Genomic DNA, 230,686 nt, shown 5'->3' with positions numbered 1-230,686 from the left:
AGGGCCGGCTGCATGTTCGAGGGGAAGCCGGCCGGCTCGGCGGAATAGCCGCCCATGTCGCCCGGTTTCTGCTTCAGCGCCGCCGCCAGCCGCTCGCTGGCGCAGGGCAGGGCCGCGATGTCCGGCCCGACGGTGGCGGCGTAGGATTCCCCGATCGATTCGAACAGGGGCGCCGAGGGGCCTGGCTTTACCGTCCAGGTGTAGTTCGCACCAGCCATCCAGCACACGCCATCGCCCGTCATCCGGCCGATCGGAAAACGCGCCTTCCACTTGAGCAGCCGCTCGGCGTTCTTGAAGCCGAGTTCCGCCACGTATCCCACGGCAGCAGTGAAGAAGTCGTCTTGCCAGGGCGCGAGTGCGACCTTGTTCTTGTAGACGACCGCATAGCCGTTGACGATGACGCCGAGCTTGTTGGCCTGCGCATTGTCGGTGTAGGTGGCGTTGTACCAGGACAGGTTGCTGTCCAGGATCGTGTTCAGGGCGCGCTTGAGCGGATGGCCGTCAGGCGTGATGTAGGCGGCCTGGCCGAGGGTGCGCAGGCTCCAGGCCTGGCCGCGCACCTGCTCCGGCGCCAGCAGGCCCTGGGCATCCTTGCGGTAACCGGGATTCGTCTCGAAGACGTTGTACATGGCCCAGAACTGCAGCTCTTCCAGGTAGTAATGGTCGCCGGTGACGAGGTAGGGCAGGTAGACCAGGCCCGGCTGGTGCGAGACGTCGGACACGTACGGAGTCGCGCACATGTCCTTGCGGCAGGCGGGAAAGGCTTCGAACTTGCCGGTCTTCGGATTGCGCGTGTCGCTGAGATGGCCGGCCAGCGTCATGAACGGATAATCGAGCAGGCTGACCGGCAGGCCGGTTTTCTTGTCGCGGTAGTGCATCGACCAGCTGCCGGCCAGGTCGGCGGTGCCCAGCGTGACCGACTTCGCGCGTGCATCCATGCTGAGCAGGTAGTCCGCGGCCCAGCCGGGCAGCAGGCCGATGTCGACGCGCCCGCCGGGACCCGGCATTTTCGGCGCGGCCAGGCCGACGCCCATCGGTTCGGTTTTCGATCCGTTCCAGCTTGCCGCCAGCCCGGCGAGCGTACTGTCGCGCACCACGACCGAGCGGTCGTAGTTCGGCAGCGCGCGCGAATCGATCAGGTAGCCGCTGTCGTGGCGCAGGTGCAGGGCCGGCGCCTCCCCGGTCCAGGCCAGGGTGCGCCAGCGCGCATGGTGGTAGTGCAGCATGTCGCGCTTCTCGTAGACCGGCTTGCCGCCTGCCGTGATCGTGACGTCGTAGCTGATGTTGTGCGGGTCGGGCTCATAGGCCCAGTCGTTTTCGACGACCACGTCGACCCGCGCATTGCGCGTCCCCGCGTAGGACCGGATCGCAAAGCGCGCCGCCAGGTGCGGATGCTCGACACCCTTTGCATTCTTCAGGGGCGCCGTCACCTCCAGCTCGGTGACGACGGGGCCCTGCAGCCACACCTGCGCTTTCTGTTCCTTCAGCAGGGCGGCGCTCGACGCCGTGTAGCGCTCGCCGTCGACGACCATGCTCACCACCGTGTCGGGCGCGGCGCCCGGCTTGGCGGCTTCCGGCGCCTTTTTTGCCGACTTGACCAGGGCCAGGCCGAGCTCCTTGCCGGCGTTCAGGCGCGGCAGGACCAGCGAGACGACCGCGTGGCGCACCGAGCCGTCCGGGTGGGTCGCCTTGACGTCCAGCTGCAGCGGCAGCAGGGTGCCGTCGGCCAGCTTGCCGGCCAGGCCGGCGCCGCGCGGCAGGTCGCCGGGCGCGAACACCTGGCCGAAGGTCAGCGGAACCTTGGCCTGGTCTTCGCGCGCGGTGCTCTCGATGACGACGCCGGTGATACCGCCCGCGGGCACGGCAAATTTTTTCCGGGCTGGCTGCGCCACGGCGGCCGCGGGTTCGGCTGGCCCGCGCGCCGGCTTCGCTTTCTCTTTGTCTTTCTCTTTGCTGCCCTTGTCCGCCGGCGCTGCGTCGTCCGGCGCGCCATGGCGCTCGGCCAGCACGCGGCTGGCATCGAGCTGGCCGGTGCTGGGCAGGCCGACGAAGCCGGGTTCATCGGCCTTGCCGCGCTCCTGGGCGTGGAGGGTGCCGCAGGAGAGCGCGGCGAGCAGGCAGGCGAGACGGAAAGGGAAGGGCAAGGAGGCTGGCGTCATGAAGGCAATCGAAAGCGGATACAGGTAACAAACCGAACAGTAAAACAAAAAGCGCCCCGGGGGGCGCTCGTTTGTGCGGTCCTGATTGCAGCCTTACTGCTTGAGCGTGCGTTCGAACAGTTTGAAAATGCGGCGGTACTGGTCGAACCAGCTCTCCGGCTGGGTGTAGCCGTGGCGCTCGAGCGGATAGCTGGCCATCTCCCAGTTATCCTTGCGCAGCTCGATCAGGCGCTGGGCCATGCGCACCGAGTCCTGGTAGAACACGTTGTCGTCGACCATGCCGTGGCCGATCAGGAGGTTTCCCTGCAGCTTGTCGGCGTACTCGATCGGCGACGAGATTTTATACGCCTCCGGATCGAGGTCGGGCGTGTTCAGGATGTTCGCCGTGTACTCGTGGTTGTAGGTGGTCCAGTCGGAGACCGGACGCAGGGCCGCGCCCGACTTGAACATCTCCGGCGCGCGCATCAGGGCCATGAAGGTCATGAAGCCGCCATAGCTGCCGCCGTAGATGCCGACGTTGGCCGCATCGCCCTGGTAATTCGCCACCATGTACTTCACGCCGTCCTGGTAGTCGACCAGTTCCGGGTGCCCCATCTGGCGGTAGATCGCGGTGCGCCAGTTGCGGCCATACCCCTGCGAGGCGCGGTAGTCCATGTCGAGCACGATGTAACCCTTCTCGACCAGCAGGTTGTGGAACATCTGCTCGCGGAAGTAGACCGGGAAGCGCTTCGTCGTGTTCTGCAGGTAGCCGGCGCCGTGCACGAACATCACGACCGGGTATTTTTTACCGGCTTCCATGTGGGCCGGGCGGTACAGCTTCGACCAGACCGGATCGCCGCCGGCGCTCGACGGCACGGCCACGAACTCGGGCTGGACCCATTCCCGCGCCTTGTATTCGGCAGTACGCGTATCGGTCAGCTTGACCGCCGCACCGCCGGTAACGGGCACCGTCGCCAGCTGGGCCGGCATGTAGCTCGACGAGTAGTGCACCAGCAGCTTGCGGCTGTCCGGCGACAGCGTGAAGCGCTCGACGCCTTCCAGGTTCGTCACCTCGCGCGTGCCGCCATCCTTCGCATTCACGGCGCAGACTTCATACGTGCCCGGATTCTTGCGGTTGCAGAGCATGTAGGCGGTGCTGCCGTCGACGTTCCAGCGCACGTCGCCGGCTTCCCATTTGCCGGAGGTCAGCGCGCGCGGACGGCCGTCGACGGGCTGCGTGTACACGTGCGCGTAGCCGCTTTCTTCCGACACGTACCACAGCGTGCGGTTGTCCGGCAGCCAGCCGAAGTCGCTGTTGTCGAAGTTGACCCAGGCTTCGTCCGTGAGGCGATGCTGGGGTTTCAGTTTCGCGGCCTTCAGGTCGATGGTGGCGATCCAGCGGTCCTTGTTGTCGATAGCGCGCAGCATGACGGCGGCCTGCTGGCCATCGAGGCTCCAGCGGACCGCATCGGCACGGTCAGCGATGCGGAGCAGGCGGTTGCCTTTCAGGGGATCGAGTCTGGCGGCGGCGCGCAGCCTCGCCAGCGGGTCTGTCGCGATGCCGGGCAGGGTGTCGAAGAGGATGTCCTGCATGCGGTTGGCAACCAGGTCGATCAGTTTCAGTTGGTGCGGCACGGGATAGCTGCGGCCGACGCGGGTGCGCTCGTCGTCCATCTCTTCATAGCCCGATTCGGTCACGTAGCGCGGCATCTTGCCGACCCGGCCTTTGTCGGCGCCCTTGGCAGCGGTGACGATCACCAGGTAGCGGCCATCAGGGGACAGGGCGCTGCCTTCGATCGTGATCTTGTCGCCCAGGTAGACCGGGCCTGGTGCGCGGGTGGGATCGAAGCGGCGCTCTTCGTCGACACGGGCGCGCGCGGCGTCGCGGTCGTCCTTCGCGCGTTTCAAGGTCGTGATCAGGCGTAGCTGCATGTCGCGCAGTGCTTCCGGTTCCTGCACAGCCGGATCCTTCGCCGCGCGCAGCAGCGCCACCGGCGCCTGCAGGCGGCTGGCGCGGTCCCAGCTGAACCAGTCGTGGCCGATGCGGAACTGCACCGCGCGCTCGTCGCTCGAGTACTGCGGGTCCTCGGCCTTGAGGCCGCGCGTGATCTGAACCAGTGCACCATTCTTCAGGTCGCGCTCGAACAGGTCGCCATTACGCACCATGATGGTGCGTGTATGTGCACGGTCATAGACCATGTCCGGGCTGTCGAGCTTCGCCAGGTCGGCGTCGGCGACTTTTTGCGGGCTGCCTTTCGTGGCGATGAAGGTGTCGCGCAACTGCGAGCCGGTGCGCTTCTGCTTGAAATACACATCCTGGCTGTTCCAGCTCCACCATGCTGCTTCGGCCGGGTTGCCGATCCAGTCCGGATGGGTCATGGCCTGGTCGAGGGTAATGGGCGTGGGCGCGGCCACAGCCGGAAGCGCAAGCAATGCGCACAGCGGGGCGGCAAGGAAAGTCAGTGCAGGAAGTCGCATCGTGGAGTTCTGGTGAGGAGAGAAAATAGCTTTCTGGCTAGAAAAAATGCGAATGCATTCTAGCGCAGCCACTGAAGCGACGGGGGATTCCGGCAGCGATCGCCGGACAATAAAAAAGCGGCCCGCGTACGTAGGTACGGGGCCGCGGGATGCGGTGCTGCCTTACTGTTGCGGAATCAGGCCGCTTGCTGCTGTGCCTTTGGCGCGCGTGGCAGCAACATGGCGATGCGCACGATGACGGCAAGGGCTGCGACGCTGGCGTGGAAGTATTCGACTGGCGACATGATGATCTCCTGTAATTCGTTGATGTTGCGGTGCAGTATAAATGCCTCCGATCCATAAATAAACTTTCTGTTTGTGATGTTGGCGATCAGGCTGGTGAATGACCCGTCGGCCTAAGCTGTTGAGATATAGGCCTGGACGATATCGATACTGTAGGGAAACTATATGAGGCGTGGCCCGTTTCTTGCATCAATTGCAGCATGAAACAAGCGGACCTCACCCCCAGCCTGCGCATCGTCGTCGTCACCGGCGGCGATGCCCAGGCCTGCGATGCAGCCCGGGCCGCCCAGGCCAGCCGCAGCGCGGCACTGCGCGTCGGCCTGCTGGAGTCGGGCTACGACATCGTCGCCTCGCTCCCGCCAGACATCTTCCTGCCCGAACGGATCGCCCAGCTGCAGCCTGACCTGATCATCCTCGACAGCGAATCCGATGCGCGCGACGTGCTCGAACACATCGTGATCGCCACCCGCGAGGCGCGCCGCCCGATCGTGCTCTTCACCGAAGACGACAGCGCGGCGACGATGGAAGCGGCGGTGGCGGCGGGCGTGTCGGCGTATATCGTGGCCGGCCTGCGCGCCGAACGCGTGCGGCCCGTGCTCGACGTTGCGCTGGCGCGCTTCAGGCGCGAACAGAAACTGCTGGGCGAACTGGCCGACACCCGCCAGAAGCTGGCCGAGCGCAAGGTAATCGACCGCGCCAAGGGCGTGCTGATGGCGCGCCACAAGCTGCTCGAGGACGAAGCCTACGGCCGCCTGCGCAGCCTGGCGATGAACAAGAACATGAGACTGGCCGAGATCGCGCAGCGCATCCTGGACGTCGAGGATTTGCTGGGCTGACGCCGGCGAAAGGAAACGCATGACTGGCCTGGCAAAAGCAGGTTTTCAGGGAGCCGGATCGGACCGCCCCGAAAAGGAGACACTTCGTATCGGTTTCATGCCGCTGGCCGATTGCGCGCCGCTGGTGATGGCCTCGATCCTCGGCTTCGACGAGAAATACGGCATCAAGCTGGCGCTCGACCGCCAGCACTCGTGGTCGGGCATGCGCGACCGCCTGACGAACGGCGAGCTCGATGCGGCCCATGCCCTGTATGGCCTGCTGTACGGCCTGCACATGGGGATCGGCAGCGCCGCGCGCGACATGGCCGTGCTGATGAACCTGAACCAGAACGGCCAGGCGATCGTACTGTCGCGCGCCATCGCAGCGGCCGGCGTGTCCGACGGCGCAGGCCTCGCCGCGCTGATGCGCGAGCAGCCGCGCCGCTACACCTTCGGCCATACCTTCCCGACCGGGAACCACGCGATGTGGCTGTGCTACTGGCTTGCTGCCGCCGGCATCGATCCCCTGGCGCAAACGAAGCTGGTCACCGTGCCCCCCAGCCAGATGGCGGCCAACCTGGAAGCAGGCCACATGGACGGCTTCTGCGCGGGCGAGCCCTGGAGCCGGCGCGCGGTCATGGAAGCGAGCGGCGCGCTGGTGGCATCGAGCAGCCAGGTCTGGCCCAACCATCCGGGCAAGGCGCTCGGCGCGCGGGCCGACTTCGTCGCCTCCCACCCGAATACCTGCCGCGCCCTGGTCGCCTGCCTGCTGGAGACCACGCGCTGGCTCGACGCTTCGCCCACCAACCGCGAAGCCGCCGCCGAGGTGCTGGCCAGTCCCGCCTATGTGCACGCCGACATCGACCTGCTGCGCGCCTGCCTGGTGCCGCGCCGTTCGGACTATCCGGAACTGCGCTTCTTTGGCGAAGGGGAGGCGACCTTCCCGTGGCTGTCGGACGGGATGTGGTTCCTGACCCAGCAGCGGCGATGGGGACTGCTGCGGGAAGACCCGGATTACCTGGGCGTGGCGGGTTCGGTGAACCAGGTGGCCTTGTATCGCGAGGCGGCCGAGCTGGCAGGGGTAGATGCGCCGTCGGTCGTCATGCGCAGCAGCCGGCTGATGGATGGGCGCATATGGGACGGAAGCGATCCTGCGGCGTATGCGGCGTCGTTCGAGATTCACCAGCGTGAACCGCAGCCATTGAGCGCGTGAGGTAATTCACCCGGGCACACCACCGGCGTAACGCGGCGCCCGGAACGCAAGAGCACCGTAGGGTGGGCACCCCGTGCCCACGCGGAAGCGCGCGCAGCGTTGGCGTTCGCTCTATTGGACGCGTTCGCACATGGCAGAGCATCCCCAAGCGCCCAGTTAGCGCTACGTTCATCGCACACGCCGCGCAGCGGCATGTCGGCGTAACGGACGCCGGATGCGTGCGTAACCGCGTGGGCGCGGGGTCCGATCGCGGCCCGGCCCACCCTGCAAAATCCACCGCGGTGCACCGTTCCGCATCATTAGCGGGCATTGTGCACTGCAATAGAGCGCCTTCTCCCGATCGACCGCGGCACCCGCCCCGCGCCCCCGCTGGCACGGCTCTTGCAATTACTCCCATCAGGATCAACGGCGATCCCTTCAGTTACACAGCCGGTCCAATGCTGGACCGGCGTTCCGGACAATGGCGTCCGCCTCCCAGGTCACACACCTCGGGACGCGGACGCCTTTTTGTTTTCAAAGACGAGGGATACCATGGCCAGCAAAGCAAACAGCATCACATTGACCGACTTCCATACGCCCCAGATGCGGGCCTTCCACCTGACCTGGATGGCCTTCTTCATCTGCTTCTTCGCCTGGTTCGCCTGCGCGCCGCTGATGCCGGTGATCAAAGGCGAATTCGGCCTGTCGGTGGCGCAGATCGCCAACATCAATATCGCCGCGGTCGCGATCACGATCCTGGTGCGCCTGCTGGTCGGCCCGCTGTGCGACCGCTTCGGCCCCCGCAAAACCTACACCGGCCTGCTCGCCCTGGGCGCGATTCCCGTGCTCGGCCTCGCCTTTGCCCAGAGCTACGAAAGCTTCCTGATGTGCAGGCTGGGGATCGGCGCCGTGGGCGCGAGCTTCGTCATCACGCAATATCACACCTCGGTGATGTTCGCCCCGAAAATCGTCGGCACCGCCAACGCGGCCGCCGCCGGCTGGGGCAACAGCGGCGGCGGGGCGGCGCAGGCGGCGATGCCCCTGCTGCTGTCGGCCCTCGTCATGGCGGGCGTCAGCGAAACCCTGGGCTGGCGCATCGCCCTCATCGTCCCGGGCGTGGCGATGCTGGTCATGGCGTTTGTCTACTGGCGCTACACCCAGGACTGCCCGGCGGGTAACTTCAGCGCGCTGCGCGCGGCCGGTGTCGCCTTCGAGGGCGGCGGCAAGGGCGGCTGGGCGAGTTTCAAGGCGGCCTGCCGCAACCACCGCGCCTGGCTGCTGTTCGTTACCTACGGCGCCTGCTTCGGCATCGAGATCTTCATCCACAACATCGCCGCCATCTATTACGTCGACCATTTCGGCCTCTCGCTCAAGTCGGCCGGCCTGGCCGCGGGCAGCTTCGGCCTGCTGGCGCTGTTCGCCCGTGCGCTTGGCGGCTGGCTGTCGGACCGCTTTGCCGCGCGTGGTGACCTCAACAGCCGCGTTACCGTGCTGTTCGTGCTGATGGTGGGCGAGGGCCTGGGCCTGCTCGTGTTCGCGAATGCCGACGGCGTCGCCTTCGCGCTGCTGGCCATGGTCTGCTTCGGCCTGTTCACCCACATGGCCTGCGGCGCCACCTACGCGCTGGTGCCCTTCGTGGCGCCAACGGCGCTGGGCGGCGTGGCGGGCATCGTCGGCGCCGGCGGCAATGTCGGCGCGGTGCTGGCCGGCTTCCTCATGAAGGGGACGGGCGACCTGCGCCAGACCCTGATGATCCTCGGCGGCCTGGTCGTCGTATCCAGCCTGTGTGCGCTCGGCGCACGTTTCAGCACTACCGCCACCGTCGCTGCCGCGGCGCGGGCTTAGTTGGAAAATAAGGAGTCAAGCATGAACATCATCGTCATCGGCCACGGCATGGTCGGCCACAAGTTTGTCGAAACGCTGGCCGCTGCCGAGTCACAGCCGAACCTGCACCTGCACATTACCGTGCTCGGCGAAGAGCCGCGCCCGGCCTACGACCGCGTCCACCTGTCGGAGTTCTTCGCCGGGAAAACGGCGGCCGACCTGTCGCTGGTGGCCCCCGGCTTTTTCGAGCGCACCAACCTTGAGCTGAAGCTGAACGCCAAAGTCGTCGCCATCGACCGCGCCGAACGCACCGTCACGCTGGCCAGCGGCGAAGTGCTCCCCTACGACAAACTGGTGCTGGCCACCGGCTCCTCTCCCTTCGTGCCGCCGGTCCCGGGCCGCGAGCGCGCCGACTGCTTCGTCTACCGCACCATCGAAGACCTGGAAGCGATGCGCGAATGCGGGGACCGCTCACTTAATCGCTCCCGCACTGGCGTCGTGGTCGGCGGCGGCCTGCTGGGACTGGAATGCGCCAAGGCGCTGCGCGACCTGGGTCTCGAAGCCCACGTCGTCGAATTCGCGCCGCGCCTGATGGCGGTGCAGGTCGATGATCACGGTGCACGCGTGCTGCGCACCCGCATCGAAGAACTGGGCGTCACCGTCCACACCGGCAAGAACACGCTCGAGATCGTCGATGGCGAAGCAGGCACCCACCGCATGCGGTTCGCCGACGGGTCGCACCTGGACACCGACATGATCGTCTTCTCGGCCGGCATCCGCCCGCGCGACGAGCTGGCCCGCGCCTGCGACCTCGCGCTGGGCCCGCGCGGCGGCATCGCCATCGACGACGACTGCCTGAGCTCGGACCCGCACATCTACGCTGTCGGCGAATGCGCCGCCTGGCGCGGCCAGCTGTTCGGCCTCGTCGCACCGGGCTACGACATGGCGCGTACCGCCGCACGCCACGTGCTTGGCGCACCGGGCGGCTTTCTAGGGGCGGACCTCAGCACCAAACTGAAACTGATGGGCGTGGACGTGGCCAGCATCGGCGACGCCCATGGCGCAACGAGCGGCAGCCGCAGCGTCCAGTACCTTGACGAGCGGCGCCAGACTTATAAAAAGCTGGTCGTCAGCGACTGCGGCAAGCGCCTGCTGGGCGCGGTCCTGGTGGGCGACGCGGCCGAATACGGCACGCTGCTGCAGATGGCCCTGAACGGCATCGACCTGCCGGAAGCGCCGGAAAGCCTGATCCTGCCGCAATTGGCCGGCGCGCCCAAAAAAGGCCTGGGTGTCGACGCGCTGCCGGATGCGGCCCAGATCTGCTCCTGCAACGACATCTCGAAAGGGACGCTGTGCGCGGCGGTGAAGGACGGCGCCACCAGCATCGGCGCCCTCAAAAAATGCACGACTGCGGGCACCGCCTGCGGCGGCTGCGTGCCGCTGGTGACGCAAGTGCTCAACGCCGAACTGGCGAAGCAGGGCGTGGCCGTCAGCCGCGCGCTGTGCGAACACTTCAATCACTCGCGCCAGGAACTGCACCACCTGGTGCGCGTGGGCCGCGTCAAGAGCTTCGGCGAGCTGCTGGCCAGGCACGGCACGGGCCTGGGCTGCGATGTCTGCAAACCCGTCGCCGCCAACATCCTCGCCTCAACCTGGAACGATTTTGTCCTGAAACCCGAGCACGCGAGCCTGCAGGATTCGAACGATTACTTCCTCGGGAATATCCAGAAGGACGGGACCTACTCGGTGGTGCCGCGCATGCCCGGCGGCGAAGTGACGGCCGATGGCCTGATCGCGGTCGGCATGATCGCCAAAAAATACGGCCTGTACACCAAGATCACCGGCGGCCAGCGGGTCGACCTGTTCGGCGCCCGCGTCGATCAACTGCCGCCGATCTGGGAAGAGCTGATCGCCGCCGGTTTCGAGTCCGGCCACGCCTACGGCAAGTCGCTGCGCACCGTGAAATCCTGCGTCGGCTCGACCTGGTGCCGCTACGGCGTGGGCGACAGCGCTGGCTTCGCGATCGCACTGGAAAACCGCTACAAGGGCCTGCGCACGCCGCATAAAGTGAAATTCGGCGTCTCCGGCTGCACCCGCGAATGCGCCGAGGCGCAGGGCAAGGACGTCGGCCTGATCGCCACCGACAAGGGCTGGAACCTGTACGTGTGCGGCAACGGCGGCATGAAGCCGCGCCACGCCGAGCTGATCGCGTCGAACCTGGACGAAGCGACGGTGGTGAAACTGGTCGACCGCTTCCTGATGTTTTATGTGCGCACCGCCGACCGCCTGCAGCGCACGAGCACCTGGCGCGAACACCTCGAAGGCGGCCTGGATTACCTCAAGAGCGTCGTCGTCGACGACAAGCTCGGCATCGGCGCGGAACTCGAAGCCGACATGCAGGCGGTGGTCGACACCTATGCCTGCGAGTGGAAGAACGCGGTCGAGGACCCGGAAGTACGCAAGCGCTTCCGCCATTTCGTGAACAGCCCGGCGCAGGACGACAACGTCGTCTTCATGCCCGAGCGCGGCCAGGTCCGTCCGGCGACGATCGAAGAACGCCGCCGCACCATCCCCATCGCAGTCGCTAACTGACAAATAAGTAAAGGAGTCCATCATGCACAGAGACATTCAACTGAGCCAGCTCGATAACTGGAACGCCGTCTGCGCCTTCGACGAGATCGTCCCCGACACCGGCGTCTGCGCGCTGCTGAACGGCCGCCAGGTCGCCGTGTTCCGCGTCGGCGACGACAGCCTGTTCGCGATCGATAACTACGATCCGAACGCCAACGCCGCCGTCCTCTCGCGCGGCCTGGTCGGCAGTATCGGCGAACGCATCGTCGTCGCCTCGCCAATTTATAAACACCATTTCGATTTGCAGACGGGCGAATGCCTGGAAGCGCCGGCGCATTCGGTGAGCAGCTTCCCGGTGCGGGTCGACAAGGGCACGGTCTGGGTTGCGTCATGAAAGCGCGCCTGGTCGTGGTCGGCAACGGCATGGCCGGCATGCGCACTGTGGAGGAGCTGTTGAAACTCGACCCCGCGCTGTACGAGATCACCGTCTTCGGCGCCGAGCCGCACGGGAACTACAACCGCGTGCTGCTTTCGCCGCTGCTGGCCGGCGACAAGAACGTCGACGAGATCATGCTCCATCCGCGCGCCTGGTACGCCGAGCACGGCATCACCCTGCACGCGGGCGACCCGGTGCTGCGCATCGACCGCAAGCGCCGCGTCGTCGTCGCCCGCTCGGGAATGGAAGCGCCCTACGACCGCCTGCTGCTGGCGACGGGCTCGACGCCTTTCGTGCTGCCGGTGCCAGGCAATACGCTGCCCGGCGTGGTCGGCTTTCGCGACCTGCAGGATGTCGACACCATGCTCGCCGCTGCAAGGCAGGGGGACGCGCGGTCGTCATCGGCGGCGGCCTGCTCGGGCTGGAAGCGGCGCACGCGCTCATGCGGCGCGGGATGGAGGTCAGCGTCGTGCACGTGGCGCCCAGCCTGATGAACCAGCAGCTCGACGGCGAAGCGGGGCGCCTGCTGAAGGAGTCGCTCGAGCGCAGCGGCTTGCGCATCCTGCTCGGCGCCCAGACCAGTGCAATCACGGGCCACGATAAAGTCGAGGCGGTGCAGTTCGCCGACGGCAGCGCACTGCCCGCGGACCTGGTCGTGATGGCCGCGGGCGTGCGTCCGAACGTGGCGCTCGGGCGCGAGGCCGGCCTGCATTGCGAACGCGCGATCGTGGTCGACGACACGCTGCAGACCTATGACCCGCGCATCTACGCGGTGGGCGAATGCGTGCAGCACCGGCGCGCCACTTTTGGCCTCGTCGCACCGGTATGGGAGCAGGCCCGTGTCTGCGCCGCCCACCTGGCTGGCGCCGGCCACCGCCGCTACGTGCAGGCGGCCACCGCCACCAAGCTGAAGGTGACCGGCATCGACCTGTATTCGGCCGGCGACATCAATGGCGGCGCGGACAGCGAAGAGCTGGTGCTGCGCGACCGGAATGCCGGTGTTTATAAACGCCTCGTGCTCGAGGACGGGCGCGTCACCGGCGCCGTGCTGGTCGGCGATGTCGGCGACGGTCCCTGGTATTTCGACCTGATCCAGCGCGGCGCCGATGTATCGAGCTTCCGCGACCGCCTGCTGTTCGGCGAAGCGCTCTGCGCCGCTATCCAGATAGAAGAGGAAACACCATGGACATGACGCTCCCCGTGCAGACCGTGCACACCACCTGTCCATATTGCGGCGTGGGCTGCGGCGTCACCGCCACCGTCAAGCCCGGGACGATCCCGATCATCGCCGGCGACATGCAGCACACGGCCAACAAGGGCCGCCTGTGCGTGAAGGGCGCGGCGCTCGGCGAAACGCTGGACCTCGACGGGCGCCTGCTGACTCCGCAGCTCCGCGAGAACAAGACCATGCGCCGCGCAAGCTGGGATGAGGCTTTGGGCCGCGTGGCCGGCGGCTTTGCCGACATCATCGCCCGGCACGGACCCGATGCGGTCGCACTGTACGTCTCCGGCCAGCTGCTGACCGAGGACTACTACGTCGCCAACAAATTCATGAAGGGCTATGTCGGCAGCGCGAACATCGACACCAATTCGCGCCTGTGCATGTCCTCCAGCGTGGCCGGCCACAAGCGCGCCTTCGGTGAAGACCTGGTGCCGGGCTGTTATGAAGACTTCGAACTGGCCGACATGATCGTGCTGGTCGGCTCGAACACGGCCTGGTGCCATCCGACCCTGTTCCAGCGCATCCTGCGCGCGAAAGAGGCGCGGCCTGCGCTGCAAATCGTCGCGATCGATCCGCGCCGCACGGCCACTTGCGAACTGGCCGACCTGCACCTGCCCATCAAACCGGGCACCGATGTCTGGCTGTTCAATGGCCTGCTCAGCTACCTGGCGAAACATGGCGCCGTCGATGCCGCTTATGTTGCGGCGCATACCGAAGGGCTGGACGCAGCGCTGGCTGCCGCCGATGTCGATTGCAGCGACCCGGCGCAAGTGGCGCGCATTTGCCGCGTCGACCCTGCCAGGCTGCTCGCCTTTTACGAAGGCTTCGCCGCCACGAATAAAGTCGTCACGGCCTATTCGCAAGGCGTGAACCAGTCCTCCAGCGGCACCGACAAGGTCAATGCGATCATCAACTGCCACCTGCTCACGGGGCGCATCGGCCATCCCGGCATGGGACCGTTCTCGCTCACCGGCCAGCCGAACGCGATGGGCGGGCGCGAGGTCGGCGGCCTGGCCAACATGCTCGCCGCGCACATGGACCTCGACAATCCTGCCCAGCGTGACGCGCTGCGCAGCTTCTGGGACGCGCCTCGCATCGCCGACAAACCCGGGCTGAAAGCGGTCGACCTGTTCCGCGCGGTGGAGGAGGGGACAGTCAAAGCGGTGTGGATCATCGCCACCAATCCGCTGGTCAGCCTGCCCGACGCCGACCAGGTGCGGCGCGCGCTGGAGAAGTGCGAGCTGGTGGTGGTCAGCGATATCGTGGCCGCCACCGATACGACCGCGTACGCCGACGTGCTGCTACCGGCGCTGGGCTGGGGCGAGAAGGATGGAACGGTCACCAACTCCGAGCGCTGCATCTCGCGCCAGCGCGCCTTCCTGCCGGCGCCGGGCGAAGCGCGCGCCGACTGGTGGGCGCTGTGCGAAGTGGCGCGGCGCATGGGTTTCAAGGGTTTCGATTACGCCGGCCCGCATGCGATTTTCGATGAACACGCACGGCTGTCGGGATGGCGCAACGGGGGCGACAACAGGCGCGTCTTCGATATCTCGGGCATGGCCGGCATGCGCCGCCAGGACTACGATGGGCTGCAACCGGTCCAGTGGCCGGTGCTGCGCGGTGAAGACGGCGCGATCCGCACTACGGAACGGCTGTTCGCCGACGGCCGCTACGCCCGCCCGGGTGGAAAAGCACGCTTCGTCGCCACGCCGCCGCGCGCCCCGGTGCACGCGGTCGATGACGAGTTCCCGCTGGCGATGAACACCGGCCGCATGCGCGACCAGTGGCACACCATGACGCGCACCGGCAAATCGCCACGGCTGTCCAGCCACGCGCCGGAACCCTCGATCGACCTGCATCCGAACGACGCCCTGCTGTGCGGCGTGCGCGAAGGGGAACTCGCGCGCGTCACCAGCCGCTGGGGCGCGATGGTGGCGCGCGTCACGCATGGCGGCGGCATCGCGCGCGGCAGCGTGTTCGTGCCGATCCACTGGAGCGGCCAGACGGCCTCCGACGCCCGCGTCGGCGCGCTGGTCAACCCCAGCGTCGATCCGGTGTCGGGCGAGCCGGAGTTCAAGCACACGCCGGTGCGCGTCGAACCCTTCGTGGTGGAGTGGCAGGCGTTTGTGCTGAGCCGGACGGCGCTGGCGGTCGACGGCGTCGCCAACTGGACGCGCGTGCAGGGCGAGGGCTTCGTGCGCTACGAACTCGGTGGCCGCGGTCCCGCGCACGCCGACTGGGCGCGTGGCGTGCTCGGCGTGCCCGAAGGGGCGGACTGGATCGAATACGACGACGCCGGCGCCGGCGCGTACCGGGCCGCCCACCTGGTGGAAGGGCGCTTGCAGGCCTGCGTCTTCGTGGCGCGCCGGGCAGCGCCGCTACCGCCGCGCCAGTGGCTTGCCGGCTTGTTCAGGCAGGACACGCTGGCGTCAGGCGACCGCGCGACGCTGCTGGCCGGGCGCGCACCGCAGCAGGGGCCGGACCCGGGTCCGACGGTGTGTTCGTGCTTTGGCGTCGGGCGCAATACGATTTGCGCGGCGATCCGCACCCACGGCCTGGAAACGACGGCGCAGGTGACGGCGTGCGTCAAGGCGGGCGGCAATTGCGGATCCTGCGTGCCGGAGATCGGCAAGCTGCTGGTGCTGACCCGGTATAGCGAGGAAGCTGCATAAAGCGGAGGGGAAGCAGCGGAGGGGAAAAACCGGACGCGGCGCCCGCCCGCTGCGGTCACGGTCACCCGCGGCGGCAGCGTAACGTAGGGTGGGCACTTCATTGTGCCCACGCGGTCCACCGGTTGATGTGTGGCGTGAACAAGCGAAAGCCGGGATGCGGGCTATCCGTGTGTTTTCAAACGTAAGCACCGACCAGCCGCCGTACCGCGTGGGCACAAGTCCGATCGCGGCCCGGCCCACCCTACGTTACTAAGCCGGTGTAGCGAGAAAGCTGCGTAAAACGAGGGGAAACTAAGGGAGGGAAAAACAACCCGGGCGCGGCGGGCGCCGGCGACCCGGGTGGAGGAGGGAGGCTTGCGCCCAGGCTGCCGCTGGCGCGGCGAAGGCTAAGGCGCGAGGTACTACAGTGACGCTACTACAGTGACGCTACTACAACGACGGTACTACAGCTGCAATTTAGCGGCAGGCGAGCCAGCGCAGTTCGGCGGCCAGGTTCGGCGAATGCTTTTCGGCGTTCGCCGCCAGCGCGAACAGTTCGGCACGGCCTTCGCGCTCGGCGACGGCGTACGATGCGCGGTCTGCGCGTTCCTTGCGGGCGGCGAGCCAGCCGCCGTGTGCTGCGAACAGTTGGGCCGAGAAGCTGCTGACCGCTCCGAACAGGTCGGCGAATTGGTGGCGCAGTCCCTTGTCCTGCGCCTGGGTGATCGTTGCTGCGTTCATGTGTCGCTCCAATGTATAAATACTGTGATGTTGCGGTGCAGTATAAATTCCTTGGGTCCATAAATATACTTTCAGTTCGTGATGTCCACGATAAGCCAGGCGTATATTTGTTGACGTATCAAGATTCCCTTATCAGCTGCGCGAATGTCCGGCTGAGCTCGTCACTGATTGCCCCCGCCGCGTTCAAAGCGCCACTTCATCGCCAGCACGCTCGACGCCAGCACGAGGGTGATCGCGTTGTTGATCGCAATCGGCCAGGCCTCGATGGCGATGCCGTAGCAGAGCCAGAGGAAGACGCCGAAGCAGAAGGTCGAGTACATCCCCATCGAGATGCCGCTGGCGCTGCGCGTGCGCCAGACGAGGACAACTTGCGGGATGAAGGCGGCGGTGGTGCAGAAGGCGGCAATGTAGCCCACCAGGGTGATATCGAGTTGCATGGAACCTCTTGTTCTGTGAATGCTGCGTCCCCTGGCCATGCGCTGATGCGCAGGCGAAACACAACATGGCGTAAATATAATAAATCACATTGATTTATTTAAGGGTGAAAATTATACTCGACGCCCCGTTTCGATGTTCGTTCACCATTTCCGCATGTTCACGCTTCCCCGTCCGCCGTCCCCTCCGCGCGATCCCGCCGCCGCGCCCCGCATGCTGGGTTCGAACCAGACCGGCATGCGCGAGTTCAACGAACGCGTCGTGCTGCACGCAATCCGCCTGCACGGCAGCCTGCCGAAGGCCGAGCTGGCGCGGCTGACGAATTTGAGCACGCAAACCGTGTCCGTCATCATCAACCGGCTGCTGGAAGAAGGCTTCGTCGTCAAGCGCGACTCCCTGCGCGGCAGGGTAGGGCAGCCCTCGCAGCCGATCGCCCTGAATCCCGACGGCGCGTTCTCGATCGGTGTGCAGATCGGCCGGCGCAACCTCGACGTCGCCCTGATCGATTTCACCGGCGCGCCGCGCTACCGCAAGTCGATCGTCTACGGCGCGCCCTCGGTGGACGCGGTGTTCGGCGAGATCGGCGAGCACCTGGAGCGGATCGAAGAGCAGCTGGGCGCGGAAAAATCGCAGCGCGTGAGCGGCATCGGCCTCGCCGCGCCGCTGGCCTTTGGCGGCTGGCGCGAACTGGTCGGCCTTTCTCCCCAAGACGCCGACGCCTGGACCCGCACCAACATGCGCGAGCGCCTGCAGGGCATGACCCGGCTGCCGGTCGCGTTTGCGAAAGACACGGCCGCGGCCTGCGTCGCCGAGCTGGTGGCCGGCCGCGGGCGCCACCTGAAGAACTACCTGTATGTGTTCGTCGACACCCTGATCGGCGGAGGACTCGTGATCAACGGCCAGCCGCACGCCGGCGTCTACGGCAATGCGGGCGCGATCGGCTCGATGGCGCTGGGCCTGGCCGACGGCAGCCGGCCCGGCGGCACGCAACAACTGCTGGCGTCGGCCTCGCTCGCGACGCTGGAGGACATGCTCGCCGCCGTCGGACTGGAAAGCCTGCCCGCCGGCGACGCCCGCCTGCTGCAGGCGCCCTGGGCGCCGGTCACGCGGCGCTGGATGGAGGAGGCGGCGAATGGCATCGCCTTCGCCATCAATACCTCGTCCTGCCTGCTCGACCTGGACGGCGTGATCGTCGACGGCGCCGTGGGCGCACCACTGCTGGAAAGCCTGATCGAGGCGATACGCGCGGCGCTGGTCCAGTACAGCTGGCAGGGCATCATGCGGCCCGAGATCATCGCGGGTGCGATCGGGCGCGATGCGAAAGTGATCGGCGCGGCCTACCTGCCGCTGCACGCGCATTTCGCGCCGGGACATGCGTCGTTCCTGAAGGCGGGCAGGGGCTGAGGACGGCCTGCGGGCACGGCGGGAATCTGGTGGCGATGCTTAATTGTTGCACGATTGCAGTTTGCAGTTTGCAATGTATTAGGGACCCTCGGTACAATCCGGGCTCCAACAGCCACCCCCAATGCTGATGCAAGCAGGCGATCCATATGAAAAATGAAGCGGCTGCAACCGATTTGTCCAAGGGCGATGGCGAGGTGTTGGCCTTGCTGCGCCAGTTCGACTGGGCAGGCACGCCACTGGGACCGGTCGAAGGATGGGCGCCCGAGTTGCGTGGCGCGGCAGGGATCTGCCTGTACTCGCAGTTTCAGATGGCAATTGTGTGGGGGGACGACTTCGTCTACCTCTACAACGACGCCGCCAGCTACCTGTTCGGCGACAAGCATCCGTGGGCGCAGGGCCGGTCCGTTTCCGAAGTATGGCCGGCAGCATGGCCGACGGTCGGCCCGATGCTGCAGGCGGTGCGCACGACCGGCAAGGCGAACCGCAGCGAAGACCTGATGCTGGTCCTCGAGCGTAACGGCGGCCGCGAGGAATGCTATTTGACGTTCTCGTACAGCCCTGTCTTCATCGCCGACGGCAGCGTCGGCGGCGTCTTCGCGACCTTCATGGAAACCACCCGCCGCGTCGTGTTCGAGCGCCGCCAGCGCTCGATCGCCGACCTGGCCACGCAGGTCGCGTTGCGCTCACGCGACCGTAACCTGCTGGCCTTCGTCAAGGCGGCACTGGAGCGCAATTGCGCGGACCTGCCGCTGGCGGCGCTGGTCGTGGTGCATCCCGGCGGCCAGCGCGAATTGGCCTTTTGCACGGGGCTGGACGCGCCATTGCCGCCAGCGCTTGCCGCAGCCCTGGACGAGTACGCCGTCCGCTGCCTGGAGTCAGGCCAGAGCGAGGTGCTCGACTGCGTGCTGGTGGCGGGCCTCGCCGCACTCAGCCCGTCGTTCGTGGCCCCGCAACAGATCGTGGCGCTGCCCTTCTGGCGTGGCGGCGAAGACACTCCCGCCGGCGCGCTCCTGCTCGGTGTGAATCCCTATTGTGTACTCGACGCCGGTTATCGCGGATTCTTCGAGTCGGTCGCCGGCCACGTCGCGCATGCCGTGGCGATCACCGAAGCCGACGCCGCCGACGCGCGGCGCATCGCGGCAAAAGCGGAACTCGAACAGAGCCGCCTGCAGTTCTTCGGCAGCGTCAGTCACGAGTTGCGTACGCCCCTTACCTTGATACTGGGTCCGCTGGAAACGATGATCGAGCAGCACGCCGCGGCCCTGCCGGCGCCCCTGCGCGCGCCGCTCGACATGGCGCTGCGCAATGCCCAGCGCCTGCACAAGCTGGTCAGCTCGATGATGGATTTCGCCATCATCGAGGCCGGCAGCCTGCCGCTGGCGCCCGAGCCTGTCGAGCCGCTCGCCGTCACCACCGAGATCGTCGCCCTGTTCCGTTCCGCGATCGAGGCGGCCGGCCTGGTACTGGAAGTGCGCAGTGCGGGACCCTTCGCCGAACTGATGCTCGACCGCGAGATGTGGGAAACCATCGTCGCCAACCTGGTGTCGAATGCGTTCAAGTACACCGAGGCCGGCCGCATCGACGTGTTGCTGGCGCGGCGGGGAGATTGCCTTGTGCTGACGGTCGCCGATACCGGGATCGGCATCGCGCCGGAGGAGTCGGCGCGGATTTTCGAGCGCTTCTACCGCAGTCCGGATCCGGCCGCACGCAGGGCAGGGGGCAGCGGCGCCGGGCTCGCACTGGTTCGGGAGCTGGTCCGCCTGCACGACGGCGAGGTGAGCGTGGAGAGCACGCTGGGGGCGGGCGCGCGCTTTACGGTGACGCTGCCATGGCGTGAGGCCGCCGGCGGTGTGCCGTCCCGGTCCCGCAACCCGGCCACCGGGTATTTGCGCTCCCGCTTCGCGGTCGAGGTCGAGCGCTACCGGGCGGGCGAGATCGAGCGGGAACATCCCGAGCCGGAGGGCGCGGCCAATCCGATGCGCGTGGTCGTCATCGACGACGACAGGGACGTGGTGCGCTACATCGCGCGGCTGCTCGCCGGTACCTGCAGCGTGGTCGGCGCGCACGACGCCGCGAGCGGCTACGAGGCCATTCGCAGCACCAGGCCCGACCTGGTGCTGGTGGACGTCATGATTCCGGGTGTCGACGGCCTCGCGCTGGTGCGGCGGATCCGTTCCGATCCACCGATCCACACGATTCCGCTGGTCGTGCTGTCGGCACGCGCAGGGGAGGAGGCACGCCTCGAGGCGCTCGATGCCGGCGCGGACGACTACCTGACCAAGCCCTTCAGCGCGCGCGAACTCATCGCCCGGGTGCGCTCGCACGTACAGATGGCGCGGGTGCGGCGTGCCGCCATCGAGCAGGAGGGCGAGCTGCGGCGCCAGATCGACGCCGTCAAGGGCGACCTGGCCAATGTACTCGAAGGAACCAGCGAGAGTTTCGTCAACCTCGACAGCGAGCTGCGCATCCGCTCGATCAACGGGGCGGCGCTGGCTGTCCTCCAGCGCGACCGGGCGGCGGTGCTCGGCAAGGCGCTGGCCGAGCTGGCGCCGGGACTGGCGGGGAGCGATCTCGAGCGCGCGCTGCACGCCGCTGCCGTGAAGGGCCGGGCCGCGGTGGTCGAATACTTCGCACCCGCCGTGCAGTGCTGGTACGACGTGCGCTGCTACCCGGCGGAACAGGGGGTGCTGCTGTTTGCCAACGACATCACGGCGCGCAAACGGGCGGAACAGGGATTGCGCGAGGCCCACGCCGAACTCGAACAGCGCGTGGCGCTGCGCACCGCCGAGCTGAGCGCCGCCAACCAGTTGCTGGCGGCGGTGTTCGACCGCGCGCCGGGCGGCATCGCGATCACCGGCACCGACGAGCGGGTGGTGCAGGTCAACCGTGCTTACGCCCTGCTGGCCGGGGTGGCGGAGGGCGCGCTGCAGGGGCGCGCCCTGGACGAGTGGATCGAAGCGGCCGATATGGCGCGGCTGCGCAACGGGCACAGGGCCCTGCTCGCCGGTACCCGCGATTCCTTCGAGGCCGAAGTGCGCTACCGCCTGCCGGACGGCCGCCGCCTGTGGGTCGCCCATTTTGTCTCGCTGATTGGTCCCGCCTGGCACGGCGAGCAGTGTTTTGTCGCGATGGCGTGGGATATCAGCGAGCGCAAGCAGGCCGAGACCGAGCGCCAGGTTTCCGAACGGATGCTGCGCGCGCTGTACGAGCAGCTGCAGACGGTGCGCGAGGCCGAGCGCACCGCGCTCGCGCGCGAAGTGCACGACCAGCTTGGTCAGATCCTGTCGGCGGCCAAGATCGACATCAAGCTGCTCGAGGACGACCTGCGTGGCGGTGGCCGCAGGATGAGCAGCAAGGACATCATCGGCGAACTGCATTCGGCCAGCAACACCCTGGAACGCGCGATCAACCTGGTGCGCCACATCGCGACCGAACTGCGCGCGCCGGAGCTCGACGAGCAGGGACTCTATGCGGCAATGGCCTGGCACGCGCGCGATTTCGAGCGGCGCACGCGGATCGCCTGCCACCTCGACTTCGACCCGCGGCGACGGCATCCGTCGCGGCCGGCAGCGGTCGCGCTGCTGCGTATTTTCCAGGAGGCGATGACGAACGTGCTGCGCCACGCCCAGGCCACGCAGGTATGGGTCAGCCTCGAACCGCGCGGTCCGGCGCTGCTCATGCGTGTGCGCGACGACGGCATTGGCATCGGACGGCGGCACCAGCGGCGAGCGGGCGGTCTCGGCCTGCAGGGCATGCGCGAACGGGCCGAACTGGAGGGCGGTACGCTGCGGGTGGGCAGGCTGCGCCCGCAAGGCACACTGGTATCGGTGCGCATGCCATTGCGAAACACGAAAGGACAAGCATGATCAGTCTCGTCATTGCCGACGACCACGAACTTATCCGCGAAGGCGTCAAGAAGATCGTGCGCGGCGCGCAGGGCCTGCGCGTGGCCGGCGAGGCCGCCGACCTTCCCGCCACGCTGGACCACGTGGCCAGGCACAATCCCGACGTCGTCGTGCTCGACATCAGCCTGCCCGGGTACGAGGGCATGGAGGGGCTGGCCGAGCTCAGGCGCCGGTATCCGGAACAGCGCGTCATCGTGCTCAGCATGTACGGCGAAGAGCAGTACGGCCTCGCGGCGCTGAAGGCGGGCGCATCCGGCTATGTCAGCAAGGCGGTGGCCGCCGAGGAGCTGGTGAAGGCGGTGCGCGAGGTCGTGGCCGGCCGCACCTACGTCGGGCCACGCCTGGCCGAGCTGCTTGCGCGCCAGGCGCGCGCTGTCGAACCGGCCGCCGCGCACGAACGCCTCACCCCGCGCGAAGCGCAGATCCTGGCATTGATCGGCGCCGGGCTGCAGGCCAAGCAGGTCGCGGCCGAGCTCGACATCAGCATCAGTTCGGTGCACACCTACCGCAACCGGATCTTCCGCAAGATGGGGTTGTCGTCGAATGCGGCGCTGATCCGTTATGCCGTCGAGAACCGGCTGGTCCGCTGACTCCCGCTGATTTTTGCGTTACATTGTTGCCCTTTAGCAACATGCATGTATGAACGCTCTGTCGCTCAGTTTGCGACAGGAAACGTAAAGATTGTGACGTCGTCAACTGCAATCGGCGCCTTCTGCGATAGAAAGTTCCTCTTAAATCAATGAGTTGTAAACAGCAGACGCGACGTTGTCGATTGGTGCTGCATGTTTTGCAACTTAAAATGACATTTTTCCGCACTTTTCAGTACACGCGACTTGGGTACTATCGAAGAATATATTGCGATAGATCAAGCCAGGGTTTGTGTCCCCGGCAGCTCAAGACCATGCCGAAACAGACAAGCACGCTACGCCTGATCGAATTCGAGTGCCGCGGCCAGCGCATCGGCCTGCCGCTCGAGTACGTCCGGCGCGCCCTCCCCAGCGCCGAGCCTTTGCCCTTGCCCGGCGCCGGCGCGATCGTCCTCGGCGTGCTCAACGTTGGCGGCACCGTCATCGCCTTGCTCGACCTCTGCTACCGGCTGGGCCTGCCACGGCTCCCAATCGAGCCTTCCCAGCAGATTGTCGTGCTTGAACTGCCCGGATTGCTGTGCGGCGTGGTGGTTGACCGGATCAACGGGGTGGTCGAGCGCGTCGCCGATATCGCCATGCCGGATGCGCTGGACGCGCCGCCCTTCGTCAAGGGGGTGGCGCGCCTCGACGACGGCCTGTGCCTGATCGTCGACCCGGCGCGCTTTCTGTTCCCCGCCGAAACGCAGGCGCTGGCGGCGGCGCTCGCGGGAGGCGCCGATGGGATGCATTGAACATCCAGCCATGCTCGAACAGCTGGCGACGCGGATCGAGGCGCAGACCGGCCTGCGCTTCAGTGACGCACGCCGCGCCGACCTCGACCTGGGATTGAGCCGCATGGCCGCCGAGCGTGGCGCGCCCGGCGCCGCCGCGCTGGCCGGGTGGCTGCTGGCCGAACCGTGGGACCGCGCGAAGGCCGACCTGTGCGCGCGCCACCTCACGGTCGGCGAAACCTATTTTTTCCGCGAACCGCGCGGGCTCGACCTGCTGTGCGACTACGCGCGCGACAGGCTGGCGGCCGACCCGCAGGCACGCCTGCGGCTGTGGAGCGCCGGCTGCTGTACCGGCGAGGAACCGTATTCGATGGCGATGGCGCTGCGCCAGGCGCTGCCGGGACTGGACCTGGCCCAGGTGTCGATCCTGGCAACCGATCTCAATCCGGCGAGCCTGGCGCGCGCGCGCGCGGGCCTGTACCGCGACTGGTCGTTCCGCCGCACCGGCGCCGCGCTGCGCAACCGGTATTTCACGCCGGCGGGCGACGGCCGCTACGCGCTCGACCCCGCGGTCTGCGCCCAGGTCCGCTTCGCGCAACTGAACCTGGCGCTGCCGGCCTACCCCTCGGCCGTCAACGGTACCGCCGGCATGGACATCATCTTCTGCCGCAACGTGCTGATGTATTTCTCGCGCACCCTGATGGCCCAGGTGATCGCGCGCCTGCGCGACTGCCTGGCCGAGGGCGGCTGGCTGGTGGTCAACCCCAGCGAAGCATGCGCCGAGCTGTTCGCCGGCTTCAGCGCCACCTACCACCCGGACGCGGTGTTCTACCGCAAGGCCAGCGCAGCGGACGCTGCGCCGGCCGCGCCGGCCCTGCGCTTGCCGGTGCGTGGATTACAAGCGGTTCCCGCCCGCGCCACGCGCGCCGCGGACCCGGCCCCGGCGGTGCGCCGCTTGCCGCCGCCGGTCGCACCCGCGCCCCCACCGGCGGCCGCGGCAGGGCCGGGCGACGAGCTGGCACAGGCCCTGGCACGCGCGCAGGCGCAGGAGCGTGCCGGCGAGCCCGGCGCTGCCTTGCACGGACTGCTGCGGGCAACCGCCCGCTGGCCGATGTCGACCCAGCTGCACGGGGCGGCGGCGCAGCTGGCCCTCGACCAGGGCGCCCTTGATGCGGCCCAGCGCCACCTGCGGCGCCTGCTGTACCTGGAGCCCGATTCCATCATCGGCCATTACCTCGACGGCGTCACCCTTGCGCAGATGGGACAGCATGCCCGCGCGCGCCAGGCGTTTGGCGCAGCGGACACGCTGCTCGCGGCGCTGCCCGCCGACCTGCCCGTGCCCGGCGCCGACGGCTGGCTGGCCGGCGGCCTGCAGGCCTGCATCCAGGCGTGGACGGAGCGCACATCATGACGGCGCCACGTGAATTCGACTGGGCCGCGATCCGCGCCCGGATCGAACGCGGCATCGAACTGGCCGACACCGGCCTGGCCAGCCCGGAGCGCAGCCGCGAGGTGCTGCGCGAACGGGCGCAGGTGCTCGCGCGGGTGCCGGCCCAGGCGCACGACGCCGACCAGGCGGACGCGCTGAAGGTACTGGTGTTCGAGCTCGGCGGTGCACGGTATGCGGTGGAAACCGGCCGCGTCCTGCACGCCTGTGCTTTGCCGCCGATCACCGCGCTGCCGGGCTTGCCCAACCATGTGGCCGGGATCGCGGCCTTCCGCGGCAAGGTGCTGGCCGTGCTGGACCTGCGGGCGCTGCTGGCGCTGCCGGTCACGCGCCTGGCCGAGCCGGCCGCGCTGGTCGTCCTGCAGGACAACGCCATGGAGTTCGCGCTGCTCGCCGACGCCGTCGCCGGCGTCGAGCACTACCCGCGCGCGTCCCTGTCCGCAAGCCTGCCCGGCCTGGGCGCGCTGCGCGCCGGCTACCTGATGGGCGTGGCCCCCGACCGCACCGCGATACTCGACGCCGGCCGCATGCTGGGCGACCGCTCGCTGGTGCTCCACGGCCAATAACGATAACAAGGAGATACAACGTGGCCCTTTTTTCAAACCTCAGTACCCGCGCCAAACTGGTGGCGGGTTTTGGACTCATGGTGGTGCTGCTCGCTGGCGTCAGCACACTGGCCTACCAGGCGATGGGGCGGCTCGAGGCCTCCCAGCGTGCCCTGTTCGAGGATGACCTGGCGGTCGCATTCAATGCCATGAGCCTGCGTAACGAACTCAATCGTGAGCGCGTCGCGATGCTGTCGCTGCTGGTGGCTGAACCGGGGACGGAAGCGCCCATCCGTGCCCGCCTCGCCGACGCTACCAAGCGTCTGGCAGCGGCGGGGGAGAAGGTGGGCGGGGCCGCTGCGCGTCGTTCCGACGCCGCCGCGTCGGAACTCATGGTCACGCACCTGCGCGAATACACTGCCATGCGCGACAGCGAAGTCACGCCCGCGCTTGCCGCCGGCCGCCGGGCCGAAGCTGCGCGTGCGATCATCGGTCCACTGCAGCGCCGGTTCGAAACGGTGCGCGACACGGCCGAACGGATCGGCACGGAGGAATTCGGACACGCGTCCGAACGCATGCGTAGCGCCACGGCGATGGTCGAGCGCAACCAGAACCTGCTGCTCGGCGTCAATCTCGCCGCCTTGCTGCTGGGGGCGGCGCTGGTGTTCTGGCTCGACCGGATCATCGCCGGGCCGCTGCGCGAGGCAACCGCGGTCGCGGGCCGCATCGCCACCGGCGACCTGAGTGTCGAGGTGCCGCAGCCGCGCGGCAAGGACGAGGTCGGCCAGCTGCTCGCCGCGCTGGGCCAGATGGTGACGTCCTGGCGCCTGCTGATGGCCGAGACCAACAGCGGCATCGCCACGCTCGGGGCCGCGGCATCGGAGATCCTGGCCAGCACTATGCAGGGCGCCGCCGGAGCGTCGCAGACGGCGGCGGCGGTGACCGAAACGACGGCGACGGTCGAGGAAGTCAAGCAGACCGCCGTGCTGGCCAGCGACAAGTCGCGGCGCGTGTCGGAAGCCGCGCGCGAGGCCGCCAGCATCGCCGCGCGCGGGCGCGAGGCGGTCGAGGAGAGCGTGCACGGGATGGAAGGCGTCCAGGAGAAGATGGAGTCGATCGCCGCCACCATCGTGCGCCTGTCCGAACGCAGCCAGGCCATCGCCGACATTACCGTCACCGTCGGCGGCCTGGCCGACCAGTCCAACCTGCTGGCCGTGAATGCGGCGATCGAGGCCGCCAAGGCCGGTGAGCACGGCAAGGGCTTTGGCGTGGTGGCGCAGGAAGTACGTGCGCTGGCCGAACAGTCGCGCCAGGCCACGCGCCAGGTACGCGAAATCCTCGGCGAGATCCAGAAGTCGATCGGCGCAGCGGTGATGATCACCGAGCAGGGCGCCAAGTCGGTGGCGCAGGGCGTGAGCCGCAGCACCGAGGCCGGGGACGCGATCCGTGCGCTCGCGGACAGCATCGGCGATGCGGCCGAGGCCGCGGCCCAGATTGCCGCGTCGAGCCAGCAGCAGCTGGCCGGCATGGACCAGGTGGCGCTGGCGATGGTCAACATCCATCAGGTCAGCGCCGAGAACGCGGCCAGCTCGCGCCAGTCCGAGCAGGCGGCCCAGAACCTCAATGAGCTGGGCATCAAGCTGCGCCAGCTGAGCGAGCGCTTCAAGGTATGAGCGCATGAGCGACGCGAACCAGGCTTTCCTGGACCGGCTGCAGGCGATCTTCGCCGACGAGGCCCGCAGCCACCTGGCGGCGATCGAAGCCGGGCTGCTCGCGCTCGAGCAGGGCGCCGCGGCCGCGCCTGCCGAGGCCATGGACGCGGTGCTCAAGGCCTTGCACACGCTCAAGGGCGCCGCCCGCTCCGTCGACCGCGACCACCTGGAGCGGCTCTGCCACGCGCTCGAAGGCGCCTGCGTCGCCTTGCGCCAGGCGGCGCAGGGGCTGGCCGCGTCCGACCTCGATCTCCTGCTGCGCGGCGTCGCCCTGGCGCGCGACCTCACCGGGACCGTCTCCGGCCGCGCCATCAACCGGACGGGCGCGCTCATCGCCCAGCTCGAGCGTGTGGCCGGGCAGGCCACGGCCGTGGCGGAGCAGCCAGGCCCGGGGGCGCCGCCGGTACCGGATGTCCTCCAGGCCGCATCACAGGCCCCCGCGCCCGCACCGGCCAGGCAGTCCGACCCGGACCCGGACGGGCACCGGGGCCAGGAGCAGGACCAGGACCAGGACCAGGCGGCGCTGCGGCCAGCCCTGCTGCGGGTCGGGGCCGCCCAGCTCGACGCCATCCGCGCCGAGGCCGAGGCCTTGCTGGCGGCCGAGCTCTCGCTGCAGCACCAGGCGGCGGAGCTGCGTGCGCTGGCCGCGGAGATGGCCCGGCAACGGCGCGCGGGCGAATTCGACCGCCCCGAGCCCGAATTGCACTGCGCCCGCCTCGCGCAGGCACTGGGAGCGACCTGCAGCGCCCTGTCGGGCACGCGTAACCGCCTGCTGGGTGCGGTGCTGGAGACGGCGCTGGTGCCCTTTTCCGAAGCGCTCGACGAATTGCCCGCGCTCGTGCGCAAGCTGGCGCGTGGGCGCGGGCGCGGCGTCGCGCTCGAGATCGAGGGCGCCGCCGTGCGCATCGACCGCCGCATCCTGGGCGTAATCCGCGAGGCGCTGATCCACCTGGTGACGAATGCCGTCGACCACGGGATCGAGCCGGAGCCAGTGCGCCTGGCCGCCGGCAAGAGCGCGGCCGGGGCGCTGCGGGTCGCGGTCAGCCAGCGCGACGCGCGCCACGTGCTGGTGTGCGTGAGCGACGACGGCGCCGGCTTCGACAGCCTCGCACTGGCGCAGGCCGCCGGAATCGAACCGGGCGAGTTCGCGCGCCTGGGCGCAGCGGCGCGCCTCGCGCTGGCGCTGCGGGCAGGGGTGACCACGCGCGCCGAGGTGACCGCCCTCTCCGGGCGCGGCATGGGACTGGCGATTGTTGCCGACAAGGTGGCCGGCGCCGGCGGCTCGCTGCAGATCGACAGCCAGCCGGGGCAGGGCAGCCGTTTCGAGCTGCTGCTGCCGGTCAGCCTGGCGAGCATGCGCGCGCTGGTGGTCACTTGCGGCGGCCAGCGCTATGCGCTGCCGCAGGCCGCATTGCAGGCCGTGCGAGCGCTGGAGGCGGGCGATATCGGCATCGTCGAAGACCGCGAAACCTTGGTCGTGCACGGGCGCGTGCTGCCCCTGGTGCGGCTCGCAAGCCTGTTCGGCCTGCCTGCCGGCGAGGGCAAGGTCGCGCTGCTGGCCGACAACGGCGCGCGCCCCTTCGCACTGCTGGTCGATGACATCGTCGCCGAGCAGGACGTGTTGCCGCGTGGCCTCGGACCGCTGCTGCGGCGGGTGCGCTTTTTCAGCGGCGCAACCGAGCTGGGCGACGGCGCGCTGGTGCCGGTGCTGGCACTCGACGACATTGCGCTCCATGCGCTGGCCGGCGCGGCGCCCGTGCCGGCGCCGCCGGATGGCGCCAGGCCCGCTGCCCGGCGCGTGCTGGTGGCCGAGGATTCGATCACCTCGCGCCTGCTGCTCAAGCACATCCTGGAGGGGGCGGGGTGCGAAGTCGAGACCGCCGCCGATGGACTGGAGGCCCTCTCGCGGCTGCGCCAGCGCCGCTTTGACGCCGTCGTCAGCGACGTCGAGATGCCTCAGCTGGACGGACTGGGGCTCACCGCCCGCATCCGCGCCGAGCCGGCCACGGCGGACCTGCCGGTGATCCTGGTCACCTCGCTGCAAACACCGGCCGAACGCGAGCGCGGCCTGCAGGCAGGCGCCGACGCCTACCTGACCAAGGGCGCGTTCGACCAGGATCAACTGCTCGCGGCACTGCGCCGCCTGACATGAGGGAGTTTTGATGATCCGGGTACTCGTGGTGGACGACTCTCCTTCGGTGCGCGAACTGCTCGCCCATATCCTGGGGGGCGATCCGGCGCTGCAGGTGGTGGGCTGCGCCGCCGACGGCGTGCAGGCGCTCGAGATGGCCACGCGCCTGCGTCCGGACGTGATCACGATGGACCTGCAGATGCCGAACATGGACGGTTACGAGGCGACCCGCCGCATCATGCAGGCCTGCCCCGTGCCGATCGTGGTGGTCAGCGGCACCGGCAGCCACGCCGAGGTCGAGGCGGGCTTCCGCGCCATCGCGGCCGGCGCCCTGGTGCTGGTGCGCCGGCCATACGGTCCCGCCCACGCCGGGCATGCCGAGAGCGCCAGGGCGCTGCTGCGCACCGTCAAGTCGATGGCGGAAGTGCGCGTGGTGCGGCGCTGGGACGGCAGCCAGGGCGGGGCGCGGCCCGTCCCGCCCGCGCGCGCGGCGGCGCCGCACCGCCTGGTCGCGGTCGGTGCATCGACCGGCGGCCCCGCGGTGCTGCGCGACATCCTGGCCGAGCTCGGGCCGGGCTTCCCGCTCCCGGTCGTCATCGTCCAGCACATGGCGCCGGGTTTTACCGAAGGGCTGGCCGCATGGCTGTCCCAGGCCAGCGGCTTCCCGGCTTGCGTCGCCACGCATGGACAGCAGCTCGCGGCGGGGCGCGCCTACCTCGCTCCCGACGGGTGCCACATGGGTGTCACGCGCTCGCTCGGGGTCACGCTCGCGGGCGGCGCGCCCGAGCATGGCATGCGGCCGGCGGTGGCGCACCTGTTCCGCTCGGTCGCACCGGAACTGCGCACGGCGCTCGTGGCGGTGCTGCTCACCGGGATGGGCAAGGACGGCGCCGAGGAACTGAAAACACTGCGCGACGATGGCGCGCTCACGATCGTGCAGGACCGCGGCAGCTCGGCGGTCTACGGCATGCCGGGCGAAGCCTTGCGCCTGGATGCGGCGATGCTGGTGCTCGAGCCGGTCCGCATCGGCAAGGCTTTGTCCACGATTGCAAACCAGCCGGGAGGCGGCCTGGCCGTCCTCGGCCTCTGAAGACGAACGATGAACTCGAAAAACGACAACAATAATATTGAATGCAGCGCCGAAGTCGAGGTCCTGATCGTCGAGGACAGCGCGACCCAGGCCCAATACCTTGCCCATTTGCTGGCAACGGAAGGCCACTACCGGGTGCGCATCGCCGCGAATGGGGCGGAGGGGCTGGCGGCGGCGCGTGCGCAGCTGCCGACCCTCATCATCAGCGACATCAACATGCCCGTTATGAATGGCTTCACGCTGTGCCAGGAGATCAAGCAGGACCCGGCCCTGCGCGATGTGCCGGTGATCCTGCTGACCTCCCTGACCAGCCTGTACGACGTCATTCGCGGGCTCGACTGTGGCGCCGATAATTTCATCCGCAAGCCTTTCGACGCGCGCTACCTGATGGGACGGGTACGCTATATCCTCGCCAACCGCGCGCTGCGCAGCGACGATCGGGTCCAGCTCGGCATGCGGATCAGCCTGGGTGGACAGACCCACTTCATCACGGCCGAGCGCCAGCAGATCTTCGACCTCCTGATCTCGACCTATGAGGAAGCGATCCAGATGACCGAGGAACTCAAGGCGCAGCAGGAGCGCATCGCGCGTTCCTACCAGTCGCTGCGCGGGCTGTACCAGATCGCCGAGGCGCTCAACCCGGCCCTGAACAAGCGCGCGATCGCCGACGGCGCCCTCGACGGCGTGCTCGAGTTTCCCGGGGTCGAGGCGGCCTGTGTCAGCCTGTTCGATTGCCAGGGCGTGCTGCGCGTGGTGGCCGCGCGCGAGTTCGACGCCGAAGCGCTGCCGGCCGGGCACCACCTGCGCTGCGCGTGCGCAGGACGGCTCGCCGCCGGCGCGCTGCGCCAGCCGGAACTGCTGCACGAATGCGCCGACCTGGGCGCGGCCGTGGCCTGCGTGCCGCTCACTGCCGGCGGGCGCAGCCTGGGGCTGCTGCACCTGCGGCTCGCCGCGGACAATTCGGCTTGCGCCGAGCTGCAGGTGCTGGACACGATCGGCAACCAGATCGCCATCGCGGTCGAGCGCGCGCACCTGTACGCCAACATGGAGTCACTGGTGCGTGAACGCACCGAGGCGATGAAGTCCGAGCGCAACCTGCTTTCGGCCGTCGTCGAAACGACCGCCGCCCTGGTGGTGGTGACCGATGTCGATGGCACCATACGCATGTTCAACCGGGCCTGTGCCGAGACCTTTGCCTGGCCGGCCGTCGAGGCGATCGGGCGCCCGGCCTGGGAGGTCTTCCGGATGAACGGCGACGAGGATGCGATCCGGCGCTTCTACCACGATATGCCGCTCGACCAGTTGCCGCCCCAGATCCAGGCCGAGTGGCTGACCCGTTCCGGCCAGCTGCGTTCGGTAATCTGGTCGACGTCGCCGCTGCGCGGGGCCGACGGCCGGATCGAGGCGATCGTCTCGACCGGACTCGACGTAACGGAACTGCGGGGCGCTGAGGACCGGCTCAAGTACCTGAGCAACTACGACATGCTCACCGGGCTGCCGAATCCGGTCCTGCTGCGCGATCGCGTTAGCCAGGCGCGGGAACAGGCTCTGGCAGGGCGCAGTGTCATGGGATTCCTCCTGTTCGGCTTCGGGCGCATGCGCATGATCCGCGAAACCCTCGGTGCGCAGGCCGAGCAGGAGCTGCTGGTGCAGGTGGCCCGGCGTCTGTCCGCGCGCGGCGCGAACGAGACCGTGGCGCGCTACTCGGAAGGGACGTTTGCCGTGGTGGCGGTGCGTCCGGGTGTCGCCGACCTTGGCCTGCTGTCGCGCCAGCTGCTCGCCGAAATGGAGCGCCCCTTCGTCTGGGACCAGGAGGACCTGCACCTCGATCCGCATATCGGCATTACTGTCTGTCCGAATGACGGCGACGAGTACGAGGCGCTGGCGCAGGGGGCGGAGAACGCACTTCGCCGCGCCCAGACAGGCGCCGGCCAGCGCATCGAATTCTACCGGCCCGAGTTCAACGATGGCGCGGCCGCACGCTTTCGCCTCGAGAGCGCGCTGCGCCGCGCGATCGAGCGCGATGAGTTCCTGCTGCACTACCAGCCACAGGTGGACCTGAGGAGCGGCGCGATCATCGGCGCCGAGGCGCTGCTGCGCTGGCGCCACCCGGAGATGGGGATGGTGCCGCCCGGCCAGTTCATCGGCCTGGCCGAGGAGACCGGGCTGATCCTGCCGATCGGCGAATGGGTGCTGCGCCGCGCCTGCCAGCAGTGCCGTGCATGGCAGCAAGCCGGCGTGCGGGTGGTGCCGGTGTCGGTCAACCTGTCGGCGCGCCAGCTTTCCGAGGACATACCGGGCACCGTGCGGCGCATCCTCGACGAGACCGGGCTCGATCCGCGCCTGCTCGAACTCGAGCTGACCGAAACGGCCTCGATGATCGATCCGCAGAAGACCTTCGTCATCCTGCGCCAGCTGAAGGATATGGGCGTGCGGCTGGCGATCGACGATTTCGGCACCGGCTACTCGAACCTCAACTACCTGAAGCGCTTCCCGGTCGACAAGCTCAAGCTCGACCAGTCTTTCGTGCGCGACATCGTCTCCGATCCCGACGACCTGTCGATTGCGCGTGCCGTCATCGCGATGGCGCACGGGCTGCGCCTGACCGTGATCGCGGAAGGGGTCGAGAGCCAGGGGCAGCTGGCCCTGCTGGCCGATAACGGCTGCGACGAGATGCAGGGATACTTCTTCAGCCGGCCGGTGCCGCCCGAGGTGTGCGAGGCGCTGCTGCGCGACGACGCCAGGCTCGATCTCGGCCTGCTGCAGCGGGTCCCCTATGCGCGCACCCTGCTGTACGTGGACGACGAGGTCAACCTGCTGGCCGCGGTGCGCCGTGCACTGCGCCACAAGGGCTATGTCGTGCTCTCCGCCGGTAACGCGGCCGAAGCGTTCGAGATCCTGGCCACGACCGAGATCGGGGTCATCCTGTGCGACCAGCGCTTGCCGGGCATGGACGGACCGGCCTTCCTGGCGCGGGTGCGGCATATGTACCCGGAAGTCACGCGCATGGTGCTGTCGGGCTACACCGACCTGCAATCGGTCACGGACGCGGTCAATCACGGCGCCATCTTCAAGTTCCTGACCAAGCCCTGGTTGGAGGAAGAGCTGGACGCGGCGCTGCGCGAAGCGTTCACGGAATATGAAAACAAACGGGCGCTGCCGCACAGCGCCGGCCGCCCATGAGCGCCCGGCGCCCCCGCTGGCTGCCGGCCGCGGCCACGTTCGGTGGCGGCCTGCTGCTGACCGTCTCGTTGTACATGGGCGTGCACGGGATCGAGGAAGCCCGCCAGCGCGCCGAGTTCGAGCGCGGGGCGACCGCGCGCTTCACCGCCGTGCAGGAGGGACTGGACAACGCGCTCGACGCGCTCGCCACGGTCAACCGGCTGTTCAGCACCATGCAGCCGGTCACGCGCCAGCAGTTCGCCGCCTTCACCGGCCCGATGCTCGAAGGCCACCTGCCCGTCGAGCTGGTTGGCTGGCAGGCGATGGTCGACGAGGCGGGGCGTGCGGGTTTCGAAGCCGCGCGCCGCGCCCAGTTCCCCGGTTACGCAATCACCGAGCTGTCCGGCGAGCGGATGGTGGCAGCGCCGCGGCGCGCGCACTACCGCGTGATCGATTACCTGGCGCCCCAGAAGGGCAACGAAAGGGCGCTCGGACTGGACGCCGATACACTGCCCGGTCAGGCGGCCGCCGCGCGCCGTGCGTGCCTGCGCGGCCAGGCCGCCATGACGGGACAGTTCGGCCTGTTCGTGGGGAACCGGCGCCAGCCAGGCTTCCTGGTCCTGATGCCGGTGTACCGCGGCGGGGCCGCGGCCGGCGGCGACCGCTGCGGGTCGGTGCTCGGCTACACGACGGTCGGCTTCAGCAGCCAGACACTGGTGCAGCGCACCCTGGCCGCGCGCGACGGCGAGGCCCCCGATGTCGGCTCGCTCAGTGTCTATGCCGCCGCCACGCCCGACCTGGAACAACTGGTTTTCGCACGTTACGTACCGCCGCAAAACGGCGTCTGGACCTTCCTCGACGGCGCCCGGCCGGGTCCCGTTTCGCGCACCTTCAGCGTGGCGGGCCGGCCGTGGTACATGGTGGTGAGTCCGCCGTCGCCACGGGTGCTGCGCGACCACCTCGGCTCGCTGTTGGCGCTGGTCGCCGGACTGGCCGGCAGCGTGGGTGCGGCCGCCTTCGCCAGCCTGCTGGCGGCGCGGGGGCGCGCCGTGCGCGACATGGTGGACAAGCGAACCGCCGAGCTGACCCTCGTGAACCACAGCCTGCAGCTGCGCCAGCAGGCGATCGAAGCCTGCGTCAACAGCATCGTCATCGCCAGCGCCGAGGAGCCCGACTACCCGATCGAGTACGTCAATCCCGCTTTCGAGCACATCAACGGCTACAGCGCTGCCGAAGTGACCAGGCTGGGATTTGCCGTGCTGTGGGGGGCCGACGCCACCCAGCGCGGCGTACGCGACCTGCTCGCCCTGGTGCGCAAGCGCCGCGGCGGCAGCGTCCTGATGCGGACCTACCGCAAGGACGGCGGCCAGCTGTGGTGCGAGATGTACGTTGCGCCGTGCACCGACGCGAGCGGCGAGGTGCGCCACTATGTCGTGGTCCAGCATGACGTCACCGACAAGCGCCGCTACCAGGTGGAACTGGAATACCAGGCCAGCCACGACGCCCTGACCGGCCTGGCTAACCGCCAGTTCCTGCGGCGCCGCCTGCACGAGGAAATCGCCGCGGCCGCGCGCGCCCGGCAGTCGATCTCGGTGCTGTTCATCGACCTGGACGGCTTCAAGCGCGTGAACGACAGCCTGGGTCACGCTGCGGGCAATACCTTCCTGTGCGCGATCGCCGACTGCCTGCGCGAGGCCGTGCGCACCGAGGACCTGGTGGCGCGGCTGGGGGGCGACGAATTCGTGCTGGTGCTGCCCGAACGGGCAGGGGAAGCGCTCAGCGGCGCCGCGCTGGAGCGCATCATGGGCGCGGTCAGGAAGCCGGTGACGATCGACAACCAGCAGTTCCTCGTCACTTGCAGCGTCGGTATCGCCAATTATCCCGCCGACGGCGATGATGCCGATGCCCTGATCGACTGTGCCGACCGCGCCATGTACGCCGCCAAGAAGCGCGGACCGGACCAGTTCCAGTATTTCTTGCCAGAGATGAACGAGCGGGTGCGCGCGCGGGTGGAACTGGAGCGGGCGCTGCGCGGCGCCCTCGACCATGACCAGTTCGAGATCGTCTACCAGCCCTGGGCCGACCTGAGCAGTGGCGCGGTTGCCGGCGTCCAGGCCCGGCTGTGCTGGCGCCATCCCGAACTCGGGCTGATTCCGCCGGAACGCTTCATGCCGATTGCCGAGGAAAGCGGCGCCAGCGTCGCGCTCGGCGCCTGGCTGCTCGGACGCGCTTGCGCGCAGGTGAGCGCCTGGCACGCCCAGGGCCTTGGCGAACTGTCGCTGGCGCTGGGCGCCGGGATGCGCCAGTTGACCGTGGGCGGCCTGCCTGCGACGGTGGAGGAGGTCCTGGCCGAAAGCGGCCTGCCGCCGCGCTGCCTGCGCCTGGAACTGACCGAGAGCGTGGTCGCGGGCGATGCCACCCAGGTGCTGACGGTGCTGCACGAGCTGCGCGCACTCGGGGTGCGCGTGGCGATCGACTGTTTCGGAACCGGCCCGGCCACGCTGGCGGACCTGCGCCGCTTCCCGATCGACGTGCTGCAGATGGACCGTTCGTTCGCGCGCGACATCGGCGGCAGCCAGGCCGCCCAGGCGATTCCCGATGCCATCATCGCGATGGCGCACAGCCTGGGCATCCGCGTCCTGGCGGCCGGCGTCGATACGGAAATCCAGTGCGAGGTCCTGGCGCGCAACATGTGCGACGAGGTGCAGGGCGAGCTGCTGTCGGCGCCGCTTCCAGCCCAGGCCATGGGCGAACTGCTGGCCGCCGGCGCGGCCCTGCCCAAGCGCGTGCTGCGCCTGCACAAGCGCCAGCGCACCCTCCTGCTGGTCGACGACGAACCGAACATCCTGGCCGCCCTGAAGCGCCAGATGCGCGGCACCGATTGCCGCATCCTGACCGCGCCGGGCGGGCAGCAGGGGCTGGAACTGCTCGAATCCGAACCGGTCGACGTGATCGTGTCCGACCAGCGCATGCCTGGCATGACGGGGGTCGAGTTCCTGCGCATCGTCAAGAACTCGCATCCGGATACCGTGCGCATGGTACTCTCCGGCTTCACCGAGTTGCAGTCCGTGACCGATGCGGTCAACGAGGGGGCGATCTACAAATTCCTGACCAAGCCCTGGGATGATACCCAGCTGCGCGCCCACATCGAGGAGGCCTTCCGTAACAAGGAGATGGTGGACGAGAACCGCCGCCTCGGCCTCGAACTGCGCACCGCCAACCTCGATCTCGCCTCGGCAAACCGCCAGCTGGAGGATGTACTCGAACAGCAGCGCGAGCAGATCCGGCGCGACGGCATTTCGCTCGACATCGTGCGCGAGGCCTTGCTGCGGGTTCCGATGGCGATCATCGCGCTCGATGAGGACCACCAGGTTGCGTACGCGAACCTGGCCGCGCGCAAGCTGTTCGGCAAGGGCGATGCCTTGCTCGGCAGCGACGCCGGCGAGGTCATGCCGGCGGCGGTGGTAGCGCTGGCTGCCCGCGCCGATGAGGTTCCCGTGCCTGCCCGGCTGGCCGGGCAGGCCTATGAAATCGTCGCGTACAGCATGGGCCGCAAGACCCGTTCGCGCGGCACCCTGATGACTTTCTCTCCCATTCCTGACGCGAGGTAAAACATGAACAAACCAACCAGGGAACTGGACTTGGATGAGGCGGAGGCCGGCATGGAGCTTGCCTGCGACCTCATCGACCAGCACGGTACCGTCCTGCTGCAGGAAGGAAGCGAGCTTACCGAGCGGCTGCTGGCCGCCCTGGCGCGGCGCGGCATTGCGCGCCTGCGCGTGGTGGGGGAAGCGCCTGCCGGGGCCGCGGACGACGGCGCCCTTGCGGCCGAGCGCGCGCGCGTGGAACAGCGGCTGGCGCACCTGTTTCGCCGCGCCGGGGAAGCGGGGGCGGCGCAATTGCAGGCCTGCCTGCTTGATTACAGGCTGGAGTCGCTGCGATGAGCCACCAGCTGACGCTCGAACAGGCCGTGGCGGGGATGAAGGACTTGCCGGCGCTGCCGCTGGTGGTCAACGAGCTGCTCGCAAGCTTCAATAATCCCGATGTCGAGCTGGGCGAGCTGGCCGGCAAGATCGCCAACGACCAGGCGCTGGCGGCCAAGACACTGCGCCTCGCGAATTCGTCCTTTTATGGGCTGCAGTCGAAGGTGCGCACGATCAGCCAGGCCATCGCGGTGCTGGGATTCGACAGCGTGCGCGCACTGGTCGTCGGCGCCGGCGTGATCGACTGCTTCAAGGCCGGGCGCGCCAGCGGCTTTGATTTCGACGGTTTCTGGCGCCACGCGATCGCCACCGCGCTGTGCGCACGCGCGCTGGCGCGCCGTGGCGGCAGCGCGCCCGAACTCGCGTTCGTGGCCGGGCTGCTGCACGACCTCGGGCGGCTGGTCCTGGTCACCCGCTTTCCAGAGGGCTATACGGAAGTGCTGGCCGAGCGCAAGCGACGCGACTGCCCGCTGCTCGAGGCGGAACGCGCCGTGTTCGGCATCGACCATGCCCAGGTCGGGCGCGCCCTCGGCCAGCACTGGCGCATTCCCGAGGCCATTTGCCGCGCCATTGCGAATCACCACCAGCCGATGCAGCAGGACCATGGCGAATTGCCGGCTATCGTGCACGTGGCGAACGTGATCGCGCACGGCCTCGATCTGCAGGGTGACGTGGACGACGTGGTACCGCCGCTGGTCCAGGGGGCATGGGACAGCCTGCACCTGGATGGGGCGGCCCTGCGCGCCGTGTTCGCGGCAACGCAAGCCCAATTCGAAGACACTTGCCAGATCCTGGCAAGCGGCACAGGGAGCAATGAGACATGAGCACGAATCCAAATCAGCCAAACCAGCCGGACCAGCAATCCGCGCCGGGCGCACTTGCGGACAATCCCACGGCGCAGCTCAAGCAGGCCTTGCAGCACCTGGAGGACGACATCCGCAAGCGCGAATCGGCCGAGGCCGAACTGATGCGCAGGAATAGCGAACTGACCGAGCTCAATGCGCGCCTGTCGATGGCGCAGGAGCAGCTGGTGCAGTCGGAGAAGCTGGCGTCGATCGGCCAGCTGGCGGCCGGCGTCGCCCACGAGATCAACAATCCGATTGGCTATGTGTTCTCGAATTTCGAGACCCTGGGCACCTACATCGCGCGCATGCTCGAAATGTTCAAGGCCTACGAGGAGGCCGAGGCCAGCATCGCGGCGCCCGCGGTGCAGGCGCGGCTGCGCGACATGCGCGCCGGGATCGACCTCGATTACCTGATCGAGGACATCCCGGGCCTGATGGCCGAGTCGCGCGAAGGCATCAGCCGGGTACGCAAGATCGTGCAGGACCTGAAGGACTTCTCGCGCGTCGACGCCAACCAGGAGTGGCAGTGGGCCAACCTGCACGCGGGGATCGATTCGACCCTGAACATCGTCAGCAACGAAGTCAAGTACAAGGCCGACGTGGTGCGCGAGTATGGCGAGATCCCGGAGATCGAATGCCTGCCGGGACAGCTGAACCAGGTGTTCATGAACATCGTCGTCAACGGCGCGCATGCCATCGGCGCAGGGCGCGGGCGGATTACCATTCGTACCGGCGCCGGCACCGGCACCGGCACCGCCGGCGACCATGTCTGGGTCGAGATCGCCGACAACGGCGGCGGCATCGCCAAGGAACACCTGGCGCGCATCTTCGATCCCTTCTTCACGACCAAGCCGATCGGCAGCGGCACCGGGCTCGGCCTGTCGCTTTCCTACGGCATCATCCAGAAACACAACGGCCAGATCGAGGTCCACAGCGAGCCCGGGCAGGGCACCACCTTCCGCATCACGCTGCCGGTGCGCCATGTGCCCGGCGCCGGCCAGGAGCCGGGCCGATGAACGGGACCGGCGTGATCCTGTGCGTCGACGACGAGCCGCACATCCTGTCGGCATTGCGCCGCCTGTTCCGCACCCAGGGCTACGAGACCCTGTGCGCCCCCGGCGCGCGCGAGGGGCTGGCGCTGCTGGCGGGCCACCCGGTCGACATCGTCATCTCCGACATGCGCATGCCAGGCATGGATGGCGTCGAGTTCCTCGAGCGGGCGCGCCAGGCCTGCCCGGAAGCGGTGCGCATGCTGCTGACCGGCCACGCCGACGTGGACCAGGTCATGGGGGCGGTCAACCGCGGCGAGATCTACCGCTACATCACCAAGCCGTGGGACGACACCGAGATCGTGCTGCTGGTGCGCCACGCGCTGGAGCGCCGCATGCTCGAGCAGGAGAAACGGCGCCTGGAGGCGCTGACGCAGCGCCAGAACGAACAGCTGCGCCAGCTGAACCAGGGCCTGGAAGCGCAGGTCGTGCAGCGCACCGCGCAGTTGAAGGAGGCGCACGACGGCCTGCTGGCCTCGAACGAAAAGCTCAAGCGCAGCTTCCTGACCTCGATCCGGGTGTTCTCGAGCATCATCGAGCTGCGCGGCGCGCACCTGGCCGGACACTCGCGCCGGGTGGCCGACCTGGCACGCCGGATCGCCCAGCGCATGGGACTGGACGCGCACGAGGCGCAGCAGGTGTTCGTGGCCGGCCTGCTGCACGATATCGGCAAGGTCGGCTTTACCGACACCTTGCTCGACCTGCCCGTGTCGATGATGAATGGCGACCAGCTCAACCGCTACCGCGAGTATCCGGCGCGCGGCCAGCAGCTCCTGACGCCGCTGGAAGACCTGGCCGAAGCCGCCGCACTGGTACGCGCGCATCAGGAACGCTTCGACGGCGACGGCTATCCCGACCGCCTTGCCGGACTGGACATACCGCTGGGCGCGCGGATCCTGGCGCTGGCCAGCGATTACGACAACCTGCAGATCGGGGTGCTGGCGCGCGGCCGCCTCTCGCGCGACCAGGCGGCCGAGCTTATCCGCGAGCGGCGCGGCAAGCGTTATGACCCCGCCGTCGTGGCCGCCTTTTTCGAGGTGACGACCGGGCGCACCGCCGCACCGCAATTGCCGCCCGACCGCGAACTGCGCGTCGCCGGGCTGCGCCCGGGGATGCGCACCGCGCGCGACCTCCTGATGCGCGACGGCCAGCTCTTGCTGTCGGCCGACCATGTACTCACCGAGCGGCTGATCGCGCAGATCGCCGACTTCGAGAAGCGATCGGGCGAACAGTTCACGGTGCACGTGCGGATGGAAGGAGAAGGAGCATGAGGCGGATCCTGCTGGTCGATGACGAAGCCAACGTACTGAGCGCGCTGCAACGGGCGCTGCGCCGCTTCATGCCGGAGAACGAGGTGGAGATCCAGGTCTGCCAGGACCCGGAGCTGGCCTTGCTGCGCTGCGCCGAGGCGAATTTCGACGTGGTGATGTCGGACTACCGCATGCCCGGCCTGACGGGAGGCGACTTCCTGCAGGTCGTGAAGGCCTTGCAGCCCGACGCCGTGCGGCTGGTGCTGTCGGCCTCGAACGATATCGGCGAAGTGATGGACGCGATCAATCGCGCCGAGGTCTTCCGCTACGTGGCCAAGCCGTGGGAGGCGCAGGAGCTTCAGAAGATGTTCGCGCAGGCCTTCGCACGCCACGACGAGGCGCTGGCGGCGCGGCGCCTGGCGCAGCAGAGGGACCAGGCCGCGCTGTCGCCGCAGGAGCGCGAAGCGCGCCGCCTCGAGGCGGAAGAGCCGGGGATCACGAAAGTGCGCCGCGACAGCGACGGCGCCATTTACCTGGAATAGCCGGTGCGCCGGCTGGCGCTGCCGGCGAAAACAAAACAGCGGGCTGGTCACCCTGATGCCGTTCAGTCAAGCTCGGTCTCGCGATGCCTCGTCGGTACTGACCTGTGCCGCGCAGTCTGAGTTTCGCGATCCGTAGAGCGACGTGGGTACGGCGAGACGATGCAATGCAGCCATGGCGATTTTTTCACACGTTCGCAGGGTGGACTCTTGAGTCCACGCGGTACAACGCATGCACCTCGAAACGTGGAGCACAGCCCCAGGATCAGGCGTAAAGCGTTGTTCGCAAGCGCTGGGTATGCAAAGGTACGACCGCGTGGACTCAAGAGTCCACGCGGTACCACTTATGCATATCGAAATGCGACGCGTAGCCCCGAACCGCATATGCAGAGGGTGGTTCCCGAGCGCCGCTGTGCGCGCAGGTACGACCGCGTGGACTCAAGAGTCCACCCTACGGCCCGCGAAACTCGTGCAGCTCGACACGATTCAATACTGAAAAATGCGCTGAATTAGGGTTGATTGACTGGCATTAGGGTCACCGGCCGATTCCCGTCAGGTCGGTAAAAATCCCGGTCAGCACGCCGATGTCGACCGGTTTCGTGCAGTGGCGGTCGAATCCCGCGTCGTAGGCGTTTTGCTGGCCGTGCGCCTGGCCGAAGCCGGTGAGGGCGATGAAATGGGGGCGGCCCAGTCCCGGGAGTGCGCGCAGCCGGCGTGCCAGTTCGTAGCCGTCCATGTCGGGCAGGCCGATATCGAGCAGGAAGACGTCGGGACAAAAGTCCGGGGCTAGCGCGATCGCGGCCTGCGGGTGGTGCACGACGGTGACGGTGTGCCCGAGCGCCTCGAGCAGCATGCCCATCGTGGTGCCGGCATCCTCGTTGTCGTCGACGACCAGCACTTTCAACGCATCCGGACGGGGCGCCTCCGCGGCGCACGGCGTGGGGGCGCCGGCCGCGGGCATGGCACGCGGCAGCGTCATCTCGACCTGCGTGCCGCGGCCCAGCCATTCGCTGGCGGCTTTGATGCAAACTTCATGGGCCCGCCGTCTCCATCGCTACCTCGAGCAGTTCGAGCTTTCCTTCCTCCCGGTTGACATGCAGACCGCGCGCCATCTCGTGAGATGTGGCATTGAGCGCCGTTGTGATCGCGTACGCCTTGTTCCGTCCTGTCTGCTTGGACAGGTACAGGGCCTCGTCGGCCATGTGCAGCACTTCGTCCCTATTCGCCTGCCGATCCGCCATCTCCAGGCGGAGTGGGCAGATTCCAAGCGACATCGTCACCGTGATCGCTCCTTCACGCACCTCGATCGGCCCGGCCGCCATGGCGCGCAGGATCCTGGCGCCGATGGCAGCCGCTTCGCCCGCCTGCGCGTCCGGGAGAATGGCGAGGAATTCCTCGCCGCCCCAACGGGCCAGCAGGTCGCCGGCGCCGAACAGCGTCGCGAGCCGCTGCGCCGTCGCCTTTAACACCTGGTCGCCGGCGGCATGGCCATAGGTATCGTTCAGGCGCTTGAAATGATCGATGTCCATCAACAGCACCAGCCCTGCGCCGGTTTCGGCTTGCTCGCGGACGCCGCCGTGCTGCAGCGCCAGGGTCGACACGAAGTTTTCGAGATAGCGGCGATTGAACAGGCCGGTCAGGAAATCCCGGTTGCTGGAGATGGTGAGCTGGCGGTTGGTTTCCTCGAGCAGGCGCTTGCTCGTTCGTAATCGCCGGTACAGAACAAGAATGCCGAGCAATCCGACGGCGGACGTGATCGTCAGCGCAAGCCACAGCTTGCGCCCTTTGCGTTCGCTCGCGGCTTCGCGTGTGCGGAAGCGGCTCTCGCGGGCCAGCGCCTCGATCTGGTCCTGCGTCTTCTCGTCCTCCTTGGCGCGTTGCAGCGCTTCCTCGGTGTCGATTTGTCTGGTGAGGGCGTCTGCCTGTACGGAGGCGTCGACATCGCCCGCCTGCGTCAGCGCGGCGGTGTATTGGGGCAGGGAGACGAGCAACTGAGCGAGCAACTGAGGGCGACCGCGGCTGGTCTTGAGCAATTGTTCGACTTCCGCCTTGCCTTGCGCCAGCCTCCCAAGCCGGATGGATGCGATGGCGTGGTTGAAATGCGCACGGCTTCCGCGACGGTGCGTTGCGCTGTCGTTATTTGATGATCTTCGGACTCCACTTGCGCCGTCGTCAACAGGGTCCTGACCCTGGCCTCGGTACTGATCGCCGATGGCGGAAACTGCTCTGCGCGGCGCGACAATTCATACGCCGTCTGTATTTTTCCCATCATCCAGTAGCTATAGACCTGCTGCAGGATGCCCAGGCATTCGAGAGTCTTGTCGCCATGGTGTGTGCCCAGGGCTTCGAGCAGTTTCGCCTCATGCAGGGCACCCTGGAAATCCTTCGCATACCACTTCGCCCGGCTGATATTTTCATGCACGCGCGCCTCCTGCGGGAGGGATAAACGCGGATGGGAAATCGTGATGGTGGAAAGCGTGTACAGCACCTCTTTCGGCGCCAGATAGACGCGCTCGGCAACCGCGCGAGTTCGCGATCGAGCGGGGAATGCGGTGCGCAGGATGCGGAAACGATGATCCCGATATATAACGCAATTGTTGCGAGCAACCTGGATCCTGCCACCTTCACCATATCATTCCCGAGAAATTTTTCAGCAACGATTATATCTCTAAGGAAACATGGCGGACGGATTGCGGAAGCCGGAAACGATAACCCTCCGACGCGTTGGTGTGATTATCCAGGTCGCTCCGCAGTCCTTTTTAGAATGCGTCCGCTGCAAGGGAATCTATGATATTTTCGAATTTGCAAGCTGTGCACCAGCATTCGACCGGACGTTTCGCACTGCATTCACGACGCTGCTCCGATTCACGCCTGCCTTTCGAGAATCCATGAAACCCATCCATCGACTCGTCACGCCATCTTTATTTCTTCCCACATTGGCCCTGGCACTCGCCGGTCCCGCGCTCGCAAAAATTGAACCGCTGAGTGTGTTCAAGGTGCGCGGCGGCCCTTTTGAAGCGGGAACCTATGCCTGCCGCCAGCAATACAACCGGGCAGGCTATACCTACAAGGTGGTCGAATTCAGCAGTGCCAGCCAATACGCCTGGGTCAGCGGAGGCAAGAAAGCCGGCATCATGTCCTATGACAGCAGGACCGGCAAAATCGCGTTCACGAGCGGGCCGCTGGGCAAGGGATTCGAGGCGTATTTCGGCAAGCGGGGTGACGGGGCGTCCGTCATCATCCTGGTCGATACCGACCTGGCGCCGAAGGCGGATGCCTACGACTATTGCACCCGGCGCGCAGGCAGCTGAGGCAGTCACGGCTATCGCATCCCGACGTCCAAAAGCAAAAGCACCTTCATCGAGGGGCTTTGCTATCGTGATTCAAGGAACCACGTGTGAGATGGCGACCTAGTCGACGTAGCCTCGTGTTGCGGGGACTTGTAGCTCCTGGATAGGGACACGTAAACATAAATTAAAGATGTTTATTTCATTTAACACCGGCCCGATAGGTCGAGGTCAGGTTATTTGCAACGAGACATGGATGCGCATGCGTGATCGTTGCCTTTCTTGGCAGTCAGGGACGGTTTGCAAGAGAAAGTCAACAATGCGCCCCTTTTTCAACCCCTCTGCCATTAATAGGGCGCGATTGCACCAAGGCTATGTCGCATAGTTCATGCGTGCCACGCCAGGCGGTTCGTGAACAGCTTCATAGCACTTTTCTGTCGGGGATCCCTGCCGCCGAATTAGTTCAGACCCATGAGCAGCGTTCCGGCTCAGGCCGACGTGTTACGTGATTTCTTGTCGAGCACGGCAGAGAGTCTCTCCATATCGACGGGCTTGACGAAATGATGATCGAATCCCGCCGCGCGCGAGAGGACCTTGTCGTGTTCCTGGCCGTAGCCGGTCAGGGCAATAAATGTCGTCTCGGACAGACCAGGACAGGCCTTGAGCTCCCGGCACAGCTGGTAACCATCCTTGCCAGGAAGCCCGATGTCGAGGATACACACGTCGAATTCCCGCGCCGTCACGCAGGCCAGTGCCCGTTCCGAGTCCTCCTGCGCCGAGATGGAATGTCCCGCGCTTTCCAGAAGCACTGCCAGCAGGCTGCGTGCGTCGGCGTTGTCGTCGACGACCAGGATCGACAGGGGCCCGTGGCCGGCAAGAGGGGCGCCGCTTACCTGTTCCGGCTCTTGCCACGCGCTGGCGTCTTGCACGCGTGGCAGGCGCAGCGTGAATGTAGCGCCCCGGCCGATGCCGGCGCTCTCCGCATGAACGTCACCGGAATGCAGCTCCACGATACTTTTGACAAGAGCGAGGCCGAGACCGAGTCCGCCTTGGGAGCGGTCCGGCGTTCGTTCACCTTGCGAGAACAGGTCGAACAGATGCGGAAGCAGCTCGGGATCGATGCCGCTCCCGTCATCCGTGACCGTAACCGTGACCGTCGAGGCGCAGGTGTGCACCCCAAGCGCGATATGGCCCCCTTGCGGTGTGTATTTCGCTGCATTGTTGAGCACGTTCGACAATACCTGTGTCAGGCGTGTCGCGTCGCCGTGGACGATGGCTTGCGGGCCCAGAACCTCCATGGTCAATTCGTGCTTGCGTGACTCGATGAGCGGACGCACCTGTTCGACGGCGCTCACCACCACCGACCTGATATCGATGTCTTCTTTTTCCAATTCAACGAGGCCGCGCTTTACCCGCGAGACATCCAGCAGATCATTCACTAGTTCGGTCAAATGGTCCACCTGGCGCCTGATCACGGCGCTTGCCTGACGTGTCCGCTGTTCGTCATGCGCCATGACGCTCAGCAGCTGTGCGGCCGAGCTGATTGGCGCCAGCGGGTTGCGTAGCTCATGCGCGAGCATCGCCAGGAAGTTATCCTTCTGGCGGCTTTCAGCCTGCAGTCGTTCGGCTGTAAGTTTCTGTCCGTGGATATCGGTGAGCGTGCCCAGCCACCGTATGATGACGCCATCCACATTGCGTACCGGAAGCGAGCGCGCCAGCACCCAGCGGTATTCCCCCGACGCATGCAGCAGCCGGTACTCAAGACTCTGGGCCTGGCCGTCACGCAAACGGGCCTGCAACAGGTCAGCATGCCGGGCACGGTCATCGGGATGGACCAGGGCCGTCCATTGGGCGTCGGACATCTCGTCCTCGCGAAAGCCGGTGAACGCATACCACTGCTTGTTGAAATAGTCGGTCGTTCCGTCCGGCTGGCCTGACCACACCATCTGTGGCATGACATCGGTAATGACGCGGAATTTTTCTTCGCTGATGCGCATGGCGCTTTCGGCCATGAGCTGTTCGGTAATGTCGATCTGCGCGACCACGCCGCCAATCATCGTACCGCTGTTGTCGCGGATCGGCGCTGCGCGCAGCATGACCGTGCGGCGCTGACCGGGAAGACCAAAGGGCTCGATGTCGATGATGTCGCGCGACGTCTGCTCGCCCTTGAGCGCCTGCGCCAGCCCCCATTCTTCCGGACCAAGCGGCTGGCCGTGCCGTTCCGACCCGTCGGCCCACCATCCTTTCCAATCGGCGTATTCGTTGGTGCTGGCGGCAATCGGATGCTCGCCCCAGATGCGGCGATTTTCTGAATTGACCTGAATGAGCTTGCCGTCGAGGTCGGCGCACGCGATCCCGACCGGAACCGCTTCCAGGACGGCATGCAGCCGCGCCTGTTCGGTTTGGGCCATCCGCGCCAGTTCCTGCGCCCGCTGCTCGCTCATGCGCAGTGCCTCCTCGGCCTCATGGCGCTGGGTGACGTCCCGAAAATACACTGAAAGACCATCGGCCGACGGGTAGCAGTGGCATTCGACCCACATATTGAGAGGATCGGGGTAATAGTCTTCGAAATGCGTCGCTTGCCCCGTTTCCGCCGCTTGCCGGTACATCTTGCCGAACAAGGCATCACCGGCCCGTGGAAACAGGTCCCATAGACGCTTGCCCATCATGTCCTCGCGCCGTACGCCCAGGATCCTGGCGCCGGTTTCACTAAAATAGGTGTAGCGCCAGTCCTGGTCCATCACCGCAAGTCCGTCGGTGATGCTCTCCAGGATCTGGCTCATGGTCCGGTGTGCGGCGCGTAATTCTTCTTCCGCAGCCTTGCGGTCCGTAATGTCGCGCGCAATGCCGAGCAGTCCGATGACATTCCCATGCTCGTCGACATAGGGTGCCTTGCGCGATAGCCAGATTTTCTTGCGTCCATCCGGAAGCGGAACAGTCTCTTCGATCTCTTCGGCAATACCGGCTTCCATGATGCGACGGTCGTTGGCCGCCACCTCCGACGCTGCGCTCTGGTCATCCAGGAACTCGGCATCGGTGCGGCCCAATACATCAGCCGGGTCTTTCCCGATCAGGGCCAGTGCGCCCGGATTCGCAAAGCGCATTCGGCCCTGCCGGTCCTTGGCGAAGATCACGTCGGGAGAACTGTTGCTGATTGCTTCCAGCAACGCCGTCTTTTCACGCAACGCCAGGCTTTGCTGCTGCGCTTTGCCGGCATCGCACAACACTGGCCGGAACATCAGCACGACACAGGATCCAGGCTGCGCATTCCCCGCAACCGGCAGCGCTTCGGCGCTCCAGACGACATTTACCCCCGCGCTGGGGGGCAACGGCAGTTCGCCGAGCTGGCAGCGCTGTCCACCTGCCGCGACATCGGCCAGCCTGAGCCGAAGACCGGCCCGGGCAGCTTCCGGGAGAACGTCCTCCAGGCAAGTATTTGGCGTGTCCACACCCGGCGCCCGCGCCTTGAATGCTGCGTTCGCAAACATCAAGCGCAAGTCGGGAACCGACAGTACGACCACGCCCCGATCTACGGCATCCAGGGCGGTAAGCAAAGCAAGGAAGGCCGCCGGGTGTGATGCCATGGCGTCCATTGAAGCACTGCTGTTCGATGTCATTGGTTCAGTGGGGCAATTGTTAAGTTTCCGAAAGTATATAGAAAGCCTGAAATAGGGTCAGTTCCCAATGCATGCGGCCTGGAAGGCATGGGATCACGCTTTCGACTACGTTTGTTTCCGCGTGTAACAGCTTATGTTGCATTCGATCAGATCCGGGAGCTGTGCACATGCATACGTAATGTAAAATCTCTACAGTTTCGTTCGTTACATCGGTGACCAGTGGAAAACCAAGGCTTAGTGGACCTAGAAGATCTTTGCAACAACGCTACTGTTGCGCTGTTTGTCATGGATGAACGGCAGCATTGCGTGTACATGAACCCGGCCGCAGAACACCTTACGGGGTACACGCTTCCCGAGGTTCAGGGGGCGCCTTTACATGATTTCGTCCATCACACCAAACCCGATGGCAGTCCCTACCCTCTTGAAGAGTGCCCGATCGATCGCGCCGCTCCCGCGAACATGCAGGAGCAAGGCGAAGAGATTTTCGTGCACAAGAAGGGGACACTCTATCCGGTAAGGTTCACCGCAAGCCCGATCCGACGCGAGGGAAAGGTCGTTGGCACGGTGATCGAGGTGCAGGATACAAGCGTCTTGCGCAAACAGGAGAACGAGCGCGAAGCGCTGTACCAGATTGGCCTGTTGATCCTGCAGGAACTCGACCACCAAACGATTGTCCAGGCTGTGACGGATACGGCGACCAGGCTGACCGGTGCGCAGTTCGGAGCGTTCTTCTACAACGTGCGAAACGAGGAAGGGGAGTCTTATACCCTTTACACTATCTCAGGGGTACCGAAAGAACATTTTTCCAAGTTTCCTCTGCCCCGCAACACGCCTTTGTTTGGTCCAACGTTCCGGGGTGAAGGGACGATTCGCAGCGACGACATCCGACTCGATCAACGTTACGGCAAGATGGCACCGCATCATGGCATGCCACCAGGACACCTTCCAGTACGATCCTATCTGGCCGTGCCGGTAACGCTCGGCAATGGAGAGGTAATCGGCGGGCTGTTCTTTGGGCATGAGAACACAGGTGTGTTCAAGGAAGAACATGAACGGATTGTGGAAACCCTCGCTGCACAGGCAGCCATCGGTCTGAACAAAGCGTCGTTATACCAGGATGCCGTATTCGCGCAGCGTCGGGCGCAGCAGGAGGCGCTGGAGAAACAAGGTCTGTATGAAGAGGCTGCGCGCGCGAATGAAGCGAAGGATCAGTTTCTCGCAACGGTCTCGCATGAGTTAAGGACTCCCCTGACATCCATTCTGGGATGGTCGCAGATGCTTACTTCCGGCCGCCTGGATAGTGCGATGACACAGCGTGCGATCGAAACAATCGAACGTAACGCGCGTGCTCAAGCTCAAATTGTCGAGGATTTGCTCGACATATCGAGGATCGTGAGCGGTAAGCTACGCCTGAATGTCCAGCTGTTTTCCCCTCAAGCCTCAGTGGAAGCAGCAGTCGAAGCGCTTCGCCCGGCTGCGATGGCAAAGTCAGTCGCTCTGCAGCTGGTTATCGATCCGATGGCAGGTCCGATTTCGGGCGACCCCGAGAGACTTCAGCAGATTGTCTGGAACCTTTTGTCGAACGCGATCAAGTTCACACCGAAAGGCGGTCGCGTTCACCTTGCGGTGCAACGTCACCACTCCAATGTCCATATCGTCGTGACAGACAACGGATCGGGCATCCCAGCGGAATATCTGCCGCGCATATTCGACAGCTTCACACAGGTTGACTCGTCGTCCAGCCGGAAGCATGGCGGGCTTGGTCTTGGGCTGGCAATTGTCAGGAAACTCGTCGAACTGCATGGGGGTAACGTAAGCGCCCATAGCGATGGCTCGGGTAAGGGCGCGTCGTTCACGGTGAGCCTGCCCATCGCGCCTTTGGCTACCCGTTCGTCAACGACTACGTCGCACGAGTCCTCGGCCCAATTCCATCGGATACCTTTGAATACCGAAGACTTCGGACTGGCTGGCGTAGTCGTGCTTCTGGTCGAGGACGATGACGATGCGCGCAACATGCTCGCATCGGTCCTGTCGAGTGCGCACGCTGTAGTCGAGACCGCATCTAATGCGGAAGAGGCATTGATGCTCTGGGAAGGGATGCGTCCCGATCTGATAGTGAGCGATATCGGTATGCCCGGCATGGACGGCTACGGGTTCATCGCAGAAGTGCGGCAGCGCGAGAAGCGGGGCAAGCTCCCAAGTGTGCCCGCGGTAGCCCTGACAGCATATGCGCGGGTCCAGGACCGGATGCGCGCGCTCACAAACGGTTTTCAAATGCATGTAGCCAAACCGGTCGAGCCCGCCGAGCTGCTCACTGTCCTGTCGACGCTTCGGTCATGGCGCGTTCCTTAGCATCTTTCTGGCTAGCTCTTGCCATGTCCGAAGCCAAGGCTTATCCGTGATTAAGCACGCTGCTGACTGAGAGCCAGAATTTAATTGACGCGAAGAGCGCAAACTATCCGGTTCGAACGGGCGGTACCAATCACGTTCTCAACAGCTTTTATTGCCACACGGATCATATTTGCGCGTTTTTCTCAAATGCACTATTGTCCAGTATTAAGCGAGTTTAATTGAGCTGTCCTCACCCCTTCAGTAATCTTCCCCAGCATTTATCAGCTGCATAGGTCATCCATGGCAAATACCGTAGTGGCTGTCAGCCACACCCTTCTTTGTGCACCGGAAGCAGCAAGCCATGCGCTTGCCGAATCGATATCTGGAAAACTGAACGGCAGCCGCCCTGACGTGCTAATCGTTTTCGCGTCACCTGAACTTGATTACCAGCCCTTGTTAGCCGCGCTCGAGGCCTCATGCCATCCACGCTTGCTTGTCGGCTGCTCGTCAGCAGGGGAGTTTTCTGGTTGTGCCACAGCAAACGCTTCGGTATCTGTGATGGCAATTCGCGCAGACGACATTCTGTTTCGGGCCGGACTGGGCACGCGACTGCGTCAAAATTTCCATGGCGCGCTCGACCAGGTCATGCCCGTTTTTAGCGGCAGTGAGCACCCTGACTTTCCTTATCGCAGTGCGCTGGTGTTGACTGATGCGCTGGCTGGCTATGTCGACGAGATCATCCACGAGATGATGGTCCTTACCGGCGGGTCGTACCAGCTGTTCGGCGGCGGGGCTGCTGATGATGCCAAATTCGATCAAACGCACGTTTTCATAGGGACCGAAGCGCATACCGATGCGATCGTCGTACTTGAAATGCTGTCGAAAAAGCCCATCGGCCTCGGGGTTCGCCATGGTTGGCAACCAGGCGGCCCTGCGCTGCGCGTCACCGAAGCGCAGGGCAACCGCCTGGTTAGCCTGAATGCGACGCTTGCGGTAGAAGTTTTTGAAGAGTATGCACTAGCCACCGGGCAGACGTTCAACCGCGCCGACGCGCTCCCGTTTTTCCTCCATAACGTGATTGGCATCGAGACCGGCGACGGTTACAAGCTGCGCGTGCCTCTCACGCTGAACGACGACGGCTCGATTTCTTGTGCCGCCGAGGTGCCGGTCGGCGCTACGGTGCGCATCATGGTCGCCGACGAAGCCTCTGCCTGCGAGGCGGCGCGCCAGGCAGCGCAATCGGCGCTCGCAGGTTTGAAGGGAGGCGAGCACGCTGGCTCGCTGCTTTTTGATTGCGCCGCCACCCGGCTGCGGCTGGGACATGAATTCGGTCACGAACTGCACGCCGTTGGTGAGGCGCTTGGGTCGGAAAATTTCGCAGGCTGTAATACGTATGGCCAGATCGCGCGGAGCAACGGGCAATTTAGCGGATTCCACAATTGTACTGCCGTCGTGTGTGCCATCCCGCTTTGAACATGCCATGATCCCTTTTGAACTCGTGTCCATCTTCATCGACCTGCAGAGGCCCGATGCCAGATTGGTCGCGACCAATAAACTCGCACGTTACGCCGGCGTCGCACAGGTTCTCATATTCGGACGGGACGCGGAGGTCGGGATATTTTTGCCCGCGCCGGGATTGCCGCAGACGCTGCGCGCCGGCAGGCGTTGGCAGGGCTTCCTCAGCCGGTGTGCAGACGCCGGCAGCGCAGAGGCATCGCTCCCCTCGGGCGAATCCGGAGCGGACTCAGCTGTTTGGGGACTGTGCGATTCTGGAACCAACGCAATCGTCGTTTTCCTCGGAGCAGAACCTGCTGCGCCGGCCCGAGCTGCCATTGCCGCCTTACTCCCCCTGCTTGGCGCCAAGCTGGCTGGCGAACTGGCCGAACTTGCCGCTGCGGGGCTTGCCGCTGCTGCACGCGAAAGCAACCGGCGCGCCAACGAACTCAATGCCGCCCTCGACGATAGCCGACGCGAGCTGCAGTCCGCCTACCAGCGCGCTGAAGACGAACTCGTGTCGCGGCGTGAGGCCGAGGCCAAGCTGCGCGAAGCCGATCGCCGTAAGGATGAGTTCCTGGCGATGTTGGCGCACGAACTACGCAATCCACTTGCGCCGATTGGCATGGCGGCCAAGATCCTGAAGCTTGGGCAAGCAACACCTGGGCGCGTGAAGCAAACCTGCGAGATTATCGACCGCCAGATTGGGCACATGAGCAGCCTGCTCGACGACCTGCTCGATGTCTCGCGCGTCACCCGCGGGCGTGTGGTGCTAGCGCAGGAACTACACGACATGAGGGCGATCGTGCGCGATGCGGTCGAACAGGCGCGGCCAATGGTTGATGCGCGTCGCCACCATTTGTCGCTTGCACTGCCGACGCAGGCTGCGCAGGTGATCGGCGACAGCACCCGGCTGGTCCAGATCATCGCGAACTTGCTTAACAATGCGACGAAGTACACCCCACAAGGCGGCATCATCGAGCTTGAACTCACGCAGGATACAACGACGGTGCAGATTGTCGTGCGCGACAACGGGATCGGTATCGACGCCGCGCTGCTGCCTCATGTCTTCGATCTTTTCGTCCAGGGCGAACGCTCATCGGATCGGTCCCAGGGCGGTCTTGGGGTCGGACTTGCATTGGCAAAGAGCTTGGTCGAGCGGCATGGTGGAAGCGTCAGCGTGGCAAGCGCAGGGCTTGCCGCCGGCAGCGAATTTACTATCCGGCTGCCTCGGGCGCATGGAGTGGCACCTGTCCTGGCATTGCCCCGGCAAGGCGATACGGCGGAAGGTCGAGCACTTGACATCCTCATTGTCGACGATAATGCCGATGCGGCCGACACGCTGTCCATGTACCTGAGTACTGTCGGGCACCGGCTGCGTGTGGCCTACGAAGGACATGGCGCTCTGGCGATGGCGGCGCGGGCTGCGCCGGACGTTTTCCTGCTCGACATCGGTCTGCCCGACATTGACGGTTACGAGGTGGCGCAGCGAGTTCGCGCACAGCCGCAGACTGCGCACGCGACACTGATCGCTTTGACAGGCTACGGCCAAGACGCGGACCGTGAACGTTCGATCGCTGCCGGTTTTAATCACCACCTTACCAAACCCGTTGACGTTGCGGCGTTACGGCGCTTGCTTACGGACGTGTCGGAAAGGCCATCGGCACACAACGGACTCCAGCGAGAAGTCCTGGATGGGGGACAACGTTTATAGGCTGCGTCACCTTTACGAGTGGATGCAAGCAGGCGTTGGCAGCCTGCCCATGAGGCAGTATTGCGGGGACTCCGCGAGCACGACCAGATCGTTTGGGATCGAGCCAGCGTCGCCGCTGCGCAATGCGCGCGGGACGCCGTTGCCGGGAATTTCGCACTCGTCACCAGGCACCGACCCTGGCCATCGACTCACCGCGCGGCACCGCTTCTCCAGTAGATCCAACCCGGACCTTGACCTTTGACGCTTCGGTCGCGGATGTCGAAGTAGTTGTCAAGGCGCGTTAAGCGAGGCTTGGGCTTTTGCGCTTTCAGGCTCCGGCAGTATTCGTCAACTGCCTCCTTTGCGTTATGCGCGAACGTCTGAGTCAGGTCGTCTCGGTTCTTGGTAGAGACCTGCTAGTGAGAGCGGTTTTCGATTGATGCCATGATGCGTACTCCAGAAGTTGTGGAGCACGGTATAAGGCGAGCGCATGTGGATAAGTTCATCGGGGAGGGCGATGCTGGCAAATGGCGCTGGAGACGCAGCCACTTATTTTTTTCAGTGGCAGGTCACGGAAGACTTGCCACTGATTTGCCACCAGCCACTGCACAAAGCAAAACAGCGGGCTGATAACCCGCTGTTTTGCTTGAGGAATTCTGGTCGGGGTGAGAGGATTCGAACCTCCGGCCTCTACGTCCCGAACGTAGCGCTCTACCGGACTAAGCTACACCCCGACTGGTTCGAGGCACCGGAAACAAACGCCTCGGGAATCGTTACTATAAATATACTCAATGGTTCCTGTCAACAGCAAAACGGCACAGCTGCAACAGGCTTTCTTTATAGATGCTTTCGGGCAGATCGGCGATCGATTCAGCCGCGCGGCGGGCGGCCGATTCGGCTTCGCGGCGCGTGTAATCGAGGGCGCCGCTGGACGTGACGGCAGCCAGCACGGCGTCGAAATGCTGCTCGTCACCCTGCTCGATGCAGGCGCGCACGAGGTCGCGCTGTTCCGGGGTGCCGTGTTCCATCAGGTAGATCAGCGGCAGGGTAGGCTTGCCTTCGCGCAGGTCGTCGCCGACGTTCTTGCCGATCTCGGCGGCGTCGCCGGCGTAGTCGAGCACGTCGTCGATCAGCTGGAAGGCCGTGCCCAGCGAGCGGCCGTATTCGCCGGCCGCGGCAACCTGCGCGCTGCTCGCGCCGGCGACCAGGGCGCCGAGTTCGGCGGCCGCTTCGAACAGCTTGGCCGTCTTCGAGCGGATCACGTTCATATAGCTTTCGTAGCTGACGTCCGGGTCGTGCATGTTCAGCAGCTGCAGCACTTCGCCTTCGGAGATCACGTTGGTGGCGTCGGCCAGGATCTGCATGACGCGCATGTTTTCCAGGCTGACCATCATCTGGAAGGAGCGCGAGTACAGGAAGTCGCCGACCAGCACCGAGGCGGCATTGCCGAACAGCGCGTTCGCCGTCTGGCGGCCGCGGCGCATCGAGGACTCGTCGACGACGTCGTCGTGCAGCAGGGTCGCGGTGTGGATGAACTCGACGACGGCCGCCAGTTCATGGTGCGCGGCGCCCTTGTAGCCATAGGCATTGGCCAGCAACAGCACCAGAACGGGGCGGATGCGCTTGCCGCCGGCGCTGATGATGTACTCGGCGATCTGGTTGACCAGGCTCACTTCCGAATGCAGGCGCTGGCGGATCACCGTGTTGACCGCGTCCATGTCGGTGGCGATCGATTGGGTGATGTTGTTCTGTTGTGCGTGGGGGGTAGCGGCGGACAAGGCGAACCTGTGATAGACGTTGATGTGCGTGAGTGCGGCGATTATACGACATGCAAGCATGAGCCGTGCCATTTGACCAGGCGCCAGCCGTGCGATCCGGTATGCCCCGGCGTTGCCGCGATGCCACGGCAAGCCGGCAATGAATCCGGCTTTTGACGCAACAGGATCACCCGTGTATAATTCCCTGTTCCCCGGCACCAGAGAAGCGCAGCGCGGTCATTGACCCGTCGCCGCCGCAGGGATTTTTATTAAACAATTGATGAGGTTTTCAATCATGTACGCGGTCATAAAAACCGGTGGCAAGCAGTATAAAGTTGTCGCTGGCGAAAAACTTAAAGTAGAACAGATACCGGCAGACATTGGTTCCGAACTCACGATCGATCAGGTCCTCGCCGTTGGCGCGGGCGAGAGCATCAAATTTGGTGCTCCCCTGGTTGAAGGTGCTACGGTTCTGGTGAAGGTCGTTTCCCATGGTCGCCACGACAAGGTCCGCATTTTCAAAATGCGCCGTCGTAAGCACTACCAGAAGCGTCAGGGCCACCGCCAGAACTTCACCGAAATCCAAGTGGTTTCGATCAACGGCTAATTGCCCCTCTCTTCAAAGTCATCAAGGAGTACTTAAATGGCACACAAAAAAGGCGGCGGCACTACCCGTAACGGCCGCGACTCAGAAAGCAAGCGCCTCGGCGTGAAGGTGTACGGCGGCCAGGCGATCAACGCCGGCGGCATCATCATCCGTCAACGCGGCACCCCAGTGCGTCCAGGCACCAACGTCGGCATCGGCAAGGATCACACCCTGTTCGCGCTGGTCGACGGCACTGTGAAATTCGTCAAGCAAGGCGTGGGCTCGAAGCAATTCGTGACCGTCGTCGCTGCCCAGGCTGCTGAAGCAGTCGCAGCGTAACTCAGTTACTCTGACGTACCGCGCCGCCTCGAGCGGCGCATCCTTGTAAGGCGCGAGCCTTCCATCGAAAGGCTCTGCCCACGGTAGGGCCTTTTTAGTTTTTTGGCGGTCAAAAATGAAGTTTATCGACGAAGCAAGAATTGAAGTCATTGCGGGCGACGGCGGCAACGGTTGCGCCTCGTTCCTGCGCGAGAAGTTCCGCCCCTTCGGCGGTCCGGACGGCGGCGACGGCGGCAAGGGCGGCTCGATCTGGGCGGTTGCCGACCGTAACATCAACACACTGGTCGACTTTCGCTATTCGAAAACCCACCATGGCCGCCACGGCGAACCGGGCCGCGGCTCGGATTGCTACGGCAAGGGCGCCGACGATGTCTATCTGCGCATGCCGGTCGGCACGCTGATCATCGACAACATCAACGGCGAGATCATTGCCGACCTGACCGAACACGGCCAGACCGAACTGCTGGCCAAGGGCGGCGAGGGCGGCTGGGGCAACATCCACTTCAAGACCTCGACCAACCGCGCACCGCGCCAGAAGACCGAGGGTAAAGAGGGCGAACGCCGCGAACTGCGCCTGGAACTGAAAGTGCTGGCCGACGTCGGCCTGCTGGGCATGCCGAACGCCGGCAAGTCGACCTTCATCACGGCCGTCTCGAACGCCAAGCCGAAGATCGCCGACTACCCGTTCACGACCCTGCATCCGAACCTGGGCGTGGTGCGCGTGTCGCACGAGAAGAGCTTTGTCATCGCCGACATCCCGGGCCTGATCGAAGGCGCCGCCGAAGGTGCGGGCCTCGGCCACCAGTTCCTGCGCCACCTGGCACGTACCGGCCTGCTGCTGCACATCGTCGACATGGCGCCGTTCGAGGCGACGGTCGATCCGGTGAAGGAAGCGAAAGCGCTGATCAAGGAGCTGGAAAAGTACGACGAAGAGCTGCTCAACAAGCCGCGCTGGCTCGTGCTGAACAAGCTCGACGTGGTGCCGGAAGAAGAGCGCAAGAAGCGTGTGAAAGACTTCGTCAAGAAGATGGCCTGGAAGGGCCCGGTCTTCGAGATCTCGGCACTGAACCGCGAAGGCTGCCAGGAACTGATCAATGCGATCTACCTGCACCTGGAAGAGAAGCGCGGCGCCGACCTGCGCGTCGACCAGACGACGCAGATGACCGAAGAGGCACGCGGTATCACCTCGATCGATCCGGACGATCCTCGCTTCAAGATCCTTGAAGACTAAGCGTCTTCCGCTGACGCGTGCCTGGGCGCGCGGCCAGCTGCTGTCGCTGGTCGCGACCGCCAGTTCGCTGGCGGCGCTCGTTGCCATGCTCGACCCGGACCGGGTCGCCACGGCGATGGGGCTGTTTCTCGTTGGCGTGAATGGCTACAGCCAGTTCTACGCCATCTATGTCGGAGTCCGCCTCGCCACCGCGGGGCTGGCTGTGCTGGCGGCAAGGCGGGGCGACCAGCCCATCCTCGGCGATCTCGTTGCATTATTCCTGCTCGCCCAGCCGGCCGGGCGCCTGGTCGCGGCCTTCGCGATCGGCCTGCCGCGCGGGGTGTTGTTCGTCGTATGCGGGATCGAGTTGCTGGCGGGCCTGGGCCTGCTTGCCTTGCGCCCGCGGAAGCATAGACTCGCACCGTGAGACTCTCGCCATGAATTCCGTTATTGCCAACGCCGGCCGCATCATCGTCAAGGTCGGCTCCTCGCTCGTCACCAACGAAGGCCGCGGCCTCGACCACACCGCCATCGCGCGCTGGGCGTCGCAAATTGCCGCGCTGCGCGCCCTCGGCAAGGAGGTCGTGCTGGTCAGCTCCGGCGCCATCGCCGAAGGCATGCTGCGCCTCGGTTTCAGCGCACGCCCCCATGACATCCACGAACTGCAGGCCTGCGCCGCCGTCGGCCAGATGGGCCTCGCACAGATCTATGAGACCAGCTTCATGGCGCACGGCGTCAAGACCGCACAGGTCCTGTTGACCCACGCCGACCTCGCCGACCGCGAACGCTATCTGAACGCACGGGCGACGCTGACGACCTTGCTGCGCCTGGGCGTGGTCCCGATCATCAACGAGAACGATACCGTCGTCACCGACGAAATCAAGTTCGGCGACAACGATACCCTGGGTGCGCTGGTCGCGAACCTGATCGAGGCCGATGCGCTGGTCATCCTCACCGACCAGCGTGGCCTGTACTCGGCCGATCCGCGCAAGGACCCGCAGGCACGCCTGATCGAACGCGCCCAGGCCGGCGACGCCACGCTGGAAGCCATGGCCGGCGGCGCCGGCAGCAACATCGGCAGCGGCGGCATGCTGACCAAGGTGCTGGCCGCCCGCCGCGCCGCGCGCTCGGGCGCCCATACCGTGATCGCCTGGGGCCGCGAGCCGGAAGTGCTGACGCGCCTGGCGCAGGGCGAAGCGATCGGCACCGAACTCAATGCGCCAACGACGCGCCTGACCGCGCGCCGCCAGTGGATGGTCGACCACCTGCATACTTCCGGCGAAGTCGTGCTCGATGCCGGCGCCGTGCAGAAGCTGACGCAAGAGGGCAAATCCCTGCTGCCGATCGGCGTGACCGACGTGAAGGGGCAGTTCGGACGCGGCCAGGTGATTACCTGCGTCGACCAGGCCGGCAAGCCGATCGCGCGCGGGCTGACCAGCTACACGAGCAGCGAAGTGCGCCGCATCATGCGCCACTCGTCAAACGAAATCGAAGCCATCCTCGGTTACATCGAGGGACCGGAACTGGTCCATCGCGATAACCTCGTCCTGCTCTGAAAGCGACTATGACAAACCCTGCTGCCGTGGTGCAGGCCCAGCTCGACGCCTACAACACAAAAGACATCGATGCCCTGATGGCGACCTATGCGCCGGACGCGCGCCAGTTTGCGCTGCACGGCGCGCTGCTGGCCGAGGGGCACGAGGCAATTCGTCCGCGCTACATCGCGCGGTTTGCCGAACCGGACCTGCATGCGCGGCTGCTCAGCCGCACGGTGCTCGGGAATATCGTCACCGATCTCGAAATCGTGACGCGCAATTTTCCGGAAGGGCTGGGGACGGTCGAGATGCTGTGCATCTATGAAGTGCGCGACGGGCGCATCGCCTGCGCCTCGTTCGCGACTGGTGCGACGACGCTGATTGCTACCCCTCTCTGATCGACGGCCGGTGGGGCTGTTGCCTGTTCTGTTCGTGGTCGCTTGAATCCGCGTGGGCTCGAGAGCCCACCCTGCGGGAGACGTCACGTATCCGGGTGTCGCCCGATTTCGCCGTTAGCGGTAACCGTAGGATGGGCTCTTGAGCCCATGCGGATCAATAACACCACCAACGCCCCACGCGACAGCGCCACATGCGCCCTTGGCCGCGCCCGGGATTACCCCTCCGCCACGACGACCGGCTCCACCGCCTCCGGCGCAATCAAGCCCTCCGGCGCCGGCGTCTTGTCGCGGAACTCGCACAAATCATTGATGATGCAGTTCCAGCACTTCGGGCGGCGCGCCACGCAGGTGTAGCGGCCATGCAGGATCAGCCAGTGGTGCGCATCCTGCAAAAATTCCTTCGGCACGAATTTCAACAGCTTCATCTCGACCTGGTCGACGTTCTTGCCGGGCGCGATTTTCGTGCGGTTCGAGACGCGGAAGATGTGGGTGTCGACCGCCATCGTCGGCTCGCCGAAGGCCGTGTTCAGCACCACGTTGGCCGTCTTGCGCCCGACGCCCGGCAGGGCTTCCAGGGCCTCGCGCGCACGGGGCACCTCGCCGCCATACTGCTCGACGAGGATCTGGCAAGTGGCGATCACGTTCTTCGCCTTGGTGTTGTACAGGCCGATGGTCGAGATATAGGTTTTCAGCTCATCGACCCCGAGGTCCAGAAGCTTTTGCGGCGTGTTCGCGACCGGATACAGGCGGCGCGTGGCCTTGTTCACGCCGACGTCGGTCGATTGCGCCGACAGCAGCACCGCGATCAGCAGTTCGAACGGCGTCGTGTATTCCAGCTCGGTGGTCGGGTGTGGATTGGCGGCGCGAAAGCGCGTGAAGATTTCTAAACGTTTTGCCGGATTCATTTTTACTTTTTTTGTTCGGGCGAAGGTTCGGCCGCAGTGGCGGCCGCGCGCAGCCGCGCACGCTCCATGGCGGCCGCGATGATGGCGCGCTTGCGCTCTTTTTCGGCCAGTTCTTCCGGCGTATTCGTCGCCTCGGCAGTGACTTCGCGCATCTTCTCGACCGCTTTCGCGGCCAGGCGCGCATCGTTTTCCTGGCGCTCGCGTTGCAGGCGCTCGCTGCGGAAATCGTGGCGCGCACGGGCGGCATCGGCCGCTTCCTGCGACCAGGCGGCCCAGCCGGTCGCCTCCCCCGTCACCGGCACCATGCTGATGCAGTCCACGGGGCAGGGCGCCACGCACAGGTCGCAGCCGGTGCACAGGCTCGGCAGGATGGTGTGCATCTGCTTGGCCGCGCCCAGGATCGCGTCGACCGGGCAGGCCTGGATGCACAGCGTGCAGCCGATGCACAAGGCCTCGTCGATGAAGGCGACCGGGCGCGGACGCTCGACGCCGTTGGCCGGATTGATCGGGATGACGCGGCGCCCGGTGACGGCGGACAAACGCTGCACGCCCTCGATGCCGCCGGGCGGGCACTGGTTGATGTCGGCTTCGCCAGCGGCGATCGCTTCGGCGTAGGGCCGGCATGCCGGATAGCCGCACTTGGTGCATTGCGTCTGCGGCAGCTGGTCTTCGATCAGGTCGGCAAGGGTCTTGGTCACGGCGAAGTGGTCGGATAAAGCCGTCATTATCCGATAAAAGGGCGGGCGGTGCGCAGCGCTTTGGCGAGCTGATGGCTTGCGTGCAGGAACGTACAGAAGCAATCGCGGCGCCATGGCCTAATGGGGTACTGCCGGATTCCCTGCCGGCCCAACCACAGGAGAAACCCATGAAGAACAAGACGATTGCACGGGCGATGATCGCTGTCATGCTGGCCGGCAGCCTGCCGGCAATGGCGCAGGACCGCGACTACCGCGACCACCGGGACGACCGCGCCCAGGAGCAGCGCCGCGACGAACGCCGCGACTACCGCCACGAGCAGCGCGAGGAACGCCGCGAATATCGCCAGGACCGCCGCGAAGCGCGCCGCGACTACCGCGACGAGCGCCGCGAAGATCGCCGCGAAGATCGCCGCGAAGCGCGCGGTGCCGGCCCGCGCCACGACCTCTACCGCGGCCAGCGCCTGCCGTCGTACTATCACAACCGCCAGTACGTGGTCGACAACTGGCGCGCGCACCGCCTGAGCGCGCCGCCGCGCGGCTACCACTGGGTGCAGGTCGGCGGCGATTACGTGCTGGCCGCGGTTGCCACCGGCATCATCGCCAATATCCTGCTCGGGAACTGACAGCTTGTACAGAAAGGGTGCGGTAAGTGGCATATCGAACAGATGCGATCCTGCGGCGATGGCTTAATGGCTCATGGGTCGCGTGATGCGGCCAACCGCCAACAGGAGAACACATGAACGAATGGATTATCGCCCCCTTGCTCGAACCCGACCCGACCGGCATGGTGGCACACCGCACTGCCGCCGATGAGGACGCAGGCAAAGCGGCGCCTGAAGAAACCGTCGACGACCGCCGCCATGGCGACCGCCGCGACAGCCACGACGACGAAGCCGATCCCGACTTCGCCCGCGGCGAGGACCGGCGCGGCGACCTGGTGTAAGGCCGGGCCGGGCCTACCGGCAGGACGGATAGCCGGACAAAAAAAATGCCACGACAAGTCGTGGCATTTTTTTCGGCGCTGCCTGGGGTCAGCTGAATTCGCGGATGAATTCGCCGATCTTCGGGCAAATGGTCTCGCGCCAGCGGCGGCCCGAGAAGATGCCATAGTGGCCGGCTTTCGGCGCCACGAAGTCGCGCTTCATGCTCTCCGGCAGGTTGCTGCACAGCTCGTGCGCGGCCTGGGTCTGGCCGGCGCCGGAGATGTCGTCGAGTTCGCCTTCGATGGTGAACAGGGCAACCGTCTTGATGTCCTGCGGACGCACCAGCTTGCCGCCGACTTCCCAGGTGCCCTTCGGCAGGCGGAATTCCTGGAACACGGTTTTGATGGTGTCGAGGTAGTACTCCGCCGGCATGTCGAGCACGGCATTGTATTCGTCGTAGAACTGGCGGTGGCTCTCGGCCGACTCGTCGTTGCCGCGCACCAGGTGCTGGTAGAACTCGCGGTGCGACTGGGCGTGGCGGCCCGGGTTCATGGCGATGAAGCCGGCGTGCTGCAGGAAGCCCGGATAGACCTTGCGCCCGTAGCCCGGGTAATTGCCCGGCACGGCGTAGATCACGGTGTTCTCGAACCACGAGAACGGCTTCTCGGTGGCCAGGTCGTTGACGGCCGTCGGCGACTTGCGCGGGTCGATCGGGCCGCCCATCATGGTCATCGTTTTCGGCAGCTTCGGATCGTTGTCGCTCGCCATCAGCGCGATCGCGGCCAGCACCGGCACGGTCGGCTGGCAGACGGAAATCACGTGCACGTCCGGGCCGAGGGTGCGAATGAAGTCCTGCACATAATAAATGTAGTCGTCCAGGTGGAACGGACCGTCGGACAGCGGCACCATGCGTGCGTCGATCCAGTCGGTGATGAACACGTCATGGTCCGGCAGCAGGGCGCGCACCGTGTCGCGCAGCAGGGTCGAATGGTGGCCCGACAGCGGGGCGACCAGCAGCACGGTCGGCTGCGCCAGCGCGGCATACGCCGCATCCGGCATGTCTTTTTTGAAATGCACCAGTTTGCAGAACGGTTTCGTGACCGCCGCATGCTCCTTGATGGCGACGGTGTCGCCCTTGATCTCGACGGTGTCGATGCCGAAGGCCGGCTTTTCGTAGTCCTTGCCCAGGCGGTACATCAGCTCGTAACCGGCGGCGATACGCTGGGCGAACGGCGTGTGGGCAAACGGGGAAACCGGGTTCGAAAACAGCTTCGAAGACGCATCCGCCCATTGCATCAGCGGGGTCAGGAAGGAGCGTTGCATCTCATGCAGTTGATAAAGCATAGTAATTCCTTCATGTAGTGCGTGTTGCCCGGGCGCGTAGCCCAGACCCTTGCGCCAGGCTCGGTTGCCGTGTTGGCGGGCCGTCCGTTGCGCGAAAATTGATCAGTCAATTATAGGATAACTTGCTTGACTGGTGGAAATATCCGTTTCAGTCATAGTCTTGGTCGGCCCACGCTTAAGGCGGTTATACACCCGATTTCGGCAGGTCGTCGGTGATGCGGCACACATAAAAACAAATGCCCCGGAGGACCGGGGCATTGTGGCTTTTTAGTAACTGAGCTTCGTGGGCAATCAGTCGAAGACCGGCGTCTCCACGCCGAGGATCTTGTGCAGCTTCGGCGAGGTCGTCGTGTACTGCATATGGATCTTCTTGTCCGGGAAGATGTAGGGCGCCGCGCCGAAGGCGGCCAGGGCCGCTTCGTGGAAGCCCGACAGGATCAGCTTCTTCTTGCCCGGGTAGGTGTTGATGTCGCCCACGGCGAAGATGCCCGGCACGTTGGTTTCGAACTTTTCGGTGTCCACAACCTTTAACTGACGCCGCTCGATGTCCAGGCCCCATTCGGCGATCGGGCCGAGCTTCGGCGACAGGCCGAAGAAGACCAGCAGCATGTCCAGCGGCACGCGGCGGGTGACGCCGTCGGCGCCGGTGACTTTGACTTCGGTCAGCTTGCCGTCGGTTTCGTCGAAACCGGTAACCTGGCCGATGATCAGCTGCATTTCGTATTCGTCGCACAGGGCCTTCATCTTGGCCACCGATGCCGGCGCCGCGCGGAAGTCTTCACGGCGGTGCAGCAGCACGACCGATTCCGCCTTGCCGACGAAGTTCAGCGCCCAGTCCAGCGCGGAGTCGCCGCCGCCGCAGATGACCAGGTTCTTGCCTTCGAACTGGCTCGGATCCTTGACGCGGTAGTGCAGCTGGCTGCCGTCGAACTTGTCGATGCCGTCGACCTTGATCGTGCGCGCCTGGAACGAACCGACGCCGGCCGCGATGAAGATCGTTTTCGTGATGAAGCGGGTACCGGCCGAGGTTTCGACGTTGAAGCGGCCGTCTTCGCGGCGCTGCACGGTCGTCACTTCCTGGCCCAGGTGGAAGGTCGGCTCGAACGGCTCGATCTGCTTGAGCAGGTTGTCGGTCAGTTCCTGGCCGGTGCACACGGGCACGGCAGGGATGTCGTAGATCGGCTTGTCCGGATACAGCTCGACGCACTGGCCGCCGACGGCTGCGAGCGAGTCGATGACGTGGGCCTTGATCTCGAGAAGGCCGAGTTCGAAGACCTGGAACAGGCCTACCGGGCCCGCGCCGATGATGACGGCGTCGGCGTCGATGGCGCCGGCGAACGAACTGTTAGGGGCGATGCTGCCCGCATCGTGGGTGGCACTGATCGTCATGTGCAAAGGTCCTGTTGATTTTGAATAGGGGCGCTGATGGTATGGCTGTTGCTACGTGGCTGTTGCTACGTGGCCGTTGACGCGTGCCCGCTGCTGCGATGGCCGCTAGTGTGCCATGAATGGAACTTGCCTGCTGTCGCCGGTGCAAACACCGGCGGCGGCAGGCGGACAATCATTGCCGCTCAGCGGGCCAGCTTGTCCAGCTTGTTCTTGACGTCTTTCCACTCGTCCGCGTCGGGCAGGGCCGGCTTGGTCTTCGTGATCGAAGGCCAGGCGCGCGACAGGTCGGCGTTGATCTTGATGAATTGCTGCTGGTCGCCCGGCACGTCTTCCTCGGCAAAGATCGCATTCACCGGGCACTCGGCCACGCACACGGCGCAGTCGATGCACTCGTCGGGGTCAATCGCGAGGAAATTCGGGCCTTCCCGGAAACAATCGACCGGGCATACATCGACGCAGTCGGTATAACGACAGCTGATGCACGATTCGGTGACAACGTGGGTCATAACAGTCCTATCTATGGTGGGGTGCCGCGGCCGTCAGCGCAATGGTGGACCGCCAACATGGCAAAGCACTGTATTTTAGGGCAATTCGTGTTTTCCTACAAATCAGGCTTAGACACAATATATATATGCAAATGCATCGGATGACGCGCGATTTGCCCCACGATGCGCTCCTCGGAGTCCGAAGCCGTGCCCCGTGAGCCCGGGGCACGGCCCCGGGGTAACGCCCGCATTCCTGCTGCCTAAGCCAGCGCACGCAGATGGGCCAGCAACGCCGGCCAGCCCGCCGCATCGACGGAGCCGTCATCGATCAGCAGCACCGAACGGCAACGCTCGCCATCCTCGACCGTGATTTCCCAGCGCGGCAGGTCGGCCCCGACCGCCGGCTTCGGGGCGGCGCCGAAGAAATCGGCCCCGTGCACCAGGGTTTCCAGGTGGGCGCCATCCGGGCGGCAGGAAGTGTCGAGCTCGACGCAGCGCTCGACGCCGGCGAAGCCGCCGGCCATTTTCGCGCGGATCTTCACGAGGCGGCCGGCATGGCGACGGCCGCCTGCGAACCGTCCCCGGACGGCACCGGCGTTTCGACCGGCAACTCCTCGCCCGCCGGGCCGTTGCGTCCATGCTCGGCGCACCAGCGCGCCAGCGCCTGGGCCTCGGCGTCGAGCACGCGCTCGATGTTGTAGTACTCGGCCAGGTTCATCGTGCCGCAGCAGGCACGCCGGTCCTGCTGGGCGCCGGGAGCGTCGCAGACGACGGAGCGCAGGCGCTGGAAGGTGCAGGGGGCCGCGGCCGGCGCGCCGGTCCCAGCCGGGTCCGCGGGTTCGGCCGGCTCCGGAGCCGGCGTCGGCGTTTCCTGGGCCGCTTCGGGCTCGCCCACGACTTCGCGGACCGTGAACTGGTGGCGGATCGACTCGGCATAGCCGGCCGGTTTGCCGTCGTTGATCGCCAGGCGCAGCATTTCGTTGACCACGTCGGCATAGGTGGGCGCGATGTCGGGCGCGGCGACCAACGCACGCAGCACCAGCCCGCGCAGCCAGGCGGCGACCCGGTGCAGCACGGCGGCGTCGTCCTCGAAGGCCGGGTTGCGCTCGAGGGCAAAGATGTCGGCCAGGATGTCGTAGACGGCGCCGGTAAACACCTGCGAGATCGCGTGCACCTGGGTGCCGGCCTGGGAGAGGGTCAGGTTGTTGTCGGCATTGCGCAGGCCGGTGGTGCCGCCCAGCGCCAGCCCGAACTGCTCGGCGATGTCGGCGAGGAAGGTCTTGTCGTGCAAGCGCGCCTTGGTCTGGGCCACCACCGCTTCGCACTGGTCGAGCTGGGACAGGGCCAGGAAAATCGCCGTCAGGTCGCCGAAGGATTCGTGCAGGCCGCCGGTCTGGGGCGGGGCGTCGGCCAGCAGCCAGTGAGGTTTCAGGCCATCGAGCACGGCGTGGCCGGTTTCGTGGGCGACGATGTCGAAGGAGCGGCAGGTGAAGACGCGCTCGCTCTGGCCGGACGGCACGAAGTCGCCGAACTTCAGGCAACTCTGGGTGCGGCTGTAGAAGGCGTTCATCACGTTCGGCAAGCCATAGGGGAAGATTTGCAGCGGCGCCGTGTCGATGCTGCTGTTCCATTGCCACGGCAGCGGCATCTCGGCGCCGGCGGAAGACAGCGAGCGCTGGTACATCGTCAGCGTCTGGCGCACCACGGCAAAGGTGTGGACGGCGTCGAACTGGGGCGTGTCGGGCATGGTCACGAAGTCGCCGAAGGCATTCGGCTCGACCGGGCTGATGGCGGGGTCGCTCGACGCGATGCGGGCGTCGCGCGGGCCGGCCAGCACCACGCCCGGCAGGTAAGCCTTGCGTGTGCCCATCTCGAGCACCGACGGATCCTGTTTCCACATCAGCACGCGCGCGCCGAAGGCGTAGGGCAGGGGCACATCGGAAGCAGGCGGCGCGTCTACCGCGCGCGGCGCGCCGGGCTGGTCGAGCAGCTGGGCCGCCTTGCGATGCTGGCGATAGGCTGCGCTCGGGGTGGGGATGAAGGCAACCGGGGTCTGGTCGCGCTCGAAGGTGTTGCTGTCGTCCGGCAGCAGGGCTCTTTGTTCCATTGCGCAATCCTCGTGTGAATGATCATGTAACTGAGCATGTGATGACTTAGCTCAGGAGATATTCGCGCCACCGGGGGATCAGGTCTTGACCCGTATCAATTGCACGGTGGACTGGCATCGCGCCGATGCAACTGGCATGATGGCGGATTGTTCGCGCATGACAGCAGAGAAAGGAAATCAGATGGCCGACATCCAGATCGTCCAGGAACACAACCTGAGCCCGGAACGGGCACGCGCCGCGGCGCAGCAAGTGGCCGACAAGGTCGCCGCCGAATTCGGCATGCAGTGGCGCTGGGAGGGCGATGTGTTGCGTTTCGAGCGCAGCGGCGTCGAGGGGGCGCTGACCCTGGGCGCACAGCGCGCGGCGCTGCAGATCAGGCTGGGAATGCTGATGAGTGCGTTTCGCCCGATGATCGAGGCGAAGGTGACGGACAAGATGCGCCGGGTGTTCGCGGCGGCGTGACGCTGTTGTAGGGTGGGCACCCCGTGCCCACGCGGAAATATGCGTCGCGTTAACGCATTTGTAATCGTAACGATTGAATAACCGGCGGCGATGAAAGAGCGACCCGTTTGCGCGTCGTTCCGCGTGGGAACGGGGTGCCCACCCTACGAAAGCCGATCGTGATCAGCCCTTCAGCTCTTCGATCAAATCAACGTATTGCTGCATGGCGTCCTCTTTCGACGTGCCCTTCAAACCGTCCCACGCATCGAACTTGGCGCGGCCGACCATGTCGGTAAAGCCTGGACGGTCGCCGCTGGCGTCGCCGCTCGAGGCCTGCTTGAACAGCGCGTAGATCTTCAGCAAGGTCATGTTGTCCGGGCGTTCCGGCAGGTTCTTCGAATCGGCCTGGGCCTGGGTAAACTGGTCTTGCAAGCTCATAAAAACTCCTGTGGTCTGAGTACTCGATGGGGCATTGAGTCTACTGCAATGCGGCCGGCCATCTTAGCGCAGGGGAGGGAAGATCGCGCCGTTTTGCGCGGTACTTTAGAGGGGATGCTCGACGTTGCCTCCGCCGCGCAAGGCGTGGCAGAGGCAAACTGGTACTACATTAAAACTTAAACGTTCAGCAGTTCGACGTCGAAGATCAGCGTGGCGTTCGGCGGAATCACGCCGCCGGCGCCGCGCGCGCCGTAGCCCAGGCTTGCCGGGATCGTCAGGCGGCGGGCGCCGCCGACCTTCATGCCCTGCACGCCTTCGTCCCAGCCTTTGATCACATGGCCGGCGCCCAGCGGAAACTGGAACGGGTCGTTGCGGTCTTTGCTCGAATCGAACTTGGCGCCGGCGGTGCCGTCGTCGTTGCGCAGCCAGCCCGTGTAGTGAACGGTGACGTAGGCGCCGGCTTTCGCTTCGGCGCCTTCGCCGACGACGGTGTCTTCGTATTGCAGGCCGGATTCAGTGGTGGTAGTGGACATGTTGTTCCCTCGATAATCTGTGAACGGCGATTGTAGTGCATGCCCTCGTAATCTGCCATCGCTTGCCCCGATAGCGCATGGCGCGCGGCGCGGCGGCCCGCACGTCGAATCGCGTCTACAATATGCTTTTGACATCGGGAGCCGCGCCATCATGCCCGCATCGATCCTGAACACCTCCTGGAGCGTCGCGTGAACGGCGTTGCCACTGCCTGGGCGCGCGCCCTGCGCGCCGGCTTCTCGCCGCGCATGATGATGCTGTCGCTGCTGCCGCTATTGCTGTCGCTGCTGGTCTGGGGCGGCCTGCTGTGGGCCTTCGGGCCGGCGCTGTTCGACTGGCTGGGCGCCGTTTTTCGGGAGTACGGCTGGTTCCAGGCCAGCGGCAGCTGGCTGTCGACGCTCGGTCTCGGCATGCTGAAGGTGGTCGTGGTGCCGCTGGTGGCGATCCTGCTGCTGTTGCCGCTGATGATCGCGTCCGCGCTGCTGTTCATGGGTGTCTTCGCGATGCCGGTCATCGAACGCCATGTCGGCCGGCGCCGCTTCCCCGAGCTCGAACGCAAGGAGGGCGGCAGCTTTGCCGGCAGCATCTGGATGAACCTGACGAGCGTGCTGGTGTTCGCGCTGCTCTGGATAGTGACGATCCCGCTGTATGCGATTCCACCGCTGGCGGTGGTGGTGCAGGCGGCGTTGTGGGGCTGGGTGTCTGCACGCGTGATGAGCTATGACGCGCTCGCCGCCCACGCCAGCGCCGCCGAACGCAAGACCCTCATGGAAACGCGGCGCTGGCCGCTGCTGGCGATCGGCATGATGTCGGGCTTGCTCGGCGCGCTGCCGGGGATTGCCTGGATGGGCGGCGCGGTGCTGGCCATGGCCCTGTTCCCTTTCCTGGCGATCCTGTCGGCCTGGTTGTATATCCTGATCTTCCTCTTCACCGGACTATGGTTCCAGTACTACTGCCTGCAGGCCCTGGAAGACCTGCGCGCAACGAGCCCGAGTGCGTCGTTGGCGGCCCGGACCGGCTGATCGATCCCGGCCCTTGCTGCGCAAATTCCCAGCCGTGTAGGAGGGCAAGACTAATGCTTGTAGGCATCAATGCCATCCCGATAACTCTGCCGTTGTTTTTTTGCGAAAATGACTAGGGCAGGTCAAATTTGTTGAAAGGGGCTTCGTGCAAAACCTGTTGATGTGGTGGAATGATGTCTTGGGCGCCGCAACAATTTGCTGAGTTGGGGCGCCAAAACATGAACTAGAAAACGTGAACCAACGACCACCTCGATCACTCGAACAGACCGGCAGCAGGGATGGCGAGCAGGTTGACAGGGATTGCAGGAATTACGATTCAAAACCGGTTGAGCCATCATGGAAAGCACCCGCCGTTTCAAACGGCCTCGTAACGTATTTCGCGCGCTGCGCGGACAAGCCAACGGTAATGTCGCGCCCGCAATCGATGCGGCAACGCAGGACGCGCCGCAAGATACCTATCCCCATCTGTCGCTGGTGACCGAAGCCGGCGCCGCCGCGGACGACACCCCGGAAACCGCGGCCGGCCCCGGCCCCGAGCCCGAGCGCGAAGGCGAGCCGCCGAAAGGCAAGGGCCGCGGCAAGCTGGTCCTGTTCGGCATCCTGCTGGTGGTCGTGGCCGCGGGCTCGGCCTATGCGGTCTACGAAACGCGCACGTCGACGCTGCAGGCGAAAATCTTCGCCGGCATGATGAAGGACGTGCACTACCGCATGGCAAAGAGCCCGAGCGACGCGATCCGCTTCCCGGCCGAAAGCCCCTACGATGCACGCCTCGGCTACTCGCACCTGCCGGGTTTCCTGACCAAGCTGCAGGCGCGCGACTACGTCATCGACGCCCAGGCGCGCATGTCGCCAAAGATGATGGAGCTGGCCGACCGCGGCATCTTCGCCACCTACCGCGAAAAGACCCGCACCGGCCTCGAGATCCTCGACTGCCGCAGCCAGCCGCTGTTCGCCTCGCGCTTCCCCGAACGGTACTACGAACACTTCGACGACGCGCCCCAGCTGCTGGTGCAAAGCCTGCTGTTCATCGAAAACCGCGAGCTGCTCGACCCGGCCTACCCGAAACGCAATCCGGCCATCGAATGGGACCGCTTCTCGAAAGCCGTCTTCGACAAATCGCTCAGCGCCATCGGCATCAGCGGCGGCGGACGTGTCGCCGGCGGCTCGACGCTCGCCACGCAAATCGAAAAATACCGCCACTCGCCGGAAGGCCGCACCGCCTCGCTGCACGACAAGCTGGTCCAGATGGCCTCGGCCACGCTGCGCGCCTACCAGGACGGCGAAGACACCACCGCCGCCCGCCGCCAGGTCGTGCTCGACTACCTGAACACGGTGCCGCTCTCGGCAAAATCGGGCTATGGCGAAGTGAACGGCATCGGCGACGGCATGTGGGTCTGGTACGGCCGCGATTTCCGCAAGGCCGGCGACATCCTCAAGGGCCGCATGGACACGCCCGAAGCGGTGCTGGTCTACAAGGAAGCGCTGTCGCTGATGATCGCGCAGCGCCGCCCGGCCTATTACCTGGGCGCCGGCGAAGCCGACCTCGAGACCCTCACCAACAGCCACCTGCGCGTGCTGGCGCAGGCCGGCGTGATCACGCCGCAGCTGCGCGACGCGGCGCTCGCCGTGAAACTGAAACCCGCGCTGGCCTCGGGCGTCGAGGCGCCGGCGGCGAACGCCTTTGTCTCGCGCAAGGCCTCGAACGCGGTGCGCAACCACCTCGGCACCCTGCTGGGCGAACCGCGCCTGTACAACCTGGATCGCCTCGACATGTCGGTCGTCTCGACGCTCGACGCCGAAGCCCAGCAAGCCGTCACCAAGGTGCTGCGTCACCTGACCACGCCGGAAGCGGCGGAAGCGGCCGGCCTGACCGGCAAGGGCCTGCTCGGCAACGGCGACCCGTCGCAAGTGGTCTACAGCTTCACGCTGATGGAGCGCGGCGACAACGTCAACTACCTGCGCGTCCAGACCGACAACTACGACCAGCCGCTCGACATCAACGAGCAGGCCAAGCTCGACCTGGGCTCGACCGCCAAGCTGCGCACCCTCGTCAGCTATCTCGACATCGTCGACCAGCTGCACAAGCGTTACGAGCCGCTCGACCCGAAAGCGCTGCGCGAAGTACGCATCGACCCGAAAGACCACCTCAGCCGCTGGGCCGTCGACTACTTCCTGGCGCTGCCGGCGAATGCCGACCGCGGCTTGAGCCCGATGCTCGCCGCCGCGATGGAGCGCAAGTATTCCGGCAATCCGGGCGAAGGCTTCTTCACCGGCGGTGGCCTGCATTACTTCGGCAACTTCAGCAAACTCGATAATGCGAGGATCATGACGGTGCAGCAGGCGCTGCAGCAGTCCACGAACCTGGTGTTCGTGCGCCTGATGCGCGACGTCGCGCGCTACTACATGTTCCAGTTGCCGGGCTCCTCGGCCGCGCTGCTGGCCGACGCCGACGATCCGCGCCGCGCCGAATACCTGGCGCGCTTTGCCGACGCCGAAGGCAAGACCTTCCTCGCGAAGTTCTGGAACAAGTACAAGGGCAAGACCCCGGCCGAAGCACAAGCCTTGCTGATTGCCGGCGTGCGTCCGATGGCCTCGAAGCTGGCCGCCGTGCACCGCACGATCGCCCCGAACGCGACGCTGAAGGAATTCGGTGCCTTCATCGACGCCTCGCTGCCGACCAACGAGGTCGACGAAGAACGCATCGCCAAAATGTACGACCAGTACGCTCCGGCCAACATGTCGCTGGCCGACCGCGGCTACGTCGCCTCCACCCACCCGCTCGAACTCTGGCTGGTCGGCTACCTGCGCAACCATCCGAAGGCAGGCTGGAGCGAGGCGGTGGCGGCAAGCGTGAAGGAACGCCAGGAAGTGTATTCCTGGCTGTTCAAGACCAACCGCAAGAACGCCCAGGACAAGCGCATCGCGGGCCTGCTGGAAGTCGAATCCTTCCTCAAGATCCACGCGCAGTGGAAGAAGATGGGCTATCCCTTCGATTCGCTGGTGCCGTCCTACGCGACGACGCTGGGCGCCTCGGCGGACCGTCCGGCCGCGCTGGCCGAGCTGATGGGCATCATCATCAACGGCGGCGTGCGCAAACCCGTCGAGCGCATCGATTCGCTGCACTTCGCCAAGGGCACGCCCTACGAAACGCTGGTGAAACGGGCACCGAAAGTGGAAAACGAAGTCGTGCTGGCGCCGGAAGTGGCGCGCGCCGTGGCCAATGCCATCCGCGGCGTGGTGTCGGAAGGCACCGCCAAGCGCGTCAAGACCGCCTTTACCACCTCGGACGGGAATGTCGTCGCGGTCGGCGGCAAGACCGGTACCGGCGACCAGCGTTTCGATGTGTACGCACGCGGCGGGCGCTTGATCGAGTCGCGCTACGTGAACCGCTCGGCTACTTTTGTGTTCAACATCGGCGAACGCTTCTTCGGGACGATGACGGCCTATGTGCACGGTCCGCAGTCGGAACACTACGACTTCACCAGCGCGCTGCCGACCCAGCTGCTGGTGACCCTGGCGCCAAGCCTGATGCCGATGATCGAACCGCCGCAAGGTAGTGTGGGCGCAACGCGCCAGTGCGTGCGTTGACGGGGCGGGCAAAAGCGGGAGAAAGGGCGCGCCGCGCGAGCCGGCGCGCCGTCTCCAAAATTCGTGGCTTCACCCTCGTCTCCCTGCGCGACCTGCTGGTCGCCGCAGGGCCGACGGTCGTTCTCGTTGTCGCCGCCTGCATCGTCGCCTACTGGGTGGTCGATCCGGCGCCGCCGCGCCAGGTGCGCCTGGCGACCGGCCAGGAAAACAGCGCCTACGAAACCTTCGGCGCGCAGTACGCCAAAGCGTTGAAGAAGGACGACATCCGCGTCACTCTCCAGCCCTCGCTCGGCTCCCAGGAAAACCTCGAGCGCTTGCGCAGCGGCGAGGCCGACATCGCGTTCGTGCAGAGCGGCTCGACGGGCGAGATCAAGGCCGGCGAGCTCGGGCTGGTCTCCCTCGGCAGCCTGTTCACCGAACCGGTCTGGCTGTTTTTGCGCGACAGCGTCAAGGCAAAAAGCCTGACCGGGCTGCGCGGCCTGCGCATCAACCTCGGGCCGGAAGGCACGGGCGTGCCCAACCTGTTCCGCCAGATCCTGGCGGTGAACGGGGTCGAACCGACCGAGCTGAAAATCAGCGCGCTCGAGAACACGCCGGCCACCGTCGAACTGCTGGCCGGGCGCATCGACGGCCTCGTGTTCAGCTCGGCCCCGGAGGCGCAGCTGATCCAGATGCTGCTGCAGACGCCGGGCATCCGCCTGTTCAATTTCACGCAGGCCGAAGCCTATACGCGGCGCCTGCCTTTCCTCACCCACGTGACGCTGCCGCGCGGGATCGTCGACCTCGGGCGCGATATCCCTGCGCAGGACTACCATTTGATCGCGCCTACCGCGACGCTGGTCGCGCGCGAAGACCTGCATCCGGCGCTGATCAGTCTGTTCGTCAAGGCGGCCGGCGAGATCCACGGCGGGGCAGGGTGGTTCCAGCAGCAGGGCCAGTTTCCGTCGCCGAAATTCACCGAGATCCCGGTCGCGCGCGAGGCGGCGAAATACTACCGCGACGGCCCACCGCTGCTGCAGCGCTACCTGAGCTTCTGGCTGGCGAACCTGTTCGACCGGCTCTGGGTCGTGGTGGTGGCGCTGGCGGCGCTGGTGATTCCCCTCTCTAAAATCGTGCCGCCGCTGTATGTGTGGCGCGTGCGTTCGCGCGTCTACCGCTGGTATGGCGAACTGCGCGCGGTGGAGCAGGCCTGGGAGGGTGTCGTGGAGGACCAGCGCGAGATCGTGCGCCATGATTTATTGCGGCGCCTGGACGAGATCGAAGAGCAGGTGAACCATATCTCGATTCCGCTCGCCTATGCCGACGGCCTGTACGGTTTGAGAGGGCACATCAATATCGTGCGCCAGCGACTGAAGTCGACCACGGAAGGCGCTGGCTTGCCCGAATAGTAATTACTTCCGGAATCAGATTACACTGGCGGCCCCGTGTATCTGCTCCGAAAGAATTCATCATGCGTCGTCCGCTGTCCCATGTTGTACTCGGCCCGGCGCTTGCGCTCGCGCTCGCCTTTGGCTCCAGTGCCGTCCTCGGCGCCGACCTGGCTGCGGCCGATGCGCCCGCCGCGAAGCGCAACCTGCGCGAAACCTATACCAAGTACGAATACCGCATCCCGATGCGCGACGGCGTCAAGCTGTTCACGACCGTCTACGTGCCGAAGGACGGCAGCCGCGTGTATCCCTTCCTGATGCAGCGCACGCCCTACAGCGCCGGTGTGCACGTCCAGGACGAGCTGCGCTACGGCGTCGAGTGGATGCCGGAAGCGCTCGGACCGTCGCGCGAGTTCGAGGATGCCGGCTATATCTTCGTCTACCAGGACGTGCGCGGGCGCTACATGTCGGAAGGGAAGTGGCAGGAAATGACGCCGCACGTCCAGGCTAAGCCCACTGCGGGCGAGGGCGTCGAAAGCCAGGACATGCACGACAGCGTGGCGTGGCTATTGAAGAACGTCCCCAACAACAACGGTAAAGTCGGCATCTACGGCATCAGCTATCCGGGCTTTTATACTGCGGCCAGCATCATCGATTCGCACCCGGCGATCAAGGCGGCTTCGCCCCAGGCACCGGTCACCGACCTCTACATGGGCGACGATTCCTACCACGGCGGCGCCTTCATGCTGGCCGCGAACTTCGATTTCTATGCCGCCTTCACGGAAGCGAAGAACCCGACGCCGCTGCCCAAGACCTGGGCCGACTTCGATTACGGCACGACGAACGCGTATGACTTCTTCCTGAAGCACCTGACCCTGTCCAACATCGCCGCCAGCATGAGCGCGGAGCAGCGCGCCCTCTTCATGCCGAACATCGAACACGACACCTACGACACCTACTGGCAGGCGCGCGCCATCGGGCCGCACCTGAAAAACGTCAGGGCGGCCGTGCTGACGGTCGGCGGCTGGTTCGACGCGGAAGATCCGCAGGGACCGTTCACGACCTGGGGCGCCATCGAAAAACAGAACCCCGGCATCGTCAACAGCCTCGTGATCGGGCCATGGGTGCACGGCGGCTGGGCACACGGGGAAGGCGCGCGGCTGGGCCACGTTTCTTTCGACAGTAAAACCTCGGAATACTTCCGCAAGGAGCTGCAGTTCCCGTTTTTTGAACAGTACCTGAAGGGCGTGAAGCCGGCCGCGGCGCTTGCCGAAATCACCGCGTTTGAAACCGGCAGCAATGTCTGGCGCCGCTACACGGCCTGGCCGCCGCTGCAGGCGAAGCCGCGCACGCTGTATTTCGGCGCCGACGGCAAGCTGGGCTGGACCCAGCCGTCGGCGCCCGCCGCCTTCGACGAATACGTGGCCGACCCGCGCAAGCCGGTGCCCTATATCGGCTACCCGGCGACGGGCGTGCCGAAGGAATACATGGTCTCGGACCAGCGCTTCGCCGCGACCCGTCCCGACGTGCTGGTCTACCAGAGCGACGTGCTGGAAGACGACGTGACGATCGCCGGGCCGGTGACGCCGAAACTGTTCGTCTCGACCACCGGGACGGACGCCGACTGGGTCGTGAAACTGATCGACGTGTATCCGGCCTCCTATCCGAAAACGACTCCCGAGCGACAGGGCGGCGACGTCCCCGCGCCCGGCGTCGAGATGGGCGGCTACCAGCAGCTGGTGCGCGGCAATCCATTACGCGGAAAATTCCGCCACGGATTCGAGAAGCCGGAGCCATTCACGCCGGGGAAAGTGGAAGCGCTCAGTTTCGACATCGGCCAGGTGAACCACACCTTCCGCCGCGGTCACCGGATCATGGTGCAGGTGCAGAGCTCCTGGTTCCCGCTGGTCGACCTGAATCCGCAGACCTTCACCTCGATCCCGAAAGCGAAGCCGGAAGATTTCAGGAGGGCGACGCAGCGCGTGTACCACGCGCCGGATGCGGCCTCGGGCCTGAAGGTGATGGTGTTGCCGGGGAACTGATGATTACCCGTTAATGGCCGCAGCAGGCCGTAGGGTGGGCGGCTCCACCGGGCAATTCGAGCAGACGCTGCCTTCGCGCCGCCCACGCGTTCAAGCGGCGGACGATCCGTCGCGAATGACCAGCCGTGCGTTGAACGCGTGGGCGGCATCCAGGCAGCGTGCACGCATCGTCCCGGGTATAGCCGTCCACCCTACGGAGCTGCGCAGCTTTTCAAGGTCAAATTCGCAAAAGCCGTTACCGACTCAGGCCCCGACCCAAGGCAAGCCCGCCTTGCACCAGCCCCCCACCGTCTTGCGGTGGCCTTCTCCATCCTTGTCGCCCTCGAACCCTTCCAGGATGTCGAAGGCATTGGCGTAACCCAGCTCGGTCGCCACGCGCGCGCCGTGGCGCGAGCGCACGCCGGAGCGGCACAGGAACAGCAGCACCTCGTCCTTGCCGGCCACGCGTTCGAGTTGCTGGCCAAACTGGGGATTCGGCTGCCCGCCCGGGTAGCTCGCCCATTCCACTGCCAGGTGCTGGCCTTCCGGAACCACGACGCGGCCGACCCAGTCGCGCTCGGCGTTGGTGCGCACGTCGATCAGTTTCACGTTCGGCGCCGCCTGCAGCAGCATGAAAGCCTCGTCCGGGGTTACGGCGCCGGCATAGGGCTGGCCGGGCGCGCGCTCGCGGGCCGCTTCGAGAATTTCTTTAGTCGTCTTCATGGTGTCCTTTGTCGTGATCGCGCACCGCTTCGGCGCAGGCTTGCCGAAAGAGTGCGCGGTGCATCAGAATGGTGCGTTTACCGCCGCTTGCACCAAGATGGTGCAAATGCGCCGTTCTGGTGCACGGTTGGATATTCTCGTTGTCATGTGGATTTTATGGTTAAACTCTCGGCTTTCCAAAGAACGATAGCGCATTTGTTCATACCGGAAGTGCTGGCATGGTTCCTGCATAGATTCCTGCGAGCATGTTGCAGGCAAGGCTGACCGGTCGCAAACGAACTTTGCCTACCAGTAGCACCCCAATTTCATTCAGGAGAAACGCATGGCAAAGACCGCCGCAGATGTGATGCAGATGGTGAAGGACAATGAAGTCAAGTTCGTGGATTTCCGCTTTGCGGATACCCGCGGTAAAGAGCAGCACGTCACCGTTCCAGTGTCGCACTTCGACCTCGACAAATTCGAATCCGGCCACGCCTTCGACGGTTCGTCGATCGCCGGCTGGAAGGGCATCGAAGCTTCGGACATGATCCTGATGCCGGACCCGAGCACCGCCAACATCGACCCGTTCATGGAAGAGACGACGATGTTCATGCAGTGCGACGTGATCGAACCGTCGGACGGCAAGGGCTACGACCGCGACCCGCGCTCGATCGCCAAGCGCGCCGAAGCCTACCTGAAGTCGACCGGCCTGGGCGACACCGCCTTCTTCGGTCCTGAGCCGGAATTCTTCATCTTCGACTCGATCCGCTGGAAAGTCGACATGTCGGGCTGCTTCGTCAAGATCGAGTCGGACGAAGCCTCGTGGTCGACCGATGCCAAGACGGAAGGCGGCAACAGCGGCCACCGTCCTGCGGTCAAGGGCGGCTACTTCCCAGTGCCTCCGGTCGACAGCTTCCAGGACATGCGCTCGGAAATGTGCCTGATCCTCGAATCGCTCGGCATCCCGGTCGAAGTGCACCACCACGAAGTGGCCGGCGCCGGCCAGAACGAAATCGGCACCCGCTTCTCGACCCTGGTCGAGCGCGCCGACTGGACCCAGAACATGAAGTACGTGATCTGGAACGTCGCCCACAGCTACGGCAAGACCGCGACCTTCATGCCGAAGCCGATCAACGGCGACAACGGCTCGGGCATGCACGTGCACCAGTCGATCTGGAAAGACGGCAAGAACCTGTTCGCCGGCGACGGCTATGCCGGCCTGTCGGAAACGGCCCTGTTCTACATCGGCGGCATCATCAAGCACGCCAAGGCCCTGAACGCGATCACGAATCCGGGCACCAACTCGTACAAGCGCCTGGTGCCTGGCTACGAAGCGCCGGTGAAACTGGCCTACTCGGCCAAGAACCGCTCGGCATCGATCCGCATCCCGCACGTGGCGAACCCGAAAGGCCGCCGCATCGAAGTGCGCTTCCCGGACCCGCTGGCCAACGTCTACCTGTGCTTCTCGGCCCTGCTGATGGCCGGCCTGGACGGCATCCAGAACAAGATCCATCCGGGCGAAGCCGCCTCGAAGGACCTGTACCACCTGCCGCCGGAAGAAGACAAGCTGATCCCGACCGTCTGCGCTTCGCTCGAAGAAGCCCTCGAAGCCCTGGACAAGGACCGCGAGTTCCTGACCCGCGGCGGCGTGTTCAGCGACGGCATGATCGACGCCTACCTCGAACTGAAGATGCAGGAAGTGCAGCGCATGCGCATGACCCCGCACCCGCTCGAGTTCGACATGTACTACTCGGCGTAATAGTTGGACCATACCGTTGCGCTACGGCATCATAAGCTGTAAGCGCAGGTAACAAACGCGGGGAAGGCCAATGGCTTTCCCCGCGTTTTTTTATGGATGCGGTATATTCGGCTCAACTTCACCTCGCACGCCCTGCCGTGCAGCTTCTACCGATGCGAATGACAACCAGACTGACTCGCCTGGCGCTGGCCGCCGGCGTCATGCTCCATGGCGCGGCCTTTGCCCAGACCACGGTCTACAAATGCGTCGACGCCCAGGGCCGCGTCGAATTCACCGATACCGGCAAGAAGGGCTGCAAGGCGCTCGACCTGCCCGGCTATATCCCCGCGCCGCCCGAGCGCCGCGGTCCGGCGCCCGCCGCTGGCCGTGCCGGCAATCCGGCACCCGTTGCCGCCACGCCGAGCCCGTCGAATTTCCCGCGCGTCGACACCTCGCAGCAGCGCGCCCGCGACGACGACCGGCGCGGTATCCTGACCGACGAACTGCGTGCGGAAGAAAAGAAGCTGGCGGACCTGCGCGCAGCGTTCAACAACGGCGAACCGGAACGCCAGGGCAACGAGCGCAATTACGCGAAGTACCAGGAACGCGTGGCGCAGATGCGCGACGACATCAGCCGCACCGAACGCAATATCGAAGCGCTGCGGCGCGAGATCGCCAACATTAGGTGAGTCAAATGAGTCCGACGAACGAACCCGACCGCCCGCAGCAGCCGGCGCGCTTTGCCGGCCTCGAATTGCTGGTCTCCAGCGTGCTGCTGGTCGATGGCAGCGACCGCGTACGCTATGCCAATCCGGCCGCCGAGAACATGCTCGACGCCTCCCTGAAAAGCCTGTCGCGCCAGACCCTGGCCGCGCTGTTTTCGAATGGCGAGGAACTGGCTGCCCTGTGCGAACAGACCCGCGCCCACCAGTACGCGGACCTGCGCCAGGACCTGGCCCTGGAGAGGCCAGGGCGCGAGACGCTGCACGTGCACAGCATCGCCAGCTTCCTCGATAACGGCGAAGTCCTGATCGAGTTGCGCGAGAACGTCCAGCAATTGAAACTCGACCGCGAGGAGCGTTTCCTCGACCAGAGCCAGGCCAACAAGGAACTCATTCGCAACCTGGCGCACGAGATCAAGAACCCCCTGGGCGGCATCCGCGGCGCGGCGCAATTGCTCGAACTCGAACTGCCGCCGCTGCACCTGAACGCGCTGAAGGAATACACACAGGTCGTGATCAAGGAAGCCGACCGCCTGCAAACCCTGGTCGACCGCCTGCTGGCGCCGCACAAGAAACCGCATATCGTCGGCGACGTGAACATCCACGAAGTCTGCGAGCGCGTGCGTTCGCTGGTGCTGGCCGAATTCCCGAATGGCCTCACGATCCGGCGCGATTACGACGCCTCGATTCCCGAGTTCAGGGGCGACAAGGAGCAGCTGATCCAGGCTGTGCTGAACATCGTGCACAACGCCGCGCAGGCGCTGGCCGGACGCATCGCGGCGGGCGATGCGGAGATCGTTTTGCGCACCAGGGTGGCGCGCCAGGTCACGCTGGCCAAGGTCCGCTACGGGCTGGCATTAGACTTGCATATCATCGACAATGGACCGGGCATCGCACCGGAGATCCGCGACCGTATCTTCTACCCGCTGGTGTCGGGCAGGGATGGCGGCAGCGGCCTGGGGCTGACGCTGGCGCAAACCTTTGTGCAGCAGCACCTGGGCATGATCGAGTGCGAAAGCCGGCCTGGACTGACGGATTTCCGGATCCTGCTGCCGCTGCCGTAGAGGCAATGCGGCATCGGCCGTGATTCCGCCCTGTCCACGACGAATTTACTGCGGAAAGCACGACCTACATGAAACCAATCTGGATTGTCGACGACGACGCATCGATCCGCTGGGTGCTCGAAAAAGCCCTGGCACGCGAGAATCTGGAGACGCGCAGCTTCGCCAACGCGCGCGATGCGCTGGTTGCCTTCGAAACCGACACGCCGCAGGTGCTGGTCTCGGACATCCGCATGCCGGGCGAATCCGGCATCGACCTGCTGCAGGCGGTAAAAGCGCGCCACCCGGGCCTGCCGGTCATCATCATCACCGCCTTCTCCGACCTCGATTCGGCCGTCGCCTCCTTCCAGGGCGGCGCCTTCGATTACCTCGCCAAACCCTTCGACATCGACAAGGCCGTGTCCCTGATCCGGCGCGCGCTGGAGGAAAGCCTGCGCGAAGCGAGCGTGGAAGCGGCGCCCGCCGAGACGCCCGAGATCCTGGGCCTGGCGCCGGCGATGCAGGAAGTGTTCCGCGCGATCGGCCGCCTGTCGCAGTCGAACGTCACGGTCCTGATCACGGGCGAGTCGGGCACGGGCAAGGAGCTCGTCGCCAGTGCCCTGCACAAGCACAGCCCGCGCGTGCAGCAACCCTTCATCGCCCTGAACACCGCGGCGATCCCGAAAGACCTGCTGGAGTCCGAACTCTTCGGCCACGAACGCGGCGCCTTCACGGGTGCGCAGGCGATGCGGCGCGGGCGCTTCGAGCAGGCCGAGGGCGGCACGCTGTTCCTCGACGAGATCGGCGACATGCCGTTTGATTTACAAACCCGCCTGTTGCGCGTGCTCTCCGACGGCCACTTCTACCGCGTCGGCGGCCACCAGCCGGTGAAGGCGAATGTGCGCGTGATTGCGGCGACCCACCAGAACCTGGAACAGCGCGTGCGCGACGGGCTGTTTCGCGAAGACTTGTATCACCGCCTGAACGTGATCCGCCTGCGCCTGCCGAGCCTGCGCGAGCGCAGCGAAGACATCCCGCTGCTGGCACGCCACTTTTTGGTGCAGAGTGCACACCAGTTGGGCGTCGAACCGAAGCGCATGAGCGACAGCGCGATGCGTTTCTTGAGCAGCCTCGAACTGCCCGGTAACGTGCGCCAGCTGGAAAACCTGTGCAACTGGATCACGGTGATGGCGCCGGGCCAGACGGTCGAGATCAAGGATTTGCCGCGCGACCTGACCCAGGCGCCGCCGGGCGGCACGGCGCCTGCTTATGTGCCGGCGCCGGCCGAGGGCGGGGCGCCAGCGCCTGCCGCCCTGGCGATGCCGCCGTCCCCGGATGGGTGGATCGGCTTGCTGGAAATGCAGGCCGCGAGCATGCTCAGCGCAGGGCAGTTCGAGGTGATGGACACGCTCGGCAAGCAGTTCGAGTCGGCGCTGATCAAGACGGCCCTGAAGCACACGCATGGGCGCAAGAACGATGCGGCGATGCGGCTGGGGATAGGCCGCAATACGATCACGCGCAAGATCGTCGAACTCGGCATCGACGGCGCGCGCGAAGAATAAGCGCGTACGGCCGTTGTAGGGTGGGCGCCCCGTGCCCACGGGGACGGTCGCGCGGTGTTGGCCGGATTCGATTGTCGCGGTTCGCCATGGCACATTGCGTCCCAATGGGTGGTCCGCGGCTCCAAACCCGCCAACATGGCGCATCGTTCCGCGTGGGCACGGGGCGCCCACCCTACAGGATGGTGTAAGCTCTCGCATCGCCGTCCCATCCATTCCACTACATGCTGATCAACTGCGTCGCCTACCAGGAAGGCAAGAAACTATCCGATATCCCGGTCGAGGATATCAGCGAGTACCTGAAACAACCGAACTGCTTCGTCTGGGTCGCGCTGCGCGATCCGGATCCCGCCGAGCTGGCGAAAATGCAGGAAGAGTTCGACCTGCACGAACTGGCCGTGGAAGACGCCTCGCGCGGCCACCAGCGGCCGAAACTCGAGGAATATGGCGACTCGCTGTTCACGGTCGTGCACACGGTGAACCTGAACGGCGACGAGCTCTGCTCGGGCGAGGTCGCCATTTTCGCCGGCCCGAATTACGTGCTGTCGGTGCGGCGCGATTCGGCCCAGGGCTTCCTGGGCGTGCGCGCCCGCGCCGAGCGCGAACCGAAGCTGCTGAAAATGGGGTCCGGCTTCGTGCTGTACGCGCTGATGGACGCCGTCGTCGACCGCTATTTCCCCGTCATCGACAAGCTCGAGTCCGACCTTGAATCGATCGAGGACCGCATCTTCGGCGGCCAGGGGGCCCAGCGCGACAACATCGAGCGCCTGTACGATTTGAAGCGCAATTCGCTGGTGCTGCGCCACGCCGTGATCCCGCTGATGGACGCGGTCGGGCGCCTGCATGGCGGCCGGGTTCCGGCCCTGGCCGAGAATACCCAGGCTTATTTCCGCGACATCCACGACCACCTGCTGCGCATTGCGGGCCGCCTCGATACCATCCGCGACACGATCGCCACCGCCATCCAGGTGACGCTGTCGATGGTGACGATCGAAGAAAACGATATCAACAAAAAGCTCGCCGCCTACGCCGCAATTTTTGCCGTGTTCACGGCCTTTGCCGGCATCTGGGGCATGAATTTCGAATTCATGCCGGAGCTGAAATGGCGGTATGGCTATCCGACGGCGGTCTGCATCATGTTCGCCGTCTGCGGCTATCTCTATTACCGCTTCAAGAAATCAGGGTGGTTATGAGGTGCGCCCGGCCGTCGCCGCGCTGCCGGCGGTAGCCACCACGATCATCCCGATCGCCAGCCACTGGGCAGTGCTCAGCACTTCGCCGAGGACAAGAAAGCCGGCCAGCGCGCCGACCGCCGGGCCGGCGCTTACCAGGATGCCGAACACGCGGCGCGGCAGGCGCGACAGGGCCATCATCTCGAGCGAGTAGGGCAGGATCGACGAGAGCAGGGCGACCGCCAGGCCGCCGGCCAGTACCTGGGGGGAGAACAGGGCGCTTCCCGCCTGGCTGATCCCGATCGGCACCGTACACAGGGCAGCGGCCAGCATGCCCCAGGCGACCACATGGCCGCCTTTCAGAGTCGAGACGCGCTTGCCGAAGACGATGTACATGGCCCAGCAGAAGCCCGCGCCGACGGCGGCGGCGACGCCGAGCGGATCGAGGGCAGCGGCGCCCGCGCGCGTCGGCGCCAGCAGCCACAGGCCGCAGGCCGCGCAGGCGACCCAGAAGAAGTCACGCAGGTGGCGCGAGGACAGCACCACCACCGCCAGGGGGCCGATCACTTCGATGGCGATGGCAACCCCGATCGGGATGCGCGCAAACGCCGCGTAGATCAGCAGGTTCATCATGCCCAGCATGACGCCGTAGATGCCGACGTTGATCGCATCGGGCCGCGCCAGCGGCGCACGCCATGGCCGCCAGAAGGCCATCAGGAAGATGCTCGCCAGTCCCACCCGCACTGCCGTGATGCCGGCGCTGCCCACCAACGGGAACAGGCCCTTGGCATAGGCCGCGCCCACGTTCACCGAAATGAGCGATCCGACGATGGCCAGGAAGGGCGCGAAGGCACGGGCTGGAGGGCGTGTGGACGCGGCTTGCAAGATCAGTCCTGCAGCGGAGGCACCGGCACGCCCATGGCGAGGGCCACCGCTTCGGCCACGCGGATGCCATCCACGGCCGCCGACATGATGCCGCCGGCGTAGCCCGCGCCTTCGCCGGCCGGGAACAGGCCGCGCGTGTTCAGGCTTTGCAGGTCGTCGTCGCGGCGCTTGATGCGGATCGGCGACGAAGTGCGCGTCTCGACGCCGGTCAGCACCGCGTCTTCCTTGTAATAGCCCTTGATCTGCTTGTCGAAGGCGACGAAGGCTTCGCGCATGGCGACGATCGCATATTCCGGCAGGGCAGGGGCGAGGTCGGTCAGGTGCACGGCCGGCTTGAAGGACGGCACGACGGAGCCGAACGCGGTCGACGGCACGCCGCGCACGAAATCGCCCATCAGCTGGCCCGGCGCATCATAGGTGCTGCCGCCCAGCAGGAACGCGCGCGATTCCAGCTCGCGCTGGAAGGCGATGCCGGCCAACGGATGGCCCGGATAATCGTCGGGCGTGATGCCCACCACGATGGCGCTGTTGGCGTTGCGTTCGTTGCGCGAATACTGGCTCATGCCGTTGGTGACGACCCGGCCTTCTTCCGACGAGGCGGCGACCACCGTGCCACCCGGGCACATGCAGAAGCTGTACACCGAACGCCCGTTCGAGGCGTGGTGCACGATCTTGTAGTCGGCCGCACCGAGGATCTTGTTGCCCGCGTTGGGGCCGAAGCGGCAGACGTCGATCAGCGATTGCGGGTGTTCGACCCGGAAGCCGATCGAGAACGGTTTCGCCTCGACGTACACGCCGCGCTTGTAGAGCATCTCGAAGGTGTCGCGCGCGCTGTGACCGACCGCCATGACCAGGTGATTCGTCGCGATCTGCTCGCCATTGGCCAGCACCACGGCGCGTACCTGGCGCACGCCATTCGTTTCGCTGACGACGATGTCGTCGACCCGGGTCGAGAAGCGGATTTCGCCGCCCAGCGCCAGGATCTCGGCGCGCATCTGCTCGACCATTTTGACGAGGCGGAAGGTGCCGATGTGCGGCTTGCTGACATACATGATCTCTTCCGGCGCGCCGGACTTCACGAACTCGGTCAGCACCTTGCGGCCGTAATGCTTCGGGTCCTTGATCTGGCTGTAGAGCTTGCCGTCCGAGAAGGTGCCGGCGCCGCCCTCGCCGAACTGCACGTTCGACTCGGTGTTCAGTTCGCGCTTGCGCCAGAAGCCGAAGGTGTCGACGGTGCGCTCGCGCACCACCTTGCCGCGCTCGAGCACCAGCGGGTTCAGGCCCATCTGCGCCAGGATCAGTGCCACGAACAGGCCGCAAGGGCCGGTACCGACGACGACGGGACGCGGCGTGCCGGCGGGCGGGCGCGGGGCGTCGACGAATTTGTAGCCGGTATCGGGCGAGGGGACGATGTACTGGTCACCCTTCAGGCGCGCCAGCACAGCCGCCTCGTCGATGACTTCGACGTCGATCGCGTAGATCAGGACGATGGCCGCTTTCTTGCGCGCGTCATAGCTGCGCTTGAAGACATTGAAGTCGACCAGGTCGATGGCGTCGATGCCGAGGCGCTTGAGGATCGCGTCGCGCAGGGCGTGGTCGGGATGGTCGAGGGGGAGTTTGAGTTCGTTAATGCGCAGCATCGGATGTCGGTTCGCTTGGAGCTGGTCGGGTCAACCTGACATTGTAACCTGCCGCAGCGGGTTGTGTACTGCCGGGGAGCGAGATATCTACGCTAACAAATGCTTCCGAATAGCGTAAATATTCTTGTTTTTCCTCTTTATTAGAATAAGTATATTTACGTTTGATAATTAATAGAATGATTCTGGTAATGCTGCCGATTCGGGCAGCGGATTGAAACGACGTATTCCAGTTTAGCGAATCTGTTTCCCTTTCCATGGGCGCCGTGTACGGGAGAAGGACAAATACCAGGGATGGATCGGGCGGCGTTGTTTAAGCCCAACAGTTTTCGCAGGCAAATGCGAAATATTTGTGTTGATCGTATGCACGAAAACCGTGCATCCCCCCGCTTTCTGCCGAAATGTATTGGTGCAATGCAGCGAAATCAGAAAACCTTGATTTAGCGCTAGCTTGTTCGAACTTCCTCGGGTTTTCGCCGAAATTACTTGCTTTTTTCATAGGCCGAGGTGCCGATTGCTGCGCGCCTCGACTTGTCTAGGCAAGGCTGCACCGATCTGGTGCAGGTTTTCCGAATTCTCTTATGCGCCTGGCGTAATTACGGGAGATTGACAGTGGAAGATCTTGTATGTTTCTATCAATACATATTCTTGCCGCAATGGAGATTTATCTTCCATGGCTGTGAATAGAGGGAGAACGTACTTTTAACAGGCCGTTTGGTGATTAAAAACTCTTGTGAGCGGCTGTTCAAGGCAGCCCGATACAAAAAATAGGGAATCACATGAAGAAAACAGTATTAGTTCACGCACTTGCCCTGGCTTTCGGAGGCGCTGCGCTGACCGTCGGAACGATGCAGGTTGCAATGGCCCAGTCCAATGCCGCGGGCACGATCTTCGGCCGCGTGGATGCACCGGCCGGCGCCACGGTCAACATGGTCAATACCGAAACCGGTACGCGCCGTTCGATCGCGCCGGATGCCAGCGGCCGCTACACGGCAACGTCGATGGCGCCGGGTCACTACCGTGTCGAGCTGATGCGCAACGGCGCTGTCGCCAGCACGACCGAAGTCGACGTCATCGTCGGCCAGGGCGTGGACGCATCGTTCGCCGCTGCCAGCAGCACGGTGCAGTCGGTCCGCGTGACGGGCCGCCGCAACCGTATCGACGTGTCGAACACGAACAACGGTGCGGTCTTCACCGCCAAGGAACTGGCGAAGCTGCCAACGACCCAGAACGTCGAAGCCATCATCCAGCTGGCACCGAACACGACCCGTGCCGACTCGCGTTACTCGGCCGGCGCCTCCTTCGGCGGCGGCGGTGCTTCCGAGAACTCGTACTACATCAATGGTTTCCCTGTCACCAACCCGGTCACCCAGCTCGGCGCATCGGAGCTGCCGTTCGGCGCGATCGCCCAGGCACAAGTCCTGACCGGCGGCTTCGGTGCGGAATTCGGCCGTTCGGTCGGCGGTGTGGTCAACATCACCACCAAGAGCGGCACCAACACCTGGGAAGCAGGCGTCAGCGCCTCGATCACCCCGAATTCGCTGCGCTCGCATGCGAAGGATATCTACTATCCGAACACCGGCGCTACCGAGAACAAGACGACCGACGGCACCCTGTACGTCCAGCGTAACAACCTCGAGCGCACCGAGAAGATGTACGGCGCGTATGTCGGCGGCCCGCTGATCAAGGATCGCCTGTTCATGTTCGCCGCCGTCGAGCGCCGCACCGACGACCTCGACCGCGTGATCGGTATCCGTACCTCGAGCTCGCTGGCAGCGACCGGCTTCGAGAGCACCCAGGACAAGACCGACCGCTACATGGTCAAGTTCAATGCGAACATCACCGACGATCATCGCCTGGAAGCCACCTTCATCGGTGACGAAGGCAAGGAAGACCGCCAGCTGTACGGCTACACCTATCCAAACGGCAACACCGGCGGTGTGATCGGCGCCCAGACCGCTTCCCAGCACTACAAGAACAGCGAAGATTTCGGTCCTGGCGTGGGCGGCAAAATCCAGATCCTGCGCTATACCGGTAACCTGACCGACAACCTGACCGTAACCGCCCTGGTCGGCCAGATGAAGACGCCCGCGTCCGCACGGTACGATGCAGTTGGCAATGTCCCTGCTGACATCTTCCAGATCACCGCAGCGAGCAATGCACGCGCGCCTGGCCTGAACTACTTCAGCCCGCAAGTGCTGTCGGGCGCCGTTTCCAGCGGCAGCTCGGAAAGCACCGTCAAGTCGCGTCGTTTCGACATCGAATACAAGCTGGGTGACCACTTCCTGCGCGCCGGTATCGACAGCAACAAGCTTGATTCGGAAGCCATCGGCCAGGTCTATGGCGGCGGCGGTATCTGGGTTTACGCCAAGGCGGCCGATCCAAACGCCCAACTGGCATTCGGTCCGACCAAGGCGTCGACCGCGAGCGGCGGCGGCCTGGGTACCCAGGGTTACTACGTTTCGCGTCGTATCTTCGATTCGCTGACCAGCGCCGGCTCCGAGCAGGAAGCCCAGTACATCGAAGATCGCTGGCAAGTCAACAAGGATGTCCTGGTGACCCTCGGCCTGCGTAACGAGAGCTTCAAGAACATCAACGGCGACGGCGAGACCTTCCTCAAAGCCAAGGACCTGATTTCGCCACGCTTTGCGGCAAGCTGGGACGTCTACGGCGACTCTTCGCTGAAAGTGTACGGTTCGGCAGGCCGCTATGCGCTGCAGATCCCGACCCACCTGGCCGTGCGCGGCGCCAGCCGCTCGACCCTGACCCGCCAGGCCTTCACCTACACCGGCACCGACCAGTACGGCCAGCCGACCGGCCTGAACGCGATCTCGGGCGTGTACTCGGTGAACAACGAGCTGGGCCAGCCGAAGGATGCCAACACCGTCAGCGCCCGCGACATCAAGGCGACCTACCAGGACGAGCTCACCCTCGGCTTCGAACGCGCCCTGACCCCGGACCTGAACGTCGGTGCCCGCGTCACCTACCGTACGCTGAAGGCGACCATCGACGACCTGTGCGATCCACGTCCGTTCGAAGCCTACGCCGAGCGTAACAACATCAACACCGACAACTGGGGCGGTTTCGGCTGCGCTTCGTTCAACCCGGGCGGTGCCTCGACCTTCCTGGTCGACTACGCCGGTACCGGCACCGGCTACACCACGGTCAACCTGAGCGCGGCAGACCTGGGCTTCGACAAGCCGAAGCGTACCTACACCGCCGTCGACCTGTTCGCCGAGCACCCGTACCGCAACGGCTGGTATGGCCGCGTGAACTACACCTGGTCGCGCAGCCGTGGCAACACCGAAGGCCAGACCAAGTCGGATAACGCACAGACCGACGTCGCAGCAACCTCGACCTGGGATAACCCTGAGCTGATGGTCAATTCGTATGGCCTGCTGCCGAACCACCGCGAGCACCAGGTCAAGGCCTTTGGCTACTACGACCTGACCCCGGAAATCACCCTGGGCGGTAACTTCCTGGCGGCATCCGGCCGTCCACGCAGCTGCTTCGGCTGGAATCCGGACGTGCCAGGCGAAGTGGACTACGGTTCGGTCTACTTCTACTGCAACGGCGCCCCGGCTCCACGTGGTACCAGCGGCAAGCTGCCATGGGATATCCGCCTCGACCTGAGCCTGGCCTACCGTCCGGCGATGCTGAAGGGCCTGGCTGTCAAGCTGGACGTCTTCAACGTTGCCAACAAGCAGACCGTGCAGACGGTTGACGAGACCTACAACGTCAGCAGCACGACCGACGTCAGCCCGACCTACGGCCGCGTGATCAGCTACACCGCACCACGTAGCGTCCGCATCGGCGCCGAGTACAACTACCGCTTCTGATGAGGCTGCTCCCCGTCCTCGGGTGAGGGCGGCGCAAAAACCGCAGGCTTCGGCCTGCGGTTTTTTTTCGTTCATGCGTCGCCGGCCCGCAAGCTGCACGCGTGGCCCCGTGCTTCGTATTTACAAATCCACCTCTTTTCCAGGGAAATTTGGTCTGTGCATCCTTTACAAACGAAAAAAAAAGGACGTTTCTGTTGCGAAAATGCACAGGTGTAACTTTTGCCGTTGACACCCATGCATGGCGCGTGTTTTTATTTGTAACTTCAGTAACACTTCTTTTCGTAAAGTGGGACTTGAACCTTGCCGGAACGAGGCGAGGGGGAAGAGCTGGGCCGATGCAGAGGTCTCTCTGCGGGGACATGTAAGCCGCAAGGTTTTATAATTAATAGGAATAAACATGTTGAGAAACACAGTTTTGGTTCGCGCGTTACAAGTTGCTTTCGCAACCGCCGCTATTACCGTAGCAGTAACGCCAACCGCCATGGCGCAATCCAACGCCTCAGGTACGGTTTTTGGCAAGGTCGCCGCCGGTTCGGGTGACACCGTTGTCCTCAAAAACAATGGCACCAACGCGACTCGTTCGTCCACACTCGATGCAAACGGTAACTTCCGCGTTACCAGCCTGCCGATCGGTACCTATACCGTCACCCTGACCAAGGGCGGCGCCACCGTCGGCACCACCCAGCTGGAAGTCCTGGCTGGCCAGGGCGTCGAAGCAAACTTCGATACCCCTGCCGCTGTTGCCGGCGTGCAGTCCGTCCGCGTGAGCGGCCGCCGCAACCGCATCGATGTGTCGAGCTCGGTCAACGGCGCGACCTTCACCGCGCGCGAACTCGAAAAGCTGCCGATCGGCCGCAACGTCGAGTCGATCGTCCAGCTGGCCCCGAATACCACCCGTGGCGACCCGACCTACGCCGCGGGCGCAAGCTTCGCTGGCGGCGGCGCATCGGAAAACGCGTACAACATCAACGGTTTCCCTGTTACCAATCCATTGACCCAGCTGGGCGCAATGGAACTGCCGTTCGGCGCAATCGCGCAGGCGCAGATCCTGACCGGCGGCTATGGCGTCGAATTCGGCCGCTCGACCGGTGGCGTGGTGAACATCACCACCAAGTCCGGCACCAACACCTGGGAAGCAGGCGCCATGGCGTCGATCACGCCGTCGTCGACCCGTTCGAAGTACCGCAACTACGACTACCCGAACATCGGCACGTTCCCATCGACGGACGGCACCCTGCGCCTGCGTCGCGAGGACAACAAGGTCGACCAGAAGCAGTACTCGGTCTATGCCGGCGGCCCGCTGATCCCCGATACCCTGTTCGGCTATGTCGCGCTGGAGCAGACCCAGCTGGAAAGCAATGGCGTGTACCAGTCGCGCACCTCGACCACGCTGGCCAGTAACGGCTGGCGCGACTACGAGACCAAGACCAAGCGCTACTACGGCAAGGTCGACTGGAACATCAACGACAATCACCGCCTGGAACTGACGCTGATCGGCGACCTGCCGAAAACCGATACCCAGTACCGTTCGTACGACTACACGACGCGTAACGTCGGCTCGGCCGTCAATACCTCGACCCATGAGGAATTGGGTCCGTTCAACGCCAACGGCGGCGAGCTGCAGAGCCTGCGCTACGTCGGCAACCTGACCGACAACCTGACCGTCAATGCCCTGTACGGCAAGATGCAGGCGCGTCACTACTACGAGCCTGCAGGCTACAACCCAGCCCTGCCACAGGTGACGGCAGCGCCGGAAAATCAATACCCGGGCCTCGTGTACAAGAGTGGCCAGTCGATCACCGGCACCCTGCCGCAAACCGGCGCGCGCGACGACGTGACGTCGAAGCGCCTGGACCTCGAGTACAAGCTGGGCAACCACACCCTGCGTGCTGGCCTGGACAACAACAAGATGGCATCGCTGGGCGCGGGCGAGGCATATGCCGGCGGTTCGCTGCTGACCTACCTGCATACCGACCCAACCAAGCCAGCCGACGACGTCGGCGTCCTGCTGGGCAAGCCTGGCCTGGCGAACGAGGGTTACTACGTCCAGAAGACCATCTATTCGACCGTGTCGAACGCCTATGCAGGCCAGGACGCGCAATACATCGAAGATCGCTGGCAGGCAACCAAGGATGTGCTGGTGACCGCCGGCGTGCGTCGCGAAGGTTTCTACAACGCGAACCAGGATGGCACCAAGTACATCCAGATGAAGAACCAGTACGCTCCACGCGCGAACGTGTCGTGGGACGTGAACGGTGACGCATCGTTCAAGGTGTTCGGTAGCGTCGGCCGCTACACCATCCAGATCCCGACCGTGGTTGCCCTGCGCGGCGCCAACGGCTCGCTGTACACGACCCAGAACTTCTCGTACACCGGCGTGGACGCGAACGGCCAGCCAACCGGTACCACCGAGCTGACCGGCGTGCTGTCGTCGAACAACGAGTTCGGCCAGGCCAAGGATCCGAAGACGGTCGCTGCCCAGAACATGAAACCGGCCTACCAGGACGAGATCACCCTGGGTATGGAACGCGCATGGAACCCGAACTTCAATTTCGGCGCCAAGGTTACCTACCGCAAACTGCGTTCGACCATCGACGACCTGTGCGATGCACGTCCGTTCGATGCTTACGCCGAGCGTAACGGCATCGACGCGAGCAACTATGCTGGCTTCGGCTGCGCAACGTTCAATCCGGGCGAAGACAACGACTTCCTGGTCGACTACGCTGGCAACGGCACCTACACCAAGGTCCACCTGACCAAAGCTGAACTGGGCTTTGAAAAGGCTGAGCGCACCTACGCAGCCCTCGATCTGTTCGCCGAGCACCCATACCGCAACGGCTGGTACGCCAAGGTGAACTACACCCTGTCGCGCAACAAGGGCAATACCGAAGGCCAGACGCTGTCGGATACGAGCACGGCGCAGGGCGACGTCGCAGCGACCCAGACTTGGGACTACGCGGAGCTGATGGTCGGCGCCAACGGCTTGCTGCCAAATGATCGCAAGCACCAGATCAAGGCCTTCGGCTTCTACGACATCACGCCTGAATGGGTGATCGGCGGCGCCGCAACCATCGCTTCGGGCCGTCCACGTTCGTGCGTGGGTACCAACCCGACCACCGCCAATCTGGGCCCTAGCTTCAACTACCAGTCGGCATCGCACTATTGCTTCGGTCCGACCGGCGCGACCAACACCCTGTCGCCGCGCGGCACCGCTGGCCGCCTGCCTTGGGAGCACACGTACGACATGAACGTGGTCTACCGTCCGGCAATGGTCGAAGGCCTGTCGCTGAAGATCGACGTCTTCAACGTCTTCAACAGCCAAACCGCACAGAAGGTGTACGAGCGTTACAACACCAACCAGTCGCGTTACAACCTGTACGAAGGCCTGATCAGCGCAACGGCGCCACGTTCGGCAAAGTTCACCGCCGAGTACAACTACAAGTTCAAGTAATCGAACCGTGTAGTGCTTGCGGCCCTCGTGGCCGCAACAAAAAACCGCAGCCTCGGCTGCGGTTTTTTTATGTCCGCCGCCAGCCGGCGAAGTTCAGAACTCGCCCCACAACGCGTTCAGGGCCGCCACCGCCGCCAGGGCGGCCGTTTCGGTGCGCAGCACGCGCGGGCCGAGCGAGAGGGCGAGGGCGCCGGCGTCGATCGCGGCCTGCTCTTCCGCCTCGCTGAAGCCGCCCTCCGGTCCCACCATCAACGTCACCGCCTGCGGCCCGGCCTGGCGCGCCCAGCCGGCCAGCGATTGGGTGGCGCGCGGCGAGAACAGGATGCGCGGCCCGGCCGCGGGCAGGGCGATGAAACGGTTGAAGTCGATCACCGGCGCCAGCTGCGCCAGGCGGTTGCGCCCGCACTGTTCGGAGGCCGACACGATGACGCCCTGCCAGTGCGCATGGCGCTTTTCGGCGCGCTCGCCGGACAGGCGCACCACGCTGCGCTGCGCCGCCAGCGGCTGCAGCGCCGCCACGCCCAGTTCGACCGCCTTTTCGATGATCCAGTCCATCTTCGAGCCCTCGGGCAAGCCTTGCGCCAGCGTGATCGCATACGGCAGCTCGGCTTCAAGCGCCGCGTGTGCCTCGACCCGGGCGCTCGCGCGCTTCTTGCCCACCTCGAGCAGGCTGGCCAGGTACTGCCCGCCGCGCCCGTCGAACAGCGTCATCGTGTCGCCCGGTTGCATGCGCACCACGTGCAAATGGTGGGCGACCGCTTCCGGCAGGTCGACAATCGCGCCGGCGGCGAGCGGCTGGGGACAGTAAAAACGGGGCATGGAATTCCTGCGCATGAGTGGGGGAAGGGCGCATTGTAAAGCGCCGGCGCCCGGCGACCAATCGTGGGTGCACTTGCGCCAGCCGGTGCCGGGCTTTTTCGTTCACCTTCCGGCTTTCCGGGTGAACGCTTTTTAATTAGGCAGCACCCGGCTCTGGTAGAATATCGGGTTACGGCCCGACGCAGCCACCGCCGCAGTGCTACTCTTCACAATCCCAGACTTACCAATCATGACATCTATGCAAACCACCACCCTGATGGCCAACGCGATCCGCGCGCTGGCAATGGACGCTGTCCAGAAAGCCAACTCCGGCCACCCGGGCATGCCAATGGGCATGGCAGAAATCGCCGTCGCCCTGTGGGACAAGCATTACCGCCACAACCCGGCCAATCCTGGCTGGATGAACCGCGACCGCTTCCTGCTGTCGAACGGCCACGGCTCGATGCTGCACTACGCGTTGCTGCACCTGGCCGGCTACGACGTCTCAATGGACGACATCCGCAACTTCCGCCAGCTGCACTCGAAGACCCCGGGTCACCCGGAAGTGGGCATCACCCCGGGCGTGGAAACGACCACCGGTCCGCTGGGCCAGGGCATCGCCAACGCGGTCGGCATGGCGCTGGCCGAATGGCTGCTGTCGTATGAATTCAACCGTCCAGGCTTCGATGTCGTGGACCACTACACCTATGCATTCCTGGGCGACGGCTGCCTGATGGAAGGCATCTCGCACGAAGTCGCCTCGCTGGCCGGCACGCTGCGCCTGAATAAACTGATCTGGCTGTACGACGACAACGGCATCTCGATCGACGGCCGCGTCGAAGGCTGGTTCACCGACGACACCCAGAAGCGTTTCGAGGCCTATGGCTGGAACGTGATCCCGAAGGTCGACGGCCACAACGTGGAAGCTGTTTCCGCCGCCATCGCGCAGGCGAAGAAGTCGGACCGTCCGACCCTGATCTGCTGCAAGACCATCATCGGCAAGGGCGCCCCGAACCTGGAAGGCGGCGATAAAGTCCACGGCGCCCCGCTGGGCGACAAGGAAATCGCGGCCGTGCGCCAGCACCTGGTCTGGGACCCGATCCCGTTCGACATTCCTGGCGAAATCTACCAGGCCTGGGACGCGAAAGCGCGCGGTGCCGAGCTTGAGTCCGCATGGAACGCCAACTTCGCCGAATACCGCGCCCAGCACCCTGAACTGGCCGCCGAATTCGAGCGCCGCATGAAGGGCGAGCTGCCGGGCAATTTCAATGAAGTGCTGGAAGCGGCGATCGCCACCTGCATCGACAAGAAAGAGACCATCGCCACCCGCAAGGCCTCGCAGAACGCGATCCAGGCCCTGGCCCCGATCCTGCCTGAATTCCTGGGCGGCTCGGCCGACCTGACCGGCTCGAACCTGACCAACTGGAAGGAAATCGTGGCCGTGCGCTCGGGCATCCCGGGCAACCACATCAACTACGGCGTGCGCGAATTCGGCATGGCCGCGATCCAGAACGGCGTCGCCCTGCACGGCGGCTTCATCCCGTTCGGCGCGACCTTCCTGACCTTCTCGGACTACAGCCGCAATGCGCTGCGCATGGCGTCCCTGATGAAGATCCGCTCGCTGTTCGTGTTCACCCACGACTCGATCGGCCTGGGCGAAGACGGCCCGACCCACCAGTCGGTCGAACACGTCTCGTCGCTGCGCCTGATCCCGGGCCTGGACAACTGGCGTCCGTGCGACACGGTCGAATCGCAAGTGGCCTGGGGCGCTGCCGTCCAGCGCAAGGACGGCCCGTCGACCCTGATCTTCTCGCGCCAGAACCTGCCGTTCATGGAACGCGACGCGGCCACCGTGTCGAATGTCGCCAAGGGCGGCTACGTGCTGCGCGACGCGGCCGACGCGAAAGTCATCCTGATCGCCACCGGTTCGGAAGTCGAACTGGCGATGAAGGCGGCCGACGCACTGGCAGGCGAGGGCATCGCCGCGCGGGTGGTCTCGATGCCGTCGACCGACGTCTTCGACCGCCAGGAGGCAAGCTACAAAGCAAGTGTGCTGACCCGCGGCGTTCCTCGCGTTGCCATCGAAGCCGGCGTCACCGATTTCTGGTACAAGTATGTCGGCCTGGAAGGCGCGGTCGTCGGTATCGATACCTTCGGCGAGTCCGCTCCGGCGCCGGTGCTGTTCAAGCACTTCGGCTTCACCGTCGAGAACGTCGTGGCCAAGGCCAAGGGCGTGATCGCTGCGTAATGTTTTCTGCGGGCTGCCTTCGGGTGGCCCGTTTCTTATTCGGGGTCCGAAAAAAGTTTTTTTCTAATCAGGAGTAAAGCATGACGATCAAAGTTGCAATCAACGGTTATGGCCGCATCGGCCGCAATATCCTGCGCGCATTCTACGAAGGCGGCAAAAAGCAAGACATCCAGATCGTGGCAATCAACGACCTCGGCAATGCCGAATCGAACGCCCACCTGACCCGCTACGACACCGCCCACGGCAAGTTCCCGGGCACCGTCACGGTCGAAGGCGACAACATGATCGTCAACGGCGATCCGATCCGCGTGTTCGCGCAGCGTAACCCGGCCGAAATCCCATGGGGCGAGCTGGGCGTGGACGTCGTGCTGGAATGCACCGGCTTCTTCACCACCAAAGAGAAAGCCTCGGCCCACCTGAAGGGCGGCGCCAAGAAAGTCATCATCTCGGCACCAGGCGGCAAGGACGTCGACGCGACCATCGTCTTCGGCGTCAACCAGGACGTGCTCAAGAGCACCGACACCGTCATCTCGAACGCTTCCTGCACCACCAACTGCCTGGCCCCGCTGGTCAAGCCACTGAACGACGCCATCGGCGTTGAAACCGGCCTGATGACCACCGTGCACGCCTACACCAACGACCAGGTGCTGTCTGACGTGATGCACGAAGACCTGCGCCGCGCGCGTTCGGCCACGATGAGCATGATCCCGACCAAGACCGGCGCTGCCGCCGCGGTCGGCCTGGTGCTGCCTGAGCTGAACGGCAAGCTGGACGGCTTCGCGATCCGCGTGCCGACCATCAACGTGTCGATCGTCGACCTGACCTTCATCGCCAAGCGCGACACGACGGTGGACGAAGTCAATGCGCTGATGAAGTCGGCCTCGGAAGGCGCCCTGAAAGGCATCCTGACTTACCAGACCGAGCCGCTGGTCTCGATCGACTTCAACCACAACCCGGCCTCGTCGAACTTCGATTCGACCCTGACGAAAGTGTCGGGCCGCCTGGTGAAGGTCTCGTCGTGGTACGACAACGAGTGGGGCTTCTCGAACCGCATGCTCGACACCACCGTTGCGCTGATGAACGCGAAGTAATCGACACGGCCTCAAAAAAAACGCCCTCTGGGGCGTAATGCCGTTCAGTGAAGAAGGCCGCTTCGATGCACATCGGAGCGGCCTTTCTTGTAGATGAGCGCTGCACTCGACGTCGACGCGCGGGCATGCCCGCCCTAGGTTACACAGCGGTCTCGACCAACAATGACGACGGTGGCGCACCGTACGGGGTCATCGAGGCCAATGGCCTCGATGACGGGTTCACTGAGCATGCCCGCGCGTTATCGCTTCTTGCAATTGGGCGGCCGGGCACTAGACTGGTTTCATGATGACATCAGTCCAGCACATCGCCAGCGGGATTGCCGGCGAAGTGATCCTGTGGCCGGTCAGCCCGGTCGAGTCGCCCGGGATGATCAACCATCGTCCCTACCAGGCCGCCATCCGCATCACGGACGAGGCAGGCCGCACCGTGGCCGAGGTACACAGCGACGCGGGCGGCCGTTTCGAGGTGATGCTGGAACCGGGCGTCTACCGCTTGCACCCGGAGTCCGACGTGGCCTGTCCGCGGGCCATGGAACAAACGGTGACCGTACGACAGGACGGGTTCACGCCGGTCCGCATCACCTACGACAGCGGCATGCGCTGAGGCCGGGCTGGCTGCCCCCGGTCAGGGCACGAAGCCGATGCCGACGATGCGGCTACCCCAGTCGTGGTTCGCCAGGATATCTTCGTTCACCAGCCACGCGCGCCTGTTATTGCGCGGATCCAGCGTCACGGCCGAGTAATCGCCCCAACGGCCTCCGCCGAACCACGTCGGGCTCGTGAATGCCGCGATCCCCGGGCTGAGCACATAGGTGGTTCCATTGTTGTGGTCGAAGCCGGAGAAGCGCACCTGGGCCTGGGTACCATTGGGCGGATCCGTCATCGTCCAGGTCACGAACACGTCGTTGGCGCCATTGGCCGCGATCGCGGCGTTGAAATCGAACGAGGTCGCCGTGCCGAAGAAGAATGCGCTGCGCACGAGCGCGTTGGTGGCGGTGTTGATCTGGTAGAACTTGGGCGCGGAAAAGCCTCCGAGGGCGACGGTATGCACCTGCCACAGCGAGTTGCCGGTCTGTGTGCTGGCGTTGACGAAGCGGCCGTCGAGCGTGTCCAGCCGGGCGGTGGTTCCCGGTTGCGCGGCCGAGGGCGGGACCGAATAGGCAGGGACGGCGACATTCACCGGCCCTGCCAGCAGGATGCCGTTCGGCCTGCTCGAGTTGGTCAGCGTGTACAGGCTCAAGCTGCTGCCGCCCGAGGCGGCGACCAGGAAGGTCCGCGCGTTCTGGTCAAGCACGATGGGCGGAGCGAGCGTCCCGCGCAGGCCGGTAAAGACCGGAACCGAGAAGCCCAGGCCGTTGTAGAGGCGGGCCTTGGCGACCGCGAACATGTCGGCGCCGCGGAATGCACCCGATGCGGTGAAGATGTTGGCCGTGAAGATGACGGCGTCCTGGTCGTACCCGAGTTGCGGGTAATCCCAGAAATCGCCTGCATTGAAGGCGACGTTCAACGCGTAGATGAAATACGAACCGAGCGGATTCGGCGTGGTCGAAACGGCGATGAAATACAACTGGCGCGTGGTCGATTCCTGGAATGCGTCCGCCGTGATGACCCAGCGGTTCCAGACAGGATCGAAGACCGCGCGCGGATCGAACAGCACGCGCGTGGAATACCCGAAAAAGGCGGCCAGCGAAATGCTGGTACGCATGGCCGGATTGGCCCGGGGGAAAATGTCGACGTGCGAGTTGGTGACTTCGACAAAATGGTCGCGCCCGATCGCGCCATGGGTGTCGGGCGGGATCAGTCCATCCACATCCGTTGCGCCTGGAATATTCGGCCCGACAAGCGAGATAGGCACAAGCGCTTCCGTTGCCGCTTCCATTCCCACTTCCACATCCACATCCAGATCGACTCCCACGCCGACTCCCGCTTCCACGTCGGTGCCCTTGTCCGCGACCGCTCCCAGCCCTTGCGCCTCCAGCCTGGCCTTGAGCTCCTCATACTGCTCCGCAGGCATGGTTGGCATGAAGGGCTTCGCCTCCGCTTGCGCAAGAGCATCCCGTGCAGGCGCCAGGTTGTCCTGCATGTCTTGCAGCATCGCTTCCATGGTTCTGAGTTGCGGAGCTGCGGCGTCTAGCTGCGTGCCAATTTCTAGCAACGAATGTTTCATGATATCACTCCTATTTGGGTTCAAGTAAACTGCCATACCCACTATGAATACCTGAGGGCGCGATGTCCTTGATAGCGCGCAGAAGATAGAACTCGCAGGGAAGGGAGCTGCGGATAGTTAATTCTGGAAAGTCGGACGGGCGCGTGAGCGGTCACGCGCATAAAAAAGCGGGCGCCGAAGCGCCCGCCTTTAGCAGCCAGCCAAAGCCGGTCAGAAGCGGTATTCCGCGGTCAGGCGCAGGCTGCGGCCCTGCACATCCTCGTAGTTCTGCGGGATCACGCCGCCGCCGTCGCTCGAGAACCGGCGCAGGTCGACCGGTGGACGGTGGTTGAAGACGTTGCGCACGAAGGCCGTCAGCGTCCATCCCTTGAAGCCACGGTAGGCCATGGTGTAGTCCCAACGCACATAGGATCCGACGCGGCACTCCGACTCGGTCCAGTCGCGGTCCGCACAACCTGCGATCGTATAGCTGTCGTCGTAGAAGTCGCCGTGCAGCTCGGTGCCGCTCTTGAAGCTGGCGCGCAGGGCGTTCGAGAAGTTGCCCGAATCGAGAGCGACCGTCGTATTGGCCACGACCTTCGGCGCGTCGTAGCGGCCCGCCAGGTTGTCGCCATAGTCGCCGCGCGCGGTGCTGAAGTAGCGCAGGTCGGTCAGGTAGGTCAGGTTGGCATCGACGTTGACACGGCCCAGGCCGGTCTTGAAGCGGGCCGAACCGGTCAGGTCAACGCCGCTGGTCTTGGTCTTCGACACGTTCTCGAACATGCCCGAGGTGCCCAGCAGCGCCCCCCTGGTCACACCGTACTGCGCCTGCTCGGCGCCGGTAAAGGTCTTGTCGCTGGCCAGCGTACCACGCTCGATGACGCCGGCAGGCTGGTCGTCTTCCGCCGCCAGGAGGTCGTCGGTGCTCTTCAGGCCGATCTCGTCCTTGCGCTCGATGCGCCAGTAGTCGAGGGCGATGTTATAGCCCTTGATCGGTTCGAACACGAGGCCGAGCGTGGCGCTGCGCGAGGTCTCCGGCTTCAGGTCCGGATTATTGCGCACATTGCTGAACACGCCTGCGGCGCACTCGTTGCCTTCGACCGTGTCGGCGCGCGCGTTGAACAGCACGGCGTTCGGATCGCTGGCGCCGAGGGCGTCGGCACGGGAACGCAGGTCCTGGGCCAGGGCCAGTGCCTGCGGGCAGCGGCGTGGATCGACTACGCCGTTGTCGAAGGCGAACTTGCTCGACTGGGCGCTCTCGGTCAGGTTCGGCGCGCGGAAGCCCGATTCGACGGTACCGCGAACCAGCAACTGCTTGCTTGCTTCCCAGCGGAAGGCCAGCTTCGGCGAGACGTGGGCGTCGAAGTTCTCGTACTTGTCGACGCGGGCGGCGCCGGTCACTTCGAAGGTCTTGGTCAGCGGGACGTTGACTTCGGCGAACGCGGCGCCGCTCATGCGCTTGGCGTTCGCGGTGGCCGAGCCGTTGCCGACGATGTCGCCGCTCAGCAGGTTGGCGGTCGGGTTGATCTCGAACTTCTCGTGGCGCAGTTCGCCGCCGACCGCCATGCCGATCGAGCGCTCGCCCCACTTGGCAACCTCGCCGCTGATCTTGCCGTCGAGGAAGACCTGGGTGATCTTGCCGTCATACCCCTGCTCCGGGAACAGGGTGTTCAGCACCGCGGCCGAGTTCTGCTGGCCGATCTTGTAGTCGTGGTTGAAGAAGTTCGGGTCGAGCGGGGTGAAGTCCGCGTCGTACTGGGTGTAGTCGCCGATCACCTGCTTGAAGCCGCTCGCGCTGAAGGCACCGCGGCCGCGCATTTTGGTCTTGCTGCCCATCACGCCGACAGCAGTCTCCCAGTCATACTTGTCCCAGCTGCCTTTCAGACCGGTAAGCGCGCGGTATTCCGAGCTCTTGACGACCGTCTCGCCGCCCGCATCGGTAAAACGGTAACGCAGGGCAGCAGGTTCGCCCAGGGTGTTGAGCGGGTGGGTGGCCGGCAGCGGAAGGTAGGTAAAGTTCAGGCGTTCGCCGGTGACCGGGTTGCCCCAGACCGAGTCCGCGCCGGTCGAGTCGTAGGTCGGGAAAGCGCCCTCATAGGTGGTTTTGGTATGCGAGAACAGGACTTCGGCAAAGGCGTCGACCTTGTCGTTGATGCGCAGCTTGCCCGACACCAGGGCGTTGACGCGGTCCGCTTGCGGGATCGCCTGGAAGCGCGAGAAGCGGTCGTACTGGCACAGGCCGGCGGCGACCGTGGTGCAGCCGTCGATCGCGCCGCCGCCGCCACCGAAGCCGAGGATGTTGCCTGGATAACTGAACGACGAAGGCGCGCCGCGGTTGCCGAACATGCGGCCGCTGCCCGGGGCGACGGTCGTAAACTTTTCGCCGTAGATCGGGTTGATGTCGTCGACCACCGAGCGCCACATGACCGCATCGCGCTTGAACAGTTCGACGTTTGCCAGCACGTTGTAGCCATCGGCGGCGAAGTCGCCCATGCCGCCGGTGATGCTGGCGTTGCGGGTCTTGAACTGACTGTGTTCCAGCGACTGGTCCTGGCTGGCTTTCAGCTGGACGCCGCGGTAGTCGTTGCGGGTGATGATGTTGATGACACCGGCGACGGCATCGGAACCGTACACGGCCGAGCCGCCGTTGCGCAGCACTTCGACGCGGTCGATCGCGTCCAGCGGCAGCGAGTCGAGGTTGGTGAATACCTCGTTGTAGTCGGCCAGCGCGTAGGGCGCCACGCGGCGCGAGTTCAACAGGACCAGGGTCGACTGCTTGCCCAGGTTGCGCAGCGATGCCGACGAGGCGCCGCCGGCGAACGAGTTGCTGCCGCCGATGTCGGTCAGGCTGCCGGTCGAGGCGGTGAGCGTATTGAGCAGTTCGGTGACCGAGTTGGCGCCGGTGCGGACGATGTCGTCGCGGCGCATGATGGTCACCGGCGTCGCCGTTTCGGCATCGATCCTGGCGATGTTCGAACCCGTCACCAGCACCCGCTGGATTGGCTGGTTGGGCTGCTGCTCGTCCTGCTGTTGGGCGAGCGCCATATGCGAACATGCGAGCGTGACGGCGACCGCCAGTGCGCTTTTTTTGCAAACACGATGTGGTTTCAAAATATCTCCAATGTATTGACAAATATTCTTGAAGGAACTTGACTTTACTTAATGAGTCAATTCAATTTGAATAAATAAGTAATTGCAGTCAAGTAGCACAAAGTGGGTTGCCAAAAAAATCACGGACTTGTGTTGAATACACAACCTAACCGTGCTTTTTCGCAAGTTACCGGGCGGGGATGTCAAGACAGAGGGTGGCCACGCGAGGCGGGGAGGCGGGAGCGGAGGGGCGTGCGAAAGGCAAATCACGACGTTCGCAGCGTGTCTGATGGCGAGCGCAAACGGGGCGGGGCAAAGGCAGGGCGAAGGCGCTTCACAGGCATGCACCCGGCAGCGCTCCGGCGCCGTGCGGCGCCGGAAAATCAGGCCGGGAAGTACCAGCCTAGCGCGGCCAGGGCGTCAGGATCTCGAAGCCGTTCGAGGTCACCGCGATCATGTGTTCCCATTGCGCCGACAGCGAGCCGTCGCGCGTGACGACCGTCCAGCCGTCGTCGAGCTGGGCCACTTCGTCGTCGCCGGCATTGATCATCGGCTCGACCGTGAAGGTCATGCCTTCCTTGAGCAGCAGGCCGGTATCGGGGCGGCCGTAGTGCAGCACCTGCGGGTCTTCGTGGTAGACGCGGCCGATGCCGTGGCCGCAGTAGTCGCGCACCACGGAGTAGCCGGCGCCTTCGGCCAGCTTCTGGATCGCGTGGCCGACGTCGCCCAGGCGCGCGCCGGGACGCACGGCGCGGATGCCCGCCATCATGCATTCATAGGTCGTGTCGACCAGGCGTTTTGCTTCAGGACTCGGGGTGCCGGCGTAATACATGCGGCTGGTGTCGCCGTGCCAGCCGTCCTTGATGACGGTGACGTCGATGTTGACGATGTCGCCGTCCTTGAGGATCTCTTTTTCGCTCGGGATGCCGTGGCAGACCACGCCGTTGACCGAGGTGCACAGGGTCTTCGGGAAGCCGTGGTAGCCGACGTTGGCCGGCGTTGCCTTCTGCACCTTGCGGATATAGTCGTTGCAGCGGCGGTCGAGTTCTTCGGTGGAGACGCCGGGGACGACGTATTCCCTGATCATTTCCAGGACCTCGGCGGCCATGCGGCCGGCCACGCGCATTTTCGCGATGTCCTTGTCGTTCTTGAGTTTGATTGCCATGTCGTGTTTCGTGGGAGTCGCGGCGGTGCCGCACAATCCGCCATGATACCGCAGCGGGGCGGGAAACCCGTGGTGGCGGGGCGGAATTGGCGCGCCCATGAAAAATGCCCGCCGGGCGAACCCGGCGGGCATTGGTCAGGCAGTCAGGACAGGCCTTGCGGCCCGGCCATTAGAAGGCCTGGTTGTAACGCACGTAGACGAAGCGGTCGATCGGCAGGTTGGCGTCGACAGCCGACGAGGATGCTGCGCCCAGCACGGTGGTACGCGGCTTCTTGTCGAACACGTTGTTGGCGCCGACCATGATGGTGCCTTTCCAGGAGGTCTTGTACGACACGCTCATGTCGTTGTAGACCATCGCGCCGAGCTTGTTGTAGCCACGGCCCCAGTTGGCGTTGTCGTTCAGGTTGGAGCATTCGACCGGCGCGGTCAGCTTGTTGCTGTAGCACTTGTCCTTGAGATTGCCGAAGTAGCGGGCAGTCCAGGTAGCGCTCCAGTTACCCATGTTCCAATCGAGCGAGATGTTCGACTTCTGGCGGTAGTAGGCAGTGCCGCCGTCGCCGTCGTATTCGCCGAGCGAGCTGATCCATTCAGCGTCCTGGTCAGCCTTCTGTTCGTACTTGGTCACGAAGGTCGAGTCCGAACGGATGCCGAACTGGCCGTACGGCGTACGCGGGAAGCGGTACGAGAACGACAGGTCGACGCCCTGGGTCTTCAGGCCGCCCAGGTTCAGGTTGCCGCGCGACAGGTTGGTGATCTGGCCGGAGACCGGGTCACGCACGATTGCGTCGCAGAACGACTGCAGGCCCTGCACGTAGCAGTTTTCGGCAACGCGGGTCGCCGAAACGGCCGAGATCAGGTTGTCGACCTTGATGCTGTACCAGTCGAGCGAGCCCGAGAAGCCGGTCAGCCACGACGGGCTGTAGACCAGGCCGATGGTGTTGGTGCGTGCTTTTTCAGGCTGCAGCTTGGTGTTGCCTGCGCCAGCCATGAATGCATAAGCACCCTGTTCGCCGCCCGAATCGCTGATCGGCGCGCCGGTCTGGTTCAGCTGGCGGAAGCCTGCGACTGCGCCGGCCGAGAGGCAGCGCGCATCGACCTGGGCATTGCTGCGCTGGCCGTACTCGCTGTCGCACGGGTCGAGGTACTCGTCGAAGCTCTGCGAGCCGCCACCGAAGGTGTCGCCGACGGTCGGGGCACGGAAGCCCTGGGCCACGGTGCCGCGCACCAGCAGGTCCTTGATCGGCTTCCACATCACGCTGGCTTTGCTGTTGCTGGTGCTGCCGAAGTTGCTGTAGTCCGAGTAGCGGGTTGCCAGGTCGACGCTCAGCAGTTGGGCGAAGCGCACACCCTTCAGGATCGGGATGTTCGTTTCCAGGTAGGCTTCACGCACCTGGTAGCCGCCGCGGGTCGCATTGCCGGCCAGGTCGGACGAGTAGCCCGACTGCTCGAACTGGCCTGGAATATCGTAGCCGCGCACCTGGCGGTGTTCGATACCGCCGGCGACGCCCAGCATGCCTGCTGGCAGCTCCAGCACTTCGCCGCCGATGTTCGCGGTCGCGCTGTTGATGGTGCTGCCGTAGGTCGCCTGGCCGGTCGACATGATGTAGTTGAGGGCTTCCTGGCTGTTGGTGCCCGGGCCGCCGATGATGTTGAACGGCTGGCATGCGCTCAGCAGGACAGGGGCGTCCGGGGTGCCGCACTGGACAACGCCGTTGGCGTTCATGAAGGACGGGCCGAGGGCGTTCTTCAGGTTCAGCAGGTTGATGTTGCCGGTGCCGAGCACGGTGCCCTGGACGGCGCTGTGGTTGTAGCCCACGTCCCAGTTCCAGGCCTTGCCGCGCACTTCGAAGTTGCCCGACAGGGTCGCGTCGATGTGCAGGGTGTTGTTCTGGTTCTCGGTCACGCGCGGCACTTCGACCGTGCGGCGGTAGAAGTACAGGTCTTCGCCGAGCCCGTTCCAGTAGCTGTTGCGATCGACATAGACCGGGAAGGTCGACTGGGTTTCGCTGTTGAGCGGGTAGCCGGCGATCTGCGCGGTCGACTTGCGCTGCGAGTACATGGCAGTGGTGCTGAACTGCATGTTGTACGGCAGTTCGATGGTGCCCTTGGTGAACAGGGTGTCCAGGCGCGTCGGCATCTGGAACATCATCTGCGAGGCGCTGTTGAAGTTGTCCGCAGCGCGGCCATCCCAGTCGTGGTAATTGGCCGGATTGCGCGGATCGGCGCCGACGCCGACGCCGTTGCCGCCTGCGCCACCGGTGTGGTTCAGGACCAGGTCATAGGCAAACTGGCCGTCGGATGGACCGACTTCACCCCATGGACCGACGCCCAGGCCCGCGGTCGGGTGGCGTGGACCTTTTGGATACTTGGTGATCGCGCGGTCGCGCGCCCAGACGGTGCCCTGCTCGGTGTGCGACAGGCCGAACATCAGCGAGGTCTTGTCGCTGTTCGCGCCGTAGGCGATCGAGAAGTCCTTGGCACGGCCGTCGCCCTTGTCGTTGGCGCCGGTGTACAGGCTCAGCTGGCCGCCATCCATTTTCTTCTTCAGGATGATGTTGACCACGCCGGAGATTGCGTCCGAACCGTAGATCGAGGAAGCGCCGTCCTTCAGCACTTCGATACGCTCGATCATGGCCGACGGGATGGTCGACATGTCGGTGTAGCCATCGACCGACTGGGTCCAGCGCTTGCCGTCGACCAGCACCAGCAGGCGGTTCGAGCCCAGGTTGCGCAGGCTGATGTACTGGCCGCCGCTTTCACGGTTCGAGGTCAGCGAGCCGCCGCGGTCGAAGTCCGGCGTACCGGCCGACGACAGCTGGTTCAGGATGTCGCCGACGGTCACCAGGCCGGTTTTCTGGATTTGTTCTTGCGTCATGACCTGGACCGGCTGTGCCGTTTCCAGGTCGACCTGACGAATGCGGGAGCCGGTCACTTCGACGCGCTGCATCGACTGCGCCGCATCCTGGGCGTAAGCGGCATGCATGCCGAGCGTCATACCGCCCAGGCAGATCACACGGATCGACCGGGACAAAATTGTTTCCATCATGTTGCAAAACTCCTCAATTAAAGATCCTCGATGCCTGGGCGGCACCGTCATTCCCATTGCGATTGCGAGGCCGCTGCAGCGCGTGCGCGGTCATGCCGCAATGCAAGGGCGTCATGGAAGCATTGCGGATACAAGCCTGTCAATGGAATGGAAGAGTTAATTGTGAAATGTTGCAAATATGCGTAATTTCAAAAAAGTGAGATTGTGTGAGTCTTGACGAACTGATGCGTAGAGGTTATTGGGAGCGTAAGCGCGACCGGCGCGATGATGCGTCACTTTAAAAAGTGAGATTGTGTGATGATTAACAAGCTGCCGCGCAGGGGGGCTTGCACGCGGCCTGCGTGGACCGGCGGCGGCGGCCGCCGGTCCGGCAGACATGCTTCGTTGCCGGGAGCGCGATCAGTCGAAACAGTGCTGCCACAGACGCCGCACCTGGGCCGCATGGCGCTCGACCAGGGCCGGATCGACCCGCGCCTCCTGGCCCTGCAGGCGCAGCTGGTGCTGGAGCTTGCGCATGGCGCGGTAGGCGTCGGCGGCGGCGCCGGCCAGTCCCGCGTCGATCAGGCCCAGTTCGCCGCTGCGGTGGAGGAGGGCGATGTTGCCGGCATTCGCGGTCAGTTGCGGGTGGTGCGCGGCATGGCGCAGCACGAGGTACTGGACGATGAACTCGATGTCGATCATGCCGCCCTCATCCTGTTTCAGGTCGAACAAGCCGCTGCGGTTCGGCATCGCCTCGTGCATGCGCCGGCGCATTTTCAGCACCTCGGCCTTCAGTTCGGCGGCCTGGGCACTGCGGTCGCGCCGCAGCACGGCTTCGCGGATTTCCTCGAAGCGCGCGCCGATGGCGGCATCGCCCGCGCAGAAACGTGCCCGCGTCAGCGCCTGGTGTTCCCAGACCCAGGCCGCGTTGTGCTGGTAGCGCTCGAAGGCGCCCAGCGAACTGACCAGCATGCCGCTGGCGCCGTCCGGGCGCAGCGCGGTGTCGATGTCGAACAGGATGCCGGCCGGGGTGTGCGCCGTCATCCAGGTGATGAAACGCTGGCCCAGTTTCGCGTAATTCGAGGGCGCCATGTCGTCCTCGTCGTCGAACAGGAAGATGACGTCCAGGTCCGAGACATAGCCCAGCTCCTTGCCGCCCAGCTTGCCGTAGGCGATGACGGCAAAGCGCGGCACCTCGGTGTGGCGCGTGGTGACCGTCTTCCAGGCCCAGCGCACGGTGGCGGCCACGACGACGTCGGCCAGGGCGGATAAATGGTCGGCGAGGCGCTCGACCGACAATTCGCCGGCCAGGTCCAGGGCGAGCAGCCGGAACAGCTGGGCGTGGTGGGCGTCGCGCAGGATGTCGAGCTGGCGTTCGGTGTCGCCCAGCGCTTCTCCCAGCTTCGCGTCCAGGCTGGCGGCGAGTGCCGCCGGCTCGTCGATGCCGCCGCGGTCGTCCAGCAATTCGTCGAGCAGGATCGGGTGCAGGGTGAGGAAAGTCGCAGCCCAGCCGCTGGCATGCATCATGCGGATCACGCGCTCGAGCGTGTGCGGGTATTCGGAGAGCAACGACAGGTAGGCCGAGCGGCGCGCAATGGCTTCGAGAAAATCGAGCAGGCGCCCGAGCGTGGCGCCATGGCTGCCGACGCCGGCTTCACGCACCACCGTCGCTACTTGCGGCAGCGCCAGGTTGACCAGGGCCAGCAGCCGCACGCGGCTGGCGTCGGGCAGGCTTTGCAGGCGCGGCGCGTTCCAGGTCGCCGCCAGGCGCCGTGCGCCGCCGGCCGGGTCGCCATAGCCGAGCGCGCCGAGATGGGACTCGATGGCGGCGATCGCTTCCGGGTCGGCCGCGATCGCTTCCAGCTCCGCGCGCTCTTCCCCGGCGGGGGTGCTCTTGTCGGCGAACATGTCGTCGAACTGGGCGGCAACGAAGGTACGCCGTTCCTCGAGCTGGGCGAGCAGGGTGGCCACATCGGGCAGGCCCATCATGCTTGCCACCACCTGGCGGTCGGCATCGTTGGCGGGCAGGGTATGGGTTTGGGCGTCGTCCAGGTATTGCAGCCGGTGCTCGAGGTTGCGCAGGAAGGTATAGGCTTCCAGCAGGCGTTCGACGGTGTCGGGCGTCATCAGCTCGCGCTCGGCCACCAGGCGCAGGGTCAGCCGCGTCGAGCGCTCGCGCAGGGCCGGGTCGCGCCCGCCGCGGATCAGCTGGAACACTTGCGCCAGGAATTCGATCTCGCGGATCCCGCCACGCCCGAGCTTGACGTTGTTGCTGCGGTCGGGATGCAGGCGTTCCTGGCGTTTCACTTCGGCGCGGATCTGGGCGTGCATGTTGCGGATCGCGTCGATCACGCCGAAGTCCAGGTAGCGCCGGAACACGAACGGCCGCACGATGGCGTCCAGCGCCGCGATGTCTTCAGGCGCGCCGGTCACCGCGCGCGCCTTGACCCAGGCATAGCGTTCCCATTCGCGCCCCTGCACGATCAGGTATTCCTCGACCATGTTCAGGCTGGCGGCGAGCGGGCCGGAATTCCCGTTCGGACGCAGCGCCATGTCGACACGGAAAGTAAAACCGTCCTCGATGACTTCGGACAGGGCGCCGATCAGGCGCCGTCCCAGGCGCACGAAGAATTCGTGGTTCGACAGTTCGCGCTGGCCGGGCCCGGCGGCCGTCTCGCCATCCTCGGGGTAGACGAAGATCAGGTCGATGTCCGACGACACGTTCAGTTCGCCGCCGCCCTGCTTGCCCATGGCCAGCACCATCATTTCCTGGGGGCGGCCGGATTCGGCACCGATCGGCATGCCGTGCGCGGCCACCAGTTCGGCCATCAGGTCGGCCAGGTGGGTGCGGATCGCGAAGTCGGCGAGGCCGGTCATGGCGCTGACAACCTCGTCGAGGTTCGACAAGCCCTCCAGCTCGCGCCGGATCAGGGTCGCCAGCAGGAGATTGCGCAGGCGCCGCATGGCGCGCGGCAGGGGAATTCCGGCAGCCAGCTCGTGCTCCAACAACGCGCCGAAATCCGGGCAAGCCAGCGATAATTGGGCCAGTTGTGCGACGCGCTGCGCACGTCCGGGCGCGGCGTCGATCCAGCGTTGGTAGAAGCGGGAGGCGCAAGCAGCAGGGGAGGCGGAAACAGCATCGGTCATCGGGTGGTCCGGCACGAGTGAAAAAGCGTTCCGGCAAGCAGCTTGCGGTAGAATTGCGCGCCGTGCTGCCCCGGTCAGCAGGATGGTAAGGTAGACGCCGCAACCCTGGCAAGCGCTCTTATTTTTATAGAACCAGACTTACATTTTCGGCGAGCCTTCTTTATTAGCACCTTGATGCAAGACCCGGAACCGCAGGCGCCCGCGGCGCCCGTTCCGCTGGCCGAACGCTGGCGGCGGCTGCGTGCCGCCTACCGCTATGTCAACCTGGCTTCGCACCATGTACTCGGCTTTACCCTCAAGCTGGTGCTGCTCGTCTATTTCGGCCTGGGCATCCTGTTCCTGGCGCTGCGCTACGCCATCCTTCCCAACATCGACCTGTACAAGGGCGACATCGAGCGCGCCGCCAGCCATGCGCTCGGCAACAAGGTCGCCATCGCCCGCCTCTACGCCACCTGGAGCGGCCTGAATCCCTCGCTGTTCCTGGGCGACGTCACGCTCACCGATACGGCCGGGCGCCAGGTGCTGGCGCTGCCCTCGGTGTCGGCCACCTTTTCCTGGTGGAGCGTGCTGGCGGCCGAGCCGCGCTTCGAGACGCTCGAGCTGATCCGGCCCCAGCTCGACGTGCGGCGCGGGCCTGACGGCGTGATCCAGGTCGCCGGCATGCGCATCGACCCGAAACAGGACAAGGGCGGGCCGGGCGGCGACTGGGTATTCCGCCAGCGCGAAATCCTGGTCCGCGAAGGCCGCGTCGACTGGACCGACGCCCAGCGCGGCGCGCCGCTGCTGACCCTGCGCGAGGTCGGCGTGGTGCTGCAGAACCACTGGACGACGCACCGCTTTGCCCTGACCGCGACCCCGCCCGCCGAACTGGCCCAACCGCTCGACGTGCGTGCGCGCTTTACCCATCCGCGTTTCGGCGGGCGCGCATCCGACGTGGCGCGCTGGCGAGGCGAGCTGTACGCCGACCTGCGCGAAGCGGACCTGGCCGCCTGGCGCCGCTACCTCGACTATCCATTCTCCCTGAGCCAGGGGCGCGGCTCGCTGCGCGCCTGGGTCACGCTCGACAATGCACGCCTGGCCGGCTTCACCGCCGACCTGGCGCTGGCCGGCGTGGCCGCGCGCGTCAAACCCGACTTGCCGCCGCTCTTGCTGGCGCGGGTGTCCGGACGCCTGTCAGCCCAGGAGACCTTGCTGCCCGGTAAAGCGGACGGCAAGCCGACGTTTGGCGCCAATGGCCACACGGTCAGCCTGGACAATTTCACGGTGACGACCCACGACGGCCGCGCCCTGCCGCCCGCGACCCTCACCGAAACCTTCGTGCCGGCAAAGGGCGGCAAGCCGCAGCAGGTATCGGTCGAGGCGCGCCAGGTCGACCTGGCGGCCCTGGCCGAGCTGGCGGCACAGTTGCCGCTGTCGCCCCTGCAGCGGCGCGCGCTGGCCGACTTCGCGCCGCGCGGACGCCTGCTCGATTTCGCGGCCTCCTGGAAGGGCCAGTATCCGCACCTGGCCGGCTACCGCATCAAGGGGCAGGTGGACGGCCTCAGCCTGCACCCGCAGGCGGCGCGCGCCGCGGTCGCGGCCCTCCCGGACGCGCCGGCCAACACCGCGCAGCCGGCGATGCCCGCCTTGCCCGGCTTCGACAACCTGTCCGGCGCGATCGACGCGACCGAGAAGGGCGGCAGCATCACGATCGATTCGAACAAGCTGGCGCTGCACATGCCGGCCTGGTTCGCGGACCCGGTCATGCCCCTCGACCGGCTGGCGCTGGGCGCGCGCTGGACCTACCAGCCGCAGGAACAATTGCTGGTCGAGGTCGACAAGCTCGAGTTCGCCCAGGGCGGCCTGCACGGCAACCTGTCGGGACGGCACCTGCTGCCCCTGGGCCCGGGCCACGGTCCGGGCGTGGCCGACATCGAAGGCAGCCTCGACGGCTTCCAGATCGCCCAGGTCGGCCGCTTCCTGCCGCTGGCCACGCCCGAGCATTTGCGCGATTGGCTGGGCACGGCGCTGCAGGGCGGCATGCTCAACGACGTACGCCTGCGCCTGCGGGGGGATTTGGCCGAATTCCCCTTCCGCGCCGACAACGCGACGGCGCGCGCGCGCGGCGAGTTCCGCGTCGCCGGGCGCATCGCCGGCGGCGTGCTCGAGTACGCGCCTTTCCACCGCACGCCCGAAAACAAGCCGGCCTGGCCGCTGGCGGAAAGCATGAACGGCAGCATCGTGTTCGACCGCACGCGCATGGAAATCATTGGCGAGACGGCGCGCACGCAGGGCGTGAACCTCTCCAACGTCAAGGCCGTGATCCCGAACCTGGGCTCGCACGAGATGCAGCTCGATATCGACGGCAATGCCGCCGGCCCGCTGCAGGACTTCCTGCGCTATGTGGCGGCCAGCCCGGTGCCGGGCTGGATCGGCCATTTTACGGACGACACGCTCGGCACCGGCAATGCGCGCCTGGGGCTGAAATTGCAGTTGCCGCTGGCGAACCTGCATGACACCAAGGTGCAGGGCAGCCTGCAGTTGCAGGACAACGAGGTGAGCCTGTTCCCCGACCTGCCGCCGCTGCAGGCCGCCAACGGCAAGATCGAGTTCACCGAGCACGGCGTCAACCTGAATGGCGTCGGCGCCAATTTCCTGGGCGGCCCGCTGGCGCTGTCCGGCGGCACCCAGCCCGGCGGCGCCATCGCGATCCGCCTGGCCGGCACCCTGTCGGCCGAGGGCATGCGCCGTACCGCGCCGGTGCCGGCGATGGCGCGCCTCGGTGCGCGCCTGTCGGGCAGCACGCGCTATGGCGGCCTGGTCGCCGTGCGCGACCACCAGCTCACGGTCACGCTCGACTCGAACCTCGCCGGGCTCGGCATGGAATTCCCGGCGCCGCTGAACAAGCCCGAGGCGGACGCCTTGCCGCTGCGTTTCGTCCTCACGGGCGCGCCCACCACGGCTGATGGCACCGGGCGCGACGAACTGCGCCTGTCCTTGGGCAATGCGGTAGCCGCGCGCTATGTGCGCAGCAAGGCCCCGCACGGCGCGTGGACGGTCGAACGCGGCGGCATCGGCGTCAACCTGCCGGCCCCGGAACCGGATGACGGCATGATGATCAACGTCGACATGAAGTCCCTGAATGTCGACGCCTGGCTGAACACGGCACGCGCGATTGCCGGCGACAACGATGCCGGCGGCGCCGGTGCGGCCGCTGGTCCCAATTTTGCCCAATACGTATTGCCGACGACGATCGCGGCGCGCGCCTCGGAACTGTTCGTCGGCGAACGGCGCATGGCCGACGTCGTGGTCGGCGCCACGCACCGCGGCAACGTATGGCAGGCCAACATCCATTCGCGCCAGGCCACCGGCTATCTCACCTGGAGCGAAGGGCAGGGGCAGGGCGTGGGCAAGGTCACGGCGCGCCTGGCTTCGCTCGTGATCCCGGAGTCGCAGGCGGCCGAGGTGAAGGAGCTGCTCGAATCGAACCGCGGCGCCAGCGCCTCGATTCCCGCGCTCGACATCGTGGCCGAGCGTTTTGAACTCTTCAATAAACAATTCGGGCGCCTGGACCTGCAGGCGAGCAACGTACAGGCGCTGGCCGGCAAGGAATGGCGCATCGACCGCCTGTCGCTGACCAACCCGGACGGCCAGCTGAAGGCGACCGGGCGCTGGCTGACGAAAGACGGCAAGAGCAATACCGGCATGAATTTCACGCTCGACATTTCGGATGCCGGCCGCCTGCTCGACCGCCTCGGTTTCCCGGAAACCCTGCGCCGTGGCAAGGGCAAGCTCTCAGGCGACCTGTCCTGGAGCGGCGTGCCCTACGCGCTCGACATCCCGACGCTGTCGGGCCAGATCGAGATGAACGTGACCAGCGGCCAGTTCCTCAAACAGGACCCGGGCGCGGCCAAGCTGCTTGGCGTGCTCAGCCTGCAGGCGCTGCCGCGCCTCCTGAAGCTCGATTTCCACGACGTGTTCTCGGAAGGCCTCGCTTTTGACGCCATCAGCGCCAACGCGATGATCACGCGCGGCGTCGTGAAGACCGACAACCTGAAAATGCGCGGCGTGGCCGCAACGGTGCTGATGGAAGGCACGGCCGACATCGCCAACGAATCGACCGACCTGCACGTCGTGGTGATTCCCGAATTTAACCTCGGCACCGGACCGCTCGTGTATGGCCTGGCGGTCAACCCGATCATTGGACTGGGCTCCTACCTCGCGCAATTGTTCCTGCGCGCGCCGGTGATGAAGGCGCTGACTTACCAGATGCGGATCACGGGCCCGTGGAAATCGCCTACCATTGTCAAACTCGACAACCCGCCGGCCCCCGCGGCCGCCAAAGCGAAGGAATAAGAAGATGACCCGTGTCGCCGCAGTCCAGATGGTGTCGACCCCCGACGTCGACCACAACCTCGCCACCGCGCGCCGCCTGGTCGGCGCAGCCGCCGCCGGCGGTGCGACGCTGGTGACCTTGCCGGAATACTGGCCGATCATGGGCATGACCGACGTGGACAAGGTGCGCCATGCCGAAGCGGAAGGCCAGGGCCCGATCCAGGATTGCATGGCGGCGCTCGCCCGCGAGCACGGCATCTGGCTGGTCGGCGGCACGCTGCCGCTTGCTTCGCTCGAGGACGGCAAGGTGCTCAACACGACCCTGGTCTACGACCCGCAAGGCGCCTCGATCGGCCGCTACGACAAGATCCACCTGTTCGGCTTCAACAAGGGCAGCGAATCCTACGACGAAGCGCGCACCATCGTGCCGGGCGCGACGGTGAGCTGCTTCGAGGCGCCGTTCGGCCGCGTGGGCCTGTCGGTCTGCTACGACCTGCGCTTTCCCGAGCTGTACCGCGCGATGGGCGAATGCGCGCTCATCGTCGTGCCGGCCGCGTTCACCCACACGACCGGCAGCGCGCACTGGGAAGTCCTGCTGCGCGCCCGCGCGATCGAGAACCAGTGCTATGTGCTGGCCTCGGCCCAGGGCGGGAAGCACGCCAATGGCCGCCGCACGTTCGGACACAGCATGCTGGTCGATCCCTGGGGCGAAGTGAAGGATGTGCTGCGCGAAGGCGAGGGCGTGGTGTCGGGCGAGCTGGATCCGGCGTTTTTGGCCTCGGTGCGCGAGAGCCTGCCGGCGTTGCGGCATCGGAAGCTGTGATCCGTCCGATCTTGCCCGGAACCGTTGCGTAACGTAGGGTGGGCACTCGTGCCCACGCGTTCGTGCCATTGCGTGCCGCAATGCGTCCAACAGCGGGATCGCCAGCGCACATGATGTTTTGTTGCAATATCACGGTGCAAAGGGGCGACCGCGTGGGCACGAGTGCCCGGTGAAACCGTCATTGAAGCCATTGGCTTCAATGCCCCCTACGATTTGCTGACATCCGGGCTCCAGGAACGCCGCGTCCGTACCGGTACGATCCGGGCGGATATGGCACAATGCCCGAATCCAACCGAGACCACGACAAGACGCAAAATGACCCCATTCGAACCGAATCTTTCCTCCCTGGCTGTCGCGCGCGATGTGCTCTTGAGCCCGTTTGGCCTCGACGAAGGCAAGTTGCTACGCACGCTGGGCACGATGTTCACCCACAAGGTCGACTACGCCGACCTGTATTTCCAGTTCACCAAGAGCGAAGGCTGGAGCCTGGAAGAGGGCATCGTCAAGACCGGCAGCTTCTCGATCGACCAGGGCGTGGGCGTGCGCGCCATCTCGGGCGAGAAGACGGCCTTTGCCTATTCCGATGAAATTTCCGAATCCGCGCTGCTGGACGCGGCCGCCGCGACGCGTACGATCGCGCGCGCCGGCGCCGGACGCGTGAAGATCGCAGCGACGACGACGCCGACCGGCGGCCGCTCGCTCTACCTGCCGCGCGATCCGCTCGTCTCGCTCGACGCCACCGCCAAGGTGCGCCTGCTCGAGCGCGTCGAGAAGATGGCGCGCGCCAAGGATCCACGCGTGGTGCAGGTAATGGCGGGCCTGGCCGGCGAATACGACGTGGTGCTGGTGGTGCGCAGCGACGGCGTCCTCGCGGCCGACATCCGTCCGCTGGTGCGCGTGTCCGTCACCGTGATCGCCGAACAGAACGGCCGGCGCGAAACCGGTTCCTCGGGCGGCGGCGGCCGTTTCGACTACGGCTATTTCGACGATGCCATCCTCGAGCGCTATGCCGATGAAGCGGTCAAGGCGGCCCTGGTCAACCTCGATGCGCGCCCGGCGCCCGCCGGCCCGATGACGATCGTGCTCGGACCGGGCTGGCCCGGCGTGCTGCTGCACGAAGCGGTCGGCCACGGCCTGGAAGGCGATTTCAACCGGAAAGGTTCTTCGTCCTATGCCGGCATGATCGGCCAGCGCGTGGCCGCCAAGGGCGTCACCGTGGTCGACGACGGCACGCTGAAGGACCGCCGCGGTTCGCTCAACATGGACGACGAAGGCAACCCGACCCAGTGCACGACGTTGATCGAGGACGGCATCCTGAAGGGCTATATCCAGGACACGATGAACGCGCGCCTGATGAAGATGCCCGTCACCGGCAACGCGCGCCGCGAATCCTTCGCCCACTTGCCGATGCCGCGCATGACCAATACCTACATGCTGGCGGGCGACAAGGACCCGGCCGAAATCCTGGCTTCGGTCAAGAACGGCCTGTACGCGGTGAACTTCGGCGGCGGCCAGGTTGACATCACGAACGGCAAGTTCGTGTTCTCGGCCAGCGAGGCCTACATGATCGAAGACGGCAAGATCACCTATCCGGTGAAGGGCGCGACCCTGATCGGCAACGGGCCGGAGGTCATGAACCGCATCTCGATGATCGGCAACGACATGGCGCTCGACTCGGGTGTCGGCGTGTGCGGCAAGGAAGGGCAGAGCGTGCCGGTGGGCGTGGGGCAGCCGACCTTGCGGATCGATGGGGTGACGGTGGGCGGTACGGCCTAAGGTTTGCTGCTGCGATAAATGAAATGCCCGGCACTGCCGGGCATTTTTTTCGTCGGTGCTTCGCGAACGGATGAGCTTAACCGTAGGGTGGGCGCCCCGTGCCCACGCGGAACGACGCGCAGACGGATCATCTCAGGAGCGTCAACGCGGCGCATGCTTTCGGTGGGCACGGGGCGCCCACCCTACGAGCAACGCTGGTTCCGCTCAGAACTTGTACGTCAGCCGTGCATACACCGTCCTCCCGAGCGGGTCCGTATAGCGTGGATCGTAGCCCAGCTGAAAGTTGGTGACCTGGTTGGTGAACGGCGGCTCCGTGTCGAACAGGTTCTTGATGCCAGCCGTCAGTTCGAACATCTTGCTGCCGGTGAAGGTCGTCGACAGCGACCAGGTCGAGTAATGCCGGACGTTGTTGGCGAATTCCGGCTCGACTGCCGTGTTCTGGTCTTCGTAGTGCGACATGTAGCGGTTCGACAGGTTGAAGGTGTAGTCGCCCCGTACCAGCGTCAGCAGCAGGTTATGGCGCCAGCGGAAGACCGGGGTGGCGTCGGCATAGCGTCCGGCGTTCTGGGTGAACGGGCCGCCGAGCTCGTTCTGGTACTCATACTTGTTGACATAGGTGCCGTCGATGCTGAGGCTGAGGTTGCCGAGGGGGTTGCGCGGCAGCCGGTACAGCAGCGACAGGTCGAGGCCGCGCGTGCGCACTTCGCCCAGGTTGTCGGTAATGTCGAGGACGTAGTTCAGGCGCGTGCCGGACGGGTCATAGACGAACAGGTTCTGGTATTTCGGGAAATTGCCGAAAATGCTTTGCTCGGCCAGGAAGTTAATCTGGTGCTTGAGCTTGATGTTCCAGTAGTCGGCCGACAGCGTCAGCGCGGGGATGGGCTCGAACACGACGCCGGCGCTGTAGGTGCGCGACTTTTCCGGCGACAGGTTGGGGTTGCCGCCCTGGCGTATGTTCTGTTGCTGGGCGCACACGATGTTCGGGTTAGCGCCCGGCACCGGCACGCCGCCCGGACACAGCAGCGGATCGTCATGGCTGTCCGAACTGTTCGTGGTCGATTGCGGCGCGTACAGGTCGAACAGCGTCGGCGCGCGGAAGCCCCTGTTGAACGAACCGCGCACCAGCACTTCCCGGGTCGGCTGGTAGCGCAGCGCGACCTTCGGGTTGAAGCTGCCGCCGACATCGCTGTAATGGTCGTAGCGTCCCGCGAAGTTCAGTTCCATGTCCTTGATGACCGGCACGTTCAATTCCGTGAAGACGGCCCAGATACGGCGCTGGCCCTGCGTGTCCTGCGCGTCTGCATAGCCCGAGCTCGACGCCTGCGACGCCAGGGGCCGGTTGACGAAATACTGGGCGCGGTCGCGCCGGAACTCCGCGCCGAGGGCAAAGCCGAGTGGACCGGCCGGCAGTGTCATCAGTTCGCGGCTGGCGCGCGCGTCGACGGCACTGCTGTTGATGCGCGCGTGCACGTATTCGCCCAGCAGCAGGGAATCTTGCAGGAACTCGGCACCCGCCGGGCTCTGGGGGCCGAAGGGGTTCAGGATGCCGGCGCCGACCCCGTCGATGATGCGCTGGTCGATCAGGTAGCCGCCGCGGAAGGCGCTGCGCGCACGTCCCTGCGACTGCGAGATCCCGGCGTTGTAGTCCCAGCCGGCCAGGTTGCCTTCCAGGCTGGCCAGCAGGCGGGCGGTCATGCTGCTGTCGAAGTTCAGGCGCCTGCCGGACTGGAGCGGGCGCCAGCTGATGTCGAGGGGTTCGCCGGTCAGGCCGGCAACGGCGGGCACGAGGCCATTGCCGGGGTAATACGGGCTGGTGCCGAACATGGTGATGCCGAGGTTCGACATGGGCGGCGGCGCCACGCGCGACTCGTTGGTGCTGCGTCCCCAGACGAACTCCAGGCTGGCGAGGTGGTCGGGGGTGAGCTGGCGGTTGAACTTGCCCATCGCGCTGTATTGGCGCGTCTTGGGAACGAGGTCGATATATTGCGTGTAGTCGAATTCGCAGACGGGATCGTCGGCCGCGGGTGCGGTGTCGGGCGAGGGGCTCCCCGTCGTGCTGCAGCCGGCGCCGTAGTAGGGGTTGCCTGCAACGCCCAGGCTTGAAAAGAAGTTGGCCGGGAAGGTCGTGCGGCTGATCTGGTTCAGGCCGCGCTCGGGCCGCACGCCGGTGCGCGCAAAGCTGCGGTCGGTCGCGCGCAGCGCGCTTTGCTGGTGGAAGTCGAGCACGCCAAACATGCTGTAGCCATCGCGGTTCAGGTCGCCCCAGCCGCCCGAGAGGTTGATGCGCTGCTCGGCGCCGCCGCCGCGCCGCAGCGGCTCGTAGCCTTCGACCGTGAGGGCGCTGCCCTTGACCGAGCGTTTGGTGATGAAGTTGATGACGCCGCCGATGGCGTCGGTGCCGTAGATCGCCGAGGCGCCGTCGCGCAGCACCTCGACCCGTTCGAGCGCGGCCACCGGGATGATGTTCAGGTCGACGGTGTCGGCGAAATACGGGTGGTTCGCGAGGCGCCGGCCGTTGAGCAGCACGAGGGTCTTGTCGCCGCCCAGGCCGCGCAGGTCGGCCGTCGCCCGTCCGCCGGTGCCGGCGCCGACGGACGAGGAGCTCACCGTCGAGGTCTGGTTCATCGGGATCGTGTTGAGCACTTCCTGCACCGTGGTCAGGCCCTGCTTGGCGAAGTCGGCGGCGCGGATGGTGGTGATCGGCAGCGAGCTTTCGGCCGCCAGCCGCTTGATCGACGAGCCCGTCACTTCGACGCGCTGCATCGGCTGGTCGCCCGGGTCCTGCGCGGCCGCCGGCAGGCAGGCCAGCAGACCGAGGCCGGCGACGGCGCCGCCGAAGAGGCGGCGCACAACAATGGACAAGATCGTTGGGGACAAGATGGTTGCATTCATTTCCGGCTCCTGGAAGCGTGATGGTTGGTCCCCGCCTTGCGCCAGATCAATTCGTTCACGCAAAGAAATTGATCGCAAGCATGGACAAATCTGTTCGGGTGGGGTGGTTGGAGCCGAGTCTTGCATCGCAACCGCGAATTCGCGTGATCGCGCTCAAGGACCCTTGGACTTTTGGTGTCGTTGGCGCGCAAAACGACGGTTGCCGGGGAAAGCCGTAACATGCGCACAACACCGGCGCGCCCGGCATCGGGACCCGCAAGCAAGGGCGCCGGCCGGTGCGGGAACACCGGCCGGCGCTTTTGACAGGAACGTCCTGCACTGCCTCCGGTCAGAAGGTATAGCGCGCCCCCAGCGTGAAGCTACGTCCGATTGCGCCCTGGAAGTCGAGCGGGTTGTAGGCCTGGGCACCGTAGGTCAGCGGATCGAGCGGCGCCACCTTGTCGAACAGGTTCTCGATGCTGCCGAACACTTCCCATCCCGGCTGCGGCTTCCACCGGAACACGAGGTCGAAGCTCGTGAACGAGGCCAGCTTGCAGCCGCCCGGCGCATCGTCGCCGTTGGCGAAGTGGCTGGCGCAGCCGGCCGGGTCGTCCTTGAACCGCACGTTGTCGATCGGGCCGCGGTAGTTGGCGTTCAGGGACACGCGCCAGTCGCCGCGGTCCCAGGCGGCGCGCAGGTTGACGCGGTGGTCCGGGGTGCCGACGCAGTTGGTGACGTCGCAGTTGCCGTGGGTGCCGGCGAAGTCGCGCTCGCTGCCGTTCCGCTCCGTGCGCAGCCATTGGTCGAGATAGGTCCATTTCCCGTCGAGCAGGACGTTACCCCATTCGCCAGGCAGGCGCACCGTATGGCGGGCGTCGACGTCGATCCCTCGCACCCTGGTCGAAGCCGAGTTGACGTAGTTCGCCAGCACGGCCGTGATCGCCCCCGGATCGCCCGGCCCCTGCGACGTGCTGGGGTCGCGCGCGACGTGGCCGGCGGCGATGGCTGCATCGGTCAGTTCCTGGTTGATCTCGTTCTTGCGCTTGATTTGCCAGAAGTCGACCGAAATGCTGGTGCGCGGCAAGGGGTCCCAGATGACGCCGAAGTTGTAGCTCTTCGAACGCTCCGGCGCCAGGTCCGGATTGGGCGAGGTGATGATCGCGACCGATGCGGGGTTGCAGGCGGCGGCGACGCCGAGGCCGCAGCGCAGCGGATCGGCTGCGGTGGAGAAGGCGGCCAGGCCGCCGACGCCGTTCTCGGCCGAGCTCGGCGCCCGGAAGCCGCGCGCAAAGGTGCCGCGCAGGGCCAGCTGGGGTGCCGGCTGCCACTTGACGCCGACTTTCGGGGTGTACGAGTTGCCGACGTCGGTGAAGTGGTCCCAGCGCATCGCGCCCGTGATCTCCAGTCCCGGCAGCACCGGCGCCAGCGCTTCGCCATACAGCGCGAAGACGTTGCGTGCGCCGCGGTAGGCCGAATAGCCGAGGCCGATGATGTTGCCGCGCTCGGTGCCGCTGGTCGGCTTGAGCTCGGTCTCTTCGCGCCGCCACTCGGCGCCGGCCGCGACGCCGATGGCGCCGCCCTCCAGGTGGCCGAATTCGCGCGTGGCCTTGAAGTCGCCCTGGACGATCCTGGTCCTGGCGTCGTTCGAGATCGCCGGCGACAGTGCGCCGTACAGTGCGGGGCTGTTCAGCGGCGCGTTCTCGCCGATGCGCCACACCGTGCCGGACGGCAGCGCCGCGTAGGCCGGGCTGCCGGCGCTCGCCGCGGCGACATTGGGCGCGCTCGGATTGAGCAGCGCAAACGCGACGTCGCGCTGCAGGTAGCCGAAGCGCTCGTTGCCGACCGAATTGCGCGAGAAGAGCAAGGAGGTGTCGTATTCCCAGCCGGCGAAATTGCCCTTGATCCCGGCGAGGGCGCGCACGAAGATGGAATCGATATTCGAGACGCGCGGTCCGACGTCGCCGGCCAGGTAGCGCAGCCGCGCGGCGCTGCCGAAATACGGGTTGTCCGGATGGCCCGCGCCGAGCGCGACATTGGCATTGCTGACCGGTCCGCCGGGGTAGCCCTCGTTGGCGCTGACGGTCGAGGGCGTGGTCGAGGACGAGGTCTTGCTCTTGTACAGGTTCAGCTCGGTATAGCCTTCGATCGCCGGCGTGATGCGCCAGGTGCCGCGTCCGAACAGGCTGTAGTTTTCCTGCTCGGGCACGATCTGGTTGTACTGCAGGGTCGAATCGATCAGGCAGCCGCCGCCGGGGTCGCCCTGCGGGTGGCTGGTGATGTTCGCGCAGGCCGCCCCGGGTTGCGGCAGCGTGAATCCGGCCGCGGGGTCGAGGCTGCCGCGGTTGTAGTAGTTGTTGGTGAGGGGATTGCGCACGTTGCCGTTGATCGCGCTGCCGGCCGCGTTCGGTCCGGTAATGGCGCCGGTGCCGCCGAGTGCCTCCTGCGCCGAATAGCCCCAGTTGCGCAGGTCGATACGGCCGATGTAGCGGCGGTCGTCGCGCTCGCGCAGCCAGATGTTGTTGGTACGCTTGTACTCGAAGTTGAGGAGCACGTTGTAGCGGTCGGCCTCGAGGTCGCCGAAGCCGTGGGTGATGGCGTAGTTTTCCTTCTCGCCGTCCCAGTCGCCGGTCATGCCGAGCGAGCCGCGCACCGTGGTGCCCTTGAAGTCGCGCCGCAGGATGATGTTGACGACGCCGGCAATCGCGTCCGAGCCGTAGATGGCCGAGGCGCCGTCCTTCAGGATCTCGATGCGGTCGACGGCGTCGGTCGGGATCACGTTCAGGTCGGAAAACACTTTCTGGCCGTCGTCGGCCAGCCCGTAGGGCGCCATGCGGCGGCCGTTGAGCAGCACCAGGGTCGAGGCCGAGCCGAGCCCGCGCAGCGAGATGCCCGAGGCGCCGGCCGCGAAACCGTTGCCGAAGCTGCTGGGTACCGAGCCCTGGTTGTCCACCGCGAGCGTCTGCAGCAGTTCGGAAACGCTGCTCTTGCCGGAGCGCTCGATGTCGGCTCGGTTGACGGTGAGCACCGACGAGGCGGTCTCCGCTTCGGCACGGCGGATGTTACTGCCGGTGACGACGACGCGCGCGGCCGGCCGCTCGGCGGCCTCCTGCGCTTGTGCCTGCGGCAGCGCCAGCAGGGTCAATCCGATGGCGCCGCTGCCCGCGAACAGGCGGCGAACCGATCGGGATAACAAGGTTTCAGTCATGTCCGCACTCCAGGTCAGGTTGACATTCCCATCCACGGACTGCAGCTTGATCGGCCACATGGTTTGAATCCGAGCAAGCTGATCCAAAACAAGGACGATGCAGTTGAACGGGGCTTGACCCGAATTTTGCATTCATGACAAGGGCATGTCTGATATCCCGCAAACATGAGTCTTGCGTTGAAAAGGCTGTCGGGTTGTCGCAACCGCTCGCCTGCCACTTCCACTTCATGCTGCAAATGACGCACTGCGACAAAACCCTTGCCAATATTCATAGCCAGGGGTTATAGTCATTTCGACTTTTTTCGGATCCGTCCATGCGCAACGCTGCTTTCTTTACCTGCTATTTTTGGTTTAGCCATTCCGGCCTTCAGGCGGTGGAGTAGCGGCAGGTTCACGCGACAGCAGAACAGACCGAACGACCAGAAACCGCCAGCGATGGCGGTTTTTTCATTTCCAGCCCAGATAAACGAACGGAGTCCCGCATGCCCCGCACCGACGATTTACGCATCCGCGAAATGAAGGAACTGACGCCGCCCTCGCACCTGATCCGCGAGTTTCCGGTGACGCCGAAGGCCGAGGAAACGGCAAGCTCGGCCCGGGTGGCGCTGCATCGCATCCTGCACGGCCAGGACGACCGCCTGATGGTGGTGATCGGCCCGTGTTCGATCCACGACCCGAAGGCCGCGCTCGAGTACGCACGGCGCCTGGTCGAGCAACGCCACCGCTTTGCCGGCGAGCTCGAGATCGTGATGCGGGTCTATTTCGAGAAGCCGCGCACGACGGTCGGCTGGAAGGGCATGATCAACGACCCGTACATGGACAACAGCTTCCGCATCAACGACGGCCTGCGCATGGCGCGCGAACTGCTGCGCGACGTCAACGAGATGGGGCTGCCGGCCGGCACCGAATTCCTCGACGTGATCAGCCCGCAGTACATCGCCGACCTGATCAGCTGGGGCGCTATCGGCGCGCGCACCACCGAATCGCAGGTGCACCGCGAGCTCGCGTCCGGCCTGTCGTGCCCGGTCGGCTTCAAGAACGGTACCGACGGCAACATCAAGATCGCCGTGGAGGCGATCAAGGCCGCCTCGACGCCGCACCATTTCCTGTCGGTGACGAAAGGCGGGCACTCGGCCATCGTCTCGACCGCCGGCAACGAGGATTGCCACATCATCTTGCGCGGCGGCAAGGTGCCGAACTACGACGCCGCCAGCGTCGAGGATGCCAGCAAGCAGATCGCCGCCCTTGGCCTGGCGGCGCGCGTGATGATCGACGCCTCGCATGCGAACAGCTCGAAAAAGCCCGAGAACCAGGTGCCGGTATGCGCGGAAATCGGGCGCCAGGTGGCCGCCGGGGACGGGCGCATCGTCGGCGTGATGGTCGAGTCGCACCTGCTGGCCGGGCGCCAGGACCTGGTGCCGGGCAAGGAACTGACCTATGGGCAGTCGGTGACCGATGGCTGCATCGACTGGGAGACGAGCGTGCAGGTGCTGGAGGGATTGGCGGCGGCGGTGCGCCAGCGGCGTTTGTGCGAGGACGCGTAAGGCAGGTGCGCAGCCGGAACGCGCGCAGGTTATAGGTCAACAACACAACTTGATGGCCCGCCCACGGCGAATTGCGTTATCGTGGGCGTTTTCAATAAGGCCGAGCCAGGAATTGTCCAAGGGCCGCCAGGGGAAGTCCGAATGCTGGCTTACATAATGCGGCGGCTGTGGCAGATGCTGCCGACGATGGCGGGCGTCATCGTGCTCGTGTTCGTGCTGTTCAACTGGGTGGGCGGCGATCCCTCCTATCTGCTCGCGGGCAAGATGGCCGACGAAGCGGCGATCGCCAACATCCGCGCCCAGCTCGGCATCGACCAGCCGGTGTACGTGCAGCTCGGCATTTTCCTCAAGCAGATCGCGACCTTTGATTTCGGCAACGCCTGGAGCACAGGCGAACCGGTATCGCACATCATCGCCAGCCGGCTGGGGCCGTCGCTGACGGTGCTGGTGCCGCTCACCCTGCTCGAAACCTTTTTCGGCATCGCGCTGGCACTGGCCATCGCTTTTGTCCGCGGCTCGCTGACAGACCGCGCGGTGATGGTGGCCTGCACGGTCGGCATGTCGATTTCGATCCTGGTCTACATCATCGTCTTCCAGTATTTCTTCGCTTATAAACTGGGCCTGTTTCCGGTGCAGGGCTGGGGCGAGAGCCTGGGCGAGAACCTGCTGCGTTATGCGCTGCTGCCGATCATCATTGGCCTGGCGGTATCGATCGCGCCGACCCTGCGCCTGTACCGCAGTTTTGTCCTCGATGAAGTGCACCAGGACTATGTGCGCACCGCGCGCGCAAAGGGCTTGTCCGAGCGCCGCATCGTCTGGGTCCACGTGCTGCGCAATGCCGCGATCCCGATCATCACCCACGTGATGGCGAACCTGCCGGCGCTGCTGATCGGCGCCTTCCTTCTCGAACGCTTCTTCGGCATTCCCGGCATCGGGCGCGAGGTCATCCTGGCCGTGGAGCGCAGCGATTTTCCGGTGATTAAAGCGATTACCGTCTACGTGGCGGCCGCGACCATGGTGTTCAACCTGCTGGCCGACTTGCTGTACGGCGCGGTCGACCCCCGCGTTCAGTTGAAATGAGGCAGGGATGCACGGCAACATGATGAAGCGCGACAGCATTTCTCCAGGTCTCTGGACGCTCGCCTGGCGCCGCCTGCGCGCCGATCGCGTGGCGATGGCGGCGCTCGGCGTGGTCGGCGCCTTTTTGCTGTTGCTGGTCCTGTCCGCCAGCGGACTGGTCGCCGGCGACTGGGAAGCCGAGGTGGCCGTCAATTATGCGCCGCCGGCTTTCATGGGGCCCGACGCTGCGAGCGCTGCGCTGGCGCGGCCGCAGGCACCGACCCCGCCGAATGCCTTCGATCCGCTGGCGGCCGAACTGGACGTCCTCAAGGCCGAGGTCCGGGCCACCCATCCGCCGCACGCGAAAGCGCTCACACTGCCGTTCGGCGCCGACAAATGGGGCCACGACATCCTGAAAAAAACCATCAAGGGCGGTGAGACCTCGATCGTGGTCGGGCTGGTCGCGGCCTTTGTCGCGGTCGGGCTGGGCACGCTGTTCGGCGCCCTGTCGGGCTTTTTCGGCGGCGTGGTCGACGATCTCTTCAACTGGTTCTACAGCATTTTTACCTCGATTCCCTCGATCCTGATGATCCTGACGGTGGCCGCGGTGCTGCAGCAGAAGGGTGTCATGACGATCGTGCTGATCCTCGGCCTGACCGGCTGGACCGGGCCCTACCGCCTGATCCGCGCCGAGTACATCAAGCACAAGGCGCGCGAATACGTGATGGCGGCCGATGCGATTGGCGCCTCGAGCTGGCGCAAGATGTTCTCGCATATTTTCCCGAACGTTTCGCACGTGGCGCTGGTGCAGCTGTCGATCCTGGTGGTCGGCTTCATCAAGGCCGAGGTGATCCTGTCCTTCCTCGGCTTTGGCGTGCCGGTCGGCACGGTGTCCTGGGGCAGCATGCTCAACGAAGCGCAGAATGAACTGATCCTCGGCAAATGGTGGCAGCTCGCGGCGGCCGCCGGCGCGATGGCGCTGCTGGTCACGGCCTTTTCGCTGTTCACCGATGCCTTGCGCGATGCGCTGGATCCGAAACTGAAATGAGTCCGCATTTGAATCCCGACGCCGGCATGCTGCTCCAGGTGCGCGACCTGCGCATTTCCTTCCGCATCGACAAGAAGAACACGGTCGAGGCGATCAAGGGCATTTCCTTCGACGTGCCGCACAACGCCACCGTCGCCCTGGTGGGCGAATCGGGTAGCGGCAAGTCGGTCAGCTCGCTCGCCGTGATGGGGCTATTGCCGGCGGAGACGACGATCGTGCATCCGGCATCGAGCGTGCTCTTTGGCGGGCGCGAACTGTTGCGGCTGCCGGTCTCCGAGCGCCGCAAGCTGTGCGGCAAGGACATCGCCATGATCTTCCAGGAGCCGATGTCCTCGCTCAACCCGGTGTTCACGGTGGGCTTCCAGATCGGCGAAGTGCTGCGCCAGCACATGGGCATGAACAAGCGCGCTGCCCGTGTGCGTACGTTGGCGCTGCTGGAGGAAGTCGGTATCCCGGACCCGGCCAACAAGATCGACGCCTATCCGAGCCAGATGTCGGGCGGGCAGCAGCAGCGCGTCATGATCGCGATGGCCATTGCCTGCGAACCGAAACTGCTGATTGCCGACGAGCCGACCACGGCGCTCGACGTGACGATCCAGAAACAGATCATGGAATTGATCGCGGCGCTGCAAAGAAAACACCGGATGTCGGTCCTGTTCATCACGCACGACCTCGGCCTGGTGGGCGAAATTGCCGACCGCGTGATCGTGATGCGCCATGGCGAAGTGCGCGAGGAGGGGGCAGCCGCGCAGGTATTCGGTGCGCCGCAGGACGCCTATACCCGGGCCTTGCTGCATTGCCGGCCGACGCTCGACACGCGGCCGGCCAGGCTGCCGGTCATCGACGATTTCCTGAGTGGCCGCAGCGACCCGCTCGCGGTGCTGCCGCAGCGCACGCGCGGCTATGCGGCGGACGACGAGAACCTGCTGGTCGTCCAGAACCTCGCCAAGAGCTTCACGCTGCGCGAAGGGCTGTTCGGCAAGCGCGTCTTCCACGCGGTGAAGGACGTGTCGTTCACGCTCCCGCGCGGAAAGACGCTGGGCGTGGTCGGCGAATCCGGTTCCGGCAAGACCACGGTCGGCCTGACCCTGTTGCGCCTGCACCGCGCCACCGCCGGCAGTGCGCATTTCGACGGGCGCGACCTGTTCGCGATGTCGGACCGGGAATACGCGGCCTATAAGCGACGCATCCAGATCATCTTCCAGAATCCGTACGCCTCGCTCAATCCGCGCTTCACGGTCGGCCAGATCTTATTGGAACCGATGCGCATCCACGGCATCGGCCGCGACGACCGCGAACGCACCAATACAGTGCATGCGCTGCTGGAGCGCGTCGGCTTGCCGGCGCAGGCATTTGGCCGCTATCCGCACGAGTTTTCCGGCGGCCAGCGCCAGCGCATCGCGATTGCGCGCTGCCTGACGATGAAGCCGGAAATCCTGGTCTGCGACGAATCGGTCTCGGCGCTCGACGTCTCGGTCCAGGCGCAGGTATTGAACCTGCTGCAGGACCTGCAGGACGAGTACAAGCTGAGCTATATCTTCATTTCGCACGATCTGTCCGTGGTGCGCTATATCGCCGACCGGGTGATGGTGATGCACCATGGCAGCGTGGTCGAGATGGCGGACTCGGACGATCTGTACCGCAATCCGCAGCATCCTTATACACAGTCTTTATTGGCAGCGATTCCACGGCTGGCGTAGGGTGGACCGGGCCGCGATCGGACTCCGTGCCCACGCGGAACGATGAGCAGACGAGTCGGGGCTCTCCACCAAGCCTGAAAAGGCGATTTGGGCTACCATGACCGGATGTCCCAGCTCACCCTCCTGATCCAGCACTACGGCGTGTTCCTCGTCTTCGGCATGGTGCTGATCGAGCAGTTCGGCCTGCCGATTCCCGCCTTTCCGGTGCTGGTGCTGGCCGGCGCGCTGGCGGTCGACGGCGGCGCCAGTTGGCAGCTGTGCCTGCTGGCGGTGCTGCTCGCCTGCCTGATCTGCGACTATTTCTGGTTCCGCGCCGGCCGTTATTACGGCAAGCGCGTGCTGCGCCTGTTGTGCCGCATTTCCCTCTCTCCCGATTCCTGCGTCAACCAGACCGAAGACCGCTTCCGGCGCTATGGCCCGAAATCCTTGCTGGTCTCGAAATTCGTCCCCGGTTTCAATACCATCGCGGCCCCGATGTCGGGCGCGCTCGGCACCGGCACGCGCGCCTTCCTCGGCTTTTCCGCAACCGGCGCGCTGCTCTGGGGCGGAACCGGTATTGCCCTCGGCGCGATTTTCCACGACAGCGTCGACCGCGTCCTGGCGAGCCTGGAAACCATGGGCAGCGCCGCGCTGATGGTGCTGGGCGGCTTGCTGGCGCTGTTCGTCGTCTATAAATATGTCGAGCGCCGGCGTCACCGCGCGACGCTCGCCGTGCCGCGCATCGCGGTCGCCGAACTGATGGCCTTGCTGGAGGGCGGGCACGATCCCCTCATCATCGATGCGCGCAGCGTCACGGCGCAAGGGCTCGAATCGGCGATTCCCGGCGCGCTGCTCTACAACAGCTGCGCGCCGGGCCAGCTGATGGCCAGCCTCGACAAGGAGCGCCATATTGTCGTGTATTGCAGTTGCCCAAACGATGTCACCGCGGCGCAGGTGGCCAAAGAGTTTCTCGCCAACGGCTTTCACCGGACACGTCCGCTGCATGGGGGACTCGATGCCTGGCATGCGCACCAGGCGCGGAGCCGCGATGCGCAGCCGGCCGTTTGCTGAGCGTACGCTGTAGGGTAACGTAGTCGGACTACTTGCGCAGGCGCCGCAATTTCGCAGATTGTCACCCAGTCCTGTACCTAAACTACAAAATCTTCTTGTAAGTCCGCAAAGAAATCCAGTAAGCTTGGACATCCCCAGCCTTCTGTCCTGCAATGACTGCTTCCCTGCCTGCATACCTCGCCCCGCCCACCGCTTCCTTCGATAGCCCGCGCCTGCTGGCCGATGTTGGCGGCACCAATGCGCGTTTCGCGCTCGAGCTGGCGCCGGGCAAGTTCGAGGCGGTGCAGGTACTGGCCTGCGGCGCGCATCCGGGTTTCGCCGACGCCATGCGCGCCTACCTGGCGTCGCCCGCAGTGCTCGCTTTCGGCAAGGTCGCCCACGCGGCGGTGGCGATTGCCAATCCGGTCGATGGCGACCAGATCCGCATGACGAATCACCACTGGCAATTCTCGATCGAGGCGGTGCGCCGTGAAGTCGGACTCGAGACGCTGCTGGTGGTCAACGATTTCTATGCGCTGGCGCGTTCGCTGCCGCACCTGCAGGATGGCGACAAGGTCCAGGTCGGCGGCGGCGCTCCCCGCGCCGGCGCGCCGCTGGGCCTGCTCGGGGCCGGTACCGGCCTCGGCGTGTCGGGACTGGTCCCGGCAGGCGACAGCTGGATTGCCTTGAATAGCGAAGGCGGCCATGTCACCTTTTCGCCTGTCGACGAACTCGAAATCGCGGTGCTGCAATACGCCTGGCGCGAGTTCGAGCACGTGTCGGCCGAGCGCTTCCTGTCGGGCGCCGGCGTCGAGCTGATCTACCGCGCGCTGGCCCATGTGCAGGGGCAGCCGGAGGACAAGCTGCCGGCCGCGGAGATCTCGCGCCGCGCGCTGGCGGGGGAGTGCGCCTTGTCCGAGCAGGTGCTCGACGTGTTTTGCGGCATGCTCGGCTGCGCTGCCGGCAACCTGGCCGTGACGCTGGGCGCGCAGGGCGGCGTGTATATCGGCGGCGGCATCGTGCCGCGCCTGGGCGAACGCTTCGCCAGTTCGTCCTTCCGCCGGCGCTTCGAACGGAAGGGCCGCTTCGCTTCCTACCTCGCGCAGGTGCCTACCTACGTGATCACCGCCGACTATCCTGCTTTCCTTGGTGTGTCCGCCGTTTTGGCCGAAAAACTGTCGGCTTGAAGCCAATCCCGGACGCGCACCCCTTGCGCAAGTGGCCGTTCCTGTGTTTTATCGGTTACAATGGCCCGCAGTTGGAGGAAACGACGTCGATTCCTGTCATGGTGCGCTGCTGAGCTGTAGAGTCTGCCAGTCGCATTCCGGGTCCGCGTTTCGCTGAGTAACCATCTGTAGGCTGCCCGCCTTGCACGCGAGCAGCCCTGTGGCCGGGTCCTGTCCCGCCACCGCTATTCCGCCCGCCGCGTCCAAGCGCGGGCCATTGATTCCTGTTTCAACGAGCAGCACGACGAACCGCGTTGGCGATATGGCCTGCGCTGCGCCGACTCCGGCCAGCCGCCGTCCGCCGGGCGCTTATTTGGTAGATTCTTTGGCACGAGCCCGACGATATCGATGAAGACTGACGAGGCCAAGCGGGTCCTCGAGACCGCCTTGCTGTGCGCGCGTGAGCCGATGTCGCTGCACGGCATGAAGAAGCTGTTTGCCGATGTGGACGCCAACGGGCGCGTGCTCGGCATCGGGGTCGGGTTCGACACCATCAAACTGCTGCTCGAGGAATTGCGCCACGACTGGAGAGACCGCGGCATCGAGATCGTCAGCCTGGCGTCGGGCTGGCGCTTCCAGAGCCGTCCCGAGATGAAGCCGTATCTCGACCGCATCACCCCGGAAAAGCCGCCGAAATATTCGCGGGCAACGCTGGAAACGCTGGCGATCATCGCCTACCGTCAGCCGGTCACGCGCGGCGACATCGAGGAAATCCGCGGCGTCGCGGTGAACTCGCAGACGATCAAGATGCTGGAAGACCGTGGCTGGATCGATGTCGTCGGCCACCGCGAAGTGGTGGGGCGGCCGGCCTTGCTCGGCACGACGAAGCAGTTCCTCGACGACCTGGGGCTGGCCTCGCTGGGGCAATTGCCTCCGCTCGACAGCATCGCCGACGCCCAGGACGGGCGCAGCCTGGAAGCGCTGGAAGCGGCGCTGCAAATGAATTTTAATAAGACGGACGCGCCAGCGGACGTCGAAGAAGAACAAGTTACTTCACCCGTTGAAGTCCCGATACACGACCCGCAACCGGCCTTCGGCGTGGACAGGGTCAACAACAACGAAACGAACGATGAATCCAACTGACACCGACATCACGCCTGCCGCACCGGGCAAGGACGAAGCGGCCAAGCCGAAACGCCGCACCAAAGCTGCCGCCGCGCATGTCGCCGATCCGGCGCCTGCCGCTGCTGACGCCGCAACGACGCCTGCTGCGAAGCCGAAACGCCGTACCAAGGCTGCCGCTGCGGACGCTGCCGCGCCGATGAGCGCCGACGCCGCGGCGCCAGCCGCCGCTGCGCCAGCCCCCGCTGCGCCAGCCGCCGCCGAGTTTGCGCCGGCACGCGTTTCCGTGCGCAAGCCGCGCGCCGCAAAGGACAGGCCGGCCGAAGCGCCTGCGCAAGCGACGGAGACCTGGCCGCAAGCGGGCATTGCCCCGGCCCCGGCCCCGGCAAGCGACAACATGGCCGCGGCCGACGCGCCGCGCAAGGAACAGAATAAAGACGAAGTCCAGCGCAAGCCGCGCGGTCCGCGCCAGATGCGTGAACAGCGCGCCGTGCGCGAAGCAACGCGTCCAGCGCCGGCACAAGCCGCGGCACCGGAAGCGCACGCAGTCGACGCGCCTCAAGCGCAGGGTGAGCAAGGCGAACCAGGCGAGCAGCCCGCGGCGCAACCGCGCCACCACCAGCGCCAGGCCAAGGGCAAAGGCAAGAACGGCAAGGGCGGCGGTGCACAGCCCGCACAGCGCAATGCACAGCCGAACGGCCAGCAGGGTGGCCGCAACCAGGGCGGCAAGGGTAAGCCAGGCGGCAAGCCGAACGACGCCGACGCCGTGTTCTCCTTCGTCACCTCGGACGCATTCGATGCCAACGAAGGCGGCCGCGGCCAGCAGTCGAAGGTCGTACGCCGCGACCTGACCTCGGACGACGACGCGCCGAAGCTGCACAAGGTGCTGGCCGAAGCCGGCCTCGGTTCGCGCCGCGACATGGAAGACCTGATCGTTGCCGGCCGCGTGTCGGTGAACGGCGAGCCGGCCCACATCGGCCAGCGCATCCTGCCGACCGACGCCGTGCGCATCAACGGTAAATTGATCCAGCGCCGCGTCACCAGCAGCAAGCCGCCGCGCGTACTCGTGTACCACAAGCCGGCCGGCGAAATCGTCAGCCACGACGATCCGGAAGGCCGTCCATCGGTGTTCGACCGCCTGCCGACCATGAAGACCGGCAAGTGGCTGGCCGTGGGCCGCCTCGACTTCAACACCGAAGGCCTGCTGCTGTTCACGACCTCGGGTGACCTGGCGAACCGCCTGATGCACCCGCGTTACAACATCGACCGCGAATACGCCGTGCGCACGCTGGGCGAACTTGAAGAAGGCATGCGCCAGAAACTGCTGGCCGGTGTCGAGCTCGAGGACGGCCTGGCGAACTTCACCAAGATCGTCGACGGCGGCGGCGAAGGCATCAACAAGTGGTACCGCGTGGTCATCGGCGAAGGCCGCAACCGCGAAGTGCGCCGCATGTTCGAGGCGGTGGGCCTGACCGTCTCGCGCCTGATCCGTACCCGCTACGGCGCGATGACCTTGCCGTCGGGCCTGAAGCGCGGCCGCTGGGAAGAGCTGGAAGAAAACGACGTGCGCAGCTTCATGTCCGCCTTCGGGATCGAGAAGAAGGGTGCGGCCGGCGGCGATCACAAGGGCAAGGGCGGCAAGAATGCCCAGCCGGCCGACCCGCGCCGTTCCGACGGCAACCGGATCGACCGTGTGGATGCGAACCGTAATGTCGATCCGTTCGGCCCACCGGTCGCGCGCGTCGGCGCGCCGCCGCGCGGCGGCCAGGCGCCTGCAGGGCGTGGCCCGGCCGGTGGCGGCAAGGGCCGTGGCGGCAACGCCGGCGGCTTCGGCGGCAGCAGCTCGGGTCGTCCGGGCGGTGGTGCCGGTGGCGGCGCCAGCGGCCGTCCGCGCCAGCCCGATCCGCTGCAGACGACCTTCGGCTTCGGCAATGCCGGCGGCGCCCGTCGCGGTGGCGGGGGATCGCGCGGCGCCGAGCCGGGCCTGCCGCGCCGCGGACGCCGGGGTTAAAAAGCGCACCACGGCCGCTGATGGACGTTCGCAACCGTGGTGCACCGTAGGGTGGGCTCTCGAGCCCACGCGGTACAGCGCTTGAATATCGGCGCCGTGTCCTCATCTGGATCGCCGGAGTTCAAGCAGTGAGAACGCGTGGGCACGAGTGCCCACCCTACGTTACGCACCTTTTTGTGGTGAAAGCCGGGGCTGGTGGTCCCTCGTGTTCCACACACCAGCAGTTTCCGCTTTAATATCGTGCGCAGCCGTTGTTGGCTTGCTCATAAAATGGTATGGCGATTGCAGCGTGCCCTCGAATACGTTATAATTTGCAGCCTAATCGAAGTCCTTCCCCAGTATTAATTTGGTGCAAGTGCTTTCATCTGGTTGGGTTGTAAATACAAAAAGATGGGCAGATGCCCATTTTTTTTTTGGTAAAACGTTTTAACCCCCTTGGAGAAGTGTCGTGCAGCAGTTTGATTTGATCGCCAAGACAGTCGCTGGCCTGGGCTACGAACTCGTTGATGTTGAGCGGGGCGAGCGCGGGGTATTACGCGTGTTTATCGATTTCCCGGCTGCCGTCGCGGAAGAGAAGGGCCTGATTACCGTCGAGGACTGCGCAACGGTGAGTCACCAGTTGTCGCACGTGTTCACGGTGGAGAACGTCGATTACGAACGTCTCGAGATTTCGTCGCCCGGGCTGGACCGCCCGGTGCGCACCCTGGCCGATTTCGAGCGCTTCGCCGGCCATGAATGCACGGTGAAGCTGCGCGTCGCCATGCCGGGCAGCGCGAACCGGAAGACCTATACGGGCATCCTGGTCGCGCCGGAAGGCGACAAGATCGGTCTGGAATTTGAAGGTAAAGATGGGCTGGCGTTGTTGGAATTTACGCTGGCCGAATTGGACAAGGCACGTTTGGTGCCGCAGGTGGATTTTAGGAGTCGCAAAGCATGAGTCGCGAAATTTTGTTGTTGGTTGATGCGCTTGCGCGCGAAAAAAACGTCGATCAGGAAGTGGTGTTCGGGGCGCTCGAGTTCGCCCTGGCCCAGGCCACCAAAAAACGCTATGAAGGCGAGGTCGACATTCGCGTGAGCATCGATCGCGACAATGGCGCCTTCGAAACTTTCCGTCGCTGGCACGTGGTGCCCGACGAAGCCGGCCTGCAACTGCCGGACCAGGAAATCCTGCATTTCGAAGCAAAAGAACAGATCCCCGACATCGAAGTCGACGAATACATCGAAGAGCCGGTTGAATCGGTCGACTTCGGCCGCCGCTTTGCCCAGGACACGAAACAGGTCGTCCTGCAGCGCGTGCGTGATGCCGAGCGCGAGCAGATCCTGCAAGACTTCCTCGAGCGTGGCGATTCGCTGGTCACCGGCACCATCAAGCGCATGGAACGCGGCGACGCCATCGTCGAGTCGGGCAAGATCGAAGCGCGCCTGCCGCGCGACCAGATGATCCCGAAAGAGAACCTGCGTATCGGCGACCGCGTCCGTGCCTACATTCTTCGCGTGGACCGCAATATGCGCGGCCCGCAGGTGATCCTGTCGCGTACCGCGCCGGAATTCATCATGAAGCTGTTCGAACTGGAAGTGCCGGAAATCGAACAGGGTCTGCTGGACATTAAATCGGCTGCCCGCGATGCCGGCGTGCGCGCCAAGATCGCCGTGTTCACGTCGGACAAGCGCATCGACCCGATCGGTACCTGCGTCGGCATGCGCGGTTCGCGCGTGCAGGCCGTGACCGGCGAACTCGGCGGCGAGCGCGTCGACATCGTGCTGTGGTCGGACGATCCGGCCCAGTTCGTGATCGGCGCCCTGGCGCCGGCAAACGTGTCGTCGATCATGGTCGATGAAGAAAAGCACGCGATGGACGTCGTGGTCGACGAAGAGAACCTGGCAATCGCGATCGGCCGCTCGGGCCAGAACGTGCGCCTGGCCTCGGAACTGACCGGCTGGAAGATCAACATCATGACGGCCGAAGAATCGGCCAACAAGGTGGCCCAGGAAACGGCGTCGATTCGGTCGCTGTTCATGGAAAAGCTGGACGTCGACCAGGAAGTGGCCGACATCTTGGTCGAAGAAGGTTTCTCGAGCCTGGAAGAAATCGCCTACGTGCCGATTTCGGAAATGCTGGAGATCGAATCCTTCGACGAGGAAACCGTCAACGAACTGCGTACCCGTGCCCGCGACGCCCTGGTGACGGAAGCAATCGCTTCGGAAGAGGGCCTCGAAGGCATGGAAGAGGAACTGGTCACCCTCGACGGCATGGACCGTACGACTGCAGGCAAGCTTGGACTGGCCGGCATCAAGACGGTCGAAGCATTTGCAGGACTGGCGTATGACGAATTCGGTGCCATCCTGGCGCTGCCTTCGGACCGCGCCCGTGAACTGATCAAGAATGAATTTAATGATGTGACCGACGATGAGATGAAGCTGGTCGACAGTAAATATGATGACCGCGCCAAGGCGCTGCAGGCGAAAGCCTGGAGCCTGGCAGAAACGGCCAAGGCATAATTTGCAAATCTTTATCATCTCCGCGACACATAGAAAAGAGGACTGAATGGCGAGTAACAACGTAGCCCAATTTGCCACCGAACTGAAGATGCCTGCAGATTTGCTGCTGACGCAGCTGCGTTCTGCCGGCGTCGAGAAAAGCTCGACGTCAGATCCCTTGTCAAAGGATGATAAGGACAAGCTGCTGAACCACCTGCGCCGTACCCACGGCGCGGCGGATGCGACCGAGAAGAAAAAAATCACGGTCACCCGCAAGGAAACGAGCGAGATCAAGCAGGCGGACGCTTCCGGCAAGTCGCGTACGATCCAGGTCGAAGTGCGCAAGAAGCGCACCTTCGTCCAGCGCGACGACGTCGCAGCGACCCCGGCCGCGGCAAGCGCGCCGGCCGAACCTGTCATCGACGCCACCGAAATCGCCCGCCGCGAGGAAGAGTCGCGCCGTCACGCCGAGCTCGTCGCTCGCCAGGAAGCGGACCTGCGTGAAAAGCAGGAACGCCTGGTCAAGCTCGAAGCCGAGCGCGCCGAGCAGGCCAAGGCCGACGAAGAGCAGGCCAAGCGCGATGCCGCGGAAGTGGCCAAGCGTGCTGCCGCCGCGACCGCCGCCGCCAGTTCGGCTGCCAGCGAGCAGGCCAAGCAGGCCGTCGCCGACGAAGCCAAGCAAAAAGCTGCGGAAGCCGCCAAGGAAGCCGCCGAACGCGCTGCCGCCACCGAGCGTGCACGCAAGGCCGTGGCCGACGAAGTGGCCCAGATCAAGCTGATGATGGCGCAGCCGCGCCGCGTGATCAAGGCGCCGGAACCAGTTCCGCCGCCAGTGGTCGCCAAGCCGGCCGCACCTGCCGGCACGCTGCACAAGCCTGCCGACAAGAAGCCGGCTGACGGTGCCGCCAAGCCGGGCGCCAAGCCGGGCGACAAGAAGTCGATCAAGTCGGCGAATGTCTCCTCGACCTGGTCGGACGACGCCAAGAAGCGTGGCGCGCCGAGCGGTCCGAAGGGTCGTGGCGGTCCGAGCGCGCCGAGCGGCCGCGACGGCTGGCGTAGCGGTGGCCGCAGTGGCGGACGTCGTTCGCACGGCGATGACCGCGAAACCAACTTCCAGGCGCCGACCGAGGCGATCGTCAAGGACGTTCACGTTCCTGAAACGATCACCGTGGCCGAACTCGCCCACAAGATGTCGGTGAAGGCATCGGAAGTCATCAAGCAGCTGATGAAGCTGGGCCAGATGTGCACCATTAACCAGGTGCTGGACCAGGAAACCGCGATGATCCTGGTGGAAGAGATGGGCCATAAAGCCTTCGCTGCCGCCGAGGACGATCCGGAAGCACTGCTGGCCGACCAGGGCGAACACGCCGAGTTCGAGTCGACCTCGCGTGCACCAGTGGTCACCGTCATGGGTCACGTCGACCACGGTAAGACCTCGCTGCTGGACTACATCCGCCGCGCCAAGGTTGCCGCAGGCGAAGCCGGTGGCATTACCCAGCACATCGGTGCGTACCACGTGGACACCCCGCGCGGCATGATCACCTTCCTCGACACCCCGGGTCACGAGGCGTTCACCGCCATGCGTGCCCGTGGTGCCAAGGCGACCGACATCGTCATCCTGGTGGTGGCGGCGGACGACGGCGTGATGCCGCAAACGAAAGAGGCAATTGCTCACGCAAAGGCCGCTGGTGTACCGCTGGTGGTGGCGATCAACAAGATCGACAAGCCGGGTGCGAACACCGACCGCGTCACGCAGGAACTGGTAGCCGAAGGCGTCGTGCCGGAAGAATACGGCGGCGACTCGCCGTTCGTGCCGGTGTCCGCCAAGATCGGTACCGGTATCGAGGATCTGCTGGAGCAAGTGCTGCTGCAGGCCGAAGTGCTGGAACTGAAGGCGCCGATCGGCTCGCCGGCCCGTGGCCTGGTGGTCGAGGCCCGTCTGGACAAGGGCCGTGGCCCGGTCGCGACGATCCTGGTGCAATCGGGTACCCTGCGCCGCGGCGACGTGGTGCTGGCCGGTTCCGCTTACGGTCGTGTCCGTGCAATGCTCGACGAAAACGGCAAGCCGGTCGCCGAAGCTGGTCCATCGATCCCGGTCGAGATCCAGGGCCTGACCGAAGTGCCGGTTGCCGGTGAAGAAGTCATGGTCATGGCCGACGAGCGTAAAGCACGTGAAATCGGTCTGTTCCGTCAAGGTAAGTTCCGCGACGTGAAGCTGGCCAAGCAGCAGGCAGCGAAGCTGGAAAACATGTTCGACCAGATGGCCGAGGGCGAGGTGAAGAACCTGCCGCTGATCATCAAGACGGACGTGCAGGGTTCGCAGGAAGCACTGGTCAGCTCGCTCCAGAAGCTGTCGACTTCGGAAGTGCGCGTGCAGGTCGTCCATGCGGCGGTCGGCGGCATCACCGAGTCGGACGTCAACCTCGCGGTCGCCTCGAAAGCGGTCATCATCGGCTTCAACGCCCGTGCCGACTCGCAGGGCCGCAAGCTGGCCGAAGCCAATGGCGTCGACATCCGTTACTACAGCATCATTTACGATGCGATCGACGAGATCAAGACGGCACTGTCGGGCATGCTGGCACCGGAAAAGCGCGAGACCATCACCGGCCAGGTCGAGATTCGCCAGGTCATCCTGGTCTCGAAAGTCGGCGCCATTGCCGGCTGTCTGGTCACCGATGGCGTCGTCAAGCGTACCTCGTCGGTCCGCCTGCTGCGCAACAACATCGTCATCTGGACCGGCGAGATCGACTCGCTCAAGCGCTTCAAGGACGATGCGAAAGAAGTGCGCGCCGGCCTCGAGTGCGGCCTCTCGCTGAAGAACAACAACGAGATCCAGGTTGGCGACGTCCTGGAAGTGTTCGAAGTGACCGAAGTGGCTCGTACGCTGTAATTCGCAAGCGCGACCAAAAAGCGCCATCCGCCGGGCCTTGTGCCCAGCCGATGGCGTTTTTTTTGCGGCGGACTGATGGCTGGTCTGATCCACTGGCGGCGGTGCACCGTAGGGTGGGCTCTTGAGCCCACGCGGATGCACAAGCTGCATGTCGCCAGCGTACGCCCCTGCCTTGCACTTAGATGTAACATCGTCAGAAAAACCCAATACAACACCATGGCAAAACACAGCAAAACCATCCCCCAGCGCGGCCTGCGCGTCGCCGACCAGATCCAGAAAGACCTGTCGGAACTGATCGCCTTCGAGCTGAAAGACCCGCGCGTCGGCATGATCACACTGACCGAAGTCCAGCTCACGCCCGACTACGCGCACGCAAAGGTTTATTTCACCCTGCTCAAAGACAGCAAGGAAGAAATCAAGCAGACGCTCGAGGGCCTGAACAAAGCCTCCGGCTACCTGCACAACATGCTCGGCAAGCGCCTGCACATCCACACGCTGCCGCGCTTGCACTTCGTGCACGACACCTCGACCTCGCGCGGCCTGCAGATGTCGGCCCTGATCGACCAGGCGAACGCCGTGCGCGCCGCCGACTTTGACGACGGCAGCGCAGCTTCGGCTGCGGCACCGGAAGCGGACGACGACGCCAAGTGAACGCACGCCCGCCAAAAAAGCCGCGTGACCTGGTCGACGGCGTCCTCCTGCTCGACAAGCCGGTCGGCCTGTCCTCGAACGACGCTTTGATCCGCGCCAAGCGCGTCATGAACGCGAAAAAGGCGGGCCACACCGGCACGCTCGACCCCTTCGCCACCGGTTTGCTGCCGCTGTGCTTCGGCGAAGCAACCAAGTTCTCGCAGGACTTGCTGGAAGCCGACAAGACCTATGAGGCGACGGTCCACCTCGGCATCATGACGAATACCGGCGACACCGAGGGCGAGGCGATCGAGACGCTCCCCGTTGACGTGACGATCGGGCAGATCGAAGCGGCGCTGGCGCGGTTCCGCGGCCCGATCCTGCAGGTGCCGCCGATGTACTCGGCCCTGAAACGCGACGGCAAGGCGCTTTACGAATACGCGCGCGAAGGCATCACGCTCGAGCGCGAAGCGCGCCCGGTAACGATTCACGGGCTGGAACTGGTCGCTTACGAAGCACCGATGCTGAAGATCCGCGTCACCTGCAGCAAGGGGACCTACGTGCGCGTGCTGGGCGAAGACATCGGCGCAGCCCTGGGCTGTGGCGCGCACCTGAACGCATTGCGCCGCATCCAGGTGGGCGCTTTGACGGCCGAGACGATGATCTCGCTGGAAGATTTGCAGGCGCATGCCGAACCGCTGTCGCTGCTGGCGCCGGTCGATGCGTTGCTGTCGAGCTTTCCTTCGGTCGAGCTGACGCCGGAGCTGGCCAAGCGCTTTCTGAACGGCCAGCGCCTGGCGCTCGGTAAAGAGTCGGTGATGGTGCCGCAAGAGCTGGGCAGGGTGCGCGTGTATCACGACGGCAAGCTGCTGGGGACGGCGAACCTGCAGGAGTACGCGATCCTGGCGCCGGAACGGTTGATTGCGGCGCCGCAATAACTTTGCCGGGTTGCTGAACGTCGCCTGACCGTAGAGCGTGTGAAAAAATTGTCAGGGCAAGGCCCTGAGGGCGAGGCGACATCGTCGAAGACAGTACGTGGGTACGGCGAGACGATGCAACGCAGCCATGGCTATTTTTTTTACACGCTCGTAGGGTGGGCGGCTCCACCCGAACGCTTGCGCGCCCGCTTCCTATGCGCCGCCCACGCGTTCAAGCCGAGCAAGCTCAGCCGGATCGGCGTTTCACCTGCCGTGGAAGTTCATTAAATCCCTGCCAACACGACCCGGCGTTCCGCGTGGGCACAGAGTGCCCATTCTACCAACTCGTTGAAATTACGGACCTTTTTGGAGGCGAGTTCACATCAACGTGCTATACTACGCGGTTTCCGAAATTGGCAGCCTCGGACACATCCGCGAGTTCATCCGCACCATCACGCAAATCACGCTGAAAATACATGTCAAATACCAAACGCGCAATTCGTAATATTGCAATCATCGCCCACGTTGACCACGGCAAGACCACCCTGGTCGACCAGCTGCTCCGTCAGTCCGGCACCTTCCGTGAAAACCAGGCGGTGGACACCCGCGTGATGGACTCGAACGACCTCGAAAAAGAACGCGGCATTACGATTCTGTCGAAGAATTGCGCGGTCGAGTACGAAGGCACCCACATCAACATCGTCGACACCCCGGGCCACGCCGACTTCGGCGGTGAAGTCGAGCGCGTGCTGTCGATGGTCGACTCGGTGCTGCTGCTGGTCGATGCGCAGGAAGGTCCGATGCCGCAGACCCGTTTCGTGACCCGCAAGGCACTGGCCCTGGGCCTGAAGCCGATCGTCGTCGTCAACAAGGTCGACCGTCCAGGCGCGCGCGCCGAGTGGGCCATCAACCAGACCTTCGAACTGTTCGACAAGCTCGGCGCCAGCGATGACCAGCTCGACTTCCCGATCGTCTACGCCTCGGGCCTGAACGGCTACGCCGGCCTGACCGAAGACGTCCGTGGCGGCGACATGAAGCCGCTGTTCGACGCCATCCTGCAACACGTGCCGGTCCGTGACGACAATCCGGAAGGCCCGCTGCAGATGCAGATCACCTCGCTCGACTACTCGTCGTACGTCGGCAAGATCGGCATTGGCCGCGTCAACCGCGGCACCGTCAAGACCGGCCAGGACGTCATCGTCATGAACGGTCCTGACGGCACCCCGATCAAGGGCCGCATCAACCAGGTGCTGAACTTCAAGGGCCTCGAGCGCGTGCTGGTCGACGAAGCCGTCGCCGGCGACATCTGCCTGATCAACGGTATCGACGAAATCGGCATCGGCTCGACCATCTGCGCACCGGACACCCCGGAAGCGCTGCCGATGCTGACCGTCGACGAGCCGACCCTGACCATGAACTTCATGGTCAACAACTCGCCGCTGGCCGGCCGCGAAGGCAAGTTCGTCACCAGCCGCCAGCTGCGTGACCGCCTCGACCGCGAACTGAAAGCCAACGTCGCACTGCGCGTGGCGCCGACCGACGACGACACGATTTTCGAAGTCTCGGGCCGCGGCGAGCTGCACCTGACGATCCTGATCGAAAACATGCGTCGCGAAGGCTTCGAGCTGGCCGTGTCGCGTCCGCGCGTGGTCTTCAAGATGGTCGATGGCGTGCGCCACGAGCCGTTCGAGAACCTGTCGGTCGACGTGGAAGAAGCCAACCAGGGCGGCGTCATGGAAGAACTGGGCCGCCGCCGTGGCGACCTGCAGAACATGGAATCGGATGGCAAGGGCCGCGTGCGTCTCGAGTACCTGATCCCGGCGCGTGGCCTGATCGGCTTCCAGGGCGAATTCATGACCCTCACCCGCGGCACCGGCCTGATGAGCCACGTGTTCCACGAGTACGCACCGGTCGACAACACCCGCGGTGAAATGGCCGGCCGCCGCAACGGCGTGCTGATCTCGCAGGACGACGGCGCCGCCGTCGCCTACGCGATCTGGAAACTGCAGGACCGCGGCCGCATGTTCGTGTCGCACAACGACCCGGTGTACGAAGGCATGATCATCGGCATCCACTCGCGCGACAACGACCTGGTCGTCAACCCGATCAAGGGCAAGCAGCTGACCAACGTGCGTTCGTCGGGTACCGACGAAGCCGTGCGCCTGGTGCCGCCGATCCAGATGTCGCTCGAGTACGCTGTCGAGTTCATCGAGGACGACGAACTGGTCGAGATCACGCCGAAGTCGATCCGCCTGCGCAAGCGCTACCTCAAGGAACACGAGCGCAAGAAGGCCAACCGCGAAGCTTAATTGACAGGGGCTCGTTCCCCTGTCCACGACAAACCGCTGTCACCGCATGCAAATGCGGGGCAGCGGTTTTTTTATTTCCGGGTCGGGTCAGCGGTGGTGACCCTGTACCGGGTCGAGGCGCACCGACTCGCAGGTGGTATCGCGGCGGCAGGCAATGCCCACGATCTGGCCCTGGTCGTTGATGCCGCTGGCGCTTGCCATGTGCCACCCCGGGGACGCGATCAGCGCATCGAGGTTGTGCAGCTGGCCGCCCGTATACACGAAGGCGACGTCATCGTCCTGCGACTGGCCATCGCCGACGAAGCTGCCGCGTTCGTTCAAATCGCGGACGGTCAGCTGCTGGCCGCCGAAGAAGCCGAGGTCGGTCATCATGCCGCGTTCGTAGAAGAACAGGTGGTAGTAGCCGTTCACGTCCGAGTAGCCCGCCATCTGGCCGGCGTTGTTGATTTTCTGCGCGGCACTGGCAGTATGCCCGCCGCCCTGCAGCACGCCGAGGTCGCGCATCACGCCCCTGTAGTACATGAACGGGTGGTAGGGCTCGAATGGCGCCGCGTCAGGGTCCTTGATGACGGACTCGCCGACAATGACGCCGGCATCGTTGATGTCCCAGCCCAGACTGGCATAGCCGCCCAGCGTGCCGATGTCTCGCATGCCGCGCCCTGCGTACACGAAGGCCACCGGCTGGTCGTTGCGGTTGTAGAACTGGCCGACGACCTGTCCCTTCGCGTTGATACTTTCGCCGTAGCTGTTTTTGCCGGGCCGCCCGTCGAGGTCGATCATGCGGCCGCGCGAATACAGGAAGGCGTGCAGCGTGTCCGGTCGCGGGTCCACGAGGTACCGGTGACCTGTCCCGCGTCGTTGATCGCACTCGCGGAGCTGTTCCCCCCGAAGCGTGCCGAGGTCGACGATCTTGCCGCGTGCCAGTACGGCGGCGTGCGACCTCGTTTCGTCCAGCGAGACGTTACCGGCGATGGCGCCGGCGTTGTTGATGTCCACCGGGTAGAAACGGTGCGTCGGGCTGGATGCCGTTTGTGGCAACGCCGAGCTCATCGGTGCGCGTGTTTTCAGCCCCGGTTGTTAAGATCGCCCCATGCGCATTCTCTGGATTTACCTCAAACCCCACTGGCGCCTGGGCCTGCTGGCTCTCGTCTTTGCCGGCATCGCCCAGGTGCTGGCCCTGGTCGACCCGATCATCTTCGGCAGGATCATCGACCACGTGACGCAGCGCCACCCGGGCGACGCCGACCCGATGCCGTACGTGATGCGGCTGCTTGGCATCGCGGTGCTGGTGGCCGTGCTGTCGCGCCTGGCGAAAGCCTTGCAGGAATACGTGACGCGCCTGGTCGTGCAGAAGCTGGGCGTGGCCATCTTCAACGACGGCTTGCGGCATTTATTGAGGCTGAAATTCCAGGAGTTCGAGGACTTGCGCAGCGGCGAGATGCTCTCCTTGCTGCAAAAGGTGAGGGCGGACAGCGAGCGCCTGATCAACACCTTCATCAACACCGCCTTTGCGGCCCTGGTCGGGGTGACCTTCCTGGCCTGGTATGCGGTCACGAAACACTGGCTGCTGGTGCCGGTCTTCTTCGTCGGGGTGGTGGTGCTGGGCGGGCTCACGGGTTTGCTGAGCCGAGAGATCAAGACCCAGCAGCGTTCGATCACGCGCGAGACCAATCGCAACTCGGGCTTCATCACGGAGTCGCTGCGGAATATCGAACTCATTAAAAGCCTGGGGCTGACTTTCCCGGAGATCCGCCGCCTGCGCAGCCAGACCGACGCCATCTTCGCGTTGGAAATGGAGAAAGTGAAGCGCATCCGGCTGCTCTCCTTTTTGCAGGGATCGACGCTGAGCCTGCTGAAGCTGGCGATCCTGTTTGCCTTGCTGTGGCTGATCTTCCGCGACCTGCTCTCGACCGGCGAACTGATCGCCATGCAGTTCATCTCGGTGTCGATCTTCGCGCCGCTGCAGGAACTCGGCAACATCATCCTGGCGCACCGCGAGGCCGAGGCTTCGCTGCTGAACTTCAAGACGCTGATGGACAAGCCGGTCGAGCGGCGTCCGCCGGACCCGGTCGAGATCGGGCCGCTCACCGAACTGCGCTTCGATGACGTGCGCTTCCGCCACAAGGGCGCGCCCGAGGACGCGCTGGCCGGCGTCTCGTTCGCGGCCACGCTGGGGCAGACGGTGGCCTTCGTCGGGCCGTCAGGTTCGGGCAAGTCGACGATGGTGAAACTGCTGGTGGGGCTGTACACGCCGAATGCGGGCGAGGTGTCGTACAACGGCGTGCGCACCACCGACCTGCGCTATAACCGGGTGCGCCGCCAGATCGGTTTCGTGACGCAGGAGACGTATTTGTTTGCAGGGACGATCCGCGACAATATCCGCTTCGTGAAGACCGATGCCACCGACGAGGAGATCGTGGCGGCGATGCGCCAGGCCTCCTGCGCCTATTTGCTCGAGCGCTCGCCGGAGGGGCTGGACACCGTGATCGGCGAACGGGGGATGAAGCTGTCCGGCGGCGAGAAGCAGCGGCTGTCGATCGCGCGGGCGCTGGTGCGGCAGCCGGCCTTGCTGATTTTCGACGAGGCGACTTCGGCCCTCGATTCGATCACCGAGGAGCAGATCACGAATACGGTGCGCGAGATTTCGCGGCGGGCGGCCCAGATGACCATTTTGATTGCGCACCGGCTCTCGACCGTGATGCATGCCGATACCATTTTCGTGCTGGAGAAAGGAAGGATCGTCGAGCAGGGCACGCATGGCGAGCTGCTCGAGGCGCGTGGCTTGTATTACGCGATGTGGCGGCAGCAGATTGGGGAGCGGCCGGGGGCGCCGGGGTCGCAAGCCTGAGTGGCTGGCGGCAGTTTTTCGAGGTGCGGACGGGGTATCGCGTGGGCGGAGCCCACCCTACGGAAGGTGGGTGACGGCGCGGTCGCGGGCCGCTGCCCGCATTGTCGAAAAGCCGGCGCCCACGCGCTCCGGCCGCCGGAGCAGCGGCGACCGGGTGAATTACGCTGGAATCAGCGCAGCCCCAGCAATGCCAGCACCCGCTCGCGGCTCACGCCGACCAGCGCCGAGGTGATCGCCAGCAGCGACTCGTAATCGTGGCTACCGGCGGTCGACGCGAAATCCTGCGCCGAGATGGCGAGTTCTTCCGCGCTCAGCTCGGACTGCGACGCGCGCAGGGTCGCATCGTTCAGCGCGGCGCTGGCGGCATCCTGCGAACGGCGCACGCGTTCCAGGGCCTGCACCACTTCGCGCAGGCTCTGGCGTAGCGCATCGGCGTTGCCGGTGCCCAGGTCCTGGAGCTTGAGGTCGGGCGCGACGGCTTCGGTCGCGACACGGCCGCGGCCGGAAATGGCGATGTTGTCGCGCACTTTCGACCAGTTCGCTTCGGCGGTCCTGAATTCGATCCGGCCTTGACGGTCCAGTCCGGCGCGCACCTGGACCGGCGCCAGGGTACGGTCGAGACGTCCGGCGATCTGTTCGGGCGTCATGTCGGGCTCGATCGCGGCAGCCAGTTGCGGGCCACCGGCGCCGCCGACCGAGAAGGCCAGCGACAGCGGCGCGGCCGCTTGCAGCATGCCGGCGTCCAGGCCCGTGATGCGGAAACGCTGCTGGGCCGGTTCGCCATCGGAGAATTGCAGTTGGGCGTCGACCGAGCCGCCGGCCTGGGCGCTGCGGGCGGCGATCGTGGCGCCGAGCTGGCGCGCACGTGCCTCGAGGTCGCGCGCGCCGCTCTTCATGCCGGAGATCTTCGCGGAGAGCGCGGCCTTGACCGATTCCAGCTGGGCGGCGACGCGGGCGAGATAGGCGCGCGCTTGCTGGGCGCTGGCGACATCGCCCTGCAGGCGCGTATCGTAATTCGCACGGACGCGGCGTACAGGCGCTTCGGCGGCAGGGCGCACGGCGGCGCGCGTTTCAAGCGCGGCGTCGTCAAGGGGCTGGGGGCGGATGATCGCCGGCGCGCCCTTGGCGGCGCCGGCGTTCACCGTCGTGTTGACGGGAAGCGTGGTGGAAGCGGTGCGCAGCGTGGTGTCCATCGATTACAGGGCAGAGAACAGGGACAGCGAACCGATCCGGCTGTAGGCCTTGTAGGTCGCCTGCAGGGCCGTCGAATAGCCGTTCAGCTCGGTGGCGGCGACGCCCATGTCGAGCTGGGCGATGTCGGTGATGGCCATCTGGTTCGAGAGGCTGACGTTACCATGGTTGGCGTCGAGCGTGTCGAGGATGTTCTCCTTGCCGCCGATGACGGCGATCTTGCCCGATACCAGGTCGAGCCCCTGGTCGAAGCCGACCAGGTTCGCTTTGAGCACGGCGCGCGTGGCAGGATCGTTGACGTTGACGTTGGCGCTGCCGAGCTTGGCGATGGTCGCGTCGAGGCGGTTCAGCACTTGCTCCATGCCCAGCATGTTGTCGTTGGCGACCTGGGTCAGGCCATTGCCGACGACGACGCGCTGTTCGTTGGTGTTGCCGGCGTAGCTGTAGCGCGATCCCGCGGGCGCAGTCGCGTCATAGGCCATCGGCGCGGTCGAGGTCTTGGTGCCGGAGAAGACGTAACGGCCTTCCTGGTCGACGGTATTGGCGCTGAAGAACAGGCTGTCGCGCAGTGCCTGCAGCGGGTTGCTCATCGCCTTCAGGTCCTCGGACGTGTTGGAGCCGTCGAGCGCCCAGACGATCTGGTCGCGGCCGGCGGCGATGTCGTTCACCATGCCGCCGAGGTAGACTTCGTTTTTGCTCAGGCGGATCTTGATCGAGGCGATGTTGTCGCGGTACTGTCGTACTCGGCCTTGATGGCGGTACGGTCGGCGCCGCTCGAGGACTGGTCGGCCGACTGGGTCGCCAGGTCCTTCATGCGGATCATCATGTTGGTGACTTCGGAGAGCGCGCCGCCGGCGGTCTGCAGCATCGAGGTCGAATTCTGGGTGTTGCGCATTGCCACGGCCATGCCGCTGGTCTGCGACTTCAGGCGGGTGGCGATCTGCAGGCCGGCGGCATCGTCCATTGCCGAGTTGATGCGGTAACCGGTCGACAGGCGGGTCATCGAGGTCGACAGGGCCGACTGGGTGTGACCGATCGAGTTTTGTGCCGACAGGGCAGCGTTGTTGGTGTGAAGGCTCAGCATGTTCAGCTCCAGTGGTTAGGGGACAAGGAGCAGTCAGAATTCTTGGCTAAGCTGCTCTCACCAGTACAAGACGACTGTTTCCGCAGATCCATTAAGTGCCGCACGGAAATTTTTCAAATTATTTGTCGGACGCCCGGATGGGCGGTGACATCGATGGCTGGACAGGGGAAGCGCGCTGCCCCGTCATGTTAAAATCCGCGCAACTTTTCCTGCGAACGCGCGGCCCGGCCGCCAGCCAGGCGCAGTAATACAGGACATCGCAAGGACATCATGGAAATCGGGCAGCGACCCCGGCGTGCGCTGGTGACGGGCGCCAGCGGCTATATCGGTTCCCGCCTGGCGCGGCATCTCGTCGCCTGTGGATGGGATGTACACGTGCTGGTACGCGCCTCATCCAGCCTCGGCCTGCTCGCGCCGGTGCTGGAATCGATCACCGTTCACCGCATCGGCGACGATGCCGGCGCACTGCCCGAGGCCGTGGGCCGTGCCGCGCCGGACGCCGTGTTCCACCTGGCCGCGGCGTATGTCGCCGAACACCGCCACTCCGATATCACCGCGCTGGTCGAGGCCAACCTGCTGTTTTCGACACGCCTGCTCGAGGCCATGCGCCTGCATGGCGTGCGCCTCCTGCTCAATACCGGCACCGCCTGGCAGCACTTCGAGGGGCGACCCTACGATCCGGTGAACCTGTATGCGGCGACCAAACAGGCCTTCGAGGCCATCCTCACCTATTACGTCAACGCGCACGGCCTGCGCGCGGCGACGCTGCTGCTGTTCGACACCTACGGCCCCCAGGACCCGCGCCCCAAGCTGCTCAACGCGCTGTGGCGGGCGCTGTCCGCCGGCACACCGCTGGCCATGTCGACCGGCGACGAGCTGGTCGACCTTGTCCATGTCGACGATGTCGCCGCGGCCTTCCTGGCCGCCGAAGCGGCGCTGCGCAGTGCTGCCCCTGCCCACATGCGCTACGGGGTCTCGTCGGGACGGCCGTTGCGGCTGCGGGAAGTCGTGGCGGTCTTCGAGAAAGCCACCGGCGGGCGGCTCGACGTGGAGTGGGGCGCGCGTGCTTCGCGGGCACGCGACGTCCTGGTGCCATGGACCGGTTTCGCGGCGCCCCCAGGCTGGACCCCCCACATCAGCCTGGCCGACGGTATCCGCGCGTGCGCCCCCGCTGGGCCGGCGGTCCGTTAGGGCGGGCTTCAGCGACTTTCGTTGTCACGTATAATCACGGGTCGATCTCCATCCCTGACTCCCGCATCCGCGCGCGCCGCTTCCGGCGGGCGGCGGCCTGCTAGCGCAGTGCCCCATCCAGCCGGCCGCGATCCTGTCGCGCCGGCGCGACCGACGCCGTCCCGCCGCTACCGCAGGCCTGGCGCCTAATGTAATGAGAAATGTGAACCAACATGAGTGACAAGAACGAAGTGCGCCCGGACATGGCCGGCCACCAGCCCACGGCCGGGACAATCGCGGGCGGACGCCGCCTGTCGGTCGCCCCGATGATGGACTGGACCGACCGCCACTGCCGCGTCTTCCACCGCCAGATCACGCGCCATACCTGGCTCTACACCGAGATGGTGACCACCGGCGCCCTGGTCTACGGCGACGTGGAACGCCACCTGCGCTACGACGAGATCGAGCACCCGGTCGCGCTGCAGCTCGGCGGCAGCGAACCGGCCGACCTCGCGAAAAGCGCGAAGCTGGGGCAGGAGTGGGGCTATGACGAGATCAACCTCAATTGCGGCTGCCCGTCCGAGCGCGTCCAGCGCGGCGCGTTCGGCGCCTGCCTGATGAACGAGCCGCAGCTGGTCGCCGACTGCGTCAAGGCGATGCGCGATGCGGTGTCGATCGACGTCACGGTGAAACACCGCATCGGCATCGACAAGAGCGAGGAATACGGTTTCGTGCGCGATTTCGTCGGCACGATCGCCGACGCCGGCTGCCGCACTTTTATTGTCCATGCACGTAACGCCATCCTGAAGGGCCTGTCGCCCAAGGAAAACCGCGAGATCCCGCCGCTGCGCTACGAAGTGGCGTATCAGCTCAAGCGCGAATTCCCGGAGCTGGAAATCCTCATCAACGGCGGCATCAAGACCGACGACGAGATCGCGCTGCACCTGCAGCACGTGGACGGCGTCATGCTCGGCCGCGAGGCCTACCACAACCCGTATGTGATGGCGAACTGGGACGCCCGTTTCTATGGCGACAGCGCAGCGCCCAGGACGCGCGCCGAGGTGCTGGCCGCGATGGTGCCTTACATTAGTGCCCAGCTGGCGCAATACGGCGGCAATGGATTGAAGCTCAACAGCATTACGCGCCACATGCTCGGCCTGACGGCCGGCCTGCCGGGCGCCCGTGCCTTCCGCCAGATGCTGTCCGATCCGAAGAAGCTGGCCATGGCCGACCCGCGCCTGCTGCTCGACGCGGCAGCCCAGATCCGCAGCCTGTAAGACGTCGCCATACCCGCGGGCGGCCGCAATGCGCCGCCTGCCTCTCCTTCCTGTTCGCTCCCCTCCGCCTGCGCTCCCCGGCCCCGGCCCGGCACGCCTTCCGGCGGCCCTGCAAAATGATTGCCTGACGACTCATATCGATTGCCGTAGGACACCGTCTATAGTCATGTAGGCAAGAACGAGCGTGCTCTCTTGCTTGCTTGTAGGAAATTTACTACACACAAATGTGCATTTGTGTAGACAAGCCCAACCGTCGCTTGCTCCATCACAAGACCCACTCCATAATTTCGGACACGGAATTGAAGATTTGCAACAGATGTGATCCGCCGGAACGGCATTTTTGTGACATGTGCACGGTTTTAGAGCCTTGGCGGCGAGCTTTTGATTTATCCTACGGGAAATAATTGCCGTTATGGAATGCAGCCTGCAACAACGGTACACCGAAGCACATCTGATCAACAGACAGGGAAGCGAAATGAATTTATCGAAGATGAAAGTCGGCATGCGCCTGGGACTGGGCTTCGCCCTGGTGCTGGTGCTGCTTGTCGCGGTCACCGCAGTCGGCATCGTGCGCATGGCGCAGATCCAGGATCGCCTCGACCACGTGGTCGGCGTGAATAATGTCTCGAGCCGTTCCGTCATCGAGATGCGCAACAACGTCCATGACCGCCTGGCTTCGCTGCGCGTGCTGACCCTGATGACCGACGCCACCGAAATGGAGCCCGAGCTCAAGAAGTTCAAGGACCAGACCGCCGTGTACGAAGCGGCCGAGAGCAAGGTCAGCAAGATTTTTGGCGCCGAAGGCACCGACGACGAAAAGGCCTTGCTGGCCGAGATCAAGGGCCACGAAGCGACCGCCATGCCGGCCATCGCCAAGGCGTCCGCACTCTATCTGGCGAACGACGCCATGAGCGCCACCCGCGTCATGATCAAGGAAGTGCGTCCGGTCCAGAAGAAGTGGACCGAAGCACTCGACAAGCTGGTCGCGCTGGAAGACAAACAGAGCGCCCAGAGCCAGGAAGATGCGGCCAGCGCCTTTGTCAGCGCCCGTAACTTCATGCTGGCCATGCTGGTGGCGGCCGTCGCCATGGGCGTGGCAGCGGCCTGGATCATCACCCGCGGCCTGATCAAACAGCTGGGCGGCGAGCCGGATTACACCACCCGCATTGCCGGCAGCATCGCCCATGGCGACCTGTCGATCGCCATCGACACCCACACCGCCCAGCGCGGCAGCCTGCTGGCCGAGATGAACGAAATGCGCAACAGCCTGGTCAAGATCGTCGGCCAGGTCCGCCGCGGCACCGAAACCATCGGCACTGCCTCGCGTGAAATCGCCGCCGGCAACATCGACCTGTCCTCGCGTACCGAACTGCAGGCCAGCTCGCTGGAAAAGACTGCTTCGGCGATGGAAACCCTGACCACCACCGTCAAGCAGAACGCGGAACATGCCCGTGAAGCCAACCACCTCGCGGCCAGTGCCTCGGACGTGGCGCGCAAGGGCGGCGACGTGGTGTCGCAGGTGGTCGGCACGATGGGCGAGATCAACAGCTCGGCCAAGAAGATCGCCGACATCATCAGCGTCATCGACGGCATCGCCTTCCAGACCAACATCCTGGCGCTGAACGCCGCGGTGGAAGCGGCACGTGCCGGCGAGCAGGGCCGTGGTTTCGCGGTCGTGGCTTCCGAAGTGCGCAACCTGGCGCAGCGCTCGGCGGCGGCAGCCAAGGAAATCAAGACCCTGATCGGCGACTCGGTCGAGAAGGTCGAGCGCGGCAGCAAGCTGGTCGGCCAGGCCGGCGTGACGATGGACGAAGTGGTGGCGAGCGTCAAGCGCGTGACCGACATCATGGGCGAGATCGCCAACGCCAGCGCCGAGCAAAGCGCCGGCATCGAACAGGTGAACATGTCGATCATCGAGATGGACAGCATGACCCAGCAAAATGCGGCCCTGGTCGAAGAAGCGGCAGCCGCCGCCCAGAGCCTGCAGGACCAGGCCGGTGAACTGGGCCGCGTGGTCAGCATCTTCAAGCTCGTCGATGGCGAAGAACACAGCATCGAGCCGGTGCTGGCGGCACCAGCGGTGGCCGCACCTGTGGCGAAGCTGCCGGCGGTGCGCACCCCGGCGGCACGCCCGGCCCCTGCAGCCCGTGCTGCACTGAAAAAGCCGGCCGCCGCGGCCGCTGCAGCCAGGCCGAAGAAGGCCCCGGTTGCGGCAGGCAGCGACGAATGGGAAGAATTTTAATTCACGGCGAATCAGCCGGACACACAGAAAGACCGCAAGCAGTCAGCGGCAGACCAACTACCTTTTTGGGGAAATAAAACCATGAAAAAGCCTTACCTGAGCGCCATCGCCACCCTCGTTTTCGCCGCCATCGCCGGCTCGGCATTCGCTGGTGAAACCCCAGCCTCGTTCGACCCGGCCAAGTGCAAGGTCGAGTATCCGAAAGCCTCGCTGATGAACGAAGAGCAGGGCACGACCTCGATGTCCTTCCTGGTCAACGCCGACGGCAGCGTCGCCGATTCGAAGCTGGACAAGTCGAGCGGCTTCAAAGGCCTCGACAAGGCAGCCCAAAAAGGCCTGAGCGCTTGCAAGTTCAAGCCGGGCACGAAAGACGGTTCGCCAGCCCAGACCTGGGCCAAGGTCGACTACGCATGGAAGCTCGACTGATTTCCTTGCCTCACCTGGTTTGAACGAGACAGCCGGCCTTTGCGCCGGCTGTTTTGTTTTCGGCGGCGCTGTTTCAATGGCACCGATGGCGGTCGATCCCCGGCCTCATCCGGTAGCAGGCTCGACCGTGCGCTGCGAAAATGCCCGCCGAGGTAGCATAAGGTTTCCAGTCTGTTAATGGAAACCCGCCAAATGTATCGATTGTAAGCACTTGCATCAGTTCTACTGTGCACTGGAACGTTTGGCTATAGTGGTCTCACACCGAACCGAAAGGAGCACTACCATGAAACGAATTCTCATCACCGTCGCAGCTGCCGTGATCAGCACCGCTGCCTTCGCCCCGGTGGCACAAGCGCAGCACAGCCGGACTGAGGTGATCGTCGTGCAGAAGGCGCCACCGCCGCTGCGTCACGAATCCCACCCAAGGGCGCGCCGTGGTTATGAATGGGCGCCGGGCTACTGGAACTGGAACGGCCATCGCTACACCTGGGTGAAGGGCCACTACGAAAGAGTCCGTCATGGCTACGTGTATAGCCGCCCTGAATGGCGCCAGAATGGCAATGACTGGACCCTGGATCGCGGCGGCTGGCGCCGTGGCGACCGCGACGGCGACGGTGTCCCGAACCGCATGGACCGCGACCGCGACAACGACGGCGTGCCGAACCGTGCCGATGCGCGTCCGAATAACCCGAACCGGAACTGATCGGGGAGGGCTGGCGATAGCCGGCGCCTGGAATGAAGAAGGCCACCTGCGGGTGGCCTTTTTTCATTGCCGCGCCTGCCGCAGTGGCCGCTGCTGTGCGGTTTCCGGCCGATTGTCCGTTGCTGCCGGATTTACGCTTTACAATACCGGGGCCCCATCTTCCCGACACCTATGCCGAACCTGATTCTTCCCCGCCTGGGCAATGCCTTCGCCCGCCTGATTGCCCACGCCATGCTGGTGCTGCTGGCGAGCTTGTCCGCGATGGCGGGAGCGGCGCCGGCCCCGGTGCGCGTGGGACTTGATGCCGAATTCGGCCTGGACAACAGCACCTCCGCCCAGGCCGTGGAACTGGGCCTGCGCACCGCCATCGGCGAGATCAACCGCGCCGGCGGCGTGCTCGGCGGCAGGCCTGTCGAACTCGTCACCAGGGACCATCGCTCGCTGCCGGCCCGCGGTATCCGCAATATCGAGGAGCTGGCGCGCATGCCCGACCTGGTCGCCGTGTTCGGCGGCAGGTTCAGTCCGGTGATCATCGAAGAGCTGCCGACCCTGAAGGCGACCCGGACCCTGTTCCTGGCGCCCTGGTCCTCGGCCGACCTGATCGTCGATAACGACATGCGGCCCAATTATGTCTACCGCCTCTCGCTGCGCGACAGCCTGGCCATGCCCAAGCTGCTGGAAACGGCGCGCAGGCGCGGCCTCGGGAAGGTCGGGCTGTTGCTGACGAATACCTCCTGGGGACGCAGCAACCTGGCGGCCGCCGAGAAGTTCGCGGCCGCCCACCAGGACGTCAGCATCGTCCACACTGCCTGGTACAACTGGCGCGACCAGACCCTGGTGGCCCGGTACAAAACCTTGCGCAGCGCAGGCGCCCAGGCGATCGTGCTGGTCGCCAACGACGACGAGGCCGCGGTGCTGGTGCGCGAGGTGGCTGCCCTGCCGCAGGCGGAGCGGATCCCGATCCTGAGCCATTGGGGCGTGACGGGCGGCGAATTTACCAGGCAGGCGGGGCCCGCCCTGAACCAGGTGGACTTTTCGGTGATCCAGACCTTCTCGTTCTTCCAGGCGGACCGGGAGCGGCGCAAGCACTTCATGCGCAGCCTGGCGGCGGTGTCGCCGATCCGCCGGATCGAGGATATCCAGGGGCCGGTCGGCGTGGCCCATGCCTATGACCTAATGCACATCCTGGCCAAGGCGATCGAGCTCGCCGGCAGCACCGACCGCAAGGCCGTGCGCGATGCCCTCGAAAAGGTGCGCGAACATCGCGGCCTGGTCAAGACCTATGCGCCGCCTTTCACGCCGGGCCGCCACGAAGCCCTGGGACCCCGCGAACTCCTGATCGCCCGCTACCGCGCCGACGGTGTGCTGATGCCGACCGGCGAATGAGCATGTGGTCGACACTGCGGGCCAGGAGCCTGACACAACGCTTTGCGATCGCTTCGGCCATCCTGACCGCCGCGGCGGTCCTGCTGGTCGCGGCGGCCTCGTTCTGGCTGATCAATCGTCAGCACGCATCCGCGCTTGACTTGTTGCAGCAGCGCGAAGCCGCATTCAATGCGCGCACTGTCGGAAACAACATCGCCACCCTGGCTGCGCGCATGGACGAGGTGGCCGACAGCCCGATCCTGGCCACCGGTCTGGTCGACAGCGCGGGCCGCGAAACCTATCTGGCCCCGTTCCTGAACAGCTTGCGCCAGGTGAACGGTATCCCGGTCCAGGTCTTGTTCACCGATTTCGAAGCCAGGCCGATCGCGGGCAACGGCCTCGAAGACTTCGATGCCGCGCAGCTGGCCTGGCTGCGCGCGCGCATCGACCAGAGCAATGAAAGCGCGGCCATCTTCGCGGGTGCGCAAGGGGCGGAACTGGTCGGCGTCAGCCTGCTGCGCTATTCGCGTACGAATACGCCCGAAGGCGCGCTCGTCTACAAGCTCAGGATCAAGGACCTGCATCCCGTCCCGGCGTCGGTGCTGACCTGGAAGGGCCAGCCGCCGCAAGCCCTGGGCGGCTGGCGCCTCGAAGTGCCGGTCAAGGTGCCCGGCGAATTCGGCCACCTGGGCCTGCGGCTGCGCGTGGACGTGTCCGCGGTCGGCCCCTCCCTGGAAACACCCTGGTCCCAATACAGCCTGATCGGCGCCATCGCATTGCTGCTGGCGCTGGTGGTATTCCTGCTGGGTTCGCGTCTTTCCCTCGGGTTGACGCAGGACTTGCGCAAGCTCGAGCGGTTCGCGGGCAAGCTGGGCGAGGAGGGTATCGGCGACGCGCGTGCCGAACTGGCCGGCAGCAGCGAAACGATCAACCTCGCCAGGTCGATCAACCGCATGCTCGACCACCTGCACCGGCAGCAGGCCGACCTGCAGCGGGAACACCAGCGCAAGGACGAATTCCTCGCCATGCTCGCACACGAGCTGCGTAATCCCCTCGCGCCGATCAGCAGCGCCGCGCAGTTGTTGCGCTTGCGCTTCGCCCACGAGCCGCGGATCAAGGAAACCAGCGAGATCATCAGCCGCCAGGTCGTACACATGACGCACCTGGTCGACGACCTGCTCGACGTGTCGCGCGTGACGCGCGGCCTGGTCGCGATCAGCAGGGCGGACGTGGAACTCGGCGCCGTGCTGCGCGAAGCGGTGGAGCAGATCATGCCCGTCATCCGCGCCAGGGGACACCGGCTGACGCTGGACATGGGCCCGCAGGCGCTGCCTGTCTGCGGCGACCGGACCCGGCTGGTGCAGGTGGCGGCCAACCTGCTCAACAACGCCGCGAAATACACGCCCAACGGCGGCGAACTACAGGTCTCGCTGCAACAGCAGGGCGCGGAAGCAGTCCTGCAAGTGCGCGACAACGGCATCGGCATCGGTCCCGACCTGCTGCCGGTCGTGTTCGACCTGTTCACCCAGGCCGAACGCACGCCCGACCGTGCCCAGGGCGGGCTGGGCCTGGGGCTGGCGCTGGTGAAGAAGCTGGTCCAGCTGCACGAAGGAAGCGTCGAGGCGCATAGCGACGGCCCGGGGCAGGGCAGCCTCTTCACCATCCGCCTGCCCTTGCGCCCGCCCGCCCGGGGCGTGGTAGCCGCCCCGGCCGCCACACCGGTGCCGGCCATCGCCCGCTCCATGCGCATCCTGGTAGTCGACGACAACGTCGATGCGGCGGCCACCCTTGCCCTCGTGCTCGAAAGCGCGGGCCACCGGGTGGCGGTCGAACATTCGGCGCAGGCGGCGCTGTCCCTGGCCGCGCACGACGCGTTCGAAGTCATCCTGCTCGATATCGGCCTGCCCGACATGAGCGGCCACGTGCTGGCCGGTGCCCTGACGCAGCTGCCATGCTGCGCCGGCAGCGTGCTGGTCGCCGTCAGCGGTTACGGCCAGGAGCAGGACCTGCAGCTGTCGCGCGAGGCCGGGTTCGCGGCGCACCTGGTCAAGCCGGTGCAGGTGGGGGAGTTGATGGAGACGATAGCGCGGGTGGCGCCGCAGGCGGTGCCGGCGCTGCGGGCTGGTTGAGCGCAGCAAGAATAAGGCCACAGGGGGGTAATGCCGGTCACCCAAGCCGCAAACTGGCCTTCTTGCTGTGCACCACCGCCATGACCTTACCGTCGGCTGTCGCATAACGTATGGGGTCATCAAGGCCACTGGCCTCGATGACCCCATACGTTTATGCGGCTGCCAACGAAAAAACGAGTGAAAGTGGCGACGGCTTCGCTTAAGTGGCGGACATTAACCTGCGGGTGGCCTTTTTTCGTTCGCGTGCGCTTGCCAAAGCGCAGGCACCAATGCAAAAAGCCCAGTCATCGACCGGGCTTTTTGCTTGAATCTTTGGGGTGGCTGATGGGACTCGAACCCACGACAACAGGAATCACAATCCTGGACTCTACCAACTGAGCTACAGCCACCATTGTTTTGCTTTTCTATCTCAGCACTGCCGAGACAGAACAAGATTATACAAACTTCACAGCCAACTGGCAAATCTAATTGTTCGGTTCGATCGACATCCCGCCGGCGCCGTCCGCCACGACCTCGTGGGTGGGCGGATCGATGCCGAGCAGGCTGGCAAAGGCGCTCGAGAGCGCGGTGCTGCTGGCGCTCGTATAGCCGTCGAGTCGTGCAGGCTGCGCGGATGCCGGGCGCGCGATGCCGGCGGCGGCCAGCAGCCGCGCCAGGTGGCGTGCCACGGCCTCGCCGGTGTCGACCAGCGTGACCGGGCGATCCGTACTGGCCGCGATCACGCCTTCGATCGACGACTGCACCAGCGGATAGTGGGTGCAGCCGAGCACCAGCGTGTCGGCGCCCTCGGCCAGCAGCGGATCGATGTAGCGGCGCAGCAGCGCGATGGTGGCTTCGGAATCGAGTTCCCCCAGTTCGATCTGGTCGACCAGTCCATGACAGGGCTGGAGCAGGAAACGCACGCCGGTGCTTTCCGCGACCTGGTCGCGCAGCAGCAGGAATTTTTTTCCGCCGAGCGTCAGTTCGGTGGCGAGCACGCCGACCGTGCCGCTGCGCGAGGCTGCCGCGGCCGGTTTGAGCCCTGGTTCGACGCCGATGATCGGCATGGAGGGATAACGCTCGCGCAGCAGGGCGATCGCGGCGACGGTGGCCGTGTTGCAGGCGACGACAATCGCTTTCGCGCCGTGCTGGACGAAGAAGTGGCCGATCGCGAGCACGCGTTCGGCCACCGCCTGTTCCGGCTTGCCGCCGTAGGGGGCGAAGCCGGAATCGGCGAAGTACATCAGGTGTTCGTGCGGGAGCTGCGCGCGGATGTGGCGCAGGACCGAGAGGCCGCCGACGCCGGAGTCGAAAATGCCGATGGGGGCGGCGGGGGAAGGGTGGAGTGTGGTCATGAGTGCCAAAGGCCGTGCGTCACGCGAACTTGGGTTGAACGCGTGGGCGGCACAGCCGCCCACCCTACGTCCTTGATCAACCGTTACCGGTCGATCTTCAAGCCGCGTTGATTGGAATGCCCTTCAGCGATTCGATCTTCGCCGCCCATTCCTTCGGCCCGGTGTTGTGCACCGAGGTGCCGCTCGAATCGACGGCCACCGTGACAGGCATGTCCTGCACGTCGAACTCGTAGATCGCTTCCATGCCGAGGTCCTCGAAGCCGACGACCCTGGCCGACTTGATCGCCTTCGATACCAGGTACGCCGAGCCGCCGACCGCCATCAGGTAGGCCGACTTGTGCTTCTGGATCGACTCGATCGCCATCGGGCCGCGTTCGGCCTTGCCGATCATCGAGATCAGGCCGGTCTTCTCCAGCATCATGTCGGTAAACTTGTCCATGCGCGTGGCAGTGGTCGGGCCGGCAGGACCGACGACTTCGTCGCCCACAGGGTCGACCGGGCCGACGTAGTAAATCACGCGGTTGGTGAAGTCGACCGGCAGCGATTCACCCTTGGCCAGCATGTCCTGGATCCGCTTGTGGGCGGCGTCGCGGCCGGTCAGCATCTTGCCGTTCAGGAGCAGGGTCTGGCCCGGCGTCCACGATGCGACTTCTTCTTTCGTCAGCGTGTTCAGGTCGACGCGCTTCGATTTCTGGGTGTCCGGCGTCCACTGCACGTCAGGCCAGGTCGACAGCGCAGGCGGTTCGATGTACGAAGGGCCCGAGCCATCGAGCACGAAGTGGGCGTGGCGGGTGGCCGCGCAGTTCGGGATCATCGCCACCGGCTTCGAGGCCGCGTGGGTCGGGTACATGTTGATCTTCACGTCGAGCACGGTGGTCAGGCCGCCGAGACCCTGGGCGCCGATGCCGAGCGCGTTGATCTTGTCGCACAGTTCGATACGGAGTTCTTCCGTCTTGTTCTGCGGGCCGCGTGCTTTAAGCTCGTACATGTCGATGTCTTCCATCAGCGACTCTTTCGCCATCAGCATCGCCTTCTCGGCCGTGCCGCCGATGCCGATGCCGAGCATGCCCGGCGGGCACCAGCCGGCGCCCATCAGCGGCACGGTCTTCATGACCCAGTGGACCAGCGAGTCGGAAGGATTCAACATCACGAACTTGGTCTTGTTTTCCGAGCCGCCGCCCTTGGCTGCGACCTTGACGTCGACGGTGTCGCCCTCGACCAGTTCCATGTGGACCACGGCCGGGGTGTTGTCCTTCGTGTTCTTGCGCTCGAAATGCGGGTCGGCGACGATGGAGGCGCGCAGCTTGTTGTCGGCGAAGTTGTACGCGCGGCGCACGCCTTCGTTGACGGCGTCGGTGACCGAGCCGCTGAAGCCTTCGAAGCGCACGCCCATGCCGATTTTCAGGAACACGTTGACGATGCCGGTGTCCTGGCAGATCGGGCGCTTGCCTTCGGCGCACATGCGCGAGTTGGTCAGGATCTGCGCGATCGCGTCTTTCGCCGCCGGGCTTTGTTCGGCCTCGTAGGCGCGCGCCAGGTGCTGGATGTAGTCAGCCGGGTGGTAATAGCTGATGTACTGCAGCGCGGCGGCAACGGATTCGATCAGGTCTTCCTGTTTGATGACTGTCATGACAATTCTCGGGTGATGTTAATGAGGCTTGGACTGGTTGTAGGTGGCGGTAACGATGCGGTCGGTGTAGGCAATCGCCAGCGCCGACAGCAGGAAAACGGCATGGATAACGGTTTGGGCGACCAGCACCTTGACCTCGTAGGCGCTGGCGTTGATAAACGTTTTCAGCAGGTGGATCGAGGAGATGCCGACGATCGCCATGGCCAGCTTGGTCTTGAGCACGGACGCGTTCACGTGCGAGAGCCACTCGGGCTGGTCGGGATGGCCTTCCAGGTTCATGCGCGAAACGAAGGTTTCGAAACCGCCGACGATCACCATGATCAGCAAATTCGAAATCATGACCACGTCGATCAGGCCCAGCACCACCAGCATGATGGTGGTCTCTGTCAGCTTGGTCGGACGAGCCGAGCCCGGCACGGTCACGACGTCGAGGATGTGGTTCAGCGCATCGACATTGCCGAGCGCGGCGCCGATCAGGTCCTTCAGCTCGACCCAGAAATGGAACACGTAGACGCACTGCGCCAGGATCAGGCCGAGGTAGAGCGGCAACTGCAGCCAGCGGCTGGAAAAGATCAGTCGATTGAGCGGGGTGAGCTTCGGTGTTTCGTTCGCGGGGAGGTGTTGGGACATCGGGTACGACTCCAGGGTGCCGGCAAATACAGCCCATCATTTTACACCTCTGGCGTACGCCTGCAGACCGCTACCTCGGTTTGCCCGGGGGTTGGTAAAATCGCAGCTGAATAGGGAAGGCACGCAGCGCGGCCACGTAAGGGTTCAGTAAGCGGGCACGCCTATGGTTATGGCAAAACTATTACTAATGGAGACTAGCATGGCCGAGACCGAGACCAATCAAGACCACGGCGCTTTGCAGGAACACCGTGTTTTCCCACCGCCTGCCGGGTTCGCCGCCAACGCAGCTGTCTCCGGCATGGACGCCTACGACAAATTATGCGCGGAAGCGGCCAGCGACTACGAAGGCTTCTGGGGCCGCCTGGCCCGCGAACACCTCGACTGGCAAAAGCCGTTTACCAACACGCTCGACGAGTCCGGCGCGCCTTTTTATAAGTGGTTCGGCGACGGCCAGCTGAACGCCTCCTACAACTGCCTCGACCGCAACCTGCAGAACGGGAATGCCGAAAAGACGGCGATCATCTTCGAATCCGACGACGGCACCGTCACCCGCGCCACTTACCGCGAGCTGCATGAGCGCGTCTGCAAATTCGCCAACGGCCTGAAATCGCGCGGCATCAAGAAGGGCGACCGCGTCGTCATCTACATGTCGATGTCGATCGAAGGCGTGGCCGCGATGCAGGCCTGCGCCCGCATCGGCGCCACCCACTCGGTCGTGTTCGGCGGCTTTTCCGCCAAATCGCTGCAGGAACGCATCATCGACGCCGGCGCCGTGGCCGTCATCACCGCCGACGAGCAACAGCGCGGCGGCAAGTCGCTGCCCCTGAAAGCCATCGTCGACGAGGCGCTGGCGCTGGGTGGCTGCGACACCATCCGCGACGTCATCGTGTATAAGCGCACCGGCGGCAACATCGCCTGGACCGAGGGGCGCGACCTCTGGCTGCACGAGCTGGTCGACAGCCAATCTGCCGACTGCGAACCGGAATGGGTCGACGCCGAGCACCCGCTGTTCATCCTCTACACCTCGGGTTCGACCGGCACGCCGAAGGGCGTCCAGCACGCCACCGGCGGCTTCCTGCTGTGGGCCGCGCTGACGATGAAATGGACCTTCGACATCAAACCCGACGACGTCTTCTGGTGCACGGCCGACGTCGGCTGGGTCACCGGCCACAGCTATATCGCCTACGGCCCGCTGGCCGTCGGCGCCACGCAAATCGTGTTCGAGGGTATTCCGACTTTCCCGAACGCGGGCCGCTTCTGGGATACCATCGCCAAACACAAGGTCAGCATCTTCTACACGGCGCCGACGGCGATCCGCTCGCTGATCAAGGCGTCCGACGTGAACCCGGACGTCCACCCGAAGAACTACGACCTGTCCTCGCTGCGGCTGCTGGGCTCGGTGGGCGAGCCGATCAATCCGGAAGCCTGGATGTGGTATTACAAGAACGTCGGCGGGGAACGCTGCCCGATCGTCGACACCTTCTGGCAAACCGAAACGGGCGGCCACATGATCACGCCGCTGCCGGGCGCGACGCCCATGGTGCCGGGCTCGTGCACGCTGCCGCTGCCGGGCATCATGGCGGCGATTGTCGACGAAGCCGGCGCCGACGTCCCGAACGGCCAGGGCGGCATCCTCGTCGTCAAACGTCCGTGGCCGTCGATGATCCGCACCATCTGGAACAACCCGGAACGTTTTAAAACCAGCTACTTCCCCGAAGAACTCGGCGGCAAGTATTACCTGGCGGGCGACGGCGCGATCCGCAACAAGGACACCGGTTACTTTACGATCACGGGCCGCATCGACGACGTGCTGAATGTCTCGGGCCACCGCATGGGCACGATGGAAATCGAGTCGGCACTGGTGGCCAATCCGATCGTGGCCGAGGCGGCCGTGGTCGGCAAGCCGGACGAGACGACGGGCGAATCGATCTGCGCCTTTGTCGTGCTGAAACAAGCGCGGCCGACCGGCGAAGAAGCGAAGAAGCTGGCGGCGGAGCTGCGTAACTGGGTCGGCAAGGAAATCGGCCCGATCGCCAAGCCGAAGGAAATCCGCTTCGGCGACAACCTTCCGAAAACCCGTTCCGGCAAGATCATGCGCCGCCTGCTGCGCGTGCTGGCCAAGGGCGAGGCGATCACGCAGGACGTGTCGACGCTGGAAAATCCGGCGATCCTGGAGCAGCTCAAGGAATCGGCGTAAGTGGTGTGGTGGTGGAGGCGGCCCGCGTTCCGTGCGTGGGCTGCTTTTGCCACTGAGTTAGTTATACTTTGCGCATGACCCGACTATTTCGACGTGCGCTGACCGCCTGGATCGCTGTTCTTGCGATCCTGTTCGGCACGCTTGCGCCGGCGCTCTCGCATGCCTTCGTGCCTGCGGGGGCGCAGGCGGTCGATTTTCCGATTTGTAGCGCACACGCGCAGGCGGTCGACGTCAAGGCCCCTGGTCTTCCGGAACCCGCTGTCGATCCCGCCAAACATTGCGCGTATTGCGCGGGCCAGCACCATGCGCCGGGGCTGTTGCCGCAGGCGCCGCCTGCATTGGTCGCGGCCGGTAGCACCTCCTTTCCTTCGCTCTTCTACCAGGCGCCCGCGCCGCTGTTCCACTGGACAGCGCCCCAGTCGCGCGCCCCGCCACGCCTTTCCTGATTCCCCGCTGACTCGTGCCCATGCCTGATGGCATGGCGCATCCGCACGTCGTGCACCGGCGCGCGCAGTCCGGCAGCTGAGCTTTTCGCAGGTCGCCGGGCACGCGCGCCCGCCTCGCAGCATCCAATGCTGCAGAACGTGCGCACGACGTGACCGTATCGAACAGGAACACAATGAAACCAAGAGAATCCATCCTCGCGCTGTCCATCGCGGCCGCGTTCGCTACCACTGCACAGGCGCAGCAGCAAGCGGCTGATGCCGCGCCGCAAAAACAGATGGGCACCGTGCTCGTCACCGGCAACCGCCCGACCTCGCTGCCGACCCAGATCCCGACCACGATCGAGGGCATCACCGCCGCCGAAATCGCGCGCACCGTCAACGCGACGGACGCGGAGGACGCCCTCAAATACCTGCCCAGCCTGCTGGTGCGCAAGCGCTACATTGGCGACTACAACCACGCCGTGCTGTCGACGCGAGCCTCCGGCACCGGCAACAGCGCACGCTCGGCCGTGTACGCCGATGGCATCCTGCTGTCGAACTACCTCGGCAACGGCGCCAGCTTCGCGCCGCGCTGGGGCATGGTGACGCCGAGCGAAATCGAGCGCGTCGATGTGCTGTACGGACCTTTCTCCGCAGCCTATGGCGGCAACTCGGTCGGCGCCGTCGTCGACTACATCACGCGTATGCCACGCCGCTTCGAAGCGCACGCCAGGCTGTCGCTGTCGCACCAGCCGTTCCGGCTCTACAACACGCATGACAGCTTCAATGGCCGCCAGGGCAGTGTGTCGCTCGGCAACCGGCAAGGTCCCTGGTCCTGGTTCATCGACCTCAGCCGCAACGATAGCGACGGACAGCCGCAGACTTTCGTGACCCGGCTGCCGGGCGCCGGGATGGCAAGCGGCAATGCCGACAGCGTGGCCGGCGCCGTGCCTGGCCAGGACCGCAGCTACCGCGACTGGCTGATCCTTGGAACGGCCACGCAATACCACACCGTGCAGGATCATCTGAAAGCCAAGCTCGCCTACGACTTTTCGCCGACGCTGCGCGCCACCTATGTCATGGGCCTGTGGCAAAACGAATCCGAAGGCCGGCCCGACAGTTACCTGCGCAACGGCGCCGGCCAGCCGGTCTACAGCGGCCCGGTCACGATTGGGGGACGCAGCTACACGCTCGGCCAGGCCGATTTCAACGTATCCAACGAAGAACTGCGCCACGTGATGCATGGCCTCTCGCTCAAGAGCAACACCAAAGGCGTGTTCGACTGGGAGCTCGCCGCCAGCCTCTACGATTACAACCAGGACAGCTTGCGCGCCGCGACGGTCGCGCTGCCGGGCGCCCTGAACGGCGGAGCGGGCCGCATCGTCGACGGCAGCGGCACCGGCTGGAATACCTTCGCTGCCAAAGGTGTGTGGCGGCCGCAGGGGCAGGGCAGCGTCCACATCGTCGAGTTCGGCTACCAGCGCGAAGCCTACAAGCTGGCCAGTATCGAGAACGCGACGGCGAACTGGATCGATGGCGCACCGGGCGCGCGCAACGCGGCTTTCGGCGGGCGCACCCGCACCCAGGCGCTGTACGCCCAGGACACATGGCGCTTCTCACCCACCTGGAAAGCCGTGCTCGGCCTGCGCATGGAACGTTGGGAGGCGCAGGATGGCCGCACGTCGAACGCGACGACGACGGTCACGCACGGCGAGCGGCGCGAGAACCATGCTTCTCCGAAAGCGGCGCTGGCCTGGCAGGCCACGCCCGATTGGGTGCTGAAGGCCTCGCTGGGACGCGCGGTACGCATGCCGACCGTCTCCGAGCTCTACCAGGGCGGCGTCAACGGCGCGGGCGTCCTGATCAATAACGATCCCGGCCTGGCGCCGGAACGTTCCTGGACCGGAGAACTGACGGCCGAACGCAAGCTCGAGGCCGGAACACTGCGCCTGACCGCCTTCGGCGAGCGCACCCGCGACGCCCTGTATTCGCAGACGAACGTGCTGGTCACGCCGAACGTCACGAATGTGCAGAACGTCGGGCGCATCGATACGCAAGGCTTCGAGCTGGCCTATGGCGCGACGGACGTGTTGCGTCCAGGCCTGGACCTGAACGCGAGCCTCACCTGGACCGATTCGGAAATCAAACGCAACGACAAGTTCCCGGTCAGCGTCGGCAAGCGCCAGCCGCGTATTCCCGAGTGGCGCGCGACCGGCGTGGCCAGCTATCGCGTCAACGACAAGCTCGCGCTGACGCTCGCCGCGCGTTACAGCGGCGAGCAGTTTTCCACGCTCGATAATTCCGATCCGAACGGGTTCGCCTACCAGGGCGCGAGCAAGTATTTCACGGCCGACCTGCGCGCAACTTACCGCGTGAATGCCAGGTGGAGCGTGGCGCTGGGGATCGATAACCTGAACAATTATCGCTACTGGAATTTCCACCCATATCCGCAGCGCACCTGGCTGGCGGAGTTGAAGTACGACTTGTAAGGGCAGGCCAGCGGAAATGAAAAGGCCGCCTTCGCGGGCGAATGCCGGTCAGTGAAGAAGGCCGCTTCGATTCACATCGGAGCGGCCTTTGTTCTTGAGGTCGACGCGCGGGCATGCCCGCCCTACGTTACACAGCGGTCTCGACCAACAATGACGACGGTGGCGCACCGTAGGGCGGGCATGCCCGCGCGTTATGCTGGCCCAGAGTCAGCTCATCCGCGCTTAACTGACCGGCATTAGCCTTCGCGGGCGGCCTTTTCATGCGGAAACCGCCGCGCTTACGTTCCGGCGAACGGGCTGCCGACGATGCCGACGGCGAGCTCCGCCCAGATGAACAGGAAGGCCAGCCCGATCACCGCAGCGGCGATGACGCGCGTCCTGCGCGTGCGCGCCGTATTCATTGCCAGCTCGACGATGATGCCGGTGCCCGCCAACAGGGCGCCCGCGACGATAAAGTCGCCGCCGGTCCAGCGTACTTCCGCCGTGAACTGCATTGCCGCCAGCGGAACAAGCAGGAGGGCGGCAGTTGCCAGCAGGATGAGAAGAAAATGCCGGGCCCTGACCTGCCTTGCCGGAACTTTGCCGCCTGCCATGATGTTCATCGCCGCTCCTGGGTATCGGGTTGTCGCCAACTGTCAGTCTGCCATCAACGCACCCCGGCTTCAACCGATGAATACGGGCGTGTTGCGGTATTCCCGATCAGCGCAAGCTTCCTTCCTCGATGACGGCTTCCTCCGTGACTTTGGCCACTTGCACATCGTCCTCCGTCAGGCGTACGGTTTTCCAGCTGCCGCGTGCGAACCAGGCGACGGAGATCAGTGCCACCAGGACGTTGGTGACAGGGAAGGACCACCACAGTCCATCCGCGTGCAGGCTGGTATGTTTTGCCAGGACATAGGCGAGCGGAAACTGGATCATCCACTGCGAGACCATCGCAATGATCATGGCGCTGAGCATATTGCCGGATGCGCGGAAGGCCGACACGACGCACAACTGGATACCGATGCCGCCCCAGGCCAGGCACATGATGCGGATGAAGTGGGCGCCGCCGGCGATCACTTGCGCATCGTTCGGGATAAAGAAGCGCACGAACCACGGCGCACCCAGCCAGGCAATCCCGCCGAGCACAGTCAGGATGGCGAAACTGGCGAGCGTGCCCAGCCAGGTAATGCGCTCGGCACGTTCGATGTTGCCGGCGCCGATATTCTGGCCGACGAGCGTTGCCACCGCCATCGCCACGCCCATGACCGGGATCGTGATGACTTGCAAAATGGTGGAGCCGACCCCGTAGGCGGCAATCGTGAGCGTCCCGAAGCTCGTCACGAGGAAGGACATGACCATCAGTCCCAGCGCCCGCGTCGAGAGTTCCACCGAGCCCGGCAGGCCAAGGAAAAATGCACGCTTCAGGTAAGCCGCATCGGGCCTGAAGCCTTTCCAGTCGAGCGCAATGCCGTGCTGCCCGCGCAGGAAGATCACCATGCCCAGGCCGGCGGCCAATGCCTGGGTAATCAGGGTGGCATAGGCCGCGCCCATCACACCCTGGCCCGCGATCGGGCCCCAACCGAAGATGAACAAGGGGTCGAGCAGGAAGTTCAGCAGCACGGTGCCGGCGACGATCATGAGCGGCACCTTCGTCTGGCCCACCCCGCGCATCAGCGACTGGAACATCGCGTACATGAAGACGAAGATGATGCCCACAAAAGAAACGCGCAGGAAACCGAGCGCGCCTTTGTACACTTCCGGGGCGACGCCGAGCAGGTGCAACAGCATCGGGGCCAGCGCGAAGCCGAGGGCGCCGAAGACGACGGAGGTGATGACGACCATCAGCATGGTTTGGGCGGCGACGTGGTTGACCATGTCCTGCTTGCCGGCGCCGACATATTGGGCGGTCATCGTCGCGCCGGCCATGGCCAGGCCGGAACCGAGGGCGATGACCAGAAAGGTGACAGGGAAACTGACGGAGATGGCGGCGACCGCGGCGGCGCCCAGGCGGCCGACCCAGAAGGCGTCGGTGAGCTGGTAGCCGGTCTGGAGCAGGTTGGCCAGGATGATGGGGATGGCCAGGGTGGTCAGCGCGCGGGGGATGGAGCCTTCGAGGAACAGGGCTTTGCGGTTGGATGCCATGTGGTGCCTGTGGACGGGGAGAATGGGTATGCTAAACGAGGCGCGGGGAGGAGGATGTGCTGTAGGTAACAGAGAATTTTATTTCCTTGCGGAAATTGCGAAACGTTCTTAGAATTTTGTGCTCATGGGAGCGACGAGGCTGGCCTTCCCACATTTCGACTCGTCAGTAACCCGAATTTCTCAACCTTTGTTCCCGACCCAACATGTTTGAATTCCTGAATGCGTTCTTCCTTGCCGCCACTCTTACAAGCCAGATGGTTAATATCGTTGCGCAAGCCAATGTGGACGTCAAAATTCAGGAAGGTGTTCGCGTCTATTCGGTTGCGATGAGGCAGCAAACTCCATATGGAGTAGACAAGTGCAGCTACGATGGCGTCATGGTTCAGTACGCAAGGGATTGGGAGGAGGTTCAGTCATCGACCGAACAGGTTCTCCCTCCTGAACCAGACAAGCCTGTCGGTTACGCTTTGATTCTGACCAAAGAAAAATGTCCGGGCAAGAATGAGCGCCCCATTTTCAGTACGGGCAGCAAGTTCTTCTATCCATTATTCGGCCGTGGTTACGTCATTCGCCAGGGGCATGGTGTGAACGCCATGGACTACGCCGGACTTCCGGAAAACATGCGCCCGAAATGGATGCCGCAGGTATTAAAGACCATTGAGGCAGAAGTACCTGAAAATAAAGTCGCTCAGATGTTTGTGGCGGAAATGATGGAGCGAACAGAGGCCGCCAAAGCGACCGCGCGAAGCAATATGTGATGTAGCCGAGGTCTGAGAGTCGGAGGTAGGGCGCGCGCCCTCGGCGCGCGAAGCCGCCGCCCTTGGGGCGACGGCAGACAGGCGATTCGGAGAGGCTTGGGCCTGCAGGCCCAAGCCCTCGAACCTGCCGCCTTGGCGACCGCGCAGAGCCCGCAGGGCTCTGCTTCTCTCCGCCACGAAACAAAAAAAATGGCCGCCCGAGGGCGACCATTTTTTTGTACTCCTGGCGGAGAGAGGGGGATTCGAACCCCCGGTAGGCTATGAACCTACACACGCTTTCCAGGCGTGCGACTTAAACCACTCATCCATCTCTCCTGCATGCTTCGCTTCAGCGAAGCCGCCTATTATAGCAACAATTCTCGGCAGTTCAAGCACTATCCCACCGCCTCCCCCAGTAAGCCCCACCCGCACGATGCGGTCGCAAGGGGCTCACGTCACAAATGGCGCGACCGCGCTGATCGATCGCCTCTGCCTCATGGCTGCGCGGCGCCGCAAAAAAGACCTGGGCCGGCTGCGGAATCGCATCGGTTGCGGCCGGTGCGTGCATCTCCAGCTCAGCAGGAGATGCACGAAGAAGCTGTTAAAAGAACAAAGTTGTCTCCAAAACTGCAAGCGATGGCCGACAAGGCGATGGGGCCTATTCCTACGTTCCGACAAGGCGCGCTTAGTGGTCAGTACGGCTCGCACTGACTAGGATGTACCTGTCTCAGCCGACATTGGGCTGGCACTTCACTCATAACAGGAGGCAACTATGGCATCGAACAACCAAGGTGGTAACAAAGGCGGCAACCAGGGCAACCAGGGCGGCAACCAAGGCAACCAGGGTAGCAAGCAGAGCGGTGATACCAGCAACCGCGGCTTCGCATCGATGGATCCGGAGCGTCAGCGCGAGATCGCCAGCGAAGGCGGCCGTGCAGCACACGCATCGGGCAATGCCCACGAGTTCAACTCGGAAGAAGCACGCCGTGCCGGCTCGATGAGCCACAAGAACGACGGCAACAACCAGTCGGGTGGCGGCGGCAACCAGGGCGGCCAGGGTGGTAACCAGGGGGGCCAGGGCGGTGGCGGTACCCGCGGCGGCTCGCCAGAGCAGCATGCCGAAGCCGGCCGTCAAAGCCACAAGAATGACGGCAACAACCAGTCGGGTGGCGGCGGTAACCAGGGTGGCCAGGGCGGTGGCGGTACGCGCGGCGGCTCGCCGGAGCAGCATGCCGAAGCCGGCCGTCAAAGCCACAAGAACGACAACAAGCGTTAAGCGGTTGTCGACCTACCCTGGCTAAGCGGCGGGCAGCCGCGCAGCCAGGCTCAAGCAGGTAGCGGCGGGGAATCCTACCCCGGCCGTGCAAGGGCGCCGTCGCGCCGGTCGTTCGACCGGTTGCGGCGGCGCTTCGTCGTGTTTGGGTTCCTGCATCGGTGCGCGGTTTCCGGGGATGGTTGCACGCGTGGGCGGCGCACTCACCGCCGGGTGTTCAGGCCCCCTGGATGCGGCCACCTACGCCGGACGCATCCCGGCCGGCTCTGGCACAATCGTGTTTTCGCGCAGCGGTTCCCCCGGAGTAAATGTGTTGACTGGAGTGTTGTGTGGCGTGCTGGCCGGCGCCTTGTGGGGCATGGTGTTCATCGTGCCGGAATTGTTGCCGGGCTTTACTCCGGTCGAACTGGCTGTCGGGCGCTACATGGCCTATGGCGCCATCTCGCTGGGACTGATGCTGCCGGGCTTACGTCATCTGCTTCGCCGGCTCGCCCCGGGCGACTATCTTGCCTTGCTGCGCCAGGCCCTGAGCGGCAACCTCGTCTACTACACGCTGCTCGCGCTGGGCGTCAAACTGGCGGGCGTGGCGCCGACCTCGCTCATCATTGGCCTGATCCCGGTCGCCGTCACGCTGCTGGGCCGGCGCGACCAGGGCGCGGTGCCGCTCAGGCGCCTGGCCGCGCCGCTGCTGGTCATCGGCGTTGCGATTGCCTGCATCAACGTCGACGCCTTCCGCCATGCGCAAGCGGGCGGGGCGCCGCTGTCCTCGACCGTGCTCGGGCTGGCCTGCGCCTGCGGTGCGCTGGCGTGCTGGACCTGGTACGCGCTCGACAATGCGCGCTACCTGAAGCGCAATCCGCAGTTCAGCGGCGGCCAGTGGTCCTCGCTCTACGGCCTGGCCAGCGGCCTGGTGGCGCTGCCGATCGGCGCGCTGTCCCTGCTGCTGGCGCATGCCGGCATCACCGAAGCGGCCGCACCGGGACGCGACTGGCCCCTGTTCTGGCTCTACAACGGCTTGCTGGCGCTGGGCGCCTCGGTGATCGGCAACCAGTTGTGGAACATCGCCAGCCGGCGCCTGCCGGTGACGCTCACCGGCCAGTTGATCCTGTTCGAGACGGTGTCGGCCATGCTCTACGGTTTCGCCTGGCGCGCGCAAGGGCCGCGCCTGCTGGAAGGCGTCGCCATCGGGCTGCTGGTACTCGGGGTCACCTGGTCGGTGCGCCTGCATGCGACGCCGGCGCCGGTGCAGTCGTCCGTCGCAGCCTGACAACAGGGCAGCGCAGAACCGCACAATACAGCACGATTCGGCTTGGGATCGTTGCCGTTCGCGACACACAGCCGTCCTGGCGCCAGCTTTCTGCGTACAATCGGTTGTTTCGCCACGGCAATATTCCAATCATGGACCGATTCCCCGCCACGACAGCGGCGCCGGCCGCCGCCCTCAAGCTTTCCGAACTGATCGGATCGCTCAGCTACGCGCTCGACCTGACCGAAGGCCAGCCGGCCGGCCATTGCGTGCGGGTGTGCTGGATCGGCATGCACATCGGCCGCGACGCCGGCATGAGCACCGAGCAGTTGTGGGAGCTGTATTACATGCTGCTCCTGAAGGATGTCGGCTGCAGCAGCAACGCCGCGCGCATTTGCGAGCTGTACATGACGGACGACCGCATGTTCAAGCACGATTTCAAGACCGTCGGCGACAGCCTGCCGCAGGTGCTGTCCTTCGTGTTCAAGCATGCCGGCATGAAGGCGGGCATGGCCGAGCGCTTCCGCACCGTGCTGACGATCCTGCGCGACGGCCGCAGGACCGGCAAGGAATTCATCGCCACCCGCTGCCAGCGCGGCGCCGAGATCGCGCGCCTGCTGCGTTTTCCCGAGCGCGTCGCGACCGGCATCTACAGCCTCGACGAACATTTCAACGGCAAGGGCAGCCCCGAGGGCCTGAAGGGCGAGGCGATTCCCGTCTACGCCCGCATCGCGCTGCTGGCGCAGGTGGTCGACGTCTTCCATACAGCCGGGGGCCGCGCCGCCGCGCTGGCCGAAGTGCGCAGCCGCGCCGGGACCTGGTTCGACCCGCGCCTGGTCGCGGCATTCGAGCGCGTGTCGAAGCTCGATGCGTTCTGGAGCATGCTCGGCGCGCCCGACATGGACAAGATCGTGTTTGCGATGGAACCGGTCGAACACACGGTCGCAATCGATGACGACTACCTCGACGACATCGCCACCGCTTTCGGCCAGGTGGTCGACTCGAAGAGCCCTTACACCAGTGGCCACAGCAGCCGGGTGGCGCTGTACACCGACATCATCGCCGAAGAGATGGGCATGGCGCCGGAGCGCCGGCGCTGGCTGCGGCGCGGTGCGATGCTGCACGATGTCGGCAAACTTGGCGTCAGCAACAGTGTACTGGACAAGGCCGGCGCGCTCGACCGCGACGAATGGGCCGCGGTGCGCCAGCATGCCGAGTTCACCGAATCGATCCTGTCGCGCATCGGCGCCTTCGCCGAACTGGCGCGCATCGCCGGCGCCCACCACGAGCGCCTCGACGGCGGCGGCTATCCGCGCGGTTTGAAGGGCGACGAGATCGATCTCGAGACGCGCATCATCACCACCGCCGACATCTTCGACGCCATCACCGCCGAGCGTCCTTACCGCGGCGCGATTCCCGTGCCGCAGGCCCTCGAGATGATGGAAAAGACGGTCGGCACGGCGCTCGACGCGCGTTGCCTCGCGGCGCTCAGGCGCGGGCTCGAACGCGTGCCGCTGTAAGTTTCGCCAACCCGGCACCCGGCAGGGCGCCGCTGCCGGTCTACTCTGCCAGCGGGTAGACCCGGCCTTTACCCGCGCGCTTGGCGGCATACATCTGGCGGTCCGCTTCCTTGATCAGGTCTTCCGCGCTGGCGGTGCCCGCCGGTGTGAAGACCGCCATGCCGATGCTGGCGCCGACGTCGGCAAAATCGTCGCCGACCGGCACCGGGCGGCCCACTTCGGCAATGATCTTGCTGGCCACCTGGCGCGCGTCGCCGAAGGTGTCGGCCATCGCTTCGAGCAGCACCGTGAACTCGTCGCCGGCCAGGCGGAAGACGCTGTCGGTCTTGCGCACCACGTCCTGCAGGCGCGCCGCGACCGCGCGCAGGACGGTGTCGCCGGCGTCGTGGCCAAGGTCGTCGTTGACGGCCTTGAAGCCGTCCAGGTCGATGAACAGCAGCGCCATGCTTTTTCGCGTGCGCGCCGCGCGCGATTGTGCGATCGGCAGGATTTCGAGCAGGGCGCGCCGGTTCAGCAGGTTGGTCAGCGTGTCGTGCCGGGTTTCGTATTCGCGCCTCGCCTCCGCTTCCTTGCGCTCCGAAATATCGTGCAGGAAGGCGCTGAACATCTGCTGGCCATGCACTTCGAGGGCGCTCATGCGCAATTCGACCATCAGCGATGAGCCGTCCTTGCGCACCGCCGGCACTTCGAGGCGCTTGCCCAACACCGTCGAGACCCCGGTCGTCACGTAGCGCAGCATGCCGTTGCGGTGCGCGTCGGCCATCGCGTCCGGGATGATCAGGTCGTCGAGCGATTCGCCGATCGCCTCGGACGGGCTGTAGCCGAAAGTCTGCTCGGCCGCGCGGTTCCAGACCGTGACGATGCCGCGCTGGTCGAGGCCGATGTAGGCGTCGTTCGCGTTTTCGATCACGCTGCGCAGCTCCAGCTCGCGCTCGTGCAGCGCGAGGGTACGCTCGGCAACGCGCGCCTCGAGGTCGGCGTGCAGCGCGCTCAGGGCGGCTTCGGCTGCCTTCTGCGCGCTGATGTCCTTGATCACGGCGATGAAATATTCGACCTCGCCATCCTGGTTGCGCTTGACGCTGACGTCCAGGTTGGCCCAGACGATCGCACCGTCCTTGCGGATGTAGCGTTTCTCCAGCTGGTACTGGGCGAGGTCCCCGCTGCGCAGCCGTTCGAGCAGGTCGAGATCCAGGTCGAGGTCGCCGGGATAGGTGATCCGCTGGAAGGTAATCCGCTGGAGTTCTTCCGACGAGTAGCCCAGCATCCGGGACAATTCGCGATTCACGCTGACCCAGCCGCCGGTCGGCGACACCAGCGCGATGCCGATGCTGGCCAGGTCGAAGATCGAACGAAAGCGCGCTTCGCTGGCGCTGAGCACCGCTTCCGAACGCAGCACGTGACGCCCGGCCACGGCCAGGCGCTCGCGGTACTGCACTTCCTTCTGCACGATGTCGGCCAGGTCGATCATGATGCACAGCTCGTCGGCGGTGAGCACGCGCGCCCGGTCGCCGATCGCGCACAGGGTGCCGATCGCCAGCCCGCCGCTCGAGCGGATCGGCACGCCGGCGTAGAAACGGATGTTGGGCGCGCCGGTGACGAGCGGATTGTCGGCGAAGCGCGCGTCACTGGTGGCATCGGCCACCACCAGCGGCTGGTCCTGCAGGATGGCGTAGGCGCAGAAGGCGTGCTCGCGCGGCGTTTCGCGCACTTCCAGGCCGACGCGCGACTTGAACCACTGGCGCTCTTCGTCGACCAGGGAAAACAGGGCGACCGGCACTTTCAGCAGGCGGCTGACGAGGCGGGTGACGCGGTCGAAGACTTCTTCATCCTCGGTGTCGAGCAGGCCGAGCGAGGCGAGCAGTTGACGGCGCTCGCGTTCGTCGGGTGGGGTGCTGGGTGCTGGCATGGGTTCGTGGTCCAGATGCGTTCGATAACTTATACGGTTTGCATGATGCGGATGATCCCGTGACTGTAGCAGATCGGCATAGCGGGGCGCTGTGTGCGCTTCCTGTGCCGTCGGCTTGCACGATGCGCAACTCTGTCGCGTTTGCGCCATAACGGCGCAGTATTTCACACTTTTCTTGCCGTAGTTAACAGTTCACCATGGAGTTCAACGGATTCGCGCCGTAAGATGCTTTCCATGCGGCAATTAATCGTTCTCACTCATCGTCGGGCCTTCGCGCGCCTGGTATCCGGCGAGACGCTTCCTCTTGCCGCCTGACGCGGCGCTGCCTTCATCCTTTTCAAGCTTATTCCATGAAACTCGCAAACCTGAAAATCGCCCAGCGCCTCGCGCTCGGCTTCGGCGCCCTGTGCCTCATCCTGGTCGCCATCCAGACCTTCAGCATCAACATGCTCGGCAAGGTCAATGACGGCACGGCCGACCTGGTCTCGCGCCGCGTTCCGAACATCGTCGCTACGAGCGTCGTGCTCTCCGAAGTAAACGACGCCGCCATCGCGCTGCGCAACATGATTCTCAGCGCCGACCCTGCGGACCGCCAGAAACAGCGCGACGAAATCCTCACTTCGCGGAAAGCGGGGCTGAAAAACCTCGACAAGCTGCGCCAGAGCGTGTTCTCGCCGGAAGGGCGGGCACTGATCGAGCGCATGACGGCTGCCAACGAGCGCTACATCAAGGGCCAGGAAGTGATGATGACGCTGATCGACGCCGGCGACGAGCAGGCAATGCGCCGCTACATGAAGGACGTGATGCGCCCCATCCTCTTCGACCTGAAGCAGGCGGTCAACGGCCAGCTGGCACTGCAAACCGGCATCGCGCACACGACCGCACTCAATGCACAGGCCACGTTCGAGTCGACGCGCATCCTGATGATGGTGCTGGCCGCGGCCGCGCTGGCACTGGCCGGCTTGATCGGCTGGTGGATTACCCGCTCGATCACCCGTCCGATCGCGCGCGCGCTGGAAGTGGCCAGCACGGTCGCCGCCGGCGACCTCACCAGCCGCATCGAGGTCACCACGACGGACGAAACCGGCCAGCTGCTGCAGGCCCTGAAAACGATGAACGAGAGCCTGGTGCGCACCGTCATCACGGTACGCAGCGGCACCGAGACCATCGCCACCGCCTCGGGCGAAGTGGCGGCGGGCAGCCTGGACCTCTCCGCGCGTACCGAGCAGCAGGCGGGTTCGCTCGAGGAAACCGCTTCCTCGATGGAAGAGCTGACCTCGACCGTGAAACAGAACGCCGACAATGCGCGCCAGGCCAACGTCCTGGCCGAGGCAGCGTCGAATGTGGCCGAGCGCGGCGGACGCGTGATCGGCGACGTGGTCGGCACGATGGACCGGATCAACAGCGCGGCCGGCAAGATCGTCGACATCATCGGCGTCATCGACGGCATCGCCTTCCAGACCAATATCCTGGCGCTGAATGCGGCCGTCGAAGCGGCGCGGGCGGGTGAGCAGGGCCGCGGTTTCGCGGTCGTGGCCTCCGAGGTGCGCAACCTGGCGCAGCGCTCGGCCGCCGCGGCCAGGGAGATCAAGGGCCTGATCGGCGACTCGACCGAGGCCGTGCAGGCAGGCGGCAAGCTGGTCGGCGAAGCCGGCGCGACGATGCAGGAAATCGTCGAGAGCGTGCGCCGCGTGACCGACATCATGAGCGAGATTTCCGCCGCCAGCGTCGAGCAGACGGCCGGTATCGAGCAGATCAACGAAGCCATCACGCAGATGGACCAGGTGACCCAGCAGAACGCGGCGCTGGTCGAGCAAGCCGCGGCGGCCTCGGCTTCGATGCAGGAGCAGGCAGCGAACCTGACGCGCGCGGTCAGCGTGTTCCAGGTCCAGGGCACCCAGCTGGCCAAGCCAGCCGCAAAGTGGCCGATCCAGGTCACAATGGCCGAACCGGAGTGGCAAGCCCTTTAAAGAACAACGTAGGGTGGGCACTCCGTGCCCACGCGAACCTTCGCATGGTGTTGGCACGTTTTGGACTGTTGCGCTCGCAAAGCCGAACATGTCACCAATGATCCGCGATAACGTGTCGCGTTCATTGGCGCCGTCGCCGCGTTGAACGGCAAACACAATGCGAACGTCCGCGTGGGCGCGGGGCGCCCACCCTACCGGGGCGCATCCCGTGCACGCAAGCCTGCGCGGCCATGGGCAATGCCCATGCTACGATCGCGTCATCGAATCCAGAGGACGCGACACCGTGCCATCCGCAATCACACAAGCCCCTTTCGCCCAACTGCCGGGCGGCGCGCAGGTGAATGTCTTCACCTTCGTCAACGCGGCCGGGATGTCCGTCCGCGTCCTCGACTTCGGCGGCATCATCACCGGCATCCACGTGCCCGACCGCGACGGTGTGTTCGCCGACGTGGCGCTCGGCTTCGACACGCTCGAACCCTACCGCGGCGACAGCCCGTATTTCGGCGCCCTGATCGGCCGCTACGGCAACCGCATCGCCAATGGCCGCTTCACGCTCGACGGCAAGACATACACGCTGCCGGTCAACAACGGCAACAACCACCTGCATGGCGGCGTGCCCGGCTTCGACCGCGTGCTGTGGCGCTCGCGCATCGAAGGCGAGGAACTGGTGCTGGACTACCGCAGCCAGGACGGCGAGCAGGGCTACCCGGGCACGCTCGAGGCGACGGTGCGCTACCGCCTGACCGACGACAACGAGATCGTGGTGCGCTTTTCGGCCGTGACCGACCGCGCCACGCCAGTCAACCTGACCCAGCACTGTTACTTCAACCTGGCCGGCGGCGGCGACATCCTCGGCCACGACATCACGATCGATGCGGACAGGTTTGTCCCCATCGACGCCGGCCTGATCCCGCTTGGGACCCTGGCGCCGGTCGCGGGCACGCCTTTCGATTTCCGGACGCCGTCGCCAATCGGCGCGCGCATCGGCGAAGAGGACGCGCAGCTCCTGCACGGCAGCGGCTACGACCACTGCTTCGTGCTGAACAAGCCGGTGCCGGGCGCGATGACCCGCGCGGCGCGCGTGCGCGAACCGCGCTCGGGCCGCGTGCTCGAGCTGTTCACGCAGGAGCCGGGCGTGCAGTTCTACAGCGGGAATTTCCTCGACGGCTCGCTCGCGGGCAAGGGCCGCACGTACATCCATCGCAGCGGCTTTTGCCTCGAGCCCGAGCACTTCCCCGATTCGCCGAACCAGCCGGCCTTCCCGAACACGATCCTGCGTCCGGGCGACGTCTACGCCACCGAATCGCGCTTCCGGTTCTCGGTCGAGGCTTGAACCAGGCGCGCCGCACCGGGTGTGGCGCGCCGGCCCCGTTTTTCATGCGCCGCGCATGACATCTATCCACCCCGCATGACCCGGTCACGCCAGCGTGACGCTTGCTTTTTCGGCACGCTTTCGGCCGCTATAATCGGAAAATTCCTACCCGCCGACAAAGGCTTCCCGAATGAGCCGAGCGATGCGCGCAGTTCCACCCGACGCCGGCGGCGAGGGCGTGCGCGCGATGCTGCGCGCCGTGCCGCTCGCCGGCGGCAAGCCGTGGCCGGACGCCTTGCGCGTGGTGGTCGACCTGATGCTCGGCTCGCGCTTCCCGATGTGCGCGGCCTGGGGCTCCGAGCTGCGCCTGGTCTACAACGACGCCTTCGTCGACCTGCTCGGCGAGCGCCATCCTGCCGCCTTCGGCCAGCCTGTGGCGCAAGCGTTTACCGATTCATGGAGCGGGGTGGTGCCGGTCGTGGATGCCGCGCTGGCGGGGGAACCCGCGCTGGTCGAGGACCTGGTGCTGGATGTGGTGCAGCATGAGCGCGCGGCGCGCCGCTATGTCACGATGTCGAGCTCGCCGCTGCGCGAGCGCGGGGATATGTCCGGCGTGGCCGGTGTGCTCTGCGTGTTCACCGACACCACCGCGCGCGTGCTGGCCGCGCAGCAGCACCGCTTCCAGCGCAAGCTGAACGCCACCCTGCGCGAGCTGCTCGATCCGGTCGACATCATGGAAGCGGCCAGCGCGCTCGTGGGCCGGCACCTGGCGGTGGGGCGCGTCGGCTATGGCGAGGTCGATGCGGCGGGGCAGGCCATCAGTGTCGAGCGCGACTGGACGGACGGCAGCGTCGCCAGCCTGGCCGGCGAGACGCGTCCGCTCGACAGCTTCGGACCGGCCCTGATCGCCGAGATGCGCGCCGGGCGCTCGGTGCAGCTCGACGACGTCGCGGCCGATCCGGTGGCCGCGCCCTATGCCCCCGGCTATGCGAGTATCGGCGCGCGTGCGGTGATTGCGGTCCCGATCATCGAGGCCGGGCGCCTGGCGGCCGTGTTCTACCTGCACGAGGCCGCGTCGCGCGACTGGAGTGCGCGCGAAGTGGCGCTGGCCGAGGACGTGGCGCGCCAGACGCGCGAGGCGGTGCGCCGCGCCCGCGTCGAGGAGACGCTGCGCGACGAGACGCGCATCCTCGAACTGCTCAACCGCACCGGCCAGGCCCTGGCCTCGACGCTCGACCACGACATGCTGCTGCAGGCGATCACCGATGCCGGCACCCAGTTGAGCGGCGCCCGCTTCGGCGCCTTCTTCTACACCGCCCAGGACGAGCGCGGCGAAAACCTGCTGCTCTATACGCAGTCCGGCGCACCGCGCGACGCCTTCGAAAACTTCGGCCACCCGCGCCCGACCGCGGTCTTCGGCCCGACCTTCCACAACCAGGGCATCGTGCGCAGCGACGACATCACGCTCGACCCGCGCTACGGCCAGGCGGCGCCGCACTACGGCATGCCGCGCGGGCACCTGCCGGTGCGCAGCTACCTCGCCGTGCCGGTCGTGGCGCGCTCGGGCGCGGTGCTGGGCGGCCTGTTCTTCGGCCACCCGGAGCCGGGCGTGTTCAGCGAACGCAGCGAACGCATCGTCGCCGGCATGGCGGCGCAGGCGGCGGTGGCGCTGGACAATGCGCGCCTGTACGAGGCGGCGCGCAAGTCGGCGCTCGAGCGCGAAGCGCTGCTGCAAAGCGAGCGCGCGGCGCGCGTCGAGGCCGAGCGCCTCTCGCGGATGAAGGACGAATTCCTGGCGATGCTGGCGCACGAGCTGCGCAACCCGCTGGCGCCGATCAGCAGCTCGGCGGCGCTGCTCAACATCCAGTTCCGCGAGGAGCCGCGCATCCGCCAGGCCAGCGCCATCATCGGCCGCCAGGTCAAGCACATGAGCCGCCTGATCGACGACCTGCTCGACGTTTCGCGCGTGACGCGGGGCCTGGTGACGCTACAGGTGGAAGAGATCGACCTGTGCGACGTCGTGCGCAGCGCCCTCGACCAGGCGCGCCCGCTGATCGACGAGAAATCGCACCGCGTCGATCTCGTCTTGCCCGCGGGGCGGGTAGCGGTGCGCGGCGACGCGACCCGCCTGATCCAGGCGGTGGCGAATATCCTCAACAACGCGGCCAAGTACACGCCGCCGGCCGGCACCATCCGCATCGCGCTCGGGGTCCGGGAAGGCCGGGCGCGCCTGGAAGTGCGCGACAACGGCTCCGGCATGCCGCCCGAACTGCTGCCGAGCGTGTTCGAGCTGTTCACGCAAGGCGCGCGCACCCTGGCGCGTTCGCAGGGCGGCCTCGGGCTGGGCCTGGCGCTGGTCAAGAAGCTGGTCGAGATGCACGGCGGCGCCGTCACGGCCCACAGCGACGGGGTCGAGCTGGGCAGCGTGTTCACGATCGACTTGCCGTGCGCGCAAGGCGAGGGCGATGTCGAGGGAGCGGCGCGCCCTTGCGGCACGCCGGCGCGGCCCGCCGATGCCGCGGCCTACCGTCCCTTGAGCGTGATCGTCGTCGACGACAACGAGGACGCGGCCGACAGCCTGGCCACGCTGCTCAGGACCCAGGGGCACGCGGTGGCGGTCGAGTATTCGGGAGAGGGCGCGCTGCGGCGCGCCACGAACGAGCCGCCGGACGCGATGGTGGTCGATATCGGCCTGCCCGACATGGATGGCTACCAGCTGGGCGCACTGCTGCGCGCCCAGCCCGCAACACGCGGCGCCGTGCTGATCGCCGCGACCGGCTACGGCGGCGAGCAGGACCGGGTGCGGGCGCACGCTGCCGGGTTTTCGCACCACCTGGTGAAACCGGTCGACATGGGGGCGCTGGTGCGTATCCTCCAGGATGCCGCCAGCGCGGCACGTCCCTGAGGCCCTGTCGGGCGATCCTATCGTTCGCTGAGCGAGTCCATTTGCGCCAGCAAGGTGGCGCGCGAAGCGTCGATCTGGCGCGCATTGGTGCGCGATGACAGCGCCGCGCGGTCTTTCCGGCCGAGGAAATAGGCGACCCGTTCGGCATTCGCGCCGGAGGGGTGGGGCAGGCCATGCAGGATACGCTCGCGCCGGATCACGCCTTCGCGCGCCAGCCAGTCGAGTCCTTCGGCGACGCTGCCGCCCATCGGGATGTAGAGCGCATCGGGCAGCTGCGCCGCTTCATGCGCGAAATAGCGCAGCACCTGCTCGCGGAGAAAAGGCAGCTTGGCCATGCCCGGCGTGCCGCTGTAGTTCCTGCCGTCGGCGAACACCGGATGGCGCAGGATCGCGCTGATCTGCACCAGTTGGGCATCGGCATCGAACAGCGAGGCGCAACTGGCGATGCCGAGCCAGCGCTGCACGCCGATGGCGTCCAGCAGGGCGATGAAGTTGGGGCGGATCGCGCCGCTGAAGGCGCCGGCCAGGCGCGCCGCGCGCAGCACCTCGTCCTGGGGCGCGCCGGCGGCCATCGTGCGCTGGGCTTCGCGCATCGCGTTCTTCCACTGCGCAAAGCCGGGTGCGATGCCGACGACGACGATGCGCGCGGCCGGGTTCACGTATTCGAAGGGAATGTAGTGCACGCTGAGCCGGCCCTCGCGCGCCAGCAGGAAGCGTTCGGGTAGGGCGGCGGGCGAACCGATCGCCGCCAGGTCGAGGTCGCGGATGGCGTCGGCGTAGGCGGGAAACAGGATTGGGCTCATGGCTGTCCCGAGGCGCTCGCCACACGTGCCGGCGCCGGCCGCGCGACGCCCACGGCGCGATGCGGCCCCTGCATGCGGGAGACAGGGCAGGGCGGCGTGGCGGTCGATCGGCGCGTTTTGATGTGCATACAATTGGACAAATGCAGTTATATTTTAGAAAATTATAGTTCCTACAACAAATACAGTAAAGCAGAAGCTCGCGGCCCTCGTGTGCGGCAGGGTGCTGGCCTGCGTGGCGGACCGGCCGGTGGTAAGCTGGCGTTAGGAATCCGCTTCATTGATGAGGCCGTTTCTGATGACAGTTTTTTAGTCCGGAAGGAGGGCGCCATGCCCCAGGTCGCACTGATCACGGTTCACGGAATGGGCGAAACGCCGCGCGACTACGCGGCCGGCGTGTTCGGCGAGATGCGCAGCCGGCTCGGTCCCGCGCTGCGCGAGCGCGCGGCCTTTTATTCGGTGTATTACCAGGACATCCTGCAAAAGAACGAGCAACTGGTCTGGGACCGCGTCGACAGCGGCGGCAAGGTGCATTACGACGCGCTGCGCAAGTTCATGCTGTTCGGCTTCGCGGATGCCGCCGGCCTCGAAAACCGCAAGGAAGACCCGGGCTCGGTCTACGAGCTGGCGCAGGTGCAGATCGCGCGCGCGTTGCTGGCCGCCTGCGCGGCCAACCAGGACATGCCGGTCGTGTTCCTCGCGCATTCGCTCGGCTGCCAGGTACTGTCGAGCTATATCTACGATGCGCAGAAGGCGCTCGGCGGAGGACGGGTCGAGGCCGGCATCTGGCGCGACATCGACGCCTGGTCGCGCCCGGCGCTGGGGCGTGTGCTGAGCGGACGCGAAAAGCAGTTCCTGGCCGGCGGCACCTGCAGCGCCCTGGTGACGACCGGCTGCAATATCGCGATTTTCGTCGCCGCGCACAAGGAAATGCACATCAAGCCGATCGCGCCGCCGACGCCCTTGTTTCGCTGGCTGAATTTGTACGACCCCGACGACGTGCTCGGCTGGCCGCTGCAGCCGCTCTCCGAGGGCTACCGCGTGATGGTCGAAGACCGGGTCATCAATGCCGGGCAGGGCGCGGTGGCATGGATGCTCAAGAGCTGGAATCCGCTGTCGCATAACAGCTATTGGCAGGACGGGGAGGTGCTCGAGCCGCTGGCGGGGATGCTGAGACGCTTGGTTTCGTAGGGTCGGCACTTGTGCCCACGCCGTATGGCACCGTTGCGTGTCGCGATCCGTAGGGTGGAGTCCCGACTCCACGCGTTGCAGCGCATGATCAACGCCGCGGCTCGCAATAAATTCCGGCGGACGCGACGGTGCGAACGCGTGGGCTCGAGAGCCCACCCTACGTTACGCGCCGGTCAACGGCGAGTTCAGATGTATTTTCGTAGGGTGGGCACTTGTGCCCACGCCGTATGGCACCGTTGCGTGTCGCGATCCGTAGGGTGGAGTCCCGACTCCACGCGTTGCAGCGCATGATCAACGCCGCGGCTGGCAATAAATTCCGGCGGACGCAACGGTGCGAACGCGTGGGCTCGAGAGCGGTTCGCCGCCCGGCCCACCCTACGTTACGCGCCGGTCAACGGCGAGTTCGGATGTAGCGATTACGCCCGCTGCAGCGTGAATAGCGTGCGGATATCGCCGGCCACCGTGCCGCGTGCGTTGCGGATCCGGGGCTGGCGAAACCGCTCCAGCACGGCGCGCCTGCCCTCGTCCAGCAAGCCGAGTTGATCGAGCACCTGGTACGTAATCGTGTGCAGGCCGCGGTTGTTGCCGTCGGCGACCTTGATGGCGATGCCGATCCCGAGCGAACGGATGCCGATCGCCTGCACGGCGTCGGCGCCGATTTTTGCTACCCAGTCTCCGCCGCCCGCCGTCATCAACACCAGGTCGCTGCGCTCGGTGCCGGAGACCATGTCCGGACGATGCGTCATCGCGTCGAACAGGGGACCGAGCGCGTTCCCGAGCAGCGGGTCGCCCGCGCCTTGCGCCAGGCGCGCGTACAGGTGGGCGAGACTGGCCAGCGGCAGCGCATAGTTCGGCGCCGAGCAGCCGTCGATCCCGCTCGGCAGCTGCGCTTCCGGCAAATTCACTGCATCGGCCAGCGCGGTGCGGATCGCGCGCTGCAGCGGGTGGCCTGGGTCGACATAGCCGGCGGTCGGCGCGCCGTGCAGGCGGCACCATCCGAGGAAGCCGCTGTGCTTGCCCGAACAGTTGTGGTGCAACGGGGTCCAGCTGCGGTCCTGCGGCACCGGCAGGTTGTTGGTCTCGTAGTACAGCGGCGCGGCGCAGCCGCATTCGAGGTGGCCGGCGTCGAGGTCGATTTTATTCAGGATCGCGCGTACGCCGTTCAGGTGTTTTTCTTCGCCCGAATGGCTGGCGCACAGCAGGGCCAGCTCTTCTTCCGCGAGGCCGAATTTCGCGGGACCGCCGGACAGCAGGAAGGGCAGGGCCTGGAAGGGTTTCAGCGCCGAGCGCGTAAAGGTCTGGTACTGCGGATCGCCGGCCCAGGCCAGCAGGCGGCCCGTGGTGTCGACGACGGCGATCGAGCCGGCGTGGACGTTTTCGATCGTGTAGCCGGTGTCTGGATAGCCGCGCGTGGTGGCGGCGAGGGGGACGGCGTGCATGCTCGCATCTCGTGAAGTTGAGTAGCCGCCTACTCTAATCGAGGCCGCAAAAAAGGAGCGCACCCCCTCACATCGGCTGTCCGAACTTGCCGGCCTGGTAGTCGCGAATCGCCTGCTCGATCTCGGCGCGCGAATTCATGACGAAAGGTCCGTGCGACACCAGCGGCGCGCCGATCGGCTCCGCGTGGCCGAACAGGATCAGTGCGTCTTCCAGCGCCGTCATCTCCACTTCGTCGCCCTCGTGCCCGAGTTCGACCAGGTGGAAGGCACTGACGCGGTCCTCCGCCATGCCGACCTGCAGGGCGCCGCGCACGACATAGAGGAACACGTTGCGCCCGGCCAGGCCGCGCACGCGCAGGCGCCCGCCCGGTTGGTACGCGATGGTACTCATGAAGACCCCGGTCAGCGACTGCACCGGCCCGCGCGTGCCTTCCCATTCGCCTGCGCTCAGGTGCATCGTCACCCGGCCGTCGTCCAGCTGCAGCGCCGGGATCTCGTCCCGTTGCAGGCCGGTGTAGGCGGGCCTGGTCATCTTGAGGTGCGGCGGCAGGTTGATCCACAGCTGCAGGATCTCGAGCGGCCCGCCGCTTTGCAGGAATTCGGGCGGCGAGATCTCGGCGTGAATCAGGCCGCTGCCGGCCGTCATCCACTGCACGCCGCCGGCGCGGATGATGCTCTCGTAACCGGCGCTGTCCTTGTGCATCAGCATGCCCTCGAGGATGAAGGTGACGGTCTCGAAGCCGCGGTGCGGGTGCGGGCCGAAGGGCAGGCCGTGGTTGTGGGGCGGGTAGGTTTGCGGGCCGTGGTGGTTCAGGAAGAGGAAGGGGTCGACCTGCTCAAGGTGGCGGCTGGGGACCGGGCGCTGGGTAACCAGGTCGCCGATATCGTCGCGCAGTGCCGGGTGAATCCGGCTCACCAGTTTGTCGCTCATTGTTAGCCTCGTTCGTCTTGTCGTTGACCGCCACGATACCGGAATGCGGGCCGCCGTGCAGCGCCGACGCTGTGCTAGACTCGTTGCGCCTATGCAATGGAGACACCCCAGACCATGAAAAGAACGATCCTCGCCAGCCTGCTGCTGGCCTGCGCGCTGCAGGCGCACGCCGAGGCGCCAGGGCGCGCCGCTCCGGGTTCAGTCCCGAGTGCGGCCGCCGTCAAGGCTGCCAAGTACGCCGTCACCACCTATCGCACCGAGGTCGTCAAGACGCTCGCCGGCCTCGTCAGCTTCAACACCGTGGCCGACCCGAAGGTCCCGTCCGACCAGGACCCGCAGCACATCGCATTCAAGAACTATCTCAGAACCGAGGCAAGCCGTCTCGGTTTCGATTTTACCGACCATGGCTGGGTGATCGTCATCGGCATGGGTAAAGGCGAGGAGCGCGTCGGCGTCGTCACGCACGGCGACGTGCAGCCGGTCGACCCGGCGAAGTGGAGGAAGTCGCCCTTCGTGCTGGACCAGACCAGCGAACCGGGCAAGCTGCTGGCGCGCGGCGCGGAGGACGACAAGGGCCCGATCGCCACCGCCCTGTACGCGATGAAGGCCCTGAAAGACCAGCAGCAGCTGCCGCTCTCGAAGCGCATCGAGCTGTATGTGTACATGGGCGAGGAATCGAACTGGCAGCCGCTGGTCGACTTCCTGAAAACCCACGAGCCGCCGCAGATGAACATCACGCTCGACGCCGAGTATCCGGCAGTCGTCGCCGAGAAGGCATCGGGCACGATCGCCGTCACCTTCCCGAAGAACGGGGCGGCGGTGCCGGCTGCGGGCGAAGCCTATATTGCAGCCTTCGGCGGCGGCTTCTTCGGCAGCCAGATTCCGGAAGACGCGAACGCGACGATCGCCAACGCGACACCCGCGCTGGAGGCGCAGGTGCGCGAGCGCGGCGCGAAGCAGGAAGGCATGCATTACGAATTCACGCGCAAGGACGGCGACCTGGAGGTGCGTGCGCGCGGCGTGTCGGCGCACTCGTCGAAGCCGGAAGATGGCGTGAATGCGGTGGCGATGCTGGCCGATGCGCTGGCCGTGCAGCCCTGGCTGAACACGACGGCCGGCGCAGCGGTGAACTACCTGAACGAACTGGTGGGAACAGGCCTGTACGGCGAAAAATTCGGCGGCATCGCCTATCGCGACAAGTTCATGGGACCGATGACGGTGGCCCCGACCGTGATCCGCCAGAAGGACGATGGCATCGAGGTGTCGATCAACCTGCGCCGTCCGCAGGGCAAGAGCATCGAACAGCTGACCAATGAGGTGAATGCCGCGCTGGCCGGCTGGCAGGACCGCAACGTGAAGCTGGCGAACGTGACGGTGCGCACGGGCGAACCCTGGCTACGCACGAATGCGCCGCAGCTGCCGGTGCTGATGAACGTGTTTTCGTACTTTACCGGCATGAAGGATCCGAAGCCGGTGGCGATCGGCGGCGGCACCAACTCGCGCCTGTTCCCGAATGCGGTCAGCTTCGGTCCCGGCATGCCCGGCGAGGTGTACACGGGCCACTCCGAGCATGAATTCATCACGCTCAAGCAGCTGTTGCTGAACCTGCAGATGTACACGGCGGTGCTGGCCGAACTGGCGAAGTAGGCAGGGCTTGTCCATACCGCCGGCGCACCCCGCGCCGGGGTTCCGCCGCCATCGCGACGGCCCGCAACGGGCCGATCCAGCGCTCGCCGTTCCGCTTGGGCTTGTCAGTGTTTGTCTTGCCAAAACCCGTAAATACTTCTTATCGTTTTGTAGGCTTGGTCCTACAAAAAACACTGGTTTCAGCCATCCAGACCGGGTCCAGGCCGCGTCTTCATAGGAGCGGCGCAGCGCTGCCTCCCGCACCTGTCCCGACAGCTCCGCTGAGTCATTAACTGTTGGAAAAAACATACGTTCTGCTCGGAAAATGTAGCGTAAGCGCCATGTTAGGATCATTGCTTAGCCGCGTACGCAGAGTGTTGGTCACCCTGCGCGCGTATGTGATCTGCCGACACGAAGCGATGCCATGCACAGTAAAGAACTGACAAAGCCAGACGGACGACACCTGACCCTCTACAGCAACCGGCCGATTCCGGACGGCCTGGTGGCGCCCAGCCCTTTCCCCGACCCCATGAATGCCAACCCGCACCTGCGCTGGCATCCCTTGCGCGGCGAGTGGGTCACGTATGCCGGGTTCCGCCAGAACCGCACCTTCCTGCCGCCGCCCGAGTACAACCCGCTGGCGGTCACCAAAGACCCGGCCAATCCAACCGAGCTGCCGGCGGGCGACTACGAGATTGCCGTGTTCGACAACCGCTTTCCGTCGCTGGCGCTCGAATCGCACGATCCGCCCCACCTTACCGTGCCGACCGCGCCCGCCAATGGCCACTGCGAAGTGGTGGTCTTCACCCAGGACCCGACCACGGCCCTGGTGCACCTGCCGCTGTCGCGCATCGAACTCCTGCTGCAGGTATGGGGCGACCGCACGCGCCGCATTGGCGCCAACCCCAACATCGAATACGTGCTGCCCTTCGAAAACCGCGGGGCCGAAGTCGGCGTGACGCTGCACCATCCGCACGGCCAGATTTATTCGTATCCGTTCGTGCCGCAGGTCCCGGCGCGCATGCTGGCCCAGGAGCGCGAATACTATCTCGAGCACGGCGCCAGCCTGCTGTGCGACATGGCGAAAAACGAAGCGGCCGACGGGCAGCGCGTGTTGTACCAGGACGAGCATGCGATCGCCTTCGTGCCGGCCTGCGCACGCTATCCGTATGAAGTCTGGGTCATGCCGACCGGCCCCTGCCAGGATTTCGCATCGCTGACCGACGTGCAGCGCGCCAGCCTCGCGCGCTGCCTGAAAACCGTGCTGCTCAAGTACGAGACGATGTGGAACCGGCCTTTCCCTTACCTGATGGCCTGGTACCAGGCGCCGACCGATGGCATGGCGCATCCGGAAACCCAGCTGCACGCCCAGTTCTTCCCGCCGTACCGCTCGCGCGACCGCCTGAAATACCTGGCCGGTACCGAGATTGGCGCGGGCATGTTCGCGATGGACGTCCTGCCCGAGAACACGGCGGCCGAGCTGCAGGCGGTGGCCGTCACGCTGGAGGACGGCGCATGAGCGGCGTCGAGCGTGCCGCCGAAGTGGCGGCCAAGCTGGCCTTGCTGCGCGATTGCCTCGAGCGCAGCGGCGCCGCGGCGATCCGCCTGCGCGGCATCGACTGGTTCGCCTGGGTCACGGCCGGCGGCTCGAGCGCGGTGCTGCACACGTCGGAACTGGGCGTGGCCGAGGTGCTCGTCACGCGCGACGACGCCGTGATCCTGACCGATGAGATCGAGGCGGCGCGCCTGCGCGAGGAAGAAGTCCCGGCGGGCTTCACCTTCCACGTCACGCCCTGGGCCCAGGTCGAACTGCGCGAACGTTATGTGCTGGGCCTGGCGGGCGACCGCCCGGTGCTGTCGGACCGTCCGCACGGCAGCGAGCAGCCGTTGCCGACGGCCTTGCGCCAGCGGCGCCTGGTGTTGCAGGCGTCCGAGCAGGCGCGCTACCGGTTGCTGGGACGCGAAGCGGCCGAAGCGATGACGCAGGTGATGCGGACCGCGCGCCCGGAATGGACCGAATACGACCTGGCCGCGGCCGGCGCCGCCGCGCTGTGGCGACGCGGCATCCATCCGGCCCTGGTGCTGGCCGCCGGCGAGCGGCGCCTGCCGGCCTACCGGCATCCGACGCCCTCGCATGAACCAATCGGGTCGCGCGCCATGCTGGTGTTCGGCGCGCGCCGCCACGGCCTGTATGCGAATTTGACGCGGTTTGTCAGCTTCGGGCCGGCCCCGCAGGACCAACGCGCGCTGATGGAAGTCGAGGCCACCGGTCTCGCCACCGTCACGCCGGGCAAATCGCTGTCGGCCGTGTACCACGCCTTTGCCGCTGCCTACAAGCACGCCGACCGCCAGGACGCGATCAACGAACACCACCAGGGCGGCATTACCGGCTACCTGGCGCGCGAGATCGTCGCCACCGCCAGCACGGCGACCGAACTGGAAGAGGGCATGGCCTTCGCATTCAATCCCAGCTTTGACGGCCTGAAGATCGAGGACACTTTCCTCCTCGGGCCGCAGGGGCTGGACAACCTGACCCTGGATCCGCAGTGGCCCGCCGTGACGGTGCATGGCCGCGAGCGGCCCCTTTGGCTGGAGACAAACTGATGGTGACAACCGATTCCTTCTTCGGCGGCCCGCCCGAGGTTCACGCCTCCGCACCCGGACGCGTGAACCTGCTGGGCGAGCATACCGATTACAACGACGGCTTCATGCTGCCGGTGGCCACGCCCCAGCGCACGACGGTGGCTTTAAGTCGTAGCAACGACGGCCATTTCCATTTCTATTCGAGTACATTGGACGCCAACGTCACCTTCGCCCCGGACGGCAGCGCGCCGCCTGGTTTCGGCAGTTATATCGAAGGCTGCATCCGCCTGGTCGAAGCCGAGGGAGTAAAGGTACCGCCACTGCGGGCCTGGATCTCGACCGACGTGCCGGTCGGTTCCGGCCTGTCCTCGAGCGCCGCGCTGGAAGTGGCGACCCTGCGCGCATTGCGCCAAATGCTCGGTTTCGAACTCGACGACGTCAAGCTGGCGCGCATCGCCCAGCGCGCCGAGATCGAGTACGCGCGCGTGAACTGCGGGATCATGGACCAGATGGCGTCCAGCCTGGCGGACGAGTCGCACATGCTGTTCATCGATGCGCGCACCCTGGAGCACCGGCTTGCGCCGCTGCCGCAGGGCGCCGAGATCATCGTCATCGACTCCGGCATCGCGCGCAAACTGGCCGGCAGCAAGTACAACGAACGGCGCGCCGAATGCGAAGAAGCCTCGCGCAAACTTGGCGTAACGGCACTACGAGACGTCACCGATCCGGCATCGGTGGAAAGCCTGCCGGAGCCATTCAGACGCCGCGCCCGCCACGTGGTGCAGGAAAACCTGCGCGTGCTGGAAGCGGCCGAGGGCGTTCCGCTGGAACGCTTCGGCGAACTGATGAACGCGTCGCACTTCAGCCTGCGCGACGATTACGAGGTATCGATCCCTGAACTCGACGAACTGTGCGCCCTGCTGCGCGCGCAGGACGGCGTGGTCGGCGCGCGCCTGACCGGCGCCGGTTTCGGCGGCGCCTGCGTGGCGCTGTGCAAGGCGGGTTTCGCACAAGGGGCGGCCGAGGCTGCCCTCACCGAATACAACAGGAACGGACGACAGGGCCGCATCCTGATCCCGCGTCTGAGCCCGACTTCGAATGAAGGAAAGGAAAACAATGAGTCAGTTTGAATATCCCCGTCCGCAACTGGTACGCGACAACTGGATGAGCCTGAACGGCAAGTGGCGCTTCTGTTTCGACGACGAGATGCGCTGCAAGCTGCCGGGCGAGGTGCCGCAATGGACCCATGAGATCGAGGTGCCGTTCGCACCCGAAACGAAGATGTCCGGCATCGGCGACACGGGCTTCCACCGTGTCTGCTGGTACGAGCGCGAGTTCACGCTCAGCCCGACCGAAGGGCGCACGATCCTGCACTTCGGCGCGGTCGACTACCTGGCGCGGGTCTGGGTCAACGGCCAGCTGGTGGCCGAGCACGAAGGCGGCCATACGCCGTTCATGGCCGACATCACCTCGGCCATGAAGGCGGACGGCATCCAGCTCGTCACCGTGTATGTGGAGGATGACCCGGCCGACCTCGCGAAGCCGCGCGGCAAGCAGGACTGGCTGCTGGAGCCGCACTCGATCTGGTATCCCCGCACCACCGGCATCTGGCAGACGGTGTGGGTCGAGCAGGTTGAAAAGACCTTCATCAACAAGTTGAAATGGACCCCGATCTTCGAGACCTTCGAGATCGGCTGCGAGGTGTTCGCGGGCGGCGAAATCCGCGACGACATGTTTATAGAGGTCAAAATCTGGCATGGCGAACATTTGCTGGCGGACGACCACTACAAGCTGCTGGGCGGTGAAGCGAACCGCAAGATCGCCCTGTCCGACCCCGGCATCGACGATTCGCGCAACGAATTGCTGTGGAGCCCGGAACGCCCGACGCTGCTCGACGCCGAGGTCACCTTGCGCTGCGGCGACCGCGTGGTCGACCGCATCCGTTCCTACACGGCCCTGCGCTCGTTCGCGATCAACCGCGACCGCCTGATGTTGAATGGGAGGCCCTACCAGCTGCGCCTGGTGCTCGACCAGGGCTACTGGCCCGAATCCTTCCTTACGGGCCCGTCCGACGAGCACCTGAAACGCGACGTCGAACTGGCGAAGCTAATGGGCTTCAACGGTGTGCGCAAGCACCAGAAAATCGAAGACCCGCGCTACCTGTACTGGGCCGACAAACTGGGCCTGCTGGTCTGGGAAGAGATGCCGTCGGCCTATCGTTTCAGCGCCAAGGCGATCACGCGCATGGTGCGCGAGTGGACCGAGGCGATCGAACGCGACTACAGCCACCCCTGCATCATCGTCTGGGTGGCCTTCAACGAATCCTGGGGCGTGCCGAACCTGACGCTCACGCAGGCGCACCGCAATGCCGTCGAGGCGCTGTACCACCTGACGCGCACGCTGGACGCGACGCGGCCGGTGATCGGCAACGATGGCTGGGAAGCCTCGGCCACCGACATCCTCGGTATCCACGACTACGACTGCGACCCGGAAAAGCTCGGCGCGCGCTATGCCGTCACCGACCCGGTACGTACGCTGTTCGACCAGCGGCGTCCAGGCGGGCGCATCCTGACCCTGGACGGCTTCCCGCACCGCGGCCAGCCGATCGTGCTGACCGAATTCGGCGGCATTGCCTACGACACCAAGGGCACGCCGGAAGAGGGCACCTGGGGCTATTCGCGCTCGACCACGGCCGAGGGTTTCCACAACCTCTACCGCGGCTTGCTGAAAGCGGTGAACGAAACCTTCATGTTCAGCGGTTTTTGCTATACGCAGTTCGCCGACACCTTCCAGGAGGCCAACGGGCTGCTGAACGCGGACCGCACCCCGAAACTGCCATTCGAGCTGATCTCGGCGGCAACGCGCAACGCGCAGCTCAAGCCGGTCAAGGCCGAGGACGAGAAGGACGACGGTCCGGCCTGAGGCTTGACGCCCGTGCGCTGAAATGCCGACCACGCCGCTGCCCGACCCGGGGCGGCGGTTTTTTTTGTGCGCGGAGTTGTTGCTGCCTCGCGCACGAAGCTCTGCTGCGTCACGCACGGAAACCCTGCTACCTCATGCACGGCAGCCGGGCTGCCGTGCATGCTGCGGTTTGCTCGTCCGGCGCTGAGGCGGCCGTCAGTGCTTGATGGCGCCGCGGCTGTGGTTCACACGGTCGCCGCTGCGAAAGTCTGGCGTGGCGTCCTGCGTCACGACCTGGGTACTGCCGTCGTCCATGCGCAGGGTGACCCGGTAGACGCGGTCCGACGTCATCGAGCCGCCCGAAGTGCCGGCGGCGCCGCTGCTGCCGCTCGCACCGCTGCCGCTGATACCGCCGCTCGTGCGCGGCACCATTTCGATCGAGACGACGGTGCTGTTCGGGCTCGCGCCGGCCGCCATGCCGCTGCCGGTGGCGGCGCCGGCCTGGGAGCTGCCGCTGGCGGTGTCGGACATCGTGCCGGCCGAGCTGCCCTGGGTCGTGCTGCCCGAGCTGCTGGACTGGTCGACGCCGCTGCTGCCCGAGGTTCCCGACGTGCCGGAGCTGCCGGAGCTGGTGCCGCCGCTCGTGCCGGACATGCCGCCAGCATCGTTGCCGGTCGCGCCGCTGGTCGAGCTGCCGGTCGCGCCGGCTGCGCCGCTGCTGCCGCTGGCGGCGCTGCCCGGGGTGTCGCCGCCGCCCGAATCGCCGCCGCCGCGCATGCTTGCGCAGCCCGACAGGCCGAGCGCCATGGCCAGCAAGCCCGCCAGCAACATGCTCTGATGTTGTTGTTTCATGATGGATCCTCCGTTGATTTTGTCAGTGGGTATGCGTGACGATGTCGTCTGCCACTGTGGTAAGAGGGGCAAACGGGGCACGACGTTCCAGCTGACTCGGGTGTCACATGAGGCAGATCAAGCGGGAGGTGGATTCGGGGAAACGGGCGCTGGCCGGGCTCAGCTGCGGTGGAGTGCCGCTCTCGGCAGGATCGCCCACAGGATCGCGCACATCATGAGCGCCGAGCTGCAGTCGACCATCCAGTCGCGCACATCGGCGCCACGGTAGGGGAAGAAGCTCTGGACCGATTCATCGATCGCGCCCATCACGGCAATGGCCAGCAGGGTCGCGACCGTCCGGCTCGCCGCACTGCCGCGGCTGGCGGTGAACCAGAGCAGCGCCAGCACGGAATAGGCTGTCGAATGCAGGACCACGCCGGGCGCATACTCTCCGATCCCGGCGCGCGCCCCGGGGATCGATCCGGCCACCACAATGGCCAGGAAGAAGACGATCGCGGCGGTATGGCGCAGCTTGTTCAGGCGTGGGTCGAGGAGGAGGAAACAGAGGAATTGCGGCATGGCTGACGAGCTTGCAAAACGACAACCATACCACGACCTGCGACCGCGCGCCGCACGGCCGGGTGTACGGCGGGGGAACTAGATGGTCAGCGCCGGGGCGCCGTCGGCATAGCGCGCGTCGAAACAGCCCTGGCATTCGGCGCAAAACAGGTGGGCCATGCGCACCGAGGTCTGGCGCAGCACGAGTTTGAGGCCTTGCTGGCATTTCGGGCAGAGTTCACGCACGCTGCCGAAGGTGTGGAGGGTGAGCGCGGCGTGCGGGCCGTCGAGGTGGTCGATGACGACCAGCGGGTTGAGTTCGCTAAGAACCAGGGGGCCCACTTCCTCATGCTGGCGGCGGCTGGCGGCAGGATGTTGGCTGTGCTTTTCGAATAGCTGAAAATTCATCGGTCCGGCTCCCTAGTGTGGTGTGTAGCAGCGTCCGCCTTGGGATCGTGCAATCTGTCCCGCTTGCGGCGCACGAACTTCATGATAGTCAAAAGCCGACAGGCTGCAAGGCCAGTCTTCACATTTATGCAATACGGGCGTCCTGCAAACAAAAAAATGCCCACCAGGGAGAGGCGGGCACAACCCAAGATCGGGCCAAGAGACGCTATTCGGTGGGTGTGCAGCGCAGTTGCGCTACACACCTGTCTGCAATCAGGCATATCGGTTGCGTGTATTGCAGATGAACCCAGTATAGGGAGCGATTGTGACCCGAGTATGACCTGGCGCAAGCATTCGGGCTCTGCGGCGAACGAATCTCAGCCATGACGATCTATCAATGTGGGAAAAAGTGTTCTGGCGCGGCGCAAAAAAAAAGCCCGCTTCATGAGCGGGCTTAAAACTATTTTCTTGGAGGAGAATAGTGGAGACAGGTGCATTATGTTGCGCTGCCATATATTTGTCTAATTGCATATTCAGATACCAGATATGCGGGCGGTGAATATGGTCGCGTTTGGCGTCTGCGCGGGCGCCCGGATTGGCACTTGCCTACGCGCTTGCCGTCCTCTCATTCGCGTACCGGGACCGTATAGTTCAGCGGCATGCGTCCGCCATCGGCATACAGGGTCTGGCCGGTGATGTAGGAGGCATCGTCGCTGGCGAGGAAAGCTGCAATCGATGCCACTTCTTCCGGCTCGCCGCAGCGGCCGAGCGGCGTGCGTGACAGGATCGTGTGGCGCGCCTCGGGACTCGACAGCACGGCCTGTTTCGCCAGGTCCGTCAGGATCGTGCCCGGGCCGATGGCGTTGACCCGGATGCCATGCTGGGCAAGGCTGATGGCCGCCACGCGCGTGAGCTGGTTGACGCCGCCTTTCGAGATCACGTAGGGCACCTGGTTCGGGATGACGAGTTCGGCGTTCACGCTCGACATGTTGATGATGCAGCCGCTCTGGCGCTTGACCATGTCGCGTGCCGCGGCCTGGCTGCACAGGAACATCGATTTCAGGTTCACGCGCAGGACGCGGTCGAAGTCTTCCTCGCGCAGGTCGAGGAAGTCGGCCGCATGCGTGACGCCGGCATTGTTGACGAGGATATCGACGCGGCCAAAGGCTGCGAGGGTGGCGGCGAACAGGGCGTCGACGTCGGACTTCTGGCTGACGTCGGCGCAGAAGTGGCGGGCGGACTCGCCCAGCGCCGCGGCGGCCTCGGCCACTTCCGGCCGCACATCGGCCAGCATCACGCGCGCGCCTTCGCGCACCAGGCGCTGGGCGCAGGCCAGGCCGATGCCCTGGCTGGCACCGGTTACGAGGGCGACTTTGTCGACGAGTTTCATGGTTGGCTTTCGCGGAGTTCAGGTGCCGCCATTGTAAGGGCAGGCATGTCCGCCGCACCAGCCGTTGCCAGGCGTCCTACAGCATGATCGGACTGTCGGGCAGCTCGTTCGGACGCGCACCCGTGGCCGGGAAGTGCTCGCGCAACAGCGCATTCACCGCCTCGATCGCCGCCAGCGTGGCATCGTGGAAGCTGCCTTGCCTGAAGCCCTCGGTCATCGTGCGGCAGACGCCTTGCCAGGTGGCCTCATCGATCTTCCGGTCGATGCCGCGGTCCGCGACGATGTCGACCTTGCGCTCGGCCAGGTTCACGTAGATCAGTACGCCGCAATTGTCCTCGGTGTCCCAGACGCCGTAGTCGGCGAACAGGGCCAGCGCACGCTGGCGATTCGTGACGCCGTCCCAGATTTCGTCGGTCGGGAGCGATTTCTCGACGATGAAGCGCACTTCGCCGCGGTGGGTCTGTTCGCCCGCCGTGATCGCCTGCGCCGCTGCCGTCAAGGTGCTTTCGGGGAAGGCGCGCTGGGCGTCGGCGCGGCTGCTGCGCCAGTGCCGCAGCACGCGGCCGAAGCGTTGTCCGAATGATTCGTTGTTCATGTCGTGCGCCATCACCAGTCTCCCGAGGCGCCGCCGCCATCAAAGCTGCCGCCGCCGCCGGAAAAACCGCCGCCGCCGCCGAAGCCGCCGCCACCGCCGGAAAAGCCACCGAAGCCGCCGCCGCCGCGTCCCGCATTACTGAGGATGCTACCGAGAATAAACCCGGTCGCGCCGCTGCCCCAGCCGCCGCGCGAGAGGCGCGAACGGCGCGGGCGGAACATCGAACGCACCAGCATGAAACCGAATACCAACATCAAGATGCCAAACATACCGATCCCGCCTCCTTGTCCATCGTCTGCCGCGTTGGCCGGTGCTGCAGGTGCTAATTGCGGCTGCGCCGGCTCGGGAAATCGCTCCCGGTTCAGCACGGTGGCGATCGCGCCCACGCCTGCGACCAGGCCCTCGTAGTAATGGTTTTGACGAAAATGTGGCGCCATGACGTCCTGCAGGATGCGTTTCGATTGCGCATCCGTCAGCACGCCCTGCACCCCGCGTCCGGCCTCGATGCGCAGGCGCCGCAGCGCACTCGGGTTGTCGCGTGCGACGATCAGCAGCACGCCGTCGTCGACACCCTTGCGCCCGAGCTTCCAGGCATCGGCCACGCGGATCCCGTATTGCTCGATTGCTTCCGGCTCCGTCGATTTGACCAGCAGCACGGCGATCTGGTTGCCGCTTTTGGTTTCATGCTCGGCGAGCACCGCTTCCAGGCGCTGGCGCTGGGTGGCGTCGAGCATGCCGGCTTCATCGGTGACGCGGCTGGTCAGCGCCGGCACGGCCTTGAGCTGGGCCTGGGCCGGGCCGGCCAGCGCGAACGCCAGCGCCAGCAGCCAGAGTGATCGCAAGAAACGCATGATTATTTGCCGAAGTTGACCGTCGGTGCGGTCGAGATCGTTTTTTCGTTCTCGACCGTGAACGAAGGCCGGGCTTCGTAGCCGAACATCATCGCGGTCAGGTTGGTCGGGAACTTGCGCACGGTGACGTTATAGTCCTGCACCGACGCGATATAGCGCTGGCGCGCGACGGTGATGCGGTTTTCCGTGCCTTCGAGCTGCGACTGCAGGTCGCGGAAGCTGGTGTCTGCCTTCAGTTCAGGATATTTCTCGGACACGACCATCAGGCGCGACAAGGCGCTCGAGAGTTCGCCCTGCACCTGCTGGAACTTCTGGAAGGCCGCCGGATTGTTCAGCACTTCCGGCGTGATCTGGAAGCTGGTCGCGGCGGCGCGCGCACGGGTGACGGCCTCCAGGGTCTCGCGCTCGTGCGTGGCATAGCCCTTGACCGTGTTCACCAGGTTCGGGATCAGGTCGGCGCGGCGCTGGTACTGGTTGACGACTTCGCCCCAGGCGGCCTTGGTGGCTTCGTCCTTGGTCTGGAATTCGTTGTAGCCGCAGCCCGAGAGCAACGAGCTTGCCAGGGTTGCGATCGCCAGCAGGCGGGCCCAGCGCGAAAACGAAGAAGAAGATGCGGATGACGTCATGATGTCCTGTCCATTGCAAGTTGTCGAATGATTAAAAATATACAGCAGTCCACCAACTGCGGTCGCACGGTCGTGCCCGCGGCGCCATCGAGGTGCAAGCCCGGCGCGGCCGGCGGGTACAATAGTGGGTTTGCAATGACACTGTTACAAGGGGCCCGACGTGAACTTCATCAACAAACTCTCCGCGGCCTGGACCCGCAACGATTCGCTCCTGTGCGTCGGACTCGATCCTGACCTGGGGCGTTTCCCGGCCCACCTGCAAGCGGAACCGGACGCCATTGTCCGCTTCTGCAAAGCCATCATCGACGCCACGGCCGATCTCGCCTGCGCCTTCAAGCCGCAGATCGCCTATTTCGCCGCCCTCGGCGCCGAAAGCCAGCTCGAGGAAATCTGCCGCTACCTGCGCGAAACCTATCCGCACATCCCCCTGATCCTCGACGCCAAGCGCGGCGACATCGGCGCCACGGCCCACCAGTACGCGCGCGAAGCCTTCGAGCGCTACGGCGCGGACGCGGTGACCGTGAACCCCTACATGGGCTTCGACTCGGTCGAGCCCTACATGGCGTGGGCCGACCGCGGCGTGATCGTGCTGTGCCGCACCTCGAACGCGGGCGGTTCGGATTTGCAGTTCCTGGATGTGGGCGGGCAGCCGCTGTACCAGCATGTGGCGCGCCTGGTCGCCGAGAAATGGAACCGCAACGGCCAGTGCGCGCTGGTGGTGGGGGCGACGTATCCTGAAGAACTGGCGCAGGTACGGGCGATCATCGGCGACATGCCCTTGCTGGTGCCGGGTGTGGGCGCCCAGGGCGGCGACATCGAGGCGACCGTGCGTGCCGGACGGACGGCGGGCGGGACCGGGATGATGATCAATTCTTCGCGGGCGATTTTGTATGCGGTGCCGGAGGAGGGCGAGGACTTTGCGGCGGCCGCGCGCAGGGTGGCGCGCGAGACGCGCGATGAGATCAATCGGTATCGGGGCTAAGTGACGAGCTTGCCGCCGATAGAGCGCTGACGCGCTGGGGCGGTTGACGCTGGTGGGGCTGTTGCCTGTGGTGCTATCGATTCGCATGATCCGCATGGGCACGAGTGCCCATCCTGCGGGCGGCGTTAGCGGCGAGGTCATGCGGCATTTCACCTGGACTCGCCGATAAGCTCATCTGTAGGATGGGCACTTGTGCCCATGCGGATTCAACATGCCAATAGCAGCGCGGGCAACAGCCCCATGAGCCTCAATACCTGCTCGGCGCAATCGCCTCCACGTACTCGTACAAGGCGCCGAGAATCTCCTCGGCCCGCTCATCCGCCGTCTCCGACAGCGCATCGATCTCGCCAAACAACTGGTCGACCGTACGCGCCCCGCCGGCGCCATCGAACAAGCGCGCCGCCCGGTGTTCTTCCCAGGTCTCCATTTCCTGCTCGCTTAAAGTCTGCGGGAAATTGCGCGCACGGTAGCGCCACAACAGTTCGGCCAGGCGTTCGTCCTCGAAGGAAGGACGGGCGGTCGCCAGTTGCGCCGGCGTCTGCATGCGCAGCGACTCCAGCTTGCGGCGGTCGTTGTTGCTGACAAAACCGCCATACAGGTCTTCATCGACATCGGTCTCGTTCGAACCGGCCGGCTTCTGGTACACCTGCGCCCAGATCGCGCTCATGTCGGGACCATTCGCCGCCAGTTGCGCATGTGCGCGCCCCTGCTCGAGGTCGAGTCCCCAGCGCGTCGCCATCGCGGGGCTCAGCGTTTTCAAATTGCCGACCAGCATCGGCGACTTGTTCAGGTGCACGCTCTTGATCGGCAGCCGCGTCACGCCTTCCGGCAAATCGGCGGAGCGCGTGAACATGCGCAGGCGGATCGTCTCGGCATCGAGGCCGAACAATTCCGACGGATCGTGACGGCAATCCCAGACGAGGATTTCATTCTTGTTGCTCGGATGCTGGGCCAGCGGCCAGACCAGGCCGAGGCAACCGCTCTCGGCCGGGAACATGCCTGACACGTGCAGGAAGGGCTGGCGCGATCCGCGCTCCAGGTGCAGCCCCATTTCACTGGCGACCTTGTCCTTGCGCCGCAGTTCGAGGCAGAAATCGAACAGGCGCGGCTGCTTGCTGCGGATCAGGCGTGCCAGCGCGATCGTCGCGCGCACGTCCGACAGCGCATCGTGCGCGGCGTCGTGCGACAGGCCGTTGGCGCGGGTCAGGTCCTCCAGGCGGAAGCTCGGCCGTCCATCCGGATGGTTCGGCCATTCGATACCTTCCGGACGCAGTGCATAGGTCATGCGCACGACGTCCAGTAAATCCCAGCGGCCACAATTGTTTTGCCACTCGCGCGCATAAGGATCAAACAGGTTCCGCCAGAACAGGAAGCGCGTGACTTCGTCGTCGAAGCGGATCGTGTTGTAGCCGACGCCGATCGTGCCCGGTTCCGCGAAGGCGGCCTCGATCTGGCGGGCGAACTCGTGCTCGGGCACGCCCAGTTCCAGGCATTGCTGCGGCGTGATGCCGGTGATCAGGCAGGATTGTGGATCGGGCAGGAAATCATTGGCCGGCTGGCAGAACAGCATCAGCGGCTCGCCGATCTCGTTGAGCTCGGCATCGGTGCGGATCGCGGCGAACTGCGCCGGACGGTCGCGGCGCGGCTGTGCGCCGAAGGTTTCGTAGTCGTGCCAGAGGAAAGTGTGTGTGCTCATCGTTTTATTGTGTGGGGCCGTCTTGACCAGGCATCAAGAATCGCACGGATTGTCGGCGCAGGGCCGCGTTCCGTCAATCTCACACGCTCACACAATTGCGGCCGGCTTCCTTGGCCCGATACAAAGCCGCATCCGCCGCTTCGATCAGGCTCATCTCGTCGCCGGCCGGATCGAGTACCGCAACGCCGAAGCAGGCCGTCAAATGCGGCAGCGGCACGCGCATGTCGGGAAACAGCACCACCTCGCGCATCTGCTGGCACAGGCGGTCCGCGACCATGTAGGCCAACTCGCCGTTGGTTTCCGGCAGCACGGCCATGAGTTCCTCGCCGCCATAGCGCACGGCAAAGTCCGACGGGCGCAAGCCATCGCGGATGACGTTTGCCGCGGCGCACAGGGCGGCGTCGCCGACCAGGTGGCCGTGCGTATCATTGAACTTCTTGAAGTTGTCGAGGTCAACCATCAGCAGGGAGAGCGGACTGCCCTGGGCGCGCGCGCGGCCGACGAGTTTCGGCAGCATGTCGGCCAGCCAGGTCCGGTTGTACAGGCCGGTCAGGGTGTCGTTCAACGACAGCTGGCGGTAGAACTCGCCGAGCTTCTGGCGCCGGCGCAGCAGCGCATTGGCGGCACGGATGCGGAAGGACATCAGGCGCAGCAGGTTGCGCGCGACCGCGTTCGAGTGATCGATCAGTTCCCATGCAAGGGCCGATTCGATGACGAGCAAGTGCGTCTCCTCGACCGCGTGCACGGCGTCGAGGTTGGCGGCGTCGTCCAGTACCGACTGCTCGCCCACGCTTTCGCCCGCCAGGATGCGGTTGACGTTGCCGTCGGAACTGCCGGCGTGGCCATCGGTTTCGACTTCGAGCATGCCGGACAGCACGATATACAGTCGCGCCCGCACCGCATCCTCGATCGGTTCGCCCGCGGCCAGTTGCACCACTTCGCAATCGGCCAGCGCGACGGCCGCGGCAGCTAGGTCGGCGCCGCGGAACAGCTCCAGGTTCTCCACCGTGTAGCCCGAATCCCGAAATGCTCCGATAAGTTTCAAAACGTTCCTCCGCGTGATCGCTGGGTAATAAAAATTAGAGAATCCATCATAAACCATCCGACGCCACGTTCCTGCTGGCGTTTCGGAAACAGGAGTGTTCCAATAGCGCCCATGAACGCCCCTCATCCACACCTTGTCGACGCCCTCGGCGTGGCGCATGTCCCGGCTCCCGGCGCGCGCATCGTTTCGCTGGTTCCCTCGATCACCGAACTGCTGTGCGACCTGGGCCTGGCGCCGCAACTGGTCGGGCGCACCGGCTTCTGCATCCATCCGGCCAGGCTCGTGGCCGGCATTCCGAAAGTGGGCGGCACCAAGGACGTCAATCTCGAGAAAATCCGCCAGCTGGCACCCACCCACGTGATCGTCAATATCGACGAAAACGAAAAGCCGACCGCCGAGGCCCTCGCCGAATTCGTGCCGCACCTGGTCGTCACGCACCCGCTCGCGCCGCGCGACAACCTGTCTCTGGCAAGGCTGATGGGCGGCCTCTTCGGCGCCGAACAACAGGCCGAACACTGGTGCGGGCAATTCGAGGCCGAGTACGCGGCGCTGCGCGCGGAAGGGGCGGGGCCGCCGCGCACGGTCCTCTACTGCATCTGGCAGGACCCGTGGATGAGCATTTCAAACGACACCTATATCGCGCGCATGCTGGCCGAGCTCGGCTGGAAGCTGCCAACCCTGCCTGACGCCAGCCGCTATCCCCGGTTCGCATGGTCGAGCGAACTGGTCGACGGACTCGATGCGGTGCTGCTGTCGACCGAGCCCTACCGCTTTACCGAGGCGCACGCGGACGCACTCGAAAAACAGCTCGGCATTCCGGTGTTCCTGGTCGATGGGGAAATGATGTCCTGGTACGGTAGCCGGGCGCTGGCCGGGCTGCGTTACCTGCGCCAGCTGCGCGCGATGCTCGAAGGATAAAAAGAAGCGCGGGCCAGCCGCGCTTCGTCCTGCCGAGGCCGCACTTGGCGGCTTACTTACATGCCGCTCGTCAGGTTCTTGTCCTGTTCCGGTGCGAGATCGCCGTCGATGTCGCCCAGCGGCACGGGCTCACGCCGCGCCTTGTCGGTCAGGCGGCCCAGGGCGCTGTCGAGAGCGCGCTTGAGCTTGTTGCCGGCATTGGTGATGGCCTGGTGCAGGTTCACCGCATGTTCGTTGACGACCACCGGCGCGTAGCCGGTGACGTGGGCTTCCATCATGCAGCGGTTGCCGCCGTCGGCTCCCTTCTGGCTGTTTTCATTGCTCAGGTGGACGTCGATGCGGTGCACCTGGTCTTCGAAGCGGCCGATGGCGCCCGTCACAACGGATTGAACGTGCTCATCCAGGCCTTGGTGTTTGTCGATGGTACGGTCGGTATTAACATTGATTTGCATAAAGATGGCTCCGTTATCAAAGATCTTGGAACTAATCTTACACTTTTTGCCATTTTTACCGCGTCCCGCACGCCAAGCCGTTCAGGCGTCTTTGTGATGGGGGAAGCGGTCCATCTTCGAGAGCACCGGAAACAGCACCGTCCACAGTCCGGTCACGACCAGAGTCGCCGCGCCGCCCAGCAGGATCGCGCGCGTCAGGCCGAACCAGCCGGCGGTGACGCCCGATTCGAATTCGCCCAGCTCGTTCGAGGCGCCGATGAAGACGGCATTCACGGCGCTGACGCGGCCGCGGATTTCGTCCGGCGTTTCATATTGCACCAGCAGGTGGCGCACATACACGCTGACCATGTCGCCCGCGCCGAGCAGGAACAGTGCGCCCAGCGCGACCATGAAGTGGGTCGTCGCGCCCAGCGTGAGCGTGGCCAGGCCGAAGAGGGCCACGCCGCCGAACATCCAGGCGCCGACATGGCGCCTGACCGGCACGAAGGCCAGCGCGATCGAGCACAGCGCTGCGCCGGCGCCGGGAGCCGTGCGCAGCCAGCCGAGCGCGGTGGGACCGGCGTGCAGCACATCGTGCGCGTAGGCGGGCAGAAGGGCGGTGGCGCCGCCGAACAGCACCGCGAACAGGTCGAGAGAAATGGCACCCAACACGATGGGACGCGAGCGTACGAAACGCAGGCCCTCGAGCAGGGTATGCCAGCTCATCGGCGCCGTGCTGCGCACCTGGGGCGCACTCGTGGTCGAGGCCATGAGCAGGGTCGCGATCAACAGCAGCGCGGCCGCGACCAGGTAGACAACCGTCGGCCCGAAGGCATACAGCAGGCCGCCGAGTACGGGGCCGGCGATCACGGCGACATGGAAGGTCGAGGAACCGAGCGCCACGGCCTGGCTGAAATCCTTGTCCGGCACCAGGTTGCGCAGCACGGCCTGGGAAGCCGGCATCATGAAGGCGCGCGCGCTGCCGAACAGCACCAGCACCGCGAACACGGGCCAGACCACGTGGCTGCCGCTAGCGGTGAAGGCCAGCAGCAGGGCGCTCACCAGCAATTGCGTCAGCATGCACAGCACGATGATCTTGCGCCGGTCGTAACGGTCGGCGACGTGGCCGGCCCATAGAATCAATACCAGGAAAGGCGCGAACTGCGCCAGCCCGATCAGGCCGAGGTCGAACAGGCTGCCGGTGATCTGGTACACCTGCCAGCCGACGGCCACGCTTTGCATCTGGACGGCAAGGGTGCCGAGGAAACGTGCGGACAGGTAGAAGGAAAGATTACGATTGCGCAGGACGCTGAGGCCGCTGGACGAGGAAAGCAGGGACATGAAGGAAACATTGACTGGCGAGAAGCTGTCAATTGTGCCTCATTTAAGATATTGCTGCGTAGGGTGGGCGGCTCGATCGTCGGCGGGTGATCCAACGTGCCGTATGCGCCGCCCACGCGGTGATCGTTTGCGGCGATATCATCCGGAACGCGAGCGGAGCCGCAGAAGAGCTGGGGTCAGGTCTGACATTTGGACTCCCGCCTTGGCGCGACCTCTGCCTTACTGGGCCCGGTATCGTTGAGGCCGTGTCTAAATGTCAGACCTGACCCCAGGTTTTTGGCGAGATCATCCGGAACGCGAGCGGAGCCGTGAACAGTCAGCCCTTACTCCGCCGCCAGATCCGCCTCGGTCGTAAACGCATCCGCAAAAAACTCCTCCGCCGGCAAGCCGCACTGCGCTACATACTCGCTGCGCGCGGCGTCGACCATCACCGGCGCGCCGCAGGCATACACCTGCCAGCCGGACATGTCCGGAATATCCTGCATCACCGCCGCGTGCACGTAACCGGTGCGGCCCGTCCAGTTGTCCTCCGGCAGGGCATCCGACACGACCGGCACATAGGCGAAATCGGGCATGGTCGTCGTCCAGGCCTGGCACAACTCGTCCATGTACAGGTCTTGCGGACGGCGGCCGCCCCAGTACAGGCGTACCGGACGGGTCGACTTCAGGTGCATCAGGTGCTCGACCAGGGCTTTCACGGGCGCAAACCCGGTACCCGACGCCAGCAGCACGATCGGCTTCTCCGACTCTTCGCGCAGGAAGAAGGTGCCGAGCGGCCCTTCGAAGCGCAGGATGTCGCGTTCCTTCATGGCGCCGAACACGTGGTCGGTGAACAGGCCGCCCGGCAGGTGACGGATGTGCAGTTCCAGCGGACGCTCGAGCGTCGGCGCGCAGGCGAGGCTGTAGGCGCGGCGCTTGCCGTCTTTCAGCAGGAATTCGACATACTGCCCGGCGCGGTAGGCCAGCGCCTCATTGGCCGGCAGCTGCAGCGTGACGATCGCCACATCCGGCGCCGCGCGCGTGACCGAGGCCACCCGGGTCGGCATCTTGCGGATCGGATAGTCGCTGCTCCCGCCGATCTCGCGCGCTTCGATCACGACATCGCCTTCCGGCAGCGCGCAGCAGAACAGCGACATGCCGCCCAGCTTCTCCTGCTCGGACAGGGCGCGCGCCTGGTGCGGCTTGTGCGTGACCGAGCCGCCGACGACCTTGCCCTTGCACGAACCGCAGGCGCCGTTCTTGCAGCCGTAGGGCAGGCCCACGCCGGCGCGGATCGCGGCCGACAGCACGGTTTCGTCGGCTTCGCAGGCGAATTGGGTGCCGCTGGGCTGGACAGTGATCTGGAACGTCATACAATCCTCAAAATGAACTTCAACAATAATACAAACCGTTTGGGCCGTCCGCGCCTGCTGCTGATCGGCTGCGGCGATGTCGGCATGCGCCTGCTGCCGCTGCTGTGCCCGCGCTTTCGCGTCTTTGCCCTCACGCGCGATGCCGGCCGCGCCGCGGACCTGCGGGCGGCGGGCGCAGTGCCGATCGTCGCCGACCTCGACCAGCCGGCGAGCCTGGCGCGCCTGCGCGGCCTGGCGCCCTATGTGGTGCACCTGGCGCCGCCGCGGCCTGAAGGCGCGCTCGATATCCGGACGCGCAATGTGACCGCCATTCTACCCGAGGGGGCGCACCTCGTTTATGTCAGTACGAGCGGGGTCTACGGCGATTGCGGCGGGGCGCTGGTCGACGAAACCCGGCCTGTGGCGCCAAGAAATGCGCGCGCCGCACGTCGGGTCGACGCCGAGCGCGTGCTGCGCGCCTGGGCGCAGCGGACAAAAAGCAGCGCCGCGATCCTGCGCGTGCCCGGCATCTACGCTGCCGACCGCTTGCCGTTCAAGCGCCTGCAAGAGGGCACGCCGGCGCTACGGCTTGAGGACGATGTCTACACGAATCACATCCAGGCCGACGACCTCGCGCGGATCGTCGCGCTGGCGCTGTTTCGCGCGCGGCCGGGGCGGGTTTATCATGCGACCGACGATACGCGCCTGAAAATGGGCGACTATTTCGATGCCGTCGCCGACGCATTTCACATGGCGCGCCCGCCGCGGCTCGAACGCGCTGCACTGCGCGCGGCCGTGTCGCCGATGTTGCTCTCGTTCATGTCGGAATCGCGCCGTCTCGACAACACACGCATGCGCCGCGAGCTCGGCGTGCGCCTGCGCTATCCCGACGTCCATCACGCCCTGGCGCATTGGTCGGCAATGGGCGCTGGTACAATGACGTCCCCCCGAAGCCTGCCTAAGGCTTCACGCACGCCTGAACCGATAAAGAGCTGACATCATGACGACCCTGACTTACGAAGCATTCCTCGACGAAGTAACGACCCTGCTGACCGAACTGTATGACCTCGATGATGCCGCCGCCATCAAGCTGGTCGTGGACGCGCAGGCGGACGATTATTTCGTGGCGCACGATGACCATGCCGAGATGCGGACGGTCGAGCAGGCGAAGAAAGAAGCGGTCGCGTTGTTCGAGAGTAAGCAGAACAAGCAGCAGACCCAGGAAAGGCAGCAACTGCGGGCACGGCAGAAGAAATAAGGTCAACCTGGGGCAGCAGACGCTTGCTGCCACTGCGTCGATGACGCACTCATCCCTTTGATCTTTATCATGCCGAACGCCGGCACTGCCTCTGGACCATTCCCTACGCATCGTACGGATATTCCGATGGTGGCCTGAGCAAAAAATCCGTGGTGAAAAAACAAATGCCCCGCGAGCGGGGCATTCGTCAAGTGAGCACGGGCGTCAGGCGGCCAGTGCCAGGGCCGGGGCGCGTCCGCACCAGGCGGTCTGTACCCCGGCTGCTTCGGCTACCTCGGCTGTCACCGGCGCCCGGCCGCACCAGGCGGTCTTCATGCCTTCGGCTTTCACCGGAGCACGTCCGCACCAGGCCGTTTTGGCGCCATCCGCGGCAACCGCCTCGGGAGCACGACCGCACCACGCCGTTTGCGCGCCGTCCGCTTTGACCGGAGCACGACCGCACCACGCGGTCGCCCCAGCCCCGACTTTCGCCGGAGCACGCCCACACCACGCCGTCTGCATCGCCGCTTCCGGCGCACGGCCGCACCGGGCCGCATTCGCCGCCGAGGCTTCGGCATCGACCGGAGCCCGGCCGCACCAGGCCGCTTTCGCCGCTGCGCCTTCCGCTTCGACCGGCGCCCGCCCGCACCATGCGGCATCCGCGCCATACTCCCGCACATAGGCTTCGCCGAAAGTCGACTCATACAGTTCGCGCGTCCGGTCGCCCGCCTGTTCCAGCACCTCGAGGCCGTTTTCGCCGACCATGCCGAGGTAAGGGTAATGGTGCAGGAAGTAGCCGAAGACTTCCTCGCAATCGCGGGCGTACTTCATCGTGTCGAGGATGTGGTAGTGCCAGAACGTGTCGACATCCTCGAGCGGCGCGGTCTGCTCGGTCGGGAAGGCTTTCATCAGGTACAGGAAGCGGCGGTATTCGGTTTCGATGGCCTTCGCGTGTTCCAGCGACCAGCCTTCACCCGATTGCTCGTGCGTCAATTTCATTTTGATCGAGTCCAGGTCCAGCGCGGCAATGCGTTCGAAATCGAGGTTGGAGATCATGATTGTTCCTTAGTTTTGGAGAACTGCATCGTTATTGTGATTGGGCGGCTCGGGTGCGATGAAGGCGTGCTGGCGAATGGTCGACCCTCCTTTTTCGTCTGTACCGGCGGTTGTTGACGTGAAGCATTGATACAGATTCTCCACTCCAAGCTTTCGGAAATCGTTGATTTTGCGCAAGTTGAGAAGGGTCAACTAATTTCTTGTGGTAAAGACGCCTACGACCTCGCGGCGGCACTTCCTACAGGCTGGCGAGCGGCTTCCCTACAGGGTGCCGACTGCTGCGTGGACGATGTTTGCCGGTTCCGGGGCGGGCGCCACGGACAGCAGGTTTTCTGCAGCGGGGATCGCCACGTGGACGGTGGTGCCGGCGTTCGGGCGGCTGGTGATGACGCATTTGCCGCCCAGTATCCGGACCCGCTCTTCGATGCCGACCAGGCCGAAGGAGCCGGGCTTCTGGCCGGCCTTCTGCAAGCCGATGCCGTTGTCGCTGACAGTCATCGAAATCGATTCCCGGTCGACGGCGAGTTCGACCCGCACCGCCGTCGCGCGGGCGTGGCGCGAGACGTTGGTGAGCGACTCCTGCAGGATGCGGAACAGGGTGGTGGCGCAGCGGTCGCTCACATGCAGGTCGTGGTTGTGCGAGACGAGTTCGCAGACCAGTCCCGTGCGGCGCTGGAATTCGGTGATCTGCCAGTCGACCGCGGCGGTCAGGCCGAGATCGAGCACATGGGGGCGTAGGTCGTTGATGATCTGGCGCACGCTTTTAATGGTGGCATCGATCTGTTCGAGCATCCAGCGTGCGCGCGAATGCAGGCGCGGGTGGCGCTTGTTGGTGCGCGAGGCGAGCAGGTCGACCTCGATGCGCAGCGCCAGCAGGTTCTGGCCGAGGTCGTCGTGGATCTCGCGTGCGATGCGCTTGCGCTCGCTTTCCTTGATGCTTTCCGCGTGGGCCGCCAGGCGGCGCAGGTTGTCGTTATTTTTCTGGAGTTTCGTTTCGCTGGCACGCAGCTCGCCGGTCATCTCTTCGGCCAGCCGGATGGCGCGCCGCCGCGACGAGCTCAGCGCCTGGAACAGCGCATACAGCAGGGCCGTGCCGATCATGCCCGCCAGCATCGCCACCCAGGGCAGGACGCTGTCGATCTCGGAATACATGCTGCGCTTGCGCACGGTGAAATCGATGTCCCAGCCGCGTCCGCTGACGCCGACCGGCAGCAGCGCACGAAACTCGACCTTCTCATCGGCCGCCTTGCCCGGGCGGTTGTCGAAATACACGATGCGCCGGTAGACACCCGGCGAACCGTCCGGTCCCTCGGTCGGGCTCATCCCGGAAATCACGAGCCGCGTGGCGTCCTTTGGCGTGTTGTCGAGCACCCCCCGGGCAAGATGGTTGACGCTGAAGCCGATCCCGACCGACCCCAGGTAGGTGGCGCGGCGCTGGTTCACGTCCTGCAGGGACATGGCCGCGCGGTACACCGGCATGCGGATCGCCAGGCCGCTCGGGCTGGATGCGAACCTGACGGGGGCGCCCGAGGTCGACGCGTCGCCGGTATCGCGCGAGTGCGCCAGCGCCAGCGCGACGCCGGGCCGGGTCTGCAGGTCGATGCCGATCCGGTCGGCCCAGGCCGTACCCGGCTCGAGGAAGGTCAGCACCGTGTACTCGCGGCGCTGCCCCTCCGGCACGATCCTGAAGTCGCGTCCGCGTCCGTCGACATTGCGCAGCATCTGCGCTTCGAATTCGCTGCGTTCGGCGTCGGTCAGGTAGCGCGCGAAGTTGATCGTCTGGACACCGGGAAATTCATTGACCAGGTCGAGGCCGGCCACGTAGCGGCGGAAAGCGTCGCGTGTGATGTTTTCGTTTGTCAGGAACAGGCTGGAGGCGCCGCGCAGCAAGTCGGCATAGGTCTTGATGCGGCCATTCAGGATCGACTGGACGTTGCGCGCCATGTGGTTGAAGCGCTCGCGGGTGTTGTTTTCGATGGACTGGCTGGTACTGACATACAAGCCGAGGCCGACGCCGAAGGACAGCAAGGCGCCCAGCCAGGACCCCAGCCTGATCGCCTTGATTTTTCCCAGCCATTCGGCCCCGGTCGCCATGTTTTGCCCGCGAATTGATTCTTGTTTGATTTGGATCAGAATCGCGCAAGCAGCCCTGAATGAAACCTAGCAGGCTTGCTAGTTGGAGGGGCGGGCAGAAGGGCCTATGGCGCTTCCAAAAAAAATCCCGCCGCGGGAAGCCCGGGGCGGGAGGGTGTGGCCGAACGCGCGTGGCGTACATCGCCCGCGTGCGGGCAATTACTTGGCCCAGCTGTCCTTCAAGGTCGTGACGCGGTTGAACACCGGCTTGCCCGGCTTCGAATCGACCTGGTCGGCCACGAAATAACCATGGCGCTCGAACTGGAAGCGCTGCTCGGGCGTCGCGGTCGCCATGCCCGGTTCGAGGTAGGCGGTGACGGTTTCCAGCGCGTTCGGGTTGAGCAGGGTCTTGAAGTCCTTGCCGCCGGCATCGGGATGCGCGTCGAGGAACAGGCGGTCGTACAGCCGCACTTCGGCTTCCAGGGCGGAGGCCGCGCTGACCCAGGTGATATTGCCCTTGACCTTGTAGTTGTCGGCGCCCGGCGTGCCCGATTTCGAATCCTCGAAATACTTCACGTGCACCGCGGTGACCTTGCCGTCCGCATCTTTTTCGAAGCCGGTGCACTCGACCACATAGCCGTACTTCAGGCGCACCCGGCTGCCCGGCTGCTCGCCCACCGGCGGCGTGAAGCGGAAATAGCCCTTGGTCGGGACTTCCATGAAGTCTTCCTGCTCGATCCACAGCTCGCGCGTGAACGGGAAGGTGCGCACGCCCATGTCGGGATGGTGCGGGTGGACCGGCGAAGTGCACGCATGTGCTTCGCCTTCAGGGAAATTGTCCACGATCAATTTCAACGGACGAAGCACGGCGATCGCGCGCGGCGCCTTCGGATCGAGGTCGTCGCGCAGCGCGCCTTCCAGCGTGCTCATGTCGATCCAGCCATCGGATTTGGAGACGCCGATGCGCTCGCAGAACAGCTGGATCGATTCCGGCGTATAGCCGCGGCGGCGCAGGCCGACGATGGTCGGCATGCGTGGATCGTCCCAACCGGAAACGATGCCTTCATCGACCAGCTGGCGCAGCTTGCGCTTGGACATGACAACGTAGGTCAGGTTCAGGCGCGACATCTCGTACTGGCGCGGCACCGGCGGCGTGAAGAACCCGCCCTCGGTCGCGGTGGCGATCAGCCAGTCGTAGAACGGGCGGTGGTCCTGGAACTCGAGCGTGCAGATCGAATGGGTGATCGACTCCATCGCATCCGACAGCGGGTGCGTGTAGTCGTACATCGGGTAGATGCACCAGTCGTCGCCCGTGCGGTGGTGGTGCGCGTGGCGGATGCGGTACAGGGCCGGATCGCGGTTCGTCATGTTCGGCGAGGCCATCGCGTCTTCGCTCATCTTTGCGCGCAGGATGTGTTCGCCGTCCTTGTACTTGCCGGCCTTCATGTCGCGGAACAGCTGCAGCGATTCTTCGATCGGGCGATTGCGGAAAGGCGAATTGGTACCCGGCGTACCGAAGTTGCCGCGGTTTTTCGCCATGTCTTCGGCGCTCTGGCTGTCGACATAGGCAAAGCCCTTCTGGATCAGGTACTCGGCGATTGCGTACAGCTTGTCGAAATAGTCGCTGGCGTAGTGCAGGTATTCTTCGCCGCCTTGCTCCCACGAAAAGCCGAGCCACTTGACGCTGTCCATGATGGTGTCGACGTATTCCTGGTCTTCCTTCTCCGGATTGGTGTCGTCGAAGCGCAGGTGGCAACGGCCGGCGTAATCGCGCGCCAGGCCGAAGTTCAGGCAGATCGATTTCGCGTGGCCGATGTGCAGGTAGCCGTTCGGCTCGGGCGGAAAGCGGGTGATGACCGGAGGCATGCCTTCGCGCGCGTGGGTGCCTGCCGCCAGGTCGTTGTCGATGATGGCGCGCAGGAAATTGGACGGAGGCACGGGTGCAGCCGCCGCCTTGTTCTTGTCGTTACTCATGGGTGGTGTTCTGGATAGGTAAAAGTTAACGGCATTTTACCGTACACGGCCTGGCGGCGGCCTCCCTATGTGGTGGAGCGCACGGTTCGCTGCGTATGCAGCGGTCATACTTGGGGCGCTTCACCCCGCCTGCCGGGGCAGGCGCGCCTGCTGGCCGGCGCCGTCGCCGCTGTCACGCTGGCGTTTTCTATAGGATAATCTCGTTTTGCCGTTTGTTCGGCACCAGCCGGAGAGTTCCAAAGTGGAAAATTTATACGCGATCCTCGGCGTCGCGCCGAATGCCAGCGACGAAGAGATCAAGAAGGTCTACCGCTCGCTGGCGATGCGCTATCACCCCGACCGCAACGACGCACCGGGCGCGGAAGCGCGCTTCAAGGCCGTCACCAAGGCCTACGAAATCCTGTCGGACCGGACCAAACGCGACGAATACAACCAGAGCGTGAATCACCGCATCGTGCTCGACGCCGAAGCCGAAGCTTTCGAGCTGTGGCGCTCGCTGTTCGCGCTGAATGGCGTAACGCTGCAGGCTTGACGCTGCAGGCGCGAGCTCTCCCCCAATACAGGACAGAACATGAAAAGAGTACATCCCGAATTCGCTTACCAGTCGCGCGAGCTGGAGGGCCAGATCGACGGCACGCTGGGCGACCCGCCGAACAAGAAGAACTACCAGATGATGGTCGACGCCCTGGTCTCGGAATACGCCGGCGGCTCCGGCATCGACGACGTCAACCTGATGGCCTTCGCCCTCGTTGACAAGATCAAGTTCACCGATCCGAAAGGGCTGCTGCGCGAAGCGGCCGATTATGAAGGCGACGACCCTGCGAAAGTCTTCGCCATGGCCGAGTGCACCGGCGACGACGGCGCGGCGATGTACGCGTCGATGACCGAGAACCACCCCGAGCTGGCGCGCCAGGCGATCATCACCGCCTTCCTCTTCAAGCACCAGCAGCGCTGGGAAGACGACGACCAGTCGCTCGAACAGCTTGGCAAGAACGACGAGGGCGACGACGAGGACGAGGAAGAAGGCATGGTCTCGGATGACTTTACCGGGATCTTCGATGGCGAAGGAGAGCGTGAATGAGCGATAACGAAAACAGCGGCGCCAACCTGCCGGCACTGACCCGCCAGGTCAGCGAACTGGTGCTGGCCGGCTCGCTGGGGCACGCCGAAGAGGCGTTCTCGAAAGCGGCCGACGAACACGGCGACTATGCCGTGGCCGAGGTGCTCTCGACGCTGCCACCGCAAGTGACGGCCCTGCACCTGGCCGGCTTCGATGGCGGCAAGACCTCGCTGGCGACCCTGCTGGTGCCGCCCAAGGCATGGGCGGACAGCCTGGCCTACATGGCCGCGACCTGGCCCGACAACATGATCGAGGACGACCCCGAGCGCATCGCCGAGGCCCTGTTCAACCACGTCCACGGCGTGGTCTACGCGACCGAGGACGAAGACCGCCGCCACGAGCTGTTGATGGAGGCCTCGGCCACCGACCACGGTGCGACCGTGTTCGCCATCCTGTGGTCGCTGGCGCCGAAAGAGATCATGGAAGTGGCCGGCGAGATCAACCTGAAAGGCCGCTATGTGACGGGCCAGACCTCGTCCGACAGCGACATCATTCCGCTCGCAATCGACCTGGCCAAGGCCAGCGAAGACGGCTGGGAGCGCTCGCTGATCGAGCTGTTCCCGGAATTCAGGCATAGCAATGAAATGGCCGAGGCCGAGTTCCCGGACGACCCGGACGAAGACCCGGACTTCCAGCAGCGCAGTACGCGCGACCTGTTGTACCGCCTGCGCAAGCAGGTGCCGTCGGTGCGCACCATGCCAAGGCGCAGTACGCGCAAGAGCATCGGTTCGGACATCTTCTCGTGACCGGATCGCCCTCGATGCTGCCCGCAATCGTCATTGAAAAGCTGCCGCGCCTGGTGCGTGCGATCAAGCTGATCCCCAACCTGGCCAACGCCGACGAGGCGATCGGCCTCGCCGACGAGCTGTCCTCGATCACCGCGATGGTGGCCGAGAAGTTCACCAACGACCGCACCGCCGAAGGCATCCAGCGCGCGCTGATGCTGACCATCGGCGGCATGTCGCTGGGCCTCGAGCACCTGGTCGACGACGACAGCGACGAGACCGCGCTCGACATCCTGATCGCCGACGGCGCCGAGTACGTGTTCCAGGCCGGCTTTCGCATGATCCGCGACCTGGCCGCGCTGCCCGAGGATAGCCTGGTCGGCGAATACGATACCGACCCGGTGTACGCCGGCCGCCGTTTGAAGGAACTGTTCGTCGACATCTGCACCGCCGATCCGAACGAAAGCTGGAGCGGCTACGACCGCTATCTCGGCCAACTGCGCCAGCGCGAAGGCGTGCTGGCGATCGTCAACGCCGCCAAATGGCTGCGCAAGAATCACTACGAAGGCCCGGTCACCGACCCCGACCTGAATGCCGAAGGTGTGATTGCGCTGGCGACCATTTTCGCCGTCGACGGCGGGACGATCGTCGCGCGCGCCGGCCAGAAGGACTTCGAGCGTTTCGTGAAATCGGTTCGCAAGAACAACCCCGACTACGAGACCGGCTGGGCCGCGCTGCTGGAAAAAGTGCCGCCCCCGCACCGCGCGATCGTCGCCGAGCGCGTTGCCGCCTACCGCGACAACTGCACGGTCTTGCAGAACATCCGCACCAAGGCGCCGATGACGCAGCTGATCGCCGAGCTGGAGAACTATGCGGGGTCGGAGCTGGATACCGAGTATCCGTAACGCGAATTTTGAACCGGTGGGCACGGGGCGCCCACCCTACATGTGCGTGTTTTTGTAGGGTGGGCGCCCTGTGCCCACGCGGACGCTGGCATCGCCGCACATTCCACCTGAGCCGCGCGTTCAACCCACGTTCGCGTCATCGTAAACACACCCCGCCATAAAAGCCCCCGCCGACGCTCCGCTCCGTTTTTCGCTATCATGGGCAGTCGAGTTCCAGGATCCACCCATGTCTTCCCCCGCCATCGCCGCCGGCAGCGCCGACTTCAAACGCATCAACCGCGCCATGGCCTTCGGTGGCTTCTCCACCTTCGCCTTGCTCTACAGCGTACAGCCCCTGATGCCGCTGCTCGCACGCGACTTCGCCCTGACGCCCGCCCAAAGCAGCCTCGCATTGTCGATCTCCACCGCCGCGCTGGCCGTCTCGCTGCTGGTCTCGAGCGTGCTGTCCGAACGCTTCGGCCGCAAACCCATGATGGCCGCCTCGATGCTCAGCGGCGGCCTGCTCACGCTGCTCGCCGCCTTCACCAACGACTACACCCAGCTCCTGATCCTGCGCGCGCTGCTCGGCTTCATGCTGGGCGGGATGCCGGCGGTCGCGATGGCTTACCTGAGCGAGGAAATCGAAGGCGCCTCGCTCGGCCTGGCGATGGGCATGTACATCAGCGGCAGCGCCTTCGGCGGCATGTTCGGGCGCGTGCTGGCCTCCGTCATCAGCGACTTCTGGTCCTGGCGCGCCGCGCTCGGCCTGATGGGCGCGGCGGGCCTGTACGCGGCCTGGGAGTTCTGGCGCAGCCTGCCGGCCTCGAAGCGCTTCCGGCCAGGGCAGGGCGGCTTCGCCGGCCTGGTGGACGGGGTCCGGCGCCATGCCCGCGATGCCGGGCTGCCCTGGCTGTTCGCCTTGTCCTTCCTGCTGATGGGCTCATTCGTCAGCCTGTACAACTACATCGGTTACCGCCTGCTGGGCCCTGAATTCGGCCTGCGCCAGAGCGCCGTCGGCGCCTTGTCCGTGCTCTACCTGCTGGGCATTTTCAGCTCGGTCTGGGCCGGCCGCCTGGCCGACCGGCTGGGCCGGCGCAACGTATTGTGGCTGGTGATGTCGGTGATGTTCGCCGGCCTGCTGCTGACCTTGTTCGGCAACCTGGCCGCGGTCGTCGTCGGCGTCGGCCTGTACACCTTCGGCTTCTTCGCCTCGCACTCGGTCGCCAGCAGCTGGGTCGGCCGGCGCGCGCGGCCGCCGCAGGCGCTGGCCTCGGCGCTGTATCTCTTCTTCTACTACCTCGGCTCAAGCGTGGTCGGCTGGTTCTGCGGCTTCGTCTGGGAGCGCGGCGGCTGGCCTGGCGTGGTCGGCCTGCTGGGCGCGATCCTGGTTGCCGCCATGCTGATCGCATTGCGCCTGCGCGGCCTCGCGCCGCTCGAGGCGAACGCCCCGGCCGCGCCGGCTTCGCCAGCCCGCTAGAACCCGCCAAAGTGTTGATGCGGGTCATGCCCGCCGCCGCCATCGCCATCTTTTCGTCCGGTAACATTGACGGTTGGTAAGCGTTCAGGTCGAGCATCTGCTGCGGCTTTCGACCTGTTTCAAGCTTGCCTTCGTTTCCCGACGCGAAGGAGGCATCACGATGGCAATGCTCACCCGCCTGGCGCGCGCATGAACGCGCCCAGCTTTCCCACCCGCGGCCTGTTCGGTACAGGCCTGAGCCAGAACGCGCGGCTCATCACCCTGGCCAGCAGCCAGGACAGCGATTTACCGGAAGCCCTGGCGGCCGAACAGTTCACCGGCCGCGAGGCCGTCAACGAACTGTTCTGCTTCGACATCGACGCGCTCAGTACCTCGACCGATCTCGACATCGACGCCTTCATCGGCGAAGAGCTCAGCGTCAAGCTGCTCCAGCCCGACGGCAGCCGCCGCGCCTGGCATGGCCTGTGCACGGAAGCGGCCTGGCTGGGCGCCGACGGCGGCGTCGCGCGCTACCGGCTGCGCCTCGAACCGGCGCTGTCCCTGCTGGCCCGGCGGCGCGACAGCTATATCTTCCAGGACCAGAACGCGCGCGACATCGTCACCGAACTGCTGGCCGATTATCCGCAGGTTCAATTTGACTTCGACCTGACCCAGGAACTGCCGAAGCGCGCCATCTGCACCCAATACCGCGAGAGCGACCTTGAATTTTTCGTGCGCCTGCTGGCCTCCGAGGGCCTGAGCTGGCGTTTCGAGCACGAGTCCGGGGAGGGCGGTCGACAAGCCGGGCACCGCCTCGTCATCTTCGACAGCCGCGCGCGGGCGCCGGCCACGCCGGGCGGCGACATCATCCGCTTCCACGGGGTGTGCGCCACCGAACGCGACGACGCCATCGACGGCTTCAGCGCACGGCGGCGCATCGCCGCCAACGGGGTCGCGATCAGCAGCTGGGACCCGACGCAACTGGTGGCCCCAGCCTGTGATCAGCGCTCGAACCTGGACGCGGGCGACGTGCCGCCGATGTGGCTCTACGACGGCAGCGCCGAGCGCATCGCCAGCGAACGCGGCGTGGCCGGCACTCACAGCGGCTTGATGCTGCAGGCGCTGGAGCTGGAAAACAAGGCCTTCGACGGCACGGGCGCCGCACGCCGGCTGGCGGCCGGCCACGCCTTCCGGCTCACCCAGCACGATCGTTATCCCGCGGGCGAGAACGCCTTCACAGTGCTCTGGGTCCGCCACGAAGCGCGCAACAATTTTGATACCGGCATCACCCAGGCTGCGCGCGGCGCGATCGAAAACGGTACTTACCGCAACACCTTCGGCTGTGTACGCGACACCGTCGCCATCGTCCCCGCGCTGACGGCGGCGCCGCTGAAGATCACCGCACCGGGCGCGCAATGCGCACTCGTCGTCGGCCTGGCCGATTCCGTCTCGACCACCACACGCGACCACCAGGTCCGCATCCAGTTCGCCTGGCAGCGCGGCAGCCGCCCGAATGCGGGCGGTCTGTCGCACGATACCGACGCCGACGGCTGCGCCCCCGGCAACGAGCGTTCGGGCACCTGGGTGCGCGTCGCCGAAGCCTTGGCCGGCCCGAACTGGGGCACCCTGTTCACCCCGCGCGTCGGCACCGAAGTACTGGTCGATTTTATCGAGGGCGACATCGACCGGCCGGTCATCGTGGCCCAGCTTTTTACGGGATCGGACCTGCCGCCGTTTGCCGCAGGCGTCGATTCCGGCATCGAGCATGCGGGCACGCTGTCGGGCATCCACAGCCATAACTTCGACGGTGGCGGATTCAACCAGTGGCAGCTCGACGACACGACGGGACAGGTGCGTACGCGCCTCGCCACCAGCACGGCGGGCACCCAGCTGAACCTGGGCTACCTGGTCCAGCAGTCGCCCGGCTCGGCGCAGCGCGGCGCCTATCGCGGCAGCGGGTTTGAACTGCGCACCGATGCCTGGGGCGTGGTGCGCGGCGGGGAGGGCGTGCTGCTCTCGACCAGCGCCCGTTCCCAGCAGGGGTGTGGCGTCACCTCCACGCAGATGAATGCTGCGGAAGCTGTCTCCCTGCTGAAGGGCGCGCAATCGCTCGGTAAAACGCTTGGCGACGCGGCGGCGCAGCAGAAGGCCTTGTTCAGCAAGGACGCTTCAAAGGCGCAGGCGGACTTTATCTCGTTGGTCGATCCGAAAGCGAAGGGCAAGCATGACGGGGCGGTCAATGGCCAGACGGCGCTGAAGGCCAAGGCCGGATCGCGCGAGCTCGATGCGTCGCAGCCGGTGGAGAAATTCGGTGCCTCGGTCGTGCTGATGGATTCGGCGGCCAGTATCAACTGGGCGACGCCGGCCTCGACCGTGCTTTACGCGGGCCAGCAGCTGCACTGGACCACACAGTCCGACCTGCACCTGGCATCCGCGCATACGGTTTCCTCGGTCGCAGCCAATGCCGTCTCCCTCTTTACGCATGGCGGAGGAATCCAAGCGATTGCCGGAAATGGCCCGGTCTCGCTGCAGGCGCATACGGATGGGCTGGAGATCGTGGCGGACAAGGAGATCACGGTGATCTCGGTGAACGACTGCATCGAAATCAAGGCGAAGCAGAAGATCGTGCTGCAGGCCGGGCAGGCGGCGGTCACGCTGGAGGGGGGCGATATTACGTTTGCTTGTCCGGGGAAGTTTTCGGTGAAGGGAGGGAAGCATCTATTTGACTCCGGCGCATCTGTTGCCTCGTCAACAAACAAGCTTCCCGATACTCGCCTCCCGTTATTTGATGAGGCATTCATCATCAAAGACCCCGACGGACATCCAGCTGTCGGTTTGCGGTATCAAATACGACGTTCCGATGGCAGTTTAGAGGATGGAATTACAGACGAGTTCGGAAGAACACATGTCGTAAGCGGCGCCGACTCGGAAGACTTGGCGCTCTACGTAAACAGGGGTGAGATTTGATGCCTAATCCACGAGATCTACTGGGTCGTTCTACGACAACGCCAGTGGAAAACCAAACACGTCGCGTCGTCGTGTTGCCTGGCGCGCCTTCTAAAGACTTCATACTCACGGCTAAGTGCAGAATTGTCAGCGTTGGCGGGCGCGTCAGCATGTCCGCGAACGACCTGCCCGGAGAAAGCAGAGGTACCTACGCTTGGAGTACTACGAGTAACAAAATACGGCTTGTGAATACAACAGGGCCCGTCCTCGTAGTAGAAGGGCTATCAATTCCAAGCAGCGCGCGGGATAGCGAATTAATTACCGTCCAGCGAGTCGGGCCTAGTGGCTCCGTCACCACAAAAACCGTTTCCCTCACGGTTGCCAAAGTAACTTTCAGGGCCGAAAAATCACAAACCTATGGTTACGATAATTTTGACACGTCACTCGATACGAATGATGACCATATCTCCGTAAGAAGTGGAGACTCTACATTCTTGTCAGTCCTTATTGAAGGCGGCGCGGTCGGTACCGACTTCGACTTTGTTTGTGACGACCAAAAAATATGTACTTGCGGTCCGGCACCCGGCGCTTCCGATTTTCCGCTTCGTATCAATGCAAAGCCGTGGAGCAAATCCTCAACCGTTCTTCGCGCAAATGGAAAATGCCCGGCAACTTCAAGTTTCGCCACGACAACAGTACATGTATATTCAGAAAAAACGGTTAAAGTCTTGGTTGCTAAAGTCTCCGACCCCAATTCTCCGGGAACTGTCTTGAAGTTTCCGGGAGGAGATTATGCTGCTCATCAAGCGGTCGCCAACGGAAGCTTAAAGACGCAGTCGTTAAATACGAAATAACGAATTTCGACCCGAACAATGCCGTCGTTAACGTTTCTTTCGATACGTTTGCGCGGGGAGTACTCGCATACGATATAAATGAAGGAGGAGGCGTCGGCTTTGACATGATCGATAAAGCCGTTCCCCACGCGATGCGGACGGCTACCGTGTCGTCATCGTCCGTAAAATGCGTTCTTTTTATTATCTCGAACGGGCGGCGAAAAAGGGTGATACGAGCATCGCAGTCAAAGGCCATAACCTCTTCATCGCACAAATGCCGCTAGGTAAAGGCGCAACGGAGGAGCGCGTGAATGTGACCAGAAGTATAGGTAATGTTGGCTACCTCGCTGCACCGTTAGTCTACGATCACGCAGTGGGGGAAACGTTGGAGTTTCCGGCTGCCGCATGGAGTAACGATCCGATCGTTATCGCAGAAGGTGAGACCTCGCTTCAACAGGCGTGTTGGACCCTGCTGCATGAAGTTGGCCATAGCGCCCTGGACTTGAACGACGTCGTCGACCCAGCAGACTTCATGCATTTTGAACAAAACAACAGTGATTATCGCTTGCGGTACTGTCCCCGACAAACTCGTTACGATCCGGCAGTAACCGAGAACCAGTGGGAAAAGATCCCGCGGCCAGAACCAGCCAAGCCGACCAAGAAATAAAAATGCGAATTATAAGAGCCCTCGCATTTTGTTGTCCGGTCGTTATGATATTTTTTTTTGCGTGTATTGAAGATGTGAAGGGGACGAGCGTGCAAAAGACTGCTAAACAATTCATTTCCGACTTCCGAGATGGCGTGCGCTTCGCAAGCAGTGATCCTGTGGATGGGATCGCACCGAACAAAAACGTCCCACCGGGCGCACTCTTTCTTTTTTCCAAAGAACTCGCAGAAGGTAGATCCCAGGTTAGGGAAGATATAGTGCGGCTTTTGGAGAAGTTAGGTTTATACCTGGACTCGCCGAGCGCGGATAAAATCGCCGTCATACGCGAACGCTCGATAATCAATATATTACTGGTTCAAGGTTTCGCGAAGGATGATCCGGCTTCTAATATCGCGGCAGGGATAGTACGCGATCGGTGCACACCTGCCGATCTTGCGTTATTCAACGACCTGTATTTAAAGTCATTACGCGAGTCAAACGGCGACTATCTGTATCTGGTGGCGAAAGCAAAGACGCAACAAGCGTTATCTCTTGTGGAAAGCCTTGCCAAGTTACCCGCGTGGCAAGAACATAAAAACGATCTCATGATAGTCAAGATCGCGCAGGCGGCGTTGGGGAACACAAAAATAGAGGACGAGTTTATCGATTCCCTACGCACCACAGAGGCCAGGCTCCCTCCCGCGCCACCAAATCGTTTATATGACGTAGGAGAGGAAAAAGATGGTCAAAAGCTGGCCGAAAAATTAGGTCCGTTGGGATTTATTGGGACTCGACGGAGCTTGGCCGTCTTGTGCAGCTATTTGCGTTCTCCATTGAAGACTTACGTGCCAAACCTCAGGGAAAGGTCGATCCGGTATTATGCTTTGGACGCCATCCGCTATAATTTTCCAGACGAACGTGTCCTGGTTCGGCCGAAAAGTGTTTCTGATTGGTCTGCTGCAGAGCAGTTCTGTACGCAGAATATTGGTTTTGTGTTCGACGGTCCGACACCGGACCTCCCTCGTGACAGAATCTATCCTACAAGCGTAACTTCTGCCCTCTGACAACAAATTTGACTCAAGAGGTGAACAGCAGTCTCCAGATGTCCGCGCCAAGAACGATCGGCGCCCAGCTGCAGATCCAACGCGGATAGACCGAATTTTCATCATTGCAGGAATACGCGAACGCCAACAGGGGGATATGACTGGGGGTCTTGCCGGCGTGATAGCGCGCCCAATCAGCTATGCTATATCACTTCACGTCTACTCAACATTGGCCCCGAACCGGATCTTGTCGATCGTTGCAATAGGCGGACCAGCTCTCTCTGCCATCTCGACGCCTCCCCATTCCCTCACCAGATCAGGCATATGTCCGGCTGCTTTGGCTGGCGCCTTCATTAAATCGCCCTGCAGCACTTTTGCCGTCGCTGTAGCGTTGGATGTCAGTTAAGGCGCACCGCGCGCACGCCTTTTCGATCCAGCGCTAAAATCAACGGTTCTCTCTATGTTGAGGAGGTCATCATGCTGCAAGCCAACGAAATCCAGCAACGGTACAGTCACCTGCAACAGACCATCGGCGAAGCCGAGCAGGCCTGCAAGGCGTCGCAGGATACGCCGCCCGAGATGCGTGACTGTATCGAGCGCATTGCGCGGGAAGTGAAGCAGGCGCGCGACGTCATGCAGTCGAACGATGAAGCGCGCATCGTCAAGTGCGTCGACAGCCTCGAGGACATGGGCGACGAGGCCAAGCGGATCAGCCGCACCAACGCGCATGTGCCGGCGCACCTGGAAGCGGTCGTCACCCGCGTGCATGCCGAGCTATCCGACTTCAAACACAAGCTGCACTGACGAAGGAGGCCGGCCGAGGCACGCGGCCAGCCTTCCAGAACGAGCTCCCACACGCGGCGGCATGCGCCGCGTACCAGGCGATCCCGCCGCTTACACCACTCCGCGCGCGCGTAGCGCCGCAATCTCGTCGGCGCTCCTGTTCAGCACATCGCGCAGCACCTCGTCGGTGTGCTGGCCGAGCAGCGGCGGCGCCTTGTCGCTGGTCGCCGGCGTGACCGACATCTTCATCGGGCTGCGCACCAGCGGTACCTTGCCGGCAGTGGGGTGCGCCAGCTCGACCGCCATCCCGCGTGCCTGCACCTGTTCGTTGGCGAAGACTTCGCCGACATCGTTGATCGGCCCGCAGGGCACGCCGACCGCCTCCAGCAGCGCGATCCATTCGTCGCGTCCACGCGTGGCCACCATCTCCGCCAGCAGCGGCACCAGCACCTCGCGATTCGCCACGCGCTGCGGATTGGTCGCAAAGCGCGAGTCGAGCGCCAGCTCCGGCCGTCCGCCGGCTTCGACGAACTTCTGGTACTGGCCGTCGTTCCCGGCCGCGACGATGATGTGGCCGTCGCGGCAGGCGAAGGTCTGGTAGGGCACGATGTTGGCGTGCGCATTGCCCCAGCGTTTCGGCGCTTTGCCGCTGTTGAGGTAATTGCTGCCGACGTTGGCCAGCATCGCCACCTGCGTGTCCAACAGCGCCATGTCGATGTACTGGCCCTCTCCGGTGCGGTCGCGGTGGGTGAGCGCGGCCAGCACCGCGATCGTCGCGTACATGCCGGTCATCAGGTCGGTCAGCGCCACGCCGGCTTTTTGCGGGCCGCCACCCGGCAGCTCGTCGCGCTCGCCGGTGACCGACATCAGGCCGCCCATGCCCTGGATCAGGAAGTCGTAGCCGGCGCGGTGCGCGTAGGGGCCGTCCTGGCCGAAACCGGTGATCGAGCAGTAGACGAGATCCGGCTTGACCGCTTTCAGCGCGTCATAGTCCAGCCCATAGCGTTTCAGCTGCCCGACCTTGTAGTTTTCCAGCACCACGTCCGCATGGCGCGCCAGCTCGCGGATCAGGGCCTGGCCGTCGGCGCTGGCGATATCGACCGTCACCGAGCGCTTGCCGCGGTTCGCCGACAGGTAATAGGCTGCTTCGCCGGTGTCGTTCCCGGCCGCGTCCTTCGCGTAGGGCGGGCCCCAGGCGCGCGTGTCGTCGCCGCAGCCGGGACGCTCGATCTTGATCACGTCGGCGCCGAGGTCGGCGAGGTTTTGCGAACACCAGGGCCCGGCCAGAACGCGCGACAAATCGAGCACGCGGATATGCCCCAGCGCCTTTGGTGCGCCCTTCACGTTACCGGAATCGATCATGATATTTTTACCAGGGTTGTCGAGCCGCGATTATAGCTAACCGCGATGCCCGGGCTCGCGCAGGCCGGCATCGTTCAGCTGCTCGGCAAACAGGTCGCGTTCGTAATCGACGATATCGTCCACGGTGCGCTCGTCCAGTCCCATCGACTCGAGCACGAAGGCCGACAACTGCAGGCTCGCCTCCAGCGTCTCCGGCACCACCACCGTCGCGCCGGCGCGCTTGAGCGAGCGCGCGTGGCGCTCGTCGCGCGAACGCACGAACAGGGGCACGTGCGGAAACTCGCGGCGGATGCCGCGCACCGCCTGCAATGCCGACGCCGGATTGTCCATTGTCAGGACGATGGCCGGCGCTTCATCGGCTTTCACGAGGCGCAGCAGCTCGGGACGCGAGGCATTGCCATAGTAGACCGGCATCCCCAGCGCGTGCAGTTTCGAGACCAGCCTGGCGTCGTTCTCGAATGCGATGAAGGGGATGTGCTGGGCCGTCAGCAGCTTGGCCAGCTGCTGGCCGACGCGCCCGAAGCCGGCGATGACGATCTTCCCCCGGCCCGCGGCCAGCACGTCTTCGTCGCGCTGGGCCGCGTTCTCGACGGCGGCGCGTTCGCCGCGTTCGCCGATCATCCGTCCCAGGCGCGCCAGCAGCGGCGTGATGAACATCGACAGGCCGACCGCCAGCATCACCCGCGCGCCCAGGCCCGGGTCGAGCAGCCTGGCCGCGACCGCGTCGCCCAGCACGATGAAGGCGAACTCACCGCCCTGGGCCAGCAGCAGGCCGCCCTCGAGCGCGCGGCTCCAGGGCAGGCGCCCGGCGCGCAGCAGCAGCGTGACGACGAAGGCCTTGATCAGCACCAGCCCCAGCACGGCGCTGGCCAGCCACAGCGGCGCCTCGATCACCTCGCGCATGTCCATGCTCATCCCGACCGACATGAAGAAAAGGCCCATGAGCAGGCCCTTGAAGGGCTCGACCATCAGTTCGACCTCATGCCGGAATTCGGTCTCGGCCAGCAGCAACCCGGCGATCAGCGCACCCAGCGCCATCGACAGGCCGGCCGCGGCGGACAGGCCCGCGATGCCGAAGGTGCTGAGCAAAATCAGCGCCATGAAGACGTCCGGCTGGCGGTGGCGCGCAAAGGCCTTGAACAGGGGATGGATCACGCGCCGGCCGACCAGGTAGATCAGCGCGATGGCGCCGCCCGCTTTCGCCACCGTCAGCAAGGCCAGGGTGGCGGCGCCGTCGCCGCTGCCGCGTGCCAGCACGCCCATCAACACGAGGATCGGCACCACCGCCAGGTCCTGCAGCATCAGCACGGAAAACGCGGCCTGGCCGAGGCGGCTGCCGGTGCTGTTTTGCTCGTTCATCAGCTGCATCACGACGGCGGTCGAGGACAGCGACAGCACCAGGCCGAGGATGGCGGCGGTGGCGAAGGGCAGCTTCAACAGCATGGCGGCGCCGCCGATCAGCGCCGCCGTGGCCAGCACTTGCACCGTGCCGCCGCCGAAGACCCAGGCGCGCATCGCCCACAGGCGCGCGGCCGAGAGTTCGAGGCCGATCATGAACATCAAAAACAAGACGCCGATTTCGGCCAGCATCGAGATGCCCTGGCCGCTGGGGAAACTCAGCCAGGCCAGCCAGGGAAAGCGGGCCGCGTGCAGTCCCAGGCCGAACGGGCCGACCAGGGCGCCGACCGCGAGGAAGCCCAGGACCTGGTTGATGCGCAGGCGCTGCAGCGTGGGAATCAGGATGCCGGCGAGGATCAGGAAAAGGATGATTTCCCGGAAAAACGGGAAAGCGTGTTGCTCTTGCACGGGAAGAGGCCTTTGCGGTTGTGGGGTGGCCTTAACATTTTATAACGGGCGGCAGTCACCCTCTCACACCCACAGCCGGTACATCCAGAACGACTCGTCCTCGGCGAAGCGCTGGGCGAACTCGGTCGGCGAAAAGCCGGTAATGCGCTTCACGCTGCGGATCATGTGCGCCTGGTCGGTGAAGCCTTCGTCCAGCGCCAGCGTGGGCCAGTCGAAAGGCAGTCCGGCCTCGTGACGCTCGCGCGCCGCGAAGAACAGGCCTTCGGTGCGCACGATCGCCTGCCACTCGCGCAGCGACCTGCCGCTGAAGGATTTGACGCGGCGCTCCACGTGGCGCGGGCTGTGCACGCGCGCCCACTGGCCGGCCTGCCAGGCCAGGCGCTCGACCCAGTGGCGGCCCAGTTGCTGGAGCGACGGGCGGCCCGAGTCGCGGCCCTGCAAGGCTTGCCAGCGGATCGCGAGCTGCGCTTCCAGCAGGTCCAGCGCGCCGGCGTCGTCGCTGGCGGCGAGCGCTTTCCACAGCGGCGCGAATTCCGGACCGGTCACCTCGTGCACCGGCACGAACCGGTCCTGGATCGCCGCCAGGTCGAGGCCGAACAGCGCCTGCGCCGCATCGGCGTTGAAGCACGCGACGTAGCCGCAGCCGGTCGTCGGCGCCCAGCTCACGGACGGCCGCGACCGGGTGCCGGACACCATCACCGGCGCGCCGAAGGGCGACCAGTCCGGGCCATGCGGGCCAGGCGTCACCAGGCCGACATCGGCGCCGCGGAACCACGACAGGGTGACGAAAGGAGAGGCCGGGAAGTGGGTCAGGCGCTGCGCATCGTCCAGGGCCAGGGCGCGGGTATCGCGCATCACCAGCGCGAGCAGGGCACCCTGCAGCGCCGCCGGCGCCAGGCGCAGGGCTTCGTGCGATGCGCCGGCCACGCGTGGGGCGCGGGGAGCGCGCGCGAGCGAGGAGGGGTGCGAAGCGGGAGGCCGGGCAGTCATGAGCACCGAGTATAGCAAGGAAACGCTGTCAAATTGTCATGTCGTTTTCGTACAATACCGGTCCTGGGCGGGGGCAGAGAATGCAAGGCATGAAAACGTCGATGACCCCCGAATGCCCGCACCATGCGGCCTCGCGCGATGCGCCTCCTTCGGCACTGCCGCATCCGCCGGGCAGCTGGCCGCCGGGTCCGGCGCCGGGCCTCACCGGCTGGGGCCTGCTGCGCGCCATGTCGCGCGACCTGCCCGGTACTTTGGCGCGGTGGCGCCGGGAGCACGGCGACATCGTCCACCTGCGCATCTGGCCCGAACACCAGGTGGTGCTCACCGACCCGGCGCTGGTACGCGAACTGCTGGTGACGCAGCACGAAGGACTGGTGCGCTGGGAACGCGGCATCCAGGTCATGTCGCAGCTGCACGGCCGCAGCGTGTTGACGGCGGAAGGTCCGCTCTGGCGCGCGCGGCGCCAGGCGCTGCAACCAGGCTTCACGCCGAAGGCCGTGCAGTCCTTCGTGCCCGTCATCGCGGCCGCGGCCGACAAGGCATTGACTCAGTGGGGCGCAGGCGAGGAGGGGTGGCCGATCGAAACCGCCTTCACCTCGCTCGGCATGGACGTCATCCTGCGCATGATGTTTTCGAGCGAGATCGACGCCGATGCGCGCCAGGCCGAACGCGCCGTGCACACGGTGTCCGTCGCAGGAAACGCCGAGATGTTCTGGCCGGCGAGCTGGCCTGACTGGATGCCGTGGAAGAAAACCAAGCGCGAGGCGATGACGGTGCTGCGCCGGCTGATCGACCGCCATGTGACGGCGCGCCTGGCGCTGGCGCGCGCGGAGTGGCCCGCCGACCTGCTGGCCCGGCTGCTGACCCTGCACCTGGACGACCCGAAAGCATGGCCCCTGCAGGCGGTGCGCGACGAATGCATGACAGCTTTCGTTGCGGGCCACGAGACGGCTGCCGCCACGCTGGCCTGGTGGTCCTGGTGCATGGCCGCCAATCCCGCGGCGCAAGCTGCGGCATGCGGCGAGGTCGACGCCGTGCTGCAGGGACGCGCTCCCACAGCGCAGGACCTGCCGCAACTGGCGCAGCTGACCCGCACGCTGCAGGAAACCCTGCGCCTGTATCCTGCGGCGCCGGTGCTGCTGTCGCGGCGATCGCAAGGCCCGGTCCATCTCGGCGGCTGGCAGTTCCCGGCGCGCACCATGTTCACGGTGCCGGTCGGCCTGATGCAGCGCGATGCGCGCTGGTTTCCCGAGCCCGATGCCTTCCGCCCCGAGCGCTTCGCCGACGATGCGCCTGGCATCGTGCGCGGCGCCTGTCTGCCCTTCGGCACGGGCCCGCGCGTCTGCCTGGGACAGCACCTGGCGCTGGCCGAGATGACGGTCGTCGCCGCGATGTTCCTGCAGCGCTTTTCCGTGCGGCCGATGACCGGCATGACGCCGCCCGACCCCGTGTTCAACATTACGCTGCGCCCGCGCGAAGCGCTGCGGCTGGTGCTGGACCGGCGGTTGCCATGAAGCGCGTGCGCAAGCTGCACCGCTACGGCGCCATTGTCGTGACGCTGTTCGTGCTGGCGCATCTCGCCAATCACCTGGCGGCGCTGGGCGGCATTGGGACCCACCTGCGCTTCATGGAAGCGGCGCGCGTCGTCTACCGGCAGCCGCTCGTCGAGACGCTCCTGCTGCTTGGCGTGGCGGCGCAGGCTGGCAGCGGTTTGCGCCTGCTAAGGGCAGGGTGGAAGCGGCGCAGCGGATGGGTCGCATCGCTGCAGGCCGCGTCCGGCGCATACCTGGCGCTGTTCCTGCTGATTCATGTATCGGCGGTCCTGTTCGGGCGGGCGGTGCTCGATCTGGACACGAATGTCCACTTCGCGGCCGCCGGCCTGCAGGCCTGGCCCTATAGCCTGTTCTTCGTTCCCTATTATTTCCTGGCCGTGCTGGCGGTGTTCACCCACCTCGGCTGCGCGCTGGCGCGGCGTGCCGGTCCTGCGCCGGGCAAGCGTGCGGCCGTCCTGGCTGTGCCGATGGGCGTAGGTGTTGTATTGTCGAGCCTGGTGCTGGCGGCGCTGATGGGCAAGCTGTACCCGTACGAGGTGCCGCAGGTGTACATGAGCACTTACCAGGCGCAGGCGTTTGCGGCGCCCCCATCACCGTCATCCAGATGAAGGAGTCACACTTGCCGACACTGCCATCCATCCTGACCGGCGCCAGCGCCGCGGTCATCCTGCTGCTGGGACTGGCCCATCTGCTGTTCACTTTCCGCGGCCCCGCCTTCATGCCGCGCGACCGCACCCTGAAGGCGCGCATGGAAGAGGTGGCGCCCCTCATCAGCGGGGAGACGACGATGTGGAAGGCCTGGATCGGCTTCAATGCGAGCCACGGTGCCGGCGCCATCCTGTTCGGCGCCGTGTACGGCTACCTGGCGCTGCTGCACCCGGCCTTCCTGTTCGCATCACCCTTCCTGCTGGCGCTTGGATTGGTGACCTTGTCCGGCTACCTCGCCCTGGCCAGGCGTTACTGGTTCAGGACGCCGTTTCGCGGCATCCTGCTGGCGCTCGTGCTGTACGCGGCGGGGCTGCTCGTCCTCTGGCGTTGAAGGCGCCCCGCGCACGCCTCAGGACTTGGCCTTCAGCGCCTCGGCCGGCGTTTCTTCCTGCTGGCGGTGGCCGCCGGCGGCAGGCACCCGCGTTTCGGCGGTCCTGACCAGTTCCTCGTATTCCGGGTCGTCGACGCCGCGCAGCTCGATGTAGCGGTCCAGTGCGTTTTCCAGTTTCGGCAGCAGGACGCCGCGTTCGCTGTGCATCACGCTGTAGCCCGGACGCGCAGCCGCCATGCCCATCGTGCTTGAGGATTGCGCGACCAGCGTGCGCGCATCGATCCCGGCCTTCTCCGCAGCCAGTTTCGCGAGCTCGAACCAGGTGACCGAACCGCCGTTGTTCAGGTGCCAGACGCCGCACTCGCGGTCGATGGCGAGATCGAGGCAGGTGTGCACGAGATCGGGCACATAGGTTGGCGAGACCGTCATGTCGTCGGCGGCGGCGAAAGTCTCGCCGCGTTCGAGCGCGTTCAGCGCCTGCGTCACGAAATTGTGCTTGTCCCAGGGGCCGAAGAAGGCGCTGGTGCGCACGACGAGCGCACCCGGGTGCTTGTTCAGCACGGCCTGCTCGGACTCGGCCTTGCTGCGGCCGTAGACGTTCAGCGGCTTGAGCGGATCGCTTTCCACGTACGGGGTTTCTTTCCTGCCATCGAACACCAGGTCGCTCGAGAAGGTGGTCAGGTGCACGCCATGGCGGGCGCAGGCGTCGGCCAGGATCGCGGCGCCATGCGTGTTGTCGCGCATGCAGCGTTCGACATCGTTCTCGGCATCGTCCACGCGCACATAGCCGCTGGTATTGATCAGCGCCCAGGGTTTGTGGTGGGCGAGGGCGCGTTCGACCGAGGCCGGGTCGGCGATGTCCATGTCGTGGCGCGACAGCAGTTTATAGGCGAGGTTGCGCTTCTGGCAGATGCGGGCAAAGGCGCGGCCCAGGGTGCCGGTGGCGCCCGTGATCAGGATCGGCGCGGCGCTGATGCCGGCCAGGCGCTGGGCAGGGGCCGGGATCGAGGTCAGCGCCGCCGGCGTGGCGACCGGGGTGCACAGGAAGCGGTCCGGACGGCGCCACCAGCCCTGGCCGCGCAGGACCGGGTTCGACAGCGGTTTGCCGGACGACAGCTCGCGCATCATGGCGGCCAGCGCGGTCGGGCGCGGCATCGGCGAGCGCACGTCGAACGGGCCCGGCTCGTAATAGCCGCGGTTTTGCGTGACCAGGCTGTTCCAGTCGAAGGAGCCGAGCAGCGACCAGACCGTGACCGCGCGCAGGTCGACGCCGTTGGTGCGCGCCGTCTGCGCGGACTGCCAGATTTCCAGCAGCCAGCGCAATTGGTCTTCGCGGTTGGCGTCGATGTGCGCTTCGGTGATCGCCAGCGGCAGGTGGTAGCGGTCCCAGGTTTCGGTGAGCAGGGGGGCGATGCCGGCCGTCGGCGTGGCCAGCGCGCGCGAGGCTTCGATGTCGGCGCAGGGAACGCCGTCGGCCACGCCGCGGTGGTGCTGCGGGTAGCGCTCCGGACGGTGGTCG

166 protein-coding genes, 3 tRNA genes and 3 pseudogenes (2 of these 172 only partly in view) are annotated in these 230,686 nt (G+C 65.2%); 108 read left to right on the top strand and 64 right to left on the bottom strand.

Annotation, left to right across the window (positions count from 1 at the left end; translation table 11 throughout):
• Both AC1MEM_RS22890 and AC1MEM_RS22885 read right to left on the bottom strand, forming a co-directional pair.
• On the bottom strand, positions 1-2,159 hold the 5' portion of the coding sequence (locus tag AC1MEM_RS22890) for a hypothetical protein (RefSeq protein WP_499474386.1). Its footprint begins 118 nt before the window's first position; 2,159 of the gene's 2,277 nt are visible here — the first part of the coding sequence; it begins with the start codon at positions 2,157-2,159; its stop codon lies off the left edge, out of view.
• Positions 2,160-2,252: 93 nt separating this feature from the next.
• The gene (locus AC1MEM_RS22885; RefSeq protein ID WP_499474385.1) at positions 2,253-4,616 is read right to left on the bottom strand and encodes a S9 family peptidase; all 2,364 of its coding nucleotides are present in this window, start codon (positions 4,614-4,616) and stop codon (positions 2,253-2,255) included.
• A gap of 482 nt (positions 4,617-5,098) precedes the next feature.
• On the opposite strand from AC1MEM_RS22885, the gene AC1MEM_RS22880 reads away from it, so the two are divergent.
• The 7 genes and pseudogenes from AC1MEM_RS22880 (at position 5,099) to AC1MEM_RS22850 (ending at position 15,627) form a co-directional block, all read left to right on the top strand.
• On the top strand, positions 5,099-5,734 hold the full coding sequence (locus AC1MEM_RS22880) for an ANTAR domain-containing response regulator (protein ID WP_499474384.1): 636 nt from the start codon (positions 5,099-5,101) through the stop codon (positions 5,732-5,734).
• 19 nt (positions 5,735-5,753) lie between these two features.
• On the top strand, positions 5,754-6,926 hold the full coding sequence (locus AC1MEM_RS22875; RefSeq protein WP_499474383.1) for a CmpA/NrtA family ABC transporter substrate-binding protein: 1,173 nt from the start codon (positions 5,754-5,756) through the stop codon (positions 6,924-6,926).
• Positions 6,927-7,457: 531 nt separating this feature from the next.
• Positions 7,458-8,750: an MFS transporter gene (locus AC1MEM_RS22870; protein WP_499474382.1), complete on the top strand. Its 1,293-nt coding sequence runs from the start codon at positions 7,458-7,460 to the stop codon at positions 8,748-8,750.
• 21 nt (positions 8,751-8,771) lie between these two features.
• The gene (gene nirB / locus AC1MEM_RS22865; RefSeq protein WP_499474381.1) at positions 8,772-11,321 is read left to right on the top strand and encodes a nitrite reductase large subunit NirB; all 2,550 of its coding nucleotides are present in this window, start codon (positions 8,772-8,774) and stop codon (positions 11,319-11,321) included.
• A 22-nt stretch (positions 11,322-11,343) separates the two neighbouring features.
• On the top strand, positions 11,344-11,694 hold the full coding sequence (gene nirD / locus AC1MEM_RS22860; RefSeq protein ID WP_499474380.1) for a nitrite reductase small subunit NirD: 351 nt from the start codon (positions 11,344-11,346) through the stop codon (positions 11,692-11,694).
• Positions 11,691-12,928 (top strand): annotated as a pseudogene (locus AC1MEM_RS22855) (NAD(P)/FAD-dependent oxidoreductase). Before nirD ends, AC1MEM_RS22855 begins: the two are co-directional and overlap by 4 nt.
• Positions 12,919-15,627: a molybdopterin-dependent oxidoreductase gene (locus AC1MEM_RS22850; RefSeq protein ID WP_499474379.1), complete on the top strand. Its 2,709-nt coding sequence runs from the start codon at positions 12,919-12,921 to the stop codon at positions 15,625-15,627. Before AC1MEM_RS22855 ends, AC1MEM_RS22850 begins: the two are co-directional and overlap by 10 nt.
• Positions 15,628-16,083: 456 nt before the next feature.
• Here AC1MEM_RS22850 and AC1MEM_RS22845 read toward each other — a convergent pair whose 3' ends face one another.
• On the bottom strand, positions 16,084-16,347 hold the full coding sequence (locus AC1MEM_RS22845) for a hypothetical protein (protein ID WP_499474378.1): 264 nt from the start codon (positions 16,345-16,347) through the stop codon (positions 16,084-16,086).
• Positions 16,348-16,508: 161 nt separating this feature from the next.
• Complete coding sequence (locus AC1MEM_RS22840) at positions 16,509-16,784, bottom strand: SemiSWEET transporter (protein WP_499474377.1); 276 nt, start codon at positions 16,782-16,784, stop codon at positions 16,509-16,511.
• A gap of 154 nt (positions 16,785-16,938) precedes the next feature.
• Here AC1MEM_RS22840 and AC1MEM_RS22835 point away from each other — a divergent pair, with 154 nt between their 5' ends.
• The 16 genes from AC1MEM_RS22835 to AC1MEM_RS22760 all read left to right on the top strand — a co-directional run bounded on the left by AC1MEM_RS22835 (position 16,939) and on the right by AC1MEM_RS22760 (position 41,204).
• Complete coding sequence (locus AC1MEM_RS22835) at positions 16,939-18,186, top strand: ROK family transcriptional regulator (protein ID WP_499474376.1); 1,248 nt, start codon at positions 16,939-16,941, stop codon at positions 18,184-18,186.
• 146 nt (positions 18,187-18,332) lie between these two features.
• The gene (locus AC1MEM_RS22830; RefSeq protein WP_499474375.1) at positions 18,333-22,052 is read left to right on the top strand and encodes an ATP-binding protein; all 3,720 of its coding nucleotides are present in this window, start codon (positions 18,333-18,335) and stop codon (positions 22,050-22,052) included.
• Positions 22,049-22,681: a response regulator gene (locus AC1MEM_RS22825; RefSeq protein ID WP_499474374.1), complete on the top strand. Its 633-nt coding sequence runs from the start codon at positions 22,049-22,051 to the stop codon at positions 22,679-22,681. Before AC1MEM_RS22830 ends, AC1MEM_RS22825 begins: the two co-directional genes overlap by 4 nt.
• 311 nt (positions 22,682-22,992) lie before the next feature.
• A complete protein-coding gene (locus AC1MEM_RS22820; RefSeq protein ID WP_499474373.1) occupies positions 22,993-23,469 on the top strand; it encodes a chemotaxis protein CheW in 477 nt (158 codons plus the stop codon).
• Complete coding sequence (locus tag AC1MEM_RS22815) at positions 23,456-24,859, top strand: CheR family methyltransferase (protein WP_499474372.1); 1,404 nt, start codon at positions 23,456-23,458, stop codon at positions 24,857-24,859. The genes AC1MEM_RS22820 and AC1MEM_RS22815 overlap by 14 nt, the downstream gene beginning before the upstream one ends.
• Positions 24,856-25,461 (top strand): chemotaxis protein CheW, encoded by a 606-nt coding sequence (locus AC1MEM_RS22810; protein WP_499474371.1) that lies wholly within the window; start codon positions 24,856-24,858, stop codon positions 25,459-25,461. Before AC1MEM_RS22815 ends, AC1MEM_RS22810 begins: the two co-directional genes overlap by 4 nt.
• 20 nt (positions 25,462-25,481) lie before the next feature.
• Positions 25,482-27,113, top strand: a complete 1,632-nt coding sequence (locus AC1MEM_RS22805; protein ID WP_499474370.1) for a methyl-accepting chemotaxis protein — start codon at positions 25,482-25,484, stop codon at positions 27,111-27,113.
• Positions 27,114-27,117: 4 nt separating this feature from the next.
• The gene (locus tag AC1MEM_RS22800) at positions 27,118-29,304 is read left to right on the top strand and encodes a hybrid sensor histidine kinase/response regulator (protein ID WP_499474369.1); all 2,187 of its coding nucleotides are present in this window, start codon (positions 27,118-27,120) and stop codon (positions 29,302-29,304) included.
• A 10-nt stretch (positions 29,305-29,314) separates the two neighbouring features.
• On the top strand, positions 29,315-30,373 hold the full coding sequence (cheB, locus tag AC1MEM_RS22795; protein ID WP_499474368.1) for a chemotaxis-specific protein-glutamate methyltransferase CheB: 1,059 nt from the start codon (positions 29,315-29,317) through the stop codon (positions 30,371-30,373).
• Between the two features lie 9 nt (positions 30,374-30,382).
• Positions 30,383-33,556, top strand: a complete 3,174-nt coding sequence (locus AC1MEM_RS22790; RefSeq protein ID WP_499474367.1) for an EAL domain-containing protein — start codon at positions 30,383-30,385, stop codon at positions 33,554-33,556.
• Positions 33,553-37,146, top strand: coding sequence for an EAL domain-containing protein (locus AC1MEM_RS22785; protein ID WP_499474366.1), 3,594 nt, complete (start codon positions 33,553-33,555; stop codon positions 37,144-37,146). The genes AC1MEM_RS22790 and AC1MEM_RS22785 overlap by 4 nt, the downstream gene beginning before the upstream one ends.
• A 3-nt stretch (positions 37,147-37,149) precedes the next feature.
• Positions 37,150-37,479, top strand: a complete 330-nt coding sequence (locus AC1MEM_RS22780) for a hypothetical protein (protein WP_499474365.1) — start codon at positions 37,150-37,152, stop codon at positions 37,477-37,479.
• Positions 37,476-38,342, top strand: coding sequence for an HDOD domain-containing protein (locus AC1MEM_RS22775; protein ID WP_499474364.1), 867 nt, complete (start codon positions 37,476-37,478; stop codon positions 38,340-38,342). Before AC1MEM_RS22780 ends, AC1MEM_RS22775 begins: the two co-directional genes overlap by 4 nt.
• Positions 38,339-39,379: an ATP-binding protein gene (locus AC1MEM_RS22770; RefSeq protein WP_499474363.1), complete on the top strand. Its 1,041-nt coding sequence runs from the start codon at positions 38,339-38,341 to the stop codon at positions 39,377-39,379. The genes AC1MEM_RS22775 and AC1MEM_RS22770 overlap by 4 nt, the downstream gene beginning before the upstream one ends.
• A complete protein-coding gene (gene nosR, locus AC1MEM_RS22765; protein ID WP_499474362.1) occupies positions 39,376-40,683 on the top strand; it encodes a response regulator c-di-GMP phosphodiesterase, NosR family in 1,308 nt (435 codons plus the stop codon). Before AC1MEM_RS22770 ends, nosR begins: the two co-directional genes overlap by 4 nt.
• Entirely contained in the window at positions 40,680-41,204 is a 525-nt protein-coding gene (locus AC1MEM_RS22760) for a response regulator (protein WP_499474361.1), read from the top strand. The genes nosR and AC1MEM_RS22760 overlap by 4 nt, the downstream gene beginning before the upstream one ends.
• Positions 41,205-41,736: 532 nt before the next feature.
• On the opposite strand, the gene AC1MEM_RS22755 is transcribed toward AC1MEM_RS22760, so the two are convergent.
• The 3 genes from AC1MEM_RS22755 to AC1MEM_RS22745 are packed head-to-tail and all read right to left on the bottom strand — an operon-like array spanning position 41,737 to position 43,689.
• Positions 41,737-42,180 (bottom strand): response regulator, encoded by a 444-nt coding sequence (locus AC1MEM_RS22755; RefSeq protein ID WP_499474360.1) that lies wholly within the window; start codon positions 42,178-42,180, stop codon positions 41,737-41,739.
• A 52-nt stretch (positions 42,181-42,232) separates the two neighbouring features.
• The gene (locus tag AC1MEM_RS22750; RefSeq protein ID WP_499474359.1) at positions 42,233-43,234 is read right to left on the bottom strand and encodes a GGDEF domain-containing protein; all 1,002 of its coding nucleotides are present in this window, start codon (positions 43,232-43,234) and stop codon (positions 42,233-42,235) included.
• Positions 43,156-43,689 carry a hypothetical protein gene (locus AC1MEM_RS22745; RefSeq protein WP_499474358.1) on the bottom strand — a complete coding sequence of 178 codons (534 nt, stop codon included), beginning with the start codon at positions 43,687-43,689 and terminating at the stop codon, positions 43,156-43,158. Before AC1MEM_RS22745 ends, AC1MEM_RS22750 begins: the two co-directional genes overlap by 79 nt.
• A gap of 190 nt (positions 43,690-43,879) precedes the next feature.
• On the opposite strand from AC1MEM_RS22745, the gene AC1MEM_RS22740 reads away from it, so the two are divergent.
• A complete protein-coding gene (locus tag AC1MEM_RS22740; protein ID WP_499474357.1) occupies positions 43,880-44,512 on the top strand; it encodes a hypothetical protein in 633 nt (210 codons plus the stop codon).
• A 464-nt stretch (positions 44,513-44,976) separates the two neighbouring features.
• Here AC1MEM_RS22740 and AC1MEM_RS22735 read toward each other — a convergent pair whose 3' ends face one another.
• Positions 44,977-48,081: a PAS domain-containing hybrid sensor histidine kinase/response regulator gene (locus AC1MEM_RS22735; protein ID WP_499474356.1), complete on the bottom strand. Its 3,105-nt coding sequence runs from the start codon at positions 48,079-48,081 to the stop codon at positions 44,977-44,979.
• A gap of 243 nt (positions 48,082-48,324) precedes the next feature.
• Here AC1MEM_RS22735 and AC1MEM_RS22730 point away from each other — a divergent pair, with 243 nt between their 5' ends.
• From AC1MEM_RS22730 to AC1MEM_RS22720, 3 genes are all read left to right on the top strand, one after another.
• Positions 48,325-50,457 (top strand): PAS domain-containing hybrid sensor histidine kinase/response regulator, encoded by a 2,133-nt coding sequence (locus AC1MEM_RS22730; RefSeq protein ID WP_499474355.1) that lies wholly within the window; start codon positions 48,325-48,327, stop codon positions 50,455-50,457.
• A 279-nt stretch (positions 50,458-50,736) separates the two neighbouring features.
• Entirely contained in the window at positions 50,737-51,909 is a 1,173-nt protein-coding gene (locus tag AC1MEM_RS22725) for an FIST signal transduction protein (protein WP_499474354.1), read from the top strand.
• Positions 51,910-51,916: 7 nt separating this feature from the next.
• On the top strand, positions 51,917-53,644 hold the full coding sequence (locus AC1MEM_RS22720) for a hybrid sensor histidine kinase/response regulator (RefSeq protein WP_499474353.1): 1,728 nt from the start codon (positions 51,917-51,919) through the stop codon (positions 53,642-53,644).
• Between the two features lie 636 nt (positions 53,645-54,280).
• Here AC1MEM_RS22720 and AC1MEM_RS22715 read toward each other — a convergent pair.
• Both AC1MEM_RS22715 and ispB read right to left on the bottom strand, forming a co-directional pair.
• Positions 54,281-54,357, bottom strand: a tRNA-Pro gene (locus AC1MEM_RS22715).
• Between the two features lie 54 nt (positions 54,358-54,411).
• Positions 54,412-55,401: an octaprenyl diphosphate synthase gene (gene ispB / locus AC1MEM_RS22710; protein WP_499474352.1), complete on the bottom strand. Its 990-nt coding sequence runs from the start codon at positions 55,399-55,401 to the stop codon at positions 54,412-54,414.
• Positions 55,402-55,675: 274 nt separating this feature from the next.
• On the opposite strand from ispB, the gene rplU reads away from it, so the two are divergent.
• From rplU to AC1MEM_RS22680, 6 genes are all read left to right on the top strand, one after another.
• A complete protein-coding gene (rplU, locus tag AC1MEM_RS22705; RefSeq protein ID WP_082493710.1) occupies positions 55,676-55,987 on the top strand; it encodes a 50S ribosomal protein L21 in 312 nt (103 codons plus the stop codon).
• 36 nt (positions 55,988-56,023) lie between these two features.
• Positions 56,024-56,305, top strand: coding sequence for a 50S ribosomal protein L27 (gene rpmA / locus AC1MEM_RS22700; protein ID WP_379779114.1), 282 nt, complete (start codon positions 56,024-56,026; stop codon positions 56,303-56,305).
• A gap of 115 nt (positions 56,306-56,420) precedes the next feature.
• Positions 56,421-57,536, top strand: coding sequence for a GTPase ObgE (gene obgE / locus AC1MEM_RS22695; protein WP_499474351.1), 1,116 nt, complete (start codon positions 56,421-56,423; stop codon positions 57,534-57,536).
• The gene (locus tag AC1MEM_RS22690; RefSeq protein WP_499474350.1) at positions 57,526-57,942 is read left to right on the top strand and encodes a hypothetical protein; all 417 of its coding nucleotides are present in this window, start codon (positions 57,526-57,528) and stop codon (positions 57,940-57,942) included. The genes obgE and AC1MEM_RS22690 overlap by 11 nt, the downstream gene beginning before the upstream one ends.
• 10 nt (positions 57,943-57,952) lie before the next feature.
• On the top strand, positions 57,953-59,071 hold the full coding sequence (gene proB, locus AC1MEM_RS22685; RefSeq protein WP_499474349.1) for a glutamate 5-kinase: 1,119 nt from the start codon (positions 57,953-57,955) through the stop codon (positions 59,069-59,071).
• Positions 59,072-59,079: 8 nt separating this feature from the next.
• Positions 59,080-59,448 carry a nuclear transport factor 2 family protein gene (locus AC1MEM_RS22680; RefSeq protein ID WP_499474348.1) on the top strand — a complete coding sequence of 123 codons (369 nt, stop codon included), beginning with the start codon at positions 59,080-59,082 and terminating at the stop codon, positions 59,446-59,448.
• Between the two features lie 215 nt (positions 59,449-59,663).
• Here AC1MEM_RS22680 and nth read toward each other — a convergent pair whose 3' ends face one another.
• On the bottom strand, positions 59,664-60,353 hold the full coding sequence (gene nth, locus AC1MEM_RS22675) for an endonuclease III (protein ID WP_499474347.1): 690 nt from the start codon (positions 60,351-60,353) through the stop codon (positions 59,664-59,666).
• 2 nt (positions 60,354-60,355) lie between these two features.
• Entirely contained in the window at positions 60,356-61,078 is a 723-nt protein-coding gene (rsxB, locus tag AC1MEM_RS22670) for an electron transport complex subunit RsxB (RefSeq protein ID WP_499474346.1), read from the bottom strand.
• Positions 61,079-61,218: 140 nt separating this feature from the next.
• Between rsxB and AC1MEM_RS22665 the strand changes: the two genes are divergently transcribed.
• Together AC1MEM_RS22665 and AC1MEM_RS22660 are read left to right on the top strand one after the other, a co-directional pair.
• Complete coding sequence (locus AC1MEM_RS22665) at positions 61,219-61,674, top strand: RcnB family protein (RefSeq protein WP_499474345.1); 456 nt, start codon at positions 61,219-61,221, stop codon at positions 61,672-61,674.
• A 113-nt stretch (positions 61,675-61,787) separates the two neighbouring features.
• Positions 61,788-61,994 carry a hypothetical protein gene (locus AC1MEM_RS22660; protein ID WP_499474344.1) on the top strand — a complete coding sequence of 69 codons (207 nt, stop codon included), beginning with the start codon at positions 61,788-61,790 and terminating at the stop codon, positions 61,992-61,994.
• 88 nt (positions 61,995-62,082) lie between these two features.
• Here the strand turns inward: AC1MEM_RS22660 and AC1MEM_RS22655 are convergent, their stop codons facing one another.
• From AC1MEM_RS22655 to AC1MEM_RS22635, 5 genes are all read right to left on the bottom strand, one after another.
• Positions 62,083-63,318, bottom strand: a complete 1,236-nt coding sequence (locus tag AC1MEM_RS22655; protein ID WP_499474343.1) for a polyhydroxyalkanoate depolymerase — start codon at positions 63,316-63,318, stop codon at positions 62,083-62,085.
• 291 nt (positions 63,319-63,609) lie between these two features.
• A complete protein-coding gene (locus tag AC1MEM_RS22650; protein ID WP_435759108.1) occupies positions 63,610-64,707 on the bottom strand; it encodes an NAD(P)/FAD-dependent oxidoreductase in 1,098 nt (365 codons plus the stop codon).
• 182 nt (positions 64,708-64,889) lie between these two features.
• Positions 64,890-65,213, bottom strand: coding sequence for a ferredoxin FdxA (fdxA, locus tag AC1MEM_RS22645; protein WP_499474342.1), 324 nt, complete (start codon positions 65,211-65,213; stop codon positions 64,890-64,892).
• Positions 65,214-65,452: 239 nt separating this feature from the next.
• Complete coding sequence (locus AC1MEM_RS22640; protein WP_499474341.1) at positions 65,453-65,734, bottom strand: protealysin inhibitor emfourin; 282 nt, start codon at positions 65,732-65,734, stop codon at positions 65,453-65,455.
• Positions 65,731-67,299: a hypothetical protein gene (locus AC1MEM_RS22635; RefSeq protein ID WP_499474340.1), complete on the bottom strand. Its 1,569-nt coding sequence runs from the start codon at positions 67,297-67,299 to the stop codon at positions 65,731-65,733. The genes AC1MEM_RS22640 and AC1MEM_RS22635 overlap by 4 nt, the downstream gene beginning before the upstream one ends.
• 181 nt (positions 67,300-67,480) lie before the next feature.
• Here AC1MEM_RS22635 and AC1MEM_RS22630 point away from each other — a divergent pair, with 181 nt between their 5' ends.
• Entirely contained in the window at positions 67,481-67,762 is a 282-nt protein-coding gene (locus AC1MEM_RS22630; protein ID WP_499474339.1) for a polyhydroxyalkanoic acid system family protein, read from the top strand.
• A 162-nt stretch (positions 67,763-67,924) separates the two neighbouring features.
• Here AC1MEM_RS22630 and AC1MEM_RS22625 read toward each other — a convergent pair whose 3' ends face one another.
• Together AC1MEM_RS22625 and AC1MEM_RS22620 are read right to left on the bottom strand one after the other, a co-directional pair.
• Entirely contained in the window at positions 67,925-68,179 is a 255-nt protein-coding gene (locus tag AC1MEM_RS22625; protein WP_499474338.1) for an acyl-CoA-binding protein, read from the bottom strand.
• Positions 68,180-68,355: 176 nt separating this feature from the next.
• Positions 68,356-68,712: an FKBP-type peptidyl-prolyl cis-trans isomerase gene (locus AC1MEM_RS22620; protein WP_499474337.1), complete on the bottom strand. Its 357-nt coding sequence runs from the start codon at positions 68,710-68,712 to the stop codon at positions 68,356-68,358.
• A 189-nt stretch (positions 68,713-68,901) separates the two neighbouring features.
• Between AC1MEM_RS22620 and AC1MEM_RS22615 the strand changes: the two genes are divergently transcribed.
• The 4 genes from AC1MEM_RS22615 (at position 68,902) to AC1MEM_RS22600 (ending at position 76,729) form a co-directional block, all read left to right on the top strand.
• Positions 68,902-69,732 (top strand): EI24 domain-containing protein, encoded by an 831-nt coding sequence (locus AC1MEM_RS22615; RefSeq protein ID WP_499474336.1) that lies wholly within the window; start codon positions 68,902-68,904, stop codon positions 69,730-69,732.
• Between the two features lie 336 nt (positions 69,733-70,068).
• Entirely contained in the window at positions 70,069-73,320 is a 3,252-nt protein-coding gene (locus tag AC1MEM_RS22610; RefSeq protein ID WP_499474335.1) for a transglycosylase domain-containing protein, read from the top strand.
• A complete protein-coding gene (locus AC1MEM_RS22605) occupies positions 73,317-74,708 on the top strand; it encodes a TAXI family TRAP transporter solute-binding subunit (RefSeq protein ID WP_499477739.1) in 1,392 nt (463 codons plus the stop codon). The genes AC1MEM_RS22610 and AC1MEM_RS22605 overlap by 4 nt, the downstream gene beginning before the upstream one ends.
• A 62-nt stretch (positions 74,709-74,770) precedes the next feature.
• A complete protein-coding gene (locus tag AC1MEM_RS22600) occupies positions 74,771-76,729 on the top strand; it encodes a CocE/NonD family hydrolase (protein WP_499474334.1) in 1,959 nt (652 codons plus the stop codon).
• A 243-nt stretch (positions 76,730-76,972) separates the two neighbouring features.
• Here the strand turns inward: AC1MEM_RS22600 and AC1MEM_RS22595 are convergent, their stop codons facing one another.
• Complete coding sequence (locus tag AC1MEM_RS22595; RefSeq protein ID WP_499474333.1) at positions 76,973-77,431, bottom strand: rhodanese-like domain-containing protein; 459 nt, start codon at positions 77,429-77,431, stop codon at positions 76,973-76,975.
• 322 nt (positions 77,432-77,753) lie between these two features.
• Here AC1MEM_RS22595 and glnA point away from each other — a divergent pair, with 322 nt between their 5' ends.
• The 5 genes from glnA to corA all read left to right on the top strand — a co-directional run bounded on the left by glnA (position 77,754) and on the right by corA (position 83,662).
• A complete protein-coding gene (gene glnA / locus AC1MEM_RS22590) occupies positions 77,754-79,169 on the top strand; it encodes a type I glutamate--ammonia ligase (RefSeq protein WP_499474332.1) in 1,416 nt (471 codons plus the stop codon).
• A gap of 158 nt (positions 79,170-79,327) precedes the next feature.
• Positions 79,328-79,837 (top strand): DUF4124 domain-containing protein, encoded by a 510-nt coding sequence (locus tag AC1MEM_RS22585; protein ID WP_499474331.1) that lies wholly within the window; start codon positions 79,328-79,330, stop codon positions 79,835-79,837.
• 5 nt (positions 79,838-79,842) lie between these two features.
• Positions 79,843-80,934, top strand: coding sequence for a nitrogen regulation protein NR(II) (gene glnL, locus AC1MEM_RS22580; protein ID WP_499474330.1), 1,092 nt, complete (start codon positions 79,843-79,845; stop codon positions 80,932-80,934).
• A 68-nt stretch (positions 80,935-81,002) separates the two neighbouring features.
• Positions 81,003-82,472 (top strand): nitrogen regulation protein NR(I), encoded by a 1,470-nt coding sequence (ntrC, locus tag AC1MEM_RS22575; protein WP_499474329.1) that lies wholly within the window; start codon positions 81,003-81,005, stop codon positions 82,470-82,472.
• Positions 82,473-82,693: 221 nt separating this feature from the next.
• Positions 82,694-83,662 carry a magnesium/cobalt transporter CorA gene (corA, locus tag AC1MEM_RS22570; protein ID WP_499474328.1) on the top strand — a complete coding sequence of 323 codons (969 nt, stop codon included), beginning with the start codon at positions 82,694-82,696 and terminating at the stop codon, positions 83,660-83,662.
• Here the strand turns inward: corA and AC1MEM_RS22565 are convergent.
• Together AC1MEM_RS22565 and AC1MEM_RS22560 are read right to left on the bottom strand one after the other, a co-directional pair.
• Positions 83,657-84,526 carry an EamA family transporter gene (locus tag AC1MEM_RS22565; RefSeq protein ID WP_499474327.1) on the bottom strand — a complete coding sequence of 290 codons (870 nt, stop codon included), beginning with the start codon at positions 84,524-84,526 and terminating at the stop codon, positions 83,657-83,659. The two genes, corA and AC1MEM_RS22565, sit on opposite strands and share 6 nt — an antisense overlap.
• Positions 84,527-84,528: 2 nt before the next feature.
• A complete protein-coding gene (locus tag AC1MEM_RS22560; RefSeq protein ID WP_499474326.1) occupies positions 84,529-86,166 on the bottom strand; it encodes an NAD(P)/FAD-dependent oxidoreductase in 1,638 nt (545 codons plus the stop codon).
• Positions 86,167-87,023: 857 nt separating this feature from the next.
• On the opposite strand from AC1MEM_RS22560, the gene AC1MEM_RS22555 reads away from it, so the two are divergent.
• The gene (locus AC1MEM_RS22555; RefSeq protein WP_499474325.1) at positions 87,024-90,002 is read left to right on the top strand and encodes a TonB-dependent receptor; all 2,979 of its coding nucleotides are present in this window, start codon (positions 87,024-87,026) and stop codon (positions 90,000-90,002) included.
• 481 nt (positions 90,003-90,483) lie between these two features.
• Positions 90,484-93,453 carry a TonB-dependent receptor gene (locus AC1MEM_RS22550; RefSeq protein WP_499474324.1) on the top strand — a complete coding sequence of 990 codons (2,970 nt, stop codon included), beginning with the start codon at positions 90,484-90,486 and terminating at the stop codon, positions 93,451-93,453.
• Positions 93,454-93,546: 93 nt separating this feature from the next.
• Here AC1MEM_RS22550 and AC1MEM_RS22545 read toward each other — a convergent pair whose 3' ends face one another.
• Positions 93,547-94,272 (bottom strand): 16S rRNA (uracil(1498)-N(3))-methyltransferase, encoded by a 726-nt coding sequence (locus AC1MEM_RS22545; protein ID WP_499474323.1) that lies wholly within the window; start codon positions 94,270-94,272, stop codon positions 93,547-93,549.
• 229 nt (positions 94,273-94,501) lie between these two features.
• Between AC1MEM_RS22545 and tkt the strand changes: the two genes are divergently transcribed.
• The 3 genes from tkt to AC1MEM_RS22530 all read left to right on the top strand — a co-directional run bounded on the left by tkt (position 94,502) and on the right by AC1MEM_RS22530 (position 98,194).
• Entirely contained in the window at positions 94,502-96,499 is a 1,998-nt protein-coding gene (gene tkt / locus AC1MEM_RS22540; RefSeq protein ID WP_499474322.1) for a transketolase, read from the top strand.
• Between the two features lie 80 nt (positions 96,500-96,579).
• Positions 96,580-97,590 carry a type I glyceraldehyde-3-phosphate dehydrogenase gene (gene gap, locus AC1MEM_RS22535; protein WP_499474321.1) on the top strand — a complete coding sequence of 337 codons (1,011 nt, stop codon included), beginning with the start codon at positions 96,580-96,582 and terminating at the stop codon, positions 97,588-97,590.
• Positions 97,591-97,873: 283 nt separating this feature from the next.
• Positions 97,874-98,194 (top strand): hypothetical protein, encoded by a 321-nt coding sequence (locus AC1MEM_RS22530; protein WP_499474320.1) that lies wholly within the window; start codon positions 97,874-97,876, stop codon positions 98,192-98,194.
• A gap of 21 nt (positions 98,195-98,215) precedes the next feature.
• Here the strand turns inward: AC1MEM_RS22530 and AC1MEM_RS22525 are convergent, their stop codons facing one another.
• The 5 genes from AC1MEM_RS22525 to glnE all read right to left on the bottom strand — a co-directional run bounded on the left by AC1MEM_RS22525 (position 98,216) and on the right by glnE (position 110,163).
• Positions 98,216-99,757 carry a hypothetical protein gene (locus AC1MEM_RS22525; protein WP_499474319.1) on the bottom strand — a complete coding sequence of 514 codons (1,542 nt, stop codon included), beginning with the start codon at positions 99,755-99,757 and terminating at the stop codon, positions 98,216-98,218.
• 210 nt (positions 99,758-99,967) lie between these two features.
• Positions 99,968-102,781: a TonB-dependent receptor domain-containing protein gene (locus AC1MEM_RS22520; protein WP_499474318.1), complete on the bottom strand. Its 2,814-nt coding sequence runs from the start codon at positions 102,779-102,781 to the stop codon at positions 99,968-99,970.
• Positions 102,782-103,229: 448 nt separating this feature from the next.
• Positions 103,230-103,991, bottom strand: a complete 762-nt coding sequence (map, locus tag AC1MEM_RS22515) for a type I methionyl aminopeptidase (RefSeq protein WP_499474317.1) — start codon at positions 103,989-103,991, stop codon at positions 103,230-103,232.
• A gap of 169 nt (positions 103,992-104,160) precedes the next feature.
• Positions 104,161-107,037, bottom strand: a complete 2,877-nt coding sequence (locus AC1MEM_RS22510; protein ID WP_499474316.1) for a TonB-dependent receptor domain-containing protein — start codon at positions 107,035-107,037, stop codon at positions 104,161-104,163.
• Between the two features lie 399 nt (positions 107,038-107,436).
• The gene (gene glnE / locus AC1MEM_RS22505; protein WP_499474315.1) at positions 107,437-110,163 is read right to left on the bottom strand and encodes a bifunctional [glutamate--ammonia ligase]-adenylyl-L-tyrosine phosphorylase/[glutamate--ammonia-ligase] adenylyltransferase; all 2,727 of its coding nucleotides are present in this window, start codon (positions 110,161-110,163) and stop codon (positions 107,437-107,439) included.
• 174 nt (positions 110,164-110,337) lie between these two features.
• Between glnE and AC1MEM_RS22500 the strand changes: the two genes are divergently transcribed.
• The 3 genes from AC1MEM_RS22500 to tldD all read left to right on the top strand — a co-directional run bounded on the left by AC1MEM_RS22500 (position 110,338) and on the right by tldD (position 117,076).
• The gene (locus AC1MEM_RS22500) at positions 110,338-114,498 is read left to right on the top strand and encodes a YhdP family protein (protein WP_499474314.1); all 4,161 of its coding nucleotides are present in this window, start codon (positions 110,338-110,340) and stop codon (positions 114,496-114,498) included.
• 4 nt (positions 114,499-114,502) lie between these two features.
• Entirely contained in the window at positions 114,503-115,300 is a 798-nt protein-coding gene (locus AC1MEM_RS22495) for a carbon-nitrogen hydrolase family protein (protein WP_499474313.1), read from the top strand.
• A gap of 315 nt (positions 115,301-115,615) precedes the next feature.
• On the top strand, positions 115,616-117,076 hold the full coding sequence (gene tldD / locus AC1MEM_RS22490) for a metalloprotease TldD (RefSeq protein WP_499474312.1): 1,461 nt from the start codon (positions 115,616-115,618) through the stop codon (positions 117,074-117,076).
• A 204-nt stretch (positions 117,077-117,280) separates the two neighbouring features.
• Here the strand turns inward: tldD and AC1MEM_RS22485 are convergent, their stop codons facing one another.
• Both AC1MEM_RS22485 and AC1MEM_RS22480 read right to left on the bottom strand, forming a co-directional pair.
• Positions 117,281-119,968, bottom strand: coding sequence for a TonB-dependent receptor (locus tag AC1MEM_RS22485; RefSeq protein ID WP_499474311.1), 2,688 nt, complete (start codon positions 119,966-119,968; stop codon positions 117,281-117,283).
• A 328-nt stretch (positions 119,969-120,296) separates the two neighbouring features.
• Positions 120,297-123,152, bottom strand: coding sequence for a TonB-dependent receptor (locus tag AC1MEM_RS22480; RefSeq protein ID WP_499474310.1), 2,856 nt, complete (start codon positions 123,150-123,152; stop codon positions 120,297-120,299).
• Positions 123,153-123,634: 482 nt separating this feature from the next.
• On the opposite strand from AC1MEM_RS22480, the gene aroG reads away from it, so the two are divergent.
• From aroG to typA, 14 genes are all read left to right on the top strand, one after another.
• Entirely contained in the window at positions 123,635-124,696 is a 1,062-nt protein-coding gene (gene aroG, locus AC1MEM_RS22475) for a 3-deoxy-7-phosphoheptulonate synthase AroG (protein WP_499474309.1), read from the top strand.
• A 141-nt stretch (positions 124,697-124,837) separates the two neighbouring features.
• Positions 124,838-125,776: an ABC transporter permease gene (locus tag AC1MEM_RS22470; RefSeq protein ID WP_499474308.1), complete on the top strand. Its 939-nt coding sequence runs from the start codon at positions 124,838-124,840 to the stop codon at positions 125,774-125,776.
• 7 nt (positions 125,777-125,783) lie between these two features.
• Positions 125,784-126,803 carry an ABC transporter permease gene (locus tag AC1MEM_RS22465; RefSeq protein ID WP_499474307.1) on the top strand — a complete coding sequence of 340 codons (1,020 nt, stop codon included), beginning with the start codon at positions 125,784-125,786 and terminating at the stop codon, positions 126,801-126,803.
• Positions 126,800-128,503, top strand: a complete 1,704-nt coding sequence (locus tag AC1MEM_RS22460) for an ABC transporter ATP-binding protein (protein ID WP_499474306.1) — start codon at positions 126,800-126,802, stop codon at positions 128,501-128,503. The genes AC1MEM_RS22465 and AC1MEM_RS22460 overlap by 4 nt, the downstream gene beginning before the upstream one ends.
• A gap of 105 nt (positions 128,504-128,608) precedes the next feature.
• Positions 128,609-129,553, top strand: coding sequence for a VTT domain-containing protein (locus AC1MEM_RS22455; protein WP_499474305.1), 945 nt, complete (start codon positions 128,609-128,611; stop codon positions 129,551-129,553).
• 152 nt (positions 129,554-129,705) lie between these two features.
• The gene (locus tag AC1MEM_RS22450; protein ID WP_499474304.1) at positions 129,706-130,719 is read left to right on the top strand and encodes a glucokinase; all 1,014 of its coding nucleotides are present in this window, start codon (positions 129,706-129,708) and stop codon (positions 130,717-130,719) included.
• A 387-nt stretch (positions 130,720-131,106) separates the two neighbouring features.
• A complete protein-coding gene (gene scpB, locus AC1MEM_RS22445; RefSeq protein WP_499474303.1) occupies positions 131,107-131,841 on the top strand; it encodes an SMC-Scp complex subunit ScpB in 735 nt (244 codons plus the stop codon).
• Positions 131,828-133,831, top strand: a complete 2,004-nt coding sequence (gene rluB, locus AC1MEM_RS22440; RefSeq protein ID WP_499474302.1) for a 23S rRNA pseudouridine(2605) synthase RluB — start codon at positions 131,828-131,830, stop codon at positions 133,829-133,831. The genes scpB and rluB overlap by 14 nt, the downstream gene beginning before the upstream one ends.
• Positions 133,832-134,279: 448 nt before the next feature.
• Entirely contained in the window at positions 134,280-134,768 is a 489-nt protein-coding gene (rimP, locus tag AC1MEM_RS22435) for a ribosome maturation factor RimP (protein WP_499474301.1), read from the top strand.
• On the top strand, positions 134,765-136,330 hold the full coding sequence (nusA, locus tag AC1MEM_RS22430) for a transcription termination factor NusA (RefSeq protein ID WP_499474300.1): 1,566 nt from the start codon (positions 134,765-134,767) through the stop codon (positions 136,328-136,330). Before rimP ends, nusA begins: the two co-directional genes overlap by 4 nt.
• A 46-nt stretch (positions 136,331-136,376) precedes the next feature.
• Positions 136,377-139,199 (top strand): translation initiation factor IF-2, encoded by a 2,823-nt coding sequence (gene infB / locus AC1MEM_RS22425; protein ID WP_499474299.1) that lies wholly within the window; start codon positions 136,377-136,379, stop codon positions 139,197-139,199.
• Between the two features lie 216 nt (positions 139,200-139,415).
• Positions 139,416-139,850, top strand: coding sequence for a 30S ribosome-binding factor RbfA (gene rbfA, locus AC1MEM_RS22420; RefSeq protein ID WP_499474298.1), 435 nt, complete (start codon positions 139,416-139,418; stop codon positions 139,848-139,850).
• Positions 139,847-140,767, top strand: coding sequence for a tRNA pseudouridine(55) synthase TruB (truB, locus tag AC1MEM_RS22415; protein WP_499474297.1), 921 nt, complete (start codon positions 139,847-139,849; stop codon positions 140,765-140,767). Before rbfA ends, truB begins: the two co-directional genes overlap by 4 nt.
• Positions 140,768-141,222: 455 nt before the next feature.
• Entirely contained in the window at positions 141,223-143,055 is a 1,833-nt protein-coding gene (typA, locus tag AC1MEM_RS22410) for a translational GTPase TypA (protein ID WP_499474296.1), read from the top strand.
• Between the two features lie 87 nt (positions 143,056-143,142).
• Here typA and AC1MEM_RS22405 read toward each other — a convergent pair whose 3' ends face one another.
• On the bottom strand, positions 143,143-144,105 hold the full coding sequence (locus tag AC1MEM_RS22405; RefSeq protein ID WP_499474295.1) for a hypothetical protein: 963 nt from the start codon (positions 144,103-144,105) through the stop codon (positions 143,143-143,145).
• A 40-nt stretch (positions 144,106-144,145) separates the two neighbouring features.
• Here AC1MEM_RS22405 and AC1MEM_RS22400 point away from each other — a divergent pair, with 40 nt between their 5' ends.
• Positions 144,146-145,903, top strand: coding sequence for an ABC transporter ATP-binding protein (locus tag AC1MEM_RS22400; RefSeq protein WP_499474294.1), 1,758 nt, complete (start codon positions 144,146-144,148; stop codon positions 145,901-145,903).
• A gap of 170 nt (positions 145,904-146,073) precedes the next feature.
• Here the strand turns inward: AC1MEM_RS22400 and AC1MEM_RS22395 are convergent, their stop codons facing one another.
• The 3 genes and pseudogenes from AC1MEM_RS22395 to AC1MEM_RS22385 form a co-directional block, all read right to left on the bottom strand.
• Positions 146,074-147,096: a hypothetical protein gene (locus AC1MEM_RS22395; protein WP_499474293.1), complete on the bottom strand. Its 1,023-nt coding sequence runs from the start codon at positions 147,094-147,096 to the stop codon at positions 146,074-146,076.
• Positions 147,097-147,099: 3 nt separating this feature from the next.
• Positions 147,100-147,765: a flagellin family protein gene (locus AC1MEM_RS22390; protein ID WP_499474292.1), complete on the bottom strand. Its 666-nt coding sequence runs from the start codon at positions 147,763-147,765 to the stop codon at positions 147,100-147,102.
• Positions 147,766-147,827: 62 nt separating this feature from the next.
• Positions 147,828-148,178: pseudogene (locus tag AC1MEM_RS22385) on the bottom strand (flagellin N-terminal helical domain-containing protein); the annotation flags it as partial.
• Positions 148,179-148,448: 270 nt separating this feature from the next.
• Here AC1MEM_RS22385 and AC1MEM_RS22380 point away from each other — a divergent pair.
• The 7 genes from AC1MEM_RS22380 to AC1MEM_RS22350 all read left to right on the top strand — a co-directional run bounded on the left by AC1MEM_RS22380 (position 148,449) and on the right by AC1MEM_RS22350 (position 157,490).
• The gene (locus tag AC1MEM_RS22380) at positions 148,449-149,369 is read left to right on the top strand and encodes an NAD-dependent epimerase/dehydratase family protein (protein WP_499474291.1); all 921 of its coding nucleotides are present in this window, start codon (positions 148,449-148,451) and stop codon (positions 149,367-149,369) included.
• Between the two features lie 305 nt (positions 149,370-149,674).
• Positions 149,675-150,625, top strand: a complete 951-nt coding sequence (dusA, locus tag AC1MEM_RS22375; RefSeq protein ID WP_499477737.1) for a tRNA dihydrouridine(20/20a) synthase DusA — start codon at positions 149,675-149,677, stop codon at positions 150,623-150,625.
• Between the two features lie 475 nt (positions 150,626-151,100).
• Positions 151,101-152,867, top strand: coding sequence for a methyl-accepting chemotaxis protein (locus tag AC1MEM_RS22370; protein WP_499474290.1), 1,767 nt, complete (start codon positions 151,101-151,103; stop codon positions 152,865-152,867).
• An 81-nt stretch (positions 152,868-152,948) separates the two neighbouring features.
• Positions 152,949-153,293 (top strand): energy transducer TonB, encoded by a 345-nt coding sequence (locus AC1MEM_RS22365; RefSeq protein ID WP_499474289.1) that lies wholly within the window; start codon positions 152,949-152,951, stop codon positions 153,291-153,293.
• Positions 153,294-153,576: 283 nt separating this feature from the next.
• Entirely contained in the window at positions 153,577-153,996 is a 420-nt protein-coding gene (locus AC1MEM_RS22360) for a YXWGXW repeat-containing protein (RefSeq protein WP_499474288.1), read from the top strand.
• A 171-nt stretch (positions 153,997-154,167) separates the two neighbouring features.
• Positions 154,168-155,382 carry an ABC transporter substrate-binding protein gene (locus AC1MEM_RS22355; protein ID WP_499474287.1) on the top strand — a complete coding sequence of 405 codons (1,215 nt, stop codon included), beginning with the start codon at positions 154,168-154,170 and terminating at the stop codon, positions 155,380-155,382.
• A 2-nt stretch (positions 155,383-155,384) separates the two neighbouring features.
• Entirely contained in the window at positions 155,385-157,490 is a 2,106-nt protein-coding gene (locus AC1MEM_RS22350) for a hybrid sensor histidine kinase/response regulator (protein ID WP_499474286.1), read from the top strand.
• Between the two features lie 313 nt (positions 157,491-157,803).
• Here the strand turns inward: AC1MEM_RS22350 and AC1MEM_RS22345 are convergent.
• The 4 genes from AC1MEM_RS22345 to AC1MEM_RS22330 all read right to left on the bottom strand — a co-directional run bounded on the left by AC1MEM_RS22345 (position 157,804) and on the right by AC1MEM_RS22330 (position 161,084).
• Positions 157,804-157,879: transfer RNA gene (locus AC1MEM_RS22345), tRNA-His, on the bottom strand.
• Between the two features lie 75 nt (positions 157,880-157,954).
• Positions 157,955-158,824, bottom strand: a complete 870-nt coding sequence (gene murI, locus AC1MEM_RS22340) for a glutamate racemase (protein ID WP_499474285.1) — start codon at positions 158,822-158,824, stop codon at positions 157,955-157,957.
• Between the two features lie 97 nt (positions 158,825-158,921).
• Positions 158,922-160,454 carry a fumarate hydratase gene (locus AC1MEM_RS22335; protein ID WP_499474284.1) on the bottom strand — a complete coding sequence of 511 codons (1,533 nt, stop codon included), beginning with the start codon at positions 160,452-160,454 and terminating at the stop codon, positions 158,922-158,924.
• An 18-nt stretch (positions 160,455-160,472) separates the two neighbouring features.
• Positions 160,473-161,084, bottom strand: a complete 612-nt coding sequence (locus AC1MEM_RS22330; RefSeq protein WP_499474283.1) for a YqhA family protein — start codon at positions 161,082-161,084, stop codon at positions 160,473-160,475.
• 199 nt (positions 161,085-161,283) lie between these two features.
• On the opposite strand from AC1MEM_RS22330, the gene acs reads away from it, so the two are divergent.
• The 3 genes from acs to AC1MEM_RS22315 all read left to right on the top strand — a co-directional run bounded on the left by acs (position 161,284) and on the right by AC1MEM_RS22315 (position 166,195).
• Positions 161,284-163,281, top strand: coding sequence for an acetate--CoA ligase (acs, locus tag AC1MEM_RS22325; RefSeq protein WP_499474282.1), 1,998 nt, complete (start codon positions 161,284-161,286; stop codon positions 163,279-163,281).
• A gap of 74 nt (positions 163,282-163,355) precedes the next feature.
• A complete protein-coding gene (locus AC1MEM_RS22320) occupies positions 163,356-163,727 on the top strand; it encodes a DUF2946 domain-containing protein (protein WP_499474281.1) in 372 nt (123 codons plus the stop codon).
• A 173-nt stretch (positions 163,728-163,900) separates the two neighbouring features.
• Positions 163,901-166,195, top strand: coding sequence for a TonB-dependent receptor (locus AC1MEM_RS22315; RefSeq protein ID WP_499474280.1), 2,295 nt, complete (start codon positions 163,901-163,903; stop codon positions 166,193-166,195).
• Positions 166,196-166,473: 278 nt separating this feature from the next.
• On the opposite strand, the gene AC1MEM_RS22310 is transcribed toward AC1MEM_RS22315, so the two are convergent.
• Positions 166,474-166,797 (bottom strand): hypothetical protein, encoded by a 324-nt coding sequence (locus AC1MEM_RS22310; protein ID WP_499474279.1) that lies wholly within the window; start codon positions 166,795-166,797, stop codon positions 166,474-166,476.
• A 97-nt stretch (positions 166,798-166,894) separates the two neighbouring features.
• Positions 166,895-168,319 carry an MATE family efflux transporter gene (locus AC1MEM_RS22305; protein WP_499474278.1) on the bottom strand — a complete coding sequence of 475 codons (1,425 nt, stop codon included), beginning with the start codon at positions 168,317-168,319 and terminating at the stop codon, positions 166,895-166,897.
• A 203-nt stretch (positions 168,320-168,522) separates the two neighbouring features.
• Between AC1MEM_RS22305 and AC1MEM_RS22300 the strand changes: the two genes are divergently transcribed.
• Positions 168,523-169,077: a hypothetical protein gene (locus tag AC1MEM_RS22300; protein ID WP_499474277.1), complete on the top strand. Its 555-nt coding sequence runs from the start codon at positions 168,523-168,525 to the stop codon at positions 169,075-169,077.
• 224 nt (positions 169,078-169,301) lie between these two features.
• Here the strand turns inward: AC1MEM_RS22300 and AC1MEM_RS22295 are convergent.
• Positions 169,302-169,392: transfer RNA gene (locus tag AC1MEM_RS22295), tRNA-Ser, on the bottom strand.
• A 436-nt stretch (positions 169,393-169,828) separates the two neighbouring features.
• Here AC1MEM_RS22295 and AC1MEM_RS22290 point away from each other — a divergent pair.
• The 3 genes and pseudogenes from AC1MEM_RS22290 to AC1MEM_RS22280 all read left to right on the top strand — a co-directional run.
• Positions 169,829-170,206, top strand: a pseudogene (locus AC1MEM_RS22290) (KGG domain-containing protein); the annotation flags it as partial.
• 481 nt (positions 170,207-170,687) lie between these two features.
• The gene (locus AC1MEM_RS22285) at positions 170,688-171,596 is read left to right on the top strand and encodes a DMT family transporter (RefSeq protein WP_499477736.1); all 909 of its coding nucleotides are present in this window, start codon (positions 170,688-170,690) and stop codon (positions 171,594-171,596) included.
• A gap of 131 nt (positions 171,597-171,727) precedes the next feature.
• Positions 171,728-173,095 carry an HD-GYP domain-containing protein gene (locus AC1MEM_RS22280; RefSeq protein WP_499474276.1) on the top strand — a complete coding sequence of 456 codons (1,368 nt, stop codon included), beginning with the start codon at positions 171,728-171,730 and terminating at the stop codon, positions 173,093-173,095.
• Positions 173,096-173,135: 40 nt separating this feature from the next.
• On the opposite strand, the gene AC1MEM_RS22275 is transcribed toward AC1MEM_RS22280, so the two are convergent.
• Complete coding sequence (locus AC1MEM_RS22275; protein WP_499474275.1) at positions 173,136-175,001, bottom strand: PAS domain S-box protein; 1,866 nt, start codon at positions 174,999-175,001, stop codon at positions 173,136-173,138.
• Positions 175,002-175,351: 350 nt separating this feature from the next.
• Between AC1MEM_RS22275 and AC1MEM_RS22270 the strand changes: the two genes are divergently transcribed.
• From AC1MEM_RS22270 to AC1MEM_RS22260, 3 genes are all read left to right on the top strand, one after another.
• On the top strand, positions 175,352-176,971 hold the full coding sequence (locus AC1MEM_RS22270; RefSeq protein ID WP_499474274.1) for a methyl-accepting chemotaxis protein: 1,620 nt from the start codon (positions 175,352-175,354) through the stop codon (positions 176,969-176,971).
• Positions 176,972-177,254: 283 nt separating this feature from the next.
• Positions 177,255-178,304: an aldose epimerase family protein gene (locus tag AC1MEM_RS22265; RefSeq protein WP_499474273.1), complete on the top strand. Its 1,050-nt coding sequence runs from the start codon at positions 177,255-177,257 to the stop codon at positions 178,302-178,304.
• A 181-nt stretch (positions 178,305-178,485) separates the two neighbouring features.
• Complete coding sequence (locus AC1MEM_RS22260; protein WP_499474272.1) at positions 178,486-181,188, top strand: hybrid sensor histidine kinase/response regulator; 2,703 nt, start codon at positions 178,486-178,488, stop codon at positions 181,186-181,188.
• A gap of 17 nt (positions 181,189-181,205) precedes the next feature.
• On the opposite strand, the gene AC1MEM_RS22255 is transcribed toward AC1MEM_RS22260, so the two are convergent.
• A complete protein-coding gene (locus AC1MEM_RS22255) occupies positions 181,206-181,991 on the bottom strand; it encodes a uracil-DNA glycosylase family protein (protein WP_499474271.1) in 786 nt (261 codons plus the stop codon).
• Between the two features lie 327 nt (positions 181,992-182,318).
• On the opposite strand from AC1MEM_RS22255, the gene AC1MEM_RS22250 reads away from it, so the two are divergent.
• Positions 182,319-183,179 (top strand): hypothetical protein, encoded by an 861-nt coding sequence (locus tag AC1MEM_RS22250; RefSeq protein ID WP_499474270.1) that lies wholly within the window; start codon positions 182,319-182,321, stop codon positions 183,177-183,179.
• Positions 183,180-183,595: 416 nt separating this feature from the next.
• On the opposite strand, the gene AC1MEM_RS22245 is transcribed toward AC1MEM_RS22250, so the two are convergent.
• Entirely contained in the window at positions 183,596-184,618 is a 1,023-nt protein-coding gene (locus tag AC1MEM_RS22245) for an asparaginase (protein WP_499474269.1), read from the bottom strand.
• Positions 184,619-184,685: 67 nt separating this feature from the next.
• On the bottom strand, positions 184,686-185,549 hold the full coding sequence (locus tag AC1MEM_RS22240; protein ID WP_499474268.1) for a pirin family protein: 864 nt from the start codon (positions 185,547-185,549) through the stop codon (positions 184,686-184,688).
• A 114-nt stretch (positions 185,550-185,663) separates the two neighbouring features.
• On the opposite strand from AC1MEM_RS22240, the gene AC1MEM_RS22235 reads away from it, so the two are divergent.
• From AC1MEM_RS22235 to AC1MEM_RS22215, 5 genes are all read left to right on the top strand, one after another.
• Positions 185,664-187,196 (top strand): dipeptidase, encoded by a 1,533-nt coding sequence (locus tag AC1MEM_RS22235; RefSeq protein ID WP_499474267.1) that lies wholly within the window; start codon positions 185,664-185,666, stop codon positions 187,194-187,196.
• A gap of 403 nt (positions 187,197-187,599) precedes the next feature.
• Positions 187,600-188,694, top strand: coding sequence for a galactose-1-phosphate uridylyltransferase (galT, locus tag AC1MEM_RS22230; RefSeq protein ID WP_499474266.1), 1,095 nt, complete (start codon positions 187,600-187,602; stop codon positions 188,692-188,694).
• Complete coding sequence (locus AC1MEM_RS22225; protein ID WP_499474265.1) at positions 188,691-189,779, top strand: M24 family metallopeptidase; 1,089 nt, start codon at positions 188,691-188,693, stop codon at positions 189,777-189,779. The genes galT and AC1MEM_RS22225 overlap by 4 nt, the downstream gene beginning before the upstream one ends.
• On the top strand, positions 189,779-190,888 hold the full coding sequence (galK, locus tag AC1MEM_RS22220) for a galactokinase (RefSeq protein WP_499474264.1): 1,110 nt from the start codon (positions 189,779-189,781) through the stop codon (positions 190,886-190,888). Before AC1MEM_RS22225 ends, galK begins: the two co-directional genes overlap by 1 nt.
• Positions 190,875-192,680 (top strand): glycoside hydrolase family 2 protein, encoded by a 1,806-nt coding sequence (locus AC1MEM_RS22215; RefSeq protein WP_499474263.1) that lies wholly within the window; start codon positions 190,875-190,877, stop codon positions 192,678-192,680. The genes galK and AC1MEM_RS22215 overlap by 14 nt, the downstream gene beginning before the upstream one ends.
• Positions 192,681-192,875: 195 nt before the next feature.
• Here AC1MEM_RS22215 and AC1MEM_RS22210 read toward each other — a convergent pair whose 3' ends face one another.
• From AC1MEM_RS22210 to AC1MEM_RS22180, 7 genes are all read right to left on the bottom strand, one after another.
• Entirely contained in the window at positions 192,876-193,511 is a 636-nt protein-coding gene (locus AC1MEM_RS22210) for a hypothetical protein (RefSeq protein ID WP_499474262.1), read from the bottom strand.
• 159 nt (positions 193,512-193,670) lie between these two features.
• Positions 193,671-194,069, bottom strand: coding sequence for a VanZ family protein (locus tag AC1MEM_RS22205; RefSeq protein WP_499474261.1), 399 nt, complete (start codon positions 194,067-194,069; stop codon positions 193,671-193,673).
• A 78-nt stretch (positions 194,070-194,147) separates the two neighbouring features.
• A complete protein-coding gene (locus AC1MEM_RS22200; protein WP_499474260.1) occupies positions 194,148-194,456 on the bottom strand; it encodes a hypothetical protein in 309 nt (102 codons plus the stop codon).
• A gap of 604 nt (positions 194,457-195,060) precedes the next feature.
• On the bottom strand, positions 195,061-195,825 hold the full coding sequence (locus AC1MEM_RS22195) for an SDR family NAD(P)-dependent oxidoreductase (protein ID WP_499474259.1): 765 nt from the start codon (positions 195,823-195,825) through the stop codon (positions 195,061-195,063).
• Between the two features lie 76 nt (positions 195,826-195,901).
• Positions 195,902-196,420 (bottom strand): TPM domain-containing protein, encoded by a 519-nt coding sequence (locus AC1MEM_RS22190; RefSeq protein WP_499474258.1) that lies wholly within the window; start codon positions 196,418-196,420, stop codon positions 195,902-195,904.
• Positions 196,421-196,431: 11 nt separating this feature from the next.
• Entirely contained in the window at positions 196,432-197,271 is an 840-nt protein-coding gene (locus tag AC1MEM_RS22185) for a TPM domain-containing protein (RefSeq protein WP_499474257.1), read from the bottom strand.
• Positions 197,272-197,273: 2 nt separating this feature from the next.
• Positions 197,274-197,897, bottom strand: a complete 624-nt coding sequence (locus AC1MEM_RS22180) for a LemA family protein (protein WP_499474256.1) — start codon at positions 197,895-197,897, stop codon at positions 197,274-197,276.
• Positions 197,898-198,057: 160 nt separating this feature from the next.
• On the opposite strand from AC1MEM_RS22180, the gene pyrF reads away from it, so the two are divergent.
• A complete protein-coding gene (pyrF, locus tag AC1MEM_RS22175; RefSeq protein ID WP_499474255.1) occupies positions 198,058-198,879 on the top strand; it encodes an orotidine-5'-phosphate decarboxylase in 822 nt (273 codons plus the stop codon).
• A 247-nt stretch (positions 198,880-199,126) separates the two neighbouring features.
• Here pyrF and sbcB read toward each other — a convergent pair whose 3' ends face one another.
• Positions 199,127-200,575, bottom strand: coding sequence for an exodeoxyribonuclease I (gene sbcB, locus AC1MEM_RS22170; RefSeq protein ID WP_499474254.1), 1,449 nt, complete (start codon positions 200,573-200,575; stop codon positions 199,127-199,129).
• A gap of 79 nt (positions 200,576-200,654) precedes the next feature.
• A complete protein-coding gene (locus AC1MEM_RS22165; RefSeq protein ID WP_499474253.1) occupies positions 200,655-201,620 on the bottom strand; it encodes a GGDEF domain-containing protein in 966 nt (321 codons plus the stop codon).
• Between the two features lie 111 nt (positions 201,621-201,731).
• On the opposite strand from AC1MEM_RS22165, the gene AC1MEM_RS22160 reads away from it, so the two are divergent.
• Positions 201,732-202,538 (top strand): helical backbone metal receptor, encoded by an 807-nt coding sequence (locus tag AC1MEM_RS22160; RefSeq protein ID WP_499474252.1) that lies wholly within the window; start codon positions 201,732-201,734, stop codon positions 202,536-202,538.
• A gap of 56 nt (positions 202,539-202,594) precedes the next feature.
• Here AC1MEM_RS22160 and AC1MEM_RS22155 read toward each other — a convergent pair whose 3' ends face one another.
• From AC1MEM_RS22155 to AC1MEM_RS22145, 3 genes are all read right to left on the bottom strand, one after another.
• Positions 202,595-202,990 (bottom strand): HPF/RaiA family ribosome-associated protein, encoded by a 396-nt coding sequence (locus tag AC1MEM_RS22155; RefSeq protein WP_499474251.1) that lies wholly within the window; start codon positions 202,988-202,990, stop codon positions 202,595-202,597.
• An 81-nt stretch (positions 202,991-203,071) separates the two neighbouring features.
• The gene (locus AC1MEM_RS22150) at positions 203,072-204,310 is read right to left on the bottom strand and encodes an MFS transporter (RefSeq protein WP_499474250.1); all 1,239 of its coding nucleotides are present in this window, start codon (positions 204,308-204,310) and stop codon (positions 203,072-203,074) included.
• 323 nt (positions 204,311-204,633) lie between these two features.
• A complete protein-coding gene (locus AC1MEM_RS22145; RefSeq protein ID WP_499474249.1) occupies positions 204,634-205,662 on the bottom strand; it encodes a CDP-6-deoxy-delta-3,4-glucoseen reductase in 1,029 nt (342 codons plus the stop codon).
• Between the two features lie 12 nt (positions 205,663-205,674).
• On the opposite strand from AC1MEM_RS22145, the gene AC1MEM_RS22140 reads away from it, so the two are divergent.
• Both AC1MEM_RS22140 and AC1MEM_RS22135 read left to right on the top strand, forming a co-directional pair.
• Positions 205,675-206,637, top strand: a complete 963-nt coding sequence (locus AC1MEM_RS22140) for a sugar nucleotide-binding protein (protein WP_499474248.1) — start codon at positions 205,675-205,677, stop codon at positions 206,635-206,637.
• Between the two features lie 4 nt (positions 206,638-206,641).
• The gene (locus AC1MEM_RS22135) at positions 206,642-206,899 is read left to right on the top strand and encodes a hypothetical protein (RefSeq protein ID WP_499474247.1); all 258 of its coding nucleotides are present in this window, start codon (positions 206,642-206,644) and stop codon (positions 206,897-206,899) included.
• 204 nt (positions 206,900-207,103) lie between these two features.
• Here AC1MEM_RS22135 and AC1MEM_RS22130 read toward each other — a convergent pair whose 3' ends face one another.
• The 3 genes from AC1MEM_RS22130 to AC1MEM_RS22120 all read right to left on the bottom strand — a co-directional run bounded on the left by AC1MEM_RS22130 (position 207,104) and on the right by AC1MEM_RS22120 (position 211,981).
• Positions 207,104-207,934: a glycine-rich domain-containing protein gene (locus AC1MEM_RS22130; protein ID WP_499474246.1), complete on the bottom strand. Its 831-nt coding sequence runs from the start codon at positions 207,932-207,934 to the stop codon at positions 207,104-207,106.
• 261 nt (positions 207,935-208,195) lie between these two features.
• On the bottom strand, positions 208,196-210,028 hold the full coding sequence (locus AC1MEM_RS22125; RefSeq protein ID WP_499474244.1) for a sensor histidine kinase: 1,833 nt from the start codon (positions 210,026-210,028) through the stop codon (positions 208,196-208,198).
• Between the two features lie 198 nt (positions 210,029-210,226).
• Positions 210,227-211,981 (bottom strand): glutamine--tRNA ligase/YqeY domain fusion protein, encoded by a 1,755-nt coding sequence (locus AC1MEM_RS22120; protein ID WP_499474242.1) that lies wholly within the window; start codon positions 211,979-211,981, stop codon positions 210,227-210,229.
• 241 nt (positions 211,982-212,222) lie between these two features.
• Between AC1MEM_RS22120 and AC1MEM_RS22115 the strand changes: the two genes are divergently transcribed.
• The 10 genes from AC1MEM_RS22115 to AC1MEM_RS22070 all read left to right on the top strand — a co-directional run bounded on the left by AC1MEM_RS22115 (position 212,223) and on the right by AC1MEM_RS22070 (position 222,438).
• Complete coding sequence (locus tag AC1MEM_RS22115) at positions 212,223-212,513, top strand: DnaJ domain-containing protein (protein WP_499474240.1); 291 nt, start codon at positions 212,223-212,225, stop codon at positions 212,511-212,513.
• 39 nt (positions 212,514-212,552) lie between these two features.
• Complete coding sequence (locus AC1MEM_RS22110) at positions 212,553-213,062, top strand: hypothetical protein (RefSeq protein WP_499474239.1); 510 nt, start codon at positions 212,553-212,555, stop codon at positions 213,060-213,062.
• Positions 213,059-213,847, top strand: coding sequence for a hypothetical protein (locus AC1MEM_RS22105; RefSeq protein ID WP_499474237.1), 789 nt, complete (start codon positions 213,059-213,061; stop codon positions 213,845-213,847). The genes AC1MEM_RS22110 and AC1MEM_RS22105 overlap by 4 nt, the downstream gene beginning before the upstream one ends.
• A 14-nt stretch (positions 213,848-213,861) precedes the next feature.
• The gene (locus tag AC1MEM_RS22100; protein WP_499477734.1) at positions 213,862-214,731 is read left to right on the top strand and encodes a hypothetical protein; all 870 of its coding nucleotides are present in this window, start codon (positions 213,862-213,864) and stop codon (positions 214,729-214,731) included.
• A gap of 226 nt (positions 214,732-214,957) precedes the next feature.
• Complete coding sequence (locus tag AC1MEM_RS22095) at positions 214,958-216,187, top strand: MFS transporter (RefSeq protein ID WP_499474235.1); 1,230 nt, start codon at positions 214,958-214,960, stop codon at positions 216,185-216,187.
• 189 nt (positions 216,188-216,376) lie between these two features.
• Complete coding sequence (locus AC1MEM_RS22090; RefSeq protein ID WP_499474233.1) at positions 216,377-219,133, top strand: type VI secretion system Vgr family protein; 2,757 nt, start codon at positions 216,377-216,379, stop codon at positions 219,131-219,133.
• Positions 219,134-219,177: 44 nt separating this feature from the next.
• Positions 219,178-219,966: a hypothetical protein gene (locus AC1MEM_RS22085; RefSeq protein WP_499474231.1), complete on the top strand. Its 789-nt coding sequence runs from the start codon at positions 219,178-219,180 to the stop codon at positions 219,964-219,966.
• A gap of 166 nt (positions 219,967-220,132) precedes the next feature.
• Entirely contained in the window at positions 220,133-220,612 is a 480-nt protein-coding gene (locus AC1MEM_RS22080) for a hypothetical protein (protein ID WP_499474229.1), read from the top strand.
• An 89-nt stretch (positions 220,613-220,701) separates the two neighbouring features.
• Complete coding sequence (locus AC1MEM_RS22075; protein WP_499474227.1) at positions 220,702-221,655, top strand: hypothetical protein; 954 nt, start codon at positions 220,702-220,704, stop codon at positions 221,653-221,655.
• Between the two features lie 456 nt (positions 221,656-222,111).
• Positions 222,112-222,438 (top strand): hypothetical protein, encoded by a 327-nt coding sequence (locus tag AC1MEM_RS22070; RefSeq protein ID WP_499474225.1) that lies wholly within the window; start codon positions 222,112-222,114, stop codon positions 222,436-222,438.
• 90 nt (positions 222,439-222,528) lie between these two features.
• Here AC1MEM_RS22070 and AC1MEM_RS22065 read toward each other — a convergent pair whose 3' ends face one another.
• The 3 genes from AC1MEM_RS22065 to AC1MEM_RS22055 form a co-directional block, all read right to left on the bottom strand.
• A complete protein-coding gene (locus tag AC1MEM_RS22065; RefSeq protein WP_499474223.1) occupies positions 222,529-223,779 on the bottom strand; it encodes a CaiB/BaiF CoA transferase family protein in 1,251 nt (416 codons plus the stop codon).
• Positions 223,780-223,815: 36 nt separating this feature from the next.
• Complete coding sequence (locus AC1MEM_RS22060; RefSeq protein ID WP_499474221.1) at positions 223,816-225,585, bottom strand: cation:proton antiporter domain-containing protein; 1,770 nt, start codon at positions 225,583-225,585, stop codon at positions 223,816-223,818.
• Between the two features lie 63 nt (positions 225,586-225,648).
• The gene (locus AC1MEM_RS22055) at positions 225,649-226,575 is read right to left on the bottom strand and encodes an AraC family transcriptional regulator (protein WP_499474219.1); all 927 of its coding nucleotides are present in this window, start codon (positions 226,573-226,575) and stop codon (positions 225,649-225,651) included.
• Between the two features lie 227 nt (positions 226,576-226,802).
• Between AC1MEM_RS22055 and AC1MEM_RS22050 the strand changes: the two genes are divergently transcribed.
• From AC1MEM_RS22050 to AC1MEM_RS22040, 3 genes are read left to right on the top strand one after another with little or no spacing between them, the layout of a single operon-like run.
• Positions 226,803-228,089, top strand: a complete 1,287-nt coding sequence (locus AC1MEM_RS22050; RefSeq protein ID WP_499477732.1) for a cytochrome P450 — start codon at positions 226,803-226,805, stop codon at positions 228,087-228,089.
• Positions 228,086-228,736: a hypothetical protein gene (locus AC1MEM_RS22045; protein WP_499474217.1), complete on the top strand. Its 651-nt coding sequence runs from the start codon at positions 228,086-228,088 to the stop codon at positions 228,734-228,736. Before AC1MEM_RS22050 ends, AC1MEM_RS22045 begins: the two co-directional genes overlap by 4 nt.
• Positions 228,737-228,747: 11 nt before the next feature.
• Complete coding sequence (locus AC1MEM_RS22040; RefSeq protein WP_499474215.1) at positions 228,748-229,167, top strand: LIC_13387 family protein; 420 nt, start codon at positions 228,748-228,750, stop codon at positions 229,165-229,167.
• Between the two features lie 18 nt (positions 229,168-229,185).
• On the opposite strand, the gene AC1MEM_RS22035 is transcribed toward AC1MEM_RS22040, so the two are convergent.
• Positions 229,186-230,686, bottom strand: partial view of a family 1 glycosylhydrolase gene (locus tag AC1MEM_RS22035; RefSeq protein ID WP_499474212.1) — the 3' portion only. It continues 782 nt past the right edge of the window; only the last 1,501 of its 2,283 coding nucleotides appear in the window; the start codon falls outside the window, past its right edge; the stop codon is at positions 229,186-229,188.

It is taken from the genome of Telluria sp. AIW5 (assembly GCF_056680575.1).
This window is presented reverse-complemented; position numbering and strand designations above follow the sequence as displayed.

Excerpts from the sequence above, each read along its gene's own strand:
- AC1MEM_RS22885 (WP_499474385.1), bottom strand. The coding sequence starts at position 4,616 with ATGCGACTTCCTGCACTGACTTTCCTTGCCGCCCCGCTGTGCGCATTG.
- AC1MEM_RS22880 (WP_499474384.1), top strand. The coding sequence starts at position 5,099 with ATGAAACAAGCGGACCTCACCCCCAGCCTGCGCATCGTCGTCGTCACC.
- AC1MEM_RS22875 (WP_499474383.1), top strand. The coding sequence starts at position 5,754 with ATGACTGGCCTGGCAAAAGCAGGTTTTCAGGGAGCCGGATCGGACCGC.
- AC1MEM_RS22870 (WP_499474382.1), top strand. The coding sequence starts at position 7,458 with ATGGCCAGCAAAGCAAACAGCATCACATTGACCGACTTCCATACGCCC.
- nirB (WP_499474381.1), top strand. The coding sequence starts at position 8,772 with ATGAACATCATCGTCATCGGCCACGGCATGGTCGGCCACAAGTTTGTC.
- nirD (WP_499474380.1), top strand. The coding sequence starts at position 11,344 with ATGCACAGAGACATTCAACTGAGCCAGCTCGATAACTGGAACGCCGTC.
- AC1MEM_RS22850 (WP_499474379.1), top strand. The coding sequence starts at position 12,919 with ATGGACATGACGCTCCCCGTGCAGACCGTGCACACCACCTGTCCATAT.
- AC1MEM_RS22845 (WP_499474378.1), bottom strand. The coding sequence starts at position 16,347 with ATGAACGCAGCAACGATCACCCAGGCGCAGGACAAGGGACTGCGCCAC.
- AC1MEM_RS22840 (WP_499474377.1), bottom strand. The coding sequence starts at position 16,784 with ATGCAACTCGATATCACCCTGGTGGGCTACATTGCCGCCTTCTGCACC.
- AC1MEM_RS22835 (WP_499474376.1), top strand. The coding sequence starts at position 16,939 with ATGTTCACGCTTCCCCGTCCGCCGTCCCCTCCGCGCGATCCCGCCGCC.
- AC1MEM_RS22830 (WP_499474375.1), top strand. The coding sequence starts at position 18,333 with ATGAAAAATGAAGCGGCTGCAACCGATTTGTCCAAGGGCGATGGCGAG.
- AC1MEM_RS22825 (WP_499474374.1), top strand. The coding sequence starts at position 22,049 with ATGATCAGTCTCGTCATTGCCGACGACCACGAACTTATCCGCGAAGGC.
- AC1MEM_RS22820 (WP_499474373.1), top strand. The coding sequence starts at position 22,993 with ATGCCGAAACAGACAAGCACGCTACGCCTGATCGAATTCGAGTGCCGC.
- AC1MEM_RS22815 (WP_499474372.1), top strand. The coding sequence starts at position 23,456 with ATGGGATGCATTGAACATCCAGCCATGCTCGAACAGCTGGCGACGCGG.
- AC1MEM_RS22810 (WP_499474371.1), top strand. The coding sequence starts at position 24,856 with ATGACGGCGCCACGTGAATTCGACTGGGCCGCGATCCGCGCCCGGATC.
- AC1MEM_RS22800 (WP_499474369.1), top strand. The coding sequence starts at position 27,118 with ATGAGCGACGCGAACCAGGCTTTCCTGGACCGGCTGCAGGCGATCTTC.
- cheB (WP_499474368.1), top strand. The coding sequence starts at position 29,315 with ATGATCCGGGTACTCGTGGTGGACGACTCTCCTTCGGTGCGCGAACTG.
- AC1MEM_RS22790 (WP_499474367.1), top strand. The coding sequence starts at position 30,383 with ATGAACTCGAAAAACGACAACAATAATATTGAATGCAGCGCCGAAGTC.
- AC1MEM_RS22785 (WP_499474366.1), top strand. The coding sequence starts at position 33,553 with ATGAGCGCCCGGCGCCCCCGCTGGCTGCCGGCCGCGGCCACGTTCGGT.
- AC1MEM_RS22780 (WP_499474365.1), top strand. The coding sequence starts at position 37,150 with ATGAACAAACCAACCAGGGAACTGGACTTGGATGAGGCGGAGGCCGGC.
- AC1MEM_RS22775 (WP_499474364.1), top strand. The coding sequence starts at position 37,476 with ATGAGCCACCAGCTGACGCTCGAACAGGCCGTGGCGGGGATGAAGGAC.
- AC1MEM_RS22770 (WP_499474363.1), top strand. The coding sequence starts at position 38,339 with ATGAGCACGAATCCAAATCAGCCAAACCAGCCGGACCAGCAATCCGCG.
- nosR (WP_499474362.1), top strand. The coding sequence starts at position 39,376 with ATGAACGGGACCGGCGTGATCCTGTGCGTCGACGACGAGCCGCACATC.
- AC1MEM_RS22760 (WP_499474361.1), top strand. The coding sequence starts at position 40,680 with ATGAGGCGGATCCTGCTGGTCGATGACGAAGCCAACGTACTGAGCGCG.
- AC1MEM_RS22755 (WP_499474360.1), bottom strand. The coding sequence starts at position 42,180 with ATGACGCTGCCGCGTGCCATGCCCGCGGCCGGCGCCCCCACGCCGTGC.
- AC1MEM_RS22740 (WP_499474357.1), top strand. The coding sequence starts at position 43,880 with ATGGCGGACGGATTGCGGAAGCCGGAAACGATAACCCTCCGACGCGTT.
- AC1MEM_RS22735 (WP_499474356.1), bottom strand. The coding sequence starts at position 48,081 with ATGGACGCCATGGCATCACACCCGGCGGCCTTCCTTGCTTTGCTTACC.
- AC1MEM_RS22725 (WP_499474354.1), top strand. The coding sequence starts at position 50,737 with ATGGCAAATACCGTAGTGGCTGTCAGCCACACCCTTCTTTGTGCACCG.
- AC1MEM_RS22720 (WP_499474353.1), top strand. The coding sequence starts at position 51,917 with ATGATCCCTTTTGAACTCGTGTCCATCTTCATCGACCTGCAGAGGCCC.
- rplU (WP_082493710.1), top strand. The coding sequence starts at position 55,676 with ATGTACGCGGTCATAAAAACCGGTGGCAAGCAGTATAAAGTTGTCGCT.
- rpmA (WP_379779114.1), top strand. The coding sequence starts at position 56,024 with ATGGCACACAAAAAAGGCGGCGGCACTACCCGTAACGGCCGCGACTCA.
- obgE (WP_499474351.1), top strand. The coding sequence starts at position 56,421 with ATGAAGTTTATCGACGAAGCAAGAATTGAAGTCATTGCGGGCGACGGC.
- proB (WP_499474349.1), top strand. The coding sequence starts at position 57,953 with ATGAATTCCGTTATTGCCAACGCCGGCCGCATCATCGTCAAGGTCGGC.
- AC1MEM_RS22680 (WP_499474348.1), top strand. The coding sequence starts at position 59,080 with ATGACAAACCCTGCTGCCGTGGTGCAGGCCCAGCTCGACGCCTACAAC.
- nth (WP_499474347.1), bottom strand. The coding sequence starts at position 60,353 with ATGAATCCGGCAAAACGTTTAGAAATCTTCACGCGCTTTCGCGCCGCC.
- rsxB (WP_499474346.1), bottom strand. The coding sequence starts at position 61,078 with ATGACGGCTTTATCCGACCACTTCGCCGTGACCAAGACCCTTGCCGAC.
- AC1MEM_RS22665 (WP_499474345.1), top strand. The coding sequence starts at position 61,219 with ATGAAGAACAAGACGATTGCACGGGCGATGATCGCTGTCATGCTGGCC.
- AC1MEM_RS22660 (WP_499474344.1), top strand. The coding sequence starts at position 61,788 with ATGAACGAATGGATTATCGCCCCCTTGCTCGAACCCGACCCGACCGGC.
- AC1MEM_RS22655 (WP_499474343.1), bottom strand. The coding sequence starts at position 63,318 with ATGCTTTATCAACTGCATGAGATGCAACGCTCCTTCCTGACCCCGCTG.
- AC1MEM_RS22650 (WP_435759108.1), bottom strand. The coding sequence starts at position 64,707 with ATGACGATCAGTGCCACCCACGATGCGGGCAGCATCGCCCCTAACAGT.
- fdxA (WP_499474342.1), bottom strand. The coding sequence starts at position 65,213 with ATGACCCACGTTGTCACCGAATCGTGCATCAGCTGTCGTTATACCGAC.
- AC1MEM_RS22635 (WP_499474340.1), bottom strand. The coding sequence starts at position 67,299 with ATGGAACAAAGAGCCCTGCTGCCGGACGACAGCAACACCTTCGAGCGC.
- AC1MEM_RS22630 (WP_499474339.1), top strand. The coding sequence starts at position 67,481 with ATGGCCGACATCCAGATCGTCCAGGAACACAACCTGAGCCCGGAACGG.
- AC1MEM_RS22625 (WP_499474338.1), bottom strand. The coding sequence starts at position 68,179 with ATGAGCTTGCAAGACCAGTTTACCCAGGCCCAGGCCGATTCGAAGAAC.
- AC1MEM_RS22620 (WP_499474337.1), bottom strand. The coding sequence starts at position 68,712 with ATGTCCACTACCACCACTGAATCCGGCCTGCAATACGAAGACACCGTC.
- AC1MEM_RS22610 (WP_499474335.1), top strand. The coding sequence starts at position 70,069 with ATGGAAAGCACCCGCCGTTTCAAACGGCCTCGTAACGTATTTCGCGCG.
- AC1MEM_RS22600 (WP_499474334.1), top strand. The coding sequence starts at position 74,771 with ATGCGTCGTCCGCTGTCCCATGTTGTACTCGGCCCGGCGCTTGCGCTC.
- AC1MEM_RS22595 (WP_499474333.1), bottom strand. The coding sequence starts at position 77,431 with ATGAAGACGACTAAAGAAATTCTCGAAGCGGCCCGCGAGCGCGCGCCC.
- glnA (WP_499474332.1), top strand. The coding sequence starts at position 77,754 with ATGGCAAAGACCGCCGCAGATGTGATGCAGATGGTGAAGGACAATGAA.
- AC1MEM_RS22585 (WP_499474331.1), top strand. The coding sequence starts at position 79,328 with ATGACAACCAGACTGACTCGCCTGGCGCTGGCCGCCGGCGTCATGCTC.
- glnL (WP_499474330.1), top strand. The coding sequence starts at position 79,843 with ATGAGTCCGACGAACGAACCCGACCGCCCGCAGCAGCCGGCGCGCTTT.
- ntrC (WP_499474329.1), top strand. The coding sequence starts at position 81,003 with ATGAAACCAATCTGGATTGTCGACGACGACGCATCGATCCGCTGGGTG.
- corA (WP_499474328.1), top strand. The coding sequence starts at position 82,694 with ATGCTGATCAACTGCGTCGCCTACCAGGAAGGCAAGAAACTATCCGAT.
- AC1MEM_RS22560 (WP_499474326.1), bottom strand. The coding sequence starts at position 86,166 with ATGCTGCGCATTAACGAACTCAAACTCCCCCTCGACCATCCCGACCAC.
- AC1MEM_RS22555 (WP_499474325.1), top strand. The coding sequence starts at position 87,024 with ATGGCCCAGTCCAATGCCGCGGGCACGATCTTCGGCCGCGTGGATGCA.
- AC1MEM_RS22550 (WP_499474324.1), top strand. The coding sequence starts at position 90,484 with ATGGCGCAATCCAACGCCTCAGGTACGGTTTTTGGCAAGGTCGCCGCC.
- AC1MEM_RS22545 (WP_499474323.1), bottom strand. The coding sequence starts at position 94,272 with ATGCCCCGTTTTTACTGTCCCCAGCCGCTCGCCGCCGGCGCGATTGTC.
- tkt (WP_499474322.1), top strand. The coding sequence starts at position 94,502 with ATGACATCTATGCAAACCACCACCCTGATGGCCAACGCGATCCGCGCG.
- gap (WP_499474321.1), top strand. The coding sequence starts at position 96,580 with ATGACGATCAAAGTTGCAATCAACGGTTATGGCCGCATCGGCCGCAAT.
- AC1MEM_RS22530 (WP_499474320.1), top strand. The coding sequence starts at position 97,874 with ATGATGACATCAGTCCAGCACATCGCCAGCGGGATTGCCGGCGAAGTG.
- AC1MEM_RS22525 (WP_499474319.1), bottom strand. The coding sequence starts at position 99,757 with ATGAAACATTCGTTGCTAGAAATTGGCACGCAGCTAGACGCCGCAGCT.
- AC1MEM_RS22520 (WP_499474318.1), bottom strand. The coding sequence starts at position 102,781 with ATGGCGCTCGCCCAACAGCAGGACGAGCAGCAGCCCAACCAGCCAATC.
- map (WP_499474317.1), bottom strand. The coding sequence starts at position 103,991 with ATGGCAATCAAACTCAAGAACGACAAGGACATCGCGAAAATGCGCGTG.
- AC1MEM_RS22510 (WP_499474316.1), bottom strand. The coding sequence starts at position 107,037 with ATGATGGAAACAATTTTGTCCCGGTCGATCCGTGTGATCTGCCTGGGC.
- glnE (WP_499474315.1), bottom strand. The coding sequence starts at position 110,163 with ATGACCGATGCTGTTTCCGCCTCCCCTGCTGCTTGCGCCTCCCGCTTC.
- AC1MEM_RS22500 (WP_499474314.1), top strand. The coding sequence starts at position 110,338 with ATGCAAGACCCGGAACCGCAGGCGCCCGCGGCGCCCGTTCCGCTGGCC.
- AC1MEM_RS22495 (WP_499474313.1), top strand. The coding sequence starts at position 114,503 with ATGACCCGTGTCGCCGCAGTCCAGATGGTGTCGACCCCCGACGTCGAC.
- tldD (WP_499474312.1), top strand. The coding sequence starts at position 115,616 with ATGACCCCATTCGAACCGAATCTTTCCTCCCTGGCTGTCGCGCGCGAT.
- AC1MEM_RS22485 (WP_499474311.1), bottom strand. The coding sequence starts at position 119,968 with ATGAATGCAACCATCTTGTCCCCAACGATCTTGTCCATTGTTGTGCGC.
- AC1MEM_RS22480 (WP_499474310.1), bottom strand. The coding sequence starts at position 123,152 with ATGACTGAAACCTTGTTATCCCGATCGGTTCGCCGCCTGTTCGCGGGC.
- aroG (WP_499474309.1), top strand. The coding sequence starts at position 123,635 with ATGCCCCGCACCGACGATTTACGCATCCGCGAAATGAAGGAACTGACG.
- AC1MEM_RS22470 (WP_499474308.1), top strand. The coding sequence starts at position 124,838 with ATGCTGGCTTACATAATGCGGCGGCTGTGGCAGATGCTGCCGACGATG.
- AC1MEM_RS22465 (WP_499474307.1), top strand. The coding sequence starts at position 125,784 with ATGCACGGCAACATGATGAAGCGCGACAGCATTTCTCCAGGTCTCTGG.
- AC1MEM_RS22460 (WP_499474306.1), top strand. The coding sequence starts at position 126,800 with ATGAGTCCGCATTTGAATCCCGACGCCGGCATGCTGCTCCAGGTGCGC.
- AC1MEM_RS22455 (WP_499474305.1), top strand. The coding sequence starts at position 128,609 with ATGTCCCAGCTCACCCTCCTGATCCAGCACTACGGCGTGTTCCTCGTC.
- AC1MEM_RS22450 (WP_499474304.1), top strand. The coding sequence starts at position 129,706 with ATGACTGCTTCCCTGCCTGCATACCTCGCCCCGCCCACCGCTTCCTTC.
- scpB (WP_499474303.1), top strand. The coding sequence starts at position 131,107 with ATGAAGACTGACGAGGCCAAGCGGGTCCTCGAGACCGCCTTGCTGTGC.
- rluB (WP_499474302.1), top strand. The coding sequence starts at position 131,828 with ATGAATCCAACTGACACCGACATCACGCCTGCCGCACCGGGCAAGGAC.
- nusA (WP_499474300.1), top strand. The coding sequence starts at position 134,765 with ATGAGTCGCGAAATTTTGTTGTTGGTTGATGCGCTTGCGCGCGAAAAA.
- infB (WP_499474299.1), top strand. The coding sequence starts at position 136,377 with ATGGCGAGTAACAACGTAGCCCAATTTGCCACCGAACTGAAGATGCCT.
- rbfA (WP_499474298.1), top strand. The coding sequence starts at position 139,416 with ATGGCAAAACACAGCAAAACCATCCCCCAGCGCGGCCTGCGCGTCGCC.
- typA (WP_499474296.1), top strand. The coding sequence starts at position 141,223 with ATGTCAAATACCAAACGCGCAATTCGTAATATTGCAATCATCGCCCAC.
- AC1MEM_RS22405 (WP_499474295.1), bottom strand. The coding sequence starts at position 144,105 with ATGAGCTCGGCGTTGCCACAAACGGCATCCAGCCCGACGCACCGTTTC.
- AC1MEM_RS22400 (WP_499474294.1), top strand. The coding sequence starts at position 144,146 with ATGCGCATTCTCTGGATTTACCTCAAACCCCACTGGCGCCTGGGCCTG.
- AC1MEM_RS22395 (WP_499474293.1), bottom strand. The coding sequence starts at position 147,096 with ATGGACACCACGCTGCGCACCGCTTCCACCACGCTTCCCGTCAACACG.
- AC1MEM_RS22390 (WP_499474292.1), bottom strand. The coding sequence starts at position 147,765 with ATGGTGAACGACATCGCCGCCGGCCGCGACCAGATCGTCTGGGCGCTC.
- AC1MEM_RS22380 (WP_499474291.1), top strand. The coding sequence starts at position 148,449 with ATGGAAATCGGGCAGCGACCCCGGCGTGCGCTGGTGACGGGCGCCAGC.
- dusA (WP_499477737.1), top strand. The coding sequence starts at position 149,675 with ATGATGGACTGGACCGACCGCCACTGCCGCGTCTTCCACCGCCAGATC.
- AC1MEM_RS22370 (WP_499474290.1), top strand. The coding sequence starts at position 151,101 with ATGAATTTATCGAAGATGAAAGTCGGCATGCGCCTGGGACTGGGCTTC.
- AC1MEM_RS22365 (WP_499474289.1), top strand. The coding sequence starts at position 152,949 with ATGAAAAAGCCTTACCTGAGCGCCATCGCCACCCTCGTTTTCGCCGCC.
- AC1MEM_RS22360 (WP_499474288.1), top strand. The coding sequence starts at position 153,577 with ATGAAACGAATTCTCATCACCGTCGCAGCTGCCGTGATCAGCACCGCT.
- AC1MEM_RS22355 (WP_499474287.1), top strand. The coding sequence starts at position 154,168 with ATGCCGAACCTGATTCTTCCCCGCCTGGGCAATGCCTTCGCCCGCCTG.
- AC1MEM_RS22350 (WP_499474286.1), top strand. The coding sequence starts at position 155,385 with ATGTGGTCGACACTGCGGGCCAGGAGCCTGACACAACGCTTTGCGATC.
- murI (WP_499474285.1), bottom strand. The coding sequence starts at position 158,824 with ATGACCACACTCCACCCTTCCCCCGCCGCCCCCATCGGCATTTTCGAC.
- AC1MEM_RS22335 (WP_499474284.1), bottom strand. The coding sequence starts at position 160,454 with ATGACAGTCATCAAACAGGAAGACCTGATCGAATCCGTTGCCGCCGCG.
- AC1MEM_RS22330 (WP_499474283.1), bottom strand. The coding sequence starts at position 161,084 with ATGTCCCAACACCTCCCCGCGAACGAAACACCGAAGCTCACCCCGCTC.
- acs (WP_499474282.1), top strand. The coding sequence starts at position 161,284 with ATGGCCGAGACCGAGACCAATCAAGACCACGGCGCTTTGCAGGAACAC.
- AC1MEM_RS22320 (WP_499474281.1), top strand. The coding sequence starts at position 163,356 with ATGACCCGACTATTTCGACGTGCGCTGACCGCCTGGATCGCTGTTCTT.
- AC1MEM_RS22315 (WP_499474280.1), top strand. The coding sequence starts at position 163,901 with ATGAAACCAAGAGAATCCATCCTCGCGCTGTCCATCGCGGCCGCGTTC.
- AC1MEM_RS22310 (WP_499474279.1), bottom strand. The coding sequence starts at position 166,797 with ATGAACATCATGGCAGGCGGCAAAGTTCCGGCAAGGCAGGTCAGGGCC.
- AC1MEM_RS22305 (WP_499474278.1), bottom strand. The coding sequence starts at position 168,319 with ATGGCATCCAACCGCAAAGCCCTGTTCCTCGAAGGCTCCATCCCCCGC.
- AC1MEM_RS22300 (WP_499474277.1), top strand. The coding sequence starts at position 168,523 with ATGTTTGAATTCCTGAATGCGTTCTTCCTTGCCGCCACTCTTACAAGC.
- AC1MEM_RS22285 (WP_499477736.1), top strand. The coding sequence starts at position 170,688 with ATGGTGTTCATCGTGCCGGAATTGTTGCCGGGCTTTACTCCGGTCGAA.
- AC1MEM_RS22280 (WP_499474276.1), top strand. The coding sequence starts at position 171,728 with ATGGACCGATTCCCCGCCACGACAGCGGCGCCGGCCGCCGCCCTCAAG.
- AC1MEM_RS22275 (WP_499474275.1), bottom strand. The coding sequence starts at position 175,001 with ATGCCAGCACCCAGCACCCCACCCGACGAACGCGAGCGCCGTCAACTG.
- AC1MEM_RS22270 (WP_499474274.1), top strand. The coding sequence starts at position 175,352 with ATGAAACTCGCAAACCTGAAAATCGCCCAGCGCCTCGCGCTCGGCTTC.
- AC1MEM_RS22260 (WP_499474272.1), top strand. The coding sequence starts at position 178,486 with ATGCGCGCAGTTCCACCCGACGCCGGCGGCGAGGGCGTGCGCGCGATG.
- AC1MEM_RS22255 (WP_499474271.1), bottom strand. The coding sequence starts at position 181,991 with ATGAGCCCAATCCTGTTTCCCGCCTACGCCGACGCCATCCGCGACCTC.
- AC1MEM_RS22250 (WP_499474270.1), top strand. The coding sequence starts at position 182,319 with ATGCCCCAGGTCGCACTGATCACGGTTCACGGAATGGGCGAAACGCCG.
- AC1MEM_RS22245 (WP_499474269.1), bottom strand. The coding sequence starts at position 184,618 with ATGCACGCCGTCCCCCTCGCCGCCACCACGCGCGGCTATCCAGACACC.
- AC1MEM_RS22240 (WP_499474268.1), bottom strand. The coding sequence starts at position 185,549 with ATGAGCGACAAACTGGTGAGCCGGATTCACCCGGCACTGCGCGACGAT.
- AC1MEM_RS22235 (WP_499474267.1), top strand. The coding sequence starts at position 185,664 with ATGAAAAGAACGATCCTCGCCAGCCTGCTGCTGGCCTGCGCGCTGCAG.
- galT (WP_499474266.1), top strand. The coding sequence starts at position 187,600 with ATGCACAGTAAAGAACTGACAAAGCCAGACGGACGACACCTGACCCTC.
- AC1MEM_RS22225 (WP_499474265.1), top strand. The coding sequence starts at position 188,691 with ATGAGCGGCGTCGAGCGTGCCGCCGAAGTGGCGGCCAAGCTGGCCTTG.
- galK (WP_499474264.1), top strand. The coding sequence starts at position 189,779 with ATGGTGACAACCGATTCCTTCTTCGGCGGCCCGCCCGAGGTTCACGCC.
- AC1MEM_RS22215 (WP_499474263.1), top strand. The coding sequence starts at position 190,875 with ATGAGTCAGTTTGAATATCCCCGTCCGCAACTGGTACGCGACAACTGG.
- AC1MEM_RS22210 (WP_499474262.1), bottom strand. The coding sequence starts at position 193,511 with ATGAAACAACAACATCAGAGCATGTTGCTGGCGGGCTTGCTGGCCATG.
- AC1MEM_RS22205 (WP_499474261.1), bottom strand. The coding sequence starts at position 194,069 with ATGCCGCAATTCCTCTGTTTCCTCCTCCTCGACCCACGCCTGAACAAG.
- AC1MEM_RS22200 (WP_499474260.1), bottom strand. The coding sequence starts at position 194,456 with ATGAATTTTCAGCTATTCGAAAAGCACAGCCAACATCCTGCCGCCAGC.
- AC1MEM_RS22195 (WP_499474259.1), bottom strand. The coding sequence starts at position 195,825 with ATGAAACTCGTCGACAAAGTCGCCCTCGTAACCGGTGCCAGCCAGGGC.
- AC1MEM_RS22190 (WP_499474258.1), bottom strand. The coding sequence starts at position 196,420 with ATGAACAACGAATCATTCGGACAACGCTTCGGCCGCGTGCTGCGGCAC.
- AC1MEM_RS22185 (WP_499474257.1), bottom strand. The coding sequence starts at position 197,271 with ATGCGTTTCTTGCGATCACTCTGGCTGCTGGCGCTGGCGTTCGCGCTG.
- AC1MEM_RS22180 (WP_499474256.1), bottom strand. The coding sequence starts at position 197,897 with ATGACGTCATCCGCATCTTCTTCTTCGTTTTCGCGCTGGGCCCGCCTG.
- sbcB (WP_499474254.1), bottom strand. The coding sequence starts at position 200,575 with ATGAGCACACACACTTTCCTCTGGCACGACTACGAAACCTTCGGCGCA.
- AC1MEM_RS22160 (WP_499474252.1), top strand. The coding sequence starts at position 201,732 with ATGAACGCCCCTCATCCACACCTTGTCGACGCCCTCGGCGTGGCGCAT.
- AC1MEM_RS22155 (WP_499474251.1), bottom strand. The coding sequence starts at position 202,990 with ATGCAAATCAATGTTAATACCGACCGTACCATCGACAAACACCAAGGC.
- AC1MEM_RS22150 (WP_499474250.1), bottom strand. The coding sequence starts at position 204,310 with ATGTCCCTGCTTTCCTCGTCCAGCGGCCTCAGCGTCCTGCGCAATCGT.
- AC1MEM_RS22145 (WP_499474249.1), bottom strand. The coding sequence starts at position 205,662 with ATGACGTTCCAGATCACTGTCCAGCCCAGCGGCACCCAATTCGCCTGC.
- AC1MEM_RS22140 (WP_499474248.1), top strand. The coding sequence starts at position 205,675 with ATGAACTTCAACAATAATACAAACCGTTTGGGCCGTCCGCGCCTGCTG.
- AC1MEM_RS22135 (WP_499474247.1), top strand. The coding sequence starts at position 206,642 with ATGACGACCCTGACTTACGAAGCATTCCTCGACGAAGTAACGACCCTG.
- AC1MEM_RS22130 (WP_499474246.1), bottom strand. The coding sequence starts at position 207,934 with ATGATCTCCAACCTCGATTTCGAACGCATTGCCGCGCTGGACCTGGAC.
- AC1MEM_RS22125 (WP_499474244.1), bottom strand. The coding sequence starts at position 210,028 with ATGGCGACCGGGGCCGAATGGCTGGGAAAAATCAAGGCGATCAGGCTG.
- AC1MEM_RS22120 (WP_499474242.1), bottom strand. The coding sequence starts at position 211,981 with ATGAGTAACGACAAGAACAAGGCGGCGGCTGCACCCGTGCCTCCGTCC.
- AC1MEM_RS22110 (WP_499474239.1), top strand. The coding sequence starts at position 212,553 with ATGAAAAGAGTACATCCCGAATTCGCTTACCAGTCGCGCGAGCTGGAG.
- AC1MEM_RS22105 (WP_499474237.1), top strand. The coding sequence starts at position 213,059 with ATGAGCGATAACGAAAACAGCGGCGCCAACCTGCCGGCACTGACCCGC.
- AC1MEM_RS22100 (WP_499477734.1), top strand. The coding sequence starts at position 213,862 with ATGCTGCCCGCAATCGTCATTGAAAAGCTGCCGCGCCTGGTGCGTGCG.
- AC1MEM_RS22095 (WP_499474235.1), top strand. The coding sequence starts at position 214,958 with ATGTCTTCCCCCGCCATCGCCGCCGGCAGCGCCGACTTCAAACGCATC.
- AC1MEM_RS22090 (WP_499474233.1), top strand. The coding sequence starts at position 216,377 with ATGAACGCGCCCAGCTTTCCCACCCGCGGCCTGTTCGGTACAGGCCTG.
- AC1MEM_RS22080 (WP_499474229.1), top strand. The coding sequence starts at position 220,133 with ATGCGTTCTTTTTATTATCTCGAACGGGCGGCGAAAAAGGGTGATACG.
- AC1MEM_RS22070 (WP_499474225.1), top strand. The coding sequence starts at position 222,112 with ATGCTGCAAGCCAACGAAATCCAGCAACGGTACAGTCACCTGCAACAG.
- AC1MEM_RS22065 (WP_499474223.1), bottom strand. The coding sequence starts at position 223,779 with ATGATCGATTCCGGTAACGTGAAGGGCGCACCAAAGGCGCTGGGGCAT.
- AC1MEM_RS22055 (WP_499474219.1), bottom strand. The coding sequence starts at position 226,575 with ATGACTGCCCGGCCTCCCGCTTCGCACCCCTCCTCGCTCGCGCGCGCT.
- AC1MEM_RS22050 (WP_499477732.1), top strand. The coding sequence starts at position 226,803 with ATGTCGCGCGACCTGCCCGGTACTTTGGCGCGGTGGCGCCGGGAGCAC.
- AC1MEM_RS22045 (WP_499474217.1), top strand. The coding sequence starts at position 228,086 with ATGAAGCGCGTGCGCAAGCTGCACCGCTACGGCGCCATTGTCGTGACG.